Below are 229371 nucleotides of genomic sequence, written 5' to 3' on the forward strand. Positions count from 1 at the left end.
CGCTGCTGCCGGACAGCGTTCCCACCGTCACGACGACGCCCCGCGGACGCGCCGCGCGCAGGCAGCTCGCCAGTCCCGTATAACTGCCCGACGCCTCGAAGCACACGTCCACCGTGCCCTTGCCCGCGGCCAGCGCGTCCAGCGCGGCCGGATCTGCGGCCGCATTGATGGTTTGCGACGCGCCCACCCGCGCGCACGCCGCCAGCGTCTGGTCCACGATGTCCACCACGATGACCCGGCTGGCGCCCGCCAGGCGCGCCGCCATCAGAATCAGCGCGCCGATGGGGCCCGCCCCCACCACCATGGCCGTCTTGCCCAGCAGCGACCCCGCGCTGCGCACGGCATGCAGGGCGACCGCCAGCGGCTCGCCAAAGGCCGCCAGCTCAAACGACAGCGAATCCGGCACCGGCACGCATTGCCGCTCGTCCACCACCACCTCTTCACGCATCGCGCCCTGCATGTGCGGAAAGCGGCTGGCGCTGCCGAAGAAATGCACCGACTCGCAATGATTGGAATCGCCCTGCCGGCAATAGCGGCACACGCCGCAGGTGCGCGCCGGATCCAGCGCGACTCGGTCGCCGGGCTTGACCGCCGTCACGTCCGCGCCCACCTCCAGCACCTGCCCGGACGCCTCGTGGCCCGGCGTCAGCGGTTCACGGATGACAAAATCGCCCACCCGGCCGTGCCGGTAGTAATGCAGGTCCGATCCGCAGATGCCGACAGCCTTGACGCCGACGCGCACCTGCGACGGTCCGAGCGGCTGCGGCGCCGAAGAGTCCAGGCGCAGGTCCTGCGCCCCGTGGATCATGCAGTTCAGCATCAGCGCCACCCCTGTGCAAATTCACCGATCACCCGTTCCAGGTGCTCGCGCATCGCCTGCCGCGCTTCCTGCGTGTCGCGGGCCACCAGCGCGCCGAAGATGCGCTGATGATCGGCCTGCGACGCCAGGCGCAAGGCCTGCGTATGGAAATGCTGCTCCATTTTTTCCCAGATCGGACCCCGGGCCTGATCCCACATCGACGTCACCGTCGCCAGCAGCACGCTGTTGCCGGTGGATTGGGCAATGCACAGGTGAAAGCGGCGGTCGGCCTCGGCGTTGGCGTCCTTGTCCGTCATCCGGTCGCGCATGGCCGTCAGCGCCTCGAAGATGCGGTCCAGGTCTGCGTCGGTGCGGGTGGTGGCCGCCAGCGCGGCGATCTCGGATTCGATCAGGCAGCGCGCGCGCAGCAGCTCAAAGGGGCCGGCGCCCGCCTCCGGCATCGCGGACGGACGGTTCGCGTCCGGTTCGCAGACATAGATGCCCGATCCGCCGCGCACTTCCACCACGCCCTGCAATTCCAGCGCAATGATGGCCTCGCGCACGGACGTGCGGCTGACGTCGAAGCGCTCGGCCAGCGCGCGCTCGGCGGGCAGGCGCTGGCCCGCGGCGAATTCGCCCTGCGCCACCAGCGCGTGGATCTGCGCGGCCAGCCGCAGATAGCCGCGGTCTGGCGCGATGCGGCCGGCGGAGACTTCGGGCTTGGAAAGCGATTGCAACGTCATGGCGCCTCAAATTGGTCTGACCAAATCGTATTTGGTCCACCAATTTGCGCCATCGTGGTTTTCCACTACTCGCGGCGGAACAGGCCCCTCGACAGCCCCCGCGCCGCCCCTGTATAGATACGGATCGACCGACAGCCAAGGAAAAGCGACATGCCCAGCACGACCGACCAGCCCTTGCCCGCCGACCTGGCGGACCTGACCGTCACCGAGGCGGCGGCACGCATCCGCGAGGGCCGCCTCACCAGCGTTGCGCTGACCCAGGCCTGCCTGGACCGCATCGGCGCCCGCCAGGACCTGAATGCGTTCATCACCGTCGACCGCGACGGCGCGCTGGCGCAGGCGCGCGCCTACGATGCGGCGCCCGGCCACGGCCCGCTGGGCGGCGTGCCCATCGCAATCAAGGACAACATCCACGTCGCGGGGCTGCCGAACACGGCCGGGACGCCGGCGCTAAAAGACTTCCGTCCCGCCGAAGATGCACCCGTCGTGCAGCGGCTGCGCGAAGCCGGCGCCGTCATCCTGGGCAAGACCAACATGCATGAACTGGCGTTCGGCGTGTCCGGCTTCAACACCGCCTTCCCCGGCCCGGATGGCGATGGCACGCGCAACGCCTACGACGCGCGCCTGATCGCTGGCGGCTCGTCGTCGGGCAGCGGCGCGGCGGTGGGCGCGCGGCTGGCGCCGGCCGCGCTGGGCACCGATACCGGCGCGTCGGTGCGCCTGCCCGCCTCGGTGAACGGATCGGCAGGCTTTCGTCCCACCGTGGGCCGGTACGACGGCGCGGGCATCACCCCCATTTCTCACACGCGCGACACACCCGGCCCCATCGCCAACGGCATGGCCGACATCGTGCTGCTGGATGCGATCCTCACGGCCCAGACCGAGCCGCTGGCGCCCCTGTCGCCGGCCAGCATCCGCCTGGGCGTGGCCACCTATTTCTGGGCCGATCTCGATCACGAGGTGCAGGCGGTTTCCGAAGCCGCCTTGAACAAGCTGCGCACGGCCGGTGTAACGCTGGTGGACCTGGACATGCCCGACCTCCCCGACGCCAACGCGGCAGTCGGCATGCCCCTATGCCTGTTTGAGCAGAAGCCCGACCTGACGGCCTATCTGGCGCGCTATCACGTGGGCGTCAGCTTTGACGAGGTGGTCGCTCAGATCTCCAGCCCCGACGTGAAAGGCATCTTCGACAACCTGATCGTGCCGGGCGTGCTGCCCACGCCGGACGGCCAGATCCTGCCGTTGCAGCCGCTGTACGAACACGCCATCGCAAGCGGCCGGCGCGAACTCATCGAGGTCTATCGCCGCGCCTTCAAGGAACACGCGCTGGACGGCCTGCTATTTCCTACCGTGCCGGTCCCGCCGCCCGCCGCCACGCCCGAGGCCAGCAGTTTCGAGACCTTTGCGCGTCTGGCGCGCAACGTGGATCCCGGCAGCAACGCGGGCCTGCCCGGCCTGAGCGTGCCGGCCGGGCTGTCGAATCAAGGTCTGCCAGTGGGATTGGAGATCGACGGCCTGCCGGGCGAGGACCGCAAGGTGCTCGCGATCGGCGTGGCCATCGAGAAGATACTGGGGCGCATCGCCGCGCCCCAGCGCTAGGCGCGTCAGCCCAGGTTGGGCGCCAGCGTGCGCTTCAGGTCTTCGATGCTGCGGCCGCTGCGGCGGGCGTAGTCCTCAAGCTGGTCCTGGCCGATGACGCCCACGTTGAAGTATTGCGACTGCGGGTGGCTGAAGTAAAAGCCCGACACGCTGGACGCCGGGTACATGGCATAGCTGTCCGTCAGCATCATGCCGATGTCCTCGCCGTCCAGCACGCGGAACATGTCGGTCTTCACGACGTGTTCCGGGCAGGCAGGGTAGCCAGGCGCCGGGCGGATACCCACGTATTTCTCGGCAATCATGTCCTCGTTGGACAGGGCCTCGTCGGGCGCGTAGCCCCACAGGTCCTGGCGCACGCGCGCGTGCAGGCATTCGGCAAAGGCTTCGGCCAGGCGGTCCGCCAGCGACTTGAGCATGATGCTGGAGTAGTCGTCCAGCGCCTTCTCGAATTCCGCTTCCTTCTTCTCGATGCCCAGACCGGCCGTGACGGCGAACATACCGATGTAGTCGAGCTTGCCGCTGGATTTGGGCGCAATGAAGTCGGACAGCGACTTGTTGCTGACGCCTTCGCGCTTGGCGCCCTGCTGGCGCAGGTTGCGGTACGTGAACAGCACCTCGCTGCGCGTCTCGTCCTTGTAGACCTCGATATCTTCATCGTTGACGCTGTTGGCCGGATAGAAGCCCACGACGCCGTTGGCGGTCAGCCAGCGGCCTTCGACGATGCGCTTCATCATGGCCTGGCCGTCGGCAAAGACCTTGCGCGCCTGCTCGCCCACCACCTTGTCCTGCAGGATGGCGGGGTACGGGCCGAATAGGCTCCACGTCTGGAAGAACGGGCCCCAGTCCACGTACTTCGCGATCTCGGCCAGGTCGTAGCTCTTGAAGGTGCGCCGGCCGATGAACTTGGGGCGCGGCGGCGTGTAGTTGTCCCAGTCGATGGCCGGACGAGAGGCGCGCGCCTCGGCCAGCGGCAGGATCGGCGTCGCCTTGCGGTTGGCGTGGCGGCGGCGCACGTCTTCGTATTCCTCGGCCAACTCCGTCAGATAGGCTTCCGACTGGTCCGACATCAGGTTGGTGGCCACACCCACCGACCGGCTGGCGTCCGGCACATAGATGACCGGGCCTTCGTAGTTCGGGGCGATCTTGACGGCGGTGTGCACGCGGCTGGTGGTGGCGCCGCCGATCATCAGCGGCACCTTGCGGCTGCGGAAATACTCGTCGCGCTGCATCTCGGACGCCACGTACGCCATCTCTTCCAGGCTGGGCGTGATCAGGCCGGACAGGCCGACGATGTCGGCGTTCTCTTCCTTGGCCTTCTCCAGGATCTGCGCGCAGGGCACCATCACGCCCATGTTCACGACTTCAAAGTTGTTGCACTGCAGGACCACTGACACGATGTTCTTGCCGATGTCGTGCACGTCGCCCTTCACGGTGGCGATGACGATCTTGCCCTTGGCGCGCACGTCGCCGCCCGCAGCCGCGATCTGGCGCTTTTCTTCCTCGATGAAGGGAATCAGGTGCGCCACGGCCTGCTTCATGACGCGGGCGGATTTCACCACCTGCGGCAGGAACATCTTGCCTTCGCCGAACAGGTCGCCGACGACGTTCATGCCGTCCATCAGCGGGCCTTCGATCACTTCAATGGGACGGCCGCCGCGCGCTTCGATCTTCTGGCGCACCTCTTCGGTGTCTTCCACGATGAAGGCCGTGATGCCGTGGACGAGCGCGTGCGACAGGCGCTGCTCGACTTCGGCCTGGCGCCAGGCCAGGTCTTCTTCCTTCTTGGCGCCGCTGCCCTTCACGGTGTCGGCAAACTGCACCAGGCGTTCGGTGGGCGTGCGCTCGTCGGCGGGATCCGTCTTGCCGACGGGCTCGGGGCGGTCCAGCACCACGTCTTCCACCAGGTCGCGCAGCGTGGCATCCAGATCGGCATACACGCCCAGCTGGCCGGCGTTGACGATGCCCATCGTCATGCCTTCCTTGACCGCGTAATACAGGAACACGGTGTGGATGGCCTCGCGCATCGGCTCGTTGCCGCGGAACGAGAAGCTGACGTTGGACACGCCGCCCGAGATGCGCGCATGCGGCAGGTTCTCGCGGATCCAGCGCGTGCCTTCGATGAAGTCCACGGCGTAGTGATTGTGCTCGTCGATGCCGGTGGCGACCGCGAAGACGTTCGGGTCGAAGATGATGTCTTCCGGCGGAAAGCCCTCTTCCTCGACCAGGATCTTGTAGGCGCGGCCGCAGATTTCCTTGCGGCGCTCCAGGGTGTCGGCCTGACCCAGTTCGTCGAACGCCATCACCACGACCGCGGCGCCGTAGCGGCGGCACAGACGCGCATGATGGCGGAAAGGCTCGAGCCCTTCCTTCATGGAGATCGAGTTCACGACCGCCTTGCCCTGCACGCACTTCAGGCCGGTCTCGATGACTTCCCACTTCGAGCTGTCGATCATGACCGGCACGCGGGCGATGTCGGGCTCGGACGCGATCAGGTTCAGGAAGCGGTGCATGCAGGCCACCGAATCCAGCATGGCCTCGTCCATGTTGATGTCGATGATCTGCGCGCCGTTTTCGACCTGCTGGCGGGCCACGGCCAGCGCCTCGTCGTATTTCTCTTCGCGGATCAGGCGGGCGAACATCTTGCTGCCCGTCACGTTGGTGCGTTCGCCCACGTTGACGAACAGCGTGTCTTCGTCAATGTTCAGCGGCTCCAGGCCCGACAGGCGGGTCTTGACGGCGATCTCGGGCACGACGCGCGGCGTCAGCACCGTCACTTTCTCGGCGATCGCGCGGATGTGGTCCGGCGTAGTGCCGCAGCAGCCGCCCGACATGTTCACCAGCCCCGCGCGCGCGAATTCCTCGAGCAGGGCCGAGGTGTCGGCCGGCGTCTCGTCAAAGCCGGTTTCGGCCATGGGATTGGGCAGGCCGGCGTTGGGATACACGCAGACGTAGGTGTCGCAGATCTTGGACAGTTCGGCCACGTAGGGGCGCATCAGCGCGGCGCCCAGCGCGCAGTTCAGGCCGACAGTGACGGGACGCGCGTGGCGCACCGAGTTCCAGAAGGCCTCGACCGTCTGGCCCGACAGGATGCGGCCGGACGCGTCGGTCACCGTGCCGGAGATCATCACCGGCAGGCGGATGCCGCGTTCCTCGAACACTTCCTCGGTGGCGAAGATGGCGGCCTTCGCGTTCAGCGTGTCGAAGATGGTTTCGATCAGGACGATGTCGATGCCACCGTCCAAGAGGCCGTTGAGCTGCTCGATGTAAGCGACGCGCAGCTCGTCGAACGTGACGTTGCGGGCGCCCGGGTCGTTCACGTCCGGCGAAATGGAAGCCGTCTTGGGCTGCGGGCCCAGCGCGCCGGCCACGAAGCGCGGCTTGTCGGGCGTGCTGTAGGCGTCACAGGCCTCGCGCGCCAGTTGCGCCGACACCAGGTTCAGCTCGTAGGCCAGTTCGGGCAGGTCGTAGTCGCCCTGCGCAATCGTGGTGGCGCCAAAGGTGTTGGTCTCGATGACGTCGGCGCCCGCGTCCAGATACTGGCGGTGGATCTCCGAGATGACATCGGGCCGCACCAGCGACAGCAGTTCGTTGTTGCCCTTCACGTCCTTGCCGTGATCGGCAAAGCGCTCGCCGCGGAAGTCCGCTTCGCCCAGCTTGTAGCGCTGGATCATGGTGCCCATGGCGCCGTCCAGGATCAGGATGCGCTTGCCCAGCAGGCGGGCAAAGTCGCCGCCGCGGGTATAGGCTTCGGGAGGGTACGGCAGGCGGGGATACGACACGATCAGGTCCGGATTAGGTTGGCCACGGCAGCGCGGATGTGGCTAAAACGCGAAAAACGCCGAAAAAACAAGCCCTGATCGTAACAAAATGGGCCTTCGCGCGCCTCACGGTGATACAGTTTCGGCCCCGAACCGGTGCTTTCGGCGCATCAGGTTGGGCAAGGACGCAACACTTGCCCGCCGCGAGCGAAAGATAAACGGGAAACAGGAAGACGCCCCACGCGGCGCCGCGCCGCCCAAAAGGCCGCCGCGGCTGCCTGCCAGTCCAGCCTGTGCTGCCCCCGCAACGGTCCCCATGCGCGCTTGGCGCCCATGGCAGCCCGATACCGGCCTGTTCGCTCGTCAGGATGCCTGTTTCCCGCCGCCCGGCCTTTCGGCCCGCCCGGCGCGCCGGCATCCTTCCCATCGTGAATGGCCTGCGGGGTCGCGGGCCGCACCGAGGTCATGTAGATGAAAGCCCGCTCCATCCGGCGCTACGCCGGCGCCCTGCTCTGTTCCGCTCCGGCCATCGCCGCCGCCCAGCAAACCGCTCCAGCCACGTCCGAACTCGACAGCATCACCGTCACCGCCCAGCGTGTGCCCACCGACGGCCGCACGCTGCCGGTGTCGATCTCGGTGATCACCGCCCAGGACATCGCGGCCAGCAGCGCCCGCACCATGCAGGACCTGCTGTCCACGCAGGCCGGCATCAACCTGATCAACACCAGCAGCTCCAGCGACAACGCCATCGTCGACCTGCGCGGCTTCGGCATCACGGGCGCCAGCAACACGCTCATCCTGATCGACGGCGTCAAGCAGAACACCAACGACCTGTCGGCGCCCAGCCTGGGCGTGGTGCCGCTGGACCAGGTCGAACGCATTGAAATCGTGCGCGGCAGCGGCTCCGTGCAATACGGAGGCGGCACCACCGGCGGCGTGATCAACATCATCACCCGCTCCGACTTCACGAAGGAACCCGTGGCCGCCCGCGCCACCGCCACCTTCGGCAGCTACGGCCTGCGCCAATACGACGCCGCCGTCTCGATGAACAACGAGAAGGTGGGCGTGGACGCCTACATGCAGTCGCTGCACAGCAACGGCTACCGCGACAACAGCGGCGAACGCCGCGAAGGCGGCGGCGGCGGCATCACGTTCCGCCACGACGACGGTTCGATCCGCCTGTACGGCCGCACGACCACGCAGAAGCTGGAACTGCCCGGCCCGCGCACGATCAACCCGTTCACGGGCGTGAACGAATTTCAGGACGACCCGCGCGGCTCGAAGAACGACGTCGACTACGTCAAGACCACGACCACCACGTTCGGCCTGCAGCTCGAGCAAGCCATCGGCGCCGGCGTGCTGTATTCGGACCTGTCGACCCGCGAAAAGAAGCTCAGCGGCCTGACCTATGACGGGTTCGGCGACACGCTGCGCGACCAGAAGCTGGAAGAGAACATCGCCAGCGTGCGCTACCGCCTGCCGATCAACGGCGGCCACAGCGTCGTGTTTGGCGCCGATGCGCAGGAAGCCAAGACCACCGCCGACCAGAACGCCTACTACGACTTCGAACCGTCGAAGTGGCAGTCGCGCCAGCACCAGTACGGTCTGTTCGCCGAAGGCCAGATCCGCGCCACCGACAGCACTTACGTGACGATGGGCGTGCGCCGCCAATACGCGTCCGACGACCTGGAAGTGATTTCGGGCTCTGGCACGCCGTCCGACCGCAGCCACCACCTGACCGCGTGGCAGTTGGGCGTGCGCCAGGACCTGTCCGGCGGCTTCGGCCTGTACGGCAAGGTCGGCCGCAGCTTCCGTCTGCCCAATGCCGACGAACTGCTGTCCGTCCAGTCGCCGCTGGCCCCGCAGACCTCCACCGACAAGGAAATCGGCGTCACGTGGCAGTCGGCCAGCAGCAGCGCGCGCCTGTCGTACTTCCACTATGACCTGACCAACGAGATCCAGTACAACCCGCTGGCCGACGGCCTGTGGGGCCCGGGCACGGGCGCCAACACCAACCTGGATCCGACCCGCCGCCAGGGCATCGAGCTTGAAGGCCACACCGCGCTGTCCAGCAGCGTCAGCGTGGACGCCAACCTGACCTGGATGGAAGCGCAGTTCCGCTCCGGCACCTACGCCGGCGTCGACCTGGCCGGCAAGACCGTGCCGCTGGCGCCCAAGTGGCTGGCCAACGCCGGTGTGACCTGGCGCCCCACCGATGCGTTCCTGTGGAACGTGTCGGCGCAATACGTGGGCAAGTCGCGCATGGACAACGACCAGGCCAACCAGTTCGACAAGGAACTGGACGCGTACGTGCTGTTCAACACCAAGGTCGCGTACAAGTTCACCCGCAACATCGAAGGCGCGGTGGGCGTGAACAACATCTTCGATCGCCAGTACGCCACGTACGGCATCCGCGGCGGCAACGCCTCGTTCGAAATGCTGGGTCCCGTCGCGAACTACAGCCTGTACCCCGCCCCCGGCCGCAACTTCTACGCGTCGCTCACGCTACGCTACTGATTGCCGCCTGGCGGACAGGGCCTGCCGGTCTGCGCCTTTGTTGAGGCTCAGGGTCCGCGCAGGCCCTGTTCTACATTTGTGCCTACCCGACGGAGCCGCCGCATGACCTTTGAACGCGTCCTGACGACTGCCGGCGTTGCGCTGACGCTGGCGCTATCTCCGCTGCTGGCCCACGGCGCACCCGTCATCCAGGTCCAGGACGACCGCGGCCGCACCGTCACGCTGGACGCCCCCGCCCGGCGCGCCGTCACGCTGGCGCCCCATGCCACCGAACTCATCTACGCCGCCGGCGCCGGCGGCCACATCGTCGGCACCGTGCTCGGCAGCGACTACCCGGCCGCGGCGCGCGCGCTGCCCGTCATCGGCGACGGCACGCAGCCGGACGCCGAGCGCGTGGCCGCCGCCCGTCCCGACCTGCTGATCGCCTGGCAGCCGTCCGCCGCCGAACCCCTGGCGCGCGTGATGGACAAGCTGGGCGTTCCCGTCTTCTACAGCGATCCGCTGACGCTCGCCGCCATCCCCGGCGCGGTCGAACGCATGGGCCAGCTGTTCGGCACCGAGCCCGTGGCGCAGGCCGCCGCGCAGGACATGCGCGCCCGGCTGGATGCCCTGAAGGCGCGCTATGCCGGCCGGCGCCCGGTGCGCGTCTTCGTGCAGGCAGGCCTGGACCCCATCTACACACTGAACGACACCAGCATCGTCAGCGATGCGCTGCGGCTGTGCGGCGGCGTCAACGTCTTCGGCCAGGCGCCCATCGTGGCCCCGCAGGTCACGCTGGAAGGCGTGCTGGCGGCCCGGCCCGAGGCCGTGCTGGCCGGCGTCTCTCGCCCGGAGGACACGGCCAGGAACCTGACTGCCTGGCAGGCGATGGGCCTGCCGGCGGCGCGCCAGGGCCACGTCTACGGCGTCGACGCCGACGCGCTCTACCGGCCCGGCCCCCGGCTGATCGACGCGGCCGAGACCCTCTGCGCCGACCTGGACCGGGTGCGCTGACGCGCGCGATCCGCAAATAGTGGAACGCGCCGGACCGGTGCCCGGCCCTGCCGTCCTGCGGACTGCTTTATCATTCGGCATCAGTCAGCCAGTCCTCCGCGGGCCTCGCATCGTGCGCGCCCGCCCTTTGAAGCACCGCCATGACCACACAAGACACTCTCACCATCGCCGGCCGCGCCTATTCGTCGCGCCTGCTCGTCGGAACCGGCAAGTACAAGGACTTCGAACAGACCCGCGCGGCCCTGGATGCCAGCGGCACGGAAATCGTCACCGTCGCCATCCGCCGCACCAACATCGGCCAGAACGCCGGTGAGCCGAACCTGCTGGACTACGTTCCCACCTCCAAATTCACGCTGCTGCCCAATACCGCCGGCTGCTACTCCGCCGACGACGCCGTGCGCACGCTGCGCCTGGCCCGCGAACTGCTGGACGGCCACGACCTCGTGAAGCTCGAAGTGCTGGGCGACCCGCACACCCTGTTCCCCAACATGCCCGAAACCCTCAAGGCCACCAAGACGCTGGTCGATGAAGGCTTCAAGGTCATGGTCTATTGCACCGACGATCCCATCCAGTGCCGCATGCTGGAAGACATGGGCGCCGTGGCCGTCATGCCGCTGGCCTCGCTGATCGGCTCGGGCATGGGCATCCTGAACCCCTGGAACCTGCGCCTCATCATCGACCAGGCCCGCGTGCCGGTCGTGGTCGACGCCGGCGTGGGCACCGCGTCCGACGCCGCCATCGCCATGGAACTGGGCTGCGACGCCGTCCTGATGAACACCGCCATCGCCGGCGCGCGCGACCCCATCCTGATGGCCAGCGCCATGAAAAAGGGCGTCGAAAGCGGCCGTGAGGCCTTCCTGGCCGGCCGCATGCCCAAGAAGCTGTACAGCGGCGCGCCCAGCTCGCCCACCGAAGGCTTGATCACCGGCGGTCCCGCGAAATGAATTCCCGCCAGCCGGCCGCCAGCGGCCGTCCCATCCCCAACGCGCTGACCATCGCGGGCGTCGACCCGTCCGGCGGCGCCGGCATCCTGGCCGACGTCAAGGCCATGAGCGCGCTGGGCGCCTACGGCTGCGCCATCATCGCCGCGCTCACCGCGCAGAACACGCAGGGCGTGACCGGCATTTCGCCAGTGCCGCCCGCCTTTGTCGGCCTGCAGATCGACACGCTGTTCACCGACGTGCGCATCGACGCGGTGAAGGTCGGCATGCTGGGCCAGCGGCCCATCATCGAGGTCGTGGCCGAAAAACTCGCCAAATGGACGCCCGCGCACGTCGTGCTCGACCCCGTCATGGTCGCCAAGAGCGGCGACCTGCTGCTTGAGAACGACGCCGTCGGCGCCATGCGCGAAGCCATGCTGCCCCTGACCACCCTGCTCACGCCCAACCTGCCCGAGGCCGGCGTGCTGCTCGAAGAGCGCCCCGTCGAGACCGTCAAGGAAATGCGGCGCGTCGCCGAGCGACTGCGCAACAAGCTGGCGCATTCCGGCGAACGCTGGGTGCTGGTCAAGGGCGGACACCTGCCCGGCAACGAAACCATCGACCTGCTGCACGACGGCGACCGCATGATCGAACTGCCCGGCCACCGCATCGACACCGCCAACACGCACGGCACCGGCTGCACGCTGTCGGCCGCGCTGGCGGCGCTGCTGCCGCAAATCGGGGACGTACCAGAATCCGCCAAGCGCGCCAAGGCCTATCTGACTGAAGCCATCCGCCACGCGGAGCGCCTCTCGGTCGGATCGGGCCACGGTCCGGTCCACCATTTCCACGGCTGGTGGTAAGCGTCAGCCAGCCTGAAACATCTGCCGCACGGGCGCGCCGTCACAGGACGCTACGAATCGGTACAATGGCTCGTTGATTCCTCTGTTTTTTCTGACCGTCATGAACGCTTCGACCCTGCCCGACGTAGAACAAGCCCGCTTCAATATGGTGGAACAGCAGATCCGCCCGTGGGACGTCCTGGACGCCAACGTGCTGCAAGCGCTGTTCGATGTGCGCCGCGAACAATTCGTTCCGCCGGCCCTGCGCGGCCTCGCGTTTTCCGACCTGGAGCTGCCGCTCGAGATCAACGCGGTCAACACGCGCCAGACCATGCTCGCCCCCAAGGTCGAAGCCCGTCTCGCGCAGGAACTGCTGCTGACCAAGTCCGACTGTGTGCTCGAAATCGGCACCGGTTCGGGCTACCAGGCCGCCCTCCTGGGCTACCTGGCGCAACAGGTCACCTCCGTCGAAATCGACAGCCGTCTGGTGACCTTCGCGCAGCAGAACCTGCAAATGAACAACGTCACCAACGTCAAGGTCGAAACCGGCGACGCCCGCAACGGCTGGGGCTCCACCGAATACGACGCCATCCTGGTCACCGGTTCCGTGCCGGTCGTGCCGGACGCGCTGAAGTACCAGTTGCGCGTGGGCGGCCGCCTTGTCGTGGTGGTCGGCCAGAACCCCATCATGACGGCCTGTCGCATCACCCGCACCACCGCCGCCAGCTTCGAAACCGTCAAGCTCTTCGAAACGGTCATCAAGCCGTTGCGCGGCGTCACGGTGTCGCAGTTCAAGTTCTAACTCCGCGACCTCGCCGCCTTCCGCCCGGCCCCCATGGGGCCGGCGTCACGTCCGGCGGCCCGGCGTATCGTTGAAAGATCATGCGCGTCCGATCACTTACGGCTTTACTGGTTTTCACCTGCGCCGCAAGTGCCGGCCCGCTGACTGCGTCCGCCCAGAACCTGGTCCAGGTCTGGCAGGCCGCGCTGGGCAATGACCCCACCTACGCCGCCGCGCGCGCCAACTACCGCGCCGGCCTTGAAAAAGAACCCCAGGCCCGCGCGCTGCTGCTGCCCCTGATCACCGCCGAAGCCGGCGGCGCCTACCAGGAAACCCGCAGCACCCGCGGCCTGTCCTACGCCTACAGCGGCGGCCGCGGCGTGTGGGACCTGGCGCTCACCCAGCCGCTCTTCGACTGGGGCCGCTGGCAAAACTTCGAGCAATCCAAGCTCATCGTCGCGGACGTCGAAGTCCAGCTCCAGCAGGCCTACCAGGACCTCTTGCTACGCGTCGCCGACGCCTACTTCAACGTCCTGTACGCCCAAGACACCCTGACCGCCACCGAAGCCGAAAGGGCCGCCGTCGCCGGTCAGTTGGAATCCGCCAAGCGCAACTTCGAACTCGGCAACGCCACCATCACCGACACGTACGAGGCGCAGTCCCGCTACGACCTCGTCGTGGCCCAGGAACTGCGCCTGCAGAACGACCTGGAAGTGCGCCGCGACGAACTCGCCAAGATCATCGGCACGCAGCCCGGCGCACTGGCCGAACTGCCCTACGGCGTGCAACTGCCCGCCCCCCAGCCCGCCCGCATCGCCGACTGGAGCAACCAGGCCGAAACCTCCAGCCTCGAAGTCCTGCGCGCGCAACTGCTCACCCGCATCGCCGGCCGCGAAATCCAGATCGCCAAGAGCGGCCACTACCCCACCCTGAACCTGCGCGCCACCAGCGGCAGCGCCAGCGACGCCGTCATGCGCAACGCCGCCCCCGGCAAGCCCATCGACAACACCATCGGCGTGGTCCTCTCCATCCCCCTCTACTCCGGCGGCGGCGTGTCCTCGCAAGTCACGGAAAAGGTCGAACTGGAACAAAAGGCCCGCTACGACTTCGAAACCGCCCGCCGCCAGGCCGTCCAGGCCACGCGCCAGTACTACACCGGCGTCACCAGCGGCCTGGCCCGCATCCAGGCCCTGGAAGCCGGCGAAAAATCCAGCCGCGCCGCCGTAGAAGCCAACCGCACCGGCTACGAAGTCGGCGTGCGCATCAACCTGGACGTCCTGAACGCCCAGCAACAGCTCTACGCCACCCAGCGCGACCTGGCCCTGGCCCGCTACAGCACGGTGCTCTCCGGCCTGCGCTTGAAGGCCACTAGCGGCATCCTGGCGGAATCGGATCTGGACGCCATCAACCGGCTGCTGCGCGCACCGCGCTGAGCGAGCCAGGGGGCAGCACGGGTGACACCCGCGCCCCGGTGTCGCGCCACCGGTGCCTGACACCCTGCCACCGGTGTCTGACACCCTTGAAGCACTGTCTCGAACCCAAGATCATCTCCGCGGGTGTCAGACACCTAATCACCAGCCCCCGCCAGCGTGCGAGCGCACACCGCCACGACGTCCCACCGACCCGATGCCGATTGCCGCCGCCCGGGCGGCAATCGGCGGCCCCGCAAATCCCCTTCCCCGACCACAGGTCTTACAGCGCCCCAAACCAAAGACCCGCGTAGCACGGCGTCGCGGTCACCGTGGGTGCGAGCGCCGTCGATGCGCCCGAGGGAATCTGAAGGGAAGGCCGAAGGCCTGGACGAAGATGACGAAGGGGGGGCCGCCTAGGCAAGTCCGGAGCGAAGGCTCCGGACCGCAATCGTGGGCGATCGTGCCCACGGTGACTGCGGCGCCGGGCGACCTAAGAAGACCTGCGGCACCGACCTACGCAGACCGGCAGCACCGACCCACGAAGCCCTAAAGCCCCCACCTGCAAAGCCCAAAGCACAAAAAGAAAAGGCGGCCACCCAGGCCGCCTCACACTCATCCAACACCTCAAATTCAAAGCCTTCATCCGCCCTGAATCTTCTTCACCAACGCCGTAGTAGACCGCTCAAACTCAAAAGGAATCGCCACGGCACGCCCCCCCCAGCTCTTCACCAGCGCAGTCTCCGGCAACGTCTCCATGTCGTAATCGCCACCCTTGACGATCAAATCAGGCCGAAGCTCCCCGATCAACGCCTCGGGCGTGTCCTCGTGAAACGACGTCACCACCGACACAAACCCCAACGCCGCCAGCAACGCCGCCCGATCTTCCATCCGATTCAGAGGACGCTCCGAACCCTTCCCCAGCCGCCGCACCGACTCATCGGTATTCACGGCGACAATCAACGTCGCCCCCAACTGCGCCGCCTGATCCAGATACGTCGCATGCCCGCGATGCAGGATGTCGAACACCCCATTCGTGAACACCAGCGGCCGCGGAAAGCGGCCAGCGGCGACGGCAGCGACGAGTTCGTCGCGGGACAGGACCTTGGATTCGAAACGGGCGGCAGGCATGCGGCGATTATAGGAGGGATCAGGCGCCGCCCAGGATGATCTCTTTGTCCTTCGGAACGATCAGCGCCGACACTTCCTTCCGGTAACGGTTCAGATCCTTCACCGTCTCGAAGCTGCGGTCCATCAGCTTCGACAGGATGTGCAGAATCCGCGTCGCCACCTTCTGCTCCCACACCCCGTCGAAACGGATCTGCGTGTCCAGCCAGTGCTCCAGCCAGCCCGGCTCCGGCAGGCGCGATTGCACCGTGTCGTTCGGGAACAGATCCTTGTTCACGTGCAGATTGGTCGGATGCAGCGCCTGCTGCGTGCGGCCCGCCGATGCCATCAGCACCCCGATCTTCGAGAACGCCAGACGCGCCTGCGCGCTCGTGTCCTGCCCGCGGTCATGCAGCGCGCGGCGCATGTATTGCAGGTACGCGCCCGCATGGCGCGCCTCGTCCTGCGCCACCGTCTTGTAGATCGCCTTGATCACCGGCTCCGTGTGCCATTCGGCCGCGCGGCGGTACCAGTGGTTCAGACGAACCTCGCCGCAGAAGTGCAGCATCAGCGTTTCAAGTTCAGGAGCCTTGTCGAACTCAAAGCGCACGTTGTGCAGCTCTTCCTCGGTCGGCACCAGATCCGGGCAGAAGCGGCGCAGATACTCGATCAGCACCAGCGAATGCTTTTGCTCTTCAAAGAACCAGACCGACATGAACGCGCAGAAATCGCTGTCGCCGCGGTTGTCGCGCAAGAACATCTCGGTGGCCGGCAGCGCCGCCCACTCGGTGATGGCGTTCATCTTGATCGTGTGAGCCTGTTCGTCCGAGAGCTTGCTGCGGTCGAAATCACCCCAAGGGATGTCGTGCGCCATGTTCCAGCGCACCGCTTCCATGGTTTTGAAGAGTTCAGGATAAAGCATTGTCTGCCCTTGTATTCGTCCCGCTAGTGGGGCTATGAAAATTGATGAATGGCGCGCGCGTTCTTATAGGCTCGGGCGCTGCATGCCACTTTGCGCAGCGCTATTTTTCGCCGTCTCCCGCGAAGCTATGATGACCGTTTCATGAATGAAACATGACAGTAAGGTCTAGATCATCGCGCCGCCTATCGGGTCAACGCCCATATCGCGACCCCGACCGCCAGCGCCAGCACGCCAACCAGCGCTGCAACCAGCCGGTTGTTCTGCTCTTGTGCGCGGCGTAACTGCATCATCTCGGCCAGCATCGCGGGCGAGACATTGGGTCGGCTCAGATGGTCATGGACCAGCCTGGGCAGAGCGGGCAGCATTTGCGACCACTGCACGGCCTCTTTTTCCAGGCTTTGCCGCAGGCCCTTGAATCCGACACGCTGACGCATCCAGCGTTCCAGATAGGGCTTGGCGGTCTTCCAGAGATCGAGGTTGGGATCGAGCTGACGGCCCAGTCCCTCGACGTTCAGCAGGGTCTTCTGCAACAGGACCAGCTGCGGCTGGATCTCGACGTTGAAACGGCGCGAGGTCTGGAAAAGCCGCAGCAGCACCTGCCCCAGCGAAATCTCCGACAGCGGCCGGTCAAAATACGGTTCGCAGACGGCGCGCACCGCGCCCTCAAGCTCTTCCTCGCGCGTATCCGGCGGCACCCAGCCCGATTCGATATGCAGTTGCGCCACGCGGCGATAGTCGCGGTGGAAGAAGGCCAGGAAATTCTGCGCCAGGTAATTCTTGTCGAACTCCGACAGCGAACCCACGATGCCGAAGTCCAGCGCGATGTAGCTGCCCAGCGTGCCAGGGCGGTCCGACACGTAGATGTTGCCCGGGTGCATGTCGGCGTGGAAGAAGCCGTCGGTGAACACCTGCGTGAAGAAGATCTCGACGCCGGTGCGCGCCAGCGTCGGAATGTCGATGCCGGCCTCGCGCATGCGCTCCACCTGGCCCACCGGCATGCCGTACATGCGCTGCATCGTGAACACGGTGGAGGCCGTGTATTCCCAGATGACTTCGGGCACGATCAGCATGTCGCCGCGGCCGGATTCCGGACCGAAATTGCGGCGCAGCTGGCTGCAATTGGAGGCCTCGCGCACCAGGTCCAGTTCGTCGTGCAGGTACTTGTCGAATTCCGCAACAACCTCGCGCGGCTTCAGGCGGCGGCCGTCGGCGCCCAGGCGCTCGATGATGCGCGCCACGATCTTCAGCAGCGACAGATCCTTTTCGATGATGCTGAGCATGCCTGGCCGCAGCACCTTCACGGCGACTTCTCGGCCATCGTGCAGCACCGCGAAGTGAACCTGCGCGATCGAGGCCGACGCCACCGGGTCCACCTCGAATTGCGCGAACAGCTTTTCCGGCGGCGCGCCCAGCGCCGCCTCGATGCAGGCCGCCGCCCGCGCGGACGGGAACGGCGGCACACGATCCTGCAGCAACGCCAGTTCGTTGGCGATGTCGGCGGGGATCAGGTCGCGGCGGGTGGACAGCACCTGCCCGAACTTCACGAAGATGGGGCCCAGCGATTCCAGCGCCAGACGCAGCCGCTGGCCGCGCGGCGAGCGCGGACGCGTGCCCAGACGCATGACGCGCAGCAGGCACGTGGCCAGCGGGTGATTCAGGCTGGACAGGACAAGCTCGTCCAGGCCGTAGCGCAGCGAGACGACGATGATGCGGAAGAGGCGCAGCAAGGGGAACATGGATCAGGCGCCCCGCTTTGCGCCGGCCGAGGCCAGGCGGGTTTGCAGCGCGGCCGCCGACCGCGCCAGCGCATCGGCGCGCGCGTTCAGATCGGCCAGGTCCAGGCGCCATTGCTCCAGCGCCGGGCGGCCCGCCAGCACGCCGCTTTCTTCGGAGAGGTATTCAGAGATATTTTCGGCCAGCCGCTGACCCGCATTGCGGGCCCCGCCGGCCACCGCGCGCGCGCCGCCCACGATGCGCAGCGCGGCAATATCGCCGACCACGCGCGCAAGCGCATCTTCCGGATCCCATCGCAACTGCTTGGACAGGTCCGCCACCACCTGCGCCAGCGCCGCGTCGCCAGAGATGTGCGTGGCCTCGGCGAAATCGGGCTTTTCGTGCCCCGCGCCCAGGCGCGGCAACGGCAGCCTGTCTGGCGACACGGTCAGCGTGACGTCCGGCACCACGGCCGGGTCCGCCTGATCGGCCAGCCCGTCGCTATCAATGGACAAGCCCAGCGTGAAGCCGCCCATGACGAAGCGCACCGTCTTGCCGGCATGCCGCGCCAGGCGTTCGCGCGCCCAGTCCTCACGCCGCAACAGGGCGTTCAGAGCGCTGACGGCCAGGCGCTTGGGGGTGGGCAGGAACGAAAAAGGCAGCATGGCGGTTGCAAAGTCCCCAGGGGGCTTGCCGTAGTTGATGGGTAAATCGGGAGTGTAACGGGTTAGATGGGAGCCTGTTTTGCGGAAGGCACATGAAAAACCGGCCCTTTGGGGGCCGGTTCATGCGGACGCCGTGACGGCGTCCGCGGCAGAGGGCCGGTCGAGCCGGACCGCCAGGGATTAGCTGGCGTTTTCCACCGGGATCTGCTGGATGCCGGCCAGCAACCAGCCGCCATTGGCCGGCTTGAACAGGTTCCAGACTTCTTCGAAGCGGAAAGCCTCGGCGCCCGGGGCCTCGCGCAGCATGCCCGAGAAGCGCACGCTGGCCAGGTGACCGTCGGAGACGGTTTCGATGCCCAGCATCTCAGCGTTCAGCAGGACCACTTCGGTCTTGTTGGGCGCCGCGCCGCGCTCGGCCAGTTGCGGCTTGAGTTCGGTGATCAGGTCGTCGGTCAGGAATTCACGCAGACCGTCGGTGCTGCCGCTGTCCCAGACGGCCTGGATGCGGACGAACTGTTCCTTGGCTTGCTTCAGGAAGGCCGGCGTGTCGAAATCGCCCGGCACGAACCAGTTGTTGTCATCGCCCGCCTTGGGCAGGACGGCCGGCGGCTCGATGGGAGCGGCGGCCACCGGTGCGGCGGCTGCGGGCGCGGCGGCGCCCGGCTTCAGCGCTTCACGCCACATCGGCTGCTGTTGCTGGCCCGAGGCGTTGTTGTTGCCGCCAAATGCGCCCTGGGGGGCAGTGCGCGGACCGGCGCCACGCAGGCGGCGGATGATGAACATGACGGCAAAGACCACGGCGGCGATCAGCAGCGCGGACGACAGGAATTCCAGGAACGCGCCCGACAGGCCCATGCTGGAGAGCAGCGCGGCGATGCCCAGACCGGCGGCGATGCCGGCGATGGGACCCAGCCAACGCGAAGCGCCGCTCTTGGCGGCGGCGCCCGCTGCGCCGGCCGTGGCGGCACCGGCGGCTGCCGGCGCGGCGGTGGCGCCCGCGGTGTTGCTGTTGGCAGCCGGCGGCGTCGTGGCCTGACGCTGCGTCGTGACGTTGGAGGATTGACGGCCCACGCTGGAACCGCCGCCGGCGCGGCGGGCTTCAGCGTCAAACGACGCCGTCACCAGCGCAGCGCCCGAAACGGCGATGAGCGCTGCCGCGACAAAGCGCGAAAGACAGAATTTGGACATAGGTTTGCTCCCTCGTACTCGCGCCCCCGCTGCCCCGAGCAACGGGAGGGCCTCGCAATACGCGAGACCATCTGCGCGACTTTTCTTACAGTAATCTGAATGGCGTAAGAATAACGGACAAGCCGCCGCCCCACAAGTTCCCCGCGGGATGGCGAAACACGCCGTGGACGCCGGGCGTCAGCCCAGGCGCACGCCTTCGTGCAGCGCGGCGATGCCGGCTGTCAGGTTGAAATATTGCACCCGCTCCAGGCCGGCGGTGCGCAGCATGTCGGCCAGGGTCTCTTGGTCGGGGTGCATGCGGATGGATTCGGCCAGGTAACGATAGCTGGCCTCGTCCTTGGCGATCTTCTTGCCCAACCACGGCAGCACGTTGAAGGAATACCAGTCGTACGCGGGGGACAGCGGCTTGGCGATGCGCGAGAACTCCAGGACGAGCAGCTTGCCGCCCGGCTTGAGCACCCGGGTCATTTCGGCCAGGGCACGGTCCTTGTGGGTCATGTTGCGCAGGCCGAAGGCCACGCTGACGCGGTCGAAATAACCGGTGGGGAACGGCAGGCGCTCGGCGTCGCACACGGCGGTGGGCACCAGCAGGCCAGCGTCGGTCAGGCGGTCACGGCCGACGCGCAGCATGGAATCGTTGATGTCGGTCAGCCAGACCTCGCCCGTGGGGCCGGCGCGCTTGGCGAACGCGCGCGCCAGATCGCCCGTGCCGCCGGCGATGTCCAGCACCTTCATGCCGGGACGGATGGCGGCGCGGCCGATGGTGAAGGCCTTCCAGACGCGATGCAGGCCCGCCGACATGAAATCGTTCATGACGTCGTAGCGCTGGGCGACTGAATGGAAAACTTCGGCGACCTTGCGGGCCTTTTCGCCTTCGGGGACCGACTGGAAGCCGAAGTGCGTGGAGGTCGAGCCGGAACCGGCGGATTGTTGCGATTCGGAGGGGTTTTGCATGGTGAATTCCCGATATATCGGTCAATGGTAGCCTATCGGGCGCGCGCCTGCGGCGTGCCGGACCCGCCGAATGACGCGCTGCGGTCACATACCTGAAATATTGCGGCCATACTATCGCAATGTTCGCGCCGCGCCGGCGCTCAGAAGTGTGCCCAATTCGATATGTCCAGCACCATCCTCGTCGTCGAAGACGAACCCGCCATCCAGGAACTGATCGCCGTCAACCTGTCCTTCGCTGGCCACAAGGTGCTGCGCGCCTTCGACGCCGACCAGGCCCAGACGCTGATCCGCGCCGAGCTTCCCGATCTGATCCTGTTGGATTGGATGCTCCCGGGAACGTCCGGCCTGGCCATGGCGCGCAAGTTGCGCAACGACGAGCGCACCCGCGCCGTCCCGGTCATCATGCTGACCGCCAAGGGCTCCGAGCAGGACAAGGTGGACGGCCTGGAGGCCGGCGCCGATGACTACATCACCAAGCCCTTCTCGCCCAAGGAGCTGATGGCCCGCATCAAGGCCGTGCTGCGCCGCCGCGCGCCGCAGCTGACGGACGACGTCATCGACGTCGGCGGCCTCAAACTCGATCCGGTGACGCATCGCCTGTCGGGCAACAGCCAGTCCTTGCAAATCGGGCCCACCGAATTCCGCCTGCTCCACTTCTTCATGACGCACCCCGAGCGCGTGTTCTCGCGCTCGCAGTTGCTGGACCAGGTCTGGGGCGACCACGTCTTCGTGGAAGAACGCACGGTCGACGTGCACATCCGCCGCCTGCGCAAGGCCCTGGAACCCAGCGGCCATGACGCACACGTGGAAACGGTCCGCGGCAGCGGCTATCGGTTTACGGCACAGCTCCCGACGCGGTAAAACTGGCGCACGATGATCTGGCTGCGCACTCTTATATTTGTCGCCCTGTGGGCGGTGGTTGCGTTATTGGCGCAATGGCTCATTGGAGATCCCGCGGGCTGGGTCGTTTTTTCGGCCTCGCTGACCGCCATGCTGCTATGGCGCAGCTGGCGGCTGACGCTGGTCTCCCGCTGGGCCAATCAGCCCGACTCCGCCCCGCCCGCGTCCGTCGGCCCCTGGGACGACATTCTTGCTCCGCTCTATCGGTACACCCGCGCCCGCGCGCGTGAACTGACTGAAACCCGCGACACCATGCAAGGGATGCTGGCTGCTGCCCAGGCTCTGCCCGACGGCGCCGTCACGCTGAACGAAGACTTTCAGATCGACTGGTGCAACCGCATGGCGCGCCAGCATCTGGGCCTGCGACTGCCGGCCGACCGCGGACATAACCTCCTGAACCTGCTGCGCGCGCCGGAATTCGTGGAGTACGCGCATCGCCCGTCGTGGCCGGAACCCATCCTGGTGCGGCTGGGGCAGCAGGGCCAGGAACGGCTGATGATGATGCAACTGACGGCCTACGCCAGCAACCAGCGCCTGCTCATCACCCGCGACGTCACGCAGATCGAGCGCCTGGAAACCACGCGCCGCGACTTCGTGGCCAACGTCTCCCACGAACTGCGCACGCCGCTGACGGTGCTGGCGGGCTTTCTGGAAACGCTGCGCGACATGCCCGACGACGCGCTGCCCAAAGAACAGCGCGAGCAGTACATCGACATGATGCACGAGCAGGCGCACCGCATGCAGGCCATCGTGGAAGACCTGCTGACGCTGTCCACATTGGAATCGTCGCCGGGCAGCGATCCGCGCGCCGTGAACATGGGCGCGCTGCTGCAAAAGGCGCGCCAGCAGATCGAGGCGTTGTCGGGCGGCCGTCATCAACTGGTCTGGCACATCGATGAAACCCTGGACGTGCTGGGCGCCGAGAACGAACTGACCTCGGCGCTTTCCAACCTGCTGACCAACGCCGTGCGCTACACGCCGGACGGCGGCACCATCACCGTGCGCTGGGAGCGCGACCCCGAAGGCGGCGCATGCTACAGCGTCAAGGACACCGGCATCGGCATTCCGGCGCGCCATCTGCCGCGCCTGACCGAACGCTTTTACCGCGTGGACCGGGGCCGGTCGCGCGCCGTCGGCGGCACGGGCCTGGGCCTGGCGATCACCAAGCACATCGCCATGCGGCACGACGCCGAACTGCTCATCACCAGCGAACCCGGCAAGGGCAGCGTCTTCTCGCTGCGCTTTCCCGCCGACCGCATCGCCATCGCCGAAACGGCGTGATCCCGCCCGCCTGCCCGCCTGACGGCGGCGCGCGGGTGGTAAATTTTTGGCCATGCGCATCCTGGTCATCGAAGACGAACCCAAATTGGCCGACTACCTGAAGAAGGGACTGTCGGAGCAAAGCCACGTCGTAGACGTGGCGCGCGACGGCGTGGACGGCCGCCACCTCGCGCTCGAAGGCGCGTACGACCTCATCGTGCTGGACGTGATGCTGCCCGGCGTGGACGGCTTCGAGATCCTGGCCTCGGTGCGCGGGCACAAGGACACCCCCATCCTGATGCTGACGGCCCGCGACGCGGTGGAAGACCGGGTCCGCGGCCTGGAGGGCGGCGCCGACGACTACCTGGTGAAACCCTTCGCGTTCTCGGAGCTCTTGGCGCGGGTGCACGCGCTGCTGCGCCGCGGCCGCTCGCAGGAGCCCACGCTGCTGCGGCTGGCGGACCTGGAGCTGGATCTGGCGCGCCGGCGCGCCCAGCGCGGCGGCCAGCGGCTGGACCTGACCGCCAAGGAATTCAGCCTGCTGGCGCTCCTGTTGCGCCGCCAGGGGCAGGTGCTGTCGCGCACCACCCTGGCCGAACAAGTCTGGGACATGAACTTCGACAGCGACACCAACGTCATCGACGTCGCGGTGCGGCGCCTGCGCGGCAAGCTGGACGATCCCTACGCCACGAAACTGCTGCACACCGTGCGCGGCATGGGATACGTGCTGGAATCGCGTCCCGCGGGGGACCGCCCCGCTGACGGCCACGCCGGATGAGCCGCCCCCGCGTGCGCTCCATGCAAGCGCGGCTGACGCTGCTGCTGGGCGCCATCGCGCTATTTGTTTCCAGCGTGGCGGGCGCCACCCTTTTCTGGGCGCTCAAGCGCGAAGTCGAGCGCCAGGAGATCACCGAAGTCAGCGGCAAGCTCGAGCTCATCGACCACTTGATCGACATGCAGAACAGCGCGAGCGGCCTGCACGACCTGGCGGCCACCTTCGACGAGATGCGCGCGGGCCAGGGGCAACTGGGCATCTGGATCGTGGACGCGCAGGGCCAGGCCGTCTACGGCGGCGCCGCGCCCGAAACGCTGGAAACCACGGATGGCCGGCAGGTCCTCTTGCAGACGCCGGATGGCGGGCGCATGCGCGGCCTGCGCGTTGCCATGAACGATCGCATCCTGCCCGGCGCGCAGCTGACCGTGGCGGTCAGCACGCGCACCAGCGCGCAATTCCTCTATGCCTACGGCACGGCGCTGGCGCTGATCTGCGCGTTGTGGGTGGGCGCGACGGTCGTCCTGGCCGCCTGGGCCGTGCGGCGCAGCATGGCGCCCGCGCGGCGGCTGTCCGGGCAGGCCGCGGCCATCCAGCCCGACAACCTGGCGCGCCGCCTGCCGCTGCAAGACACCGACCGCGAACTGCATGAACTGGTGCGGTCCTTCAACCGCACGCTGGACCGGCTGCAGGCCACCTATCAGCAGATGGAGGGCTTCAACGCCGATGTCGCGCACGAACTGCGCACGCCGCTGGCGACCCTCATCAATGGCACGCAGGTCATGCTGTCGTCGCCGCGCGATGCGGCCGAGCTGCGAGACGCGCTGGAATCCAATCTGGAAGAACTGGAAGACCTGAAGACGCTGGTGAACGACATGCTGTTCCTGGCGCGCGCCGACCGCGGCGAGCGCGCCGCCGACCTGGCGCCCGTGTCGCTGGCCGCCGAAGCCCGGCGCGTCGCCGAATACTACGAGGCCACGCTGGAAGAGCACGCCGTGCGCCTGCGCTGCGTGGGCGACGCCACCGTGGCCGCCAACCGGGGGCTGGCGCGCCGCGCGCTGGCCAACCTGATCTCCAACGCCATCAAGGCGACGCCGCCAGGCGGCGAGATCGTGCTGACGTGCACTCCCACCGCGCGCGGGGCGCGGGTCACGGTCCACAACCCCGGCACGCCTATCCCGCCCGCGGACCTGCCCCGGATCTTCGACCGCTTTTTCCGCTCCGGCCAGACGCGCGCGCCACGCAGCGAAGGTCACGGCCTGGGCCTGGCCATCGTTCGCGCCATTGCCCGCATGCACGGCGGCGACGTGGATGCGGCGTCCGGCGCCGCCGGCACCGTGGTCGGCATCACCTTCAACAACCCGGGGCCGACCGCGAACATTACAAAAACGTAATCTGCGTGACAGGATCGGGTCACCCTGGTCTTCCTACAGTGTCATCACGCCCATTTCCATTGCAAGGATTCCCGTGAAAGGCACCCTGTTACGCACTTGCGCCGCCGCATTGGCGCTGATGATGTCCGGCGCCGCGTTCGCTGCAGGCGACCATGCGCACGGCGGCCACGCCCCGTCCGCGGCGGCCGCGCCCATCGGCGCGCCGGGCGATCCCGCCCGCGTCACGCGCACCATTGACGTCGACATGACCGACGCCATGCGCTTCTCGCCCGCCAGCATCGACGTCAAGGCCGGCGAAACCGTGCGGCTGAACGTGCGCAATTCCGGGAAGATCCGGCACGAACTCGTGCTGGGCACCGACGCCGACCTGAAGGCGCATTACGCCATGATGATGAAGGACCCCGGCATGCGCCACGAGGAACCCAACGCGGTGTCGCTGGACGCCGGCAAAAGCGGCCAGATTGTCTGGCGCTTCGGCAAGGCCGGCACGGTGTCCTTCGGCTGCCTGGAGCCAGGCCATTATGGCGCTGGCATGAAGGGCGCCGTCTCGGTGCTGTGACATGACGGCGTACATGCTCACGACCCGCCGCCGCTTCGTGCAGGGCCTGGCCGCCGGCGGCGCGCTCGCCGCCCTGGGCGGCTGGCGCCATGCATCGGCCCAATCCGGCGCAGCGGCGGCCGCCGAACTGCGCGGCACCGAGTTTCACCTGGAGATCGGCGAGACGCCCGTGAACTTCACGGGCGCCGCGCGCGTGGCCACCACGGTCAACGGCCGCCTGCCCGCGCCGCAGCTACGCTGGCGCGAGGGCGATACGGTGACGCTGCACGTCACCAACCGGCTGCGCGAGCAGACCTCCATCCATTGGCACGGCATCCTGCTGCCCACCGGCATGGATGGCGTGCCCGGCCTGAGCTTTGCCGGCATCGACCCCGGCCAGACGTTCACGTACCGCTTTGACGTGCGCCAAAGCGGCACCTACTGGTATCACAGCCACTCGGGATTCCAGGAACAGACGGGCCTGTATGGCGCCATCGTCATCGACCCACGCCACCGCGATCCCATCGCCTCCGACCGCGACTACACGGTGCTGCTGTCGGACTGGACGGACGAAGACCCGATGCGCGTGTTCGACAAGCTGAAGGTGATGCCGGATTACTACAACCGCATCCAGCCCAGCATGCAAAGCCTGGCGGACAACGCCGGGGACAGGGGATGGCGCGCGGCGCTTGCCGATCGGCTGATGTGGGAACGCATGCGCATGAATCCGACGGATCTGGCTGACGTGTCCGGCGCCACCTACACCTACCTCACCAACGGCGCCACGCCCGCGGCCAACTGGACTGGCCTTTTCAAGCCGGGCGAGCGGGTGCGGCTGCGGTTCATCAACGGCTCGGCCATGACGTACTTCGACGTCCGGATCCCGGGCCTGACGATGACGGTCGTGGCCGCCGACGGCCAGGATGTCCGGCCCGTGGATGTCGAGGAATTTCGCATTGGCGTAGCTGAAACGTATGACGTGATCGTCACGCCCGCGCAGGACCGCGCCTACACGATCTTCTCGCAGGCCATGGATAGATCGGGCTATGCGCGCGCCACGCTCGCGCCCCGCGCCGGCATGCAGGCAAGCGTGCCCGAGATGGACCGTGTGCAGGTGCTGGGCATGATGGACATGGGCATGGCCCACGACATGAGCGGGTCGCAGCCGATGCCGGCCGGGCACGCCGGGCACGGCGCGGACGCGGGCCAGGGCGGCATGGTCGAGGTCAGGCACCCCTATCCCGCCGAGCGCGGCGTGGGCAATTCCATGCTGCCTGACGTGGTGTCGACGCGCCTGGACGATCCCGGCCCCGGACTGCGCGACAACGGCCGCCGCGTGCTGACGTATGCGGACTTGCGGTCGGTGCGGGAGCCCGACGACAACCGCGCACCCTCGCGCGAGATCGAGCTGCACCTGACGGGCAACATGGAGCGCTACATGTGGTCGTTCAACGGCTTGAAGTTCTCGGACGCGCGGCCCATCGTGCTGCGCCACGGCGAGCGCGTGCGCTTCGTGCTCGTCAACGACACGATGATGACGCATCCCATCCATCTGCACGGCCTGTGGAGCGACCTGGAGTCCCCGGACGGCGCGTTCCAGGTCCGCAAGCACACGATCTCGCTGAACCCGGCGCAGCGCATAAGCTATCGCGTCAGCGCCGACACGCGTGGGAACTGGGCCTACCACTGCCATCTGCTGTATCACATGGAGGCCGGCATGTTCAGGGCGGTCGTGGTGGAGTAAACGATGAAGCCGATCAGTTTCCAGAAACACGCGCCGGCCCTTTGCGCCATCGCCCTCGCGCTGGCGTCCCCCTTGGCCGCGGCTCAAGCGGCGCAAATGGATCATGCCGGCATGACCGGGATGGACCATGGCTCAATGGACCACGGCCAAGCGCCGTCACCGGACAGCCCGGAAAGCCACCAGGGAATGGACCATGCAGAAGTGAACCATGACGCGCCAGCCGCAGGCGCCCCGCCCGTCGGCAGTCTGCCCGCAAGCGATGGCGAAGGCCCGCGCGGCTACGACAGCTACGGTATCCATCCGCACATGATGGACAACGCGCCCACGTGGCAGGTGCTGTTCGACAAATTCGGCGCATCGCGCAATCGCGACGGGCAGAACGCGCTCGAGTGGGATGGCCGCTTCTGGTTCGGCACCGCCACGGACCGCCTGCTCGTCAAGAGCGAGGGCGAGCGCGAAAGCGGCGGCGGATCGGACGGCAAGGTCGAGGCCTTCTGGAGCCACGCCATCTCGCCCTTCTGGGATCTGCAACTGGGTGCGCGCCGGGACATCGGCGCAGGCCCCAAGCGCAACTGGGCCGCGGTCGGCGTCGAGGGCTTACTGCCCTACAACATCGAACTGACGGCCACCGCCTATGCAGGCCCGTCAGGCCGCAGCGCCCTGGCACTGAAGGCCGAGTACGATCTGCTGCTGACCCAGCGCCTGATATTCACGCCCGAACTGCAAGCCAGCGTCTACGGCAAGAACGACCCGCAACGCGGCATCGGCTCCGGTCTGTCCCAAGGATCCCTGTCCCTGCGCCTGCGTTACGAGGTCACGCGCGAATTCGCCCCCTACGTTGGCGTATCCTTTGAACGGAAGTTCGGCCAGACGGCGAGCTATGCCTCGGACGCCGGCGAGAGCCGATCGCAGGCAGCCGTCATCGCGGGCGTGCGGTTCTGGTTCTGACCGGCCCGCGCCTGAACACCCCCCTTTATTCCCCCGGAGCATCATGAACGTTTCCCGTCTTACGCGCCGCCTCGTCCTTGCCGCGGCCCTCAGCATTCCTGCGATTGCCGCCGCGCAGGCGCCCGTGAAAGTCGAGGTCTGGAAGACGCCCACCTGCGGCTGCTGCGAGGATTGGGTCAAGCACATGCGCGACAACGGCTTTGCCGTGACCACGCATGACGTCGAGGACACCGGGCCCATCCGCCGCAACGCGGGCATGGCCGACCACGGTTCCTGCCACACCGCGATGGTGGACGGCTACGCGGTCGAAGGCCACGTGCCGGCCAGCGACGTGCGCCGGCTGCTGCTCGAAAAGCCCGATGCGGCGGGTCTTTCCGCCCCCGGCATGCCGCTGGGATCCCCGGGCATGGACGGCCCGGAATACGGCGGACGCAAGACGCCGCACGACGTGGTGCTGGTCGACAAGCGCGGCGGCGCCAAGGTTTTTCAGGCCTACCGCTAAGCCTGGCCTGAAACAATTCATCCACAACGACTCAATGGCTACTCCTTGCACCGCAGCAAAAATGGTCCACAATAAATAATTACGTTTCTCACCCACCCCTTGGCAGTCATGGCACAAATCGTCCTGTTCGAGAACATCCACCCGAGCGCTCGCGCCGTCTTCGAGGCCGCCGGTTACACCGATATCGTCACGCATGCCGCGGCCCTGCCGCCGGCGCAATTGCACGACGCCCTGCGCGGCGTGCAAGTGGCGGGGATCCGTTCTCGCACGCACCTGGACGCTGCCCTGCTGTCCGGCAACCCGGACCTGCGCGTCGTCGGGTGCTTCTGCATCGGCACGAACCAGGTCGACCTGGACACCGCCATGCAGCGCGGCATTCCGGTCTTCAATGCGCCGTTCTCCAACACACGCTCGGTCGCCGAACTGGTGCTGGGCGAGGCGATCCTGCTGCTGCGCCGGATTCCTGAAAAGAACGCCCGGGTCCATCAGGGCCACTGGGACAAGAGCGCCGCGGGCGCTTTTGAGACGCGCGGCAAGACGCTGGGCATCGTCGGGTACGGCAACATCGGCTCGCAGATCAGCACCCTGGCCGAAAGCCTGGGCATGCGGGTCATCTATCACGACGTCGAGGCCAAGCTGCCGCTGGGCAACGCCCGCCCCGCCGGCACGCTGAACGACCTGCTGGAACAGGCCGATGTCGTGACGCTGCACGTGCCCGGCGGCAAGTCCACCGAAAACATCATGAACGCCGAAACCATCGGACGCATGCGCCGCGGCGCCATCCTGATCAACGCCTCGCGCGGCGCGGTCGTGGACATCAACGCGCTGCACGCGGCGCTGAAATCCGGCCACCTGGCGGGCGCGGCGCTGGACGTGTTCCCCACCGAGCCCAAGAGCGCCGACGAACCGCTGGCCAGCCCGCTGATCGGCATGCCCAACGTCATCCTGACCCCGCACATCGGCGGCAGCACGCAGGAATCCCAAGAGAACATCGGCCGCGAAGTCGCCGAAAAGCTCGTGCGCTTCCTGCAAGCCGGCACCACCAAGGGCGCGGTCAACTTCCCCGAACTGCCGTATCTGGAACAGGCCGGCGGCACGCGCATCCTGCACGTGCACCGCAATGCCCCCGGAGCGCTGGGCGCGCTGGACAACCTGATGGCGCAACACGGCCTGAACATCGTCAGCCAGACCCTGCAGACACGCGGCCAGATCGGCTACGTGATCACCGACGTGGAGGGCCAGGTGGACGACATCGTGATGACGGCCTTGCGCGATCACCCGATCACGGTCCGCTGCGACCGGCTGTAAAGACAAGAGCCCCTTCGGGGGCTATTTTGTTGGCTGATCAGATGGCTTGGGACGGTGTCAGACACCCGGCGGTTACCGTCGCGGGCTCGTCGCGGCGTCTCAATGGGTGTCAGACACCTGCGTCGAGATAACTTGGGCCGGTGCCAGACACCCCAGGTGTCCAACACCCCAGGTGTCCGACACCCCTACGAGACGCCCGTCAATCCATCCATGCGCTCCCCGGGGTGTCTGACACCGGCCCAATCCAGATGCCGTCGCACAAGGGCCCAATCCAAAGCAGTCAGCCCACTCCCGAATCACCCGCCGCCCGGTGCAGGCATTGCGCGATCTTCTCGCGGACGCTGCCGGGGTCGAACGGCAGGCGGCCGATGATGCCGATTTCGCGGTGAAACGCGTGTTCGCCCAGCGGCAGAAGCCGCAGCCCGGTCATATCCAAACGCCGCAGCCGGGGCAGCAGCGCCACGCCCAGCCCGTGCCGGACCATTCCCGCGATGGCCTCGATCTCGTCCAGCTCCACGGCTTCATGTACGGTGATCCGGTGCTTCTTCAGAAATACATCCACCACCCGGCCGCCGAACGACGCGCGGTCGTAGCGGATGAAGGGCTGGGTTGCCAGCAGCTCCCGCCAAGGCGCGACCGGCATGGATTCGGGCATGGCCAGCATCACCGGCTCGCTCATCAGCGGCTGCCATCCCAGCTCGGGCGGCAAGGCGAAAGGCGGGCGGATCAGCACGGCCAGGTCCACTTCGCCAGCATCCACCTGCCCCAGCAGCGACAGCGACACACCGGGCACGATCCGTACGCGCACGTCGGGATACTCCGCGCGGAACTCGCCCACGGCATGGACCAGCAGATCCTGCTGCACCGAGGCAATCGCCCCGATGCGCAGCAGTCCGCTGACATGGGCGGCGCCGGCCGGCGCGGCCATGCGCTCGGCCATGGCGACCAGTTCCTCGGCCTGGGGCAGCATCTCGCGGCCGTGCGCGTTCAGCAGGGCCGCGCGCGGACTGCGGTCAAACAGCGTGACACCCAGATATTCCTCCAGCCGCCGGATCTGGGCGCTGACCGCGGACTGCGTCAGCCCCAACTGCGCCCCCGCGCCAGTAAAGGTGCCATCCCGCGCCACGGCGATGAAGGTCTTGAATTCCTTGATCACAATCAATTTTTTCGATGCTAAGACTCGAAAAATATCGTTTTGCTATAAAAAAAACAATACCTAAACTACGTCCTGGCGCTAACGCCGACGCAATTGCAGCGGTCGCCCACCCCGAACGATCATCTTTCCTTTGCCTGACCCGGAGCCTTGCATGTCCGCTCAAACCAACCTGCCGCCGTTCCACCTGGCCTTCCCCGTGCGGGATCTGGCCGAAGCCCGCGCCTTCTACGGCGAAAAGCTGGGCTGTCCGGAGGGCCGCAGCTCGCCCGAATGGATCGACTTCAATTTCTACGGCCACCAGATCGTGGCTCACCTGGCGCCCAGCGAGTGTGGCCACAAAGCCACCAGTGCGGTTGATTCGCACAATGTGCCCGTGCGCCATTTCGGCGCCGTGCTTTCCATGGAACAATGGGAAGCCATGGCCAAGCGCCTGAACGACGCCGGTACCGAGTTCGTCATCGAACCCTACATCCGCTTCAAGGGCGAAGTGGGCGAACAGGCCACCATGTTCTTCCTGGATCCGTCGGGCAACGCGCTGGAATTCAAGGCGTTCAAGAATATGGACTCGTTGTTCGCCAAGTAACCCGTCACTACAGGTTTCGTGCCGTTGAACGTAAATTCAGACCCACTTTCTCCGGCCGAAACCCGCTGGCGCATCCTGCCCCAGGGTGACCGCTGCCTCATCATTTCCTTCGGCGAACACATCGACGCCGCCATCGGCCGCACGTGCCTGGCGGCCGCCCGCATGCTGCGTGACGCTCAGCTGCCGGGCGTCACCGATGTCGTCCCCTCCTTCGTCGCCGTGGCCGTGCATTACCGGCCCGGCGGTCAGGGCGAAGGCCCCACCTACGCCTCGCTTTCCGAGCATATCCAGGCCTTGCTGGCCGGCGGCATTCCTGCGGGCGACGCGGGCGGACGCGAGGTCGACATTCCCGTCTGCTATGGCGGCGAACACGGCCCCGACCTGGCCGAGGTCGCCCGCGCGGCGCGCATCTCGCCCGACGCCGTCATCCAGTTGCACACCGAGCCGCCCAGCATGGTGTTCATGCTGGGATTCGCCCCCGGGCATGCCTATCTGGGCGTGCACGACGAAAAACTGAACATTCCCCGCCGTCCCTCGCCCCGCACCGCCGTGCCGCCGGGCGCGGTGGCCATCGCCAACCGCCAGACCGTGATCTACCCGAACCGGCTGCCTGGCGGCTGGAACATCATCGGCGCCACGCCGCTCGTCATGTTCGACCCGGCCCGTGAACCCGCCGCACTCTTGCAGCCGGGCGATACGGTGCGCTTCGTGCCGATTTCGCCGGACGAATTCGACCGCATCCGGGGGAGCCAAGCATGAGCATGACGGTGATCAAGCCGGGCATGCTGTCCAGTTTCCAGGACCGCGGGCGCGAAGGCTACCAGCATCAGGGCATTCCGGCGGCCGGCGCCATGGACGAACGCGCCCACCGGCTTGCCAATGCCCTGGCGGGCAACGAGGGCGACCCGGCCACGCTGGAAATCACGCTGACCGGCCCGACGCTGCGTTTCGACGCACCGGCCTGTTTTGCGCTGGCCGGCGCCGACCTGGGCGCCACGCTGAACGGCCAGGACATTCCCCTGCTGCGTCCGCTGATCGCGCGGACGGGCGACGTGCTGGCCTTCGGCGCGCGGCCGGCTGCCGGCGTGCGCGCCTATCTTGCCGTGCACGGCGGATTTGCGCTGACGCCGGTCATGGGCAGCGAAACCACGTACCTGCGCAGCGGCTTCGGCGGCTTTGAAGGACGCGCCCTGGCCAAGGGCGACGTTGTCCCCCTGCGCCGCCCGCTGGCGCCGGAACGCGATGCCGCCGACTTGCAGAAGGCCCTGTCGAACGTGCGCGTGTACCTGCCCGCGGCGCTGGGCAACAAGCAGCGCGAATTCGTCCGCTTTCTGCCTGGCGTGCACTGGCCGGAGTTCTCGCAAAGCAGCCGCCGCGCGTTTTCGGAATCGGACTTCCGCATCAGTCCGCAGTCGGACCGCATGGGCTACCGCCTGCTCGGCCGGCCGCTCGCCATGAACCAGCCACGTCAGATGCTGTCGGAAGCGGCCTGTTTCGGTACCGTGCAGGTGCCTTCGGGCGGCGAGGCCATCATCCTCATGGCCGACCGGCAGACCACCGGCGGCTATCCCAAGATTGCGCAGATCGCCACCGTGGATCTGCCGGCGCTGGCGCAATCCGCGCCCGGCCAGACGCTGCGTTTTCAGCGGATCGAGCTGGAAGAAGCGCAGCGCCTGGACGGCGAGCGCGAGCGCGCGTTTGCCCAACTGCACGGCGCGCTGGAACCGCTGCGCGCGCTGCTGGCCTAGAAAGGAACCCGTTATGACCACCCGCATCGACCTGAACTGCGACATGGGCGAAAGCTATGGCGCCTGGACCATGGGCAACGACGCCGCAGTGCTGCAATTCGTCAGCTCCGCCAACATTGCCTGTGGCTTTCACGGCGGCGACCCGGCCACCATGCGCAAGACCGTGGCCGCGGCATTGGCGCGAGGAGTCGCGCTGGGGGCCCACCCCAGCCTGCAGGACCTGGCGGGTTTTGGCCGCCGCGTCATCCAGATCAGTCCGGACGAGGCCTACGACATCGTCGTGTACCAGATCGGCGCGCTGGCCGGCGTCGCGGCATCGCAAGGCGCGCGGCTGCATCACGTGAAGGCGCATGGCGCCCTCTACAACATGGCGGCCAAGGACGAGCCGCTGGCAAAGGCCATCTGCCAGGCGGTCAAGGACGTGGACGCCTCGCTGATCCTGTACGGCCTGGCGGGCAGCAAACTGATCGACGCGGCGCGCGCCGTCGGCCTGGCCAGCGCCAACGAAGTCTTCGCGGACCGCTCGTACCAAAACGACGGCTCGCTGACGCCGCGCACGCGCGCGGGCGCCATGATCGAAGACGTGGAGATTGCGGTGGCGCAGGTCGTGCGCATGGTGCGTGAAGGCCTGGTGCGGTCGGTGGACGGCAAGGACGTGCCGGTGCAGGCCGACACGCTGTGCATCCATGGCGACCAGCCCAATGCGCTGGTCTTCGCCGATGGCATCCGAAGCGCCCTGCAGCAGGCTGGCATCGAGGTGCGCACGCCGCCCCGCGGCTAACGGCCGCTGTCCGGGTTCCGGGGCAGATGCCCCAGCGAATCCCGGGCCATATCCCTACACCGAATCCAGCGACGCCTCGCGATAAGCGCTCAGGATCTCGGGCAGCACTTCCACCACATACCGTCGGGTCAGTTCCGCCGCGCGGTCGAAATCCCGACTGCCGAGCGCCTGGATGATGCCGTCCGTGTAGGCCGGAATCTTATTGGCCTCGAGCGACTGCCGGGCCAGCATGTAGCCCAGCGGTTCAATCTGTTCGTACAGCTTGCTGAGCATGCTGGTCAGCGGGGCGTTGCCGGTGTAGCGGGCGGCCGCCAGGTAGAACTCGCGCGATGCCGCAATGAAGCCGCGCGCGTCCAACCGGTCCATGGCCGCGACGATGGCCTCGTGCAACGTGTCCAGCTCCGCCACCAGCGCGCCCACATCGGGCATCTCCGCGACCTGCCGGATGCAATACGCTTCCAGCTCCGCGCGCAGCATGTACAGATGGCGGATCTGGGTCTCGGTATATAGCGTGACCCGGAAGCCCTTGCGCTGGATGTGCGTCACCAGACCGCTCAGCTCCAGCAGTCGCATCGCTTCCCGGATGGGGCTGCGGCTGGTGCCGAAACGCTGTTCCAGTTCCTGTTCCCGTAACGGCTGCCCGGGCCGGATAGTGCCGTTCACTATCAACTCACGAATCTGTTCCTGTAGGAAATACGGAATCGTGGCGGGCGCTTTGACGTCCAATCGGCTCCCCTTCTACTGCGTATGCAAGCTATGAGACCGTGACAAGATACTAGAAATCTATTGAAACAGAAATAGAATTAATGTTTCACACGGTGGACACAGCGTCTGGCGGCCGGCGCCGGGTAGTGGCGGAAGGTCAAATTCGACCGATGGGCACGGTCAGTCCCAATCGTCGCGGTAGACGAACTTGGGCATCTGCCAGTTGAAGCGCAGCGCCATGAGGCGCATGGTCAGGCCCGCCGCCAGCGCGATGGGCACCGAGGCGTTGGCCGACAGGCCGAGCGACATCGAGCCCAGGTACAGCGCGCCCGTCACCAGGGACACGCTGGCGTAGAGTTCCTTGCGGAACAGCAGCGGCACCTCGTTGCAAAGGACGTCGCGCAGCACGCCGCCAGCGCACCCGGTGATCATGCCGCTGATCAGCACCACGGTGATCGGCAGCTGCATCATCTGCGCCACCTGGCAGCCGATGACCGTGAACGCGACCAGCCCCAGCGCGTCAGCCAGCAGGAACACGCTGCGCAAGCGGCGCATGACCGGGGCGATCAGCGCGGTCAGGATGGCCGCGCCGCCCGTCATCCACAGGTACTCGGGATGCACGACCCACGTCAGCGGATAGTGGCCCAGCAGCACGTCGCGCAGCGACCCGCCGCCCAGCGCCGTCACGCACGCGATGATGCAGACGCCCATCCAGTCCATGTCGCGCCGGCCCGCCGACAGTGCGGCCGTCATGGCTTCGGCAACGATGGCGACCAGGTACAGCGTGTGCAGCAGGGCGGGCGACAGATCGGTAAACATAGTAGGGGGGGGTAGCTTGGGCAGGCCCCATTGTATTGAGCCTTGCCGGCGGACGCGCCATTGCCTGCGCGCGCTTCATCCCGTACCCTCAAACCTGCGTTGACAATGATCAACTCCGGTCTCGTTTCGCGGCGAGACAATGGAGACGTGCCCGACCGGGCGCTACTGGGCCAGGCAGCGCGGACGCGGGAGCCGCCCCTCTGGCCGTAACCGGGAGATTAGGTATGACCCAGCAAATTGGCCCCATCCTTCTGGCCACCGACCTGAGTGCGCGCGGCGACAGAGCCCTCGACCGCGCGCTGCAGTTGACCAAGGAACTGAACACCAAGCTGATCATGCTGCATGTCATGGAATCCCATGCCACGCCGCTCACCACCCCCGTCTGGCGCCGTCTGTCGCCGGATCACAAGGCCCTCGTCGAACGCGAACTCGCCGAAGACGTCGCCGCCGCCAACGTGCCGGCTGAAGTCGTGGTCACCAAGGGCGACCCCGTCGCCAGCATCATGGAAACCGCCGACGCGTATGGCTGCTCACTGATCGTGGCCGGCATCGCCCGCCAGGAAACGCTGGGCCGCCTGCTGCTTGGCACCACCGTCGAAAAGCTGGCCCGCCAGGCGCGCCAGCCCGTGCTGGTCGTCAAGAACCGCCCCCGCAGGCCTTATCGAGACGTGCTCGTCGCCACCGACTTCTCGGATGGCTCGCGCCAGGCGCTGCGCGCCGCGCTGCAACTGGTGCCCAACGCCGACATCACCTTGTTCAATGCCTACGAAGTCCCGTTCCAGAGCGTGACCAAGCCCGACGACGCCGTCGTCGACAATCTGTACCGAACTGCCGAACAGTGCGCCGAGCGCTTCATCGCCGAAACGCCCGAACTGCCCAAGGGCCGCCCGACCAAGGTCGTACTCGAAGCCGGCCAGCCCGAAACCGTGCTGTCGGATTACTCGTTCAACCACCGGTCCGATCTGGTCGTCACCGGCACCCATGGCCGCACGGGCATCCTGCGCACCGCCATCGGCAGCGTGGCCGAGCGGCTGCTGGAATCCCTGCCCAGCGATGTGCTGATCGTCCGGCTGAGCGGCGAAGAGTAAGTTTTTCGCCAGCAAAAAGGCGGCGCTTGTGCGCCGCCTTTTTTTGATTGACCTGTCTTCGCTTCGCAAGGTGTCAGACACCCATGCGGCGCCCTAGCAACTTGGTGGTCTTTTCTGCGGTGTCAGACACCTTGAGGCTGACGGGTGTCATGCACCTTGAGGCTTTGGGTTACGCGTCGCCCTGCTTTTCCATGGTTTCGATCGTTCCGCGCAGCATCCGCAGCAGCACCAGCCCCGGCACGGCGATGACCACCGTCACCAGGAAGAATCCCGGCCATCCCAGATGCTCGACCAGGGGCGGCGTCAGCGGGCCGGCCAGATAGGTGCGGCCCACGGCCGACAGCGCCGACAGCAGCGCGAATTGCGTGGCCGAGAACCGTTGGCGGCACAGCGCCATCAACAGGCCCACGAACGACGCCGTGCCCAGGCCGCCGCACAGGTTTTCGATACCCACGCCGGTTGCCATCAGCCACAGGTTCTTCGGGCTGACCGCGATCAGCCAGTACGCCAGGTTGGACACCGCCTGCAGCAGGCCGAAGGCCATCAGCGACCGGTACAGCCCCCAGCGCGACATCAGCGATCCGCCGGCCAGCGCGCCGATGATGGTGGCCGCCAGCCCCAGCACCTTGTTCACGGTGCCGACTTCTGTCGGCGTGAACCCCGCGCCGCGGATGAGAAACGTGGTGGACAAGGCGCCGGCGAACGCGTCGCCCAGCTTGTACAGCACGATCAGCAGCAGCACCGCCAACGCGCCGCGGCGCGTGAAGAACTCATGCAGTGGCTCGACCACGGCCTCGCGCAGGGTGCGCGGCGCGCGCGCGACGTGTTCCGGTTCGGGCGCCCACAGGGTGGCCAGCGCGGACAGCAGCATCAGTCCGCCCATCACCATATAGGTGTTGCCCCACCCTATCCACTGATCCGCCATGATGAGCGCCAGGCCGCCCGACACGATCATGGCCAGCCGGTAACCCATGACCTTGACGGCCGCGCCCGCCCCGCGCTCGTCCTTGCGCAGTACGTCGGTGCAATAGGCGTCGAAGGCGATGTCCTGCGTAGCGGACAGAAATACGACCAGCACGGCCAGAAAGGCCAACGGCATCAGAGTGGACGACGGCGAGAGCGTGCCCATCGCCAGGATGCTCAACGCCAGCAGCAGCTGCGTCACAAGCATCCAGCCACGGCGCCGGCCAAGCACGGGCGGGGCAAACCGATCAATGAACGGCGCCCAGAGGAATTTGATGGTGTAGGCGGCGCCGACCAGGGTGAGGAAACCGATTTCCTGCAGCGGGACGCCTTCGACGGTGGCCCAGGCCTGCAAGGTGCCGCCGGTCAGGGCCAGCGGCAGTCCGCTGGCAAAGCCCAGCACCAGCAGGGGGGCAACGCGCGGGCTGGTGTAGACGTTGGATACAGCGGTGATGACGGTCTCCTGAAACTTGGCCGGCGGCGTCACAGGCGCTGGCCGCGGGCTTGCGGCATTTTAGGGCCTGTTCGCCCGCGCCGTCAGGAGGATGCGTGTCGGAATGTCAGGGCAATGAATGTCAGGGCGAAGCAAAGCGATACACCGCCAGCGTGCTGCGCCAGCTGGGGAACAGCCGCACTTCCTTGCCTTCGTTGAATGTGGCGCGCTCCAGGATGCGCACGTCCACTTCCCCGGCAAGCTGTTCGAAGTCGCGCAGCGTGCACAGGTGGATGTTGGGCGTGTTGTACCACTGGTACGGCATCTGCCCCGTCACTGGCATGCGGCCGCGCAGGATGGCCCAGCCGTGCGGCCAGTAGCCGAAGTTGGGAAACGACACCACGCCGTAACGCGCCACGCGGGCCATTTCGCGCAGGATGTGTTCGGTGCGGTGCATGGACTGCAGCGTCTGCGACAGCACAACGGTATCGAACTGCTTGTCGTCAAAGAGCGCCAGGCCGTCTTCCAGGTTCTGCTGGATGACCTCGACGCCGCGGCGCACGCAGGCGATCACGCAGGTGTCGTCGAGCTCGACGCCGGCTCCCTTGACCTGGCGATGGTCGCGCAGGTGCGCCAGCAGTGCGCCGTCGCCGCAACCCAGGTCCAGGACGCGGCTGCCCGGTTCGATCCAGCCGGCGATGCGCGCCAGGTCGGGCCGCAGCGCGCTGTGGGCATAGCGGGGAGTCACGGCAGTCATTCTGAGCATCCTTCATTCGGGGCGGTGGCTTGCAGACCCAGCTCGCGCGCGATGCGTTCGTAGTAGCCGCGGACGACCGCGTGGTAACGGGCGTCTTCCAGCAGGAAGGCGTCGTGACCGTGCGGCGCGTCGATTTCGGCGTACGTGACGGGGCTGCCGTTCTTGAGCAGCGCGCGCACGATCTCGCGCGAACGCTCCGGCGGGAAGCGCCAGTCGGTCGAAAACGACACCAGCAGGAAATTGGACTTGGCGGGCGCCAGCGCGCGGGCCAGGTCGCCGCCCGTGGTGCGCGCCGGATCGAAGTAGTCCAGCGCCCGCGTGATCAGCAGATAGGTGTTGGCGTCGAAATAGCGGGTGAACTTTTCGCCCTGATAGCGCAGGTAGGACTCGACCTCGAACTCGACGTCGTAGCCGTAGCGGTACGCGCCGTTTTCGGCCGGTGCGCGCTGGGCGCGTCCGAATTTTTCGGCCATGTCGTCATCGGACAGGTACGTGATGTGGCCGATCATGCGTGCGACCGACAGGCCACGGCGTGGCACGGTGTCTTGCGCGTAGTAGTCGCCGCCGTGGAAGTCCGGGTCGGTGATGATGGCGCGGCGGGCCACTTCGTTAAAGCCGATGTTCTGCGCGGACAGGCGCGGCGTGCTGGCGATGACGATGCAGTTGGCCACGCGCTCGGGCAAGGTGATGGACCAGCTGAGCGCCTGCATGCCGCCCAGCGATCCGCCCATCACCGCCGCGAAGCGTTCGATGCCGAAGTGGTCCGCCACCCGCGCCTGCGCCCGCACCCAGTCTTCCACCGTCAGCACCGGGAACGCGGCGCCCCAGGGCTTGCCGGTCTCGGGATTGAGGCTGGCCGGGCCGGTCGAACCGAAGCACGAGCCCAGGTTGTTCACGCCGATCACGAAGAAGAGATTGGTGTCCACCGGCTTGCCGGGGCCCACCATGTTGTCCCACCAGCCCAGGTCGGTGGGGTTGTCCGCCGCTTGGCCCGCCACGTGATGCGAGGCATTGAGCGCGTGGCAGATCAGCACGGCATTCGTGCGCTGCGCATTGAGCGTGCCGTAAGTTTCGACAGCCAGTTCGTAAGCCGCAAGCGATTGGCCGCTAAGCAAGGGCAGCGGTTCGTCGAAACGAATGAACGTGGGGGAGACGAGGCCGACCGAACCGGGATCAACGGTATCGGAAGTTGTGACGGTTGCGGGGACGAACCCGCTGGCCGAATCACCGGCCAAATGTTGGGCAGGAGTGGTCATACGGACCTCTTTAGCTGGATTTATTGGAAGGCGCCCGCAAGCGGATCAGGCAAATCGGCGCCGAAAATTGGGTAGTGCGGCAGGAATTCTAGCACTGCTACGCGCCGGCTTCCCAGGGCTCCTGTCCCAGATACTCGTAGCGCTCGGTGTTCACGCGCGACACGCGCCACTCCACCGGCTGGCGGTTGTACGAAAACGCGATGCGGCGGATCTCCAGCAGCGGGCTACCCTCGGCCACCCCAAGGCAACGCGCCTGCGTGCGTTCGGCCAGGCAGGTCCGCAGCCGCTCGTCGGTGGCGATGACGTTGACGCCGAACAGGTCCTGGTACAGCGCGTAGAGCGTGCTGGTGCGCTCGCGTAAATGCGCCTCCAGCAGCCCCGGAAAGCGCGCTTCGGGCAGGCACACGTCGTCGGCCATGACCACGTCGCCGTTGAGCGACAGCACATTCAGGAACTCGAACACGTGAGCGCCCGCGGGCAATTCCAGCTTTTCGCGCACGACCGCCGACGCCTTCACGCGCCGGAAACGCAACAGCTCGGTCGTCGGATAGGACTTGCTGCCGTCCTGCCCGACGATGCGGAAGAACTTGAAGAAGTGATGGTTGCGCGTGTGCACCGCGACGTAGGTGCCGCGCCCCTGATGGCGCACCAGGATGTTTTCGGCGGCCAGCTCGTCGATGGCCTTGCGCAAGGTGCCGATCGACACGCCGAAGCGCTCGGCCAGATTTTTTTCCGGGGGGATCGCATCGCCCTGCTTCCACTCGCCTTGCGCCAGCGCGGCAAGCACGGCCTGCTTGACCTGTTCGTACAAGGGACTGCCCAGGGGCACAGTCGGTGACAGGCTGGTGTTCATGGGTGCATCGCAAAAATCGAGGACCTCCAGTGTAGCGGCGCGCCGATCATTCGCTCAAGTCATGTAAGTCATCTATATGATTTAGTTGACTTTGAAAAAACCCGGGCCTAAGATTTCCTGGCCGTTGTGATCCGCGCCGCGTGCAGCACCCGGGCGGCGCCCTTGACTCAGAGAGGAAGACAATGATTCACGCCGTATTGCACGATGCGAAGGACACGGTGGCGGTCGCCGTGGTGGAAGGCCTGACCGCCGGAACGGAGCTGAACGCCTGGATCATGGATGAAGACAAGATCATCCATGTGCGCGCGTCGCAGGACATTCCCATCGGCCACAAGGTCGCGATGAAGGACATGGCCGTGGGCGACACCGTCTTCAAGTACGGCGTCGACATCGGCCGCGTGGTGGCACCCATCCAGGCCGGCCAGCACGCCCACGTGCACAACATCAAGACCAAGCGCTGGTAAGCGCCCGTCCATCGCACAGGAACCCACCATGTCCATCATCACTGCCCAGACCACCTTCCAAGGCTATCGCCGCGACAATGGCCGCGTCGGCGTGCGCAACCACGTGATCGTCCTGCCCGTGGACGACATCTCCAACGCCGCGGCCGAGGCCGTTGCCAACAATATCAAGGGCACCCTGGCCCTGCCTCATCCTTACGGCCGCCTGCAATTCGGTGAGGATCTGGAACTGCACTTTCGCACGCTGATCGGCACCGGCTGTAACCCCAACGTCGCCGCCGTGGTCGTGATCGGCATCGAGGAAGGCTGGACCAAGCGCGTCGTCGACGGCATTGCCGCCACGGGCAAGCCTGTCATGGGCTTTTCCATCGAACTGCACGGCGACCACGACACCATCATGCGCGCGTCGCGCTGCGCCAAGGAATTCGTGCATTACGCCACCGCGCTCACGCGCAGCGAATGCCCCATCGCCGACCTGTGGGTCTCCACCAAATGCGGCGAATCCGACACCACCTCCGGCTGCGGCGCCAATCCCACGGTGGGTAACGCCTTCGACAAGCTCTATGCGCTGGGCTCCACCCTGGTGTTCGGCGAAACGTCGGAGCTGACCGGCGGCGAACACATCGTGGCCGAGCGCTGCGCCAACGACGCCGTGCGCGAACGCTTCATGTTCATGTTCGACCGCTACCAGGCCATGATCGACCGCTGGAAGACCAGCGATCTGTCCGAATCCCAGCCCACCAAGGGCAACATCGCCGGCGGCCTGACCACCATCGAGGAAAAGGCGATGGGCAACATCCAGAAGATCGGCAAGCAATGCCGGGTGGACGGCGTCATCGACAAGGCCGAGATCCCCGACGGCCCCGGACTGTGGTTCATGGACTCGTCCTCGGCCGCGGCGGAAATGGTCACGCTGTGCGCCGCCTCGGGCTACGCCGTGCACTTTTTCCCCACCGGCCAGGGCAACGTCATCGGCAACCCGATCCTGCCGGTCATCAAGATCTGCGCCAATCCGCGCACCGTGCGCACAATGTCTGAGCACATCGACGTGGACACCAGCGCCCTCCTGCAGCGCGAGATCGACCTGAACCAGGCCGGCGACAAGCTGCTGGAATGCATGCTGGCCACCGCCAACGGCCGGTGGACCGCGGCCGAGGCCCTGGGCCACCGCGAGTTCGTGCTCACGCGGATCTTCGAAAGCGCCTGACAGGCCTTTCCGGCGCCGGCGCGATCAGGAGAACGCGCCGGCTGCCTTCGCGGCTTCATCGCAGCATCAACGACAAGAACCTGCAGACCCGGGCGCAGTCCGCGGCAGCAAAGGCGTACGCATTCCTACCCGGGCGTTATCCCCAAGGAGGAAGACTGATGAGTAGCGAACCGCATTACCCCCCGCAAGATGCGCAGCGCCGTCGCCTGCTGGGCGCCCTGGGCGCCGCCGGCCTCTGTGCGCTGGCCCCATGGGAACGCGCGCTGGCGCAGAAAGGCGCGTGGCCCGAGCGTCCCATCAATTACGTGGTGCCATTTCCGCCGGGCGGCCTGACCGACGTGGCCGCGCGCCAGGTGGGCAAGGCGCTGGCAGACGCCGAACGCTGGAACGTGGTGGTCGAAAACAAGCCCGGCGGCAGCGCCAACATCGGCGCCGCGCACGTGTCGAACGCCGCGCCCGACGGCTACACCTGGCTGGCCATCACCCTGTCGCACGCGGCCAACGCCACATTGTTCGCGGGCAAGGCCGGGTATGACCTGACCCGCGACCTGACGCCCATCGCGGGGTTGGCGTCCTCGCCCATCATGGTGGTCGTGAACGCCAAGAGCAACATCAAGTCCATGGATGACCTGGCGCGCGCGGCCAAGGCGAAGGCGCTATCGGCCGGCTCCAGCGGCAACGGCACGCCGCCGCACCTGACGCTGGCGCTGTATCAGAAGCTGACGGGCGTGCCGCTGATGCACGTGCCGTACAAGGGCGGCGCGCCGTCGCTCACGGATCTGATCGGCGGGCATCTGGACGTGGTGTTTTCCAACTACCCGGAATCGCTGGCGCACGTGAAGAACGGGTCGCTGCGTGCGCTGGCCATCACCACGCGCGAGCGCAGCAAGGATCTGCCCGATCTGCCCACCACGGCCGAAGCCGGCCTGCCGGACCTGATCGTCGAGAACTTCACCGGCGTGCTCGCGCCCGCCGGCACGCCACCTGAACTGGTCCAGCGCATCGGCGACGCCATCGTCAAGCAGATCTCGCAGCCCGCCATGCAGCAATCGTTGCTGCAACTAGGCTTCGTGCCACAGCCGCGCGGGCCGAAGGAGTTCGGCGCGTACCTGAAGTCCGAGGTCGACCGCTGGGCCAAGATCATCCGCGACGCCAACATCCAGGTCGCCTGACGCGGCCAACCTGCCACCACGAAAAGGAGCCCGGCAGATGCGAATTTTGATATCGGAGTTCATGGACGCGCCTGCCGTCCAGGCCCTGCAGCAGCGGTTCGACGTGCAGTACGCGCCCGAGCTGGTCGAGCAGCGCGGCGCGTTGCTCGAGGCCGTCGCGGATGCCGACGCCCTCATCGTGCGCAATCGCACCCAAGTGGACGCGGCGCTGCTGGCCGCGGCGCCGCGCCTGAATGCGGTGGGCCGGCTGGGCGTCGGGCTGGACAACATCGACCTGGCGGGATGCGAGACCCGCGGCATCAAGGTCATTCCCGCCGCCGGCGCCAACGCCCGCGCCGTGGCCGAGTACGTCATCGGCACGATGCTGTCGCTGTTGCGCGGCGCCTACGGGTCCACCGCGGACGTGGCCGCCGGCGTGTGGCCGCGCAACGCGCTGTCGCAGGGGCTGGAGGCGCACGGACGCACGTTGGGCGTGGTGGGATTCGGCGGCATCGGCCGACTGGCCGCGCAGCTTGCGCGCGGGTTGGGCATGCGCATCGTGGGCAGCGATGCCGCCCTGCCGCCTGACCATCCCGCGTGGCAGGAAGCGGGCGCCGAGGCGCTGGCGCTGGATGAACTGCTTGCCCAGGCGGACGTCGTAACGCTGCACCTGCCGCTCACGCCCCAGACCCGCCATCTGCTGGACGCCGCGCGCATCGAACGCATGCGCGCCGGCGCCATCCTCATCAACACCTCGCGCGGCGGCATCGTGGACGAAGCCGCGCTGGCGGCCGCGTTGCGTGCCGGACGCCTGCGCGGCGCGGCGCTGGACGTCTTCGAGCGGGAGCCGCTGCCCGCCGGCAGCGCGCTGGCCGACGCGCCCAACCTGATCCTCACGCCGCACATCGCGGGGCTCACGCAAGAGGCCAACACGCGCGTTTCCGACATGGTGGCCGCCGGTGTGACAATGGCGCTTGACGCCCGCGCACGCTGACGAGGCGCGGCGCGCCTCACACGACAGGAAGGATATGGCTCACATCTATCTGGACGAACTTCAACACCTGGCCGCGGCCGGTCTTGCCGCCGCCGGCGCCAACCCGGTCATGGCCGACAGCACCGCCCGCGCGCTGGTCTTCGCGGAAAGCCAGGGACTCAGCTCTCATGGCCTGTCGCGCGTGCCGTTCTACGCCGGCCATCTGCGCGCCGGCCGCGCCATCGGTTCGGCCGTGCCGCGCCTCGTGAACGAACGCGGCGGCGCGGCGTTGATCGACGCCGGCTCGGGCCTGGCGTTTCCCGCGTGCGCCATGGCGGTCGAACAGGCCACCGCCCGCGCCCGTGAGCATGGCGTTGCATTCGTCGGCGTGGCCAACAGCCATCACTTCGGCGAGGCGGCCTACCACCTGGAGGCCCTGGCCGAAGCCGGCATGGTGGGACTGGCACTGAGCAACTCGCCCGCCGCCATGCCCGCCTGGGGCGGCAAGCGCCCGCTGTTCGGCACCAACCCCATCGCGGCGATCTTCCCTCGCCGCGGCGGCGCCCGTCTGGTCATCGACCTGTCGCTGTCGCAGGTGGCGCGGGGCAAGCTCATGATCGCGGCGCGTGACAACCAGCCCATTCCGCTGGGCTGGGCGCTGGATGCCGAGGGCCAGCCCACGACCGACCCCAAGGCGGGACTGGCCGGCAGCATGCTGCCCGCGGGCGGCGTCAAGGGCGCCATGCTGGCCCTAATCGTCGAACTCATGGCCTGCGCGCTGACCGGCGCGCGCTTCGGCTACGAGAACGAGTCGTTCTTTGTGGACGAGGGCGGACCGGCGCGGTTGGGGCAGGCCTTCATGGCGATCGATCCCAACGCGCTGGCAGGCAACGACGTCTACCTGGAACGCGTGGAAACGCTGGTCGACGCCATGCTCGAAGACGAGGGCGTGCGTCTGCCGGGCGACCGCCGCCGCAAGCTGCGCGACGAGGCCGTCAAGCACGGCCTGGACCTGCCCGATGCGCTGATGACGCAGTTGCGCACGCTGGCCGGCGCGGGCTGAACCTCGGGCTGAACCTCTGTATGAACCTCAGCCTGGCGCCCTAGTGTCCGTGGGAGAACCACAGCATCAGCGGCGCCAGCAGCAGGAACACCACGGTGGACACCAGCACGGCGCCCGCCGCGGTGTCGCCCAGCGGCGTGTAACGCCGCGCGTACATGTAGCTGACGACCGCGCACGGCATCGCCATCTGCAGCGTCAGCGCGCCGGCCAGCACCGGTTCCAGATCCATCGCCCACACCACGGCCAGCCCGGTCACCAGGCCTACCACCAGCCGGATCGCGCCGACCTTGGCGCCATCGCGCACGCCGTTCGACGGGATGAGCGCCAGCGCGTGGCCCAGGCTCAGCAGCATCAGCGGCACCGTCACGGCGCCCAGCATGCGCGCCGTCTCGATGATCCACGCCGGCACCGGCACGTTCAGCAGACGCAGCGCCACCGCCACCACGGACGCCAGCAGGATCGGGCTCTTCCAGCTTCCCTTGGTGTTCACGCCGGGCAGCATGCGCACCGCGATGGTGTGCATCACGAAGGAGTTCACCGCAAAGAATGCCACGGCCACCGACAGGCCCGCGTCGCCGAACGCCAGTTGCGAAATCGGCAGCCCCAGGTTGCCGGCGTTGGGCAGGAACGCGGTGGGCAGCAGGCTCAGCACGGGCAGCTTCCAGGCCTTGAGCAGCGCCGCGCAGATCAGCGCGCACAACAGCAGGGCAATCAGGGTCGCCGCGGCCACGTCGGCTAGCGCGCGGTCGTCCAGATGGGTGGTGACGAAGGTGTGGAACACCAGCGCGGGCGTGGTGACGGACGTCACCAACGTGGTGATGAAGTTGCCGCCAAAGGGAAGATCGCGCTTGCCCCAGTAAAGCCCGATTCCCACGCAGGAAAGCAGGGGCAGCATCAGCACAATGGCTGACAGGTAGAACTGCGCGATGGCCAACATGGACTATTCCGTCAGAGATAAAAAGATTGATGCGTCACGGCATCATTGCTTGCCCCAGCCGGGGCGGTCGCCGCAGCATGGGGCCATTGTTCACAAAAGGACCATCCCGTCCTCGCCGCCATGTCCGCCACACCGATGCGCATTCCTGCCCACTCATCGCGTTGCGCCGTCCTCAACGCCATCCCGCCCGCCGGCCTGCAGCTGTCCGACAGGCAATCACCTTGCCTGCAGCTATCGGACCGGCAGGCCGCATGCCTGCGGTGGTCCGCCGCGGGCAAGACCAGTTGGGAAACCGCCCGCATCTTGGGCGTCAGCGAAAGCACCGTGAATTTCCACCTGCGCAACGCCTGCACCCGGCTTGGCGTGCGGGGCCGGCGCGCGGCCGTGGTGGCGGCGCTGCGGCTGGGTCTGCTCGAATTCAAGGCTTGATGACGATGGACCGCAGGAATTCGCGCGCGCGCTCGGCGGGCAGGCTTTCCTCGGTGCCCGCGGCCACGGCCTCGATCAGCATCGTGTCCGTCACCCACACCTTCGCCTGCAGCCACCCGGGCTTGCCCACCGCCTTGCCGCGCACCTCGATTTCCTGGCCATAAGGCGGCCATTCCGTGGGCGGCGGCGCCTGCATGTTGGTGTAGAGCGACCGCATCAGCGCCACGCCCAGCGCCTGCCGGGCCGCGGGGCTGGCCGCGATCTCCGGCGGCAGGGGCGCCGATCCCACGGCGAACACCGCTTCGTCCACGGTGGCGCTGGCCATCGTGAACTTCAACGCGTGCATGTCCAGCTTCAATTCGCGGGTTTCCGTCGAGACCCGGGCGGGGAACGCGGCGCGAACGTGACCATCCGCCACATCCATCTCGCGCCAGTTGTAACTCGGCGAGCAAGCGGCCAACGCCAGCGTCAGCGCCAAAAAAACGCCCGCTTTCTTGAACATGAAACGAAACAGCGATGAAATCGTCATTACCCGAGGACTCCAGGGTCCCGTCAATTCAAGGAATTCAGAAATTGTCGCCGATTTCCATGGCGCCCGCGCCCGATGGCACGCCGCTCGCCAATTATTGCTGGCCCGCCGCGCCAAACGTTCCGCTTCCGATAGCGGGCGACGGGCAATCCCGCGACGGGCACTCCGGCGGCCGGCCCAGCATCTACCTGCTGCACGGCCTGAGCGAACACGCCGGGCGCTATGACCGGCTGGCGCGCTGGCTGACCGCGCGGGGCTGGACGGTGGGCGCGCACGATCACCGCGGCCATGGGCGCTCGGGCGGACACCCCGCCACGCTGCGCGACCAGGAAGACCTGGTCACCGACGCGGTGGACAGGCTGCAGGACTGGACGCAGGCCTGCGGCCGGCCCCCGATCCTGCTTGGACACAGCCTGGGCGCCCCGGTCGCAGTGCGCATCGCCCAGCAACGGCGGGCCGACCTGGACGGCCTGGTGCTCAGTTCACCGCCGTTTGCCGTCAACGTCCCGCTCTGGGTGCGCCGCACCCTGACGTGGATGTCCCTGCACGCCCCCGACCTGCGCGTGCCCCACGGCCTGGCGCCCGCCCGCATCTCACACGACCGGGCCGTCGTGAAGGCCTACCGCGCCGATCCCCTGGTGCGGCGCCGCATGACGGGCCGGCTGGCGCGCTTTGTCGACGAAGCCGGGCAGCAGGCGCTTCGCGAAGCCTGCCTGCTGCCCTGCCGCACCCTGCTGATGGTGGCCGGCGACGACTCCATCGTGGCGGCCGAAGGCAGCCGACAGTTCGCCCAGCGGGCGCCCGCTGAACTCCTCACCCTGCGCTGGTACGACACCGCCTGGCACGAGATCTTCAACGAAACCGCCCCCATAGCCGACCCCGTCTATGCTGACCTGGACGAATGGCTGGCGCGCACCGCCCAGGCATTGTCCCTGTCCCCAGTACTGGTTCCCTCAGCACAGGAGGCCAGCACCCCGTAAAATCCGGCGACAGCCCCCAACGAGAACAATCCGTGACCGATACTGCCGCCAACCGCCTCGCCCGCCTAGAGGCCAACCGCTCGCTGCTGACCCAGACCCTGCGGGGCATCGAGAAAGAAGGCCTGCGCGTGGACGAACAGGGCATCCTGGCCCGCACGCCGCACCCCGCCGGACTGGGCTCGGCGCTGACCAACGAACACGTCACCACCGATTATTCCGAGTCGCTGCTTGAGCTCATCACGGGCACGCACGACAACGTGGACGCGCTCCTGGCCGAGCTTGCCGACACCCACCGCCACGTCTACACCGTGCTGGACCATGAACTGATCTGGAATCAGTCCATGCCGGCCACGCTGCCGCCCGAGCCCGAAATCCCCATCGCCTGGTACGGAACGTCCAACACGGGCATGCTCAAGCACGTGTACCGCCGCGGTCTGGCCGAGCGCTACGGCAAGACGATGCAATGCATCGCCGGCGTGCACTACAACTTTTCGCTGCCCGAATCCCTATGGCCCGTGCTCGACACGCAGCCCGGCTCCGGCCAGGACCGCCGCTCGCGCGGGTACATCGGCCTGATCCGCAACTTCACGCGGCATTCCTGGCTGCTGATGTACCTGTTTGGCTCCGCCCCCGCGCTGTCCAGCGGCTTTTTGCAAGGCCAGGACCATGCGCTGGACAAGCTGGGCGACCACACCCTTTACCTGCCCTATGCCACCAGCCTGCGCATGAGCGATCTGGGCTACCAGAACAAGGCGCAGTCGCAGCTCAAGCTCTGCTACAACGACTTGGACACCTTCCTTGGCCGCCTGTACGGCGCCGTGACGCAGCCCTGGCCCGACTATCAAAATATCGGCACCCACCGCGACGGCGAATGGATCCAGCTCAACACCAACGTGCTGCAGATCGAAAACGAGTACTACTCCAGCATCCGCCCCAAGCGCGCCACCGGCCGCTGCGAACGCCCCATCACCGCGCTGGCCGAACGCGGCGTGCAGTACGTTGAAGTGCGCTGCCTGGACATCGATCCGTATTCGCCGATTGGCATCGACGCCACCACCGCCCGGTTCGTCGACGCCTTCCTGCTGTTCTGCACGGCCTCGGACAGCCCGTTCTTCCCCGCCAACGGCTACTGTCAGCGCAGCGCCGACAATTTCTCGGTGGTGGTCAAGGAAGGCCGCAAGCCGGGCCTCACGCTGGATCGCGACGGCCAGACCATCGGCCTGGCGCAATGGGGCCACGAACTTCTGGACCAGATCGCGCCGTATGCCGCGCTGTACGACAGCGCCTTCGGCGGCACCGCTTACGCGGATGCCCTGGCGGCGCAACGCGCCAAGCTTGACCAGCCCGACACCACGCCCTCGGCGCGCCTCTTGGCCGACCTGAAGGACAGCGGCCTGTCGTTCCACGATTTCTCGCTGGCGCTGAGCCGCAAGCATGCGGATGCGCTGCGCGCGCAGCCGCTGCCTGCCGACGTGGCCACGGCCTATCAGCAAGCCGCCGCGCAGTCCGCCGCCGAACAGCTTCGCCTGGAACAGTCGGACACTGAAGACTTCGATACCTACGTGAGCCGCTATCACGCCGCGCTGAAGGCGCCGCGCAAATAAGGCGTATCGTTAGGGATTGATCCGCGCCGCGCCCCTGCGGGGTGCGCGCGCGGGCCTTACCAGTCACATCAGGAGGTTTTATCCATGCGCCGCACCGCAAAATTTCTGCTGGCCCTGGCGGCCAGCGTGGCGGGCATTGCCCACGCCGCGCCGCCGCCCATGCAGACCGTGGAATCCGTTGACCTGAAACGCTACGTGGGGATGTGGTACGAAATCGCCAACTTCCCCATGTTCTTCCAGCGCAATTGCGTGGGAGACACCACGGCCGAGTACACGGCGCATCCAGACGGCACTGTCGGCGTGAACAACCGCTGCCGCACCAAGGATGGGGATATCGATTCGGCCTCGGGCACGGCCACGGTGGTTGAAGGCAGCAACAACGCCAAGCTCGAAGTCACCTTCTTCAAGCCGTTCAAGGGCGATTACTGGGTGATCGGCCTGGATCCGGAGTACCGCTGGTCCGTCGTCGGCACGCCCGACCGCAAGTATCTGTGGATCCTGTCGCGCTCGCCCCAGTTGCCCAAGGAAGAACTGGACAAGGCGCTGGCCGCCGCCACGGCGCAGGGCTATCAGCTCGACGAGCTGCGCTATACGCCGCAGAAATAAGCGCCGCGGCGGTACGCGCCGCGGAACCAGGCGCCGTCCTCAGCCCGCGTAATCGCGGGCCAGCCTGACCACCGTCACGCCGGGCTTCAACTGCCGCAGCGACGGCATGATCAGCGTGCAGTTGTCGTAGGGCGTCACCACCGGCTGATCATCCGCCCAGCCGATCAGCGATCCGGCCTTATCGAACGTCTCCAGACCCGTCCACGGGCCTGCAAATCGCACATTCATCGACGGCGCCACCACGGCGTCCGTCACTTCCAGCACGCGTTGCGCCGCCGGATCCGGCAGCAGCCAGGCCTCGGGCAGGTCCGCCGCGTCAATCACGCCCGATTCCATCAGCATCCGCGCCACCATGTCGCGCGCCACATCGCGCGACGACAGGTCGCCATGAAAGCCGCATTCGATCAGCAGCGCGCACGCGTCTTCGCGGGCCGGGTCGCCAAAGTGTTCGAAATCGCGCATGCGCACGCCGTCCTTGTGGCCGGCATCCACGATGACGTGCTGCGGGGCCTTCAGGCGGCGCGCCAGCGCGATATTGCGCGGCAGCACGCCCGTCAGCAGCAGCGGCGCCCCCGGCTCGTGCATCGAATGCAGGTCCAGCAGCCAGTCGGCGCGCCGCACCCACGGGCGCAGCGCCGCGCCGCGTTGGCGGTCCGGCGACGTGGGATTGTCCAGACGCTCGGCGCTCCAGACGCGGTTCATGTCTTCCTGCACGAAACGCGACGCATCGTGGTTCGCGTGATCGAAGCGGTCGAACGCATCCAGGTTGCAGAAGGCCAGGGTCAGGCTGCCGCGGCGCGGCCGCAGACCCGAAGCCAACAGGTCTTTCAGCGCCCACGCGCCGCACAGCTCATTGCCGTGCACCAGCGCGCTCACCATCAGCGCCCGTCCCGGCACGCCCGAATCAAAGTGCCACACGCCCGGCGTGTCGGTATTGCCCGCGCGCTCGGCGGCGATGTCGGGAACGGGGAGCTTGAATTCCATGGTGATATCCGCTTGATGCCTGGTCTTTCGATGTCGTGATGGTGCGCGCGCAGCCTTATTGCGCTTCGATCTTGGCGGCCTTGACCAGCGCGCCGTACTTCTGGGTTTCTTCGGCCTGGAACGCCACCGGATCCACGCCCGGCTTGGCCACTTCGCCGCCGGCGTCCTGCATCTTGGCGCGGAACTGGTCCGACTTCAGCGTCTCATCCAGCACGGCGCGCAGCTTGGTCACCACCGGCTCGGGCAGGCCGGCCGGGCCGTACAGCGCGAACCACAGGTTGATGTCCACGGACTCGAAGCCCTTGGTGGCGGCCAGCGGCGCGATTTCGGGCGCGGCGGGCGAACGCTTGTTCTCGGTCAGGCCCAGCGCGACGATGTTGCCGCTGCGCACCTGCGGCAGACCCGAGGACAGCACCAGCATGCCGTAGTCCAGCTGGCCGCTCATCAGGTCGGTCACCAGCGGCGACACGCCGCGGTAGGGCACGTGTTCGGCGCGGGTGCCGGTGGCCTGGTTGATCATCTCGCCCGCCAAGTGCAGCGTCGTGCCCACGCCCGACGAGCCGTAGTTGAACGTCCCGGGCGCGGCGCCCTTGAGCTTTTCCAGGTAGTCGGCGGCGGTCTTAACACCCGAGTTCTTGCTGGCGGCCAGCAGCATCGGCTGCGAGGCCACGATGCCCAGCGCCGTGAAATCCTTGGCGCTGTCGTACTTCACGGCAGTGTTGATCATGCGGGCGATCACCATTTCGTTGGTGGAGCCCAGGAAGATGGTGTAGCCGTCGGGTGCGGCGCGCGCCACGCGTTGCGCGCCGATCGTGCCGCCCGCGCCGCCAACGTTCTCGACCACGACCGTCTGGCCCAGGCGCTTGCCCAGTTCTTCGCCCAGGAGGCGCGCGGTCAGGTCCAGGCTGCCGCCTGCGGGGTAGCCGACGATCAGCGAAATGCTGCGGGCCGGATAATCGGCCGCGCTGGCGGCAGGCGCCGCGGCAAGGGCCGAGGCCGCACACAACGAAACTAGCGCCGCGCGCAGCGGCTTCACGATGGACTTCATGACTTTCTCCCTGGGGTGCTGTGGGTGGACGGCGGAGCCGTCTCATTTGATTTCGGGGGCTATTTTCGAGCGCGACCCAGGGGCAGTCCGTGCCAAAACGGCACATCGTTGTGCCGATCGGGATTTTGGCGGCGAGATTTGGACGCTGAACTTCAGGTACTGCACCTCAGGCGCTGGAACTGGGATCCGAAGTCAGACCCAAATTCACGCCTTGCGATTGGCCGTCGCTTCCCAGGCGGCTTCGGCCAGGTCGGTCAGCCGGGCGCGCGGGCGGTACAACCGGACTTCGAACGCGATCTCGTCGCTGCGCCCGCCCAGCGCGGCCAGCGCGCCGCGCCGGCAATCAGCGGCCACCATGGACCACGGCAGCCACGCCACCCCCACGCCCTTGGCGACCGCGCCATGCGCGGCATCCAGGGAGTCGCCGCGCACAAAGGGCGTCAGCGCATACGGCGTGGCTTCGAGCCGATCCCCCACGATGCGCTCCATCGCCAGCCCGCCGGTGTAGGTGATCAGCGGCACGGGCGCCCCGCCCTCTTGCAGCAGGTAGCGCGGCCGGCCCCGTGAATCCATCTGGCTGACCGGCACCAGCTTGTCGGTCGCCAGCGTCATGTACCGATAGCGCGAGGGGCTGAGCGGCACGGACAGCGCCGGGTGCTCGTAGCAGCACAACAGCTCCACCTTGCCCTGTTCCAGCCGGACCACCAGGTCCTGCGCCTTGCCGGTGGACAGCTCAACCTGCGTGCCGTCCGTCAGGACCCGAGGCGTGCGGTGCCGCAGCCGCGCGATCCAGTCGGCCACCAGCGTGCGCGCCAGGCTGCGGCCCGTGGCGATGCGCAGCACGGCCTCGCCGCCCGCGCCCGAGCTGCGGATGCGATGGCGCACCAGCCCCATCTGCTCGATCACTTGCGTCGCCGTCTTGAGCAGCGCCTCGCCTTCGGGCGTCAGCGTCACCGGCAGACGCTGGCGTTCCACCAGCGGCGTGCCCGCCCACGCCTCCAGCGCGCGGATGCGCCGGCCGAAGGCGGGATGCGTGACGTGGCGCAGCTCGGCTGCGCGCACAAAGCTGCCGGTCTGCGCCAGCGCAATCAGGTCTTCGAGGAGTTTCAGGTCTGCCATGGACGACAAGCTTACGGCATCGCGCGTGCTAGGCCGCCGCTTGTCCCTCGGGCAGAGACAGAATGCGCGCGATGACCTGCGCCGTCTCGCGGTAGTGCGCCGCCAGCAGCGCGGCCGCGCGGTCGGCATCGCGCGAGACCGCGGCATCCAGCAGCGCGCGATGCTCGTCGTCGACGTTGCGTTCATGGCCGTACGCCATGGCCTGCGCGCGCGCCGGCCGGCGGTAGCGCTCGGTCTGCGCGTACAACTGCGCGGACAGGTCCAGCAGCCAGGGCGAGCGGCAGGCGCCGATCAGCGCCTGATGAAAGTCCTGGTGACGGGCTTCCAGTGCGTCCTCGCGGTCCGGGTCCAGCCCCGGCGCGGCGTCCGCCCGCCGCGCGGCCAGCGCCAACGCGTGAAACGCTCCGACCAGCCGCGCCTCCCAGGCGTCGTCGGCATTGGCCAGCGATCGCCGCAACGCGTCGCAGTCGATCAGGATGCGGGTCTCGCAGGCGTCGCGCATCTCGTCCACGGACAACGGCGCGATGCGAAACCCGCGCGAGGTGGTGGTAAGCACCATGCGTTCGCTGCGCAACCGGTTCAGCGCCTCGCGGATCGGCGAAAAGCTGCCGCCGTAGCGCTGGCGCAGCAGCTCCAGCCGCAGCGACTGGCCCGGCGCAAACGCGCCGCGCATGATGTCGCGGCGCAACTGCCGGTAGATCTGTTCGGACAGCGTGATGTCTTCGATCTCGGCGCCGCCGTTTGCCGCCGCATCCTCGCGCGGGGCCTTGATTCTGGGTTTCAAGCGCGGCGCTCCTAGACGGCCACCACCGGGTGGCGCAGCGTGCCGATGCCCTCCACGCAGGCCACGACCACGTCGCCCGGCCACAGGAATTCCTGCGGCTTGCGGCCGGCGCCCACGCCCTCCGGCGTGCCGGTGGCGATGATGTCGCCCGGCTCCAGCGTGATGCCGGCGCTGATGTCGGAGATCAGGAACGGCACCTTGAACAGCATGTGCCGCGTGTTCGAGCCCTGCTTCTTTTCGCCGTTGACCGTCAGCCACAGGTCCAGCACCTGCGGATCGGGGATCTCGTCGGCCGTCACGATGCACGGACCGAACGGCGCATACGTGTCCTGCCCCTTGGAATAGATCCACTGCCCGGCGCGGCGGCAATCGCGCGCGCTCATGTCCAGCATCACGCTGTATCCGAACACGTAGGACAGCGCATCGGCCTCGGACACGCGCGACGCCCGCCGGCCGATGATCACCGCCAGCTCGACTTCCCAGTCCAGCTGCTGCGTGATCTTCGCGTTGTGCTCGATGGCGTCACCCGGCCCGATGACCGTGGTGGGCGGCTTGGAGAAGATGACGGGCTGCTTGGGCAGGTCGGCCGACGTATCCAGCGTGCGGCTGGACTCGGCCACGTGCTCCACATAGTTCAGGCCAATGCCGAAGATGTTCTTGCGCGGACGCGGGATGGGCGCCAGCAGCTTCACGTTCTCCTGCGGCACCGCGGTGCCCACCGGCCAGTTGCCGCGGAACGTGTCCAACAGACGCGTCGCCTGTGCAACCGCCACCGGTCCCAGGTCGATGAATTCCAGCATGTCATCGGGCAGGTCCACCCCGCCTTCCTGACCCAGCAGGAAAAGGTCGATCACATAACCGTCAACGAGCGCGCCCAGGCGGGCGGCGGCGGTGGGATGAGCGCGAAAGGTCACCAGGCGCATCGGGAACTCCAGAAGGTCAAAGGGTTGCAGAACCGGCCGCAGCGGCACGGAGGCTTTCGAAACTAGATCAGCTGCTGATGGCCGCCGTTGTCCTGCACCGCTTCCTCGCGGTACAGGGCCAGCGCGCGCATGACGGGCAGATCGTTGAAACAGAAGAGGCACGCGTCGTCGTTGGACGACAGGTTGGCGTGTTCGTGGATGGCCCAGGACGGCACGCAGAAGATGTCGCGCTCGGTCCAGTCGTAGCGCTTGCCGTCGATGACGGAAAAGCCGCTGCCCTTGGCCACCTGGTAGATGAAGCTGCCGGTGTGCCGGTGCGCCTTCGTGTGCTCACCGGGGCGCAGCAATTGCATGCTGGCGCCAATCGTCGGCATGACGGGGCCGCCCGTCGCCGGATTGACGTATTCCAGCAGGATGCCGTCGTAGGGACTGCCCGCGGTGGTGCGCGCGTAGCGGCGCAGCGCCTCGTACGTGGGCTCCCATTCGTACTTGAAGAGCGGCGAATACGGCTTGGTCCACCCCGACACCTGCGGTCGCAGCGCCACGCCGCCCCATGCGCCGCTGGTGTCGTCCACCGGGTGCGTGACGGTCTGGTTCAGGTCCGGATGCACGGCATAGAAGCCGGCTTCCAGTGCGTTGACCAGCGGGATGTCCAGGCCGTCTTGCCAGATGCAGGTGCTGCCATCCTCGGCCACACCATGCTCGTGCCACGTGCCGTTTGGCGTCAGCACAAAATCATTCGCGCCCAGCGTCATCTTGTGGCCGTCCACCACCGTGAACGCGCCCTGTCCTTCCATGATGAAGCGCAGCGCCGAATGCGTGTGCGCGTGCGCGGACGCCAGCTCGCCCGGGCGCATCACCTGCAGTCCGGAATACAGCCAGCCCACCGCCGCCGCCACATCGCGCCGGCCGGGGTTGTTCAGGTAGATGACACGCCGGCCCGCCTCTTCGGGCGACACCAGCTCGGCGGACCGCAGCACGTGGCCGCGCAGGTCCTGGTAGCGCCACACCACGGGCACCGACGCCGACCGCGGCGCCCACGGCTCGATCTTGTTCGCCACCGTCCACAGCGCGCCGGTCTCCAGCCGCGCCAGCTCCTGGTAATAGGCCACCCGCTCCGGCGAGTCGGCCACATTGGCGCGGCCCGCGGTGTCTTCGCGGTAGGCGTCGTAGCGGTTCGCTTCCATTCCGTGCCCCTGGTTTTATAAAACGCTGAGGATTTTCGAAAATACTAAGCGGGGGGCAGAGGGGCGGGCAACGGTGAAACGCTAGGGGTTTTCCTTGAAGCCCGAGGACGCTTGCGAAAAATATCTTGGCGGCCACAGCAAAAATACTGTACAAAAACACAGTGCGGCGTGATACATTGCGCTCGCCCGAAAAACTGTCGTCCAGGGGAGAATTCCTGTGTCAGAAGCTGCTCATCTCGTTCAGTACATCGTCGTTCCCTACCGCGCCGCCGCCAATGGCGTCGCCCCCGGGGAAATCCGTCCGGCCAGCAGCGAATTCGGAGCCATCCGCATCGCGAATTCCATGGCTTCCAAATTCGCCGGCGTCGCGGCCTATGAAGTCATGATCGACAAGGAAACCGGCGACATGGAATCGCCGCGCATCCTGATGCAGATCGGCACCGTGCCTTCGCTGGACGACTAACCGTTTGCAAACGCTCGCCCCCCGTCAAGGCGGGGCGAGCCTTTCAAAGGTCACGGAAAAAGCGTTCAGACGCGCTTTCCCAGCAACATCACCAATCCAAACGCCGCGCCCAGGCCGCCCACCACCGCCAGCGACCACGACGGCTCGCGCAGGTTCATCGCCATCACGGCACACGTCAGGCCCAGCGCAACGATCAACGCGCCAATCGCGCGCGCCCGAAACGTTCCATAGAAGTACGTGCGACGCGGCGGCTGCGCCCCCGCCGGTTGCCGTTGCTGCCACGCAGCCAGCGCCGCCTGGAATTCGCGCAACAGGCGCTCGCGGTTTGGCAGGTCCAGCGCGCTGACCAGCAAGGTCGTGCGGCCGGGCCGCACCAGCTTCAGAAAATCGTCCGTGCCCCAACTGGTCAGGTCTGCAAACGCGACCGGCGCACGCCGCGAAAACGTCAGCCCTTCGGGCGTCACTTTGATGGAATTGCGTGTGGGGAAACCCCGAAACGCCACCAGTGGCGGCGCCAGCAGGCCGAGCAGGCACAGCGCAATCGCCAGCATTACCGGACCGCGGCTGAACAACACGCCGATCAGACTGGCGCTGCCAAGCGCCATGCCAAACGGCACGGAGAACTGATGCCAGCGCGTGTAGACGGCTGCCTGAATGTCGGCGGGGTGGGTCATGCGTGAAACCCTTATGGGCGGATGCTAGAACAGATACTTTATCCCCATCGAACCGCCCACCGCGCGCAACCCTGACGTGCCGCCCAATCCCTGCTCAGCGCTCAACTGCACATTGACGAAGGTGTTCTTACCCGCCCGCCGGTCGTAGCCCGCCGACAGGCCCACGCGCGATCCGTCCAGCTTGTTCTCGAATGTGATGTCGCCTTGCGTCAGCGTCTGGTACGAACTGGACGATTTTCCGAGCGTGTGCCGGTAACTCAGCATCAGCCAACCGTGGTGTTGCGCGTCCTCCTGCTCGCCCCAGTCTTTCGACAGCTTCAGGCTCACGCGCGAATGCACCGCATGGGATTTCGGCAGCGTCACCCGGCCAAGATCGTCATCGCTGTCGCGCAGCTTGACGTGCTGATACATCAACTGAGCCTGGGGTTCGAGACGAAGCCCATTGGACTCGTCGCCAATGTCGAACGCCTTGCCGGCTTCCGCCGACAGCGCCGCGCCCCATCCTGACGTCCGCATCGACATGCCGCCGGGCTCTCGCGACTGGGTTTTCACGCCGTAACGGCTGAACTGCGTGACGAAATCGGCATACCCCCCCTTGCCGTCCAACATCGTGTAGTAGGCGCCAAAGCCATACATCGTCTGATCGCTGCGACCGGCATCGATCGTCGACCGAGTGGAGGCCTGATAGTGATCCACCTGAGTGCGGGAAACCATGGCCGTGCCGAACACGCCGAGGCTGTTGCGGCGAACCCCCTTGTTGGTCACGAACAGGTCCGTTCCCACCTGCAGGCCGCCCAGCGTTGTGCGGCTGGCGACCTGGGATTGCAGAATGCCCCGCGGCGCGCCATCCCGGTTCTCCCAGCCCCCCAGCGTTCTTGCCCAGGCGTACGGGTACACCTTCCGAGCCACCGTTTCTGTGGCTCCCATGCGTTCGACGAACGTCCCCATCGCCAGTTCGGACTGCCGCAGGGCTTGGCCGCCCAGCTGCGAGTAAATGGAGACTTCGGGACGGACCTCGCTGATCAAGTACCAGTTGTTGGCAAGTTCGGGCGTGCCATCCTGCGCACCATGCGCCAGCACATAGCGGAATGCGCCGCCCCGCGGGCCCTGACCCGGTGTGTGCTGGAACGCGTTGTCTGTGCTGGCGCCGGCCTTGACCACCAGAAAGCCGTTTCCACTAAAGGGATCGCCGAAGTCGCCGTCGGTGTTGAGCGTCAGGTTGGTCAGCCCCGTCGCCCCCGCGTTCAAGGTCAGGTAATCCACGGTGCCGGACGAGGTTGGAATCATGTGCAGCTGCACTTCACCGCCGCCGCCCACCAGGTTGTTGGCGGTGAACGTTCGGCCGATCTCATCGTTGGTCCATTCAGCGGGCGGCGCAAAGGCGACGCTGCCGGCAAGCCGAAGTTCGTTGACGGTGCTGAGGTTGGCGCCTTGCGCGGGGTTGGAAGCGTCGGTCAGGATGTTCCATTGGCTGGAGGCGTCAATGGCGAGATCCGGTCCATCCACCCAGCCATCGAGCGTGGCGCCGTTGGCCAGCCCCAGGCCCGCACCGCCGGCACCCACAACCCTGGCGACCGCATGTTCGGCCTGGCCCAACGTCGTGCCATCGATGACCAGCGCGCCATCGTCCACCCGCGTGATGCCGGTATAGGTGAGCGGCCCGGTCAGCGTGGTCGTGCCCGATCCCGCCTGCCGCAGTTCGCCCGGGCCGGAGATGGCGTTCGTCATGATGACAGCGTCGGCACGGTTTATCGCCAGGAAGGCGTTGTTCTCGAACGCGCCCGATCCCAGCGATCCGACGGTCTGGCCCGCACCGAGCTGCAACACGCCGTCGTCGATCACCGTTGTGCCGGAAAACGCATTGTCACTATCGATGATCCACGTCCCGGCGCCGGTCTTGGTAAGCGTGCCGAATCCGCTGATCGTTCCTTGCATCACGGATACCGTCCCCGCCACCGTGCGGACCGCGCCGTCTCCCGTGAACTGCATGTCGCGCTGCGAGGTGAGACCGGTGTCCAGTTGCACCCCGCCGCCGTTGAAGGTAAGGGCGCCTGCGGCATCGCCCAGGCTGGCGTCGTCGGCGATCGCGAGCCATCCGCCCGACAGGGTCCAGGGCATGAGCCCCTGGCTGGGCGTGCCGGTGAGCGTCCAGGTTCCGGCCGACGTTTTCTCGAAGGCGTCGAAGCCCAGATATTGAGCCTGCGGACCGCTTCCGATCAGGCTGACATCAAAGGCCAGCGCCGCCCCCCCATCCAACCTAAGCGTATTCTTGCCGCCAGATTCCGTGGCGTCGAGCAGGCCGATAATCTGACTGCCCGCCTGGAGCACCAAAGTGGAGTCACGGGCGGTCGCCGAATATTTGATGGCGGTGTGCTGGTTCACGGGCCCCTGCGAAATCGTTCCTGAATTGACGATCTCGGAGTTGGCGCCGGTTACATAGACGCCGTGACCACTGCTACCCCCGGCGCCACCCGCCGGGCCGCCGGCATGACCAGTGCCGTTCCCCCCATACCCGCCACTACCGCCGGGTGCGCCTCCCCCGCCACCGCCGCCACCATAGCCTTCATTTACGCGTCCGTTGCCCCCGTTGATGCCGGGCGCGCCGCCGGCAATACCGCCCGGCCCGCCAACGCCCGGACTTTGGCTCTTGAACAACCCCTGGCCAGCCGACCCGCCGGAGGTGTACGTGCCAGCGCCGCCGCCACCTCCGCCTGCATAGGGATTTGCCCCGGGGAGATCGCCACCGCCAGGCAAACCGTCTTCTCCGCCATTACCGCCGTCTCCGCCGTAGCCCGTTCCATCGGGCCCACCGGGGTTGATGTCGGCACCGCCCCCTCCGCCCCCGCCAGCGCCGCCGCCTTCGCCCCCCCCGCCATCGCCACCGCGACCGCCGTCACTGACCGCTCTTGTGCTATAGCTGCCGCCACCGCCACCACCGCCACCACCGCCCTTTCCGCCACTGATCGACCAACCGTCGTTGTGCAGGATTACGCCGTCGCCAGAGATGATGATGCCGTGCCCGCCTCCCCCACCCGCTCCGCCCGCGCCACCGTCAAAGTTGCCGGGCCCGCCCCCACCGCCGCCGCCGCCTCCGCCGCCTGGCGCCCCCTCGATGTCGTCATAGGTCGTGTACGACGTCGTGAGATCCAAGGCGGCATACCCATCCTCGCCATCGCCGCCGTTGCCTCCATTGACCGCTCCCCCCACGCCACCAGTCCCTGCGGCGCCAACGATCAACGCGTGGGCAGCGGGATGGTGGGACATGCCAAGGGAAAGCAGGGACAAGCCAAAGCACAGCTTGAGCGCAAGGTGCCGCGTCTTGATAGATTGAGCGGGTGCTGAGTCGGCATGTCGGGAAGTCGTCCGGAAATCCGTGTTCATATTCTCGTGATCCTGGGTGTTGGATTGACGCGCGCGTGACGGTTTCGACCTGGAGCGCGCATGTCGCCCCAAGCCTTGCTCGAACACTTGGCGTTTGATGAAATCGACGGAGATTGGGCTTTCCGGCTGCCCGTTGAATCGTGCGATTTATGGAATCGTGCGATTTATGGAATCGAGCGATTTATGGAATCGAGCGACGGTATTTGCTGGTGTGGCCAGCGCAGCGTCAAAGCCTGTCTCATCGGCTCGATTGATTCTCTATTGGCGACCCAGATTCGCCCAGAGTACGATTGCTCCAATAGCCCGACAGTCGCGCCCAGAATCAATATCAGAGCGAAGTCGGACTTATCCCGCTTGCGAATATCGCAAAGACAGCCCATACGGACGAAGGCATGCGAGCGAGCCTGCGGGATCGGGAGTTTGATTGAGCTTGTTGCCGGCGCCGCGGACCGGTTGGAGGGAGATCACGATACGGCCATGTGGCGCCTGGTATCGCCGGGCCATGTACCCGAGCGTGGCAAACCCGGCTGGTGCGGGTTCAGACCCGTTGCGGATCTGCTTGACGCCTGCGCCAAGGAAGCGATGGCGCGCCCGACAGGAATCGAACCTGTATCAAGAGCTTCGGAAACTCTCATTCTATCCATTGAACTACGGGCGCAGCGCAAGGAGGCGGTATTGTACCCAGTTTTACGCGATCTGCATGAAGTGGATCAAATCTTCCGGCAAACTCATCGAAAACCCGTTCCTTCTCATTGGACGATCGTCCCTGACACCGTTATATAATCCAGCGTTTGCTTGCAGGCGGGCATGAGTTGCCGCCGACTTGTGCAGTTCTGATTTTCTGTTGCCGCCGCCAGGCGCCCCCGGTACCCGTTAGCAGGATTTGGTCATGAGCAACGAGCAGGAACACATAGAAGAGCACGCCTCCCCCATCAAGACCCCGAAGCAACTGATCGTCACGATCGTCCTCGCCTTCGTGGTTCCCATCGCCATCATCATCCTTCTGGTGAACATGGTCGTCACCGGCACCAAGACCGGCGCCGGCTCGGATGCCCTGTCCGGCGAGGCCGTTGCCCGGCGGATCGCACCCGTGGCGGGATTCGAACTGGTTGACGCCAACGCACCCAAGGTCTTCAAGACCGGCGAACAAGTCTTTGCCACCGTCTGTACGGCCTGTCACACCGCCGGCGTGGCTGGCGCACCCAAGCTGGGCGACAACGCCGCGTGGGCGCCCTTCATCAAGGCTGGCTACGACGAGATGATGAAAGTCGCGCTGCACGGCAAGGGCGGCATGCCCGCCAAGGGCGGCAACCCGGCCCTGTCCGACTACGAAGTCGCGCGCGCCGTGGTGTACATGGCCAACAAGTCCGGCGCCTCGCTGCCGGAACCCGCGGCCCCCGCTGAAGAAGGCGCCAAGAAGGAAGGCGAAGCCGCAGCCGCGCCCGCCCCCCAAGCCGCTGCACCGGCCGCAGCAGCGCCGGCTGCCGCAGCGCCGGCTGCCGCAGCGCCGGCTGCCGCAGCACCGGCTGCCGCAGCACCTGCCGCTGCCGCACCCGCTGCCCCGGCCCCCGCCCAACAGGCTGCCGCCGTCAATCCGGCCGGCGAAAAGCTCTACAAGACGGCCTGTTTCGCGTGCCACGCCACGGGTGTCGCCAATGCGCCCAAGTTCGGCGACAAGGCCGCCTGGGAGCCCTACATCAAGACCGGCATGGACGCCATGGTGAAGGTCGCCATGACGGGCAAGGGCGCAATGCCTCCCAAGGGCGGCGCCGCCAACGCCTCCGAAGAAGACATCCGCGCCGCCGTCCAATACATGGTGGACGCCGCCAAGTAATACCCCGCCGGCAAGACAGGCAACAAAAAGCCCCTCGATGATTCAAGGGGCTTTTTTGTGGCCGCAACTTCTTCATACGTTGAAAAGGTGTCTGACACCCGTTGAGAGACCGCCGCACATTGACGACCATCTCGCCTGGGTGTCAGACACCTTGCCGTTCAGCGATCAGTCCGCCGTCGACTTCAGCAGCGACATGCCCAGTTGAACGCGGCGTTGCAGCCACAGGCTCGGGCGGTAACGGGTGTCGCCCGTGACGCGCTGCATGCTCTTCAGGATTTCCAGGATGCGGTCGGCGCCCAGCTTGTCGCCCAGGGCCAGCGGGCCAGCGGGATAGCCCAGGCCCAGCGTCACGGCCAGGTCGATGTCTTCCGGCGTGGCGATCTTCTGCTGCGCGATGTCGCAGGCGATGTTCACGATGTGCGCCACGATGCGCTGCGCGATGAAGCCAGGCGAATCCTCGATCACCGTGACGGGCACGCCATCGGCGGCCAGCAGTGCATGGGCGGCGTCGCGCCACTTGTCCTCGGTGGCGGGCGAGACCATGATCGTGCGGCGCTTCGCGCCGTCGAACGCATACAGCGTATCCAGGCCGACCGTGCGGCCCGCGTTCAGGCCTTGCGCCGAGACGCTGGTGGACACGTCTTCGCCGAACGGCGTGACCAGGATCAGCGCATCGGCGTCAGGCGTGGAGCCTGTGACCAGCGTGCCGCCCAGCTTTTCAACCAGTGCGGACGCGCGGGCGTAGCCTTCGCCGTGCTTTGGGCTGACCCAGACTTTCAGGCCTTCGGGCAGCGCGGGCGCTGCCGCTTCGGCCGGCACCTGCTTCTGGCCGTCGGCATAGACGTAGAAGCCTTCACCCGCCTTGCGGCCGATCAGCCCGCCCGCCAGGCGCACGGTGGTGATCGGCGACGGGCGGAAGCGCGGCTCGTCGAAGAATTGGCGGTAGATGGATTCCATCACCGGATGCGAGACGTCGAGCGCGGTCAGGTCCAGCAGTTCGAACGGTCCCATGCGAAAGCCGGCCTGCTCGCGCATCACGGCATCGACCTGGGCGAAGGTGGCCACGGCCTCCTGCGCCACGCGCAGGCCTTCGGTATTCATGCCGCGGCCGGCGTGGTTGACGATAAAGCCGGGCATGTCCTTGGCGCGCACGGGCGTGTGGCCCATGCGGCGGGCCAGCTCGGCCAGGGCGTCGCCCACTTCCGGCGCGCTGCGCAGGCCATCGATGACTTCAACCACCTTCATCAGCGCAACCGGATTGAAGAAGTGATAGCCGGCCACGCGTTGCGGCCGCTTGCAGGCGGCCGCGATGGCGGTGATGGACAGGGACGAGGTGTTGGACGCCAGGATGCAGTCGTCGGCAACCACGCCTTCCAGCGCCGCGAAAAGGTCCCGCTTGACGTCCAGCCGCTCGACGATGGCCTCGACCACGAGCTGGCAGTTCGCCATGTCGGTCAGGGCGGTGGCCGATTCGACGCGTTCAAGGGCAGCTTGCGCGTCGGCCGCCGTCAGCTTGCCCTTCTGGGCCAGCTTCTCCCAAGTCTGGCGCAAGGATTCGCGCGCGGCCGCGATGGCGTCGGTGCTGGTGTCGTACAGACGCACGCGCAGGCCGGCCTGCGCCGCGATCTGCGCGATGCCGCGCCCCATGGCCCCGGCGCCCACGACGCCGATGGTTTGAATCTCCGTCATCAACTATCTCCTGCCTGTATTGGAATGAATCGTGCGCCTGGCGCGGCGCGGCATACGCAGAAGGCGGCCAGGCCGCCTCGCGCGCGCGTCAGGACCGGCTCTGGGCCAGCGCCTGGATTTCTTCGGCCGACAGCCCCAGCTTTTCGGACAGGACCTGTTCGGTGTGCTCGCCCAGCATGGGCGGCGCGCGGCGGTACTCGACCGGACTGCCGGAAAACTTCAGCGGGCTGGCGGCCACGGGCACGGTGCCGGCAGCCGGATGGGGCAGCTCGCGCTTCATGTTGCGGGCCAGGACGTGGGGGTCTTCGTAGACCTGGTCCAGCGTGTTGATGGGACCGGCCGGCACGCCCACGCCTTCCAGCGCGGCAAGCCAGTGGTCGCGCTCGCCGGTGGCCATGCGTTCGGCCAGCAGCGGCACCAGTTCCTCGCGGTTCTTCACGCGCTGCGGATTGGTGGCAAAACGCGGGTCAGCGGACAGCTCGGACAGGCCGATGGCGCCGCAGTAGTTGCGGAACTGACTGTCGTTGCCCACCGCCACGATGAGGTGACCGTCGCTGGCCGCGAACACCTGGTAGGGAACCAGGTTCTGGTGCGCGTTGCCGGCGCGGCGAGGGGCCACGCCGGAGGTCATGAAGTTCAGGTTCTGATTGGCCATCATGGCGACCTGGCAATCCAGCAGCGCCATGTCGATGTGCTGGCCCAGGCCGCTGCGCGCGCGCTCGTGCAGCGCGGCCAGGATGCCCACGGTGGAATACATGCCGGTCATCAGGTCGGCCACGGCCACGCCGGCCTTTTGCGGACCGCCGCCGGGCAGGTCGTCGCGCTCGCCCGTGATGCTCATCAGGCCGCCCATGCCCTGGATCATGAAGTCATAGCCGGGACGGCTGGCGTACGGGCCGGTCTGGCCGAAACCCGTGATCGAGCAGTAGATCAAGCGCGGGTTCAGTTCCTTCAGGCTCTCGTAGTCCAGGCCGTACTTGGAAAGCCCGCCGACCTTGAAGTTTTCCACCAGGATGTCGCTTTGCAGCGCCAGCTCGCGCACCAGCTCCGCGCCGCGCGGCGACGCGATGTCCAGCGCCACCGACATCTTGTTGCGGTTGGCCGACAGGTAGTACGCGGCTTCGGTGGTGTCGTGGCCCGCTTCGTCCTTCAGGTACGGAGGGCCCCAGGCGCGCGTGTCGTCGCCCGAGCCGGGCCGTTCGATCTTGATCACCTCGGCGCCGAGGTCGGCCAGGTTCTGGGTGCACCAGGGACCCGCCAGCACGCGGGTCAGATCCAGCACGCGTATGCCGGTGAGGGGAGCGGGACGTTGCGACATCGGTAATCTTTTCGCTAGAAAGGGAAATGAGAACTTCCGGCCCCGCGAGCAAGCGCCGGGCGGACTGGGATTCCGTCATGCCAGAAGGCGGCCCGCCGGGGCCGCCTTCCGATCAACATTCGTCAGACTGGATATTAGCCTCTCGAACGCGTTGGCCGGACCTCTGGCGGCGGAAAGATCAGGAATGCGCCTTGATGGTCTCGCGCGCGATCACCAGTTGCTGGATCTGCGAGGTGCCTTCAAAGATGCGGAACAGGCGCACGTCGCGGTAGAAGCGCTCCACCGCGTACTCGGACATGTAGCCCGCGCCGCCGTGGATCTGCACCGCGCGGTCGGCGACGCGGCCCACCATTTCGGTGGAGAAGAGCTTGCAGCAGGCGGCCTGCATGGTGGTGTTTTCGCCGCGGTCGCGCATGCGGGCAGCGTCCAACACCATGCAGCGGGCCGCGTAGAGCTCGGCCTGGCTGTCGGCGATCATCGCCTGGATGAGCTGGAATTCGGCGATGGGTTGGCCGAACTGCTTGCGCTCGGTGGCGTACTTCACGGCGTCGCGCAGCAGGCGGTCGGCGATGCCGACGCACAGCGCGGAAATATGCAGGCGGCCCTTGTCCAGCACGCGCATGGAGGTCCGGAAGCCGTTGCCCTCTTCCCCGCCCAGCAGCGCGCTGGCAGGCACGCGGCAGTTGTCGAACACGACGTCGCTGGTCAGCGCGCCGGCCTGGCCCATCTTCTTGTCCGGCTTGCCGATGATGAGGCCCGGCGTGCCGGCTTCGACCAGGAAGCACGAGATCGAATTGGCGCGGCGCTCAGGCGCGGTGCGCGCCATCACGGAGAACAGGCCGGCGATGGGCGCGTTGGTGATGTAGCGCTTGGTGCCGTTCAGCACATAGAAGTCGCCATCACGCTCGGCGGACAGGCGCAGCGCCATGGCGTCGGAACCGGCATCGGGCTCGGTCAGCGCGAAGGACCCGATGAGCTCGCCGCTGGCCAGCCTGGGCAGGTAGTTGGCGCGCTGTTCGTCGGTGCCGGCCAGGACGATGGCCTGTGAGCCGATGCCGATATTGGTGCCGGCCAGCGAGCGGAAGGCGGGCGAGGTCTGGCCCAGTTCAAAAACCACGCGGACCTCTTCTTCCATCGTCAGGCCCAAGCCGCCGAAGTCCGGCGAGATGGACAGGCCGAACAGGCCCAGGTCACGCATTTCGTTGACGATGTCCGGCGGCACTTCGCCGCTGGCGGCCAGTTCGTCCTCGGCGGGAATCAGGCGTTCGTGGACGAAGCGGCGGACGGCGTCGATCAGGAGGTTCAGGGTTTCGGTGTCGAGGGCCATGATGGAAGTCTCTTTGAGCGGATACAGGTCGGGGAATGGGTGTGGCGGCGGGCTCAGGCGCGCATGCCGCCCACCAGCAGATCGAAATAGCCGTCGGCGATGGACTCGGCGCTGTCGCCCTGGCCGGGCTTGTACCAGCGCACCATCCAGTTCAGCATCGACAGCACGGCGCGGCCGGTGGCGGCCACATCCAGCGGACGGAACGCGCCGTCGGCAACGCCCTGCGCGATGACCTCGCGCAACTGCTTTTCGTAGTTGTCGCGCAGGCGGGCGGCATCGTCGCGCTCGGAAAGCGCCATGCCGGAATAGCCGATCAGCATCGTCACGAACTGGGCGTGGTGCTGCTCGAAATACCGGGCATGCCCCACCATGAAGGCGCGCAGGCGGGCCGCCCCGCCCTCGGCGCCGGCCACATCGCGGCCGACGGTGTGCGTCAGGCCCTCCAGCACCTCGAGGATGATGGCGTCGTAGATGTCCTGCTTGGTGGGGTAATAGTGATAGATGGCCGCCTTGGACACACCGATGGCGCCGGCCAGGTCGGAAATCGAGCTACCGTCGTAACCGCTGCGCGCGAACAGCTTGGCGGCTTCTTCCAGAATGCGTTCGCGCGGGGCGGCCAGAGTGGGCGGCCGGCCCGCGCGGGCACGTTTCTGAACGGGTTGGGGGGTGATGCCCATGGACGCCTTTGGCAGGGGCCGCGCGGGGGCCGACGGGTTCTGGCGAACCGCAATTGACAGCCCTTCCGCGCATGCCGTTAAATAAAGATTAATTAATTACCGGACGGTCGGTAGGTAATTAATATACTCCAAAAACCTAGGACGAGACGACGCCCCATGCCCCATCCCCTCGTGACTGATTTGTATGGCCAGATGTCCCTGCCGGTCATCAGCGCCCCGATGTTCATCGTCTCCAATCCCAAGCTGGTCATCGCCCAGTGCACGAGCGGCATCGTGGGGTCATTTCCCGCGCTGAATGCGCGCCCGCAGACGCTCCTGACCGACTGGCTCGACGAAGTGCAGGCCGGCCTGGCGTCATACCGCGAGGCCAATCCCGGCGCCCGCGTCGCGCCGTTCGCCGTCAACCAGATCATCCACCAGTCCAACGACCGCCTGGAGCAGGACCTGGCCGTGTGCGCCAGCCACCGGGTGCCGCTCATCATCACCAGCCTGCGCGCCCCCGGCGACCTGGTGAAGGGCGTGCACGACTGGGGCGGCAAGGTCTTCCATGACGTCACCACGATCCGCCACGCCGAAAAGGCGCTGGAAGCCGGCGTCGATGGCCTGATTCTGGTGTGCGCGGGCGCGGGCGGCCATGCCGGCACGCTCAGCCCCTTCGCGCTGATTTCCGAGGTGCGCCGCTTCTACGACGGCCCCCTGATCCTGTCGGGCGCCATCACCTCGGGCGCGCACATCCTGGCCGCGCAAGCCATGGGCGCGGACTTCGCCTACATGGGCACGCGCTTCATCGCCAGCGAGGAAGCCAACGCCAGCGACGGCTACAAGTCCGCGATCGTCGAGGCCAGCGCGTCGGACATCCTGTACACGCCCTTCTTCACCGGCATTCCGGGCAACTATCTGAAAGCCAGCATCGCCGCCGCGGGCCTGGATCCGGCCAACCTGCCCGCGCCGGACACCGGAGCGTCCAATTTCGGGACCACCCGAGTCAAGCCCTGGAAGGACATCTGGGGCGCCGGCCAGGGCGTGGGCGGCATCGCTAGCGTCGAACCCACCAGCAAGATCGTCGACACGCTGCGGCATGAATACGCCGAGGCAAAGGCCCGCCTGGCCGCGGGACCGCACGCATGAGCGCCGGCCTGAAGGTGGCGCGGGATGGCGCCGTCCTCACGCTGACGATCGACCGCCAGGATCGCCGCAATGCGCTCGACACCGCCACCTATGCCGCGCTGACCGAGCAGATTTCCCTGGCCAGCGCGGACGTGGCGGTGTCGGCCGTCATCCTGACGGGCGCGGGCGAACACTTCACGGCGGGCAACGACCTGCGCGACTTTCAGGCCGAACGCGGAGCGGGCGACAGCGCCGGGCTGACGTTCCTGCGCGCGCTGACCACGGCCGACGTGCCGGTCATCGCCGCGGTCGAGGGCTACGCCATCGGCATCGGCGTGACGCTGCTGCAGCATTGCGATTTTGTCCACATCGGGGAAGGCGCGACCTTGCGCATGCCGTTCGTCGCCCTGGGGCTGTGTCCGGAAGGCGCGTCCAGCCTGCTGATGCCGCGCCTGGTGGGACGGCGGGCAGCGCAATGGCTGATGCAGGGCAAGGCGTTTTCCGCCCAGGAGGCGGAGGACGCCGGCCTGGCTACGTCGGTGACGCACAAGGGGCAGGCGATCGCCGCCGCACAGGCCACCGCCGCCGACCTGGCGCGCCAGCCGCCGGCCGCCCTGCGCCTGACCAAGGCCATGATGAAGCGGGCGGACCGCCAGGCCATCCAGGAGACGCTGGACTACGAAGCCCAGCAGTTCCGCGCCCGCCTGCAGACCGAAGAGGCGCAGGCGGCATTCGCCAAGTTCTTCAAGAAATAACGCGTCAGAACGGCGAGTCGGGCCGGAAGTTCGGCGCCCGGCGTTCGCGCAGGGAATTGATGCCCTCGCGCACGTCCGGGCCGCCAAAGCCCATGAATTCCAGCGCCAGCGACGTGTCGAAGGTCGGTCCGGCCATGCGCAGCCAATTGTTCAGCGAATACTTGGTCCAGCGGATCGCCGTCTGCGATCCGGCCGCCAGCTTGTTGGCCACCTCGAACGCCTTGGCGATCAGCTCGGCCTCGTCCACGCACAGCGACACCAGGCCGATGCGTTCGGCTTCCTCGCCCGACACCGTCTCGCACAGCATCAGGTAGTACTTCGCCTTGGCCATGCCGCACAGCAGCGGCCAGACGATGGCGGCATGGTCGCCCGCCGTGACGCCCAGCCGGGTGTGGCCGTCGATGATCCGCGCGTCGCGCGCCGCGATCGAGATGTCGGCCAGCAGGCCGGCCACCAGCCCCGCCCCCACCGCCGCGCCGTGCATGGCCGACACGATCGGCTTGCTGCAATTGATGATGTTGTAGACCAGGTCGCGCGCCTCGCGCCAGACGCGGGTGCGCACGTCGAAGTCGTCCGCCATCTGCTGCACCAGATCCAGATCGCCGCCGCCGGAGAAGCCCTTGCCCTCGCCGCGGATCACCACGACCCGCGTGTCCGGATCGGTATCGATGTCGCGCCAGATGTCGGCCAGTTCCCGGTGCATCCGGTCGTCGGCCGTGGACAGCTTGCCCGGCACGCCGCCCTTGGCGCCCATGATCAGTTCCAGCACGCCGCCCGGGTGGCGGCGCAGCTTCAGGGATTCGTAGGCCGAATAGTGTTCCAGCGTGATGTCGGTCATTGTCTGCTCCGGGTCTCGTCTTTGGTTGTTCGCGCCCCGCCCCAAGGCGGCCGCGTTTTTGCGCACTATAGTGGATACGGCCGACCCGCCATGACGATTTCCCCCCGGAGCCTCACCCCATGAACACCCCCGCCGTTCCCATTGACCGCGCCGCGCTGCCCGCCCTGTTCGCGCCTCGCGCAGACGACTCGCACAAAGGCAGCTTCGGCACCGTGGGCGTGGTGGGCGGCGGTCCCGGCATGACGGGCGCGGCCCTGCTCGCCGCCCGCGCCGCCCTGAAGACCGGCGCCGGCAAGGTGCTGGTGGGTTTCGTGCAGGAAACGCTGCCCCTGCCCTGCGACCCGTTGCAGCCCGAACTGATGCTGCGCGACTTCCGCTCGCTGCTGGAAGAGGACTGGGGCGTGACCGCCTGGGTCGCCGGCTGCGGGATCGGCACTGGCGCGCTTCCCGCCAACGCCCTGTCCGAATTGTTCGTCCTGCGGCGGCACGCGCCGCTGGTCCTGGACGCCGACGGCCTGAACCTGCTCGCCCGCGGCGAAATCCGTCCCACTTGGGGCGCGGGCCCCGTCGTGCTGACCCCGCACCCGGCGGAAGCCGCCCGCCTGCTGGGCGTCGGCACGGACGCCATCCAGCGCGACCGCCCCGCCGCCGCCCGGCAACTGGCGCAGCGCTTTCAGGCGTGGGTGGTGCTTAAGGGCGCCGGCACGGTGGTGTGCGCCCCGGACGGCGGCCTGCACATCAACACCACCGGCAATCCGGGCCTGGCGACTGCCGGAACCGGGGACGTATTGGCCGGCATGCTGGGCGGCCTGATCGCACAGAAGCTGCCGCTGGACCAAGCTGTGCTCGGCGCTATCTGGCTGCACGGCGCCGCCGCCGATGCCCTCGTCGCCCAGGGGGTCGGCCCCATCGGCCTGACGGCCGGCGAGCTTGCCGACGCCGCCCGCGCCCTGCGCAACCAGGGCTAAGTCCATGTCCCGCAAACATTTTTACAACATACTAGGGTTTTCCCTAAAAAGAGCATTGCTATTGTTCTAGGGTTATCCCTATAATGGTTTACCCCATGACGAAACGGACTGGAGCCAAACCATGAGCGAACTGACCCTGAACAACACTGCCCGCCTGACCGACGCGCTGGAGCGTGACCTGCTCCGCGGCGCTCTCGAAAACCAACCGAATTCTCACCCGCTGACCAGCCTGAAGAAGGCTGGTCAATCCGTAGCAGCCGCTGTTGCCGCCGTCTTTGCCTTCATCGACGAAGTGAACGAATCGATGAACAAGGCTCGCGCCGCCAGCTCGCGTTTCTCCGGATCGCAGTGGTAATAACAGCCGCGCCAGGCTGAATCGCGACCGATCTCCCGCGAATCAGCCTGGCGCGCTGCCGTTGCAGCGCCCGCCTGGCCCTCCCCAGGCGCCCGCCGCAACGTTTCGGCGCCCGTCCCCTCACCGGCGCCATCGCGTCGTAAGCGGTCCCAAGAGGGACCGCGCGACGCCCTCTCTCCCTTCCCTCTCGGCGTTTTCCCTAGCGCCCCGATTGCCGCTGCGCATTGACAGCGCGCGAACCCCCTACCGATAATCGGCCCCTTGCCGTCGTGCCCTGGCGACAATTCCCCGCAAGCCCCCTGGCCGACGCAGTCGTCCCCTGGCGCGCGTGGCCGCCTGCACGATCCGGTTCGTTCCCCATCCGGAGTTGTCACCATGAAGTTGCGCACCACCCTGGCCCTTGTGGCCGCCGCCATTCCCCTGGCAGCCGCCCAAGCCCAGACGCTGAAGATCGGCCTGTCGGCCGAACCCACCTCGGCGGACCCCCACTATCACAAGATGACGCAGAACGACGCGTTCTCCGCGCACGTCTACAACTCGCTGGTGGGCCGCAGCGCCGACATGAAGCTGGTGCCCCAGCTTGCGACTTCCTGGAAGAACCTGGACGACCTGACCTGGGAATTCAAGCTGCGCGACGACGTCAAGTTCTCGAACGGCAAGCCGTTCACCTCCGAAGACGTGCTGTTCACGATCTGCCGCACGCTGAACAACGAAACCAACGTGTCGCAGTCCTACATGGACATGACCAAGCGCATCACCGACGTCCAGACGCCGGACGCGCACACCGTCATCATCAAGACGGGCGAACCCTTCCCCCTGATGCCGGCAGAATTGGCCCGCTCGCTGCCGATCATCTGGAACGGCATCGTCGAACACGGCAAACTCACGTACGACCCCAAGAAGGGTTGCGGCGTGACGGGCGCCTGGCCCACAGTGGTCGACTTCAACAACGGCAAGGACGCCATCGGCACCGGCCCCTACATGCTGAAGTCCTACGTCAAGGGCACCGGCATCGAGCTGGTCCGCAACGAGAACTACTGGGGCGAGAAGCCGCACTGGAAGGAAGTGAAGTTCGTGCCGGTGCCCTCCGCCGGCCCGCGTCTGACCGGTCTTCTGTCCGGCGACTTCGACATGATCGAAAACCCCGCCGCGCGTGACCTGCCGCGTCTGAAGGACAATCCGAAGTTCGGTTTCGTGGCCACGCCGTCCACCCGCCTGGTGTTCTTCCAGCCGGACGTGGGCCGCAACCCGAGCCCGTTCGTCAAGAGCGCCGACGGCAAGAACCCGCTGCAGGACCTGCGCGTGCGCAAGGCCATCAACATGGCCATCGACCGCAAGACCATCACCGCCCGCATCATGGACGGCATGGCGACCCCGGCCTTCCAGTTCATGCCCGACGGCATGTTCGGCGCGCTGCCCAAGGCCCCGGAAATCAAGTACGACCCCGAAGGCGCCAAGAAGCTGCTGGCCGAAGCCGGCTACCCGAATGGCTTTGAACTGACGCTGTCGTCCACCAACGACCGTTACGTCAACGACGGCCAGGTCGCCCAAGCCGTGGCACAGTATCTGTCGCGCGTCGGCATCAAGACCAACGTGGACGCGATGACCGCCTCCATCTACTTCCCCAAGCGCGCCAAGCGCGAGTTCAGCTTCTCGATGGGCGGCTGGCCGGCGGAAACGGGTGAAGCATCGGCGCTGTTCCAATTGTGGGTTGCCACGCTGGATTCGCCCGTCAGCCTGGGCACCAGCAACTACGGCGGCTTCTCGAATGCCGACTTCGACAAGGTCTACAAGCAGGCCATCGTGACGGTTGACCCCGCCAAGCGCGAAAAGCTGCTGCAGGAATCCACCCAGATCGCCCTGGACAACGTGCCGCTGATCCCGCTGCACTTCGAAAGCAGCATCTGGGCCTTCCGCAAGGGCATCTCGTACGAAGGCCGCCGCGACCAGTACACCCTGGCCACCTCGGTCAAGCCCGACGCCAAGTGAGCCGGCAGGGCTGAGTAAAGAAGAAACGGCTGCCTCGCGCAGCCGTTTTGCCTTCTGCCGGCGCAATTACGCCCCGCTTTACCCGAGCCCCCCGCCCCATCCCCTACAATCGTCTCGCTTCATCGGAACCGTCATGCCCACGTCTTTGCCCCCGTCTTCGTCCGCCCCTGCCCCCCGTCCTTTCCTGTTGGCCTGTCCGGACTTGTCGGCCGAGCGCTTGGGCAACACCGATACGCCCGGCGTCTGGCATTTCGATTCCGGTGCGCCCGGCAAGCGGGTGATGCTGAGCGCGCTGATCCACGGCAACGAGCTGTGCGGCGCCTGGGCGCTGAAGGACCTGCTTGCCGCCGGCCTGCGCCCGCGCCGCGGCACGCTGACGCTGGCGTTCTGTAACCTGGCGGCCTTCGACCGCTTCGATTCCCGCAATTACGCCCCCGCGCGCTTCGTGGACGAAGACATGAACCGCGTCTGGAGCGAGGACAAGCTGTCCGCGCCGATCACGCAAGAGCGCCGCCGCGCCGCCGAACTCCGCCCGTGGGTGGAAGAGGCCGACTGGCTGCTGGACTTCCACTCGATGAGCAATTCCGACGTGCCGCTGCAGCTGACCGGCCTGGAACAGCGCAACATCGATCTGGCGCTGTCCCTGGGCAATCCCGCCACCATCATTGCCGACGCCGGCCATGCCGCCGGCGTTCGCATGCGCGATTTCGGCCGCTTTGGCGAAGCCGGTGACAACGGCACTCGGTCCCTGCTGATTGAATGCGGTTTCCACGGCGCCCCCGAGGCGCGCGGCGTGGCCGCCGATCAGATGGCGCGCTTTCTGGTGCAGGCCGGCACGGTGGACCGCAGCGACATCCCCACCGCCTGGTTCGCGCCCGGCGCCCCCCTGCAGCGTGCGCTGCGCGTCACACACGCCGTCGCCGCCAAGAGCGCCGACTTCCGTTTTGCCGAGGCCTGGAAGGGGCTGGAGATGCTGCCCCAGGCAGGCACCGTCATCGGCTGGTCGGAAGGCGAACCCGTCACCACCCCGTACGACAACTGCGTGCTCATCATGCCGTCCACCGCCAACCTGCGGCCCGGCGTCACCGTCGTGCGCCTGGCACAGCCGATTGCCTGACGAACGGCCTGCCAACCCCCCGGCTTTTCCCCAACCCTGAGCCCACCAAGGAAATCATCTCGTGGCCTTGTTCATCCTACGCAGACTGATACAGAGTCTGTTCGTGCTGCTGGCCGTGTCGGTCGTGGTCTTTTTCGCGGTGTATGCCGTGGGCGACCCGATCGAACTGCTGGTCAGCCCTGAAGCCAGCCAGGCCGCGCGCGAGGCGATGATCGCCCGCCTGGGCCTGGACCTGCCCGTGTGGCAGCAGTACACCGGGTTCCTGTGGCGCGCGCTGCACGGCGACCTGGGCACCTCGTTCGTGCACGGCATCCCGGCGATCGAACTGATCGTGCAGCGCATTCCGGCCACGTTCGAGCTCGTGATCGTCGCGATCATGCTGACCTGTGTGATCGGCATTCCGCTGGGCCTGGTCGCGGGCCTGTACCGCGATGAGTACGTGGGCCGCGGCATCATGGCCTCGTCCGTGCTGGGCTTTTCGCTGCCGAACTTCTGGCAGGGCATGATGCTGATCCTGCTGTTCGCCGTCTGGCTAGGCTGGCTGCCGGCCACCGGCCGCGGCGACACGGTGACCGTGCTGGGCGTGCGCCTGTCCATCCTGACCGCCGACGGCTGGTCGCACCTGATCATGCCCGCCATCAACCTGGCGCTGGCGAACATCGCCCTGGTGCTGCGCCTGACGGCCTCCGGCGTGGTGGAAGCCCGCAGCCAGGACTACGTGAAGTTCGCGCGCGCCAAGGGTGTCAAGCCCGGCCGCATCGTGCGCCGCCATATCCTGCGCAACATCCTGATCCCGGTGGTCACGGTGATCGGCATGGAGTTCGGCACGCTGATCGCCTACTCGACCATCACCGAGACCGTGTTCGCATGGCCCGGCATGGGCAAGCTGCTGATCGACAGCGTGTACCAGCTCGACCGCCCCGTCGTCGTTGCCTACGTGATGCTGGTCACGCTGATCTTCGTCATCATCAACCTGGTTGTCGACATCCTGTACGCCGCGCTCGACCCGCGCGTGCAGCTCGTGGCCCCCGCTCATTGAACCGCCATGGCTAACTCTCCCAATCCCGGCCGCACCCGCACCGTCCAGCCTCTGGCCGAGACGCCCCGGCGCGCCGCCATTCTGAAAAAACTGCATGCGCGCCCCACGGTGCGCGGCTCCGTCATCGCGCTGTCCGTCCTGATCATCCTGGTGGTCTTCGCGCCTTTCTTTGCGCCGCAGAATCCGTACGATCTGGCCAACCTGTCGCTCATGGACGGACGCCTCGCACCACGCCAGGCGTTGATGGACGGCAGCATCGCGTGGCTGGGCACCGACGATCAGGGCCGCGACATGCTCAGCGCCATCCTGTATGGCCTGCGCATCAGCCTGATGGTGGGCCTGTCCGCCGTCGTGCTGGCAACCGCCATCGGCGGCGCGATCGGCCTGGTGGCCGCCTACATCGGCGGCTGGGTCGACACCGTGCTGATGCGCATCGTCGACTTCATCCTGGGCTTTCCGACCATTCTGGTGGCGCTGGTGCTGCTGGTGGTGCTGGGCCGAGGGGTCGACAAGGTGATCCTGGCGCTTGTCCTTGTGCAATGGGGGCACTACGCGCGCATCATGCGCAGCCGCGCCCTGCAGGAACGCCGCAAGGAATACGTCGAGGCCGCCGCCAACCTGGGCTTTCCGGCCTGGCGCATCATGCTGTTTCACCTCCTGCCCAACTGCCTGGGCCCGGTGATGGTGTTCGCCACCATCCAGATCGCCACCGCGATCGCGCTGGAAGCGACGCTGTCGTTCCTGGGCGTGGGCGTGCCGATCACCGAACCGTCGCTGGGTCTGTTGATCTCCAACGGCTTCCAATACCTGCTGTCGGGCGACTACTGGATCAGCCTGTTCCCGGGCATTGCGCTCCTGGTTCTCATCCTCTCCATCAACATCGTGGGCGATCGCCTGCGCGAAGCCCTGGACCCGCGCCGAGCATGAGCGACATTCTTCTTGATGTGCGCGGCCTGCGCACTGCATTCCATACCGAGGCCGGCGCGTGGCTGGCGGTCGACGGCGTCGATCTGACCGTGCGCCGTGGCGAGATCGTGGGTCTGGTGGGCGAGTCCGGTTCGGGCAAGTCCGTTACGGGCTTTTCGCTGCTGGGTCTCATCGACCCGCCGGGCGAAGTCGTCGACGGCGAGGTGAAGTTCAAGGGTACGGACCTGCGCAAGCTGTCCGAAGAACAGATGCGCCAGCTTCGCGGCAATCGCATCGCCATGATCTTCCAGGATCCGCTGATGACGCTGAACCCGGTGCTGCGCATCGGCGAGCAGATGATGGAAGCCATCCTGACGCACGAGGACGTGCCACGCGCCCAGGCCGAGGAACGCTGCCGCGAGGCGCTTGCCATGGTCGGCATTCCGTCGCCGGAGACGCGCTTGAAGAGCTATCCGCACGAATTCTCGGGCGGCATGCGCCAGCGCGTGGCGATCGCCATTGCGATGCTGAACAAGCCCGACCTTATCATCTGCGACGAGCCCACGACCGCGCTGGACGTCACCATCCAGGGCCAGATCCTGTACCGCATGCAGCAGATCTGCCGCGAGCACAACACGGCGCTGATCTGGATCACCCATGATCTGGGCGTGGTGGCCGAGCTGGCGGACCGGGTGGCCGTGATGTATGCCGGCCGCATCGTGGAAAGCGGCCCCGTCGAACAGGTGCTGGATGCGCCGCGCCACCCCTATACCCGGGGCCTGCTGGACTCCATGCCTGGCGCGACACAGCCGGGCGCGCGCCTGCACCAGATCAACGGCATGGCGCCCAGCCTTGCCGGCCGTCCGTCGGGCTGTGCGTTCCGGCCGCGCTGCACCAACGCGGTCACGCGCTGCACCGAGCAAGCCCCCTCCGTCACCACCGAAGGTTCGCGCAGCTATCGCTGTTACGTGCCGATCGCCCGCGAGGCACAGTAAGCCATGAGCCAAGCCGATACCCCCGTCATCGAGCTCAAGAACGTCCACAAACGCTTCGAGCAACGGCCTGACCTGGCCCAACGCATCCTCGCCCTGACCGGCCGCCCCATCGACCGCCGCACCGTGTACGCAGTGAACGGCGTGGACCTGTCCATCAAGCGCGGCGAAGTCGTGGGCCTGGTGGGCGAGTCCGGTTGCGGCAAGTCCACGCTGGGACGCGTCGTGGCCGGCCTGCACCGCCAGACCGAAGGCGAGCTGCTGTACCAAGGACAGGACGCGAACCGCCTGCGCGGCGCCGGCAAGCTGGCGTACACGCTCGGTGTGCAGATGATCTTCCAGGATCCGCAGGCGTCGCTGAACCCGCGTCAGCGGCTGCGGCAGATCCTGGGCGAGTCGCTCAAGGTCCACAAGCTGGCGCCGCCTGCCGATATTCCCGGCCGCATCGACCAGGCGCTTACGGAAGTGGGTCTGGACACGGAATACCGCGACCGCTTCCCGCACCAGATCTCGGGCGGCCAGCGCCAGCGCATCGGCATCGCCCGCGCGCTGATGGTGGCGCCCAAGTTCCTGGTCTGTGACGAACCCGTCGCCGCGCTGGACGTGTCGATTCAGGCGCAGGTGATCAACCTGTTCATGGACCTGCGCGAGCAGCACGGCTTCACGTACCTGTTCATCAGCCATGACCTGGGCGTGGTCAAGCACATCTCGGACCGCGTCGCGATCATGTATCTGGGTAAGATCGTCGAGATCTCGACGTCTGCCGAAATCTTTGCCCGCGCCAACCACCCATACACGCAGGCCTTGATGGCTGAAGTGCCGGACGTGGCGCGCCGCGGCCGCAAGTTCACGCCGATCAAGGGCGAGATTCCGTCGCCGCTGAATCCGCCTTCCGGCTGCACGTTCAATCCCCGTTGTCCCCACGCGATGCCGCGCTGCCGCGAAGTGGCGCCGGCCCTGAAAGAAATCTCGGCCGGCCACTGGTCGGCCTGCCACCTGAACGAAGCGAGCGCCTGATGAAACCTTCCGATATGTCCAACGTGGACCGCATCGCCATCGAAATGGGCCACGCCGGCCGCAACGCCATCCTGTACGTGGACGAGGACCGCAACCACGACCGTCCGTTCAAGCTGCAGACCTACCGCCCCTACGGCTACACGCCGGACCGCCCGGTGGTCTTCGTGCAGCACGGCGTGCTGCGCAACGGCGACGAATACCGGGACTTCTGGGTCGAGGCCGCGGACAAGCACAAGCTGCTGATCGTGGCGCTGACCTTCTCGAACGAGATCTGGCCGGGCGTTGAGAGCTACAACAACGGCCGCGTGTTTTCGGCCGGGGGCAATCCGCGCCACATCGATGGCTGGACGTACGCGCTGGTGGGTAACGTCATCAAGGACATGATCGCCGGCGAAATCACCGACGGGCAGAACGTCTACCTGTTCGGCCACAGCGCGGGCGGCCAATTCGTACACCGCCTGATGAGCAGCCAGCCGCATGCGCACTTCAAGGCAGTGACGGCGGGCAATCCCGGCTGGTACACGCTGCCGACGTTCGATCATCCCTATCCCGAAGGCATGGACGGCGTGGGGCTGACCGAGGATCATCTGGTGAAGCTGCTGGCCTACCCGATGACGATCCTGGCGGGCGACAAGGACATCGAGACCAACGATCCCAACCTGCCGTCCGAACCCGCCGCCATGCGCCAGGGCCCGCACCGCTTTGCCCGCGCGCAGAACTACTTCGAGTTCGGCCGCAAGGAAGCCGAGCGCCGCGGCGTGCCGTTTGGCTGGAAGCTGCAGGTGGTGCCCGGCATCGGCCACGACGGCCGCGCGATGTCGGCCGTCTGCGCCAGCCTGTGGTTCGACGGCAAGATGCCCGACGATGCCGAACTGGCCCGTCTGGCCGGCCAGCAGGTCGCCTGAATCCCTTTTCCATTGCTGAAATCCGATACCGCCATGTCCAACACCCAAAGCACTGAACAGATCGTCGCCGGCATCCAAGGCTGGCTGAAATGCGAGTCGCCGTCGAACTTCCCGGAAGGCATCGCCGCGATGGCGCGCATCATCGCCGACTACGCGGCCGCCGCCGGCCTGACGGTGGAGCTGTCGTCGCTGGGCCCCACGACGGGGCCGCTGCTGTACGCGACCAACCGCGCGCCGGGCGATACGCGTCCCGGCATCCTGATCCTGGCGCACATGGATACGGTGCATCCGGTCGGCACGCTGCTGGAGAACCCGGTGCGTATCGACGGCGACCGTCTCTACGGACCGGGCAGCTATGACATGAAGGCGGGCATCTATCTGGCGCTGACGGCCCTGGCGGGCGTGGCGCGTCCGGGTGCGACGCAACTGCCGGTGGACTTCCTGGTGGTCCCGGACGAAGAAACGGGCAGCCACGCGTCGCGGGCGCACATCGAACGCTTCGCTGCGAACGCGAAGTACGCGCTGGTCTGCGAACCGGCCCGCCCCAACGGCGGCAAGTGCGTCACGGCGCGCAAGGGCACGGGCATGCTGAACCTGAACGTCAAGGGCCGCCCGGCCCACGCGGGCATGCAACACGAGAAGGGCCGCAGCGCTATTCGTGAAATGGCGCATCAGGTGCTGGCACTGGAAGCCATGACCGACTACGACCGCGGCATCACGGTCAGCGTGGGCACGATCGCGGGCGGCACGGTCACCAACACGGTCCCGGCGCTGTGCCGCTGCGTGGTGGATTTCCGCGTGCCGGACATGGGAGCCGCGGAAGACGTGCTGCGCCGGATGCGTGAACTGTGCGCGGTGGGTCCGGACGTTGAACTGGACATCGACGTGGAACTGAACCGTCCGCCGATGGTGAAGACTGAGGAGGCGGCTGCGTTGCTGGCCTTGGTGCAGGGCTTTGCGGACCGCGCGGGCTTTCTGCTTGAGGATGCGCCGATGACGGGTGGCGGCAGCGATGCCAACTTCACGTCGGCCATGGGTATTCCGACGCTCGATGGGTTGGGAGCTGATGGGGATGGAGCGCATACGTTGAATGAGTATGTGCTGGTGTCTACGTTGGAGCAGCGGTTGAAGTTTTGGGAATTGCTGCTGCGGGATTTGGCTTAAGTTTTTTTTCTTGGGCAGGTTGTGCGAAGGGTTCAGTTCTTTGGACGCCCGGCGCGGCGTGGACCTGGGGCGGGCGGCCTTCGGGGACTTACGCGGTGTCTTGCGTCGTGGCGATGACGCTTCGCGTGTGGCTGCTTCTGCCCCAGGTGTCTGACACCCTGGTGAGATTCGCTTCGTACCATGTGCGTCTCCCAAGGGTGTCAGACACCGGCAGCGGCAGACGCTCTCGCCCGGCTCAGGCACAGACGGCATTAACCGTCAATTGAACTCCAGTGCCCGCTGGGCCGCGCGTACGGGTCGGCAAGTCCCCAGGTGTCTGACACCCTCCCCAGGTGTCTGACACCCTGGTGAGATTCCCGTCATACCATGAGCGTCTCCCAAGGGTGTCAGACACCGGCAGCGGCAGACGCTCTCGCCAGGTTCAGGCACAGACGGCATTAACCGTCCATCGAACTCCAGTGCCCGATGGGCGGCGCGTACGGGGGTCGGCAAGTTGTGGCTCTCCAGGTGTCTGACACCCTGGTGAGATTCACGTCATACCATGTGCGTCTCCCAAGGGTGTCAGACACCGGCAGCGGTGGGTGTCTGACACCTAGTTGAAGCCCCAGACGCAGACAAAAGACGCCGCCACCCGAATACCACCAACATCCAAGCCCATTCGCCTAGAATGTCGCCCACCAAAATCGCCATCACCCTCCCCCATGCACGCCGCCCCCACCAGCGCCATCGCCTACGGCCTAGCCACCTTAGCCGCCGACGGCACCATCCTTGACACCTGGTATCCGCGTCCCTCGATCGCCGACAACGCCCCGCCCACCGGGACGCGTCATCTGACGCCGGAGGAAGCCCGCGCCGCGCTGGGCGAGCACGTTGCCACGGCCCTTGTCCGGGACACGCGCCGCAAGGTCGATATCGTTGCCGTGCGCACCGCCATTTCATCGCTCGACGAACCGCCCGTCGATGCCCATGACGCCTATCTGCGTCTGCATCTGCTCAGTCACCGGCTCATCCGGCCGCATGGCGCCAATCTGGATAGGTTGTTTGGCGTGCTCGCCAACGTCGCGTGGACGTCGGTGGGGCCGTGTGCGGTGGATCAGGTCGACGCGCTGCGTTGGCATCTGCGCGCCACCGGGCAAGTGCTGGAGATTCGCGGCGTGGACAAGATTCCGCGCATGACCGATTACGTCGTGGCCAGTGGCGTGCGCATCGCGGACACGGCGCGCGTGCGGCTCGGCGCGCATCTGTCGCCGGGCACTACCGTGCTGCATGAAGGGTTCTGCAATTTCAACGCTGGCACGCTCGGCGCGTCCATGGTCGAAGGCCGCATCAGCGCGGGCGTGATCGTGGACGACGGCACCGATATCGGCGGCGGCGCGTCGATCATGGGGACCATGTCGGGCGGCGGCAAGCAGGTGGTGTCCATCGGCAAGCGTTGCCTGCTTGGCGCCAATTCGGGTATCGGCATCTCGCTGGGCGACGACTGCGTGGTCGAGGCCGGCTGCTACGTCACCGCCGGCACGCGCGTACTGACACCGGAGGGCGCGGTGGTCAAGGCCGTGTCGCTGGCGGGCCAGCACGGGCTGCTGTTCCGCCGCAATTCGCAGACCGGCGCGGTGGAAGCGCTGGTGCGCACCGCAGCGTGGGGCGCGTTGAATCCCGCGCTGCATGCGGGCCACTGAATGGAATATGGCCGCTGCGAGCGGCCATATCAGTGATGCGCCGTGCGCTCGGTCCCCCGAGCCGGCGCCTGGGCGTCAGGCGTATTCCGCCGTTTGCCCCAACTGGTTGTACACCAGGTTGACGAAAAGATCGGAACTCAGGATGCGCGCGACGCGGCATGAGAAAACCGTCTTGCCGCTGTCGTCCTGCAGGGTGACCGTGTCGGTCCAGTCATTGAGATCGATGGGCTGCAGCGACTCGTAGGGCCACGTGACGCCGTCGAGGTGCAGGCCTTGCGCCGACAAGGACACTTCGCGCGTTTCGAAGTCCGGAAAGGTGCCGCCGGTGACATAGCGGAACGTGACGCGCTCGCCCTGCTCCGTCAGCGTCTCCAGAACCGGCAGCCGGCGCGCCACGTAGTGCGAGCGGAAGGCGTCCATGAAGGCGGGAAATTCGTCGACGCCAGCGGCAACCGTCCAGGCGCCTTGCGCAGGGCTGCGGTATGCCAGACGGTCGGCGGATCCTGCTGCCGTGTCCGGCTGGCCGGTGTACAGGCAAAGGTCCTGGATGTCCGCAAAGGCGGTGTAGATACGGGCGCCGCCTTCCTGGCTGACAACGCCGTTTTCGTGCAATTCAAAGCAATCCGGGGCGCTCCCCGTGCGGGTAAACACCGCGAATGCGTCTAGGGCCTGCGGGGTTTCTCTATCTGTCATGCAACTTCCTGATTGAATTGGGGTGCTCTCGCGGCCCAGGACGTCGCAATGTCTTGCGAGCCGTATTCTCCCCCATATGAGAAATACGTGCTTGATGACCCCAATTCCGGCACTTTGAACGAAAATCACTCGCCCGGCGGAATCGGCGCGAAACGCAGGTGCTGCACGTCGCCGCGTCCCGCGATGATCGCCGTGGACTCGGGCACTTCTTCCCAGACACCGGCCATGTCCGACAGCGGCTCGGACAGCAGCAGAAAGGCGTCGTCGTCCATGGCGGCGATCTGCGCGTTGTCCGGGTAGAGTTCGCGCAGGTGACGCACGCAGGTGTTGTGAAACAGCGTGCGCGAGTCGCCTTCGCTGGAATAGCGCACCGCGATCAGCCGCTCGCCGTCCAGCGCGCACACCGTCATGTTGATGGGATGCGCCACGCCATGGCGCCGGCCGGTTTCCTCGACGGCGCCGACCATGCGGGCAAGTGCGGGGATCGGATCCTCGTCCAGGCCGAACGTAAGCGCCAGAAGGAACATCACCTCGGAATCCGTGGAGCCTTCCAACGATCCGAAATACGCGGGCGCGATCATCAGCATCAGATCACGCCGCAGCAGCGGGTAGTCGCGAATAAGGCCGTTGTGCACGAACAGCCATTGCCCATGGCGAAAAGGGTGGCAGTTGGTCTCTTGCGCGGGCGTGTCGGTGGCGGCGCGGATGTGCGCGACGAACAGCGGCGCGTGGATGGCGCGGGCCGCCTCGCGCAGATTGCGGTCGTTCCACGCCGGATGCACGCTGCGATAGCGGAACGGCGGTTCGCTGGGCCGGCCTTCGACGCCGCGGCTATACCAGCCCAACCCGAAACCGTCGCCGTTCGTGGTGGTGGCGCCCAGGCGGGAATGCAGGCTTTGTTCGATCAGAGAGTGCTTGGCCTTGAACAGCACGCTCTCCATCTGCAGGGGACTACCGGTGTAAGCCAGCCAACGGCACATGATGCGCTCCTTCGATCCGGACAGGCCAGTGTAGGAGCGACCCGCGCATTTCTTCAAGCCCGCGCCGGGGCGCCGTTTGCCCCGACTCGGCCCCTACTTGTTCAGCAGCGCCTTGAGCATGGCCATGCGCTCCTTGGGGCTCATGGCGGCGGTCGCGTCGTCCTCTTGGATACGCACATCGCCCAGGCCCATTTCCTCGATGAAGCGCGATGGCTCGCGCACCAGGTCTTCGCGCGCGCGGCGGCGGCGCTTGCACCAGCTCAGGTTCAGGCTGCGCTGCGCGCGGGTGATGCCGACGTACATCAGGCGCCGCTCTTCCTGGATGCGGGTCGCCAGGTTCTCGGCGGCGCGCGCCGGATCGCCCACTTCGTCGTCCTTGCCCAGGTGAGGCAGCAGGCCTTCTTCGACGCCCGCCAGATACACGTGCGGGTACTCGAGGCCCTTGGAGGCGTGCAGCGTGGACATCTTGACGGCGTCGGGCGCTTCTTCCTCGCCGCGCTCCAGCATGGTGACGAGCGCCACGTGCTGCACCAAGTCGAAGAGCGTCATGTTGTCTTCCTCGGCCTTGCGCTTGAGCCAGCCGGTCAGCTCCAGGACATTCTGCCACCGTGTTTGCGCGGGCCGTTCTTCGAAGAGTTCGAACAGGTGCCGCTCGTACTGGATGGCTTCGAGGAGGTCGTCGAGGATCGCGCCTGCCGGTTCCGCGGGCGCCGCGTCCTTGCCGGAGGCTGCGCCGCGTCCGGCGCGCCACTGCATGCGGCGGATGAATTCCGCGAAGGTGCGCAGCTGTTCAAGCTGGCGCGGCGCCAGGACGCTTTCGAGGCCGGTTTCGGCCACGGCAGCCAGGAGCGACAGTTCGCGGCTGGCGGCATACTGGCCCAGCGCCTGCAACGTGGCCTGGCCGATGCCGCGCTTGGGCGTGGTGGCCGCGCGGATGAAGGCGGGGTCGTCATCGTCGTTGGCCAGCACGCGCAGGTAGGCCAGGATGTCGCGCACCTCGGCCTTGTCGAAGAAGCTTTGCCCGCCGGAGATCGTGTACGGGATCTTCAGGTTGCGCAGCGCCTGCTCCAGGATGCGCGACTGATGATTGCTGCGGTACAGGATGGCGAAATCCTTCCACTGCGCCTGGCGCTCGAAGCGCGCGGCGGACACCTTCATGGCGATGGACTCGGCCTCCTGCTCCTCGCCGTCCATGGCCGACACCACGATGGGTTCGCCCACCCCCAGCTCGGACCACAGCTTCTTTTCGAAGAGCTTGGGATTCTTTTCGATGACCTGGTTGGCGGCCGCCAGAATGCGCTGCACCGAGCGGTAGTTCTGCTCGAGCTTGATGAGCTTGATGTTGGGGTAGTCGGTGGTCAGCTTGGCCAGGTTCTCGATGGTGGCGCCGCGCCAGGCGTAGATGGCCTGGTCGTCGTCGCCCACCGCAGTGAACATGGCGCGCGGGCCAGTCAGCAGTTGCACCAGCCGGTACTGGCACACGTTGGTGTCCTGGTATTCGTCCACCAGCAGGTAGCGCACGCGATTCTGCCAACGGGTGCGCACTTCTTCGTTGCTGGCCAAGAGTTGCGCGGGAATGCGGATGAGGTCGTCGAAGTCCACTGCCTGGTAGGCGGCCAGCGTGGCGGCGTAGCTGCGATAAACGTTGGCGGCTTCGACATCGCCCGGCGTGATGGCCTCGCGCGCGGCGTCGTCCGGCTCCAGCAGCGCGTTTTTCCACAACGAGATAATGCCCTGCACGTGGCGCAGGCGCGCCTTGTCAGTGGTCGCCAGCAGTTCCTGGATTATCCCCATGGCGTCGTCGGCGTCCAGGATGGAGAACGTGGGCTTCAGGCCCGCGTTGCGCGCCTCTTCGCGCAGCATCTTCACGCCCAGCGAGTGGAAGGTGCTGATGATCAGGCCCTTGGACAGCTTGCGGTCGACCAGCGTCTTCACGCGCTCGTCCATTTCGCGGGCGGCCTTGTTGGTGAAGGTCAGGGCGACGACGTTGCGGCCCATGTAGCCGCATTCGCGCAGCAGGTAGGCGATCTTCTGCGTGATGACGCGCGTCTTGCCGCTGCCGGCGCCCGCCAGGACGAGGCACGGGCCGTCCAGGTAGAGCGTCGCCTCCCGCTGCGCGGGATTCATGCCGTGGCCAATCGGTTCGGTTGCGGACATTGGAGAGTCAGATCGTCATGCGTCGCGGCGGCCATGCCAGCGCAGCCGGCAAGCAAAGGGCCTGCCGCTGCCCGTCAATGGGCCGGAAAAACGCGAGAAAAAGGGGACGGGCGCAGTCGCCGCAGCGGGTCTGCCGCGCCGGTGCGATAGAGGAAGACGATCATAGAACAATCGGGTCGATGACGCACCGGCGGGTTGCCGAAGGGACAGATCCGCGCATCGTCGCACGGGGCAATCGTCCGTCAGATTTCCAGCGGATCGACTTCCAGTTGCCAGCGCACGCGCGCCTCGTTGGCCAGGTAGGGCAGGTGGTGCGACCACGACGCAAGAAACGCCTGCAAGGCCGGCCGGCTGCTGCTTTCGGCCAGCAGTTGGGCGCGCTCGATGTTGGCCACGCGCACCACGCGCAGCGGCACGGGGTCGTACAGCATGATCGCGTCCATGCCAGGAAAATCGGCCGCCCATTCGCCTTCGGGCAGTACGCGGGCCTGCTCCAGAAACGCCTGGGCCACCTTCAGCTCGCGCGCCTCGGCGGTCAGCAGCGCCTGGTAGACGTAAGGGGGCAAGCCCGTGCTTTCGCGCTCGTGCAGCGCGTGGCGCGCAAACCCCGCGTAGTCGTGGCGCAGCAAGGCCTGGTACACGGGCTGCTCGGGGTAACCGGTCTGGATCAGCACTTCGCCGTTGCCCTGATGACGGCCCGCGCGGCCGGCCACCTGCATCAGCTGCGCGAACAGGCGCTCGGGCGCCCGGAAATCGTGGGCGAACAGCATGGAGTCCGCGTTCAGCACGCCGACCAGGCCCAGCCGCGCAAAGTCGTGGCCCTTGGCTACCATCTGCGTTCCGACCAGGATGTCGACCTCGCCCGCGTGCACGGACGCGAACAGCGCTTCGGCGCTGCCCTTCTTGCGCGTGCTGTCGGCGTCGATGCGCAGGATCCGCGCCTCGGGAAAGAGTTCGGCCAGGTGTTCCTCGACGCGCTGTGTGCCGCGGCCCATGGGCGCCAGGTCCTGGTCGCCGCATTCGGGGCACGCGCGCGGCACGGGGGCCTGATAGCCGCAGTGATGGCACTGCAGGCGATGGCCGCGAAAGTCCGTGCGATGCAGCACGGTAAAGGCCGTGCAGCGCGGGCAGTTGCTGACCCACGCGCAGGACTGGCAATGCAGCACCGGCGAATAACCGCGCCGGTTCAGGAAGATCAGCACCTGCTCCTTGCGCTCGAGCCGCTGGCCGATGGCTTCAAGGAGCTGGGGCGACAGCCCTTGCTTCATCTGCAGGCGGCGCGTATCCACCAGGCGGATCTTGGGTAGCTCGTTGGACCGCGCGCGGCCGGGCAACGTCAGGCGCAGGTAACGCCCGCGCTCGGCGTGCTGCCAGGTTTCCAGCGACGGCGTGGCCGAACCCAGCACCACCGGAATGTTCAGGTCGTGCGCGCGCCACACCGCCAGATCGCGCGCCGAATAGCGCAATCCGTCCTGCTGTTTGTAGGACGTATCGTGCTCTTCGTCGACCACGATCAGGCCCAGTTCCGTCAGCGGCGCGAAGATCGACATGCGCGTGCCCAGCAGCATGCGCGCTTGGCCGCGCTGGGCGCGGGTCCACGCCTGCAGCCGCTCGCCGTCGGACAGGCCGCTGTGCATCACCGCCAGCCCCTCCGGTCCGACCAGCGCTTCCAGGCGCGCCCGCAACGCGGCTTCGAGCTGCGGCGTCAGATTGATTTCCGGCACCAGCAGCAGCACCTGCCGCCCTGCCGCCAGGACCTTTTCGGCGGCGCGCAGATAGACCTCGGTCTTGCCGCTGCCCGTCACGCCATGCAACAGCACCGGCTTGAAGCCGCCGAGCGCCGCGATAGCCTGCACCGCCGCCTCCTGGGCTTCGTTCAGCGCCGGCGGCTGGTCGGGCGTGGCCGGCGCCCGCGCGGTCTTGCGCTTGCGCGCATCCATGCGCGCCACGGGTCCTTCCCCGGACCGCTTGCCCTGGTAGGACGTGGGTTTGCGCAGCGGCGGCGGCAGCGTGGGCAGCATTACCTCGCCCAGGGGCCGCTGATAGTAGTCGGCGGCAAAGCGCGCCATGCGCAACCAGGCCTCGTCAAATGGCGGCAGATCGTCCAGCACCGCCTCGATCGGCCGGATCTGCTTGGGCTCGAAAGAGGGCTCGGCAGGGTTGTCGACGACCACGCCGATCATCTTGCGCCGGCCGAACGGAACGATCACCCGCAAGCCGGCCGCAATCGGCGCGTCGCTGCGGTAATCGAACGGGCCGGGCAGCGGCACGTCCAGCGCGACGCGCACCCAGCACACCGCTGCGGTGTCGGGATTCGCTTGCGCGTCAGGCATGGAGTCTGGGGACATTCATCTACTGAAATAGGACTAGCCGAAAGGATGAGGACAGCGCCGGGCAGCATTGGCGGATTTTCGCTTGCCTTGGCGCCACTGATCCACCGGCGCCTGTGGATAACTTTGGGGAAAAGGCGAGAGCAACATCAGAAAATGGAATATGGCAAGAATGCACAAACTATTGCATCCCTGTTGATAAGCGATATTTTCCGATATAAAACAAGCACTTGTAGCCGGTTTCGAGATTGTAAGCCAGCTTGGGGAGGGTTTTCCCCGACCCCGGATTTAATGTGCACAAGTCGTCCGCGGGGTCCATCTGCTTCGGCCCTTGGGGCCGAAGCGTTCACTTACTTACGCGTGGAGGGCGCGGCTGTACTGGTGGACTTCATCGACCAATTCAGCTACAGCTTCTGGCGGAGTGAAGCGGGAAATGCCATGTCCCAGATTGAACACATGGCCGCCCTTGCCCACTGGCCCAAACGCATCCAGCACCCGCCGCGCTTCCGTGCGGATGGCGCTTGCACCGCCAAACAGCGCCATCGGATCCAGGTTGCCCTGGAACGCGACCGAGTCTCCCGTGCGGCGGCGAGCCGCCGCCAGGTCCACGGTCCAGTCCAGGCCCACCGCGTCGCTGCCACAGGCCGCGATGTCTTCAATCCACTGGCCGCCGCCCTTGGTGAAGACGATGACCGGCACGCGCCGGCCTTCGTGCTCGCGGGTCAGGCCGGCAACGACCTTCTTCGTGTAAGCCAGCGAGAACTGCTGGAACAGGCCGTCGGCCAGCACCCCGCCCCAGCTGTCGAACAGCATCACAGCCTGGGCGCCGGCGGCGATCTGGCCGTTCAGGTATTGCAGCGTGGCTTCGGCATTGATTTCGAGAATGCGGTGCAGCAGATCGGGACGCGAATACAGCAGGGTCTTGATGAGACGGTAGTCGTCGCTGCCCTTGCCTTCGACCATGTAACAGGCGATGGTCCACGGGCTGCCGGCAAAGCCGATCAGCGGCACCTTGCCGTCAAGATCGCGCCGGATCGTGCTGACGGCGTCGAACACGTACCGCAGCTTGTCCATGTCGGGCACCGCCAGGCGCGCGACGTCTTCCTCGGTGCGGATGGGATGCGCAAAACGCGGGCCCTCGCCCTCGGCGAAGTCCAGGCCAAGGCCCATCGCGTGCGGAACAGTCAGGATGTCCGAAAACAGGATGGCCGCGTCCAGGTCGTAGCGCTCCAGAGGCTGCAGCGTGACTTCCGAGGCGTAGTCCGGATTCTGCGCCAACCCCATGAACGAGCCCGCACGCGCACGCGTCTCGCGGTACTCGGGCAGATAGCGACCCGCCTGGCGCATGAGCCAGATGGGGGTATAGGGCACGGGTTCGCGCATCAGGGCGCGCAAGAACACATCGTTCTTCAAACGGGGAGCAGACACGGCTAACCTCGATGATCGGAAGCCGTGAGTTTACTTCCCCTGGCTGACAAGGCGGGCCACGCCCGCACCGGCGGGGTTGAGCGGGCGCAATGGGTAGAAGCTGCGGACGTTCGGCCTGTTACGCCTTAGCCCATTTCGTGCATCCGCGCGGCAGCCTGCGCCGCCTGGCGGTACGGCGCGGCTTCGATTCCGTGTTTGCGCATCAGCGCCCAGAACGCGCGGCGATGCTTGGCGCATGCGCGTGCCGCCTGCGCCACATTGCCGCCGTGGCGCGACAGCGCGTGACGAATGTATTCGCGCTCGAAGCCATTCACCACCTGCGCCTTTGCCGCCCGGAACGTTTCTTGCGCACCCCGCCGGTATTGGTGCCGCAAGCTGCTCAAGGCGTGTTCGACGATGTCGGCGGGGACTTTGGGACGCGCGGAACCCGCGCGAGATGCGTGGGGTGAATGTGCCGCGTGCTCGGCGCAGTGCGCGTCCGGGTGCTCACCCAGATAGTTGAACGGGTGCTCATGGACGCTGCCCGCCGCGCCAGCACTCGTTAGAGCGCCCGGTAGAGCGCCCGGTAGAGCACCCGGTAGAGCGCCGCGGCGAGCCAGGCGGATCAGCCGCACGCGCAGGCTTTCCATGCATACCGGCTGCGAGATGAAGTCCGCCGCGCCCAGGCTGAGCAGATCCAGAATGGCCGGCGCCTTGACGTCGTGGATGAGCAGCAAAATGGGCGTGGACAGCGCGTTACGCGCAAGCTGCAAAGCCATGCGGGACCACGCAAGCGAGTGCAGCGCCACGGGCAGAATGCAGGCGTCATATCTTCGTAGGGACAACGCCTGCCGAGCCAGGGAATCCGGCGGCGCGGCGTCAAGGGCCTGCGGCGCCAGGGACACCGGATGCAGCCGCACGCGCATCAGCCTGGCCTGATGGCTGGCGATCCAGGCGCCCATCGTCGTTTCATGGCCGGGCGCCAGCAGCACCCCGCAATCCAGCACGTCTCGCATGCCTTCCTCGTTTGCATCGCAAAACTGAAGGCTACTGTTGCAGCCCCCTGCCGACTATTCGTAGTGAACGCATTGCGGCAGGCCGCTACAGGGCGACGCGCCGTGGGGCGGCGCATGGTTGGCGGTAAGCAAGGTGTCTGACACCCCAAGGAGATGATCGTCAGCTTGCGACAGCGTCTCAGCGCGTGTCAGACACCTTGCAATCGACAGCGTCTCATTGGGTGTCAGACACCTTGCAATAAATGGGAATGAAAAAAGCGGCCCGAAGGCCGCTTTTTTCTACGCCGGGACAAGCCCGGCAACCGCATCGCCGCTTAGTGCGAGCGGCCGCCTTGGCGCAGCTTGCGCGCCGCGATGGCTTGCGCAGCCAGCATGGCGAGCTCGGCTTCGACGACAGCGATGTCAGCCTTGTCCTTGGCGTTTGCCAGGGCCAGTTCGGCCTTCTGGCGCGCTTCCAGGGCGCGGGCTTCGTCGAGGTCGGCGGCACGGATTGCCGTGTCGGCCAGGACCGTCACGCTGCCCGGCTGAACTTCCAGGATACCCCCGGCGACGAAGATGTTTTCCTCGCCTTGGTCGGCACGAACGATCTTGACCGTTCCGGGGCGTATGCGCGAGATCAGCGGGGTGTGGCCGGGCAGAATGCCCAGTTCACCCGACTCGCCAGGCAGAACCACGAACTTCGCCTCGCCGGTGAAGATCGCTTCCTCTGCGCTGACCACATCCACATGCAGGGTAGCCATATCGGTTCCTTATTGCAGTTTCTTGGCCTTCTCGAAGGCCTCGTCGATCGAACCGACCATGTAGAACGCCTGTTCCGGCAGGCTGTCGCACTCGCCGTTGACGATCATCTTGAAACCACGGATGGTTTCGGCCAGCGGAACGTACTTGCCGGGCGAACCGGTGAACACTTCGGCGACGTGGAACGGCTGCGACAGGAAGCGCTGGATCTTACGCGCGCGGGCCACGGCCTGCTTGTCTTCCGGCGACAGTTCGTCCATGCCCAGAATCGCGATGATGTCGCGCAGTTCCTTGTAGCGCTGCAGCGTCTGCTGCACGCCACGGGCAACGGCGTAGTGCTCTTCGCCGACGACTTGCGGGTCGAGCTGACGGCTGGACGAATCCAGCGGGTCGACGGCCGGGTAGATACCCAGGGCGGCGATGTCACGCGACAGCACGACGGTCGAGTCCAAATGCTGGAAGGTCGTGGCAGGCGACGGGTCGGTCAAGTCATCCGCAGGGACGTACACGGCCTGGATCGAGGTGATCGAGCCGGTCTTGGTCGACGTGATGCGCTCTTGCAGCTTGCCCATTTCTTCGGCCAGCGTGGGCTGATAACCCACGGCGGACGGCATACGGCCCAGCAGTGCGGACACTTCCGTACCGGCCAGGGTGTAGCGGTAGATGTTGTCCACGAAGAACAGGATGTCGCGGCCTTCGTCACGGAACTTCTCGGCCATCGTCAGGCCGGTCAGCGCCACGCGCAGACGGTTGCCGGGGGGTTCGTTCATCTGACCGAACACCATGGCGACCTTGTCCAGAACGTTCGACTCTTCCATTTCGTGGTAGAAGTCGTTGCCTTCACGGGTACGCTCACCCACGCCGGCAAACACCGACAAACCGCTGTGCTGCTTGGCGATGTTGTTGATGAGTTCCATCATGTTCACGGTCTTGCCCACGCCGGCGCCGCCGAACAGGCCGACCTTGCCGCCCTTGGCAAACGGGCACACCAAGTCAATAACCTTGATGCCGGTTTCCAGCAGTTCCACCGACGGCGACAGTTCGTCGAAACGGGGAGCGGCCTGGTGGATGCCACGCTTTTCTTCGTGTTGGATCGGGCCGGCTTCGTCGATGGGACGACCCAGCACGTCCATGATGCGGCCCAGCGTGCCGGTGCCGACGGGCACCGAGATCGGGGCGCCCGTGCCGGCGACCTTCATGCCGCGGCGCAGACCGTCGCTGGAGCCCAGCGCAATGGTACGCACCACGCCGTCGCCCAGCTGTTGCTGCACTTCCAGCGTCAGACCCTTTTCGGCGAACGAGGAACCCTCGTCGGCCAGAGTAAGCGCTTCATAGATCTTGGGCATCTGATCGCGGGGGAACTGAATATCCACCACGGCGCCAATGCACTGAACGATGGTTCCGTTGCTCATGTCGATTCCTTGCTTGATAGCTTTTGACGGGATGCTGCCTGCCTCAAACGGCGGCAGCGCCCCCTACGATTTCCGAAATTTCTTTGGTGATCGCGGCCTGACGGGTCTTGTTGTAGACCAGTTGCAGATCGCCGATGACCTTCTTGGCGTTGTCCGACGCCGCCTTCATGGCGACCATCCGGGCCGACTGCTCCGAAGCCATGTTCTCGGCCACGGCTTGGTACAGCAGGCCTTCAACGTAACGCTGCAGCAGGTCGTCGATCACGCTACGGGCGTCGGGTTCGTAGATGTAATCCCAGCTGTATTCCGACTTCACTTCCGAGGTCTTGGCCAGGCTATCGGCGCCCGTCTGGTACGGATCTTCCAAACCGCTGGCCAACGGCAGCAGACGCAGGAACAGCGGCTCTTGCTTCATCGTGTTGACGAAGCGGGTCGAGGCCACGTACAGCGCGTCGATACGGCCTTCCAGGTAGGCGTCCAGCTGCACCTTGATCGCGCCCAGCAGGCGGTCGAGTTGCGGCTTGTCGCCCAGTTGCACTTCCTGGGAAACCAGTTTGGCGCCGATACGGGTCAGCACACCCACGCCCTTGTTGCCGAAAGCGGTCGCTTGCACGGCGATGCCGGCTTTCTCGAACTCTTTCAGCTTGCCCAACATCACGCGGGTGATGTTGGTGTTCAAGCCGCCGCACAAACCCTTGTCGGTCGTCACCATGACCACGCCGACCGCCTTGATTTCGCGTTCGACCAGGTACGGGTGGCTGTACTCGGGATTGGCCTGCATCAGGTGCGCAGCAATCTCGCGCACCTTGGTGGCGTACGGACGGCCTGCACGCATCCGCTCCTGCGCCTTGCGCATCTTGGATGCGGCGACCATTTCCATCGCCTTGGTGATCTTGCGCGTGTTTTGCACGCTCTTGATCTTGGTTCGGATTTCCTTAATTCCGGGCATTGCGCTTTCCTGTGAAGACTGGCCGATGGGTTCCGCTCGCGCCTCAACCATCCGGGAAGGATGGGTGAGGCGCCTGGGACGCCTAACCCATCACTTTCTTAAAAAGCACCGTGCTTCTTGAATTCCTGAACGGCGGCGGCCAGTTCGGCCTCGTCGTCCTTGGACAGTTCCTTGGTGTCTTCGATGCGCTGGATCAGAGCAGCGTGCTTGCTCTTGAGCTGATCCTTCAGCGACTTCTCGAACGACAGCACTTGGGCCACGTCCACGTCATCCAGGTAGCCGTTGTTGACCGTGTACAGCGTGACGGCCAGTTCCCACACTTGCAGCGGCTGGTATTGCGGCTGCTTGAGCAGTTCAACGACGCGCTTGCCGCGCTCGAGCTGGCGACGGGTAGCGTCGTCCAGGTCGGAGGCAAACTGCGCGAAGGCGGCCAGTTCACGGTACTGCGCCAAGTCGGTACGGATACCGCCGGACAGCTTCTTGACGACCTTGGTCTGGGCAGCGCCACCGACGCGCGACACCGAGATACCGGCGTTGATTGCGGGGCGGACACCGGCGTTGAACAGGTCGGTTTCCAGGAAGATCTGGCCGTCGGTGATCGAGATCACGTTGGTCGGAACGAAGGCCGACACGTCGCCTGCCTGGGTTTCGATGATCGGCAGCGCGGTCAGCGAGCCGGTCTTGCCCTTGACGGCGCCTTCGGTGAACTTCTCGACGTACTCTTCGTTGACGCGAGCAGCACGTTCCAGCAGGCGCGAGTGCAGGTAGAACACGTCGCCCGGGTAGGCTTCGCGGCCCGGCGGACGGCGCAGCAGCAGCGAGACCTGGCGGTAGGCCCAGGCTTGCTTGGTCAGATCGTCATAAACGATCAGGGCGTCTTCGCCACGATCGCGGAAGTATTCGCCCATCGTGCAGCCGGCGTAGGCAGCCAGGTACTGCATGGCGGCGGAGTCGGAAGCCGAGGCGGCCACGACGATGGTGTATTCCATCGCGCCGTGCTCTTCGAGCTTGCGGACCACGTTGTTGATCGTCGAAGCCTTCTGGCCGATAGCGACGTACACGCAGGTGACGCCCTTGCCCTTCTGGCTGATGATCGTGTCGACGGCCACGGCGGTCTTGCCGGTCTGGCGGTCGCCAATGATCAGTTCGCGCTGGCCACGGCCGATGGGAACCATCGAGTCGATAGCCTTGATGCCGGTTTGCAGCGGCTGCGACACCGAGCGGCGGGCGATAACGCCAGGCGCCACTTTTTCGATGATGTCGGTGGCCTTGGCGTTGACCGGGCCCTTGCCGTCGATCGGCTCGCCCAGCGTGTTGACCACGCGGCCTTTCAGTTCCGGACCAACCGGAACTTCCAGAATGCGGCCGGTCGTCTTGACCTGGTCGCCTTCGGAAACGCCGGTGTAGTCGCCCAGAATAACGGCGCCGACGGAATCACGCTCGAGGTTGAGCGCCAGACCGAAAACGTTGTTGGGGAATTCGAGCATTTCGCCCTGCATCACGTCGGACAAGCCGTGGATGCGGGTAATACCGTCGGTCACGGACACGACGGTGCCCTGAGTACGGACATCAGCCGAAGCGCCCAGGCCCTCGATGCGGCTCTTGAGCAGTTCGCTGATCTCGGAGGGATTGAGTTGCATATTGACTCCTGGAATCCTGTTAGTAGCCTTAAGCGGCGAGCTGATCGCGCATGCGGACCAATTGGGCTTGTACGGAAGTATCGAGCACCTGGTCGCCGACGGCCACGCGCACGCCGCCGATCAACGACGGGTCGACGGTAACGCTGGGCTTGAGCTTGAGGCCAAATTTTTGTTCGAGCGCGGCGACCAGATCCTTGACCTGGGCATCGCTCAGCTCGAACGCGCTGGTGATTTCCGCCTGCGCCGTGCCTTCGTGACGATTCCGCAGCGCGACGAATTGCGTGGCGATCTCGGGCAGCAGCAGCAGCCGGTCGTTTTCGACCAACAGCTCGATGAAATTACGGGCGGCTTGCGGAAAATCGGCCTTGATCAGGCCGGTAAACAGTTCGACGCGCTGCTTGTCGCCCAGACGCGGATCGGCCATGGCCTCGCGCACGTCGGGGTTGGAGGCGACCTGAGCCATTACGCTGATCAGGTCGGCCCACGCCGGCAGACCGGCCTTGTCGTCGCGCGCTGCGCTGAAGAGCGCTTCAGCGTAGGGCCGGGCAACAGTGGAAAGTTCAGCCATGACGGTCCCGGATTAGAGCTGCGCGCGGAGCTGGTTCAGCAGCTCGGCGTGTGCGCGGGCGTCAACCTCGCGCTTGAGGATCTGTTCAGCACCCTTGACGGCCAGCGCGGCGACGTCGTCGCGCAACGCTTCGCGGGCGCGCTGGACTTCCTGCGCGGCATCCTGAGCTGCTTGCGCCACAATGCGGGCGCGTTCGGCTTCCGCTTCGCGGCGGGCCTGCTCGATCAGGGAGGCAGCTTGCTTCTCGGCCTCGATGATGCGTGCGTGGTTTTCGGACTTGGCAGAAGCCTCGATCAGACTGACGCGCGCCTGGGCTTGAGCCAAGTCGGCTTTGCCCTTCTCGGCGGCGGCCAGGCCGTCGGCGATTTTTTGGCGGCGCTCGTCCATCGCCTTCGTCAGGGGAGGCCACACGAATTTCATCGTGAACCAGCCCAGAACGAAGAACACGAGCATCTGGAAAATGATCGTCGCGTTCAGATTCACGGTCGTTCCTTTAACACCTTGCGGCTCCGACCGCACCCGGGAAGGGGCGTCGCGGAGCACTCGATACTTTGCTGATCGGCGATGGAGCCGTTGCTCTCATCGCCGCCAGCGTCATGACCCACCTATTTGCCGGCGGGCGGTGCCTTAGCCGACGAACGGGTTGGCGAAGGCGAACAGCATGGCGATACCCACGCCGATCAGGAATGCCGCGTCGATCAGGCCAGCCAGCAGGAACATCTTCGTTTGCAGAGCGTTCATCAGTTCAGGCTGACGAGCCGAAGCTTCCAGATACTTGCCGCCCATCAGTGCGATGCCGATGCAAGCGCCGATAGCGCCCAGACCGATGATAAGACCGCAAGCGAGGGCAACGAAAGCGACGTTGGTCATGACAACTCCTTGGTTAGAAATCTGAAGTCAAAAATTGAAAAATAAGAGGTACAGCTCAATGCAAGATAATCTTGCTATCCGATGCCGGCCGGGTGGCCGACACCGGAAATTCGGGGGATCAGTGGCCTTCGTGAGCCTGGCCGAGATACACCAGCGTCAGCATCATGAAGATGAAGGCCTGGAGCAGAACGATCAGGATGTGGAAGATTGCCCAGATCGAGCCGGCCAGAATGTGGCCGATGCCCAAGCCGATGCTGGCGCCGTTAAAGCCGGTCCAGGCGCCGCCCAGGAGGGCGATCAGCATGAAAATCAGTTCGCCGGCGAACATGTTGCCGAACAACCGCATGCCCAGCGACACGGACTTGGCGGCGTATTCGATCAGGTTCAGCAGCAGGTTGAACGGGGCCAGCACGATGGCGCCCAGGCCATGCGCATGGAACGGCGCGGTGAACAGTTCTTTGACGAAACCGCCCGGCTGCTTGATCTTGATGCCGTAGTAGAACATCAGGAGCAGCACGCCCAGCGACATGCCCATCGGCACGTTCAGGTCGGCGGTCGGCAGAATGCGGTGGTAATAGAGAGGATCGCCGTGCTCAGCACCCAGGCCGGTCAGGCGCCAGATGGAGGGCAGCAGGTCGACCGGCAGCAAGTCCAGCGCGTTCATCAGGATGATCCAGAGGAACACGGTCAGGGCCAGCGGGGCGATGAAAAGACGGCTCTTGGCGTTGTGGACGATGCCCTTGGCCTGGTCGTCGACCATGTCGACGATCATTTCCACGAAGGCCTGGAAGCGGGAAGGAACACCGCTGGTGGCGCGGCGCGCGGCGCGCCACAGGAAGAAAATGACGATCAGGCCCATCAGGCCGGACCAGAACAACGAGTCGTAATTGATGATGTCGAACTGAGCAATAGCGCTCTGTTTCTCACCGGTATTGTTCAGATGCACCAAGTGATGCTGAATATACGCGGATTGAGGCGACACGTCGCTGGCAGCAGCCATTTGAACCTATCCTATTTGCTGTATGCCCGGCCCTTGCGAACCGGACGATTCCACGATTTCGTTTGCCGCAACTTACTCGGCGCTAAGACAGCCTGCGGAACATCAGAAGCAGGAGATAGCCTTTCAGTGTGAGTATCAGACCGAGCAACGCGGCAGGCCAAACAAGCCAGTCCTGCGTCACACGCGAAATCAGCCACAACAGCAACGCCGTTGCGAACAACTTGATCAACTCACCAGAGAGAAAGGTAAAGGGACTGGCCTTACCGGCCCGAACGCTGACAGCCAGGCGCAATGCGAACAACGCATTGGGTATGAAATACGCTCCTGCCCCCGCCAGCGCCGACCAACCTGCCGCCGCCCCTCCGACAACCCCCGCTATTACTGCTGCTGCGAGCCCCATGGCGCCTTGCGCCGCCAATGCCAACAAGAGCCCACGGCTCGCTTGAGCATTCAGCGCCGCGCGATCCGCGTCACTGAGTACCAGAACTTCCACCACGTCCAGATCGATCGAATCCTGATCCAGACTGGGCCTCAGACCCTGCCGTTGCTGACCCTGCCGTTGCTGGTCCTGCTGTTGCTGGTCCCGCTGGCCCTGCTGTTGCTGCATGGAGTTCTGCTGCATCAAACTTCCCCGCTTAACCTGGCCCTGAGGGAACCGACGCGCTTTTTTAGGCGCATGTTTCTTATCCCGCAAGCGTCAAACCCGCAGAGTATAGCTTGGTTTTTTGCACCCTAGCAAATGAACTTTCGGCGGTTTGTAAGGTGGCAACACCGTCCGCTTGGGACGGCAAAATGGGGGACGAGCGAGGCGTCGCCGGGGCGCCTCCTCCGGTATGCACCCGCCATGAAAAGGCGCGCGGCCCCTTGTTGGAGACCGCGCGCCTTATGTGTGCCGCATGTGCGCCTTATTTGCGCTTGATGTGCCTGCCGAAGCTTAGTCTTCCTTGACCGGCGGCGGCGCCCACTGCCCGTCCAGTGCAATGTTCTGCGGCGCATACAAACGCATGCTGAGTACGAACGAGCCATCGGCGGCCGGCGTGCTGACCCAGTTAGCGCGCTTGGACTCGCCCGGGTCACGGCGCTGGACATAGATATCGAGCGAGCCGTCGGCGTTGTACTTCAGACCGTCAGTGCTGCGGATCACGTAACGGTTGGCCGGGTTTTCGGCAAAGCCGTACTTGCTGTTGTAGACGTGCAGCGACCAGAGCGCGGCGGGGGGCAGTTGGCCCTTGTCGAAGTGCAGCACGTAGTCTTCACTGGCGTCCAGCGGACGCCCCTTGGAATCCGAGACCGTCACCGGGTACAGCACATCTTCCGGCGTCGGCGCGCCCAGGCCGGCATACGCGATGGCGGCGCGGCGCGTGTAGTCGGTGCCGTAGGTGCCGATGCCGGTCAGCACGGTGTTCCAGCCATTGATCGGGGTGGCCAGGCGCGAGACGTTGTCGGCGATGCGGCGGCCAGCCAGCGGTTGCGCATCCGTGAGGGCCTGCTGCACGGCCGGGCTCAGGCGGCCATACGAGAACGGCTGACGGTCATCCAGGCCGATGCGGCGCATGCGGTCAAGCATGGGCGTGTCGTTGGCGTGCGGCGGGTTGTTGCGCAGCGCGTCGAAGAACACGGCAAAGAACGAGGCTGCATCCATCCCCGCGACCTGCTCGGCGGGGGAGCCATCGGGCACGGTCGTCGCTGGTGCCGGCATGGGCAGGGTGCTGCCGATCGGCGCGGTGCCAACGCCCGCGCCGGTTTGCGGGAAGGGCGTGCCGGCGTTGCGGCCACGCGGCGTGGTGGACGGCGTGACGGGCACGAGCAAAGGCCGCGCGGTCATGCCGGCCTGGATCTGGTTGACGGCGGCGTAGTCCTGCGGACCGCCGGCCTGCGTCCAGCCGATCAGCCAGCCCGTCGAGGTCGGACTGCGGATCACGTCGACGCCAGCGGGCACGGTGCCGTTCCAGTGCGGCCCGACAATCGCGAAGGACTGGGCGCCCTGCCCGTTGGTGCGCGTGCCGCGCGAGGCGAAGACGTCGCTCCACATATCCAGGGCGGACAGCACGGTGTAGCGGCCGCCGGTGTCAGGCAGGTTGATGATGAGCGGGGCGCGCGAGACGTCGAACCACAGGCTGGAATACAGGGCGTCGGCGCTGGGCCACGGAGCATCGGTCGCGCGCGGGTCGGGGAAGGCGGCCTTGTGGCCGAACTGGTTCATCGGCGCCTTGCCGTCCAGCGGGCTTTGCACGGCCGTGGCCTGACGGCGCGCCAATTCCATGAGCACCATGGGATAGGCGTAGACATAAGCGTCGATGGCGGTATCGCGCAACTCCGCTTCGTTCATCTGCGGCGCGGCGGCCTGGGCGGCCGGATACGGCGTCTCGGAGACCAGCCGCAGCGTGGACTGCGGCGATTGAGCCTGGGCGACGTTGATAAAGCAGACGCTGAGCGCGCCGGCGAGCGCAGCCGTGGACAGCCGGCGGGTAGCGGTAGGTATACGCATGCAAGGCTCCTTCTTGATTTTGTTTGCAATCGAGCCGCCGCGCGGGACTTGCCAGTGCAAGCCGCTTGGCGCGGCACCTCGGGATGACGCTCAATCAGGATAGGGCCGAACTCTGCAACAAGGTGCTAGGCAGACGTTTCAAGGCGAAACCTGCAAATTGGCTGCTGATGCGCATGAAAAAGCGCGCCTTCATAGGGCGCGCCGGGCAACGCAGGGCCTGCGGTCAATGCAGGCCCGTACGTAACAAGGCTTAACGGTGTTTGAAGTCAGGTTTGCGCTTTTCGGTGAAGGCGACCATGCCTTCCTTCTGGTCTTCGGTGGCAAAGAGCGAATGGAAGACGCGGCGTTCGAACAGCAGGCCTTCGTTGAGCGAACCTTCGAATGCCCGGTTGACGCATTCCTTGGCCATCATGACCGACGGCAGCGACATGGAAGCGATGACGGTGGCGGCGTCGATGGCTTCTTCGAGCAGCTTGTCGGCGGCGACGACGCGCGAGACGAGGCCGGCGCGTTCGGCTTCGTCGGCGCCCATCATGCGGGCGGTCAGCGCGAGATCCATGGCCTTGGCCTTGCCGACGGCGCGCGGCAGACGCTGCGTGCCTCCGGCGCCGGGGATGACGCCGAGCTTGATTTCCGGCTGGCCGAATTTGGCGGTGTCGGCGGCGATGATGATGTCGCACATCATGGCGAGTTCGCAGCCGCCGCCCAGCGCGTAGCCGCCGACGGCGGCGATGACGGGCTTGCGGATGCGCTTGAGCGTTTCCCAGTTGCGGGTGATGTATTCGCTGCCGTACACGTCCATGTAGGACCAGTCCTTCATGGCGCCAATGTCAGCGCCCGCGGCGAAGGCCTTTTCGCTGCCGGTGATGACGACGCAGCCGATATCGGGATCGGCCTCGAACGCGAGCAGCGCGGTGCCGAGTTCATCCATGAGCTGATCGTTCAGCGCGTTGAGCGCCTTGGGACGATTCAGCGTCAGCAGGCCGACTCGGCCCCGGGTTTCGACCAGTACAAACGACTCGCTCATGAATGTCTCCGGTAATAAGATATGAGCCATGAAAAAAATTGATGACGTACCGCCCATACTTTACCGCCTTGCGCCGCACGATCCCGCCGGCCACCGCTACCGGATAACCCTTACGATCGCTTCGCCCTCGCCCGCAGGCCAGCGCCTGTCGCTGCCGGCCTGGATTCCGGGCAGCTATCTGATCCGCGACTTCTCGCGACAGATCGAGTCGCTGGCCGCATATTCGGGAACGCGGCGGGTGAATGTCGACAAAACAGACAACCACACTTGGCAGGCCGCGCCTTGCGAGGGGCCGCTGCGGGTCGAGTACACGGTGTATGCGTGGGATCTGTCGGTGCGCGGCGCGCATCTGGACGAGACGCACGGGTTCTTCAATGGCACGAGCGTGTTCCTGCGCGTGCAGGGCCAGGACCATGAACCCTGCCTGGTGGACCTGGCGCCGCCGCGGGGCATCGACGGCTGGAAGGTGTACACGAGCTTGCCGGAAGCGGCGGGTCACAAGGGCGCGGCGCGGCGGCACGGGTTCGGGCTGTACCTGGCGCCGGACTATGACGCGCTGATCGACCACCCGGTAGAGATGGGCACGCCGCAGGTATCGCGGTTTGTGGCGCACGGCGCGGAGCACGAACTGGTGTTCACGGGGGTTGCGCCGAATCTGGATCTTGCGCGGATCACGGAAGACGTGAAGAAGATCTGCGAGACGCAGATTGCGTTTTTCGAACCGCGCGCGAAGCGGGCGCCGTTCCTGGACAGTGCGGACCGCTATGTGTTCATGACGATGGTGACGGGCGACGGCTACGGCGGTCTGGAGCATCGCGCAAGCACGGCGCTGATGACGGCCCGCAAGGACCTGCCGGTGCTGGGACAGCAAGGCCAGGGCGACGGCTACCGGGGATTCCTTGGGCTGGTGAGTCACGAGTATTTCCATACGTGGAACGTGAAGCGGATCAAGCCGGACGTTTTCGCGCCGTACGATCTTTCGCAACCGGATCTGACGCGGTTGTTGTGGGTGTTTGAGGGATTCACGTCCTATTACGACGATCTGCTGCTGCTGCGCTCGGGCGCGATCACGCGCGCGGATTATCTGCGTCTGCTGGGCAAGACGATCACGAGCGTGGCGCGCACGCCGGGGCGGCATAAGCAGTCAGTGGCTGAAAGCTCTTTCGATGCGTGGACGCGGTATTACAAGCAGGACGAGAATTCGCCGAACGCGCTGGTGAGCTATTACACGAAGGGCGCGCTGGTGGCGCTGGGACTGGATCTGCTGATCCGCGAGGAATCGTCTGGCGCGCATTCGCTGGACGATGTGATGCGTCTTTTGTGGGAACGCTATGGGCGGGATTTCTATCGGGGCAAGCCGCAAGGGTTGCTTGAAGACGGGCTGCCGGCGCTGATCGAGGAAGCGACGGGCGTCGATACGCGCCGGTTCATTGCTCGGCATGCTTACGGGACTGCGGATGTGCCGTTGGCTGCGCTGCTTGAATCGCAAGGCGTGAAGCTGCAATGGAAGGCGTCGGCCAATATTCCGTCATTGGACGTGCGGACGCGCAAGCAAGGTGAGTCGCTGATGTTGGCGACTGTCCTTGAAGGCGGGGCTGGGCATAAGGCCGGGTTGTCGGCTGGCGATGTGTTGGTGGCAATCGATGGGTTGCGGGTGGATGCGCCGGCGGGGTTGGAGTTGTTATTGGCGCAGTACCGGGCTGGGGAGCGGGTGAATGTGCATGTGTTTCGGCGGGATGAACTCCGGGAGTTTCGGGTGAGGTTGAGTGGGCCTGAGGCTTTGGAGTGTGTGTTGGTTTGAGGGGTTTGGTTTGGCGGGGTTGAGTTCTTAAGAGGTCCGGCACGGCGATGTCTTCGGTTCTTAAGGCGTCCGGCTCGGCGGCAGCCCGGGGCGCGCGGGGCCACGATCGCGGTCCGGAGCCTTCGCTCCGGACTTGCCTAGGCGGCCCCCCCCGTCGTCATCTTCGTCCGCCTTCGGCTCCCTTCAGATTCCCTCGGGCTTATCGACGCCCCGCGCACCCCGGGCTGCCACCGCACCGGACTCGAACAGTTGAAATTTTTCGGGCGGCGGGGATGTCGGTGTGCTTGGCGTTTTTGCGGGGGGCTCTTCGAGCTAGAAGCGTCTTGCGATGCCCGTCCCCGTTCGGCTGCGCGGGCGGCCTTCGGGGACTTACGCGGCGTATTACGGCGTGGCGATGACGCTTCGCGTGTGGCTGCTTCTGCTCCAGGTGTCTGACACCCTGGTGAGATTCGCTTCATGCCAAGTGTGTCTCCCGAGGGTGTCAGACACCGGCAGCGGCAGATGCTCTCGGCAGATTCAGCAGAGACCGCAATAACCGTCATTTGAACTCCAGTACCGGATGCCGAATGAGGTGTCTGACACCCCTCGAATTCGTAAGACTGAATGAGGTGTCTGACACCCTGGTGAGATTCGCTTCATACCAAGTGCGTCTCCCTAGGGTGTCAGACACCGACAGCGGCAGACGCTCTTGGGAAGTTCAGACCCAACCGACGTTAATCGTCATTTGAACTCCCGTGCCCGATGGGCGGCGCGTACGGGTCGCCAAGTTGTGGCTGAACGTCGCCGCGCCGCCCATCATCGCCCCTCCCTCCGTGACGGCGGGCCATTAGCAAACCCACCGTCACCAGCGCGCAAGCGATCACCGCCACGACGCCCCTCCGGCCCGATGCCGGGTTGCCGCCGTCCGGGCGGCCGCAACCCGGCGGCCCCGCAGATTTCCTACCCCGACCACAGGTCTTACAGCGCCCTAAACCAAAGACCCTAGCAGCACGGCGTCGCGGTCACCGTGGGCGCGAGCGCCGTCGATGCGCCCGACGGAATCCGTAGGAGTCGCCGCAGGCGAGGACGAGGATGAGGATGGGGCAGTCCGGAGCGAAGGCTCCGGACCGCAATCGTGGGCGATCGTGCCCACGGTGACCGCGGCGGCGGGCGACCTACGAAGACCATTGCCACCCGGGCCGGTGTCAGACACCCAGGAAAGATGACCTCAGCGTGAAGCACCGCCTAAGCGGGTGTCAGACACCCACATTGCCTCCCCTCGCCGAGACAACCCTTCAATTCACCTTCGCCCCAGACACCTCAACCGCCCTCTTCCAAGTCCCTAACTCCCGCTCAATATGCGCCCCAAACTCCGCCGGCGTCGACCCCACCACCTCATAACCATATCCCGCCAATTGCCCCTTCACCGCTGGCACTGACACCGCCTCCGCAATTCCCTTGCTGACTGCATCAACCACCGCCCCCGGCGTGCCCGCCGGCGCCAATATCCCGTACCAGCCGTTGACGACGAAGTTGGGGACGGTTTCGGCGACGGTGGGGACGTCGGGCAGGAGCGGGGAGCGGTGTTCGCCGGTGACGGCGATTGCCTTGAGTTTGCCGGCCTGCACTTGCGGCAGCGAGGTCGAGATGCTGTCGAACATCAGCGACACTTCGCCGCCGAGCAGTGCGACGACGGCGGGGCCGCTACCTTTGTAGGGAACGTGCATCATGTCGGCGCCCGTCTGGTGCTTGAACATCTCGGCGGCGAGGTGGCTGGTGTTGCCGTTGCCTGCGGACGCGAAGCTCAGCTTGCCGGGATTCGCCTTGCCGTAGGCGATGAGTTCGGTGACGGTGTTGGCGGGTGTGGCGAGCGGTGCGGCGACGAGCATGGGCAGCGTGGCGACGAGGGAGACCGGGGCGAAGTCCTTGCGGGTGTCGTACGGCAGCGAGGGATAGAGGCTGGGGTTAATGGTGTGGGCGGCGAGCACCATCAGGAGCGTGTAGCCGTCGGGCTTCGCGCGGGCGAGTTGGGCGGAGGCGATGGCGCCGCCTGCGCCGGGCTTGTATTCGAGGACGACCGGCTGGCCCCACTGCTTCTGAAGTTCTGCGCCCAGTGGGCGCGCGAGCATGTCGGCGCTGCCGCCCGGCGGGTACGGGATCAGCAAGGTGATGGGCTTGTCGGGATAGGTTGGCGCGGCGTGGGCGACGGCGGCCGCGCCGAGGCACAGCGCAATTGCCGATCCGGCGGCCAGGGTTGAACGAATCATCGGTAGCTCCTTTGCCCGGCGCCGGGCGCTCCACGTTTACGCGTATCTCGGCACGCCCTCGCCGTCCACGGCGATCGTTCGCGGCGTTTGCGGAAAATGCAGCGGGGCTTCAGTGACCGACCGCAGGAAGTCTTCGGTCACGCCCGCCTTCATCGCGTGCACCTCCAAACCCACGGGCATGACGTCGATGACGGCAAGGTCTGTATAGATGCGCGATACCACGCCCTTGCCGGTGAGCGGATAAGTGCATTGCCGCAGGATCTTGGGCGTGCCGTCGCGGCCGCGGTGTTCCATGGTGACCAGCACCTGCTTGGCGCCGACGGCCAGGTCCATGGCGCCGCCGACGGCGGGGATGGCGTCGGTGGCGTCGGTTTTCCAGTTGGCCAGATCGCCGCGTTCGGACACCTGGAAGGCGCCGAGGACGGCGTAGTCCAGGTGGCCGCCGCGCATCATGGCGAAGGAGATGGTGTGTTCGGTGATGGATGCGCCTTGCAGCAAGGTGATGGGCTGGCGGCTGGCGTTGATGAGGTCGGGGTCGACCTCGTCGCCGTTGGCGGCGGGGCCCATGCCGAGGATGCCGTTTTCGCTGTGCAGCAGGATCTCGCGGCCGCTGGGCAGGTAGTCGCCGACCAGGGTAGGCATGCCGATCCCGAGGTTGACGATGGCGCCGTCGGGAATGTCGCTGGCCAGAAGCTGGGCGATCTGCTGGCGGGTCAGGCCGATGATGTCCTGCATGTCAGGCCTCCACGCGCACGACGGATTTCACGAAGATGCCCTGCGTCATGATCTGTTCTGGCACCAGCGCGCCCAGCGGCACGATCTCGTCGACCTGCGCGATGGCGTGCGCCGCGGCCATGCACATGACGGGGTTGAAGTTGCGCGCGGCATGGCGGTACATGAGGTTGCCCCAGCGGTCGCCCAGATGCGCGCGGATGAGCGCGTAGTCGGCGCGCAGCGGCTGCTCGAGCACGTAGCCGATGCCGTCAATGACTTCCTGGCGCCGCCCCTCGGCCAGTTCGGTGCCATAGCCGGTGGGCGTGTAGAACGGACCGAGTCCCGCGCCCGCGGCGCGCAGCCGTTCGGCCAAAGTGCCTTGGGGCACGCATTCCAGTTCGACCTCGCCTGCGCGGTAGGCGCGCGCGAAGGCGTCGGAGTTGGGTGGGCGCGGGTGCGAACAGATGATCTTGCGGACCTGCTTGCGAACCAGCAGCGCGGCGATGCCGCGTTCGAACGTGCCGGCGTTGTTGGAGATGATGGTGAGGTTGCGCCGGCCGAGTTCCGCCAGGCAGTGCAGCAGCTCATAGGGCACGCCGGCCTCGCCGAAGCCGCCCACCAGCACGGATGCGCCGTCGGGGATGACGGCCACGGCCTGCGCCATGGATTCCTGAATCTTGTCGATCACCTATTGCTCCTGCACGAGACCCGCGGCGTCCACGATGCTTTTCCAGCGGACGCGTTCCTGGTCGATGAAGGCCGCGAACTCCGCGGGCGTGTTGCCGCCCGCCTGGCCGCCCATGGCCTTGAAGCGTTCGCTGATCTCGGGGCTGCGCACCACGTCGCGCGTGGCGGCGTAGAGTTTGTCGACGGCGTCTTGCGGCGTGCCCGCGGGCGCGACCAGGCCGAACCACGCGGTGACCACCATGTCCTTCACGCCGGCCTCGGCCATGGTCGGCACGTTCGGCAATTCAGCGAGGCGCTTGTCGCTGGTGACGGCCAGCGCACGCAGCTTGCCGGCCTGGATGTACGGCATGGAGCTGGGCAGGTTATCGATCATGAAGGTGAATTGCTGTCCGAGCAGCGCGGCCACGGCGGGGCCGGCGCCCTTGTAGGCGACGTGCGTGCCGGGGATGCCGGCGCGCTGCTTGAACATTTCGGCGGACAGGTGCGGCGACTGGCCCGCGCCGGAACTGCCGAAGGACACCTTGGCGGGGTCTTGCCTGACCTGCGCCAGCAGGTCCGCCACACTGCGGGCCGGCGAGGCCTCGTTGACGACGAGCACGTTGGGCACCGAGATCACGAGCGTGACAGGCGCGAAGTCGGCGGGCTTATAGGGCAGCGTCTTGTAAAGCGCGTAGTTGATGGCGTTGGGGCCGATGTTGCCCATCAGCAGCGTGTAGCCGTCGGGCTTGGCGCGCGCCAGCGCCTGCGCGCCGATAATGCCCGCGGCGCCGGCGCGGTTCTCGACGACGACCTGCTGGCCGAGCTTGGCGGCCAGCTTGTCGGCGATGAGGCGCGCCGAGATGTCCGTGGTGCCGCCGGGCGCGGCCGGGATGATGAGGGTGATGGGCCGTTCAGGCCAGGCCGCCTGCGCCGGGTTCGCGATGGCGATGGCCATCGCGCCGGCCGCCAGCCAGCGATGCGCACACATCATGCTTGTCTCCCTGCGTGACCATTGATTGGTCAACTCGTGAGCACGAGTGTGGGCGCTGGGGTGGCAAATGCCTATTCCGGAATCCGGAGGTGTGGGTTCGCCTGCGCTGAAGATGGCGCCGGCGCCGAAGGGACCTCAGCGCAACTGGAAGCCGTCCGCCGCTTGCTGCAGGTGCTGCCACAGCCGCGCCAGCACGGCTCCGTGCGGCCTGTCGGCGCGCCGCGCGGCGACCAGCGTCTCGGTGGTGCCGGGCAGGCGGCGGCTGGCCAGGGACCGCAGGCGGCCGTCGCGCAATTCGTCCTCGATCAGAAAGCGCGGCAGATGGCCCCATCCCATCCCCTGCAGGATGATGTCCTTTTTCATGAGCTGGTCCGGCACGGTGCACCGCGCGGCGCCTTCGATCATGAAGTAGTCGCGCGGCGGCGTATGCCGGGCGGTGTCGCGCATGACGCACTGCGTGTAGCCGCGCAACGTGCGCGCGTCGATGCCCGCAGTGCCGGAATCGGGCAGATAGCCGGGCGCGGCGACCGGAAGGAATGGCACCTTGGCAAGGTCGAGCCATTCGATGCGCGGATCGGTCTTGTCCACGCGATGCAGGATCAGGTCGGCGTCGCCATCCAGCAGGCGCTCTTCGGGTCCGCCCACGGCCTCGACATGCAGATGCAGCCGCGTGGCCGGGCACGCCGAAAAAAAGCGGCTGAGCAGACCCAGCGTTTCTGCTCGCGGGCAGAAGTCGCCGATGACGACGTGCAGATCGCTTTCCTCGCCCATGGCCAGTTGCGCGGCATGGGTGCGCAAGCCGTCCAGTTCGCGCAGCAGCGGCTGTGACCGGCGGTGAAACGAGATGCCCGCGGCGGTCGGGGTGACGCGGTAGCCGCTGCGATCAAGCAGCGTCAGCCCCAGTTGCCGTTCCAGCTTGGCGACGGCGGCGAAGACGGCCGGGTGCGAGCGGTGCAACGTCGCGGCCGCCGCCTGGAATCCGCCGGCCCGCACCACCGCGTCGAAGCACTGCAGATCGTGCAGCGTGAAATCGCTCATTTCAGCTTTTCCGACAAAGACTGTTCGAAGTTTGTAGTTTTTTCTGGAAGGCGGCGCAACTACGCTGAAAGCCGTTTCTTTCCACGGAGACTTCCATGTCCACGCTTTCTTTCTTCACCACGGGCGACGGCGTGCGCGTCGCCTACCGCTTCGACGGCGACGCCGCCCTGCCCGTCCTCATCCTGTCGAACTCCATCGGCACCACGCTGCACATGTGGGATGCCGAGGTGGCCGCCTTATCGCGGTCCTTCCGCGTGCTGCGATACGACACGCGCGGCCACGGTGCGTCCGGCGTGCCGGAAGGCGCGTATTCGCTGGATCGGCTGGGCCGCGATGTGATCGAGCTGATGGATGCGCTGGATATCGCGCGGGCGCAGTTTCTGGGGTTGTCGCTGGGCGGCATGATCGGGCAGTGGCTGGGCGTGCATGCTTCTGATCGCATCGACCGGCTGATCCTGGCGAACACGTCGGACTATCTGGGCCCTGCTCCGCAATGGGACGCGCGCATCGCCGAGACCCTGCGGGCGCCCGACATGACGGAAATCGCCGAATCGTTCCTGGCCAACTGGTTTCCCGCGTCAATGCGGCCGGCAGGAGGGCCGGTGATCGCCGTCTTTCGCGCCATGCTGCTGGCAACGGATCCGAAAGGGCTGGCGGGCGCTTTCGCGGCGGTGCGCGACATGGACCTGCGCCGCACGAACGCGTTGATCGACCGGCCGACGCTGGTGATCGCGGGCCGCGACGACACCGTGACGGCGGCCAGCCACGGCGAACGCATCGCGGCGACGGTGCCGGGCGCCGAATTGCGCATCCTGCCGGCGGTGCATCTGTCGAATGTGGAACGACCCGAGGAATTCCTGGATGCCGTGCTGACGTTCCTGGCGCAAGCCGATCGCGGCTGAGCTGACCGGCGCGCGGCGGGGCGGGTCCGCTTTACGCCCCCGCGCGCTCCCAGCGCCTTTGGATGGCCTTGGCCGCGACCACGCCGTCGGCCATCGATGTCACTACGCAGGGGTGCATGCGGTGCGCCACCTCGCCGATGGCGTAGATGTCGGGCACGCTGGTTTCGGCGGTGGCGAAGTCGGTGCGGATGTAGCCGCGCTCGTCGCGCGCCAGCCGCAGATCGTCGGCGAACGCGGCCTGCGGTTCCCAGCCGTAGAAGACAAGGATCAGGTCGTATTGCCGGCCGTCCACGCTGCGGGTGGCCGGATCGACCTTGTAGGGTCCGATGTGCACGCCGCCGGTCCCGGCGCGCGTGACCCATTGCTGCTGGGCGCGCACGCTGCGTGCGTACAGATGAACCGTGCGCGCGCCCCGGTTGCGTACGTAGACGAAGTTTTCGAAGGCGTTGTCGCCGCCGCCCAGGACGGCGACCGTCAGGCCGGAATAATCCTGCGCCACGATGGGCGAGCCGGGGCCGATCAGCACGCCCGGCCAGGACGCGGCCGGCGGGTGGTCGGGCAGACCCTTGGCGCGCACGCCGGAGGCGATGACCAGGGTGCGGGCGCGGGCCAGGACTTCCTGGCCGTCCGGGCCGGCAAGCGTGGTTTCGATGCCGCCCTTGCAGGGCCGCACCCCGGTGACGCGGGTTTCGAGCCGCAGGGGCACATTGGCGGCGCGCACGCTGGTGTCGATATTGGCCGCCACCTGCTGGCCGGTCACGCCGGGCAACACGGCGATCCAGTCATCGGCGAACGGGTTGTCATTGCCCAGCCCGCCCAGGCGGGCGCTGGCCTCGACCAGCAGCGGGGACAGGCCCAGCCGGGCCAGCCAGAGGGCGCAGGAGGCGCCGGCCGGGCCGCCGCCTACAATGACCGAATCGTGCATCTGTTGCATTTCACCCCTTATTGACTGCGCCGGCGCCTTGCGGGCGCCCGGACATGGCCGAATTGTAGCCAGCGCGTCCTGCCATCCGCCGTCGCCTTACAATTCCGGCTATTCCACCCAGGTTTTCATCATGCCCACTCGCCGCATCATTCTTTCCGGCCTTGCGCTCGACGCCCGCATCGGCATCCTCGAGCACGAGCGCCGCGCCACCCAGCCCCTGCACGTCGATGCCGAATTCGACGTCGACATCCAACGCTCGGTGGACGACCACGATATCCACAGCGTGCTGGACTACCGCCGGCTGCGCGAGGCGATTGTCGAGGAATGCACGCAGGCGCACGTGAACCTGATCGAAACCCTGTCCGAACAAGTTGCCGCGCGCCTGCTGGCGGACTTCCAGGAAATCCGCGCGCTGCGCCTGCGCATCAGCAAGCCCATGGCCTTCTCCGACTGTGCGGCGGTGGGCGTGGAAATCCAGATCAATCGCTGACATGAACGATATCGCTTCCCCCGCCGTGCAATTTCGCACGCCCGCCGACGAAAAGGCGCGCCTCGAAGGCAACAAGCTGACCAAGCGGCTGGCGCGCGAGACCACGCGCGCCCTGTCCGACTACAACATGATCGAGGAAGGCGACCGCGTGATGGTCTGCCTGTCCGGCGGCAAGGATTCCTATGCCATGCTGGACATCCTGCTGCAGCTCCAGAAGCGCGCGCCGTTCAAGTTCGAACTGATCGCGGTGAACCTGGACCAGAAGCAGCCTGGCTTTCCCGATCACATCCTGCCGCAATACCTGAAGGAACTGGGCGTTCCCTTCCACATCGAGACGCAGGACACGTATTCGATCGTGACGCGCGTGCTGGAAGAGGGCAAGACGATGTGCTCGCTCTGTTCGCGGCTGCGCCGCGGCATCCTTTACCGCGTCGCCTCGGAACTGGGCGCCACCAAGATCGCGCTGGGCCATCATCGCGACGACATCCTGGCCACGTTCTTCCTGAACCTGTTCTACGGCGGCAAGGCCAAGGGCATGCCGCCCAAGCTGGTGTCCGACGACGGCCGCCACACGGTGATCCGCCCGCTCGCGTATGTGGTCGAGTCCGACCTGATCGCCTACGCCGAGCTCAAGCAGTTCCCCATCATTCCGTGCAATCTCTGCGGCTCGCAAGAGAACCTGAAGCGCAAGGAAGTGGGCCGCATGATCAAGGAATGGGACAAGCAGCACCCGGGCCGTTCCTGGAACGTGTTCAACGCGCTGTCGCGCGTGGTGCCCTCGCACCTGATGGACCGCGACCTGTTCGACTTCGTGGGCTTGAAGCCCACGGGCGTGCCGGACGCCAACGGCGACACCGCATTTGATGCGGTCGATCCCACGGAAGACGCGGACGACGCATGTGGCGATACGCCGCCGGCGTTGGAGCCAGGCGCGATCATCGAGAAAAAGGTGATGTTCTCGCGCGGGTGATGCGCCGCCTAAAAGGCGAACCACCCGAATAAAAATGGGGCTGCGACAGGCAGCCCCATTTTTTTGCTTGGCGGTATCAGGCGTTCAGCACCCGGATCGGCGCACCCGCCGCCCAGGCCTTCACGGCTTCCAGGCAATTCTGGTAGAACGCCTCGAAGTTCTCGCGGCTGACGTAGCCCAGGTGCGGCGTGAGGATCACGTTGTCCAGATCGCGCACGTTGTCGGTGGGGGACAGCGGCTCTTCGGGGTAGACGTCCAGGCCGGCGCCGGCGATGCGGAACTTCACCAGGGCGTCCATCAGCGCGTCCTGGTCGACGAGACCGGCGCGCGAGGTATTCACCAGGTAGGCGGTCGGCTTCATCGCGGCCAGCGCGGTGGCATCCACCACGTGACGGCTGCGGTCGGACAGGATCAGGTGCAGGCTTACGACGTCGGACGTGGAAAAGAGTTCGTGCTTGTCCACACGCGTGACGCCGGCGGCCTGGGCGCGCTCGTCGGTCAGGTTGGGGCTCCAGGCCACGACGTCCATGCCGAAGGCCAGACCCACCTTGGCAACCGCGGCGCCCAGCTTGCCCAGGCCCACCACGCCCAGGCGCTTGCCGGCCAGCGGCTCAGGCATGGCCGTCTGCCACATGCCGCGGCGCATGGCGGCGTCTTCGGCGGGCAGGTGCTTGAAAAGCCCCAGGATGTGAGCCCAGGCGAGCTCTGCCGTGGCCGTGTTGGCGTCAGCGCTGCCGGGCGCGCCGGACACGACGATGCCCTGCGCGGCGCAGGCCTGCATGTCGATGGCGTTGTTGCGCATGCCGGTGGTGACCAGGAGGCGCAGCTTGGGCAGTGCGCGGATGCGCTCGGCGGGAAACGGCGTGCGCTCGCGCATGGCGACGATCACGTCGAAGGACTCGAGCGCGGCCTCGACCTGGTCGTCGGGGATGAAGTTGTTGAAGATCTGCACCTCGGCGTCACCGCCCAGCGAGGTCCAGTCCGCATAGCGCCGGGCTACGTCGTGGTAATCGTCGAGGATTGCGATTTTCAAGTCTTGTCTCCGGGAGGGATGGCGCGTGCCGCGCCACCCTTTTCCGGGCCGGCGCGACGTGCGCCGGTCAGTTCAAACGGGCCTTGAGCTGGTCCAGCGGCAGCGCGCCGCTGATGCGCGAGCCGTCGGCAAAGAACAGCGTCGGCGTGCCGCGCACCATCAATTGCTGACCCAGCGCCAGCAGCTTGTCTTCGGGCACGTCGCAATCGGCGCTGGGCGGCGTCTTGCCGCGCAGCATCCAGTCGTCCCAGGTCTTGCCCTGGTCCTTGGCGCACCAGACGTTGCGCACCTTGACCTTGGAGTCCGGCGACAGGATGGGATAGAGGAAGGTGTAGACGGTCAGGTTGTCCACGCCTTCGAGCGTCTTGCGCAACTGCTTGCAGTAGCCGCAGTTGGGGTCTTCGAAGATCGCGACCTTGCGCGAGCCGTCGCCCTTGACTTGCTTGATCGCCAGGTCCAGCGGCAACTGGTCGAACGTGACGGCGCTGAGCTTTTCCTGGGATTCGCGGGTGACGTCGCGGCGCGTGGCGGCGTCGATCAGCGGACCTTCCATGACCCACGTCACGCCTTCGTCGGTGTAGATCAGGTCCATGCCGAGCTGCACTTCAAAGAGGCCATAAGGCGTGCGGCGCACGGTCGTGACGTTCATGCCGGAAAAGCGCTGCTGAAAGCGTTCCTTGACGGCGGCCGACTGGGGATCGAGTTCGGTGGTGGAGACGCTTTTTTCGCCCTTGGCCGCCTCGCCCACGGACTGCGTGGAGACGGACTTCGCGCCCTGCGCGTGGGCCGTGGCGGACAGGCCGATACCCGCGGCGAGGAAACAGGCCGCCAGGGTGGCGGGTATGCGGAATTTCATCGGTACTCCTGGTCTTGTCAGTCGTGTGCTCAGCCGGAAAGCGTAACCGATCCGGGGCGGGCGGCCGCGGCAGGCGGCGAGCGGCGGGCATGCGGATCGCTATCAGACGGCCGCCGGCCCGCGCAGGTTCCCCTACCCGGGCTCGCCGGCTGCCTAATTGGCGGACGCCCCCGCGATCAGCCGGCGCTTGATCAGCGGCGCGCCTTCGACCCAATGCATGCCGGCGTTGCGCAGCCAGACGAGCGGCGTCGCCTTCGATCCAAACAGCTTGTGCAGGCCGTCGGTGGCCAAGCGCATGGCCAGGACCGGCTCGGCGCGCGCCCGCTGGTAGCGGTGCAGCACGCGCAGGTCGCCGGCCTGGCGGTAGGGTTCACGTTCGGCGACGATGCGCGCCAGCGCCTCGACGTCGCCCAGCCCCAGATTCAGGCCCTGGCCCGCCAGCGGGTGCAGGCGGTGCGCGGCGTCTCCGGCCAGCGCAATGCCGGGGGCCACCATCTGGGCGCGTTCCAGCGTCAGCGGAAAACCGTGCAGCTTGCTGCGGACCTTCAGGCGGCCCAGCCGCCCTTCGGCAGCCTGAGCCAGCAGGGCCTCCAGGCGGGCGGTTTGCGCTTCCTGGGGCAGTTCGAGCAGTTGCTGGGCCAGTTCGCTGCGCATGGACCACACCATGGACACCTGCGGACCGTCCGCGGTGTCGGGCAGCGGCAGCAGCGCCAGCACGCCGTCGTCGCGGAACCATTGGATCGCGGTGCCCTGGTGCGGCAGTTCCGCGTCCAGATGCACGACGAGTCCGGTGTCGTTGTAGGACTGGGCTTCGTGCTTCATCCCGGCCGCCTCGCGCAGCGGCGAAGCCGCGCCGTCGGCGCCGACGAAGAGTTCGGCCTGGATGCGCGCGCCGCTTTCGGTGTCGACAGCGCCGTTCTGGTAGCCGGTGCAGCGGTCTTCCAGCCAGGCGATGCCGAACATGCGCACGGCCTGGATCAGGACGCGCTCGATCTCGCCGGATTCGACGATCCAGGCCAGTTGCGGCAGCGCCGCCTGCCAGGCGTTCAGGTTGACCTGGCCGTCCGCGTCGCCGTGGATCTCCATGGCCTGCACCGGCATCAGCCGCGACGCGGGCATGGCGTCCCACACGCCGATGTCGGCCAGAAAGCGCTGGCTGGCTGGCGAAATGGCGTAGACGCGGGGGTGATAGCGGTTGGGATCGGCGGGCGGCACGGCGGCGCGCGGCGCCAGCACGGCCACGCGCTGGCCGCGGCGAGCCAGCGCCAGCGCGGTGGACAGGCCGACGATGCCGGCCCCGCAAACTACGATCTGATGGCTCATCGTGCGGAAGGCTCCCCGGCCTGTTTGGGCCACAGCAGCCACATCTGGCCGCGTTGCTTCATGCGGCCCGCCTGCTGGCCGGCTTCTTCGCCGTAACCCCAGTAGAAGTCGGCGCGCGCCGCCCCGCGGATGGCGGTGCCGGTGTCCTGGGCGAACACCAGGCGCTGCAGGGGCCGGTCCGACGCGGGATAGGTGGTGGACAGGAACAGCGGCGTGCCGAGCGGCACGAAGGTTGCGTCCACCGCCACCGAGCGCCGCGGCGCGAGCGGAATGGCGTAGGCGCCCTTGGGCCCTTGTTCGGGGTCGATGACCGCCTCTTCACGGAAGAACACCACGGCCGGATTGGCGTTGAGCATTTCAGGCACGCGCTTGGGATTGCGCTGCGCCCAGGCCCGGATGTTCTGCATGGACGCCTGATCGGCGGTTAGTTCGCCGCGGTCGATCAGCCAGCGGCCGATGGACACGTACGGCTGGCCGTTGTGGTCGGCGTAGGCGACGCGGATGGTCTTGCCGGCGTCGGGGCCGTCGGTCAGCTGCACGCGGCCGGAGCCCTGGACCTGCAGGAAGAAATTGTCCACGGGATCGTCCACCCAGACCACCACGGGCGGGCGGCGGCCGGACGACGATTCGATGGCGGCGCGCGTGTCGTACGGCACGACGCGCTTGCCGTCGAGCTTGCCGCGCACGCGCTTGCCGGCCAGGTCGGGGTAGACGGAACCCAGGTCGATCGTCAGCAGGTCGGCGGGCACCGCGTACAGGGGCCATTGGTAGACGCCGCCCTGACGGCGCGATCCGCGCACCAAGGGTTCGTAGTATCCCGTCACCGTATTGGTGGCCGGCTTGCCGTCGGCCGCGTTCAGGCGCCAGGGTTGCAGGTAAGTCTGCAGGAAACGGCGCACGCCTTCGGCGTCGCCGGCGGCGGGCGCGCGGGCCGGATCGATGGCGGCGGCGCAGACCGGCTGCCAGGCGCGCGGCGTGGCGCGCGCGGGCGCAGCCAGGTTGCCGCTGGTGGGCCGCATCAGCCCCTTGCAGTTGCGCAGGAACAGGGGCCAGAACTGGGACAGATCGTCGGCGCTCCAGCCGGGCAGCTCGGACCAGTTGGCTGGCTTCAGCTTGCCAGCCAGCGCGCGCGGCGCGGTGTCGGGCAGCGAGCCCAGCGGCGGCACGACGAGCGGGCCGTCCGCTGCGGGCGGACGCGCGCCGGGCGTGGCGGGCAGGCCGGATTCAGGGGGAATATCCGAGGGGGTGGAACATGCCGCCAGCAGGATCGACAGCACGGACAGGCTAAGAATGCGCTTCATGTGCAGAGGGAAAAACGTGCAACGGAAGGCCGGACCATACTCAGTGCAAGGTGCGCGGCATGGCCAGGACGAATTCGGTGATCGGCACTTCGAACGGAATGCCGTTCTCGCCGACGCAGTGGTAGATGCCGCGCATCGTGCCGACCGGCGTGGGCAGGGGACAGCCGCTGGTGTACTCGAAGGTCTCGCCCGGGGCCAGGAGGGGCTGCTGCCCCACGATGCCCAGGCCGCGCACTTCCTGCACGCGCTGGTTGCCGTCGGTGATGATCCAGTGGCGGCTGATCACCTGCGCGGGATGTTCGCCGGTATTGGTGATGCGGACGGTGTAGGCGAACACGAATTGCTGTTCGCCGGGGTCGGACTGTTCGGGCACGAAGCGCGGAGAGACAGAGACGCTCAGGTCGTAAGGTTTCACAGTCCTTCCCTGTGTGACTGAGCGCGGGCGGCGCAACGTTGGCGCCCACGCTTGAAAGACGGAATTTCAGGCGCGCCAACCGGGGCATACCCGCTGCGGCGCCTCAAACTGCAATAATGGCACATTATGCCCTCCCCGACCCCGAACATCATGTCCAAGCAAACGGCCTCCACCCGCATTACTCCCAGCATCCTGTCGGCTGACTTCGCCCGGCTGGGCGAGGAAGTCCGCAACGTCGTCGCCGCCGGCGCCGACTGGATCCACGTGGACGTGATGGACAACCACTATGTCCCCAACCTGACGATCGGCCCGATGGTCTGTGCCGCGATCCGCCCCCACGTTGAGGTGCCGATCGACGTGCACCTGATGGTCGAACCCGTGGACGCGCTGGTGCCGCAGTTTGCCAAGGCCGGCGCCGACTACATCAGCTTCCACCCCGACGCGAGCGCCCACGTGGACCGCACGCTGTCCCTGATCCGCGAAAGCGGCTGCAAGGCCGGTCTGGTCTTCAATCCCGCCACGCCGCTGTCCTACATGGACTACGTGATGGACAAGATCGACCTGGTGCTCATCATGTCGGTGAACCCGGGGTTTGGCGGCCAAAGCTTCATCCCGGCGGCGCTCACCAAGCTGCGCGAGGCCCGCGCCCGCATCGACGCGTGGATGCAGGCCGGCGGCCAGGAGATCGTTCTGCAGGTGGACGGCGGCGTCAAGATCGACAACATCGCCGAAATCCGCGCCGCGGGCGCGGACACGTTCGTGGCCGGCTCGGCCATCTTCGGCAAGCCGGATTACGCCGGCATCATCAAGGCCATGCGCGACCAGATCGCCATTGGCGAAACCACCGCCGTCTGAGGAATTCGACATGACCGCTTTTCGCGCCGCGCTGCTGGACCTGGACGGTACCCTGCTCGACTCCATTCCCGATCTGGCGTTTGCCGCCAACGCCATGCGCGTTGAACTTGGCATGATCGCGCTGCGCGAGGACGTGGTGGCCACGTTCGTCGGCAAGGGTGTGGATAACCTGGTGCGGCGCAGCCTGGCTGGATCGCTCGATGCCGCCGACCCGTCGCCCGACGAATTCCAGCGCGCCCGCGAGGCCTTCTACCGCCATTACCACCTGGTGAACGGCGAGCGCGCGCAGGTCTACCCGGGCGTGATCGAAGGCCTCAAGCTCATGCGCGACCAGGGCCTGAAGCTGGCCGTGGTCACCAACAAGCCCACGGAATTCACCTTGCCGCTCTTGCAGCGCACGGGGCTGGCGGGCTTTTTCGAGGCCGTGGTGTGCGGCGACACCTGCGAGCGCCGCAAGCCCGATCCCGACCAGATCCACCATGCGTGCGACCTGATGGGCGTGGGTGTGACCGAGGCCGTGACGATCGGCGATTCGATCAACGACGCGCAGGCCGGCCGCAGCGCGGGCACGCAGGTCCTGGTGGTGCCGTATGGCTACAACGAAGGCCGTGACGTGCGCGAGCTGGATGTCGATGGTATAGTTGACACGCTTGTTGACGCCGCCCAGTGGGTCGCGCTCTGGAATCAGAACCAGAACGCCGCAAAAGTCCCCGCCTGATCAGCGTCGCAACCCAAGCACGAATTTACTACCGCGTACTCTATTACCGAACCGCTCAATGAACGTTTCCATCCAGAACCAAATGCTCGGCGCCTCGTGGCGTTGGTGGCGTTTGTCTTCCGGGTGGCGATGATTCCCCTTCCCGGCCCTAGACGCGACCTTGCCGCCTAGCGCCGACACTGTGTAAACAGCGCCCAACCCGGAACCAGTCAACTGGACCGGGTTTTTTGTTGCGTGCCCGGTCCGAAAGCAGACACCGCTTACGAGACCCGACATGACCGAAATCGAATTCAAGGCCCTTGCGGCACAAGGCTACAACCGCATTCCGCTGGTGGCCGAGACCTACGCCGATCTGGACACCCCGCTTGGCATCTACCTGAAGCTGGCGCATTCGGGCCCCTTGGCCGGCCGCATGACCTGCCTGATGGAATCCGTGGTGGGCGGCGAGCGCTTCGGCCGCTATTCGTTCATCGGCCTGCCCGCGCGCACGGTGATCCGCGCCAGCGGCACGCGCACCGAGGTGCTGCACGACGGCAAGGTCGCCGAGACGCACGATGGCGATCCGCTGGCCTTCATCGAGCAATACCAGAGCCGCTTCAAGGTCGCGCTGCGCCCGGGCATGCCGCGCTTCTGCGGCGGCCTGGCCGGTTACTTCGGCTACGACACCGTGCGCCACATCGAGCCGTGCCTGGGTCCCGCGGTCAAGCCGTTTCCGGCCGGCATGGAAGGCGGCACGCCCGACCTGATGCTGATGCACGTGGACGAACTGGTCATCGTCGACAACCTGGCCGGCCGCATCTACCTGATGGTCTACGCGGATCCCAGCCAGCCCGAGGCCTACAGCCGTGCGCAGCAGCGCCTGACCGACCTGCGCGCGCGCCTGCGCCGCCCCGTGGAGATTCCGTACAGCCACGCCAGCATGCAGACCGAGGAACGGCGCGATTTCAAGAAAGAGGACTACCTGGCGGCCGTGCTGCGCGCCAAGGAACATATCGCCGCCGGCGACCTGATGCAGGTCCAGATCGGCCAGGTCATCGCCAAGCCCTTCCGCGATTCGCCGCTGTCCCTCTACCGCGCCCTGCGGTCGCTCAATCCCTCCCCCTATATGTACTTCTGGAACTTCGGTGATTTCCAGGTGGTGGGCGCGTCGCCCGAGATTCTGGTGCGCCAGGAGCGCACGGTGGAAAACGGCGAGCCGAAGTCGCAGATCACGATCCGTCCGCTGGCGGGCACGCGCAAGCGTGGCGGCACGCCCGAGGAAGACGCGGCGCTGGCGGCCGAACTGAAGGCGGACCCGAAGGAAATCGCCGAACACGTCATGCTGATCGACCTGGCGCGCAACGATGTGGGCCGCGTCGCGCAGGTGGGCTCGGTGAAGGTCAGCGACACCATGGTCATCGAGCGCTATTCGCACGTGATGCATCTGGTGTCGAACGTGACCGGCACCCTGAACCCCGGCATGAGCAGCATGGACGTGCTGCGCGCCTCGTTCCCGGCCGGCACGCTGACGGGCGCCCCCAAGGTCGAGGCCATGAAGATCATCGACGAACTGGAACCCGTGCGCCGCGGCATCTACGGCGGCGCGGCCGGCTACCTGAGCTACGGCGGCGAGATGGACGTGGCGATTGCGATCCGCACCGGCGTCATCAAGGACGGCACGCTGTACGTGCAGGCGGCCGCCGGCATCGTGGCCGATTCGAACCCCGAAGCCGAATGGGCCGAGACCGAAGCCAAGGCGCGCGCCGTGCTGCGCGCGGCCGAGCAGGTGCAGCACGGCCTGGACGAACCCATCTGAGGCCCCGGCCCAATCGAATTACCGCCCGGGCCGCTGAACGGCCCAGAGGAGAAAAAAATGCTCTTGATGATCGACAACTACGATTCCTTTACCTACAACCTGGTGCAGTACTTTGGCGAGCTGGGCGTGGACGTGCGCGTGGCGCGCAACGACCAGATCACGCTCGATGAAGTGGCTGCGCTCAATCCCGACCAGATCTGCGTGTCGCCCGGTCCGTGCTCGCCGGCCGAGGCCGGCATCTCGGTGCCGCTGATCCAGGCGTATGCCGGCAAGAAGCCCATTCTGGGCGTGTGCCTGGGCCACCAGGCCATCGGCGCGGCCTTCGGGGGCGACATCGTGCGCGCGCAGCAGATCATGCACGGCAAGACGATCCAGCTTTCGCACACGGGCACTGACATCTTTGAAGGCCTGCCGACGCCGTACACTGTCATCCGCTACAACTCGCTGACCATCGACCCGGCCACCCTGCCTGATTGCCTGGCGGTCACCGCGACGGCGCCGGACGGCGACATCATGGGCGTGCGGCACAAGACGCTGCCGTTGTACGGGGTACAGTTCCACCCCGAATCCGTACTGAGCGAGCACGGCCACGCCTTGCTGCGCAACTTCCTGAACCTCGCCTAAGAAGGACGCACCGTGACGATTTCCCCCTCCGAAGCGCTGACGCGCTGCATCGAACACCGCGAAATTTTCCACGACGAAATGCTGCACCTGATGCGCATGCTGATGCGCGGCGAGATGTCGCCGCAGATCGCCAGCGCGCTTTTGATGGGCCTGCGCGTCAAGAAGGAAACCGTTGGCGAGATCACCGCCGCGGCTCAGGTCATGCGCGAGTTCGCCACGCCCGTGGTCACGCCCAACCCGAACGACCTGCTGGACATGTGCGGCACGGGCGGCGACGGCAGCCACACGTTCAACATTTCCACGACCGCAATGTTCGTCGCGGCCGCGGCCGGCGTGCCCATTGCCAAACACGGCAACCGCAGCGCCTCGTCGTCCAGCGGCAGCGCCGACGTGCTGGAGGCGCTGGGCGCCAACCTGGTGCTGACGCCGGAGCAGGTGGCCGAATGCATCCAGGAGACCGGCATCGGTTTCATGTTTGCGCCCGCCCACCACGGCGCGATGAAGAACGTGGCCGCGGTGCGCAAGGAACTGGCCGTGCGCACGATCTTCAACATCCTGGGTCCGCTGACCAACCCGGCCGGCGCCGCCAACCAGTTGATGGGCGTCTTCCACCCCGACCTCGTCGGCATTCAGGTTCGCGTGCTGGAACGCCTGGGTTCGCGCCATGTGCTGGTCGTGCACGGCAAGGACGGCATGGACGAGGCCTCGCTGGGCGGAGCCACGATGGTCGGCGAACTGAAGGACGGCGTGGTCCGCGAGTATGAAATCCATCCCGAGGACTACGGGCTATCCATGATGTCCAACCGGAGCATCAAGGTGTCCAATCGCGAGCAGTCGCGCGAGCTTGTCATAGAGGCGCTGGAGAATGTCGAGGGCGCGGCCAGAGACATCGTCGCCCTGAACGCCGGGCTCGCCATCTATGCCGGCAACAAAGCCGATTCCATTCCCGAAGCCTTAGCGCTAGCATTTGAACTAATTTCCACCGGCGCGGCGCGAGCCAAGCTGGAAGAATTCTGCGCATACACCCGGACATTCCAGAAATGAACGATATTCTCGCGAAGATCCTCGCTGTCAAAGCTGAGGAAGTCGCCGCCGCACGCCAGATGCGCAGCGAAGCCGAAGTCCTGCGCGAAGCGCAGGCGCGCCAGGACGTGCGCGGTTTCGCCCAGGCCATCGAAGACAAGATCTCGCAAGGCAAAGCCGGCGTCATCGCTGAAATCAAGAAAGCCTCGCCCTCGAAGGGCGTCATCCGCGAGGGCTTTGCGCCCGCCGAGATCGCCGCTACCTACGCCGTGCACGGCGCGGCCTGCCTGTCCGTGCTGACGGACGTGCAGTTCTTCCAGGGCTCGCACGACCACCTGCGCCAGGCGCGGGCCGCGTGCGCGCTGCCGGTGCTGCGCAAGGACTTCGTGATCGATCCCTATCAGATCGTCGCGGCGCGTGCGATGGGCGCCGACTGCGTGCTGCTGATCGTGGCCGCGCTCACCCCCGCGCAACTGCGCGACTACGAAACGCTGGCGATCGAACTGGGCATGGACGTGCTGGTCGAGGTGCACGACGCCCAGGAGCTGGATGTCGCGCTTACGCTCAAGACGCCGCTCCTGGGCATCAACAACCGCAACCTGCGCACATTCGAAACCAGCCTGCAAACCACGCTGGACCTTTTGCCGCGCATCCCGGCCGGCAAACGCGTGGTGACCGAAAGCGGCATCCTCAAGCCGGAAGACGTGAAGCTGATGCGCGACCACAAGGTCGACGCGTTCCTGGTGGGCGAAGCGTTCATGCGCGCCAAGGATCCGGGTGCGGAACTGGCGCGTCTGATCGGCTGATCGCCCGCTGCGCGTTCCTGCACCGGTTATTTCGGGCGCGCCAGGCCCAATGCGGCGGCGCGCCGGTACACCGTGCTGCGGTGCACGCCCAACGCGCGCGCCGCGCGGCTGACACTGCCGCCGTTTTCGGCCAATGCGCCGCGGATGGCGGCATCCGTCATGGCGTGCAGAGCGCCGCTTGCGCTGGCCGGTGCGGGCGCTGAAGTTGCCGCGCCGGACGGCTGCGCGTCAATCTTCGGGGCGCTCGCTGCACCGCGCAATTGCGCCGGCAGCATGTCTGCATCCACCCTGCCCGCCGGTCCCGCCAGCACATGCAACGTGCGCAGCACAGATGCCAGTTGGCGGTAATTGCCTGGCCACGAATACGCCGCGAGAACGGCTTCGATGGCGGGTGGCAGCGCGGGACCCGCGCCTTGCGCCGCCCACAGCTCGCGCAGCAATTCCAGGCGGTCGGCCCGCGCACGCAGGGGCTCGAGCGTGACGGTGTATTCGGCAATCCGGAAGTACAGGTCAGGACGCACCGGTGCATCCAGGCCTTCATGCGCAAGTGGCCGATGCGTCGCGCACACCAAGGTGAAGTCCACCCGCACGGGCCGCGCCGCGCCCAAGGGCGAGACCTCGCGCGTCTGCAGCACGCGCAGCAGGCGCGATTGCAGCAGCAGCGGCATGTCGCCGATCTCGTCCAGGAACAGCACGCCGCCGTGCGCCTGCCGCAACAGGCCCTTGCTGCCCTGACGGCGCGCACCGGTGAAGGCCCCGTCTTCGTAGCCGAACAATTCCGATTCGATCAGGCTTTCCGGCAAGGCGGCGCAGTTCACCGCCACGAAGGGGCCGGCCGCGCGTTGGCCGCGCGCATGGATCTGCCGCGCAAACACCTCCTTGCCCACGCCCGTTTCGCCCTGCAGCAGGATCGACACGCCGGCGTCCGCCAGATGCACGGCGCGCGCCAGCGCGCCTAGCGTCGCGGCATCGAAGCTGGGGGCCGGCGTTCTGGCCAGCGCACCGGGCGTGCGCGACGCGGGTGCGGCGGGCGGTTGCGGGGCGCGCGTGCGCGGCATGCGCAGCCGAGCGTGATAGACCGCGCCCGTCCGCGCATGTACCCTGCCCGAGGCATCCGGGCATCGTTCGATGTCGCCGTCGAACACGTCCGCGTAGCGGTACACGCCCAGCGCGGTCGCCGCCAGTGCCAGCGCCTGCAGCGCGCGCCGGTTGGCGCCGATGAGCAGGTCGCCCTGGAATGCCAGCAGCGCTTCGCCGGGCTGGCCCAGCCCGGCCGGGTCGGCATGCAGGCGCAGCACGGTGCATTGTTCATAAGCGCTTTCGAACAATTGATGTTCAATGCGGTCCACCGCCCCGCGCACCAGCGCCAGCGCATCGGGGCGCACGTCGCGGGCCTGGCTGGAGAGATCGAGCACGCCCAGCGTGCGGCCTTCACTGTCGGTGATGGGGACGGCAGCGCAGGTCAGGATGCGGTTGGGTTCGAAATAGTGTTCGGCGCCGTGCACGGCGATGGGCCGGCCTTCGACCAGCGCAGTGCCGATGGCATTGGTGCCGGCGGCGGCTTCGTCCCACGGCGCGCCGGGCATCAGGGCCACGCGCGAGGCCCGATGCGCAAAGCCCGTATCGCCGTCCGAGTCCAGCACCAGGCCCTGCGCGTCCGACAGAATGACGAGGTTGCCGCTGCCGCCGGCCTGGCGGCGCAGGTAGGCGATGGCGGGTTCGGACAGGCGGCGCAGCGCTTCGTTGCGCTGCTGGGCTTCGCGCAGTTCGCCCTGCGTCATGAGCTCGGCGCGGCGCACGCCGCGCATGTCAAAGCCCAGGTCGGCGCAGCGGCGCCAGGAACGCAGGATGGGTTCGGCAACCATGCCGCCCGGCACCGCGCCCTGCTGGTTGAAGAGCAGCCGCGCCTGCGTCAGCGTCTGCCGACCGGAGTGAGAAGCCATGTATGTCTCCTAGGACCGGCGTTCTGCGACGCCTGTGCTGCGACACCTGTTGCGCGACAACGTCGCGGATTGCGACATTGAAAAACTACTTTCGCACGCGTGCGGCAGGCTGTCCAGCCGGGATGCCCCGACTGGCATGCGTTTTGCTTGATACCGGACAGGCAGTCCACTGCCGCCATTCCAACGATACGGAGACAAGCATGGATATCGCGACCCGCGTTACCCCGGAGACCTACGGCACCCGCCTGGACCTCAAGACGCAGTACGACAATTTCATCGACGGCAAGTGGCAGTCGCCCGCGGATGGCGAATACTTCGACAACGTCACGCCGGTCACGGGCCAGACCCTGAGCCGCAACGCGCGCTCGAAAGAGCGCGACATCGAACTGGCGCTAGACGCCGCGCACCGCGCCGCGCCGAAATGGGGTTCGACCCCGGCTGCCGAACGCGCCCGCATGCTGATGAAGATCGCGGACGTGATGGAAGCCAACCTGGAACGCCTGGCCACGGCGGAAACCTGGGACAACGGCAAGCCCATCCGCGAAGCCCGCGCGGCCGACATCCCGCTGGCCATCGACCACTTCCGCTACTTCGCCTCGTGCATCCGCAGCCAGGAAGGCGGGCTATCCGAGATCGACCACGACACCGTGGCTTACCACTTCAACGAACCGCTGGGCGTGGTCGGTCAGATCATCCCGTGGAACTTCCCCATCCTGATGGCCGCGTGGAAGCTTGCGCCTGCGCTGGCGGCGGGCAATTGCGTGGTGCTGAAACCCGCCGAGCAGACGCCGCTGGGCATCCTGCTGCTGATGGAACTGATCGGCGACATCCTGCCCCCGGGCGTCGTGAACGTCGTGACCGGCTTCGGGCTGGAAGCGGGCAAGCCGCTGGCATCCAGCAAGCGCATCGCCAAGATCGCCTTCACCGGAGAGACCACCACCGGCCGGCTGATCATGCAGTACGCGTCGCAGAACATCATCCCCGTCACACTGGAACTGGGCGGCAAGTCACCCAACATCTTCTTTGCGGACGTGGCGGCGCAGGACGACGACTTCCTGGACAAGGCGGTCGAGGGCTTCGTCATGTTCGCGCTGAACCAGGGCGAAGTGTGCACGTGCCCCAGCCGCGCGCTGATCCAGGAATCGCTCTACGACAAGTTCATGGAACGCGCCCTGAAACGCGTGGCCGAGATCAAGCAAGGCAACCCGCTGGATGCCGACACCATGCTGGGCGCGCAGGCCTCCACCGAGCAGCTCGAGAAGATCCTGTCCTATCTGGACATCGGCAAGCAGGAAGGCGCGGACGTGCTGGCGGGCGGCTCGCGCGCGCAGATGCAAGGCGGGCTGGAAGGCGGCTACTACGTGCAGCCCACGGTGTTCAAGGGCCACAACAAGATGCGCGTGTTCCAGGAAGAAATCTTCGGGCCGGTCGTGGCGGTCACCACGTTCAAGGACGCCGATGATGCGCTGGCGCTGGCCAACGACACGCTGTACGGCCTGGGCGCCGGCGTGTGGTCGCGCGATGCCAACACGTGCTACCGCATGGGCCGCGCGATCAAGGCGGGACGCGTATGGACCAACTGCTATCACGCCTATCCGGCGCACGCGGCATTCGGCGGCTACAAGCAATCGGGCATCGGGCGTGAGAACCACAAGATGATGCTCAACCACTATCAGCAGACGAAGAACCTGCTGGTGAGCTATTCGCCGAAGAAGCTGGGGTTCTTCTGATCTGCCAGGCTTCTCCGCCTATCCCACGCCGCCTGCGCGGCCAACCTGCGCGCCGGGTCCGCCCGGCGCGCTCGCAGAGGAATCCCGCCATGCCAGAGCACACGCCACGCGTGGTTGCGACCGACGAGGCGCGCCAGCTGATCGACACCCTGCGCGCCAAGCACGGGCCGCTGATGTTTCACCAATCCGGCGGCTGCTGCGACGGCAGCTCGCCCATGTGTTATCCACAGGGCGAGTTCATGGTGGGCGGCTCGGACGTGCTGTTGGGCGATCTGGAAGGTTGCCCATTCTGGATCGGCGAAGACCAGTTCGCTTACTGGGAACACACCCAGCTTGTCATCGACGCCGTGCCCGGACGCGGCGGGGCGTTTTCGCTGGACAGCGCGGAAGGCAAGCGGTTTCTCTTACGGTCGCGGCTGTATTCCGACGAAGAGTGGGCGAATGTCGGACCGGTGACGAAGGGCTAGCGCGCCTTATCCGCGTTTGCCGTGGCCACCGCCCTTGGACAGGGTGTCGTCCTGAAGGCCGGCGCGTTCGGCCTGTTTCCATTGGAAGGACACCCGCCGGATGCGGGCGGCGCGAAATTGCGTGAACGAGCGGCCGCCCGGCATGGGCGCGCCGCGATAGGCGCTGCTTGCGTTTTTCATTGCTGTGATGCGTTGACGAAGAAACTTTTGATGCGGGGCCGGCTAGGTGCGGCCGGCTAGGTGCGGCCGGCTAGGTGCGGCCGGCTAGGTGTGCGCCCGCGGCGGCCAGGCGTTGGATGGCGCGGTGCGGCGCGTCCAGTCCAGCGCGTCTTCCAGGCGGTCGTTGCCCCAGAACATTTCGCCCTCCACGAAGAACGTGGGCGCGCCGAACACGCCGAGGTTGCGCGCGCGGTCCACCTGCTTGCGCAGCGCTTCCTTGGCGCCTTCGGTCTTGGCGCGGGCGATCAATGCATCGGCATCCAGCGACAGGCCAATGAGCAGATCGCGCACGACGTCTTCGGACTGAATATCCAGGTCATGCTGAAAATTCGCGCGGAACACCGCGACGCAGAAATCGCGGCCCCAGGGCTCGTTCTGGCCCAGCAACGCGATGCGCGCGGGCAGCACGCTCATGCGCGGAAAGAGGCGCGGACGGTTGTAGACCACGCCGTACTTCTCGGCCAGGCGGGCGATGTCGCGCATCATGTACGCGCCCTTGCCCGGAAACAGCCGGAAGGGCGTGTCGTTCCAACCCTGCGCCTGGAAGATCGGCCCCAGCAGAAACGGCCGCAGATCGACCTTGACCTCGGCCTCGCGCGCAAGCGTGTCGATGCGCTCGATCGCCAGATAGCTGTACGGGCTGGCGAAATCGAACCACATTTCGATGCGGGGCGTATCGGGCAAGGACGCGGTCATGTCAGGGACTCCGGTTGTAACGCGACCTGCGCATCCGGCAGGCCGCTGAGGACGACGTCGCGATCGCTGCGCACGGTCAGGGATTCGCCCGCTTGCAGCACGCTGTCATCGAAGCGGCGGTATTCGGAGATCCACACGGTGCCGGCGTGACACACGATGCGCAAGCCCGAAGCGCGCTTGAGCAGCATAGTCGAGCCGCCGGCCAAACGAAATGACATTCCCGCAGTGCAACATAACTGGATCATGGCGACCCTCCCGGCCGCAGCAGCGGCGATCGCGGCGGATGACCAAGATTCCGTCCGAGTCACCCAACGTCTGAGTCATATTGGACGCCCGCGGCGTACTATTGCTCAAGCGACTTTTCCGCCCGACACGCATGAGTTTTACGAATGCCATATCCGCTTGCGAAACTGCCACCGCTTGATCTTGTCCGCGGCTTTGTCGCCGTCGGTCGCCGCATGAGCATCACGCTCGCCGCGCAGGACCTGCATGTCACGCAGTCGGCGGTCAGCCGCCAGATTCGCGCGCTGGAAGCGCATCTGGGCGTGCCGCTGCTGGTGCGGGGGTTTCGCAGCGTCACGTTCACGGCCGAGGGCGCGCAACTCTTTCGAATGGCCGACGTCTGGTTAAGCCAGCTTGGCGACCTGACCGAACAACTCCGCGCCCCCGAACGGCGCACGCCCGTCACCGTCACCACCACCATCGGCGTGGCCTCGTTGTGGCTGCTGCCCCGGCTGGGCGATTTTCAGGCGGCGCATCCCGACATCGACGTGCGCGTAGCCGCCGACAACCGGCTGATCGACATCGACCGCGAAGCCGTCGACATCGCCATCCGCTACAGCGAGCGCAACTCGGTCTCCGATGGCGCCGTGTGGCTCTTCGGCGAATCGGTGGTGCCGGTGGCGCACCCGTCGCTCGACGCGCGCGAACTGGATGCGCGCGAGTTGCAGCGCCACGTGCTGCTGGAATTCGACGATCCCACGCGGCCGTGGCTGCAATGGTCGGAATGGCTGAACGCGCGCGGTCTGGGCCGCGTGCGCCCCAAAGGCATGCTGCGTTTCAACCAGTACGACCAGATCGTACATGCCGCGCTGGCCGGCCACGGCATCGCGCTGGGACGGCTGGCGCTGATCGCGCCCATGCTGGCGGACCGGCGGCTGACCCTCGTCGGCAGCCCCGCGGCCAGCGCCACCGAACACGCCTACTGGCTGGTGCGCAACGCGCGGCGCAGCACGCCCGATGCCGACGTCGTCACGCAGTGGCTGATGGATCAGGCGGCGGCGACCGCGCGGGATCTGGCGGACTGAGATGCCGCGCGTGATCGCTGGCGGATATCGCCGCTTCAGTCCACGTCGACCTGCGCCGGGCCGGCGGCCATCTCGCCAATCACGGCGGCTTGCCCGAAACCCTGTTCGTGGAAGATCTTGAGCACGGCGTCGGCGGCGTCCGGCGCGCACGACACCAGCAGGCCGCCCGAGGTTTGCGGATCGGTCAGCAACGCCCGCTGGGTGTCTGACACCCCGGCGCCCAGGCGCACTGATTCCCCGTACGACGTCCAGTTGCGGCCGGACGCGCCCGTGATCACGCCGTCTGCGGCGAACGCCTGCACGCCCGGCAGCCACGGCAACGCATCCAGCCGCACGCGGGCCGTCAGCTTCGCGCCGCGCGCCATCTCCAGCGCATGGCCCAACAGGCCAAAGCCCGTCACGTCCGTGATTGCATGTACGCCATCCAGCGCGGCCAGCGCGGGACCGGGACGATTCAGCCGCGTCGTCGTGTCGATCATCACGCGATAACCGTCCACGTCCAGCAGATTCTTCTTGAGCGCCGCCGACAGGATGCCCACGCCCAGGCCCTTGCCCAGGATCAGCACGTCGCCGGCGCGCGCGTCCGCGTTGCGCTTGATGCGGTCCGGATGCACCAGCCCCATCGCGGCCAGACCATAGATGGGTTCCACCGAATCAATGCTGTGGCCGCCCGCCACCGGAATGCCCGCATCCGCGCAGACCGATTCGCCGCCCTTGAGAATCTCGGCGATCACGCTGTGCGGCAGCACGTTGATCGGCATGCCGACGATCGCCAGCGCCATGATCGGCGTGCCGCCCATCGCGTACACATCCGATAACGCGTTCGTCGCGGCGATGCGGCCGAAGTCGAAGGGATCGTCGACGATGGGCATGAAGAAGTCGGTCGTGGCGATGAGCGCCTGCTCGTCGTTCAGCCGGTACACCGCCGCATCATCCGCGGTTTCCGTGCCCACCAGCAGGTTGGGATAGCTGGCGGCGGGGCCGAACCGCGCCAGCAGCGCCGATAGCACACCCGGCGCAATCTTGCAGCCGCAGCCGCCGCCATGCGATAGCGAAGTCAAGCGCGGCGCGTTTGTGGACGCAACATCCTGGGTCATCTCAGTCTCCGTGAGTCAGTCGGAAAAAGGATAGCACCGGCCCCGCGAATGGCCCTATGATCGAACGCAGCCAGGCCCTCGCCATTGAACGCTCGTTTGCAGGAGTCCGCCTTGATCAGCCGCCGCCGCCTCCTGCAGACCGGTCTGTCGCTCGCGGCGCTGCCCGCGTGGGCCGGCGCCGCGAATGACGCAACAAATAGTGCGAAAAATAGCGCTGCCGGTAACGCCGCGAATGGGGCGGTCAACAACGCCGCCGCATTGAAAGCCGCCACCGGCCCCGACTGGGTCGCGTGGACCGGCTCCACCCCGCCGCTCGTCCTTCCAGACATGGGGGGCCGCGAGCAAAAGCTTTCCGCGTGGCGCGGCAGCGTCGTCATCGTCAGCTTCTGGGCCACGTGGTGCGAACCGTGCCGCGACGAACTCCCCGTTCTGTCCACCATGGCCAAGCGGCATCGCGAAGAGGGCCTGCGCCTTGTCGCCGTCAACGTCGGCGAAGCGCCCGCCAAGATCTCGGCCTTCCTGAAAAAGACCCCCATCAACGGCACGGTCCTGCACGACCGCAACAGCGCGGCGTCAAAAAAATGGGATGCGGCGGCGCTGCCCGCCAACTTCCTCGTCGATCGTGCCGGCGCGATCCGGTATTGGCATCTGGGCGAGCTGGACTGGAAGTCGCACACGGTAGGCGGTGTGGTGACGCGCATGCTGCGCAGTTGATGGAGAGCAACGCATTTGCGCCGGTGTCAGACACCCGGACGCGGCAACGCACTGTGGCGGACATCTCGTAGGGGTGTCAGACACCTGCGTAGTGGAGGCGCGGGCGGCAGGAGAACACAAATGGCGGAAGGCAGCAGGAGTCGAACCTACCTGGGAGCGTCTGACGCCCCCAACCGGGTTTGAAGCCCGGCCGTGCCGCCGGGCACGAATGCCTTCCGTGGCGGACCGCCTATGATACCGGCTCGGCGGGCGGCTGCATCGCCGCGTACGCGCTTTCGCCGCGCAGCACATGCGTATCCCGCACCCGCCGCGTGTAGCCCACGCGATCGAAGAACTCCAGGATCTGGATCGCCCGCTTGCGGCCCAAACCCGTCACGTCCCGGAACACCGCGGCGTTCAGGCCCTGGGGCTGCGCCGCCAAGTCAGCCGCCAACGCCGCCAGCCTGCGCACCTGATCGCGGTGATAGAACAGATCCTTCACCACCTGCGCCACCTCGCCGCGCCGCAGCAGCTTGCGCAGCAGCTGGCGCACGGTGTCCTCCGGCTGCGCCTGCATCTTGGCCAAATCCCGCACCCAAGGCGGATCGAACGCGCCCGCATCCAGCAGCGGCAACAGCCGCGCGGCGAGCGCGGATTCGGCTTGCCCCAGCGTCGCGGAATGCGTGGGCAGATGCAGCCACGGGCCATTGCGCGCGATGCGGCCGTCGCGTTGCAGTTCGTCCAGCAGAGACGTCCACAGCGTGTCGGGCATCGCAGGGATCGCCATGCGCCGCAGCCGCGCGCCGTCCGGACCGGGTTCGTCGGGCGCGCTTTGGTGGAACGACGCCAACGCCTGCTCGGTCCGATCGCGCAGCGCCTTCCAATGCGCGGCCAGGATCAGCGTGCGCGCGCCCTGGGCGTTGCGCGGTTCGATCCACACCGCGCCATCGGACGCCGTGATCTCGCTGACCGGCAGACCCGTCAGACGCTGCAACGCCGACTCGTCCAGGCCCTGCGGCGCATGCGCCAGCACCGGCGCAAGGCCGCCGCCGTCCAACATGTCGGTCAGCGCCTGCAAGCCCGCCAACCGCGACGCCGACCGGCGTTTGCGGTCCGGGGCGTTGGGATCCAGCACCCGGCCGCCGCCCACCGTGCGCGTCGCCTGTGCGTTGCGCACGATGTAGCGGTCGCCCGGCATCGCGCAGACCGGTTCGTCGAACACGAGCTGCACCCATCCCGACTGGCCCGGCGCCAAAGACTCGGCGCTGATCGGCACCACGTGCGCCACGTGGCGCGCCGCGCCGATATGCACGTGCAGCGGCGCCCAGGCCTGCACGGGCGCATCCGCGGACGGCAGCAGCGTCAGCGCGACGTCGACGTGCTTGGAGGGCAGGAAGCAGCGCGCATCCGCGATCCAGTCGCCGCGCGAGATGGCGCTCTTGTCGATGCCCGCCAGGTTCAGCGCACACCGCTGGCCGGCCGAGCCGGTCTCGCTGGGCTGGTTCTGCGCGTGGATGCCGCGCACGCGCACGCGTGTGCCAGCCGGCATCAGGCGCAGATCGGTCGCGTCGTCGTCCGCGCGGACCTGGCCGGCGTGCGCCGTGCCGGTAACGACCGTGCCGTGGCCGGACAAGGTGAATACGCGATCCACGGCCAGCCTGAACAAGCCCGTGGCCTCGCGCCGCGCCACGGCTTGAGCCTGCGCATGCAGATATTCCTTGAGCGCCGCCACGCCCGAGTCACCGGCTTGCGCCGCACTCGTGCCGAACACTGGCGCGCCTTGCAGGAAAGTACCTTCCGCCAATGCTGCGATCTCGGCGCGCACGGTCTCCAGCTGCGCCGCGTCCGCGCGATCCGTCTTGGTCAGCGCCACCGCGCCGCGCGCCACGCCCAGCATCGACAGGATGGAAAGATGCTCGCGCGTCTGCGGCATGACGCCGTCGTCCGCTGCGACCACCAGCAAGCCGAAGTCGATTCCGCTGGCCCCGGCCGCCATCGTGTGCACCAGCTTCTCGTGGCCCGGCACGTCGATGAAGCCCAGCACGTCGCCGTTCGCGAGCGGCGTGTAGGCGTAGCCCAGTTCGATGGAAATGCCGCGCGCCTTTTCTTCCTTCAGCCGGTCCGTGTCCACGCCCGTGAGCGCACGCACCAGCGTCGTCTTGCCGTGGTCGATGTGACCGGCGGTGCCGACGATCATGCCAGCGGCTCCGCTAGCTGCGCCGCAAACGCCGCCTCGTCGCGGGCTTCCAGACAACGCAAGTCCAGCCACAGCGCGTCATCCGCGATCCGGCCGATGACGGGCACCGGCAGCTTGCGCAACAGCGTCTCCAGCCTGTCCAGATGCCGTCCGGGGCGACCGGTTCCCACATGGCGCACGGCCAGTCCGTAACTGGGAAGCTGGTCGATGGGGAGCGCGCCGCTGCCGATCTGGCTGAACATCGGCACCGCCTCGACCGCATAGCCCGGGCCCGCCGCATGCGCCAGCACGCCACGCAGCCGTTCGGCCTGCGGCTGGATATCGCGCAGCGGGCGAGTCAGGAGGCGCAGCGTCGTCAGCCGCTGGGCCAGGAATTCCGGCGCGCGGTACAGATGCAGCACCGGTTCCAGCGCGGCCAGCGTCAGCTTGCTGACACGCAGCGCGCGCTTGAGCGGATTCTTCTTGATCTTGCGTATCAGGTCGGCGCGGCCCACCAGCAAGCCCGCCTGCGGCCCGCCCAGCAGCTTGTCGCCGCTGAACGTGACCAGGTCGGCGCCCGCCGCGATGGTCTCGCGCACGGTGTCTTCCTTGGGCAGCCCGAACTGCGTCAGGTCCACCAATGTGCCGCTGCCCAGGTCCACCGTGGCCGGCAGGCCGCGCGCATGGGCCAACGCCGCCACCTCGGCGACGCTCACGCTTTTCGTAAAACCCGTCACCGCGTAGTTGCTGCAATGCACCTTCATCAGCATCGCGGTGCGCGGGCCGATGGCGTTTTCATAATCCGCCGCGTGCGTGCGGTTGGTGGTGCCAACTTCGACGAGCTTGGCGCCGGCGCGCTTCATGATGTCGGGAATGCGAAAGGCGCCGCCGATTTCGACCAATTCGCCGCGCGACACCACCACTTCGCGGCGGTCCGCCAGGGCGTTGAGCATCAGCAGGACGGCCGCGGCGTTGTTGTTGACGACCGTGGCGGCCTCGGCGCCGGTCAGCTCGCACAGCAGGTCGTCGATGAGGTCATCGCGATCGCCGCGGCCGCCGGTGTCCAGGTCGAACTCGAGGTTGGCGGGCGTGGTCAGCGCGCGCAACACCGACGCCACCGCTTCGTCGGGCAGCAGCGCGCGGCCCAGGTTGGTGTGCAGCACGGTGCCGGTCAGGTTGTAGACCGCGCGCAGGCGCGGCTGCGCGGCCTCGTCCAGCGCGGCCGACGTGCGCGCCGCCACCGCTGCCGCCTCAAGCTCGTGACGCGGCACGCCGCCATCCAGCGCGCGCTTGCGCAGCGCGTCCAGATCGCGGCGCAGAGCCGCCACCACTTGCGTGCGGCCGTGGGTTTCCAGCGCCGGCTGCAACGCGTCCGCGTTCAGCAGGCGGTCCAGCGAAGGGATGTCGGACGCGGCAGCAAGGCCGGCGCCGGACAGGTGATCTGCCATGCGAGACTCCGTCATTGAGCGGCGCTAGTCTTCGGCGCCATGCCACAGCAGCGGATTGCCGCTGGACCGCGAATAACCCGCCTCGCCCACCAGCACGTCCAGCATCAGGCTTGCCAGGTCGTCGGCCACCGGCTCCACGTACAGGTCCTTGTCCTGGTAGAAGATCTTGCGGTACGTGTGGCAGTTGTCACAGGTTTCCGCCTTGATGGCGGGCGTGCGGCCCTCGATGGACTGGTACGCGACCTTTTCCACGTCTTCGCAATGCGAGCACTTGACCCGCACCATGTGCCACTGCGTGGCGCACAGGCTGCAGCACAGGTAGCGATAGCCTTCGTACTGGCCACCGACGCGCACGATGCTGGCGACCGGCAGGCTGCCGCACACCGGGCACACGCCGAACGGGCTGGCGACAGGCAGTTGTTTGGGATCGAAGCGGTTGGCCAGGTCCGTCCAGTAGACCTGCAACGCCGCCATGACAAAGGGCGCGGCCGCGCTGTCCACGCCCTCGTCCTGCTCGGATAGCACGGCCTGCGCCAAGTCTTCGAGCGATTCGGGGTCGTCGGCCAGCGCGCGCCGCAGCGCGGCGCACACGTCGATGGCTTCGGCGGGCACGCCCGGGGCGCGCGACACGTCGTCCAGCAACTGGCCCAGGATGCGGCGCCACAGTGCATCGCGCGGCCAGCCGATGGCCTGCAGCGGCGGCATGCCGTGCGCCTGCGCGAGCGAAATGCGGTCTTCGCTGGCGGGCGGCGCCGCGCAGTCCTGCAGCGCGCGATGCTGGGCATCGACCAGATGCGCCATCAGCTGCAGGTAATCGCCCACCGGATTGCCATCGGCAAGCTGGCGCAGGCGCGCCGCCCGCGCGGCGAAGACGGATTGCCGTTCGGGCAGGGTGATGCGGGGAATGGCGTTATGGTCTAGCGCTTCGATCTCGCCGCGCGGAAGAATTCGCTGCAATTCTCGTCTCCAGAGAAACAAATACGGCTGCCAGCCTGCGACGAGGATAGCAGCCGTCGATCACGACATGCCGGGGATTACTTCTTTACCTGCTCCCGGAACCAGGCGCGATGGTGCTTCCACGCCCAGCCGGCGGTGACATAGCCGCGCAGCATTGCCGTGAGCGACCCCTTCACCCAGATCGCCGCGTAAATATGCACAATGATCGCGCAAATCAGCACCAGCGCACAAACCGCGTGCAGCACCGAGGCGCCGCGGACCACCCAGATCGGGAAGTAGAACGCGAAATACTCGCGCCAGATCACGATGCCGCTGACCATCAGCCCCAGCATGCACAGGATCAGCACGTAAAACAGCAGCTTCTGGCCGGCGTTGTACTTGCCGACCTCGGGCAGCTTTTCCTCGCGGTTCTCGACCACGTCGTTGAGCTGCCTGAGCCACTGGCGATCCGCCTTCGTCATGAGGTTGTGGCGCCACATGTGCCCGGCAAACACGGCAAAGCAGACGAACATCACCACCCCGATGAACGGATGCAGGATGCGCGTCCAGGGTCCGCCCCCGAACAGGTTGGACAGCCAATACATGGACGGATGAAAGAGCGCCAGCCCGGACAACGCGAGCAGGATGAACGTGAGCGCGATGATCCAATGGTTGGTGCGCTCGCCCGGCGTATAGCGCTTGATGCGGCGGTAGTGGCGGTCTTCACTCATGGCGCACCTCCTCTTCGGCCCTGCGTTCGTCTTCCTCGGTCACTTCGTTGCGGCCCACGCGCGCGTAGTGGAAAAAGCCCGCCAGCGCAGTGAACGCCATCGCGGCCAGACCCAGCGGCTTGGCCAGGCCCTTCCATAGCGACACCATCGGACTGATCTTCGGATCGGCGGGCAGCCCGTGGTACAGCCCCGGCTGGTCGGCGTGATGCAGCACGTACATGACGTGCGTGCCGCCCACGCCGGGCGGGTCATACACGCCGGCCTGCGCGAAACCGCGCGACTTCAGGTCCTCGACGCGTTCGGCCGCATGCTGGTGCATGTCGTCCTTGGTGCCGAAGACGATGGCGCCGGTGGGACAGGCCTTGACGCACGCGGGCTCCATGCCGACCGCCACGCGGTCGGAACACAGCGTGCACTTGTAGGCCTTGTTGTCCTTCTTGGAAATGCGCGGAATGTTGAACGGACAGCCGGTGATGCAGTAGCCGCAACCGATGCAGTTTTCCTCGTGGAAATCCACGATGCCGTTGTTGTACTGGATGATGGCGCCCGGCGAGGGACAGGCCTTCAGGCAGCCCGGGTCCTCGCAGTGCATGCAGCCGTCCTTGCGGATCAGCCATTCCAGGTCGCCGGCGGGGTTCTCGAATTCCGAGAAGCGCATGACGGTCCAGGAGTGCTCGGTGAGGTCGGCCGGGTTGTCGTAGACGCCCACGTTGACGCCGATCTCGTCGCGCAGGTCGTTCCACTCCATGCAGGCGCTTTGGCAGGCCTTGCAGCCGATGCACTTGGAGACGTCGATCAGCTTGGCCACCGAGCCCGTGACGGGTTCACGGATGCCCGGAGGCGGCGTGGTGGTGGCGGAGCGCCGCTTGATGTCCAGGGATTGCATTGACATGTCGGTTCTCCTATACCTTTTCGACCTTCACCAGGAACGACTTGAATTCCGGTGTCTGGGAATTGCCGTCGCCCACGAATGGCGTCAGGGTGTTGGTGAGGAAGCCCGGCTTGGCGATGCCCACGAAGCCCCAATGGATCGGGATCCCGACCTGGTGCACCGTCTTGCCCTCGATGAGGAGCGGACGGATGCGCTTGGTGACGAGCGCCACGGCCTTGATGTAGCCGCGGTTGGACGACACCTTGACGCGCGATCCGTTGGGAATGCCCAGTTCCTTGGCCAGCGCCTCGCCGATCTCCACGAACTGCTCGGGCTGGAGAATCGCGTTGATGCGGACGTTCTTGGTCCAGTAGTGGAAGTGTTCCGTCAGCCGGTAAGTGGTGGCGACATACGGGAAGTTTTCCACCGTACCCATGGCCGCGAGGTCATCCTTGAAGATGCGCGCGGCCGGGTTGCTGGTGACGCCCTTGGCGTTGGGATGCAGCGGGTTGTAGCCCAGCGGGTTTTCGAAGGGCTCGTAGTGTTCCGGGAACGGCCCTTCGGCCAGGCCCGCGCGCGCAAAGAAGCGCGCCACGCCTTCGGGGTTCATGATGAACGGCCCCATGCCGCCCGCGGGGTTCTCGTCGCCCTTGAAGTCGGGGATGTCGGCGCCCACCCAGGCCTTGCCATTCCAGGACACGACGCTGCGGCGCGGATCGAACGGCTTGCCTTCCAGGTCGCACGATGCGCGGTTGTACAGGATGCGGCGGTTGGCCGGCCACGCCCAGGCCCAGTTCAGGGTCTGGCCGATGCCGGTGGGATCGCTGTTGTCGCGGCGCGCCATGAGGTTGCCGCCCGGGCCCCACGCGCCGGCAAAGATCCAGCACCCGCTGGCGGTGGAGCCGTCGTCGCGCAGTTCGGCAAAGCCGGCAAGCTGCTCGCCGCCGCGGCGCATGATCTTCGTCGGATCCTTGGGATCGGGCAGATCCACGAGCGCCCGGCCCGTGTATTCCTTGGCCAGTTCCTCGGCCGTGGGATTCTGCGGGTTGGAATACGGCCACGACAGGTTGACGATGGGATCGGGGTACTTGCCGCCGTCCTGTTCGTACATCTTGCGCAGGCGCGTGTAGATGAGCGCCATGATCTCGATGTCGCTCTTAGCTTCGCCCGGGGGTTCGGCGCCCTTCCAGTGCCATTGCAGCCAGCGGCCGGAGTTGACCAGCGCGCCGTCTTCCTCGGCAAAACAGGTGGTGGGCAGGCGGAAGACCTCGGTCTGGATCTTGGACGGATCCACGTCGTTCGCCTCGCCGGCGTTGCGCCAGAACTCGGACGTTTCCGTGACCAGCGGATCCATGATGACCAGGAACTTGAGCTTGGCAAACCCGTCGTTCAGCTTGGCCTTGTTGGGCGCCGCGGCCAGCGGATTGAAGCCCTGCGCGATGTAGCCGTTCATCTTGCCCTGGACCATCAGCTCGTAGACCTGCAGCATGTCGTAGAGCTTGTCCAGCTTGGGCAAGTAGTCGAACGCCCAGTTGTTCTCGGCCGTGGCCGAGCCGCCCCACCAGGCCTTCATCAGGCTGACGTGGAACTTGTGATAGTTCTGCCAGTAGCTGAGCTGGTTCGGCCGCAGCGGCTTGAGCGTGCGCGAGTCGATGTACTTGGCGTAGTCCTGCTCGGGCTCGTTGGGCAGCGTCATGTAGCCCGGCAGCAGGTTCGACATCAGGCCCAGATCGGTCAGGCCCTGGATGTTCGAGTGGCCGCGCAGCGCGTTCATGCCGCCGCCGGCGATGCCGATATTGCCCAGCAGCAGCTGCACCATCGCGCCCGTGCGGATGATCTGCGAACCGATGGAATGCTGCGTCCAGCCCAGCGCGTACAGGATGGTCGCGGCCCGGTTGGTGGTGGCCGTGGACGCGAGCATGTCGCACACCGTCAGGAACTTGTCCTTGGGCGTGCCGCAGACGCGCTCGACCATTTCAGGCGTGTAGCGCGAGTAGTGCTTCTTGAGCAGCTGATACACCGAGCGCGGATGCTGCAGCGTGGGATCGGTCTTGACGAAACCGTCCTCGCCGCGCTCGTAGTCCCAGCTCTGCTTGTCGTAGGTGCGTTTTTCTGCGTTGTAGCCCGAGTAGAGCCCCGCGTCGAACGCGAAATCCTCGCGCACGATGAACGAAAAGTCGGTGTAGTTGCGCACGTACTCGTGCTGGATCTTGTCGTTATCCAACAGGTACTTGATGACGCCACCCAGAAAGATGATGTCGGTGCCGGTGCGTATGGGCGCGTAGAAGTCCGCCACGGACGCCGAACGCGTAAAGCGCGGATCCACGACGATCAACTTGGCCTTGTTATGGGCCTTGGCTTCAGTGACCCATTTGAACCCGCACGGGTGGGCCTCGGCGGCATTGCCGCCCATGATCAAAACTATGTCCGCGTTCTTGATGTCGACCCAATGGTTCGTCATCGCTCCACGGCCAAACGTCGGGGCAAGACCTGCCACCGTCGGGCCATGTCAGACACGGGCTTGATTGTCGAACGCCAGCATCCCCATGCTGCGCACAGTCTTGTGCGTGATGTAACCGACCTCGTTGCTGCTTGCCGAGGCGGCCAGCATGCCGGTGGTCAGCCACCGGTTGACCGTCTTGCCGTCCGCGGTCTTCTCGACGAAGTTCGCGTCGCGGTCGTCCTTCATGAGCTTGGTGATGCGCGTCAGCGCTTCGTCCCACGACATCCGCACCCACTTGTCCGAACCGGGCGCCCGGTATTCCGGGTACTTGAGGCGGTTGGGGCTGTGGATGAAGTCGATCAGGGCCGCGCCCTTCGGACAGAGGGTGCCGCGGTTGACGGGATGGTCGGGGTCGCCTTCGATGTGCATGATGCTGGCGCGGGCGTTCTTCGAGCCATCGCCCAAGCCGTACATCAGCAAACCGCAGGCGACCGAACAGTAGGGACAGGTGTTGCGCGTTTCGGTCATGCGCGCAAGCTTGAACTGGCGCACCTCGGCCATGGCCGTGCCGGGGGCAGCCCCCAGCAAGGCCAGGCTGGAGCCCGCCAGCGTCGCACCGGTCACCTTGAAGAACTGGCGGCGATTCATGTTGACCATGAAGCACTCCTCTCCTGGTGAATGAAGGAAGCGGATATCTCAGGGACAAAAAGCCCTACGACTTCCAAGGGAATGTGAGGAAGTATAGGCCTTGGGCAGGGCGCTCGTCATGCCCAGGGACGCATGCGCCCCCCGCCCTCGTCTGAATTTGACGGCAAAATGCGCTTTTTTCGCAGATTTTGCGGCAGTGCAGCACTGCTACGATGGCCGGCGGCATCGTTGGTCCGGCAGCATGTCCGGACCGCTGGCGATCTGCCCCCTCTTATTAGAGTTCTCTTGTTTGTGCATGCCTTTGGAGCGCCGATGCGCCGCTTTGCCCCCGTGGCCCGAGTCCTTGTCCTATCGCTGGCCTTCACGCCCTTCGTCCTGATGCCCCAGGCGTCCGTTCAGGCGGCGCCCGCCGCGCTGTCGCCCGCCGCCGCGGCCACCGAGGCAGCCCAGCAGGCGGCGATAGAAGGCTATCTGTATTTCTATCCGCTGGTCGCGATGGACCTGACCCGCCGGCAGTTCACGCATCCGGCGCGGGGCGCCGATGGGGCGCCGGCCAACACGTTTCAGCACGGGCGCACCCTGCCACGCGCGGGCGATGCCACGCCATGGGCGAACGTCGACATGCTGCGCAGCAGCGCATGGCTGGATCTGACGGACGGGCCTGTCGTGCTGACCGTGCCCGACACGGCAGGCCGGCTGTACACCCTGACGCTGCTGGACATGTGGACCGACGTCTTCGCGACGCTGGGCAAGCGCACCACCGGCACCGCCAAAGGCAGCACCGTGATCGTGCCGCCGGGCTGGAGCGGCACGCTGCCGTCGGGCATGGCGCGTATCGACGCCCCTACGGTCCACGCCTGGGCGAAGGGAATGATCGAGACGCACGGCCCCGCCGAGCAGGCGACAGTGAACGCGTTGCAGGACGGCTTCGTCCTGACGCCGTTGGCGCAATGGAACCTGCCCGCGCAGGCGCCGCGCACCAAGCCCGACCCGTCCCTCGATCTGAATACCCCTGTGAGCGAACAAGTGGACTCGATGCCCACCGACGCGTTCTTCACCTATGCCGCGGAGCTGCTGCGCAAGCATCCGCCGCATGCGACGGACCAGCCCGTGCTGGCCCTGCTGCGCCGCGTGGGACTGGTGCCCGGCCGGCCGTTCGACTTCGACAAGCTCGATCATTCCGCCAAGCAGGGCATGCGCCGCGGCGTACGCGCCGCGCGCGACCGCATGGCGGCGGCCGCTGGCCATTCGTTGCGAGCCACTGACGGCTGGCTGCAGGAAACGGGCAGCATCGGCGTGTACGGCAACGACTGGCTGCGCCGCGCGCTAGCCGCGCAGGCGCAGCCGGGCAGCGGATTGCACGAAGATTTGACGGTGCTGGTGCTGGCCACCGACAGCGACGGCGCGCTGCTGGACGGCACGCACCGGTATACGCTGCATCTCGACAACGGCCGGTTGCCCGACACGGCCGCATTCTGGTCGCTGACGGCATATGACGGCCAGGGACAGCCCGTGCCCAATCCGGTCAACCGCATGGCGCTCGGCAGCCGCGACCCGCTGCGTTACAACGCGGACGGCTCGCTGGACCTGGTCTTCAGCAACTCGGCGCCGCCGCCGCAGGAGCAGTCGAACTGGCTGCCGATTCCGGCGGCCGGGCCGGTGGGGATGCTGCTGCGGGTGTACGCGCCGGGACCGGCGGTGCGGGACGGCTTGTGGACGCCGCCTACGGTGCGGCGGGATGTGCCCGAGGCTGAGGTTCCCGCGGCCAGCAATTCGGCAGTTGAGCCGGAAACCGCGGCACAGACGGAAGTCCCGACGACTGCCGCCACGCCCGCCACGCCGCCCGCCAAGAAACCCTGAATGCCCCCGAAAATACGGCGCGATGTCAGCCGCCAGCCGCTACCATTAGCGTTTTATTCATGAATGAGCCGCCCGCCATGGACGACGCCTTTAGCCACCAATTGTCGATGACCATCCTGATGACGCCTGACATGGCGAATTTCTCAGGAAACGTACACGGCGGAACCATCCTCAAATATCTGGACCAGGTGGCGTACGCCTGTGCCAGCCGGTACGCCGGCCAATACGTCGTGACGCTGTCTGTCGACCAGGTGGTGTTCCGCGAACCGATCCACGTCGGCGAGCTGGTGACGTTCCTGGCGGCCGTGAACTACACGGGCCGCACGTCGATGGAAATCGGCATCAAGGTCGTGACCGAGGACATCCGCAAGAAGCTGGTGCGCCACACCAACAGCTGCTATTTCACGATGGTGGCGGTGGACGACAAGGGCGCCCCGACCGCGGTGCCGCCGCTGGAACCGCGCACGCACGAGGAAAAGCAGCGCTTCAAGGCCGCCGGCCTGCGCCGCGAACTGCGTCAGGAAATGGAACGCCGCCACGGCGAGATCAAACGCGAGACGACGCACGACACGCCGGGCGCCTGATCACCGCGAGGGACGCAAGCGCTCTGTTCACCCCCGCCCGCTGGGTATCCAGCTGCGGGGGTTTTTCATGCCCGCTCGATTCCCGCCGGCGGAGCCGGCGGCGCGGCGGCGGGTTCGCGGTCTCGGCCGATCATGCGCTTGATGCCCAGCCACTGCTGCGACCAGAAGCCGCGCCCGTAGTCGCGTCCGCCCAGTTCGGCCTGCTGGTCATGGATGCCGGTGGGGCCGTAGCCCACGCCAAAGCGGGCGGTGCGAAACAGCACGTCCCAGATCGGGAACAGCGCGGCGAAGTTGTAGCCGCCCACCGGCCCCGGCGACGACGCGTCGTAGGCGATGGAATGGTGATGGCGATGAAAGCGCGGGCTGACCAGGATGCGTTCGCCCAGCGCGCCGAAATGCATGCGCAGGTTGGCGTGCGAGAAGCTCTGCGCCAGCTGGGTGATGGCCACCACCATGACGAACTGCGCGGGGGGCACGCCCACCAGCTGCGACACGAACACGACCAGCACGTCGCGCAGCATGTCGTCCAGCAGATGGTTGCGGTCGTCGCTCCATATGGTCATCTGGCGCTGGCTGTGATGCACGGCATGCAGCGCCCACAGCCAGCCAAAACGGTGCTGCGCGCGATGGTAGAAGTAGTCCACCGCATCGAAGAGCAGCAGGTAGATGATCAGGCTGACCCACGCCTTGTCCGTCACCCCCGGCCAATACTGATCCAGCTGGAACGGCGCAAAGCCCCACACGTGAAGCTGGCCGAAGATGCTGTCCCAGAACGGGTCGATGGTGAAGAACAGCAGGAGCCGGAAGGCGCCCAGGCGATGGATCAGCGTGTAGAGCACGTCGATGCCGATCTGCCGGCGGTCGGTCATCGGTTCCACGGGACGCAGGCGCTGCATGGGCCCCAGGACCAGCACCAGCACCGCGATCTGAATCAGCCCCACGAGCAGCCACATGGTGGCGTCGTAGGCGTCCTCGATGAAGTTGCTCAGTCCCAGGTGGAACAGCGCGGGCTGAATCGCCGTCTCGAAGAGCCACTGCTGGCTGTCCCCGAAGAGTTGGCTAAGCGTATCCATGATCAGTGATGCGTGGCGATCCAGTCGCGATAGGCCGGATGGGTGTTCAAGGTTGCAAAACAATAGCCCTTGCGCTGCAAACCTTCAATCAGCGGTTCCAGCACGGCGGGCGCCCACGGGTCCTGGCGCGACCAGATGCCCAGATGGGCGAGCAGGATGTCGCCGGGCTTGATGGTCCGCAGCGCCTGGTCCAGCAGCTTGGCGTTGGGGTATTTGTCGCTGGGCAGCTCGTCGCCCAGGAAGCCGGCTGGCGACCAGCCCACGTGTTCGAAGCCGCAGGCCTTGGCCGCTTTCAGCAGCGCGAGCGAGGTCTTGCCGCCGGGCGCGCGGTACAGCGGCAGCATGTCCTTGCCAGTCATCTGGTGGAACCGGGCGACGGGGCGGCGGATCTCGGCGCAGTATTGCTCGGCGGTCCACTCGGCGCGCTTGCCGGCGTCGGGCCCGGCGCTGGGCTTGACGCGGAACTTGCCTCCCGGCAGGTCGCCTTGCCAGTAGACGTGGTCGTAGGTGTGCGAAGCGAACGCGTGGCCTTCCGCGGCGCGCGCCTTCCACCACGGCGCCCACACGTCGTCCAGGCTGGCGCCGTCGGTCAACGTGCGCTCGTTGGCCAGGAAGAAGGTGACCTTGACCTGATGGCGGGCCAGCACGTCGGCCACCAGCGGGGCGACGCCCATGTGGCCGGTGTCGAACGTCAGGTAGACGGGCTTGTCGCAGGTGGCCTGCGGGGCCGCGCCGGCAACGGAGGTCGCCAGCGCCAGGCACAGGGCCGCGGACCGGGCTTTGCCCTTAGCGGGTCGGCGCATGGTTCAGCGTCCACACGCCGTGCGGCGACTTGCCGACCGGCACCTGATTGACGACCTTCTTCTGCTCCAGATCCACCACGGTCAGCTTGCGCGCCCAGCGCGAGGTGACCAGCAGCGTCTTGCCGTCGGCCAGCACGTCCATGCAGTCCGGACCGCCGGGCACCGGGAAGGTGTCGACGACGGCCAGCGTCTGCAGGTCGATGCGGCTGATGGAGTTGGCGGTGCGGTTGCTGACGAACAGATGGCGGTGGTCGCCCTGCGCGCGGAAGGCGTGCGCGCCCGCCGCGGTCTGGATGCGCTTGACCAGCTTGGCCGGGCCGTTGCTGACGTCATAGGCTTCCACGTACGAGTCGCCGGTCAGCGCCACCAGCAGCGTCTTCTGGTCGGGGGTCAGGAACACGTCGGCAGGCGTCTTGCCCGTGGACACCGTCCACTTGGGCGTCTGCGTCGCCAGGTCGATGGCGATGAGCTGATCGCTGTCCTGCAGCGAGACGTAGGCCGTCGTGCTGTGCTTGTCGATCATGATGTGGCTGGGCGTCTTGCCCGCCTGGATGCGCTTGACCAGCGTCAGGTCGAAACCCTTTTCCAGCGGCTTCCAGGCATAGATGTCGATGTGGTCCAGGCGGTTGGCCGCCGTAACGAACCACTTCATGTCCGGCGAAAACTGCAACTGGTAGGGATCGACGATGCCGGTCAGCGTGCGCTGCACTTCGCCCGTCTTGGGATCCATCAGCGTGATGGAATCGCCGGTGGCGTTGGCGATCATCAGCGACTTTTCGTCGGGCGTCAGATACAGGTGATGCGGCTCTTTGCCGGTGGGCACGCGCCGCAGTTCCTTGTAGGTGGCCGGATCGATGATGCTGACGTTGGCGTCCAGGGAATTCAGGACAAAAATCGGGGCCGAAGCCGCCGCGGCGCTAAGCGCCATCCCCACGCCGAAAAGGGCGTAGCGGACAAAAGACATGGGGTTCAATTTGGAGATCCGGCAAGGGGAAGTCGGGCAGGCACCCGGTGCTCGCCATTTTAGGCACAGGCGCCTGACAAATGGGTCACAGGTGATGCCGGAAACGTGGCGCCGCACAGGCTTGGGCGGCAAACGCGCGGACCTGTTGCGAGGTCGCAACAGGCGCATCAAAAGCGGCTGAACTGGGCGCCTTTTGAACGCGAACCGCGCGCCACATTCCCACCATATGGCCCCGAAAAAACTACTTGGCGGGCGCCGGCTGTCCGTTCGCGTCGACCCAGTTGCCGTCGCGGATGTCGGCCTCCTTCAAGGCAGCTGCGCGCGCCGCCGATGACGGTCCCAGATCGCTCTCCAAAACGCCGCCCGACGGACCCACGACAAACGTGCCGATGCCCGTATGCCCGTAACGCGCGGGCCACGCGACGATGCGGTACGCGTTACTCGCACCGCCCGGCAGCACCTTGTAGCGATAGCCGAAATACGCGTCGTCCACGGGCACGTCGGGCCCCATGGCCAGCGCGTCCGGACCAAAGGCTTGCTGCGGCGCGCCCGGCACGTCGGGCCAGTAGAGTCCGTCGCGCTCGCCGGCGCGGCTGACCAGCCGTGTGGCATAGCGGCCCTGGCCAACCCCTTGCGCATACCGGGTCTGCGCGGCCTGAAGTTCCTGCAGGGTTTCGATGGCGGTCAGTTCGTTGCGGTCGATGGCGCGGCGCTGGATCTCCGCCTTGCCCGTCACCGGGTCGAACCGCCATCCTTGCCCGGCGCGCACCAGCGGCACTGGCAGCGTCCATCCGGAATCGCCCACCGCCACCCACGAACGCCCGCCGTCGGACACGATGTCGTGCTTGCGCACCCACGCCGCCAGGTAGCGATAGATGCTTTCCTGGTCGACGCCGCCCGGCACGAGCTGCCGGTGGTTCGGACCCAGCACTTTGCGCAGGGCGTCGACGTCGTTCAAGGCCAGCGCATCGGTAAACGCCTGTGCCGCAGCCTGGGCGCTCGGATACACGGCCTGCGACATGGCGGGCGCCGCCGCACCGAGCCCAAGGACCGAAGCCACGCACAGCGCGCGCAAACGAGCGATCGTCATAGGAAGTCCCTTGTCCATGGTGCCTATCTCCGGCCGCCGCCACCGCCACGCGCGCCGCCGCCTCCGCCGCGATGGGCGCCTGCCCCGCCGCCGCGATGCGGCGCGCTGGCGCCGGTGCTGCGATGCCCACCGCCGCCGCGGCTCATTTCGCCGCGCTGGTTCTGCTGCCGCATGCGGTCGCCGTCGCCCGCGCCGCTCAGGGCGTTGTGGCTGTTGGACGCCCGTGCCCGGTCGCGCGCGGCCGTCTCGTCGGCGCGTTGGCGCTGGGCGGCGGCCTGCCGGTCGTGGGTGGAGGCGCCGGTCCCGACGCTGGAAGCGCCGTCGCGCGGACGATCCTGGGTCGATACACCGGTTGACCGGTTCTGGGCGCGATCCTGTGTCGAGACGCCGGTTGACCGGTTCTGGGCGCGGTCCTGCGCCGAGGCGCCAGCCGTCGCGGCGCCAGCGCCGCGGTCACGCCCGCCCTGTCCGGCTTGCGGCCCCTGCCCTTGCCCCCGGCCCGCCGCGCCGTCGCCCCGGCCTGCCCCCTGGCCGCGTCCGCCGTCCGCGCCGGAATGGCCCGCGATCGGCTGCCCGGTTCGCCCTTCAAAAGACTGGGCTGCCCGCTGCCGCGCGGCCTCACGGGATCCGGCTGCCGGCGCCGCGCCGGGACCCTGACCGCCGGCCTGCGCGCGGTTCTGCAATCCGGCCTGCCGCTGGCTGTCGAAACGCTGGCGGTTGGCGGCGTCCGCGTACGGTGCGTTGCCGCGGTTCGCGGCATTGTGCTGCCACGTGGACCGGTTGTTGTTGACGTTGTTGCGGTCGATGCGATTGTTGACGTTGATGTTGTTGTAGCGATCCACGTCGATATCGATGTCGCCATGCCCCCAGTTGGCGTCGCCCCACATCGAATTGATCGCCGCGACGCCAATGCCGAATCCGATGCCGGCCACCAGCGAGGTCGCAAACACCGACCCCGGCGGCGGGGGATAGTAATAAGGCGGATACGACGGATACGCCCACGCGCCGTAGACCACCGTGGGGTTGTAACTGGGCACGTAGACCACTTGGGGATCCGCGGGTTCGATCACCACGACGGTCTTTTCATTGGCGGTGGTGGTCTTGACGGTCTGCTGTGGCGTGCTTTTTAGGTTGCCGGCTTTCTGCGCCTGCGTGCGCAGCCGTTGGACGGCATCCATGACGGCCTCGGGTTGCGCTAGGAACGCGTCGCCCACGGACTTCACCCAGCCGGGCTCGCGGCCCATCATGTCCATGACCGACGGAAAGGCCACCAGCGACTTGACGCTGGGGTCCCAGGTTTCGGCGTCGACCGCGCGCACGGCGTCGTCGCCAGACTGATTGGCGTTCGCGGCCGACCATTTGGCCGCGGCCGCGATGTCATCCGGATACGTGGACCCCATCAGGATCTGCGAGAGCAGCGCATCCGGGTAGAGCGCCACGGGCGCCATCAGCTGATCAAGCTGAGCGTTGCTCAGCTTGGTCTGCGCCATGGCGGGAAAAGAGAATGACAGCCCCAGGCACAGCAGGCCGATCAACCACGTTCGCAGTCGCCGCATTTCCGTTCTCCGCACACAGAGCAAGACGCCACAAGCCAGGAGGGAACCGCCGGATATCGCGAAGACAATATATGCCTAACGCCGGCCGTTTGGAAGCGCGGACGGCGGGGCGAGAGGTCGAGGTGTCTGACACCCAGGGTAGATGGCCGTCAACTTGCAGCGGCGTCTCAGAGGGTGTCAGACACCGGCCGCCAGTTTGCTGAGGTCGAGGTGTCTGACACCCTGGGGAGACGGTCGTCAGCTTGCAGGGCGTCTCAGAGGGTGTCAGACACCGGCCGCCAGTTTGCTGAGGTCGAGGTGTCTGACACCCTGGGGAGACGGTCGTCAGCTTGCAGCGGCGTCTCAAAGGGTGTCAGACACCGGCCGCCAGATTGCTGAGGTCGAGGTGTCTGACACCCTGGGGAGACGGTCGTCAGCTTGCAGCGGCGTCTCAGAGGGTGTCTGACACCGGTGCCAGCTTGGGCGGTCGTACGCCCTACAGCTTGGCGACGGACACCTCGGTCGCCTTCACGAATGCCAGGACCTCGGTGCCGACCTGAAGGTCCAGTTCCTTGACCGAGCGGGTGGTGATGACCGACGTGACGATGCCGGCGGGCGTGTCGACGTCGACTTCGGAAACCACCGGGCCAAGAATGATTTCCTTGATCTTGCCGCGGAACTGGTTGCGGGCGTTGATGGACTGGATGCTCATGGTGTTGCTCCTGAAAGGTGAGGATGGCGCCGTGGCGGCGCCGGGTTGTGCATGCCGGCCCCCGGCGTCAGACCGCGAGCCTCAGATGCCGGATCTGGATGACAGGCGCTAGCGGCCTGCCGTCCGGACCCGGCGTGTCGGGTTGTCCCAGCGCGGCGCGCAGCACGCGCGACTCCAGCGCCGTGAAGGCGGCCGATCCGCGCACGCGCGGCCGCGGCAGGTCCACGCGCACGTCCAGCGTCACGCGGCCCGCGCCCAGCACCAGGACCCTGTCGGCCACGGCCACCGCCTCGGCGGCGTCATGGGTCGCCAGCACGGCGGTGAAGCCTTCCCGGCGCCAGGCGGCTTCCAGTTCGCCCTGCATGCCGATCCGGGCCAGCGCATCCAGCCGGGCCAACGGGTCGTCGAGCAGCAGCAGGCCGGGCCGATGCGCCAGCGCGCGGGCAAGCGCGACGCGCTGGCGTTGGGCTTCGGTCAAGCTGGCGGGCCAGTCGTTGGCGTGGCGCGCCAGGTCCACCTGCCGCAACGCAGCATGCGCCCGGTCGCGTTCGGGCAATCCCAGGGCGACGTTGTCCAGCACGCGCTTCCACGGCAGCAGGCGCGCATCCGCCAGCAGCATGCGAACACGATGATCGGGCCCCCACAGCGGAAAGTTGTCGAACAGCACCGGCGAGCGCTGCGGCGCGCCGCCGTGCTCGCCCGTCGGGCTGGCTTCGCCCGCCAGCAGCCGCAGCAGCGCGCGCTTGCCGCTGTCCGCACGCCCCACCACCGCCACGAACTCGCCGGCGGCGATGTCCAGATCCAGCGGGTGCAGCACGTCGCCGCCATCGCGCCCGGCCAGCTTGCGCAGCGTCACACGCAGGGGTGCGGGACGCGCGGCGTCCTCGTCCGGCGCGTTGTCCCGCTCGGCGCCACCGGGCGCCTGCAGGTGCTGGAAGAGTTCGAACTCGTTGGGGTGGATGAACATGGCGGCCTGCTGGCGAATGCGCCTGCGCGCGGCCCTAACGGGCCGCCTGCAGCTTCTGCTGGTAATCGGTCTTCACGAAGCCGGCGAACGACTTCTCGGTGATCGCCAGAAACTCCGGCGACGCGTAGGCCGCCGCGATGTCCTTGACGAACGGCTTGTCGCGATCCGCCGTGCGCACGGCCACCAGGTTTTGATAAGTGGGCGTGGTCTTTTCCAGCGCCAGCGCCTCGGTCAGCTTCAGGCCGGAGGCCAGCGCGAAGTTGCCGTTCACGAACGAGAAGTCGGTGTCTTCGAGCGAACGCGGCAATTGCGCGGCTTCCAGCGGGATGAGCTTGACCTTCTTCACGTTGACCGCCACGTCCTTCTCAGACACCTGCAAGGGGTCGTAGCCGTCGCGCAGCTTCACCCAGCCCAGTTCCTCCAGCACGACCAGCGCGCGCGCCTGGTTGGTGGGGTCGTTGGGCAACGCCACGCTCACGCCGTCGGGCGCCGCGTCGACACTCTTGTACTTCTTGCTGTAGATGGCGATGGGCGCGGTCGGCACCTTGATCAGTTCCGACAGATCAAGCTTGTTCTTGGCCGCGAAGTTCTTCAGGTAGACGATATGCTGGAACGCGTTGGCGTCCAGCGCGCCCTGCGCCAGCGCAAAGTTGGGCTGCACGTAATCGTTGAACTCGACGATCTTGACCGTATAGCCCTGCTTTTCCAGGATGGGCTTGATGCCCAGCTTGATCTGATCGCTGTACGGCCCGGCCGTCGCGCCGAACACGATTTCCTTCTTCGCGGGATCGGCCGCGTGGGCGGGGCCACCGAAGGCCAGCACGGTCAGCACGGCAAGCGTTGGGGCCAGGAGATTGCGAGTAAGCGTCATGAGCGTCCTTTGAAGTCAGCGTTTGTCGATGCGTCGCGCGACGGTATTGCCGGCGAACTGGATGATCTGCACCAGCACCACGAGCAGCGCCACGGTCAGCACCATCACGTCGGTCTGGAAGCGGTAATAGCCATAGCGGATGGCCAGGTCGCCAATGCCGCCGCCGCCCACCACGCCGGCCACGGCCGAGTAGGACAGGAAGCTGACGGCCAGCACCGTCAACGCCAGCACGAGGCCCGAGCGCGCCTCCACCAGCAGCACGCGGCGCACGATCTGCAATTCCGACGCGCCCGCGGCATGCGCGGCTTCGATCACGCCGCGCGGCACCTCGCGCAGGCATTGCTCGACCAGCCGCGCGAAATACGGAATGGCCGCGAAGGACAGCGGCACGGCCGCGGCGACCGGCCCGATGGAAGTCCCCGCAATCACCCGCGTGAACGGCACCAGCGCGACGAGCAGGATGATGAACGGAAACGACCGCACGGTATTCACCGTCCAGCTCAGCAAGCGATGCAGCACCGGACGGTCCAGCGACTGCCCTGGCCCCGTCAGGAACACCAGGATGCCGAGGGGGCCGCCCAGCAGAATCGACGCGGCCAGCGCGATCGCCAGCATCAGAAAGGTCTGTCCAACCGCCACGCCCAGCTCGGGCAGCAACTGCACAAAGGTGTCCAGCATCATGCGACCTCTTCATAGGGATGGGTGGCTTCGCGGATCAGTTCGCGGCCCAGCGGCGAAGACAGATGCACGTTGGCGCCCGAAATCTCGGCCTGCTCCAAAACCTCGCCGTTCTCCATCACGGCCACATGACGGCACAGCGCACGCACCACGGCCAGTTCGTGCGTGACGATGACGATGGTGACGCCCAGGCGCTTGTTGATGTCTCGCAGCACGCTCAACACGGAGCGTGTGGTCTCGGGATCCAGCGCGGAAGTGGGCTCGTCGCACAGCAGCACGGCAGGCTCGCTGGCGAGTGCACGCGCGATCGCCACTCGCTGCTTCTGGCCGCCCGACAACTGCGCGGGATGGCTGGCTGCCTTGTCGGTCAGCCCCACGATCTCCAGGCAGTCGCGCACGCGGTCAGCGATCTGCGTCTTGCTGCGCCCGCCGTGCACGCGCAGCGCAAAGGCCACGTTCTCGAACACGGTCTCGTTCTGCAGCAGGTTGAACTGCTGGAAGATCATGCCGATGTTCTGCCGCGCCGACCGCAGGTCGCGCTTGGACAGCACGGTGAGTTCGGTGCCGGCCACGCGCACGGCGCCTTCGTCCGGCCGCTCCAGCAGGTTGATGAGGCGCAGCAACGTGGACTTGCCCGCGCCGCTCTTGCCGATGATGCCGAACGTGTCGCCGGCGCGGATCGACAGCGACACGTTGCGCACGGCGTCAAAGCGTCCGGCACGCGTCGCAAACGACTTGCTCACCGCATCCAGGCGGATGACGGGCTGCGGCACGGCGGAGATGTCGGAAATATCGGTCATTGCGGTTGCATCAGGAATAGGCGGTGGGTTCTGGCGCCTGATCGAGCAGCGCGTACCGCCCCAGGTCGCGGATCTTGTAGGAGACCGGGTCATGCAGGGTGTGGACACGCGCGTTGCGCCAGTAGCGGTCGTAGCCGTAGCGCGCGGCGGTGGCGCTGGCCCCGGTCACCTCGAACAGTTCCGAGCCCACCGCCAGCGCGGCGCGATGCGCGAGCACCTTGGCCTGTGCACCGGAAACGGCGACCTCACCGCGTTCTTGCGCCGTGACCGAGGGTCCGCGCGCCAGCGCGGCGTCCACCTTCAATCCAGCCAGGTCGGCCAGCGCCTCTGCCGCCTGCACGCGCAGCCAGAATTCGCCAAAGCGCTCCTGCACGTAGGGATCGTCGACATGGCGCTCGACGCCGGACGCGAACCAGGGCCGCGCCTCGTCGCGCACATAGCGGCGCGCCTCGTGAAAGGCGCCGCGCGCGATGCCCAGATAGAGATTGGTCATGATGAGCTGGGCCACCTGCGAACGCAGCGTGGCGCGGGCCGTTGGCGCGACGCCCGGCGCCTGCAGCACCTGGATCGCTTCCAGACGCACGTGATCGAAGCGAACGGTGCCACTGTCGGTCTGACGCTGGCCGAACGCATCCCAATCTGGATTGACGGTGATGCCGTCGGCCTGCGTGGGCAGCGCGGCGATCAGCGCGGTACCCGACGGCTTGTGCCAGGCCGAGAACGTCAGCAGGTCCGATCCGACCGAGCCGGAGCTGAAGCTTTTCACGCCGTCGATGCGGTAGCCGTCCAGCTCCGCGCGGGCGATGACGCGGCGGTCCAGCGGATTGAGCGCGTTGCCCCAGAAGAGCTGGCGCTCGGCGGTGGGCGCCAGGAAGTAGGCCTGCTGCTCGGGCGTGCCGTACAGCAGCACGCCAGCGACTTGCAGATGATGAAAGCCGAACACGTGCGCGAGCGCGCTGTCGACCTCGGCCAGGCGGCGCACCGCCGCCAGCACGGTCGACCAGTCCGCGCCCGTGCCGCCGTATGCGGTGGGAATTGACAGGCGAAGCAGGCCGCTGGCGCGGATGCGTTCGCGCTCAGCAGCCGCATGACCGCCCGCGCGATCGCGTTCGACTGCGGTGGCGGCCAGCTCGGCCGCCAGGGTTTCGAGCGCGCCGGCGCTGGCGTCTTCAGCGTGGCGCGCTTGGCGCAACTGGGAAATCTTGGCCATCAATCGATCCTTGAAAACAGTTCGGGCCGATGCGCGGGGCTCCAACGCAGCAGGTGGCGCGCAAGCAGATGCACCAGCGCATGGGATGCCGCGCTCATCGCGGCGTACAGCGCAATGCCGAGCACCAGCAGGTCGGCGCGCGCGGCGAGACGACCCTTCTCGGCCAGCAGGCCAACGCCTGACGGCGCCGCAAACACTTCCAACGCCACCAGCATCAGCCACGCCAGCCCCACGCCTTGCCGCAGCCCCGTCAGCATCGACGGCAACGCGCCAGGCAGGATGACGTGCAGGAACAGCGACCAGCCGTGCAGGCCATGCGCCCTGCCCGTGGCGATCAGCCCGGGATCCACCGCGCGAATGCCGCGCACCGTCTGGCGGTAAATCGGGAAGAAGGCGCCCAGCGACAGCAGCGCCAACCGGGCCGTCTCACTCACGCCGAGCCACAGCAGAATGAGCGGCGCGAACGCGAGAACGGGCACGAGGCCCAGCGCTTGCAGCAAGGTGTCGGCCTGTTTGCCGGCGCGCCGGGCGGTGGCGTTCATCGCACCAAGGATCAAGGCCGCCCCGCCTCCCAGCACGAGGCCTGCGAGCACGCGCAGAAAGCTGGCGCCCGCATGGCTCCACAGCTCGCCGCTGCGCGCCAGCGCCACCGCGGCGGCGGCAACCGTCGATGGCGCGGGCAGCAGTCGGTCGGACAGCCAGCCGGCCTGCGCGGCGGCCTGCCACGCGGCGAGGGCCAGCAGGGGGGCCAGGAGTCGAGCCAGCACGGGCGACGGCCAACGCGCGGCCCGCAGGTTCGGGCTGGGAAGATTGTTCGGGGCAGGCATCAGCTTGCCGCTTCCTTGGGCACCAGCTCGGTCGCCATGACTTCGCCGAAGGGGCCAGTGAGCACGGTGCTGCCGGGTTTGCGCTCGCCCTTGCCGGGCAGCAGCGGAAACACCAGTTCGGCAAAGCGGTAGGACTCTTCCAGGTGCGGATAGCCGGAGAAGATGAAGGTGTCGATACCGAGGTCGGCATACTCCTGGATGCGGGCGGCGACGGTTTCAGGATCGCCGACCAGCGCGGTTCCGGCGCCGCCGCGCACGAGGCCGACGCCCGCCCACAGGTTGGGCGAGATCTCCAGGTGCGAGCGGCCGCCGTTGCCGTCCGTCAGCTTGCCCCCGTGCAACGCGGCCATGCGGCGCTGGCCTTCGGAATCCATCTTGCCGAACGCGGCCTGCGCGGCCTGCACGGCGTCTTCACTGAGATGGCTGATGAGTTCGTCGGCTGCGGCCCACGCCGCCTCGGCAGTCTCGCGCACGATGACGTGCAGCCGGATGCCGAATCGCACGGTACGCCCGTGCTGTGCGGCGCGGGCGCGCACGTCGGCGATCTTGCGCGCGACGGCATCGGGCGGTTCGCCCCAGGTCAGGTAGACGTCGAGCTGTTCGGCCGCGAGTTCATGCGCGGCTTCGGACGAGCCGCCGAAGTACAGGGGTGGGTACGGCGTCTGGACGGGCGGATAGATGACCTTGCCGCCCTTTGACACGAGCTGCTCGCCTTCGAAGCTGAAGCCTTCGGCCTGGTGGCTGTTTTCAAGAATGCCGCGCCAGATCTTGAGGTAGTCCGCGGTAATGGCGTAGCGCTGGTCATGGCTGACGAAGACGCCGTCGCCTTCGAGCTCGCCGGGATCACCGCCGGTGACGACGTTGACGAGCAGGCGGCCTTCGGACAGGCGGTCGAAGGTGGCGGCCATGCGCGCGGACACTTGCGGCGAGCTGACGCCGGGACGGATGGCGACGAGGAACTTCAAGTTGCGCGTGGCGCCGATGAGACTGGAGGCAACGACCCACGCGTCTTCGCAGGATCGCCCGGTGGGCAGCAGCACGCCGTCATAGCCGAGCGTGTCGGCGGCGACGGCGACCTGGCGGAAGTAGTCATAGCTGGCGGCGCGCGCGCCGCGGCTGGTGCCCAGGTAACGGGAATCGCCGTGCGTGGGGATGAACCAGAAAACGTCCATGCTGAAACTCCGGATCAGACGCTGAAGCCGCCCGCGAGGGCGAGGCGGCCAAGGTCGTAGGCTGGGTGGACGGCGCCGGCGCGCGGCTGCACGTGTTCGGACAGACGCTCGACGGAATCCTCGAGCCGCCCGCGCACGTCGTCGTCAATGTCGGCGTTGCCCAGCTCGTCGAGCCGCACCTGTTTGTCGGTGGCGTAGACGCCGGCCAGGATGTGCCGCGCGCCAAGCGCGGACAGCACGGGCTTGAGGCCGTATTCGAGGGCAAGCAGATGCGCGGGACTGCCGCCGGTGGCGATGGGCAGGACGACCTTGCCGGCAAGCGCCTTTTCATCGAGCAGGTCGAGCACGGCCTTGAGTCCGCCGGAGAACGACGCCTTGTAGACGGGCGTGGAGATGAGCACGGCATCGGCGGCCGCAACCCGCGCACGCAGCGCGCCGGCGGCCGCGCCGGTGTAATGCCCTTCGATGAGTTCTTCGGCCGGAATGTCGCGCAGGCCGAGTTCGCTGATGCCGAGTCCGCGTGCACGCAGGATCTGTGCGGCGTGACGCAGCAACGCGGAGGAACGGGACCGCTGCGACGGACTGCCGGCCAGGGTGAGGATGCTCATGGTGGTCTGCCGGGACGCTGCGTTAGAAGGCGGGAACAAGCGAGCCTTTGAATTCGCGCTCGATGTAGGCGCGGACTTCGGGCGATTGGTACGCGGAGACAAGCTTCTTGACCCAGGGCTGGTCGCGGTCTTTGGTGCGCACGGCAATGAGGTTGGCGTAGGGGCCGTCGGCGGCCTCGCGGCCGATGGCGTCGCGGGCGGGGACAAGGCCTGCCTGTTCGGCGTAGTCGTTGTTGATGGACGCAGCGGTCAGATCATCCAGCGACCGCGGCAGCTGCGCGGCATCGAGCGCAATCAGCTTGATCTTGCGGGGGTTGGAGACAACGTCAAGCGGTGTGGCGGTGTTCTTCTGCTCGGCCTCAGGCTTGAGAGTGATGAGTTTGTAGGCGGCAAGCAGACGCAGGGCGCGATTGCCGTTGGAGGGGTCGTTCTGAATGCCGACGGAGGCGCCTTCGGGAAGCTCGTCCAAGGATTTGATCTTGCGGGAGTAGAAGCCAAGGGGCGCGGTGACGGTGAGGCCGACGGGCACGATGTCGAAGCCGCGTGCCTTGATCTGGTTGTCGAGGAAAGGCTTGTGCTGAAAGGCGTTGGCGTCGAGGTCACCGGCGTTCAGGGCGGCGTTCGGGAGTTGGTAGTCGTTGAATTTGACGAGCTTGATCTGCAGGCCATCACGGGCGGCGACTTGCTTGACGACGTCGAAGATTTTTTCGGCGGTGCCTACGGAGATGCCTACTGTGATGGTGTCTTTGCTGTTGCTCTGGGCTTGTGCGCTTGTGGTGAATGCGAGCGTGAGTGCGGCTGTGGTCAGGAGGCGGAGCAAGGGGGCCATGTTGATTGGTGTCCGATGAAGTGAATGCTTGATGAGGTGATTCTGTCATCGGGATTTGTGGCCGAAAAATACTTAGTCGATATGAGGTTATGTGTGCAAAGGGTGTGTTTGTTAGCGCGGATGGTGATTTGAGATTGCTGATGGAGGATTGGGTTTTTTAGACGCCCGGCGCGGCGTGGGTACAGTGATTGAGTTCTTAAGACGTCCGGCACGGTGGCGGCCCGGACTCTGGCAATTCAAGTCTTCAGGTCGCTTGGAAGATCAGCGTGCTTGACGTTTTTGTGTGGAACTCTTCGGGCCAGAAGCATCTTGCGGTGCCCGTCTCCGTTCGGCCGCGCGGGCGGCCTCCGGAGACTTACGCGGTGTCTTGCGGGGTGGCGATGGCGCTTCGCGTGTGGCTGCATTTGGTCTAGGTGTCTGACACCCTGGTGAGATTCGCTTCATACCAAGTGCGTCTCCCAAGGGTGTCAGACACCAGCAGCGGCAGATGCACTCTCCAAGTTCAAGCAGTGACGCTGAGAATCGTCATTTGAACTCCCGTGCCCGATGGGCGGCGGGAACTGGTCGGCAAGTTGTGGCTGAACGTCGCCGCGCCGCCCATCATCGCCCCTCCCTCCGTGACGGCGGGCCATTAGCAAACCAATCAGCACCGGCGCGAAGCGCACAACGCCACGACGACACACCGGCCCGATGCTGGGTTGCCGCCGCCCGGGCGGCAGCAACCCGGCGGCCCCGCAGATTTCCTGCCATGACCACAGGTCTTGCAGCGCGCATACCAAAGACCCTAGCAGCACGGCGTCGCGGTCCCCGTGGGCGCGAGCGCCGTCGATGCGCCCGAGGGAATCTGAAGGGAAGGCCGAAGGCCTGGACGAAGATGACAACGGGGCAGTCCGGAGCGAAGGCTCCGGACCGCCTCTGATGAGACCTACGAAGATCTGATGCAGCCACGAAGATCTGACGCAGCCTAAGAACCCTGCCTCAGCATCTCAAACCAGCACGCCCCCAAATCCAGCCCCCACATGTCCCTCAGCCAATCTCCCCCTCCCCTCCCCAAACAACTTCTCCCTCAGAGACCCCTCCGCATACGCCCGCTTGTACGACCCGCGTTCCTGCAATTCCGGCACCACGATGTCGATGAAGTCCGAATAGCATTCCGGCGTCACCGTCCGCGCCAGGTTGAATCCGTCGATATCCGTTTCGGCCACCCACGACTCAAGTTCATCCGCAATCTGCGATGCGCTGCCTACCAGCGCCGGATATCTGCCCCCTAGCGCCATGTCGGCGAGCAGGTCGTTGACCGTGCGGTCGGTGCGGGCCACAGTCAGGTTCCTGACGGCCGATTCGATCGCGTTGTTCTTCACGTAACGGATCGGCTCGGTCGGCGCATAGCGCGAGAAGTCGATGCCGGTAGAGCTGGCGTAGTGGGCGAGGCCCGCTTCGGGGTTGGCGTAGCGCAGGTATTCCGCGTGCTTCTCGCGTGCCTCGGCTTCCGTTCTACCGGGCACCACCGTCACGCCCATGAAGAACTTGATGTCGCGTGGATTGCGGCCTTCGCGGGCGACCGCGTCTCGGACGTCGGCGACGAGTTTGCGTAGGCCTTCCTTGGTTTGGCTTGAGACGAACACGCACTCGGCATGGCGTGCGGCGAAAGCCTGGCCGCGGCCGGAGGAGCCGGCCTGGTACAAGACCGGCGTGCGTTGGCGCGACGGTTCGGAGAGGTGATACCCCTGCACGCGGTAGTACTTGCCGGTGTGGTCCACCGGGCGCACGGCGGCGGGGTCGGCATAGAGGCGGGCGCGTTTGTCGGCAAGCACCGCGTCGTCGGCCCAGCTGCCTTCCCAGAGTTTGTAGGCAACCTCCAGGAATTCATCGGCGCGGTCGTAGCGTTCGTCATGGGCGATCTGTTCTGACAAACCCATCGCGCGCGCCGCGCTTTCCAGATAGCCGGTAACGATGTTCCAGCCGATGCGGCCGTTGGTCAGGTGGTCCAGCGTCGAGAAGCGGCGCGCCAGCAGGTAGGGCGCTTCGTAGGTCAGGTTCACCGTCACGCCAAAGCCCAGATGGCGCGTGGCAGCGGCCATCGCGGATACCGTGAGCAGGGGGTCGTTGACCGGAAGCTGGATGGACTCGCGCAGCGTGATGTCGGCCGAGTCCTGGTAGACGTCGTACACGCCCACGATGTCGGCTAGAAACAGGCCGTCGAAGAGGCCGCGTTCCAGCAGCTTGGCCAGATCCGTCCAGTATTCCAGGGTCTTGTATTGGGTGGACGTGTCGCGCGGATGCGTCCACAGGCCGTGGTTGATGTGGCCAACGCAGTTCATGTTGAACGCGTTCAGGAGGATTTGCTTTTTTGCCATGGCGAGCCGCTCCGGCGTATCAGGTGGTGCCCACGCGCGCGGGCGGGACGTCGTTGAGGTAGTAATTGCCGACGGCGTGCACCTTCCAGCGCACTGGGTCGTGCAGGGTGTGGGTGCGGGCGTTGCGCCAATGGCGGTCCAGGTTCAGGTGGTCCAGCGTGGACTGCGTACCCGACAGCTCGAACAGCTTGGTGCCGGCGGCGAGCGACGCCTCGGTGGTGAGCGCGCGGGCCTCGGCCACGGCGATGGCGGCGGCCGCGATGTGTTGCGGGGTGGCATCGGCAGTGGCCGTGTCCAGTATCCGGCCGGCGCGCGCCACCAGGGCGCGGGCGGCCTCCAACCGGACCGACAGGCGGCCGAATTCGCTGATCGTCAGCGGATCGCGCCGTGCCTCGTCGACGCCGGCGTCGATCCACGGCCGCGAGCGTTCGCGCACGAAGTCGACGGCGTCGGCCAGCGCGGCCTGGCCGAGCCCTAAGTCGATGGCGGCGTGGATCAGCTGCGCCAGCGGCTTGATCGTGTTGGCGGGCGCAGACGGATCGGCAAGCAGCAGCACGTCTTGCCGCGGCACCGCCACGTCCTTGAAGACCACCGTGCCGCTGCCGGTTACGCGCTGGCCGAAACCGGACCAGTCGTCGATGACTTCGACGCCGGGACTGTCGCGGCGCACGAAGGCCAGGCGCTGGATGCCGTCCTCGTCCACCGTGGCGGTGGGGATCCACTGGGCATAGAGCGCGCCGGTGCAGTAGAACTTGCTGCCGTTGATGCGCCAGCCGTCCTGGCCATCGGGCATCAGGCGCGTGCGGCGTTCGGCGGCTGTGCGTGTGCCAACCTCGGCCAGCGCGTTGCCGAAGCGGTCGCCGGCCAGCGCACGCGCGTAGAAACGCGCCTGCTGGTCGGCGTTGCCGTTCACGCGCAGGACTTCCAGCGCGTAGTAGTGGTTTTGCGGAATCTGCCCCAGCGAGCCATCAGCGCGCGAGATGATGGCCGTGACGGCGGCGAGCGTCACGCACGACACGCCGGCGCCACCATGCTCGCGCGGCACGGTGATACCCCACAGGCCAGACTGAGAATAACGCTCCAGTTCCGGCAGCGGCAGGCGGCGTTCGCGGTCGCGTGCCGACGCCTCTTCGGCGAATTCGGCGGCCAGCGCGTGGGCGGTTTCGATGGCCTGCGCGTCGTTCTGGATGAGGGCGGCGCGGCGGGGCGCCAGCGTGGACACGTTCTGATGCGGCATGAGGTCAGATCCAGGAATGGCGGTTGGGACGCTCGCCGTTCAGCACATGGTTGCCGATGGCGTGGTACTTCCAGCGCACCGGGTCGTGCAGCGTGTGCGTGCGCGCGTTGCGCCAGTGGCGGTCGAGGTTGAACTCGGCCAGCGACGCAAGCGAGCCCGAAAGTTCGAAGAGTTTTTCGCTGGCGGTAAGCGCGATCTCCGTGGACAGCGCCTTGGCGCGCGCCACCACGATGGAGGCGGCTGCCACGCCGTCCGCGTCCAACTCGCGTCCCGCAGCGTCATCCAGATGTTGCGCGGCCTCGGTCAGCAGCGCCTCGGCGGCATGCAACTCGATGTGCAGGCGCCCCACGTCGGCGATGACGTACGGGTCCTGCGTTGCGCGTTCGACGTTCGCCTCGACCCAAGGGCGTGAGCGTTCACGCAGGAAGGTCACCGTGTCGTTCAAGGCGCCCTGCGCGATGCCGGCGTCGATGGCGGCCTGCATCAGCTGCGCGAACGGTCCAATCAGCACGGGGCTTTCCTGCACGGTCCAGGCGGGCAGGATGCTGTCGGCTTCCACGCGCACGTTGTCCAGCAGCACCGTACCGCTGGCCGTGGTGCGCTGGCCGAAGCTGGACCAGTCGTCCACCACCGTCAGCCCCGGCGCGCCGCGTTCCAGCACAACCGTCACCAGCCTGCCCTGCGCGTCCAGCACCTTGGACGGGATCCAGTGCGCGAACAGCGCACCGGTGGAGTAGAACTTGCGGCCGGTGAGGCGAAAGCCGTCGCCGTCGGGCACGAGGCGCGCCTGTATGTCGCGGGTGTGACGCGTGTGGCGTTCGGGGCCCGCATTGCCCAGCCGGCGCCCCGCCAGCACACCGTCGTAGTACCGCCGCTTCTGCGCTGGCGATCCGGTCAGGCGCAACAGATTCAGAAAGCCGAAGTGATTCTGTGGAATCTGGCCCAGCGACGGATCCGCCGCGCTGATGATGCGAAAGACCTCGGCCAGCGTGACGTGGGACACATCCGGCCCGCCGAATTCACGCGGCACCGTGATGCCGCCCAGCCCGCTCGCCGAATAGCGCTCGATCTCGCGCCACGGCAAACCGCGCTCGCGGTCCCGCCGCGCCGCGCCCTGCGCGAAGTCGGCGGCCAGCGCATGCGCGGCGTCGATGGCCTGCGTGTCGTCGGCAATGCGAGCCGCAGGCACGACCCGCGGCGCGTCGTCGATGTCGTGCGTGGTGGAAATGCTTGAAGCTTGCGGCATGGAATGCCCCGGCGTTGAGAAGACATGCAGCCTACGTCGCGGCCATGGCGCAGCGGAAGAACTGATTTTGCATTGGCTTATTTGAAATCGGCATATGCGGCCGAACACTGCGCGTGCCCCTGTTAGAGGGACGCGGCGCGCATATCCAAATCACCAAAGAATGTTTGTGGCGGGCATTGGCGCTTGCTTAGAGTCGAGTCTTTCCGCCAACCATCTTGCAGCCGCCATGCCCGAACTGGATCTGCCCTTGTCCCTGCATTACGACGGCGCGCTTGAGGCGCAGCTGTTTGACGAACTGCGGCTGGTCGTGGCGCCGAACATTCCCGCCGCGCGCATCGACGCCCCGCGCGACCTGGCGAATGCCGAAGAGCGCGAGGCCGCTGGCCGCTACGCGGTATGGAACACCGTACATGACCTCTTCATCACGCAGGTTGCCGCGCATGCCATATCGGGCCTCTTCGACGACGACGTCGAGTTTCAGTTCGCGCTGGCGCGCCAGCTGGGCGACGACGCCGCGCACGCGGAGTTCTCGCGCGGACGCGCCGCGGTGCTGCTGGGCGCTGACCCGCTGCCCCTGGTCGAGGATGGCGTGCGCGACGCATGGGACCTGATCGGCGGCTTTGCGCCACGCAATTGGCAGAACTTCCTGGCGTGGCAGTTCCACTACGAGCACTACATCCTGGCGCGCCTGTTCGTGAACCGGCGCACAGCGCAGGTGCTGGATTTCGGCCACCGCGAGTTCGGCGAGAACCGCATCCTGCCCGACGAGGAAGCGCACCGCATCCGCATCACGCAGTGGTGGCTGAACAAGCTGGAACGCGCCGACCCGGCCCAACGTGAAGACTGGGTGGAAGGCCTGATTCAGGCCGATGAGGACGCCCAGCGCATCCTGGGTCCTTATCTGCGCGACTCCTGGCAACTGAATCAGCGCGCCACGCATCTGGACACCCGCAACCACGTCGCGCTGTACGACGCGTGGCGGCGCGAGCTTTTGGCCACGCTGCTGCGCCGCGATCCGTCGGATCTGCCGGCGTTAACCAGCCTGGCGGCGTGAACCCGCACACCTCTCCCCCTTCTCTGCACGACGCATCCTCTTTCCACGCAAGGACACCCCGATGACGCAGTCTCTCCCCCCCGCCGCGGACGATCAGGACCAGCCCGCCAGCCCGTTGCGCCGCTGGCTCATGGGCGCCGCGGCGCTGATGGGCTCGGGCGCCCTGTTTCCCAACGTGATCTTCGCGCCCGCGCACGCCGACACGAACAGCCTGCCCAACACCGTGGACGGCGCGGTGCGCGGCGGCGTGCTCAATGCAGTGGTGCATCCGGAGCCGCCCACGCTGGCGTTCTACCTGAACTCGTCCACGCCCACGGGGGCCGTGGTGAGCAAGATCTTCGACGGGCTGGTGGAGTACGGCCCGGACCTCAAGCCGCGTCCCGTCCTGGCCGAAAGCTGGACCGTATCGGAGGACGGCAAGACCATCACCTTCAAGCTGCGCCAGGGCGTGCTGTGGCACGACGGCAAGCCATTCACATCGGCGGACGTGAAGTGGTCGGCTGAGGAAGTGTGGTTGAAGCACGCGCCCAGCGCGCGCCGCGTGTTCCAGTACCTGCAGAAGGTCGAGGCGCCGGACGATCACACCGTGGTGCTGCACCTGTCCCAGCCCACGCCCGTAGCGCTGAACGCCATCGACTCGCTGGGCGCGCCGATCCTGCCGCGTCATCTATTCGAAGGCACGGACATCCAGAACAATCCGTACAACAACAAGCCGATCGGCACCGGTCCCTTCGTGTTCAAGGAATGGAACCGCGGCAACTACATCGTGCTGGAGAAGAACGAGAAATACTGGCAGCCGGAGCGCCCGTACCTGGACCGCATCGTCTGGAAGATCATCCCGGACGTCTCGGGCCGCGCCACCGCGCTGGAGACCGGCGGCGTCGCTTACGGCGAGCGCAATCCGGTGGCCTTCACCGATGCGACGCGTCTGTCCAAGGTGCCCAAGCTGGCGGTCGACACGTCCGGCTACAACGGCTTTGCCGCCTGGCTGTGGCTGGAAGCCAACCTGCGCGATCCCATCCTGTCGAACCTGAAGGTGCGCCAGGCCATCGCGCACGCGGTGAACAAGCAAGTGCTGGTCAAGACCGTGTGGAACGGCTATGCCGAACCGTTCGTCAGCCCGGTGCCGTCGCTGGTAAAGCCCTATCACAACCCCAACGTGCAGCAATATCCGTTTGACCCGGCGCTGGCCGAGAAGCTGCTGGACGAAGCCGGCTACCCGCGCAAGGCCGACGGCTGGCGCTTTGCGCTGACGCACGACTACATCCCGTTCGGCGACGACTACCGCCGCACCGGCGAGTTCGTGCGCCAGGCGTTGCGCAAGATCGGCATCGACGTGACGCTGCGTGGGCTGGACCTGGCGACGTGGACGCGCAATGTGTTCACGGACTACAACTTCCAGCTCATCAGTTCGTGGGGAACGGTTCTGATCGATCCGCAGTTGGGCGTGGAGACGCGCTACTGGAGCAAGGCAGAAGCCAAGGGTACGCCCTGGTACAACGTTTCCGGCTACAAGAACGCCGACATGGATCGGGCCATCGAAGCCGCGCAGATCGAAACCGATCCGCAAAAGCGCATCGAGCAATACAACGAGGTGCAGCGGCTGGCACAGCGTGATCTGCCGCTGATCGGGCTGTTCGAGTTCCGCTGGTTTGGCGTGTGGGACAAGCAGGTGCGCAACGTGACGGACGCTTCGTCCCATTCGCGCAACAACTTTGCCAACGTCTGGCTGGGCAAGGCCTGACGGCCGGGGAAAGATCGCCATGTCCCTGCGCCTGCCCCGTCCGCTGCGCTACCTGCTGCAGATCCTGTTCGTGGTGGGCGTCACCGCGATTGCCAACTTCTTCCTGCTGAAACTCGTGCCTGGTGATCTGGTGGACGTGATCGCCTCGGAAAACAGCGGCATCACACCCGAGCACGTCGCGCAGTTGCGCCAGGCCTATGGCCTGGACCAGAGCGTGTTCGCGCAGCTCGGCTATTACCTCAAGAGTCTGCTGTCGCTGGACCTGGGATATTCCTTCCGTTATGGCGAGCCGGTGTCAGACCTGATCTTCAACCGGCTGCCCGCGACGCTGGCGCTGATTGGCACGGGATTGGCGCTGTCGGTGGCCGTCGGCGTGCTGCTGGGCGTGCTGGCCGCCCGGCGTCCGCAGGGCATTCTGGACACGCTGCTGTCCGGGCTGGCCACGGCAGGCTATTCCGCGCCCATGTTCTGGACGGCGCTGATGCTGATCGTGGGCTTTGGCGTGCATCTGAACTGGCTGCCTGTCGGCGGGATCCGCGATGTGGGCGCGGCGCACCAGGGCTGGGCGCTGTGGGTGGACTATGCGCGCCATCTGGCGCTGCCGGTCACCACCGTGGCGATCTACTACGTGGCCATCTACGCCCGGCTGTCGCGCGCGTCGATGATCGAGACCCTGCAGGAAGACTACATCCGCACCGCGCGCGCCCGCGGCAACGGCGAGGCGCGCGTGATCTGGCGCCATGCCCTGAAGAACGCCATCCTGCCGGTCATCACGATGCTGGGTCTGCAAAGCAGCGCGCTGCTGGGCGGCAGCATCGTGGTCGAAACCGTGTTCGCGTGGCCGGGACTGGGGCAGTTGTCGTTCGAGGCCATCGCCAGCCGCGACGTCAACCTGCTGCTGGGCATCCTGCTGATGAGCGCGGCGCTGGTCGCTCTGATGAACATAGCCGTCGACGCCTGCTACGGCCTGCTCGACCCCCGAGTGAGAAAGACATGAAAGCACCCGCCCTTGCCGCGCTGCGCCTGCTGCGCACGCCTTCGGCCGCTGTCGGCGCGGTCATTCTAGCCATCGTGATCGGCGCGGCGGCCAGCGCCTCGTGGCTGTTTCCCGACGATCCGCTGGAGATGGTCGGCGCCCCCTTTACCTGGCCCGGCGAAGACGCCGAGTTTCCCGCAGGTACCGACCTGATGGGCCGCGACATCCTGGCCGGGCTTTTCCACGGGGCGCGCGTGTCGCTGCTGGTGGGCGGCGCGTCGGCCGCGATCGCGCTAGGCATCGGGCTGCTGGTGGGCGCCTTTGCCGGCTATGCCGGTCCGCGCACCGATGCCGTGCTGATGCGCATCACCGAGCTGTTCCAGACGGTGCCCTCGTTCCTTCTGGCGATCGTGCTGGTGGCGATTCTGGGGCCGTCACTGTCGACCATCATCTTTGCGCTGGGCATCACGTCTTGGACCGGCATCGCGCGGCTGACGCGCGGCGAATTCATCTCGCTGCGCGAGCGCGAGTTCGTGCGGGCCGCGCAGACGCTGGGCGCCGGCCACGCCCGCATCATCTTCCGCGAGATCCTGCCCAACGCCCTCCCGCCCATCATCGTGACCACCGCCGTGCTGGTGGCCCACGCCATCCTGTCCGAAGCGGGGCTGTCCTTTCTGGGACTGGGCGATCCCAACGTGGTGAGCTGGGGCAGCATGGTCGGCGCGGGCCGCGAGGCGCTGCGCACCGCCTGGTACATGACCGCGCTGCCCGGCCTGACCATCATGGCGACGGTGCTGGCGCTGAACCTGCTCAGCGACGCCATCAACGATGCGCTCAACCCCAAACTGCGCCGCCGCCGCGTGGCGGCACAGCCCGCCGCCGCCGGCCAGCCGTAAAACCGATTCCCGACATGACCACGCTGATCGACATCCAAGGATTGAACGTCGCCTTCCCCGGCCACCAGGCCGTGCGGAACCTGGACCTGCAACTGCGCGCCAGCGAAACGCTGGCGCTGGTGGGCGAGTCCGGCTGCGGCAAATCCACCACCGCGCTCGCGCTGCTGGGGCTGTTGCCGCGCCATGCCAAGGTGCAGGGCCGCGTGCTGTTCGAGGGCCAGGACCTGCTGGCGCTGCCGGAACGCCGCCGCTGTGCGTTGCGCGGCGACCGCATCGCCATGATCTTCCAGGAGCCGATGACCAGCCTGAATCCGGTGCTGACCCTGGGCGACCAGATTGGCGAGGCGCTGCGCCTGCACCGCGGCGCGTCCGCCCGGGCGGCCCGCGCACGCGCCATCGAACTGCTCGACATGGTGCGCGTGCCGGAGCCGCAGCGCCGCGTGGACGACTATCCGCATCACCTGTCCGGCGGCCAGCGCCAGCGGGCGATGATCGCCGCCGCCATCGCCTGCCAGCCCGCGCTGCTGGTGGCCGACGAGCCCACCACCGCGCTGGACGTGACGGTCCAGGCGCAGATCCTGAAACTGCTGGACGACCTGCGCGGCGAGTTGGGCATGGGGCTGTTGCTGATCACGCACGACCTGGCGGTGGTGGGCGAATGGGCTGACCGCGTGGCGGTGATGGTGCAGGGCGAAAAGGTCGAGGAAGGCGCGGCCTCCGCGCTGCTGGGCCAGCCGCGCCACCCGTATACGCGCGGCCTGCTCGGCGCATCGCTGCGGCTGGACGACGCCACGCACTACAGCACGCTGCGGCTGCCGGAGATTCGAACCCGGCTGGATCCTGCGTCGGGCAAGCCGGTGTTTGGACTGGTGACGCCGCCGCGTGTCCCGGCAGCCGCCAACGACCCCGCCGCGAGCGCCAGCGGTCCACTGCTGCAGGTACAGGACCTGCGCGTGCAGTACCGGACGTCCCGCGGCATCACCACGGCGGTCGATGGCGTGTCGTTCGAGATCGCGCCGGGCGAAACGGTGGGCCTGGTGGGCGAGTCGGGCTGCGGCAAGTCCACACTGTCACGCGCGCTGGTGCGGCTGCTGCCGCCGGCCTCGGGCCGCATTCTGCTGCGCGACGAAGACACCACGACGCTAGATGCCGGCCGGCTGGCCGCCTACCGCCAGCGCGTGCAGATGATCTTTCAGGATCCGTACGCGTCCCTCAATCCCCGGCACACCGTGGCGGACATCCTGGAGGCCGCGCTGCGCATCCATCGCGTGAAGGATCGCGTCGAGCGTCGCCGCCGCATTCACCACATCCTGGACGCCGTCGGCCTGCCGCGCGAGGCGCTGGCGCGCTATCCCAGCGAGTTCTCGGGCGGCCAGCGTCAGCGCATCGGCATTGCCCGGGCGCTGGTGCTGCGCCCGGCGCTGGTCATCTGCGACGAACCCGTGTCGGCGCTGGACGTGTCCGTGCAGGCGCAGATTCTCAACTTGCTGGTCGACCTGAAGGATGAGTTCCGCCTGTCGTACCTGTTCATCTCGCACGACCTGTCGGTGGTCCACTACCTGGCGGACCGGGTGCTGGTCATGAATGCGGGGCGGATCGTCGAGGAAGGACCCAACGCCACGCTCTGGCGCGACGCCCGCCATCCCTACACGCGCAGTCTGATCGCCGCCCTGCCGCGCGGGCTGGAGCCGGGGGACGAGGCGCAGCGGCGTATCGCCTGACGCCGCCGCACCCTCCTCCCGCGTGCCCCCCGGCCCACTCCTCCATATGGGGGCTGGTTTGCGCCTGCCCGCAGGCCTATACTGGATTCGCCGTTGCTGGACATTCCTTTACCTAAAGGAGAGGCAACATGTACAGGCACTTGCTCATCGCTGTGGACGGTTCCCTGCTGTCCGAGTCGGCATTCAAGCGCGCGCTCGTTTTCGCCAAGGAAATGGGCGCCACCATCACCCTGCTGCGCGCTATTCCGGAAGACCACCTGCTGGTTTATCAGGCCGAAATGCTGGGCGCCACCGAAGGACATCACACCGACCAGGCGCGCAAGAACGCGCAGGCCTATCTGGACGGACTTGAGACCGAGGCGCGGCACGCGCTGGTGCCCTGCGAAGCCATCGTCATGGTGAATGACCATCCGCACGAGGCCATTGTGGAGACGGCGCAGAAAACCGGGTGCGACCTGATCGTGATGGGATCGCACGGGCGGCACGGCATGACGGGCTTTTTGCTGGGGAGCGAGACGCAGCGCGTGCTGGCGCGCACGCGGCTGCCGGTGCTGGTGTATCGGTAGGCTAAGTCTTCGTTGTTCGTTATGCCGAGGCCAGCGCGTGCTGGAACGTGAAGCTGTCGGCGTACACGTGGTCCAGGCTGGCGCCGCGTTCGGCCAGCAGGCTTTTGGCCTGGCGGATCATTTCCGGCGCGCCGCACAGGTAGAAGGCATGTTCCGACAGGTCGTCGTGGTCTTCCAGGACGGCCTGCTGCACGTAGCCGCGGCGTCCCTGCCAATCGGGTCCCGCGCGCGACAGCACGGGCACGAAGTTGAATTCGTACAGACGGCCGGCCCAGCTTTCTATCTCGTCGCGGATATACAGGTCCGCTTCGGTACGCATGCCCCAATACAGGGTGACGGGCGGGCAGTCCTCGTTGTCCAGCAGCGATTCCAGAATCGCCTTGATCGGCGCAATGCCGGTGCCGGTCGCCATCATGACGAGCGGGCGCCAATCTTCCTCGTGATAGCTGAAGACGCCAAGCGGCGCCTCGATCTCCACGGGCGCGCCTGCGCTGGCCTGTCCCAGCCACTGGTCCGTGTAGCGGCCGCCGGGAATGCGCCGGACATGGAAGTCGATCAGGTTGCCGGCGGGCGCCGAGGCCATGGAGAAGCTGCGCGTCTCGCCGTCGGGCAGCACCACGTTCATATACTGCCCGGGCACGTAGTCCAGGCCCTCGCCGGGCAGCGCCAGCGTCAGGTGGATGACGTCGTCGCAGTAGCCGTCGATGCGGTGGATCGTGGCGGGGATGCGGCGCGCCTCGGGAAAGACCTGGCGGCTGCTGGCCACGCTGATGCGCAGGTCGCCCATGGGATGCGCCTGGCACGCCAGCGCGTAGCCCTGCTCGGCCTCTTCCGGCGTCAGCGCCATCGGGTAGTCGTCGTACCGGACAGTGCCCGACTCGAGCTTGATGCGGCACGTGCCGCAGCCGCCGAACGTGCATTCGTGCGGCAGCTTCACCGCCGACCGCTCGGCGGCCTGCAGCACGGTTTCGCCCGCTTCGACGTCGAAGGCGGTCTCGGTTTCCAGAATGTGCACGCGGTATGCCATGGCGCCCTCGCCTATTTCTTGATGTCCGCTTCCACCAGCACCTTCATGCCGCGCGGCTCCAGCAATTCGCCCAGCGCGGCCAGTGCCGCAAGACCCGCTTTGGTGTCCTGCTCGCCGTTGCCGCCGCTCAGGCCCACGCCGCCGATCACCTCGCCGTTCACGACGATTGGAAAGCCGCCGACGAACACCGCGAACTTGCCGTCGAAGCTCCACTGGATGCCGAAGGCTTCGTTGCCGGGCAGCGCGGGGCCGTTGGGCGGCGTATTGAACAGGTGGGTCGAGCGCTTGTGCCCGGCAGCGGTGAACGCCTTGTTCCAGGCGATCTGCGGACCCGTGATGCGGGCGCCGTCCATGCGCTCCAGCGCAATCGGATAGCCACCGTCGTCCACGATGCAGATCGACTCCAGCACGCCGATTTCCTGCGACTTGGCGATGGCAGCGCGCACCATGACGCGCGCCTCTTCAAGTTCCAGCCGATAGATCTGTTTCATGTGCAAAGCCTCTGTGGATGGATGAGCCGTCAGCCGGCGCGGTAGACGGTTTTGATCTGGGTGTAGAACTCCAGGCCCACGCGGCCCGATTCTCGGAACGTCGAGGTGCTGGAGTGCTTCAGGCCGCCGAACGGCGCATTGATCAGATTGCCGGTGGTGGTGCGGTTGATCTTCACGGTGCCGGCCTGGATGTCCCGCGCGAAGCGGTGCGCGTAGCGCGCGTCGGTGGTGGCAATCGCGGCCGACAAGCCGTATTCCGTGTCGTTGGCCTGCGCGATGGCGTCGTCATACCCGTCGACCTCGATCAGCGCGATCACGGGGCCGAAGATCTCTTCGCGGGCAATGCGCATCTGCTGCGTCACGCCGGCAAAGAGCGCGGGCGTCACGTAATAGCCGCGGTCAAAGCCGGGGCCCGTCAGGCGATCGCCGCCGTGCAGGTGCTTGGCCTCCTGCTTGCCCAGTTCGATGTAGCCGAGCACGTTGTCGAGCTGGCGGGCGGTGGCCAGCGGACCCAGGTCAAAATTTCCCTCAAGCCCGTTGCCGATGGTCAGCGTCTTGATCTTGGCGAGCAGCTTTTCCGTATAGGCCTGGCTGACCTTGCGGTCGACCAGCACGCGGCTGGTGCCGGTGCACGCCTGTCCGCTCAACGAGAAGCCACCCTTGACCGCCAGGTCCACCGCGCGGTCCAGGTCGGCATCGGCCAGGACGATCAGCGGGTTCTTGCCGCCCAGCTCCATCTGCGTGCGGGTCGTCAGGCCCGCCGTCCGGTGGATCTGCTCGCCGGCGGCCGTGGAGCCGGTGAAGGAAATGGCCCGCACCTGGCTCGCCGCCGTAATGGCTTCCCCCACCGCGCCCGCCGGGCCCGTCAGAAAGTTCAGCACGCCGGCGGGCAGGCCGGCGCGCACGAAGGCCTCGGTCAGGCGATAGCCCGACATTGGCGCGTCGGACGAGGGCTTGAACACCACCGTGTTGCCCATGATGAGGGCCGGCGCGATCTTGCGCGCCGGAATCGAGATGGGGAAATTCCAGGGGGAAATGACCGTGACCACGCCCAGCGGCTCGCGCTGGCTGTAGACGATCATGTCCGGGTCGTCGTTGGGGTAGGTCTCGCCCGTGAAGGATTGGCCTTCGACCGCGTAGAACCGGATCGTCTGCGCCGAGCGCAGCACTTCATCCTTGGCCAGATTCAGGCCCTTGCCTTCTTCGCGGGTCAGCTCGCGGGCAATGGCGTCGGCGTTGTCTTCCAGGTGCTGGGCGGCCCGGAACAGGATGGCCGCGCGCTTGGAGATCGGCGTGTCGCGCCACGCGGCAAAGGCCGCTTCGGCGGCCAGCACGGCCTGCCGGGCGTCTTCGGCGCCGGACGCCTGGAAATGCCCGACGACATCGTCCGTATCGGCCGGATTGCGGTTCGGGGCCGTCTTGCCCGTAGCGCTGGGCGTCCAATTGCCGCCGATGTAGTTCAAAAAGGGTTGCTGCGAGAGATCGTCCACGGGAGCGCTTCCTTGATTGAGTCTGGGCCGGCGTGGCCGGGCGCGAGGCATCTGGGCCAGTTTCAGCACATTGTATACTTTAATCACTGTGCGGCGATCGGTGGAAACCCCACCGCGCCGCCAGCAAAAAGGCTCCCGCGCGGGAGCCTTTTTGCATTCGGGCGGGGCTTTCAGCTCCAGATCAGCACCGCGCAGATCGTGGAGACGAAGAGCGCCAGCAGTACGGGCAGCAGCAGCGCGCGCACCAGCGACAGCACGTTCACCCGCGCAAACCCCGCCACCGCAATCAGCGACGACCAGGCGATCAGCGTGCCGCCGCCCGTCCACACGGCGCCCATCTGGCCGACCGCGGCCAGCGTCGCGGGGTCCACCCCGACGACCGGACCCAGCGCGCCGGACAGGGTGCCGGTGAGCGGCAGGCCGGCAAAGCCGGAGCCGTCGATGCCGGTGATCATGCCGACAAGCAGCACGCCGAAGGCGACGAGGAAGTGGTTTTCCGGAATCAGGTGCTGCGCGGCGGAGATCACTTCGAACAACAGGCCGGGCGCCTGCGCCGCCGGCACGCCCAGGATCTGGGCGGCCGTCTCATTGGCGCCCACGAAGAAAAAGCCGGCGATGGGCAGCACGGAACCCATTGCCTTGAAGGCGAACACGAAGCCGTCAGTGACGTGCTCCGGGCAGACGTCCAGCATCTTGCGGGGACCTTCGGCAGCCAACGTCACCAGCATCATCACCACGAACGCAACGCCGCCGACCAGCGCCGCCGCATCGCCGCCGCGCAGGGCGGGCAGCGACGGGAACAGCCGGGGCAGCACCATCACGGCGATCACCGCCAGGAACGCCAACGGCGTCACCACGGCAAACACCTTGGACCAGCGGATGCGGCGGCGCTCTTCGTCGCTCAGCGCGGGGCCGGCAGGCAGGGCGGGATCGGCGCCCATCGTGCCGCGAGCGAGTTCGGCCTTGTCGAACGAGCCAGCCTGTTCCATGCGCGCCAGACTGCCGTCCTGCGCACGGGCCTGCCAGGCCGACAGCAGCGCCGGATCGGCCGGCACGATGTGACGGCGCACCAGCAGGTAAGCCGTCACCAGCGCGATCGCGCCGGTGATCAGCGACAGCACGAGCGCGCGGTCGGCCACCACGGCGGCGCTGACCGCCGCTCCCGCCGCCTTGGCGCTGATGCTCGGCGCCACGCCGATCACGTAGTCCGACGACAGGGCCATGCCCTGCCCCGCGATGGCAATGGCCATGGCGCCGGCCAGCGGCGGCAGCCCGGCCGCGATGGCCGCCGGCAGCAGGATGGCCGACACCAGCGGCACGGCGGGCGTCGGCCAGAAGAACAGCGAGATCACATAGGTACAGAGGGCGATGATCACGAACGACGAATGCCCGCCCCGCATGACGCGGCGAAACGGCTGGACCATGCGCACGTCCGCCTGCAGCGTCTTCAGGGAGTTGAGCAGCGCCGTCATGAACGTGATGACCAGAAAGATGTTGAAGAGCTCTTTGGCGGCGACGAAGCTGGCGGAAAAGATGCCGATCAGTCCGCTGATCGGATTGCCCGTGATCGCCAGCACGACCAGGAACGTGCCGGTGACCGAGGGCACCACGACATTGGCTCGCAGGATCATCGTCAGGATGATGGCGGCCACGCTGATCAGGTATATCCAATGAGCGGCAGTGAGCACGACGTCGGATTGCATGCGCTATTCCCCTTGAATGCGTGGCTGTTGGGTCGCCACCGTCGGTATACTATATTTCGTTATGAGGCATACCAACCGAAATATGCACCGCCTAGGGAAACCGATAATGCGGGTCTCAGCCTGATTTTTAGCTGAAAAACAAGGGATTACCCTGAAGTTTCCGAAATCTCCTGGCATCGTGGGATTTCATCGATAGACTATCGTATACAGAAATTACAACGCCCTTAGACATGTTGTCTTCCCTGGCAAGCACCGATCTGTGGCATTACGCCGCCATGGCAGCCGTCGTGTTTGGCGCGGCCGTCGCACAAGGCGTGGGCGGCGTGGGGTTTGCGATGTTTGCCGCGCCCGTCGCGGCCATGTTCTTCCCGCAACTGGCGCCCGGCCCGCTCCTGACCCTGGGCGGCTTCATTTCGCTCTTGACCGCCCTGCGCGAACGCGCCGCCATCGATTGGCCGGCCGTTTCCTACGCGCTGGCCGGGCGCGCCGTCGGCACGCTGATCGCGATCTACGCCATGGCGCGCTTTGCGCCCCAGGCGCTGGGCTTGCTTTTTGCCTGCATGATCTTGGTTGCCGTCGCGCTCAGCGTGGCGGGGCTGAAGTTCTCCGCAACGCCGGGCCGGGTCTCCGGGGCGGGCGTGGCCTCGGGGATCATGGGCACGATGACGTCGGTGGGCGCCCCGCCCATCGCCATCGTGCTGCAGCACGCCGCGCCGCCCCGGCTGCGCGCCACGCTGGGCATGGTGCTCTTTCTGGGATCCATTTTTTCGCTTGCCATGCTGGCGCTGGCCAAGCGTTACACGGGCTACCACGCCGGGTTGGCGCTCAGCCTGGCGCCGTTTCTGCTGGCCGGTTTCGCGGTCTCCAGCCGCCTGCGCACCCTGCTGCCTCCCCGTGCTGTGCGCGGCGTGCTGCTCGTGGCCTGCGCCATGGGCGCGGTGGGCGTGCTGGTGAAGTCATTCTGGGTGCACTGATGCGGCAAACCGCCAGCGACGGACGGCTACACCCGGTAATACAATGCCGACTATATCCATTACGCCAAACCTGCTCGCCATGACAACTTCCCCCGTCAGCCCGCAAGCCGTCGAGACACAGCATTCCTCCCCGCTGAAGATCGGCGAGCAGCATCCGCAGTTGTTTGCCGTCATCCGCGACAAGCTGCGCGAACGCATCTTGAGCGGCGAATTCACACCGGGCGACCGCCTCGTGGAAGGCCGTTTGTCCGAGGAAATGGGCGTGTCCCGCATCCCGGTGCGCGAGGCGTTGCGCGCGCTGGCCGCCGAAGGCCTGGTCACGATCGAGCCGCGCCGCGGCGCGTCCGTGTCGGTACTGTCAGACGCCGTGGCCTACGACATGGTGGAAGTGCGCGCCACGCTGGAAGGCTTGAACGCCAAGCTGGCCGCGCAGCGCCGCGACGAAAAGACGGTGGAGCGCCTGCAGGCCTTTTTACGCGAAGGCACGGAAGCGGCGCGCGACGAGAAGCTGGACAAGTTCCTGGCGCTGAATTCGCAGTTCCACGAAATGCTGGCCACGATCGGCGGCAACGTGGTGCTGACCGACCTGATGCGCTCGCTGCGCGACCGCACCGCGCTGCTGTTCGCGCCCAGCAACATGCGCCGCGCCAAGCAGAACTGGGACGAGCATTCGCAAATCTTGAATGCCGTCATTGCAGGCAACGGCGACCTGGCGGCGCTTCTGGCCAGCCAGCACGTGCACAACGCGGCCAAGGGGTACACCGAAGCGCAACAGCCGCCGCAGCAGGCGTCGGTGGCCTGAGCTCCTGAGCGCCGGAACACTGACGAGCGGCTGTCCCCGCCATCAGGTCATCAGGTCGTGACCTTCTCCACCGCCCCCGGCGCCGCGCCCACCACGATCCCCTTGCCGTTCTGCACCACCCACGACACCTTCACGTCGCCATTCACAAACGTCTGGCAGGCCATGCGGTAGCCGGCCTCGAAGTCTTCCGGCCGCAGATGCTTGCGCTCCTTCGGCTTGATGGCGTCGGTGTTTTCCAGCCCCTCTTCGATCCGGCACTTGCAGGTGCCGCACAGGCCGCCCCCGCACTTGAACGGGATGCCGCCCTTTTCCTTGAGCGACACGCGCAGCAGGTTGCTGTTTTCCGGCGCCGTGGCGACCATGCCGCCGTTGGATATGAACGTGATCTGAACCATATAGTCAGTGCTCCGCGGCGCGCGCGCCGGACCGCAGCGTCAGCGTCGACGCCATGCTGCCAAAACGCGTCAGGTGCGCCAGCTCCTTGCGGGCCGCGTCCACTGACGAGAACTTCTCCAGAAATTTGGACGGCACGTGATTCACCACGTAGGGCGGCGTTTCCTCGGTGACCACCAGCTTGATCTCACGTTCCAGGCGGGCAATGCTGAACACGGCCAGCGCGCGCCCGTAGAACACGTAGTCATAGGTCTCGATGATGTCGGCGCCGTCGCCCGCCTCGGTACGGAACACCCCGGGCTTGGAGGTCAGGATCACATAGGTGGATTCGGTCGCCATCATGCCTCCACGTCCTGGGACAGCTCGATGTCGCTGCTGAGCCAAAGCTGGCACGCCAGCCGGTAGCCCTGGTCGACACGATCGCCCAGCTGCTTTTTTTCCTTCCAGTTCACCGGCGGCAGATGCTCGGCCCCGGCGATGATGCGGCACGCGCACTTGGCGCACTTGCCCATGCCGCATTCGTAGCGCAGGTGCGGAAACGGAAACTGCTTGATGCCGGCCCGCACCACCAGGTTGGTGTTGTCCTTCACCACGTCGGTGTAGGTCTGGCCGCCTTTATGAAACACAACGGTAGGCATGAGGTCTTCGTCCAGGTTCTGCGGCGCGGGCACCGCCCGGGCGTGCCGGGCGGGCCGGGTGGGTACGTGCGATCAGGCGGCAAGGCCCAGTTCGGGCAGCTTGATCTCGTCCTGCACGTAGTCGGTATAGAGCGCCGTGGTGTACAGCAGCCGCATCTGCGCGCCGATCTCGCAGATCTTCAGGCAGCGCTGTTGCAGGTCCACCGTGTTGGCGTGCTCCAGCACGATCTGGTAGCCGCGTTCGCCGTGGATCTCGTCGGACACGATGTGCAGGTCGAAGAACTCCACTTCCTCATCGGTGAAGCCGTACTTCTCGCGCAGGGTCGGCGTCTGCTTGCGGTAGATGGACGGCACCTGCGATTCCAAGCCCACCACCAGGCCTGCCACCGCCACGATCGGATCCTCGCGCATTGCCACGGCATAACACCAGCTTTGCAGCGCGCGGGTCGTGGGCGACATGTTGTCCGGATTGGTGACCCGTTCGCGGGTGGTGCCGCAGGCTTCGGCAAAGCGGATCAGCAGATCGGTATGGCGGTCGCCACCGATTTCCTCTTCGTACATGTTGGCCAGCAGGAAATCCTTGGCCTCGGTGTAGGTGTCCGGGGTGCGGGCGTACAGGTAGCCCAGGTAGTCGGCGAAGGGGCCGACGTAGTGATAGTGGTTTTCGGCCCAGCGCGACAGATGCTCGCGGCTCAGCTTGCCCTCGGCCCAGGCGATCGAAAAGGGCGATGCGTTTGCGCTCTTGCCCTTGATCGCGTTTTCCAGCGCCGTGCGGAATTCATCTCGGTTCATCAGTTCTGCCATGACTCGCTCCAGGTCCAGTGGGAGAAATTCCAGGCCTGTCTCAGCCCGGCCATGATGAACATTGTATACCGTCTACTGTTTTGGACCGCTAGGGCAATCCCGAGGTAAGCCCATTAAAGAGGGACAGTTTCAAACAGATCAAGCACTTGGCCCCCTCAAGGCCAATTGGACCGAGACGCGTCGACGGCGTACAATGAATACAATTTCAACGCAATACGGAAATACCATGAACACCCGCCACCCGCTGGGCGACGCCCTGATCGGTCAACAACTGCTCACCCACTACGCCCGCCGCGACGCGGTGCGCCACGCGACGCCGCTGTTTCCGTCGTCCTGGGCGGAACTGCTGGCTCCGTTCCGCAATGCCCGTCTGCAACCGCTGCGCGCAGCCGCACCCGCCGCGCGCACGCAACGCGACGACACGGTCTGCCAAGCTGGCTGAAGGAAAAGCCAGGGACTGAACGCCCTGGCTTGAAAAGCCCGGGACGCCTTCCCGGGCTGGCGCTACGCCGCTAGCGTCTCGCGCGCAGACTGGCCTGCATCCGGGCGTTTTGCAGCGCCACGCTCCGCTGACGGCGGGCGTTGCCGCCCGCGAGCGCCAGCACGATGGCAAAGCCCACGGTGTAGGCCAGCACGTCCCACCAGTCCGGCACGCTGCCGAACACCACGCGCAACACCGGCTGCTCGATGCGCCAGCCGAAATGCCGCGCCAGGTACTGGCCCAATTCGACCGCATAGCCCGTGAACAGCGCGGCCAGGGCCAGCGGCAGCACGCCCGCGCGGACGAAGCTGCGGTACAGCAGATAGGCCCAGCCCACCGCCACCACGTCGCCCACGAAACCACGCAGGAAGGGATAGGGCGCGCCCACGGTGGCGATCAGCGCCAGCACGGCGGTTACGGCAAGCAGGGCGGCGAACGCGCGCCCGTTGAAAGTCAGGGTCATTGAATCAGCAAACGTAAATAGTGAAACAGGGTGGGGCGTGGCGACTGCATCAGCGGCGCCGCATCGCCCGCGCCCAGGCCGGTAACAAGGCCAGCGCGCAGGTTACCGGAAAAGCGCGTGCCGCCCTCCTCGGCCGCCAGCCTTGGGCGTACCATTGAGCGACCCCGACCCAGCCCAGAACGGGCGCGATCCTCGCGTCCGGCCACGTTCCCATGCTGCAGCCCGTTTCGGCTTCGACCGACCTGCCGGCGCCCCCCCCGGCCGCGCCCGCGCCTGTCCTTCAGGTCAGCACGCTTTCCCCACTCGCTTTCCCCGCCTTTCGCGTCATCTGGATCGCCAACCTGTTTGCCAATCTGGGCACCTGGGCGCAATCGGTGGCCGCGGCGTGGGTCATCACCACGGAGCAGAGCAGCCCGCTGATGGTCGCGATGATCCAGGTGGCGGCGGCGTTTCCGCTGGTCGCCCTGTCGATCCTGACCGGGGTGCTGGCTGACAACCACGACCGCCGCAAGGTGATGCTTGCGGGCATGCTGCTGGAGCTGGCGGGCGGCGTCTTCATCACCATTCTGGCCTTCGCGGGATTGCTGCACCCCATCACGCTGATCGCATCGGTGTTCTGCATCGCCATCGGCAGCGCGGTCGTCACGCCGGCGTGGCAGGCCGCCGTGGGCGAACAGGTGCCGCGCGAGCACGTCGGCAGCGCCGTGCTGTTGAACAGCGTCAACTTCAATGTGGCGCGGGCGGTGGGGCCGGCCATCGGCGGCCTGCTGCTGGGCGCGCTGGGCACGTCCTGGGTCTTTCTGCTGAACTGTTTCTGCTACGGCGGCCTGATCTGGGCGATCTGGCGCTGGAAGCGCGACTTGCCCGTGCGCCGGCTACCGCCCGAAGGCCTCTTCGAAGGCGTGGTCGCCGCGCTGCGCTACACACAGCACTCGACCGTGACGCGCGTGGTGATGCTGCGCTCGTTCGCCTTCGGCCTGTCGGCCAGCGCGCTGTGGGCACTGCTGCCACTGCTGGCGCACGAGCACGAAAGCGGCAGCGCGCTGCTGTACGGCTACATGCTCGGCGCGTTGGGCGTGGGCGCCATCCTGGGCAGCGTCCTGGTGCGCCGGGCGCGCGCGGCGTGGGGATCCGGCGGCCTGATCAGCGTGGCCGCCGCGCTGCTGGCCGCCTGCCTGCTGGCGCTGGGCCTGACCGATACGCTGTGGGTCGCGTTTCCGGCGCTGCTGCTGTCGGGCGGCTGCTGGATCGGCGTGCTGGCCACCTACAACACGACCGTGCAGCTGCTTGTGCCGGACTGGGTGAAGGCGCGCGCGCTGGCGCTGTACCAGACCGCGATCTTTGGCGGCCTGGCGGCGGGCTCGTTCATGTGGGGCCATTTCGCGGGCACGATGGGCGTGTCCGGCGCGATGTCGGCCGCCGGCATCGTGCTGGGCGTCACCGTGGCGCTGCTGTACCGCTCGCGCCTGCCGGAACAGGTGGACGCGCGATCGCTCACCCGCGCCGACGACACCGAACCGGCCCTGGCCGACGCTGGCTTCAACACGCAGCGCGGCGCGGTGCTGGTTGCGGTGGAATACCTGGTCAATCCGGACAAGCTGGCCGCGCTGATCCACGCCGCCCGGCCGCTGCGCCTCTTGCGGCTGCGCAATGGCGCGCAGCAGTGGCAGCTGTTCCGCGACCTGGAGCGCGAAGGCGTCTGGCGCGAGGTCTTCCTGGTGGAAAGCTGGATGCAGTACCTGCGGATGATCGACCGCATGACACTGGCCGACAAGATGGTGCTGGACGAGGTGCGCGCACTGCACGCGGGCGACAAGCCGCCCGTGGTGTCGCGCAACGTCAGCTACCTGGCCATGAACGAGGCGCAGGGTTTCTCGCTGCGCCGCGCCCCCGATACCCGATGACGCGCGAGGTCCGACCATGCTTACCTCTTTGTGGCGCAACTGGCGGGCCTGGCGGCGTGGCGGGCCGCAGCTCGACGTCATCCTGTCCTCTGCCGATCCCCAAGCCCCACTGGCCGAACGCAATCTGTGGCTGGTCGATCTTGGCCGCTGGCTGAACCGGCCGGACGGCGAACCGGCGCAGGACGACGGGCGCGACCCGCGCCATGCCCGCCTGCGCTACCTGCTGCAGGTGCTGGAACGCAATCCCACTGTGGCGGCCCGCACGGCGGCCACGCTGCGCTCGGTGCTGGTGGACAACGACCCCACCGCCCTCCTGTGCGATACCGGCGTCGCCTCGCGCCCTGGATTCTGGGGTGAGTTCTGGCGCCGCATCGTGGCCTGGATGCTGCCGCCGACCGTCAATCAGGGCGATATGTCGGGCCTCTTCACGCTGCTGTTTCGCCGCGCGGGCGACGCGCAATGGATCGAGTCGCTGGACGACGAGACGCTGGCGCGCGTGCGCGCGTTGCTGCGTCTGGAAGCGCACAGCTTGGCGCAGGCAGCCGATGCGTTGCCTGCCCCCACGCCGGACGCGCTTGCCCAGCGGCTGGATCAAGCGCTGACCAGCAGCATGCAGGTGCTCGTCAGCCAGGTACGCGCCGTCGGGCTTAGCCAGGACATCCGCTCCCGTGTGCCGGGCCACGTGGACGAGTCGCCGTTCTTCACGCTGGAGGCCACGGCAGCAGAACTGTTCGACAGCACGCCGGACACACCGCGCGAGGTGGTGGGCCAGCGCCTGAACGTGCTGCGCGCCTTGTTGGACGACTGTCGCGCGGCGGGTGACGCCGTCTACGAGGAACTCAAGCGCAATGGCGTCGCGGTCGACGTGGTCTACCAGATCGAGTGCATGAAGCTGCGCCTGGCGCGCATCGAGCTGCTGCTGGGCGTGTGGATCGATCCGACGCAGCGCCACCGGTACGCGTTCCTGATCGCCGAGCTGATCCGCTGCACGCTGGCGCGCGGCAGCATCCGGCACTTGGCGGCGTCGTCGCTCGCCCAACTGGCGCGGCGCGTGATGGACCGCAGCGCCGAGACCGGCGAACACTACATCGCGCGCGACACGCTGGAATACATGGACATGGTCAAGGCATCCATGGGCGGCGGCTTTGTCGTGGCGTTCACGGTCTATGTGAAGTTCATCATCACGTCGGCCCACCTGGACAAGTGGGTGGAAGGCCTGCTGAACGCGCTGAACTACGCCGGCAGTTTTCTCGTGATCCAGTTCGCGCATTTCACGCTTGCGACCAAGCAGCCGGCCATGACGGGACCGGCGCTGGCCCGCCGGCTGGACGCGGCCTACTCGCCCGACGGGCGCGAGGCATTCGTGGACGACACGCTGGCGATGTTGCGCTCGAACGCCGCCGCGATCGCGGGCAACCTGGCCGTGGTGTTTCCGCTGGCCTGGGCGATTCAATGGCTGGCAATGCGGTTCCTGGAGCAGCCGCTCATCGATGCCGACAAGGCGCATGACACGCTGCAATCGCTGTCGTTCTGGGGACCGACCCCGCTGTATGCCGCGGTGACCGGCGCATTGATCTGGGTGTCCAGCCTGATCGCCGGTTGGGCCGACAACTGGTTCGCGCTGCATCGCGTGCACGACGTCATGGCGTACGGCCGGCGCACCCGCCACCTTCTCGGGGCGCGCGGCGCCGTGCGTTGGGCGGGCTTCTGGCGGCGCAACGTCTCGCAGATCGCCGCCAACGTGTCGCTGGGACTGATGCTGGGCCTGCTGCCGGCACTAGTCAGCGCGCTGGGATCGGAGCTGGAGGTGCGCCATGTGTCGCTCAGCGCCGGACAGATCGCGGCCGCAGTTGCAACGCTGGGCTGGGAACTCGTGCATACGCAGGTGTTCTGGCTGGCCGTGGCGGGCACCGCGGCGACGGGCGCGCTGAACGTCATCGTCAGTTTCGCGCTGGCCTTCAACGTGGCGCTGGCGTCGCGCGGGATGGGCCGCGACGATCGCATGTCGTTGACCGCTGGCGTGCGCCGCCGGATCCTGCGGCGCCCGGCAGCGCTGTTCTGGCCGGTCAAGCCGCGAGCGGCGCCTGTCGAGTCCTGATGCGGCGCGTGAATGCCTGACCGGGCGTGGCCGCAACGCCGCGCGATCAGAACGTGATCGTGGCGGTGACGACGTCGCGGTAAGTGCCGGGCCGGGGCGTCGTCTGCGCAGGCACGCGGCCATACACCGTGAAGGTCTGGTTGGCGCCCGTGCCCACGCCCGCCCGCGGCCCGCCGCCCGAGGCATCGCCCCAGACGGTGCCGTAGGCCGCGTCCTGGTAAAGCTGATAATTCACCGTGTCGGCGGCGGTCGTGTGCTTCATCTTGCGCGCCAGCACGTTGCCGGCGACCGAGCCGCCGTTCAAGGCCACCGAGAAGGCGTTGGCGTTGGTGCATCGGACGGTGATCTGGCTGTTGGCCGTGACCGCGGCGTTCAGCACGCCGCGCGGGGGAAACGCCATGTCCGTCGCGTTGATGGTGCAGTTCTTCTGCACGGTCGTGCGCACCACCAGGGGTATCGTGATGCGCTGGGTCGGCGCCGCCAGCGGGCAATTCGACAGGCCCGACAGCAGGCCGAACAGCACGTCCAGCGTGCCAGTCGTGGCATAGGTTTCGCTGTAGACCGTGTTGGCGTTGTTCACGGTTCTCACGGTGGACTGCCCGCCCGGAAGCTTGCCGTAGAACCGGAAGGTGGTCGACACGTTGCCGCCCCCCAGCAGCGGGCCGGTCATCGTCTGCGACGTGGGTTGCCCGGCGGTCGCCGCGCCCCAAATCTGGGTCCGCGCCGCGTCCGTGTACAGGTTGTAGTTCATGCGGTTCGTGCCCGCGCCCAGGGCGCGCGCCGCGATGGACGGACTGGTATTGCCCACGCCCAGACTGAAGCACAGGCGCGCGCCGATGGCGAGCAGCGAGAAATTGCAGGTCACGGCGACCGTTCCGTCCGCCACCGTGTCCCCCGGCAGCAAGGGGTTGACCGTACCGAAGTCCAGCGTGGCGGTCGTGCCCGCCGACAGCGCGCAGGTGTTTGCCTGCGCGGTTCCCGCGTACCCCGCGCATGCGCACAGGGCGGCCAGCAGCAGTGCGATCCTCATGGTTGCTCTCGTTTGAATGGCTCGCACACGATCGGTCCCAGCGTCGGTAGCGGATCGGCATCCGAGCGCGCGTAATCGAACACGGCCTCGCACGACACGCCGCCCCCGCGCACCCGCAACCGGTTGGTGGCCCCCACGTCCTCCACGAACGTCAGGCCGTCGTAGCCCACCACCGTGCGCTTGCCGCTCTCGATGTGGGCGACCTCCGCCCCGACCGGCACGAAGGCCCCGTCCGGCAGGGTCAGAATCACCGAGGCCGCGTCGTACTTTTCCACCTTGAACGTGGTCAGCACGCCGGCGCCGGACTGCGGCACGACGACCGCCCGCGTCGAGTCCAGCCGCACGTCCACGGGCAGGTCTTCCGGGTCGATGGAGATGCGGTTGGTCTGGTAGGCATTCAGGTCCGGCACCAGCAGGTGGCCGCTGCCATTGGTGCGGCCCAGCCGGCGGTTTTCGTGCAGCACCGCGACATCGGCCGTACCCTCGGTGGAGACCAGCGCGAAGCTGTCGTTGATGCGGCGCGACGGGATCACGGTGCCGTCCATCATCACCAGCGACCCGGACGCCTGCACCGACGCCTGCGTCCTGCCGCCGTAGTCCTGCACCAGCCCGCTCACCAGCCCGTACTGGCCCAGATACTGGAGCTGGCCCTGGTTGAGCTGCATGCCGCCGCTGCGGCCATTCTGCACCGCCCACCCCCAGCCGCCCTCGTAAGGCACGCTGCTCTGCGCGCTGACGCTGTAGGTGTCCTCGCCGGCTTGGCGGCCGATCGACACGCCGGCCTGCGCGCGCTCGCCCAGCATCACCGCCAGGCCCAGGAACACGCCTTCCGAATTCGATTGCGAAAAATCCTTGTACGCGCTCAGCGTCAGGACCACGCGGCTGTGCAGGTTGGCCGTGTACGAGGCCGACCCCACCTTTGCCATCGGCACGTTCGGCATGCGGTAGCCGATGTAGCTGAGCGCCACGCTTTGCGAGCGGCCCAGCGGCATCGACACCGTCACGCGCTCGGTCTGGCGCGGCACCGGCGCGTCCTCGCGCGAGCCCAGGTCGCCATAGTTGCCGATCAGGCGTGTGGCCTGCGTATCCACGCTGAATTCCGGCCGCACGTACTGGTAGCCCAGGCTCACCTGTCCGCCGCTGAAGTCGCCCGCGCTGCCGGAAAGCGAGCCGCTCAGCACGCCCAGCTGCCCCAGCTTCACCATCGCGCCGGCGCCTGCGTTATACAGCCCCGGGCCGGCCTCGGTGTGCGCCTCCAGGGTCAAGTCGTCTGTGTAACCATAGCGGCCCGACGCGGTCAGCACCGGCTTGCTGTCGTAGTCGAACGAGCGCACGCTGAACTGGCGGCGCACAAAGCCCGCCTCGACCGACCAGCTGGACAGCCCCGCCGCCAGCATCCGCGGGTCGATGTACAACGGCACCGACGTGCTGACCGTGCGGCCCAGCGCGTCGCGCGTGATCAGCGTGGCCTGGCCCGCGCCGGTGATGCCCGGTATCTGGTTGACCACGAACGGCCCGGGCGGCACGTTGCCCGAATACTGCTGCACGCCATTGACGAACAGGGATACCGACGACGGCACGACCGACGACGCGCTCAGCGACGACACCGGAAACGTGACCAGGTCCGGGCGCAGTGCAAAGTTGCGGCCCCATTGAACGCCGGCCACGCGCACCGACCGCGACCAGTTCAGCGACGAGGTGATGGTGTCGCCCAGGCGCAGCGTGCGCAGGGTCTCCTGGTCCGATCGCGTCCAGAACGTGTCGTAGCGCACGTATTCATCACCGCGCCCGCCCAGATACGCCGTGCCGGAATTGCTGAACACGCCGTTCGAATCGAAGTAGCGCTGTTCGGAATACAGCGACAGCCCGTACTCGTAGTCGGTCTGCGCATAAGCGTCGTAGTTCACCACCACGCCGCGCCCGGCCGTCGCGAGCGGCGTGGCGGGCAGGCCGCGCGTGTTCACCTCGTACGGCATGCGCAGGGAGTCGGGCAGCACCAGGTCCACCGTCTGCGCCGCCGGGTTGTACACGTAGCGCAAGCCCGCCACGGCATCCAGGCTGACTTCGCGCGTATCGGGCATGCCGATCGCGGACAGGTCCACGCCCAGCGATCGCAGCGCGGCGCCGCTGACGGACAGGCGCCCGTGCGTGTCGTGAAAGCGCAGCAGCTGGGATGTGTTCACGCCGTTGATGCTGACCTCCAGGTACACGTCGCGCTCGGCGATGCTGCCGAACGAGACCAGTTGATCGGGCGTATCCGCCGCCAGGGCCGGCGCACCCAGCAGGAAGAGTGCGAGACCCAAGGCGCGTTGCCCGCGGTGACGGGTAGCGCGCAATGCCATAGACTGCCCTTCTGTGGTTGCCGGCGGACCATGCGGCGCACCGGAACGCGGTCATGCTGTCAACGCGGACTGACGGTGACCATGTCGCCGTTGATCATTGCCCTGATCTTCACCGGCCCGGCTGCGCCCTGCTTACCCGGGATGTTCCATTGGCGCGCACTGTTGGCCAGCGCATAGCCCAGCAGCCCCTCCATCTCGGCCACCGGCTTGCCTGCCGCATTCAGGATTTGCAGCGCGGCCACCTGCGCATAGCGGCTGCCGCTATTGGACAGCCGCACCACCCAGTCGCCGCCTGACCGTTCCACGCGCCACGCAAGTTCGGGCTCGGGAGACGGCGTCATGCCCGCCACGAACACCGGCACCGAATAGCGCAGGCGCAGCACCACGCCGTTCACGCCGGGCGATGACGGATCCGGAATCTCGTCGATGATCAGCCGAAAGCCCTGCTGCAGCGGCGGCGCGTCCTTGGACACGCGCACCAGCCGCACCAGTTGCTCGCCGCCCGGCGGCACCTGGATGATGGGCGGACTGGCCTGGATGACCTCTGTGGGCGACAACACGTCATCGCCATCCGCCTGTTCCCAGCCGTAGATGCGCACCTGGCCATAGATCGGCGTGGAACCCGGATTGCGCAGCATGATGCCGCTTGCCCCTTGCGTGGGCGCAAGCTCGACCAGCACCGGAGAAATCTGCAGGGCAGCCGCCACCGCTGCGCCGCCACAGCCCGCCAGGCAGGCCGCGAGCAGCGCCCGTAAAAACATCCGCATCGGGCGGCTCCCTTAGAAGTAGACCGTCGCGGTGACCGTGGAAGAGTAGGTGCCAGGCGCGGGCGTGGTCTGCGCGGGCACGACGCCGTTCACCTGGATGGGCTGCGCGGCGCCGGTGCCGGTGCCGCCTACCCGGGCCGCCACGTCGGCGTCGCCCCACACGACCGTTGTGCTGCCCGGTTTGTAGAGCTGGTAAGCCACCGTCGCGGTATTGGCGCCGGCGCCGCTCATGAACCGTTGCGTTTCCGTCGAACCCGTGCCCGTACCCGCATTAAGGCCAACGGTATACGGCGTGGTATTGCTGCAAGTAACGGAAAGATTGGTATTGCCGGTGACCGCGGTATTCAGCACGCCCTGGCTGCCGAAATTGAGGTCAGTCGCGGAAATGACGCAATTGGCGGTAATGGTGAGCGTGACGTTGAAATTGGCGGTGGCCGTCTGAGCGAGCGCAATGCCGGGCGCCGCACCACCGATAAACAAACACAAAGTCGCTGCGCGAATGGTCGAGCGTTTCATGAAAAATGCCTCCACGGTATACGGTTGCACCATCAATCTTGCTGCGGATAATCGTACGTCCAAATATTGGTATGCGGCACCAAATAGTTTCTTATTCAGGGGGTATTTATTACGATTATTAACGAATCAGCCCGGAATATCGCACTGCAGTAATTGATGTCTCCTCTGCGACGACCCGAAATTTCGTTGTACATATTGTTGTGATTGAATTTTCTGAGCAGTTTCATTACGTGACAATTGCGCGGGGATTATCCAAACCGATAATCACGGCACGCTCGGGGTTCAAGCAGGCAGACCGCATTAGAATCTGACCCTACGACTCCGGACGCTTTGCCCGGACGCCCCTCGCAGCGCAGCCCATTCATGCTCTCGTTCTCCCGTAGTACCGTCTATCCGGCCGGCGTCGGCCTGCCCGCCGCCGAACGCCTGGGCGCTCTCATCGCCGTCATGCTGGCGGTCTGCATGGCCAGTCTGGACACGGCCATCGCCAATACCGCGTTGCCGACCATCGCGCGCGACCTGCAGGCCAGCGAGGCGGGTTCGATCTGGGTGATCAGCGGTTATCAGTTGGCGATGGTGGCGGGCCTGCTGCCGGCGGCCGCGCTGGGCGAGATCCTGGGACACCGGCGCGTCTACATCGTCGGGCTCGCGGTGTTCACGCTGGCCTCGCTGGCAAGCGGCCTGGCGCCTTCCCTGCCCGTGCTGGTGGCCACGCGCATCCTGCAGGGGCTGGGCGCGGCCGGGGTGATGAGCGTGAACGGCGCGCTGCTGCGCTTCATCTACCCCTCGCACATGCTGGGCCGCGGACTGGGCTTGAACGCCATGGTGGTCGGACTGTCGTTTGCCGGCGGGCCGACCGTGGCGTCGGCCATCCTGCTGCTCGGGTCCTGGCACTGGCTGTTTCTCGTCAATTTCCCCATCGGCATCCTGGCGGCGGTGCTGGCCCTGCGCGGCCTGCCCGACACCACGCGCTCCGGCCACGGGTTCGACGGCTTGGCCGCGCTGCTGTGCGCCATGGCGCTGGGGCTGCTTGTCCTGGCGACCAATGAACTTGCGCACGGCGCGCCGTGGCCGCGCGTGGCGCTGGAAGGCGGTCTGGCGGCCGCCAGCCTCTGGCTGCTGATGCGGCGCCAGGCCGGCCACCCCGCACCCATCCTGGCGGTGGACCTGCTGCGCCGCCCCTTGTTTGCGTTGTCCGCAGCCACCGCGGTGTGCGCGTTCGCCGCCCAGGCGCTGGCCTTCGTGTCGCTGCCGTTCCTGTTCCAGTCGGTGCTGGGCTACAGCCAGGTCCAGACCGGCTTTCTCATCACGCCATGGCCCGTCGTCGTGGCCTTCATGGCGCCGATCGCGGGGCGGCTGTCCGACAGTTATCCCGCAGGCATGCTGGGCGGCGTGGGGCTTGCCCTTCTGGCGCTGGGCATGGCGTTGCTGGCGCTGATGCCGGCCGACCCGTCGGTGCTGGACATTTCGTGGCGCATGGCGATCTGCGGCGCGGGCTTTGGCTTTTTCCAGTCGCCCAACCTGCGGGCCATCATGACCTCCGCCCCGGCGTCGCGCGCGGGCGGCGCCAGCGGCATGATCGGCACGGTGCGCCTCTTGGGACAGGCCACGGGCGCGGCCATGGTCGCCGCGTGTTTCAACGTGTCGACCACGCACGGCGCCATCGCCGCCCTGTGGCTGGGCGGCCTGTGCGCCGGGCTGGCCTGCATCGCCAGCTTTGCCCGCCTGCGGTTCGACGCGAGTGAACCGGTACAGACGCCGGCGTCGCGCTGACGCGCCGGCGGTCCAATGACAACGTAATCACGCAACACTGTTGCCGTTCATGTCGATATATTCAACCGCACGGACGTCATATTCGTAAGATGTGCAACATCCGCTAAATATGGTTCTGGCGGGGCCGTTGTCCTTATGCAGGCTTGCTGCACCTTTGGGACGACGCGCATGACACAGTTTCTGAAAGACATCACCATCCGCCGCATGATCCTGGGCACCTTGCTCGTGATCAGCCTCTTCATCGCCGGCTTGTCGGCCATCAGCGTCCATGGGCTGCGCAGCGCCGGCGAAGCGCTCGCAGCCAGCAACGAACTCCTGCACGAGGTGTCCGCGCTTTCCCGCGTCAACGACCAGATCATGCGCGCCCGGCTGCGGCTGTCGCGCCAGCTGGAATATGTGGCCGAGGGCCAGAAGGATCAGGCCGCGGCAGAAGGGCGCAGCATCGACACGGCGCTGGCCGAAGCCAGAAAGCAGCAGGCGCAGTTCATCGAGCTGGCCCGCCGCGACGCGCCGGCGGCGCTGCTGGACGCCATGCGTTCCGGCTTTGATGCGCTGGCGGAGGGCATTACCGTGCAGCGCCAGCATCTGGAAGCGGGAGCGGTGGACAAGGCCCGCGCCCAGGCGGCCGGGCCGGTCGTCACAGCCAGCCGCAGTTTCGGCAAAAGCATGGAGGAATACGAGGCGTACGCCAAGGCACGCGAAATCCAGCTCTGGGCCGACGCCGACGCGAACCGCAGCCAGGCCTACGTCGGCATGGGCGTGGTGCTGGGCATCTGCCTGCTGCTGCTGATCCTTGGCGACCGCTACGTCGTGTATTTCGTCAAACGTCCGCTGGATTCGATCAAGGGCCATTTCCAGCGCATCTCGGGCGGCGACCTGACCACGCCGATTCCGTCGTTCGGCAAGAACTGCGTGGGCCAGATAATCCCCTTCCTTCAGGAAATGCAGGCCAGCCTGGTGCGCACCGTGCATGCCGTGCGCGACGGCGTGGTCGAAATCAACACGGGCTCCAGCGAGATCGCGGCGGGCAACCAGGACCTGTCCAGCCGTACCGAACAACAGGCGGCGTCGCTGGAGGAAACCGCGGCCAGCATGGAGCAACTGCTGTCCACCGTGACCAGCAATGCCGAAAACGCCCGGCTGGCCAACGAAATGGCCAGCACCGCGTCCGAGGTGGTGCAGCGCGGCGGCGACGCCGTGCAGGCTGCGGTCAGCACGATGCGCGAGATCGCGCAGGATTCCAGCCGCATCGAGGACATCGTTGGCGTGATCGACGGGATTGCGTTCCAGACCAACATCCTGGCCCTGAACGCGGCGGTGGAAGCGGCCCGCGCAGGCGAGGAAGGCAAGGGCTTTGCCGTGGTGGCCGCCGAGGTCCGGTCGCTGGCCCAGCGCAGCGCCAGCGCCGCCAAGGAGATCAAGCAATTGCTCGATGCCTCCGGCGCCACGGTGCAGGCCGGCTCGGCGCAGGTCGAAGCCGCGGGCCTGACGATGACCGAGATCCTGGAGACCATCGAACGGCTGACGATGCTGGTGAACGACATCGCCACCGCGTCCAACGAGCAGGTGACCGGCATCGACCAGGTCAATACCGCCGTCACGCAGATGGACCAGGTGACGCAGCAGAACGCGGCGCTGGTCGAGGAAGCGGCGGCGGCCGCGTCGTCGCTGGAAACGCAGGCCCAGCGGCTGCAGTCGGCGGTCAGCGCATTCCGACTGCCGGCGCAGGGACAAGGCGCCGCGCAGCAGGCGGTGCCCGCCTACGGCCAGCCGGCGCTGTTGCCGGCCTGATGGCGGCATGCCCGGGCGCGGGCGCTGTTCCTGGCGCCCGTCCCGGGACTATTCCTTCACGTAGCAGGGATACAGCGCCTGCTGCGCCCGCGACCGGGCGGGGTCCACGTCGAACGCCACGATGGACTCCGTATCGGTGCTTTGCGCCAGCGGCTCGCCCCCCGGCTGGAACGCAAACGCCACGCCGCCGAACACCTGTCCCTCGGGCGTGCGCCCGGCACGGTTCGAGCTGACCACATAGCAGCCGGACACCAGCGCGGCCATGGCGCCGGCGGTCAGCCAACGGCCGCGCGACGCGCCGCTGGCGCGCGGCACGACGATCAGCTCGGCCCCATCGCGGCCATAGCGGCGCGCGCGTTCGTTGAACATCAGCTCGGTGCACAGCAGCACGCCGACGCGAATGCCGCCCACGTCGGCGACCTCGAACCCGTCCCGCGCACTGTGAAACCAGGCCGCCTCGAAAAAGCCCGGTTCCTGCGGAAAATACTGTTTGTGATGCAGCGCCGCATAGCGCCCGTCCTGCAACGCGAAGGCTTCATTGGCAAGCCGCTCGCCGGCGGACACAGGGCGTGAAGACACGATGGCAGGCACGTTCAGCGCCGCCAACGCGGCAAGACCCACCTCGTGGATGCGCACCGACTCGGCGGCCAGCGCGGCGTCATAGGACGGCGACGCCGCCAGCCAGGGGCCGAACGGCATCTCGTTGGTGACCAGCAGGTCAGGCGCCAATTCGTCGATGCGACCGGCGATGCCTTCCCAGTTCGCGCCTTCCGGCATCAGCCCCGCCGGGCCTTCCATCATGCAGATCCGCATGCACACCCCTTTTTCGAAGCGCCGTTGATGCGCTGTTGTCTTGGCTTTGGTGGCGCTGACGCGTTGTTTACAGCCGCGCGGCGCGCATCAGACCGCGCGCGGCGACAGTTCAATGACACACGCGTCGATGCCGTGTTCCGCGCTAAGACGATACTGGCCAAGCCAGTCCCGCCCTTCGGCGTGCAGGCAATCGTAGCGCGAGGCCAGCCGATGCTGCGCGCCGTCCAGCTCAACCGTCAGACCGTCACCGGCATTGAACACCAGCACGCTCGACGCGCTGCTGTGAAACACCCAGGACTGCGCGCCGCGCACCCATTGCAGGCGGGCGTGCCACCGGCCGGGCGCGTAGATCAGATTGAAGTCGCGGATCGGGCCGTCGAGCAGACGGCACGCCACCTGCGCGTCGCCGGAAAACGCATACGCCGTGCGCGGCGCCAGCGGCGGCTGGCGCTGCCCGTCCACCGTCAGTTCGATGCCGTGGCCTTCCAGCACGGTGATGATGCGCTGGTAGCCGCCAAAGGCAGAAAAGCCGCCATCTTGCGCCACATCGGCCAGCGAAAGACGCCAGCCGAACGACGCCGTATTGCCGCCGGGGTTGCAGGCAACTTCCTGGGTCGTGCCCCCGCCATTGCGCCACGGCATGCGGGGATAGTCCGCGGCCCGGTACAGCCGCACGTCGGAGGGGGTCATGGTCACGGATGCGTCCTTTAGGATCGGGCGGAAGACAGGCGAAATTATAGGTGCCCTGGACGCGCCGCCCCGGAATCCGTATACTCCCCCCCTGTATCGAATCGGAGCCTGCCGTGCCGCACTCCCCAGACGAAAAGAAACGCGTTGTCACCCGCTTGCGCCGCATTCAAGGGCAGGCGTTAGCATTGGAACGCGCGGTGAACGAAGGCACGGAATGCGGCGCGCTGCTGCAGCAGCTCGCGGCGCTGCGCGGCGCCACGAACGGCCTGATGGCCGAAGTGCTGGAGAGTCATCTGCGGGAAACGTTCCTGCAGTCTGCTCAGAAAAGTCCGCCGGACCCCAGGCCCGAGACCGAATCGCAGATCGATGACCTCATGCGCATCGTCCGTTCCTATCTGAAATAAACCCATCTACGTGGAGCATCGCTATGAAATCACGCGCAGCAGTCGCATTCGGCCCCGGCAAGCCCCTGGAAATCGTTGAAATCGACGTCGCGCCCCCGCAGCGCGGCGAAGTGCTGGTGCAGATCACGCACACGGGCGTCTGCCACACGGACGCCTTCACGCTGAGCGGCGACGATCCCGAAGGCCTGTTCCCCGCCGTACTGGGTCACGAAGGCGCGGGCGTGGTGGTGGAAGTGGGCGAAGGCGTGACCTCGCTGAAACCCGGCGATCACGTCATTCCGCTCTACACGGCCGAATGCCGCGAGTGCAAGTTCTGCCTGTCGGGCAAGACCAACCTGTGCCAGAAAGTGCGCGCCACGCAGGGCAAGGGCGTCATGCCGGACGGCACGTCGCGCTTCAGCTACGAAGGCAAGCCGCTGTATCACTACATGGGCTGCTCGACGTTCAGCGAGTACACCGTGGTCAACGAAATCTCGCTGGCCAAGATCAACCCGGCGGCCCCGCATGAAAAGGTCTGCCTGCTGGGCTGCGGCGTGACGACCGGCATCGGCGCGGTGCACAACACCGCCAAGGTCAAGGAAGGCGACACCGTCGCGGTGTTCGGGCTGGGCGGCATCGGCCTGGCGGTCATCCAGGGCGCGGTGCAAGCCAAGGCCGGCCGCATCATCGCCGTCGACACCAACCCGAACAAGTTCGTGCTGGCCAGCGCCATGGGCGCGACCGACTGCATCAATCCCAAGGACTACGACAAGCCCATCCAGGAAGTCATCGTCGAACTGACCGACGGCGGCGTGGACTTCTCGTTCGAATGCATCGGCAACGTGCACGTGATGCGCGCCGCGCTGGAATGCTGCCACAAGGGTTGGGGCGAGAGCATCATCATCGGCGTGGCCGGCGCCGGTCAGGAAATCAGCACGCGTCCGTTCCAGCTGGTGACGGGCCGCGTGTGGCGCGGTTCAGCGTTCGGCGGCGTCAAGGGCCGCACGCAACTGCCGGGCATGGTCGAAGACGCGATGAGCGGCAAGATCGATCTGGACCCCTTCGTCACCCACACGCTGCCGCTGGACCGTATCAACGAAGCCTTCGATCTGATGCATGAAGGTAAGTCGATCCGGACGGTGATCCACTACTGACGTAGGCGTTCTCACGGTAGACGCGTTCGGTATTGCCGACGAAGGTCGCCAGCGAGAACTCCTTGAGCGCCGTGCTGCGCGCATCCACGCCCATGGCGTGCAGCACGCCGCGGTTCGCCAGAATTTCCGACAGCGTCCGGGCCACCGATTCCGGGGACCCGGGCGGCACGATCCAGCCATTGCGGCCTTCGGTGACGTTTTCCGTCAGACCGCCCACGCTCGTCACGATGACCGGCTTGCCCGCGGCCATCATCTCGCGGCACGCGAACGAAATCGTCTCCAGCCGCGACGACAGCACAAACCCCACATCCAGTGCCGCCAGCACCGGCTCGACGTTGTCGAGCATGCCGGTGAAGACCACCTGATCCTGCATGCCCAATCCGGCAACCTGGTTGAGCATGTCGTCGCCCGGCATCGCGCCCGCGATCAGGATGGCGACCTGCTCGCGCTGCCCGGCGGGCAGCAGGGACACGGCCGCCACCATGTCGATCCAGCTCTTGTAGTCCGCCGTGCCGGCATTGCTGCCGATCACCAGCCGGTCGCGCAGCGCGGGCGGCAGAAAGCGCGTGCGCGCGTTGACGGTTTCCGTGCGGCAGGCCGGACGGTACTTCTGGGTGTCCACGCCGTTGTGCACCACGCGCAGATCTTCGTTGCGGAACACCGATTGCCGCATGCGCCGGAACGTGTGGCTGCACACGCAGATGACACGGTTGGTGCCCCACTTGGCCCGCACGCGCACGCCCAGGCTGTTGGCGTCGCGGTCGTTGTGCTGCGTATACACGATGAACGGGCGCTTACGTCCCATGCCCATGGTGGCCAGCATGCACAGCCGGTGATCCGCGGAACCGTTGACGTGGATGACGTCGAACTGTTCCTGGCGCACCAGGTGGCGCAGGCGGCGCAGCGCGGCAAGCTGTTCGAACAGGCTGCCCTTGAATTCGAGGTCAACGGTGCGCAGGCCGGGCAGGGCCTCGGCTTCGGCCAGCAGCCGGCTCTTGCGCGGCGCGCCGACCATGACCTGCGATTTCTGGCACAGGATACGCGCCAGCGACATCACGTACGTCGTGTGGCCGCCGCCATCGCCCTGGTGGAAATTGGTATAGAGGATCTTCATGATTCGGGTCTCGTCGGCGGTTGCAGGGAGGGAGCTTCAAGCAAACAACTCCAATGCCGTTTTTCAAATACGTCGTCGCCCAGCCGGCTCAGCAGCGACAGGTTGTAGACCTGGACGCCCCGCGCCCGCAGTAGCTTGCCGGCCTGCCGGAACGCGGGTTCGATGTGTCCCGCAAACTGGCGGTCCAGCGCGGTAGGCAACTGCGCGCCGGCGCTTTCATAAAAACGCGGGCCCGCGGTGGCCGTCAGATCCAGGCCATGCAGGTAGACCGTCTTTGCGCCCAGCCACGCCAGCAGCTGCAAAGCCGTGTAAGCCACCGTCCCGCCGCCAAACAGGCCGCGGGCGGCATTCAGACTGAAGCCGTGGGCGTGCATCGGATGATGCGCATCGAACAGCACCAGTTCCTCGTCAGCGCGCAGTTGCGACTCAAGCGCCTGCGGTTGCGCGCGCGGCCGCTGCGCGCGCTGGTGCACTTCCTCGAACAGTGCGATGCGGCAGCGCACCGCCCGGTCGTTGAACAGCAGCGCAATCCAGCGGTACACCTCGGGCGTCACAAACAGGATCAGATCCTGCGCCAGCACCTCGGCCACCAGGTCGCGGCGTTTCTTCACAAACCCCGCGTCGAGCATGGCGTAGTAATCAAACCGCAGCGCCGGATGACGGGCGCGCAGGGCAATCGAGCCATTTACGCCCATCACTGAGCGCATCCGGCATTGGGTGTAATCAATCTGCGCGACGGAGGGGCCGCTGAGGATCAGGTGCGCATCGCCGCCGATGCCTCGCGGTAATTCATCCAGCGGGAGGGTCGCCGGACCCCGCACGCCATGCACATCGCAACCGGTCAGCCGCTCCGGGCCGTCGCGGCGCACGGTCACGAAGGGCCAAAGCGTTTCGTTGTGACGGTCCTCCCTGGACCGCGTGTAGCGATACAAGTAGCGCAGCCCTTTGGTCACGGGGCGCGAGCGCAGCAAGCGGGGGACGAGCGCAAGACGGTGCATGATGGTTGCGCGAGTACCGCGGCGTAGCCTTACAACAGCCTGATTCTACGCAGCGCCCTCTGGGAAAACGCGAGGGGATTATGTGAGATGTAACCCTTTGAAGATTCAGTCAATCTGCCCCCAAATTTGCGGGCGGCAGCGTCCGCTACGGCCCCTTCTTTCACGCGGCGGAAAAAAGGCGATTCCCCCGCGAGGATGCCGATGCGGCACATCGGCCGGCCTCGTGCCGATGGCGTCCCCCGAACGTACGACCCGTTGGCCGCCGATTACGTTTTGCGCCAAAGAAGTCGTCGTCTGATATCGTTCCGGCATCCTTCCCCGCTTTCCAAGTCCCCTCAATGAGCGCCATCCGCCCCGACCACCCCGACCTGCAGGACGCCATCGCGGATGCCATCAGCACCGCCACGCGGGGCGCCGGCCGCGTCAACATCCTGGTCGCCGGCAAGACAGGCGTCGGCAAGAGCACGCTGCTCAACGCCGTGTTCCGCGGCGATCTGGCCCGCACGGGCGCGGGCAAGCCCGTCACCCAGACCACCCAGGAATTCACCCGGCCCGGCCATCCGCTCACGATCATCGACACGCGCGGCCTGGAAGTCGGCGACTACGAGCAATCGCGCGCGCAGCTTGCCGAACTGATCCAGGAACGCTCGGCGTCGGACGATCAGGACCGGCACCTGCACGTGGCGTGGCTGTGCATTCAGGACAGCAGCCATCGTGTCGAAGACGCGGAAATCGAACTGTGCGACATGCTGGACAAGGCCGGCATCCCGGTCGTCGCGGTGCTGACCAAGGCGCGCAAGAACAGTCCTTTCGTCGAAGACGCGCGCAAGCTGTTGCCGCGCGCCAGGCAGGTCGTGGCGGTGCGCGCGCTGCCCGAATGGATCGAGGAGCTGGACGCCGAATTGCCGCCCATGGGGCTGGACCGCCTGATCGAGGTGACAGCCGAACACGTGCCCGAGGCGCAGCAACGCGCCTACGCCAACGCGCTGTCCACCCGCAACAAGAAAGCCCTGGAAGTAAAAAAAAAGCGGGCTGAGATCGAGGTGAACGTGGCCGCCGGTCTGGCCGCCTCGGCCGCCGCCGCGCCCATTCCATTCTCCGACGCCTTTGCGCTGGTGCCGATCCAGGTCGGCATGATCGCCAAGATCGGCATCACCTTCGGCATGGAACTGAACACCACCGCGATCACCACGCTGGTGACGTCCACGCTGGGCGCGTCGGCCGCCACGCTCATCGGCCGCTCGGTCGTCTCGGGCATGCTCAAGTTCATTCCGGGCGCCGGTAGCGCCGTCGGCGGCACCATCGCCGCGACCACCGCTGGCGCCATCACCAAGCTGCTGGGCAATGCCTACATCGCGGTGCTGCACGACTTCTGCCTGAAGAATCCGGGCAAGGACATCGACGTCCCGATGATCGCGCAGGCATTGAAGCAACGCGTCAAATTTTGATCGCGGGCCGATGCAATTAATTGAGTTTGTGCGACACGATTCGATAGATTGGTCTTTTTCGTGACAGTAAGGTAAATATTGCCGGCTTCACGACGTAAATCCGTATAACCCCTAGTTCTTCAGGGCACATCCGCGCAGGCGCGTTGTCCCAACGCGGCCGGAGCGCGAGCCCGCCGCCTCCAATGATCCTCGCCAATTCCGACGTCATGTACCGCCACCTGGTGCAAGGCGTCGTCGACTACGCCATCTACATGCTCAACCCGGATGGCATCGTCGCCAACTGGAACGCCGGCGCGCAGCGCGCCAAGGGCTACACCGCTGCCGAAATCGTCGGCCGGCACTTTTCCTGCTTCTACACCGAGGAAGACCAGGCGCGCGACGTGCCCCAGCGCGGCCTGGCCACCGCGCGCGAAACCGGCAAGTTTGAAGCCGAAGGCTGGCGTGTGCGCAAGGACGGCTCGCTGTTCTGGGCGCACGTCGTCATCGACGCCATCCACGACGACTCGGGCGCGCTGATCGGCTTTGCCAAGGTCACGCGCGACAACACCGAACGCCGCGAACGCGAGCAGCAATTGTTGAGGGCCAAACAATTGGCCGACCACTACAACAGCGAGCTCACGTCCATGTCGTCCTTCCTGCAGGCGGTGGTGTCGCACATTCCGTCCTGCGTGCTGGTGCTGGATGCCGTGTCGCGCAAGTTCCTGCTGGCCAACCGGCAGGCCGAGGAAACCTTTGGCGGCAAGCCAGGCGGCCTGGAGGGCAAGACCGCGAAGGATTGCCTGCCCGACCTGGTGTGCGCGTTCTTCGACCGCCTGACCAACGACGCGCTGCGCTCGGACGGCGCCATGCGCGAAGAGGAAGAGGAACTGGCCACCGCGCGCGGCCCGCGCACGCTGCACACCAAGACGCTGGCGTTTCACAGCAACGACCCGCGCTCGCGCTACGTGCTGCTGATCGCGGACGACGTCACGGACGAGAATGCCGCGCACGCGCAAGTGCGCTACATGGCGCACCACGACACGCTGACGGGCATGCCCAACCGCCGCCTGTTCCGCGACCGGCTGCTGAGCGCGCTGGGCGCAAGCTGCGACCGCTCGACCGCGGTGCTATGCCTGGACCTGGACAACTTCAAGTGCGTGAACGACACGCTGGGCCATCAGTCCGGCGACGAACTGCTGCGCCTCCTGGCCAAGCGCCTGCCCAAGCACCTGCGCGAACAGGACACGCTGGCGCGGCTGGGCGGCGACGAATTCGCCATCGTGCTGCCCAACATCGCCGAACAGGACGACGTGCGCAAGCTGGCCGAGCGCCTGATCGAAGCGGTGCGCCAACCCTTCGAGATCGCCGGGCACACCGTGCCCGTCAGCGTGAGCATCGGCATCGCCATATCCGAATCGCAGGCCCTGTCGGCCGACCACCTGCTGCGCTACGCCGACATGGCGCTGTACGAGGCCAAGCGCAACGGCCGCAACTGCCTCGCGTTCTTCGAGCCGGAAATGGAAGCCGCCGCGCTGCGGCGCCACGAGGTCGAGATGGATCTGCGCCAGGCGATCATCTCGCATCAGCTGCAGCTCTATTACCAGCCCATCACGGACGTGAGCCACGTGCGCATCGTGGGGCGCGAGGCACTGATGCGCTGGCAGCATCCAAAGAAGGGGCTCATCATGCCGCAGGACTTCATCCCCATCGCGGAAGAAACCGGCCTGATCCACGAACTGGGCGCCTTCACGCTGCACGAGGCCTGCGTCGAAGCCATGCGCTGGAACGACCATGAAACCGTGGCGGTCAATCTGTCGGCCAGCCAGTTCACCAACGGCGCGCTGGTGTCGCTGGTGGAGTCCGCGCTGGCCAAGTCCGGCCTGCCCGCGAGCCGTCTGGAACTGGAGATCACCGAATCGGTGCTGCTCGCCAATTCCTCGGGCAACCTGGCAACGCTGCACCGCTTGAAGGAACTGGGCGTCAAGGTGGCGCTGGACGATTTCGGGACCGGTTACTCGTCGCTCGGCTACCTGCGCACCTTCGAGTTCGACAAGATCAAGATCGACAAGTCGTTCACGCAAGACGTCGAATCCAGCCGCGAGGCGCTGGCCATCATCCGCGCCATCAACGGCATCGGCCGCAGCCTGGACATCCCCACGACGGCCGAAGGTGTGGAAACACCGGCGCAATTGGAACGTCTGACGGCGGAGGGCTGCTCGCACTTTCAGGGGTATCTGCTGGGCCGTCCGGTATCGCACGGCGACGCCGCCGCCGATACCGCGCCGGCATAGGCCACATCCGGCGCGACCCCGCGAAATAAGACGTCTGCGGCGCGCGCCGCAGACCTATACTTTGAAAACACCGGCCGCGATGCGACGCGCCATCGCGCCGGTGTGTTGCGCCTGGCGCGCCGGCTGTTCAAGCACGCAATGCCTTTGCAGGCATGCGCGGGGAGAGCCCCATGACACGCAAGTACATCGATTGCCGCGAGTATCCGAGCGAGATGAACTGCTCGGTGGCCTTGTCCGCGGACTCGGACGAGGAACTGCTCGAAGCCGCGGTGCAGCACGCCACCACGGTGCACAAGCACGCTGACTCGCCCGAACTGCGCTCGCAGCTCAAGTCCCTGTTCCACAACGGCACACCGCCCGCCGAAGCGCCCCGCCGAGGCTGACGGCATCGTCTGCGGGCGCGGCGGGCCGGAATTTTCTATCCGGTTCGCTGCGTCCGCCTTCCGTCCCCGTGTTGCCATGCGTCACGCTGACCGCGCGCTATTCGTTCTGACCGGCTTCGGCGACCCAGCACAGCGTGTTGACCAGCGCCATCTGCTCCGGCGTCTGGCAGCGCACCGACAGCAGGGCGGGGCTGGCGACCAGGATCGCCAGCGCCTTGGCCCGCGATACCGCCACGTTCAGGCGGTTCCTGCTGAACAGGAATTCCATGTCGCGCGGCATGGTCTCGCCGCTGGAGGTGGCCATGGAAATGATCACCACCTGCGCCTCCTGGCCCTGGAACTTGTCGACGGTACCCACGCGCGCGCCCTCGGGCAGCGCCTGCCGCAGCGTGTTGACCTGCACGTTGTAGGGCGACACCACCAACACGTCGTCGGGCGTCATCGGCACCGCGCGCCCGTGCTTGTCCAGATAGCGCTGCCGCATCAGGCTGGCGTATAGCGCGGCCACTTCGCGCGCCTCTTCGTCGCTGGACTGCGCGTTGCCCTCGTGCACGACCGGCACGTACCGGATGCCGCTGGCGGCCAGCGCGTCGGCGGCATCCGCGCCCAGCACCAGGCCCTGACCCGCCGCCGATTCCGCCGCGCGCAGCCGGCCGTCGTAGATGGCGTCGGAAATGAAGCCGCAGATCGCCGGGTGCATCCGGTACGAGGTGTCCAGGAAGATGCCGCGATCGGCCGCGATGGTGGCGTGGCCGTTCAAGAGGTATTCCAGCGTGGATTCGCCCGAGCGGCCGGGATGCGTGCCCTTGGTCGGCTGGCCAAGCTGCATCTGGTCGCCCAGCAGCACGATGTTGCGCGCGCATTGGCCCAGCGCGACCAGGTTCGCCAGGCTGACCTGACCGGCCTCGTCCACGAACAGGTAGTCGAACTGCTGCTGGAAATCGGCCCGGCTGAAAAGCCACGCCGTGCCCGCCACCAGTTGGTGGCGCGACAGATCGATTTTGTCGTTGGCAAAGACGTCTTCAATGAAGTTGCCGTTGAAACAGGAGTCGTCACCCTCCTTGCCCGACTTCTTGGCGCCGGTGAACGCCAGGCCCGCCTCGCGCGCCGCCGTTTCCAGGCCAGAAAGCAGGTTGTTGATGGCGTGATGGCTGTTGGACGTGACCGCGATGCGCTTGCCTTGACGCAGCAGGTTCACCAGCACGCGCGAGCCGGTGTAGGTCTTGCCGGCGCCGGGCGGCCCTTGCAGGAAGAGGGTGGTCCCGTCCATGCGGCCGACGATGTCCACGACCTGATCCAGCAGCTTCGCGCCCGGGTCGGCCAGCGCGGTGCCGGGCGGCACGCCGCCGATGCGCGGCGGCTCGTGCTTGAGCAGCGCGTCCACCGCGCGGAACGGCGTGCTGGCGCCATCGTCCGACGCGAGCAGCGCGTCGCCGTAGCGGAACATGGCGTTGGCCAGCTCGTCGATGCTGACCGGCTTGCCCGGCCCGAGCGACAGGCGCTGCGGCGGCGTCGCCTTGCGCGACATGGTGAAGGTGGCGACGCCCGCCGTAGGATCCACCGTCAGCCGGCTGATCGCCGGCCCGCCGCGCACGTCCGTACAGGCCGACCCGGTGCGCAACTTGGTCTGCTGCGGCGGGAAACGGTAGGTGTAGCGCAGCGACTGCGCCACCGGTTCCGGCGCCACGGTGTCGTCACGCGCGAGTCCGGCCAGGCATTCGTTGTCTTCCACCAGTTCGGCCTCGGTGGCCTCCATGCGGGCAAACATGGCCCACCATTCCGGCTTCTGTTCGCGGCGATGAAAGTCCAGCAACTGGTATACCAGCGCGCGATAGCGATCGCGCTCGGACCAGTCCAGCTCGTCGGCGGGCAGGGAGCCAAGCAGCGCGGCGCGGTACGGTTCCAGGCGCAGTTCGGCCGCGGTCTTTTCGCCGACCTGGAACCGGGCGGCATCGATCTGCTGCTGCGTGTCGCGGCGGTTCGCCCAGGGCATGCCGTCGGGACGCAGCGCGCATAGCCATTCGCGCAGCTTGTACGTGGACAGCACGTCGTCGCGGTTGTAGTCGGCGATGTCCTGCAGCAATTGCGCCTCGCCGGTGCGCTTCCAGCGTTCGTAGTAGACGATGCTGGCGCCGGCATTGGTCACGCCGCCCGCGCGCTGCGGCAGGTAGAAGTGTTCGATGTTCTTGATCGAGTACCCCGGCTCGGACACGCGCACGCCTTCGCGCACGACCTGGTACAGATCCACCAGCTTGTTCATGCGCAGCAGGTTGTCGACCTCGGCCTCGCGCGTGGCGTGTACGGACATCAGCTTCTTGATCGCCGTCGCCTCGTAGGGCGCGTAGTGGTAGATGTGCGCATCGGGATGGCGGTGCAGGCGCGCCACGACGTAGTCGATGAAGGCCTCGAAGGCCAGCTTCTCTTCGCCGCGGTTGTGCGCCCAGAACGGCACGAAGCGTTCCTGGCCGTCGTCGATGACATACAGGCCAAACAGGTATTCCAGCCCGCCTTCCTCCAGCGGATCGCCTTCCATGTCGAAGAACATATCGCCCGCGTCCGGCTGCGGCATGCGTTCGAAGCCGCGCAGCGAGGTGTCGTCCGGGTCCTTGGCGATGCGGTCCCAATGGCGGCCGCCGTCGGTCCGGGCGCGCAGCTGCAGCGCCGCCTGCGACCGCAGCTTGGAGAGGATGGCGGGTTCCAGACGTGCGACCGCCGCATCGGGCGGCAGCGTACCCAGTTGTTCCAGCGTGCGGATGCCCTGGCCGTTCAGCTTGCGGATCTGCTGCCGCGTGATGTTGGCGACCAGCGACAGGTGATCGTCGTCCGCGCGGCGCGTCTTGCACAGCGGATCCCAGCGGCACTGGGCGCATTTCTCACAGGGGTCGGGATACGTTGACGCAGCGTCCCGCTGATCGACGTGCGCCTCGAAGCGGCGCATGACCTGGCGGAAGTAATGGGCATAGTCGGCCACGCGCAGCGACACCTCGCGGCCGCTGCCCAGCACCACGTGCATGTGCAGCGGCGCCGCGCCCTGTTCCAGGCCCAGGAGCCAGGAATAGAACGAGAGCTGGATGGCGAACTTGGCGCGCGCCGACCGCGCCAGCTTGGTGTCGCTGGCCTCGTAGCTGTAATCGCCCAGGCGCGAAGGCCGCCCGGTCTTCAGCAGGAAATCGGCATGGCCGATGTATTGGCCATGCCGAAACGCCGCCTGATAGATGACGTCGGCACCCTCTGCCATGGCCTCCCGCGTGCGGGCCATGCGCGCCGCCAGCCCGCCGCCCGCGTCACTCACGTCCACGATGTGCCGGCCGCCGGCACGCAGGCGCTCGAGATACGCGCGCTCGTGGTCCAGCCCTTTCTGCTGGATCAGTTCGAGCTGTTCGTCCTCTTGCCCGGCCGGCAGCGGCGATTCGAGGTTGAGCAGATCCAACGTGGTCAGATGCTCGCATTCCAGGAAACCGACCAGGTCGGAAGCGGAAAACAACAGGCGGTCGCCGGTTTTTTGCATGGTGCGTATAGAGGCCGGACGCGATTTGCGGAGGCCAAGAATAGCAAAAGAAGGATCCGGACATTATCCGGCGAATAACCGCGTAATCGGCTGAAATCTGTTCCGATTAATTCAACCCTCAAATGTCCAAATGCGGTTTCATAATCCAGGCTGTTTCAGTAATTGGAAGCGACATGCCTGGTTTGTTCGATTTGATTATCTGCAGCCTTGATCGCGCCGGATTTTGCGGCCTCTTTTGCAGTGGCGGGCGGTTCGCATGAAACTTCTCACCCTCGATATTTCCGATTCCCTGGTGCAGACGCTGCGCGCGGCGCGCCTGATCGTCGTGCTGACGGGATCGGGCCTGAACCCCGCCAGCCGCCTGCCGCAAAGCCGCGATGGCATGCGCGGCCTGTGGGCGCGCTACGACGCCGCGGCGCTGGCGTCGGCCGCGGGCTTTCAAAACGATCCGTCGCTGGTGTGGGCCTGGCATGAGGAGCGGCGGCGCCGGGCGCTGCTGGCCACACCCAACGCGGCGCACCGCGCCATCGCCACGCTGGCCGAGCACGTGCCTGGCACGTTTGTGGTGACGCAGAACGGCGACACGCTGCATGAACAGGCGGGCAGCCCGCGCATCCTGCATCTGCATGGCCGGTTCGACCAGCCGCGATGTTCGAGCTGCGGCATGTCCCACACGCTGAGCGCCCCGCCGGAAAAGCCTGCGCGGCATGGCCCGTATCCCGCGCCGCCCGCCTGCCGCATCTGCGGCAATCTGGTACGTCCGGGACGGCTGTGGCACGGCGAGGCGCCCGCGCCCCCCGTCTGGCGCGTCGCCAAGGGACTGGCTGCCAACGCCGATCTGGTGTTGACGGCCGGCACGTCGTGCCAGACGTCCGCGGTGGCCGAACTTTGCTACGAGGCAGTGGGGCGCGGCGCGCAGCTCGTGCAGATCAATCCCAATCCCACGACGCTGGATCGCGTGGCCAGTCACTGCATCCGGGGCGCGGCCGAGAAAGTGCTGCCGCTGCTGCTGGCGCGCGCCTGGCCTGGCGGCTGAGCCCGTGGCCGGCGGATTAGAGGTAGCGGCGCGCCAGTTCGCGGGCTTCGCGGGCGAAACGCTCGCGGATGACTTCCGGTTCCAGCACCTCGATCGAGGACGCGTGCCCGTGCAGCAGCTGCCACAGCATGACCGACGGGCGCACGGTGGCGGTCAGCGTGAAGCCGTGCTCGTCCTCGTCGATCATCTGGTCCGCCGAGAGCCAGAACTCGCGCAGCGGATGCCGCTGGCGCCGGCCATCGTCCAGCACGGGTTCGGCGGCATGCAGCCGGATGCGGGTTTCCTCGCCCGGATCGAAGTTCAGGGCTTCTTCGCGGCGCACGTAATCCTGCAGATCGAACGTGGGGTCCAGGTCGGCGGCCTCGTCCAGCAGCCGGACTTCCGACAGCCTGTCCATGCGGAACAGGAACCGCCTGCCCGGCTGACTCGCGCCCCACGCCACCATGTACAGCACGCCGGCGCGGTCGACCATCGCCAGCGGCGTCATGACATATAGGCGGTCGGCGGGGGCCTTCTCGCCGAAGGGCGTATTGCGAAACGACAGCTTGCGGTTGTAGTACAACGCGCCGCTGACCTGGCGGTAGACCTCGGCAGGCACCGTGGGCAGCACGGTGGGATGGGTGCCGTCGATGCGCAGGATCTTGCGCGCCCAGTCATGCGCCGGCCCGATCGCGGGCTGGGACCGGTGTGTTTCCAGATAGCGCCACGCGCTGTCGAACGTGGTTGCCAGATCGTCCAGCACGACGGCCGGCAGGTGGCGGTCGGCCACCTGCTTGAGCGCGCACATCGCCATTGCCATGTTCGCGTTCATGTTCTGAATGTGGAAATCGGTGCGCCGCAGGGTGCTGTACCAGAGCTTGCCGCGCGTGGCGCCCACGCTGCCGACGCTATCCAACTTAAGCAGCGTGCGGCGGATCTGCTTGTCGTCGGGCACCGGATTCTGCAACGCGGCCAGCCGGTCGCGGATTTCCGCCATGCCCATGCCCATCGCCATTGCATCGGTTTCTTCGTTACGAACATACGGCAGGATGCGCAGCAGGTTGTCGACGAGCGTCTGGTTATGTCCCATGGCAGATACAGCAAATTAACCCGTTAAATATCGCCCCGCATTCTATCTGCAAAAGCAGCCAATAATGATTTGCCGCATTCCAGATAATGCGTCCGGCGCTTTGGCCGCGCACTTTGTATTATGTCGGTTGTCCCAAAAATAAAATGGACATACGACAACCTGCCCGCCAGCGGTCAATCGGTTACGATGTCCGCGAGCGGGACGGGGCGGCCAAACAGCCAGCCCTGGCCCACGGCAGCGGGCTGGCGGGCCAGCAGATAGCTGGCCTGCGCTTCGGTCTCGATGCCCTCAATGATGAGATTGATGCCCAGCTCCCGCGATATCGCGATGACATGGTCGACGATCAGGGTGCCCGCGTCCTCGGCGCCGATGGCGCTGGTGAAGCTGCGGTCCAGCTTGATCGCGTCGGCCTGCATTTCGGCCAGATAGTTCAGGTTGGAATGGCCCGTGCCGAAATCGTCAATGAACACCTTGAAGCCTTTGCCGCGCAAGGCCTTGACCATCGCCAGCACGTGGCCGTCGGACAGCGGCGTGCCTTCGGTGATCTCCAGCGCCACGTTGGCGGGCGTCAGGCCGCGCTCGCTGACGGCGTCCAGCAGGAAATTCCGGTAGCCCGCATCTTTCAGGTCCGCCGCCGACACGTTGATGCTGACGTAGAGTGCGGGATCGTCGCGCAGACGCTCGTGCAGGTCGCGCAGCGCCCGCGACGTCACCAGCCTGGACAGCGCGCGGCCCAGCCCCATGGCTTCGGCCAGCGGCACGAACAGGATGGGCGACACGTCTCGGCCCCGGGCGCTCCACCGCGCCAGCGCCTCGAAGCCCGCCAGCTGCCGCGTGGCCAGCTGACGCAACGGCTGGTAGTGGACCTGGATGTCGCCGCCCAGGATGGCCTTGCGCAGCTCGCTCTTGGCACTGCCCGCGTGTATGCGCCACAGGACGCAAAGGCCCGCCAGAAAGGCGAGGGCCAGGGCGCCAACCACGGACAGCACCATTGCCGGAAGCTGGAACCAGGCGTCGGACCGCAACCGCGACACGACGCAGATGTCCGGACCGCCGTCCGGCGCACACAGCGAGGCGCGCCGTTCGGGCGCGAAACCCAGGTCATCCTCGTTTTCGCGCGGCATGTCCAGGTCGTGCGCGCGGCCGAAACGCCGGTACACATGGTCGCCATCCCGCGTCACGATCTTGGCGTCGATCCGGGAACCCGGTTCCGGAAAGCCGTCGAACGCGCCCGGCGCGGTGAACACGATGATGTCGCGCATTGCCGCCATGTCGCCGATGATGCGGCGGTCAACGATATTGGCGGCGCCCACCCAGAGCTGCAGCCCGCTGGTCAATGTGAAGGCCGGCGGCGGCAGCGTCAGGGGATCGGGCAGCTTGCCCCAGGCCGCGGAGCAGCGCAGCATGCCGCCCAGCGTGCGGCCGATGTCCCGGATGTAGGTGGAATTGAAGAGCAGCACGCGCAGGGTCGCCACGTCCGCTTCCGAACATAGCGCGCCGCCCTGGGTGGCCGCTGCCATGAGGCGATGGCTTTCCTGCGCCACCCGAAGCGCGTGCGCAAGCAGCCGGGCGTTATGCCCGGCGAGTTTGTCGTCGGCCTGGTTCAGTTCGATCTGGCGTCCAGCCAGCACCCCCGCGAGGAATCCAAGCGCCGACAACAACAACACAAAAGCCGCAATTCTGGAACGTGACATGGGGGACCGGTGCACATGGGCGGCGCGTTGCATGCAATTCTGCGCGTAAGGCAATGTAACCGAACTTCCAGGTGCTTAAACCGCAAATTCGCCCCTCCTGACCCGCTAATTGTGGCTTTCGGAAATGGACGCATTGCTAGGAAGGCGGCCGGGCGATCCGCGCCACGCGGCCTCCGCGAGACCGGATCTACGGGGAAACCCGATATAAAACTTTGCGCGACGCCCATGATCGCGCGTTATGCACAGGTGCGATTTCGGCCGCGCAATTCCCTGGGTTTTCCCATGCAGATCAAGGCGTTGGGAAGCCGAGAGGGGTCCGGCAATGCTGCCCGCCAGGCGGCCGGACTGCGGTATCGGACCGGTCCGCGGCCGGGCATGCTTGCGCCTTCGGCCTAGAACGCGCACCTCCCCCGCGCGGCGGCCCCCCCGCAAGAATCTGGAGACCTTCGTGAACCCCTCTTCCCCGTCCCGCAAAATGGGCCTGGCCGTCGCCCAGATGGGCGCCGTCAATCTGGCCGACACCCGTGCGGTGGTCGTGCGCCGCCTTGTCGAGATGATGCGCGAAGCCGCCGCCCGCCAGGCGGAGTTCGTCGTGTTTCCCGAGCTGGCGCTGACGACCTTCTTTCCTCGCTATTGGATGGATGACGCCGAAGCGGTGGAGCGCTATTTCGAAAAAACCATGCCCAATGCCGACGTGCAGCCGCTGTTCGACACGGCGCGCGAGCTGGGCATCGGTTTTTACCTGGGCTACGCCGAGCTGACGCCGGAAGGCCGCCAGTTCAACACCGCCATCCTGGTGGACCGCAGCGCCAAGATCATCGGCAAGTACCGCAAGATCCACCTGCCGGGCCACTCGGACCACAAGGTCGACGCGCCTTTCCAGCATCTGGAAAAGAAGTTCTTCGAAGTCGGCGACCTGGGCTTTGGCGTGTGGGAGACCAACGACGTCAAGATCGGCATGTGCCTGTGCAATGACCGCCGCTGGCCCGAGACCTATCGCGTCATGTCGCTGCAAAGCGCCGAGCTGATCGTGCTGGGCTACAACACGCCGTCGCTGAACATCCACTGGAACGAGCCCGCGCACCTGCGCACCACCACGCACGAGATCGTGCTGCAGGCCAGTGCCTACCAGAACGCGGTGTGGATTGGCGCGGCCGCCAAGTGCGGACATGAGGACGGCCATCACATGATCGGCAGTTCGATGATCGTTGCGCCGTCCGGCGAGATCGTGGCGCGCGCCAGCGGCGAGGAAGACGAAGTCATCACCGCGCGCATCGACCTGGCGCTGGGCCAGACCTTCCGCGACCACGTCTTCAATTTCGCCAAGCATCGCAGCCCGCATCATTACAAGCTCATCGTCGAGCGCACCGGCGCGGGCGACCCGCTGCCCCGGCCCGACGTGGACTGACGCCGCACGCCAGCCGAGTCAACCCGATTGCCCGCGACATCGCGGGCAATTTCTTTTGGCAGCGGCCGCTCGCACGCTGCTAGACTGCCCCAGACTCCTTGATAGACCGACCACGCAGGCAACGATCCGATGCGCTTAATCGACACCGACCAGACCCGCAACGCCCTGTCCTTCGACACCGTCATTCCCGCCCTGCGGGACGCCTTCCGCGAAGACGCCACGGTGCCCGCCCGCCACGTGCACGCCATCCAGTCCGGCAACGCGCACGGCACCTCGCTGATCATGCCGGCGTGGAGCGACCGCGGCTACTTCGGCGTGAAGATCATCAACATCTTCCCCGAGAACACGCATCAGGGCCTGCCGGGCCTGCACGCCACCTACAACCTGTACAGCGCCACCACGGGCGTGCCGGTTGCGCAGGTCGACGGCGATATCGTCACCGTATACCGCACCGCGGGCGCGGCGGCGCTGGGCGCGGACTATCTGGCGCGCGCCGATTCCCGCACGCTGCTGATCGTCGGATCCGGCCGCATCGCCGGCCTGGTGGCGCAGGCCATGCGCACGGTGCGCCCGATCCAGCGCGTGCTGGTTTGGAATGTGCGCCCGGCGGGCGCCGAGGCTCTGGCGGCAACCCTGCGCGAGCAGGGCTTCGATGCGCAAGCGGTCACCGACCTGCAAGCCGCCACCGGTCAAGCCGACATCGTCAGCTGCGCCACGCTGTCCACCGAACCGCTCATCCACGGTGCGTGGCTGCGCCCCGGCACGCACCTGGACCTGATCGGCAGCTTCAAGCCGGAAATGCGCGAGACGGACCCGGCGTGCTTTGACGGCACCACCGTGTATGTCGATACCGACGAGGCGCCCACCAAGTCCGGCGACCTGCTGTCGGCATTTGACGCCGGCGTGCTGACGCGCGAAGGCATCCAGGGCAACCTGCACCAGTTGACCAAGGGCGAGACCCCCGGCCGCCGCAACGATCAGGAGATCACGGTGTTCAAGGCAGTGGGCAGCGCGCTGGAAGACCTGACGCTGGCGACGCTGGTGTATGAAGCCGTGAAGGAATGATGGCAGTTGGTGCTTTACCCATAAATCAAAGGAGACAACGCATGACGCAGGCACGTTCCATCCAGTTGACCGAGTTTGGCGCACCGGAAGTCATGCGGCTCGTCGACGCCGACCTGCCGCCCCCCGGGCCGGGCGAGGTGCAGTTGCGCCAGACGGCTATCGGTTTCAACTACATCGACATCTATCAGCGCGCGGGCAAGTATCCGCTGCCCACGCCGACAGGCCTGGGGCATGAAGCAGCCGGCGTGATCGAGGCGGTGGGCGCTGGTGTGACGGACCTGCGCGTGGGCGACCATGTCGTCTACATGAACGCGGGCGTGGGCGCCTACGCCAACCGGCGCAACGTGCCGGCCGCCAAACTGGTGAAGATCCCGGCGGGCATCTCCGACGAAGACGCAGCCGCCGTGTTCTTCAAAGCCATGACGGCGCAATACCTGGTCAAGAAAACCCATGCGGTCCAGCCCGGCGACATCGTGGTGGTGCACGCTGCCGCGGGCGGGGTCGGACAGATTCTGAGCGGCTGGGCGCATGCGCTGGGCGCCCGGGTCATCGGCACGGCGGGCTCGGCCGCCAAGTGCGAGGCTGCGCGAGCAGCCGGCTGCGATGTGGCCATCGACTACACGCAGGAAAACTGGGTGGAACAGGTTGTGGCGGCCACGGGCGGCAAGAAGGCGCGGGTCGTCTACGACTCCGTGGCAAGGCACACGTTCATGGGGTCGCTGGACTGCGCCGCGCCGTTCGGCATGGTGGTGCTCTTTGGCGCGGCATCCGGCCCGGCCCCGGCCATCGATCCGGAGTTGCTGAACAAGAAAGGCTGCCTGTTTCTCACGCGCCCGTCCGTGTTTCCGCACAACGCCGACACGCAGACGTTCCGCGCCAATGCGTCGGATGTTTTCGACGCCATGCGAACCGGTGCGGTTCGCGCGGCCATCGGGGCGCGCTATCCGTTGGAACAGGTCCAGGATGCCCACCGCGCTGCTGAAAGCCGCGCGGTCACCGGCGCCATCGTAATCACCCCCTGATCGGCGGCGAGGGGGCCGGCGCCGCGCGAAGGTCAGGCCCCCGCCAGCTCCATCGGCAGATGCTCGCGCATGATCTCGATGAAGCGCCGCAGGCGCGCCGGCTGAAAGCGCGATGGCGCATAGACCAGGAAGACGGGCAGGGCGTCCGCGCGCCACTGCGGCGCCAGGTGCACCAAGCGGCCGGCGGCCAGATCGCCCTGCATGGCCCAGGCCGACCCCAGCGCCACGCCCAGCCCCTGGATGGCCGCGTTGCGCAACGCATGCAGGCCGTCGGTGGACAGCCGCGGCTGGATGTCGAAGCACTGCCTTTCCCCGCTGCCGCAATGCGTCAGGCTCACTTCCGTGCGATAGAAGGTGCGTAGCGCCAGCCACGGCAGGCGCGCCAAGTCTGAGGCGTCCTGCGGCACCGGTCCGCCCGCAAGCAGGTCCGGCGAGGCGACGACGATGCGCGGCACCTCGCCCAGCTTCACGGCAATCACCGAGGGATCCGTCACGGCGCCCACACGAATCGCACAATCCACGTTTTCTGCGATCAGATCCGGCATGCGATCGTGCAGCAGCCATTCCACCCGCATGTTCGGATAGCGCTTCAGGTACTTGGCCAGCGGCTCGATGAACTGATCCTGGCCGAACACATGTGGCGCCACCACGCGCAGCATCCCGGCCGGATCATCGTCCGCGCCGCGCACCTCGCTTTCGAAGGACTGCCAAGACGCCAGCAGCTCCTTGCCCCGCTCGTAGCAACGCTGGCCGTCTTCGGTCAGGCGGATGGCGTGGGTGGAGCGCTTCAGGAGCCGCACGCCCATCGTGCGTTCCAGCAGCTGCAGGCGGCGGCTGACGGTGGGCTGGGTGCCGCCCATCTGGGCGGCGGCGGCGGACAGGCTGCCGGCCTCGACGATGCGTACGAAGGTTTCGATCAGCAGCATGCGGTCGGTGCCGGCTGCCACGGGGAGGGCGGGGGTGGTCATACGCCTATCGTATAACGCATGTACCCGAAGGTCGGCTACCAAAACCCCGGCGGCAAGCCCAGAATTTGCCCCGTACTCAAAGCCACCGGACACCACCATGTCATCCCCCACTTCCCACCCCTCCCTATCGCGCGGCCTGGTCTTCCTGCTGGCCGTGGGCGCCGGCCTGGGCGTCGCCTCCCTTTACTACAGCCAGCCAATGCTCGGCGTGCTGGGCGCGGACATCCACGCCAGCGCCGAAACGCTCGGCTGGATTCCCACGCTGACGCAACTGGGCTACGCCTTCGGCATCCTGATGCTGGCGCCGCTGGGCGACCGCTATGACCGCAAGCGCATCATCCTGGTGAAAGCCGCCGTGCTGGCCCTGGCGCTGCTGCTGGCCGGCGCGTCGCCGACGATCGGCCTGCTGCTGGCCGCCAGCTTCGCCATCGGCCTGTCCGCCACGCTGGCGCAGGACATCGTGCCGGCCGCAGCCCACCTGGCCCCGGCCGACCAGCGCGGCAAGATCGTCGGCACCGTCATGACGGGCCTGTTGCTGGGCATCCTGCTGTCGCGGGTGGTCAGCGGCTTTGTCGCCGAGCAGTTCGGCTGGCGCATGATGTTCGCGGCCGCCGCCGTCAGCATCGTGGCGCTGGGCGCGGCCCTGTGGCGCGGTCTGCCGCGGTTCGAGCCGACGACGCGGCTGGCCTACAGCGCGCTGCTGGGGTCGCTGCTGACGCTGTGGCGCCAGCACCCCGGTCTGCGCCGCGCCGCCACCGCGCAGGGTCTGCTGTCGCTGGGCTTCAGCGCCTTCTGGTCCACGCTGGCCGTGATGTTGCACGACGCGCCGTTCCATCTGGGCGCGGGCGCCGCCGGTGCGTTTGGCCTGGCCGGCGCGGCAGGCGCCCTGGCCGCGCCGCTGGCCGGCCGCGTGGCCGACACGCGGGGTCCGCTGGCGGTCGCCAGCCTGGGCGCCGGCCTGACGATGGTGTCGTTTGCCGCCATGATCTTCCTGCCCTTCCTGCCCACGCACGCTGCGCTGTGGCTGATCGGCGGCGCCGCGGTCGGCTTCGACCTGGGCATCCAGACCTCGCTGATCGCGCATCAAAGCATCGTCTACGGCATCGACCCGGCCGCCCGCAGCCGCCTGAACGCCATCCTGATGACGGGCGTCTTCATCGGCATGGCCGCCGGCGGCGCGCTGGGCAGCCTGGCGCTGGCCCACTGGGGCTGGACCGGCGTGACGCTGACGGCAGCAGGCGCCGCGGCCGCCGCGCTGGCCCTGCGCCTGTGGCCCGCCAGCAACCGCAACGGCGATGCCAGCCGCTACGCCGCGTGAGGATCGGGCCGGCGTCTCGCGGCGCCGGCCGTTCCCGCTACACCAGCACCGACACCGTCTGCGTGTTGGTGTATTCCAGCAGTCCGTCCAGCGCGTTTTCCACCCCCACGCCAGACTGCTTGTGCCCGCCAAAAGGCACGTCGGGGGACATGACGTGGATGTGGTTGATCCACACGGTGCCGGTCTCCAGCCGCCGCGCAATCGATTGCGCCAGCGCCACATCCTTGGACCACACCGATCCCCCCAATCCGTACTCGGTATCGTTGGCGCGGCGGATCACCTCGTCGATGTCGCGGTACTTCAAGAGCGGCAGCACCGGCCCGAAAGCCTCCTCCACCACGCTGCGCGCGTCGTCGGGCGGATTGTCCAGGATGGTTACCGGCACGAAGTAGCCCTTGCCCTCCGGCACCTCGCCCCCCGTCAGAAAGCGCACGCCGGTCCGGTGCGCGTCGGCGATCAGGTCCTTGACGCGTTCGAACTGCGCGCGGTTCTGGATGGGACCAAGTCCGGTGCCGGGCTGCGAACCGTCACCCACGACGACGCTGGCCGCCTCGCCCGCCAGCGCGTCGGCGAAGGCGTCGTAGATGGACTCGTGCACATACAGCCGCTTGGTCGCCAGGCAATACTGCGAAGAATTGCGGAAGGCGCCCCAGAACAGCTTGGCGGCCGTTTCCTTGACGTCGACATCGGGCAGCACGATGGCCGCGTCGTTGCCGCCCAGCTCCAGCGTCACGCGCTTGAGCCGGCTTGATGCGCTTTGCATGACGCGGCGCCCGGTCACGGTGGATCCGGTGAAGGCGATCTTGTCGATGCCGGGATGCTCGGTCAGCCACGGCCCCAGGCGGTCGCCGCCGCTGACCACGTTCAGCACGCCGGGCGGCAGCAGGTCCCGGAACAGTTCGCCCATCTTCAATGACGTCAGCGGCGTGTACGGCGAAGGCTTGAGCACCACCGTATTACCGGCCAGCAGCGCCGGCGCGATCTTCCAGATGGCGAGCGTCATCGGAAAATTCCACGGCGCAATGGCGGCAACCACGCCGATGGGCACGCGCCGCGTCTCGAATCGGTGGCCCGCGCCGCTGTCGTGATGTTCCACCGGCAGGTCGCGCGCGGCAAAGGCGCGCAGCCATGCGACGCAGCGGCCAACCTCGGCGCGCGCGTCCGCGTGCGGCTTGCCTTGCTCGCGCGTCAACAGACGCATGAAGCCGTCGGCGTGTTGTTCAAGTTCATCGCCCAGCTTGCGCAACGCCGCCTGGCGCTCGCCGATGGGCCGGTCGCGCCACAGGCCGAACGCCGCGCGGGCCGCCGCGATGGCGGCGTTCAGCTGGTCCAGCGACGCATCGGGCGCGGCCGCGATGCGCTCCTCGGTGGCAGGGTTGAGCACGTCGAAGGTCTGCGGCGACGTTTCCGCGCGGCCGTTCACCGTCATCGTGTAATCGGAATCCAGATTGATGCTCATGGTTGTGTTGCCTGTTCAAGAGTGACCGGGGATGCATGGGGTTTCGTGCCGGCGGCGGGACCGAGCAGCAGCCGTCCCACCACGCGGCCCGCGGCAAGATCCGCCAGCGCGGACTGCGCGTTATCCAGACAGCGGCATGCGGTGGGAATGGCAACGGGCCGGCGTTCGCGCACCAGCGCCATCAACGCGCGCAGTTCGTCCAGGTTGCCGATATACGACCCTTCGATGCTGATGGCGCGCATGGGCGCCAGCGCGGGCGACAACGTCAGCTCCCCGCCAAAAAGACCCACCAGGATGAGCTGGCCGCCTTTGGTCAGCAGATCCAGGCCCAACTGCACCGTGCTGGCCGCGCCCACGCAGTCGATCACGGCCCACACCGCGCCCGCCGCCTGCCGCACCTGCGCGGCGGCATCGGCTGCGCCGGCGTCGATGGCCGCATGCGCGCCCGCGGCCAGCGCGGCGCCCCGGCGCGCGCCGTCCGGCTCCACCACGACGACGTTGCCGCAGCCCATCGCGCGTAGCAGCGTGACGCCCATCAGCCCCAGCCCGCCCGCGCCGATCACCACCACCGATTCCTCGGCCAGCACGTCCTGCGGGATCTTGAGAATGGCACTGTACGTGGTCAGGCCCGAGCACGCATAGGGCGCGGCCTGCTCGGGGCGCAGCTCGCCGATATCGACCAGATAGCGCGCGTGCGGCGCCACGATGTGATCGCTGTAGCCGCCGGGGCGGAAGATGCCCAGAAAGCGCGGCGATGCGCACAGGTTTTCACGGCCGCGGCGGCACACCTTGCAGTCGCCGCAGCCGATCCAGGGATAGACGAGGTAGCGCTGCCCCGGTTGCACGTTTGCGGGCACGTCCGGCCCGGTGGCAACCACTTCGCCCACGGTCTCGTGGCCGAGCGTCAACGGCAGCGACACACCGCGTTGCTGCATGCTCAAGCGCTTGCTGCCGCCCAGGTCATACGAGCCTTCCCAGGTGTGAATGTCGGTGTGGCACACGCCCGCGGCCAGCACCCGAAGCAGCACCTCGCTGCCTTGCGGCGCGGGCGTGGGGCGTTCGGCGCGCGTCAGCGGTTCGCCAAATGCCGTGACCTGATAGCTGATCATTCCGCGCCCCCGGACTTGGCCAGCGCGCAGCCGCCCTTGTCGAGCGGACGGAACGCCACGTTGCCCGGAATCACCGCGACCTGGTTGTACAGGTCCCATTCGCCCTTGGAGTCCGCGGGCTTCTTCACTTCAAACAGGTACATGTCGCGCACCACGCGGCCGTCCACGCGCAGCTTGCCATCCTTCGTCATGAAGTCGTTGATCGGCATCTCACGCATTTTGGCCATGACGGCGTCGGCGTCCTTGGTGCCCGCGGCCTTGACCGCGTTCAGGTAGTGCGTGACGGCGCCATACGTGCCCGCCTGCGTCATCGTGGGCTTGCGGCCGACCTTGTCCTGAAAGCGCTGCGACCACGCGCGCGTGGCGTCGTTCTGGTCCCAGTAGAAGGCTTCGGTCAGCAGCAGCCCCTGGCCCAGCGGCAGGCCGATGGATTTGACGTCGGACAGGAACGCCAGCAGCGCCACCAGGCGCTGCGAACTGCCGGGCCGGCCGATGCCGAAGTCCGCGGCCTGCTTGATCGCGCTGATGACATCGTTGCCGCCCAACGCCAGGCCGATGATGCCGGCCTTGGAGCTTTGCGCCTGCAACAGGTACGAGCTGAAGTCGGGCGTGTTCAGCGGCGAGCGCACCGCGCCCAGCACCTTGCCGCCGTTGCGCTCGATCACCGCCGATGCATCGCCCTGCAGCGCGTAGCCGAACGAATAGTCCGCCGTCATGAAGAACCAGTTCTTGCCGCCCTGTTCCGTGACGGCCGCACCGGTGCCGTTGGCCAGAGCGTAGGTGTCGTAGGTCCAGTGCACCGTGTAGGGCGAACACGCCTTGCCCGTCAGTTCGGACGTGGATGCGCTGGTCACCATGACAACCCGTTTCTTTTCGCGGCCCAGTTCGCTGATCGCCAGCGCCAGCGCGGACGTCGGCAGGTCGGTGATCATGTCCACCCCGTCCTGGTCGAACCACCGGCGCGCGGCGGCGCTGGCGACGTCCACCTTGTTCTGGCCGTCCGTGAAGACCAGCTCGATCGGCTTGCCCAGCACCGAGCCGCCAAAGTCCTGAACCGCCATGCGCGCGGCCTCGACCAGCCCCTTGCCGCCGATGTCCGAGTACGCCGAACTCATGTCGGCCATGATGCCTATCTTCACGGGGGCCGCCGCGTTTTGCGCGTGCGCGCCGCTTGCGGCCAGGATCGCGCCCGCCAGCGCGAGCGTCAGTTTGGGGATTGCCATGGACTTGTCTCCGTTATCGGTTTACGCCGTCTTTGCGGCGGTGTGCGTATTGCTCCGGGGAGCGTCCTTTTGTATCGTAGGCACGCGATTTCGCCTTCGTCCAAAGCGACGATTTTTCGCGCGTATCGCGGGTTTTCCCGCAACGATCCCCGCAAACCGCAGTCCCTGAACAGGCAGCCCATGCGTCATTCGTTCTCGATGGAACAGGCGCTGGCCAGCGGCAAGCTCAATGCCCCGGCCGCGCATGGCGACCATGTCGCCCGGCTTGCGCTGTGCGAGGCGATCTGCCGTCCGGAAGGACCCAAGGTGGTGGTGGCGCGCGGTCCCGCAGGCTACGGCAAGACCACATTGCTGGCGCAGTGCCAGGCGCGTCTTCAGGCCGGACCGATGCGCACCGCCTGGCTGACGCTGGACCGCGCCGACAACGACCTCTCGCGCTTTCTGCGTTGCCTGATGGCGGCGCTGGGCACACTGTCCGGCGGCGCAAGTCCGGCGTTCGCAGCCCGCGATTCGGAGGACACGCTGGCGCTGGCGCTGGTCGAGGCCGTGGCGTCGCACGAGGCGCCGTTTGCCCTGGTGCTGGACGAATTCGAAGCCATCACCGCCCCCGCCGTGCTGGACCTGGTGCAGGACCTGATCGGGCGCCTGCCCGCGCACGGCCGGCTGTTGATCGGCTCGCGGCATTCGCCCGGCCTGGCGCTGGGCCGGTTGCGCGCGGCCAACCAGTTGCTGGAGATCGACGCCGCGCAGCTGTGCTTTTCGATGGACGAGGCCACCCAGTTCTTTGCGCGCCGCCAGCCCATGCTGACGTCCGCCGAAGTCGAACTGCTGCATCGCAAGACCGAGGGCTGGGCGGCCGCGCTGTGCCTGGCGTCCGCCTCGCTCGCGCGGCAGCCGTCCGCCGCCGCGTTCATCGAACGGTTCTCCGGCAGCGACCAGTCCGTGGCCGACTATCTGGCGCAGGACGTGCTTGCCAGCCAGACGCCCGCGCTGCGCCGCTTCCTGCTGCGCACCAGCATTCTCAAGCAGCTCAGCGCACCGCTGTGTCAGGCCCTTGTGCCCGACATGGACTGCGCGGACCTGCTGCGGCAACTTGAAGACGGCCACGTGCTGCTCACGCGCACCGCAGCCGACGAGCGCCATTACCGCTATCACAGCCTGTTCGCCAGCTACCTGCAATCGCAGCTGCGCGCGCAGGCGCCCGGCGACATCGCACACCTGCATCTTGCGGCCTCGCGCTGGTACGAGACGCAGGGCCGGCCCGTACCAGCGATTGACCACGCCATCGACGGCGGCGACTTCGGCCGCGCGCTGGCGCTGTTGCAGGCGCACGCAGAGCCGCTGCTGGCCGAGGGCCGGATGCGCCTGCTGTCGCGCTGGCTGGGCCAGCTTCCCGCGGCAGTGCTTGCCACCCGTCCGCTATTGCAGGCCATGCAGGTGTGGGCTACCTGTTTCACGCGCGGCCCCAGCGAGGCCGCCGCGCTGATGGCTGACCTGAAGCTGGCCGGCAGCGCCGACCCCGCGGTGCAAGCGCACGTGCGCGCGCTGCAACCCCTGCTGTTGTCGATGATGGATCGCCAGGAGGAAGCCTACGCCGCCGGCATGCCCAGCGTCGCGTCATTGGGCGACGCGCTGTCGTTCACCGACACCGCGCTGGCCAACGCCATGGCCAACGTCAGCGCCGTGCTGGGCCGCTACCACGAGGCGCGCGCACTGCTGGACACCGCGCGGCGCGCGCAAAGCCGCAGCGCCAGCACGTTCAACCTGATGTACTCGGAAGCGGTCGAAGGCATCATCGACCTGCAGGAAGGGCGCATGCGCCAAGCCGGCGCGCGCTTTCGCATGGCGGTGCGGGCCACGCGCAAGGGCGCTTACGGACAGGCCAACGGCAACGCATGGGCCGGCGTGCTGTATGCCGCGTGGGTGTACGAGACCGGCGACCTCGCGCAGGCCGCGCGGCTGCTGCAGGTGTACGTGCCGCTGGGCCGCGACGTCGGCCTGCCGGACCACCTGATCCTGGGCTACCTGATGCAGGCGCGTGTGGCCTTCTACGAAGGCGATCCCGAGCAGACCTTCTACCTGCTGGGCGAACTGGAATACCTGGGCCATCAGCGCGGCCTGCCGCGCATCGCGGCCAGCGCCCGCGTCGAGCGCGCGCGCGTGCTGCTGATGCAGGGCCATCCGCACGCCGCGCGCGACGAACTGCTGCGCGCGGACGACGCCGACCTGTGGCGCCGCGTGGAAGCACTGCGGCTGCCGGCCAATGACCTCTTGTATCCGCGGCTGGGACGATTGCGGTGCGCGGCTTTTGACGGCGATCCCGCCGCCGCGCTGCGTGAACTGGATCAGGACATCGCAAAGGCGTTGGCCGCTCAGCGCGTGCGGCGCGCGTACAAGCTTCAGCTGTTTCGCGCGGTCACGCTGGCGCGCATGCAGGACGATGGCGCGGCGGCGGCGCAGCTTGCGCCGCTATTGCACACGGCGCAATCCGAAGGCCTGTGCCGCGTGCTGGTGGACGAGGGCGCGGAGCTGGCCGGCCTGTTGCAGCGCCATGCCGCGTCGCCGGCCGGCAGTGCATGGCTGGCGTCGGACGGCGCGCGCGCGTGGTGGCAGCGCTACCTGGCGCAGGCCCGTTTGAACCCGGCGGCGCCGATTGCCCCCGTGGGCGAGGCGCCCGGCGTGGAAGGCCTCACGCCCAAGGAACTGCGCGTGCTGCGCCTTCTGGCCGAGGGCCATTCCAATAGCGCCATCGCGCGGCAACTGTTCGTGTCGGAGAGCACCGTGCGCACGCACCTGCGCCACCTGAACGTCAAGCTCAGTGCGGACAGCCGGACGCAGGCGGTGGCGCGGGCCCGCAGCGCGGGCCTGCTGTGACGTACCCCGTGACGCACTCCGTGGCTTACTCCGGCGTGTTGATCTGATCCGCCGTGATGATCTCGGCGACCAGCACCTGCCCCGGGCCATCCAGGTAATACTCTTCCTTGGCCGGTTCGCGCAGCTTCATGTAGGCGTCTTCGCCGATCTGCATGGTGTGGCCAGCGGCCAGTACGGCGCCGCTTTCCAGCATGTAGCTCATGATGTTGTTGAACATGGTCGAGTACATCTCGCCCTCGTCATGGCCCGTTGCCAGCGCCGCAAAATCCGGCAGGCCGAACGCATCGGCGCCATAGGTGCGCATCCACACGCCCTGCACACCTTCCACCTCGTATTTCACGAAGCCGCAATACAGCATGTTCAGCGGCAGCGTGCGCAACAGTTCCATGCTCTCGTCGCCCAGCGACTCGTCGGCAAACACGCCGGCGGACAGCGACGTGTGCGCATGCTCGTTCAGCACCGCCAGCGCCTTGAAATTGGCCAACGCCCCCGCCACTGCGGCCAGCGCCACGTACTGCTCCAGCGGATCGGTTTCGTAGCCCGCGTAATACAGGATGATGTGACTCACATGCGCGCGGACCTCATCCTTCAACGCGGCCGGATAGTGCGACGGCGCCACGCAGGTTTCCAGCGCGTCCTTGGGATAGGGCGCATTGAAGCCCACCAGCCGCACGACGTGCTTGTCCCAGCCGGCCATGCCCAGGAATTCCGGCATGTCGTGCGCGATTTCGGCGCGGGCGTCCTTCATGGTCGGGTGGTAGGCGCGCAGCGCTTCAGCCAGCGCCGACTCGGAAATCGCCAGCGGCGCGGCAAAGAGGACTTGCAGGCTCAGCGGTTGCGCGATGTCCGGATTTGCCAGCAGGGCGGTGGAATCCGTGGGGTCGGCGGCGCCGGTGGGTTCTTCCTTGCGGCCGAAGAAACGGGAGAAGATGCTCATACGTATCCAAGGTTCGAAATAAAAACGGGGACAGTATAAGGACCCCGCCGGCGCATTCATCGCCGAGGTCGCCATTGGATACATCTTCGCGGGCCGGCTATTCCTCGAATCCGCGCGTCCCAACCGTCTCGACCACGAAATCAATGAAGGACTTGATGCGCGACGAGATCGCGGTGTTCCGGTAGTACACCGCGTTGATCGGCTGCCGCTCTTCCAGCAATTGCTTTACAAACAGCGGCTGCAGCGCGCCGCTTGCGCGGTCGCCGCGCGTCATGAAGTCGGACAGGCACACGATGCCGCCGTCGTTCAGCGCAAGCTGGCGCAGCGTCTCGCCGCTGTGAGCGCGCACCTGCGGCTTGATATGCACCGGCTGCCCGTCCGCATCCAGCAGCGGCCATTCGTTCAGCGGTTCCAGTTGGGCAAAGCCCAGCAGCACATGCGAGGCCAGATCCGCTGCGCGCCGCGGCGTGCCGTGCCGCGCCAGATAACCCGGGCTGGCCAGCACACGCACCCGGCTCGTGCCCAGCGCCACCGCGTGCAGCGACGAATCCTTCAGCCGCCCGATGCGAAACGCCAGGTCGGTGCGCCGCGCCAAGAGGTCGATGTTGCCTTCGTTGCTGGTGAGCTCCAGTTCCACCTGCGGATAGCGCTTGCGATAGGCCGGCACCAGCGGCGCGATCACGTGCAGCATGAAGGGCGACGCCGCATCCACGCGCAGGAGGCCCGCGGGCTGGTTGCGGCGCAGGTTCATCAGCTCTTCGGCCTCCTCGACCGACGCGATGATCCGCCGCGCCTGCTCCAGGTAGGCCTTGCCTTCTTCGGTCAGCGCCAGGCGCCGGGTCGTGCGCCGCATCAGCGTGGTTTGCAGCTTTTCTTCCAGCCGGCTCATGGTGCGGCTGGTCGCGGAGATGGTCTGGCCCAGCACGTCGGCGGCGGCGGTGATCGAGCCGCTGTCCACGATGGCGATGAAGACCTGCATTTCGTCGAGGGTCGTTTTCATATTTGACGTTTTATCAAAAGTATTTCGCCCATACCGGTATTTTTCCGCAAGGATGCGGCAGGCACACTACGTCCATTCCCGAACGCCGCACGTTCGGCCACGCACACCCCCAGGAGTTTTACATGAGCATTCCCGCCTTTGGCGTTGGCACCTTCCGTCTGCAAGGCCAGACCGTCGTCGATTCGGTGCGCAACGCGCTGGACGTCGGCTACCGCGCCATCGACACCGCCCAGATCTATGAGAACGAAGCCGACGTCGGCCAAGCCATCGCCGAATCGAACGTGGCCCGCGAAGACCTGTTCATCACCACCAAGATCTGGGTGCCCAACTACGCGAAGGACAAGCTCGTCCCCAGCCTGAAGGACAGCCTGGCCAAGCTGCGCACCGACTACGTGGACCTGACGCTGATCCACTGGCCCGCGCCGGACAACGGCGTTTCCGTGGACGAATTCATGACTGCGCTGGCCGACGCCAAGTCGCAGGGCCTGACCCGCCAGATCGGCATTTCCAACTTCCCCATCGCGGAAACGCGCGCCGCCATCGCCGCCGTCGGCCGCGATGAGATCGCCACCAATCAGATCGAGCTCAGCCCCTACCTGCAGAACCGCACGCTGACCGCCTTCCTGAAGGAACAGGGCATTCACGTCACCTCGTACATGACGCTGGCGTACGGCAAGGTGCTCAAGGATCCGGTCATCGGCCAGATCGCGCAGCGCCACGAAGCCACGCCCGCGCAGGTCGCGCTGGCCTGGGCCCTGCAACTGGGCTATGCCGTGATCCCCTCGTCCACCAAGCGCGAGAACCTGGCCAGCAACCTGCTCGCCCAGGACCTGCGCCTGACGGACGAAGACATGGCGCAGATCGCCGCGCTGGAACGCAATGGCCGCGAAGTCAGCCCGGAAGGGTTGGCCGCAGCGTGGGACTGAACCGAAGGGGACCGAACCATGCACACGACTGATCCGCTGTTCCAACCCCTGGCGCTGGGCAGCCTGACGCTGCCCAACCGCATCGTCATGCCGCCGATGACGCGCTCGCGCGCCACGCAGCCGGGCGACTGCGCCAATGCGCTGATGGCGCGCTACTACGCGCAGCGCGCCAGCGCCGGCCTCATCGTCAGCGAAGGCACGTACATCTCGCCGATGGGCAAGGGCTATGCCGGCACGCCCGGCCTGTGCACCCCCGCCCAGGTGGCCGGCTGGCGCGGCGTGACCGACGCCGTCCACGCCGCCGGCGGCCGCATCTACGCGCAGCTCTGGCACGTGGGCAGGCTAAGCCACACCAGCCTGCTCGGCGGGCAGGCGCCGGTGTCGTCCTCCGCAATTCAGGCAGAGGGCGTCAACGTCTTCATCCAGAACGAGGACGGCAGCCCCAACTTCGTGCAGGCCTCGGCGCCGCGCACGCTGTCGGCCGCGGAAATCCAGGCCATCGTCGAGGAATACCGCCAGGCCGCGCGCAACGCGATCGCCGCGGGGTTTGACGGCGTGGAGCTGCACGCGGCCAACGGTTATCTGGTCAACCAGTTCCTGGATTCCGAGGCCAACAATCGTACCGACGCGTACGGCGGCTCACTGGAAAACCGCATCCGCTTTCTGGATGAAGTGGCCCGCGCGCTGGTCGAGACCCTTGGCGACCCCGCCCGCGTCGGCATCCGTCTGGCGCCGCTCACGACGCTGAACGGCTGCGTGGATGCGGACCCCGTTGCCACCTACACGGCGGCCGCCAAGCGCCTGGGCGAGATCGGCGTGGGCTACATCCATATTGCGGAAGCCGACTGGGACGACGCCCCCGACATGCCTCTGTCCTTCAAGCAGGCGCTACGCCGCGTCTATCCCGGCGTGCTCATCTACGCCGGAAAGTACACGGCCGAACGCGCACGCGATGCGCTGCAAGCGGGTTGGGCGGACCTGATCGCCTTTGGCCGCCCGTTCGTGGCGAACCCCGACCTGCCCGAGCGCCTGCGTCACGACGAACCGCTGGCCGAGCATGACAGGAACACCCTGTTCGGCGGCGATGCGCGCGGGTTGACGGACTATCCGGCGTTCAATGCGCGGCAGGCGCCGGCGTCATGATTGCGCCGGCTCGCGGGACTGCTGCTTGGTCTCCCGCATGATCGCCACGAAGGCATCCACCGCGGGATTCCGGTGATCGGGATGGCGTGCGGCGGCCAGTTCCGCGCGGAAGGCCCCGCGCCCCCGGATGCCCACGTACGCGAGGATATCCATGCGCATCCGCGCCAGCGACGCGGGCACCACCGCCGCGCCGAAGCCCGCTTCGACGAGGGTCAGAATCGTGGGGATCATGCTTTCCTGCACGATGTTGGCGGGCTTGCCCGCCGCTTCGACCATCTGCCGCAGCACCTGGCTGAAGTAGCGCGACCGGTCGCGCGCATAACCCACGAGCGGCAGGTCCAACACTTGCTCCATGGTCACCCAGCGCTTGCTCGCGAGCGGGTGGCCGCGCCGTAGCGCGAGCACCATCGGCTCGGAAAACAGCGGCAAGGGTGACAGGTCCGCATCCGCAAACGGCGGGCGCAGCAGCGCCAGATCCAACCGCCGCTGATGCAGCGCCTCGGGCATCTCGCTCGAATTCATTTCCTGCAGGTCCAGCACCACGCCGGGGAAACGCTGCCGGAACACGAACAGTGCCTGCGGCACGTTCGAATAGGCCGCGCTGGGCGTCAGGCCGATTGTCAGCTGGCCGGCTTCGCCGCTGGCCGCCTGCCGCACGTGCCGTACCGTGGCCTCGTGCTCGACCGCCATCTGCCTGATCCGGCGCTGCAGCTCCGCGCCGGCCGCGGTCAGCTTGACCGTGCGCGTGGTGCGTTCCAGAAGCTGCACGCCCAGCTCTTCCTCGAGCTTGCGCACGCTCTGGCTCAACGGAGGCTGACTCAAATGCAGGCGCTGCGCCGCGCGCCCGAAATGCAGCTCTTCGGCGACCACGGCGAACACCTGGAGCAGACGGCTGTCGATGAGCATTTATTTTCCTGGCGAATCAATAGCGGGAGAATAAGGTATTAGACATCCTAATGGCGGCTTCCTACTATGCGCTCACAATCAACGGGCCGGGACGACGGCCTCCATGACAAGGGAAATGCCATGCCTGCTGCCTCCTTCACCCTCACGTTCCTGGCCGGGGCCTTTGCCGCCAGCCTGTGCCTTGCCTCACCCGGCGCCCTGGCGCAAGCGGCCTATCCCAACCAGGCCATCAAGTTCATCGTGCCGTACGCGGCGGGCGGCAGTTCGGACACGCGCTCGCGCCAGTTGGCCCAGAGACTCAGCGATTCGCTGGGCGTACCCGTCGTGGTCGACAACAAGCCGGGCGCAAGCGGCAACATCGGCACGGCGCAGATCGCCTCGGCAAAGCCGGACGGCTACACGATCGGTCTGGGCAACTTTGCGCCCATGTCGGTCAACAAGGCGCTCTATACGATGCCCTTCGATCCGGCAAAGGACATCGCGCCCGTGGCCCTGATTGAACTGGGCCCGATGGCGCTGGGCGTCAGCAGCAAATCTCCCTATGCCGACCCGGCCGCGCTCGTGCGTGACGCCAAGGCCAATCCCGAAAAGCTCAATTACGCGTCCACCGGCGCGGGCAGCGCGTCGCACCTGAGCACCGAGCTGTTCAAGGAGCAAGCCGGCGCGAACGCGACCCACGTGCCCTACCGCGGTGGCGCGCCCGCCGTGAACGACCTGATCGCCGGCAACGTGGACTTCTACATCGAGCTGCCCAGCCTGTTCCTGCCGCACGCCTCGGGACCCGATGCCCGCATCAGGATCCTGGCGGTGGCTGCGGACAAGCGCGCGCCGGGCCTGCCGGACGTACCCACCTTCAAGGAGCTGGGGATGCCCGATATGGTCGTCTCCAACTGGTTCGGCGTCATCGCCCCGGCGGGCACGCCGCCCGATGTCATCAAGACGCTGAATGACCACATCAACCGCGCCCTGCAGGACAAGCAGTACCGCGCCGTGGTGGAGTCGCAAGGCGGTGAGGTGGCAGGCGGCACGCCGGAACAGTTCCAGGCCTTCATCGCCAGCGAAAACGCGCGCTGGACGCAGCTCATCCAACAGAAGCAGATCAAGGTCCAATGATGCTGGCAGCGCAGGAAGCCCTTGCCCGAAGCAAGGCGGGGGATGCGCAGGTCCAGGCCTGGGTCTGCCTGGCCGATGAAAGCGCGGTTGCCCAGTCCGGGACGGGCGGGCTGGCGGGCGCGGGGTTCGGCGTAAAGGATGTGATCGACGTCGCGGGCCTGCCCACCCGCTCGGGCTCCGCCGCTGAGTCGGCGGAGCCCGCGCGGCGAGACGCGACCTGCGTGGCGCAGTTGCGCGCCGCTGGCGCCATGCCCATCGGCAAGACCGTGACCGCCGAGTACGCGTATGTCACGCCGGGGCCGACCCGCAACCCGCGCAATCCGGCGCATACGCCGGGCGGCTCGTCGAGCGGATCCGCGGCGGCGGTCGCCGCGGGCATGGTCGACATGGCGCTGGGGACGCAAACGGGCGGTTCCATGATCCGCCCCGCCGCCTTTTGCGGCGTGGTCGGCTTCAAACCCACTTTCGGCCGGGTGCATCGGCAAGGGATGCACGTGCTGTGCGACTCGCTGGACACCATCGGCTGGTTCACGCGCGACGTGGAGCAGTCCCAGCTGGTGGCCTCGGTGCTGCTGCCGGGCTCGGCCGCACCGCGTCCCGATCGCGCGCCGCGCGTCGCACTGGTGACCGCAAGCGCGATCGGCGACCTGAGTGACGCCGCGCGAACGGCGCTCAATGACTGCGCGGCAGTCCTGCGGGAACAGGGCGCCCACATTACCGCGCCGGAAGTGGATGGGGATCTGCAGACACTGCTGCACATCCATTCGCAGACCATGCTCGCCGAATTGGCGCGCGGCCTGCTGCCGGTGGCGCTCGGCGCGCAAGGCAGCTTGCTGTCGCCGGCGCTGCGTGCGGCGGTGGACCGAGGGCTGGCGATTCCGTACGCGGAGTACGTGGCGCTCCAGCACCGCCGCGTGCAGCTGGCCCGCGAGTGGCAGGCGCGTTTCGGCGACGTGGACTTCATCATCACGCCCAGCGCCCCGTCCGAAGCGCCCGAGGGGGTGCGATCCACCGGCTCGTCCCTCTTTAATCGCATATGGTCGCTGTTGGGTTGGCCGGCACTGCATCTGCCGACGGGCTGCGCGGACAATGGCCTGCCGGTCGGCGTGCAGTGGGTTGCGCGGACCGACGAAGACCAGGCCTTGCTCGGATGGGCGCGGCAACTGCATTGCGTCATCAGGGGCGCCTTTTTGAGCGCGCCCGAGAGAATTCGGGATTAAGCCCTAACCAATTGGTATGGGTTTGCGGCCCGACGTGGCCGGAATGAAAGGATCGGGCCCTACACTGCCTCATCGCAGCGCGCGGCCCGATGCGCCGGCGCACCACCCGATGGGAGCCCGTCCTGGCATGAACGATCCAACGCCCGATGATCCGTCCTGGCTGCGACCGCGGTTTCTTCTCGCGGTGGTCCTGACCGGCCTCTTCGCAGGGCTGGGCGGCATGCTGCTCGGCATGCTGCTGCACGCCGTCCAGCACCTGGCCTACGGCTACGGCGGCGGCCAGATCATCAGTCACGAAACATTCCTTGAAGGCGTGCAGGCCGCCAGCGGACCTCGCCGCGTGCTGGCGCTGGTGCTGTGCGGCCTGGCGGCCGGCGGCGGATGGTGGATGATCTATCGCTATGGCCGTCCCCTGGTCAGCGTCAAGAAGGCGGTGTCAGACACCACGCAAGCGATGTCCCCGGCGACGACCATGGCGCACGCCATCCTGCAGATCGTGACCGTCGGGCTGGGCTCGCCACTGGGCCGCGAGGTCGCCCCGCGCGAAGTCGGCGCGCTGGCCGGCGGCCGGCTGGCCGCGCTGCTGCGGCTGCCGCCCGCGCAGCACCGGATCGTCATCGCCTGTGGCGCCGGCGCGGGGCTGGCCGCCGTCTATAACGTGCCGCTCGGCGCGGCCCTGTTCGTGCTGGAGGTGCTGCTGGGATCGTTCGCCTGGCCTGCGGTGGTCGCAGCGCTTATCGCCTGCTGCATTGGCGCGGTGGTGGCCTGGGCGGGACTGGGCAACGACATCCAGTACGCCGTGCCCGCCATGCAGATCAGCGCCAGCCTGGTGGCCTGGGCCATCGTTGCCGGCCCCCTGTTCGGATGCGCGGCCCACGGTTTTCAGCGGCTGACGGCCGCGGCGCGCGCCAAGGCCGCCCGGGGCTGGCATTTGCCCGTGGCCTGCCTGGTCAATTTCACGCTGCTCGGCCTGCTTGCAATCTATCTGCCCGCGCTGCTGGGCAACGGCAAGGGCCCGGCGCAACTGAGTTTCGACAATGAGCTGACCATCGCCCTGGCCGCCACGCTGGCCGTGATGAAGGTGGTTGTCGTCGCCTGCACGCTGCGCGCGGGCGCGGAGGGCGGTTTGCTCACCCCCGCCATCGCCGTCGGCGCGTCGCTTGCCGTCGTCCTGGGGGGGCTGTGGAGCATGGCCTGGCCCGACTCGCCGCCCGGCGCGTTTGCCGTGGTGGGCGCGGCCGCCTTTCTGGCCTCGTCGATGCGCATGCCGCTGACCGCGGTGGTGCTGATCCTGGAATTCACCCGGGTCGACCAGGCCTTTCTTGTTCCCATCATCGTGGCGGTGGCCGGCTCGGTGCTGACGAGCCGCTACTGCGCGGCCCGCCGCGACCGGCTTGCCGCCGCCCCAGCCGCCGCCGCGCGCAACGCATCCTGAAGTTCCCGGAGACCCGCATGACCCAAGGCAAACCCATTGGCATCCACCG

At 66.8% G+C, this 229371-nt stretch carries 206 protein-coding genes, 2 tRNA genes and 1 riboswitch (2 of these 209 cut by a window edge); of the genes, 91 read left to right on the forward strand and 117 right to left on the reverse strand.

Translation table 11 applies throughout. The annotated features are described in order from the left end of the window. Both ASD71_RS13830 and ASD71_RS13835 read right to left on the reverse strand, forming a co-directional pair. Positions 1 to 820: the 5' portion of an L-idonate 5-dehydrogenase gene (locus tag ASD71_RS13830; RefSeq protein WP_056566891.1), read on the reverse strand. 218 nt of this gene lie to the left of the window's left edge; the window shows 820 of its 1038 coding nt (coding positions 1-820); its start codon is at positions 818 to 820; the stop codon falls past the left edge of the window. Continuing rightward, positions 820 to 1542: a FadR/GntR family transcriptional regulator gene (locus ASD71_RS13835; RefSeq protein WP_056564688.1), complete on the reverse strand. Its 723-nt coding sequence runs from the start codon at positions 1540 to 1542 to the stop codon at positions 820 to 822. The genes ASD71_RS13830 and ASD71_RS13835 overlap by 1 nt, the downstream gene beginning before the upstream one ends. Before the next feature lie 150 nt (positions 1543 to 1692). Here ASD71_RS13835 and iaaH point away from each other — a divergent pair, with 150 nt between their 5' ends. Then, positions 1693 to 3141, forward strand: coding sequence for an indoleacetamide hydrolase (gene iaaH / locus ASD71_RS13840; protein ID WP_056564692.1), 1449 nt, complete (start codon positions 1693 to 1695; stop codon positions 3139 to 3141). A 5-nt stretch (positions 3142 to 3146) separates the two neighbouring features. Here the strand turns inward: iaaH and metH are convergent, their stop codons facing one another. Further along, complete coding sequence (gene metH / locus ASD71_RS13845; RefSeq protein ID WP_056564695.1) at positions 3147 to 6920, reverse strand: methionine synthase; 3774 nt, start codon at positions 6918 to 6920, stop codon at positions 3147 to 3149. Positions 6921 to 7370: 450 nt separating this feature from the next. Here metH and ASD71_RS13850 point away from each other — a divergent pair, with 450 nt between their 5' ends. The 6 genes from ASD71_RS13850 (at position 7371) to ASD71_RS13875 (ending at position 14385) form a co-directional block, all read left to right on the forward strand. Beyond that, positions 7371 to 9416: a TonB-dependent receptor gene (locus ASD71_RS13850; RefSeq protein ID WP_056564697.1), complete on the forward strand. Its 2046-nt coding sequence runs from the start codon at positions 7371 to 7373 to the stop codon at positions 9414 to 9416. A 102-nt stretch (positions 9417 to 9518) separates the two neighbouring features. Continuing rightward, positions 9519 to 10409, forward strand: coding sequence for a cobalamin-binding protein (locus ASD71_RS13855; RefSeq protein WP_056564701.1), 891 nt, complete (start codon positions 9519 to 9521; stop codon positions 10407 to 10409). Positions 10410 to 10549: 140 nt separating this feature from the next. After that, positions 10550 to 11353, forward strand: coding sequence for a thiazole synthase (locus ASD71_RS13860; RefSeq protein ID WP_056564704.1), 804 nt, complete (start codon positions 10550 to 10552; stop codon positions 11351 to 11353). Next, positions 11350 to 12192: a bifunctional hydroxymethylpyrimidine kinase/phosphomethylpyrimidine kinase gene (gene thiD, locus ASD71_RS13865; RefSeq protein WP_056564707.1), complete on the forward strand. Its 843-nt coding sequence runs from the start codon at positions 11350 to 11352 to the stop codon at positions 12190 to 12192. Before ASD71_RS13860 ends, thiD begins: the two co-directional genes overlap by 4 nt. Positions 12193 to 12292: 100 nt before the next feature. Continuing rightward, positions 12293 to 12973: a protein-L-isoaspartate O-methyltransferase gene (locus ASD71_RS13870; RefSeq protein WP_056566894.1), complete on the forward strand. Its 681-nt coding sequence runs from the start codon at positions 12293 to 12295 to the stop codon at positions 12971 to 12973. An 80-nt stretch (positions 12974 to 13053) separates the two neighbouring features. Further along, complete coding sequence (locus tag ASD71_RS13875) at positions 13054 to 14385, forward strand: TolC family outer membrane protein (RefSeq protein WP_056564712.1); 1332 nt, start codon at positions 13054 to 13056, stop codon at positions 14383 to 14385. 618 nt (positions 14386 to 15003) lie between these two features. Here ASD71_RS13875 and rfaE2 read toward each other — a convergent pair. The 6 genes from rfaE2 to ubiE all read right to left on the reverse strand — a co-directional run bounded on the left by rfaE2 (position 15004) and on the right by ubiE (position 20910). Then, on the reverse strand, positions 15004 to 15492 hold the full coding sequence (rfaE2, locus tag ASD71_RS13880; RefSeq protein ID WP_056564714.1) for a D-glycero-beta-D-manno-heptose 1-phosphate adenylyltransferase: 489 nt from the start codon (positions 15490 to 15492) through the stop codon (positions 15004 to 15006). A 19-nt stretch (positions 15493 to 15511) separates the two neighbouring features. Beyond that, positions 15512 to 16390: a hypothetical protein gene (locus tag ASD71_RS13885; protein WP_056564718.1), complete on the reverse strand. Its 879-nt coding sequence runs from the start codon at positions 16388 to 16390 to the stop codon at positions 15512 to 15514. A gap of 182 nt (positions 16391 to 16572) precedes the next feature. Continuing rightward, entirely contained in the window at positions 16573 to 18126 is a 1554-nt protein-coding gene (gene ubiB, locus ASD71_RS13890) for a ubiquinone biosynthesis regulatory protein kinase UbiB (protein WP_056564720.1), read from the reverse strand. 3 nt (positions 18127 to 18129) lie between these two features. Next, complete coding sequence (locus tag ASD71_RS13895; RefSeq protein ID WP_056564724.1) at positions 18130 to 18768, reverse strand: SCP2 domain-containing protein; 639 nt, start codon at positions 18766 to 18768, stop codon at positions 18130 to 18132. A 180-nt stretch (positions 18769 to 18948) separates the two neighbouring features. Next, entirely contained in the window at positions 18949 to 19956 is a 1008-nt protein-coding gene (locus ASD71_RS13900; protein ID WP_056564729.1) for a Tim44 domain-containing protein, read from the reverse strand. Between the two features lie 177 nt (positions 19957 to 20133). Continuing rightward, complete coding sequence (gene ubiE / locus ASD71_RS13905; protein ID WP_056564732.1) at positions 20134 to 20910, reverse strand: bifunctional demethylmenaquinone methyltransferase/2-methoxy-6-polyprenyl-1,4-benzoquinol methylase UbiE; 777 nt, start codon at positions 20908 to 20910, stop codon at positions 20134 to 20136. A 162-nt stretch (positions 20911 to 21072) separates the two neighbouring features. Here ubiE and phoB point away from each other — a divergent pair, with 162 nt between their 5' ends. The 9 genes from phoB (at position 21073) to serA (ending at position 30276) form a co-directional block, all read left to right on the forward strand. Further along, positions 21073 to 21771: a phosphate regulon transcriptional regulator PhoB gene (gene phoB, locus ASD71_RS13910; RefSeq protein WP_006227196.1), complete on the forward strand. Its 699-nt coding sequence runs from the start codon at positions 21073 to 21075 to the stop codon at positions 21769 to 21771. Positions 21772 to 21783: 12 nt separating this feature from the next. Further along, a complete protein-coding gene (phoR, locus tag ASD71_RS13915; protein WP_056564735.1) occupies positions 21784 to 23091 on the forward strand; it encodes a phosphate regulon sensor histidine kinase PhoR in 1308 nt (435 codons plus the stop codon). Between the two features lie 52 nt (positions 23092 to 23143). Further along, the gene (locus tag ASD71_RS13920) at positions 23144 to 23848 is read left to right on the forward strand and encodes a heavy metal response regulator transcription factor (protein WP_056564738.1); all 705 of its coding nucleotides are present in this window, start codon (positions 23144 to 23146) and stop codon (positions 23846 to 23848) included. Continuing rightward, positions 23845 to 25236 (forward strand): heavy metal sensor histidine kinase, encoded by a 1392-nt coding sequence (locus ASD71_RS13925; RefSeq protein ID WP_056564741.1) that lies wholly within the window; start codon positions 23845 to 23847, stop codon positions 25234 to 25236. Before ASD71_RS13920 ends, ASD71_RS13925 begins: the two co-directional genes overlap by 4 nt. Positions 25237 to 25309: 73 nt before the next feature. After that, positions 25310 to 25795 (forward strand): plastocyanin/azurin family copper-binding protein, encoded by a 486-nt coding sequence (locus ASD71_RS13930; RefSeq protein WP_056564743.1) that lies wholly within the window; start codon positions 25310 to 25312, stop codon positions 25793 to 25795. A gap of 1 nt (position 25796) precedes the next feature. Then, complete coding sequence (locus ASD71_RS13935; protein WP_056564746.1) at positions 25797 to 27518, forward strand: copper resistance system multicopper oxidase; 1722 nt, start codon at positions 25797 to 25799, stop codon at positions 27516 to 27518. Between the two features lie 3 nt (positions 27519 to 27521). Then, positions 27522 to 28466: a copper resistance protein B gene (locus ASD71_RS13940; RefSeq protein ID WP_056564749.1), complete on the forward strand. Its 945-nt coding sequence runs from the start codon at positions 27522 to 27524 to the stop codon at positions 28464 to 28466. Between the two features lie 43 nt (positions 28467 to 28509). Continuing rightward, on the forward strand, positions 28510 to 28968 hold the full coding sequence (locus tag ASD71_RS13945; protein WP_082578889.1) for a DUF411 domain-containing protein: 459 nt from the start codon (positions 28510 to 28512) through the stop codon (positions 28966 to 28968). Between the two features lie 108 nt (positions 28969 to 29076). After that, on the forward strand, positions 29077 to 30276 hold the full coding sequence (gene serA / locus ASD71_RS13950) for a phosphoglycerate dehydrogenase (protein ID WP_056564751.1): 1200 nt from the start codon (positions 29077 to 29079) through the stop codon (positions 30274 to 30276). Positions 30277 to 30556: 280 nt separating this feature from the next. Here the strand turns inward: serA and ASD71_RS13955 are convergent, their stop codons facing one another. Continuing rightward, a complete protein-coding gene (locus tag ASD71_RS13955) occupies positions 30557 to 31432 on the reverse strand; it encodes a LysR family transcriptional regulator (RefSeq protein WP_056566901.1) in 876 nt (291 codons plus the stop codon). Positions 31433 to 31583: 151 nt separating this feature from the next. Here ASD71_RS13955 and ASD71_RS13960 point away from each other — a divergent pair, with 151 nt between their 5' ends. The 4 genes from ASD71_RS13960 to ASD71_RS13975 are packed head-to-tail and all read left to right on the forward strand — an operon-like array spanning position 31584 to position 34544. After that, positions 31584 to 32015: a VOC family protein gene (locus ASD71_RS13960; RefSeq protein ID WP_056564754.1), complete on the forward strand. Its 432-nt coding sequence runs from the start codon at positions 31584 to 31586 to the stop codon at positions 32013 to 32015. A 24-nt stretch (positions 32016 to 32039) separates the two neighbouring features. Continuing rightward, positions 32040 to 32774, forward strand: a complete 735-nt coding sequence (gene pxpB / locus ASD71_RS13965) for a 5-oxoprolinase subunit PxpB (RefSeq protein ID WP_156395142.1) — start codon at positions 32040 to 32042, stop codon at positions 32772 to 32774. Continuing rightward, complete coding sequence (locus tag ASD71_RS13970) at positions 32771 to 33763, forward strand: biotin-dependent carboxyltransferase family protein (RefSeq protein ID WP_056564759.1); 993 nt, start codon at positions 32771 to 32773, stop codon at positions 33761 to 33763. The genes pxpB and ASD71_RS13970 overlap by 4 nt, the downstream gene beginning before the upstream one ends. Before the next feature lie 13 nt (positions 33764 to 33776). Continuing rightward, positions 33777 to 34544, forward strand: coding sequence for a LamB/YcsF family protein (locus ASD71_RS13975; protein WP_056564763.1), 768 nt, complete (start codon positions 33777 to 33779; stop codon positions 34542 to 34544). A 54-nt stretch (positions 34545 to 34598) separates the two neighbouring features. Here the strand turns inward: ASD71_RS13975 and ASD71_RS13980 are convergent, their stop codons facing one another. Both ASD71_RS13980 and ASD71_RS13985 read right to left on the reverse strand, forming a co-directional pair. Next, on the reverse strand, positions 34599 to 35270 hold the full coding sequence (locus tag ASD71_RS13980) for a GntR family transcriptional regulator (RefSeq protein WP_056564764.1): 672 nt from the start codon (positions 35268 to 35270) through the stop codon (positions 34599 to 34601). 159 nt (positions 35271 to 35429) lie between these two features. Then, positions 35430 to 36068: a trimeric intracellular cation channel family protein gene (locus ASD71_RS13985; RefSeq protein ID WP_056564767.1), complete on the reverse strand. Its 639-nt coding sequence runs from the start codon at positions 36066 to 36068 to the stop codon at positions 35430 to 35432. Positions 36069 to 36292: 224 nt separating this feature from the next. Here ASD71_RS13985 and ASD71_RS13990 point away from each other — a divergent pair, with 224 nt between their 5' ends. After that, positions 36293 to 37156 (forward strand): universal stress protein, encoded by an 864-nt coding sequence (locus tag ASD71_RS13990; RefSeq protein WP_056564769.1) that lies wholly within the window; start codon positions 36293 to 36295, stop codon positions 37154 to 37156. Between the two features lie 169 nt (positions 37157 to 37325). Here the strand turns inward: ASD71_RS13990 and ASD71_RS13995 are convergent, their stop codons facing one another. The 4 genes from ASD71_RS13995 to ASD71_RS14010 all read right to left on the reverse strand — a co-directional run bounded on the left by ASD71_RS13995 (position 37326) and on the right by ASD71_RS14010 (position 41418). Further along, entirely contained in the window at positions 37326 to 38573 is a 1248-nt protein-coding gene (locus tag ASD71_RS13995) for a muropeptide transporter (protein ID WP_056566905.1), read from the reverse strand. Positions 38574 to 38694: 121 nt separating this feature from the next. After that, positions 38695 to 39309, reverse strand: coding sequence for a methionine biosynthesis protein MetW (metW, locus tag ASD71_RS14000; protein WP_056564773.1), 615 nt, complete (start codon positions 39307 to 39309; stop codon positions 38695 to 38697). After that, positions 39306 to 40565 (reverse strand): homoserine O-acetyltransferase, encoded by a 1260-nt coding sequence (locus ASD71_RS14005; protein ID WP_200949397.1) that lies wholly within the window; start codon positions 40563 to 40565, stop codon positions 39306 to 39308. Before ASD71_RS14005 ends, metW begins: the two co-directional genes overlap by 4 nt. Further along, positions 40555 to 40636: riboswitch (SAM riboswitch) on the reverse strand. (Overlaps the previous gene by 11 nt.) Positions 40637 to 40662: 26 nt before the next feature. Beyond that, a complete protein-coding gene (locus ASD71_RS14010; RefSeq protein ID WP_056564774.1) occupies positions 40663 to 41418 on the reverse strand; it encodes a GntR family transcriptional regulator in 756 nt (251 codons plus the stop codon). Between the two features lie 182 nt (positions 41419 to 41600). On the opposite strand from ASD71_RS14010, the gene ASD71_RS14015 reads away from it, so the two are divergent. From ASD71_RS14015 to ASD71_RS14035, 5 genes are all read left to right on the forward strand, one after another. Further along, on the forward strand, positions 41601 to 41882 hold the full coding sequence (locus ASD71_RS14015; protein ID WP_056564777.1) for a UxaA family hydrolase: 282 nt from the start codon (positions 41601 to 41603) through the stop codon (positions 41880 to 41882). Positions 41883 to 41910: 28 nt separating this feature from the next. Further along, on the forward strand, positions 41911 to 43086 hold the full coding sequence (locus ASD71_RS14020; RefSeq protein WP_056564780.1) for a UxaA family hydrolase: 1176 nt from the start codon (positions 41911 to 41913) through the stop codon (positions 43084 to 43086). Positions 43087 to 43244: 158 nt separating this feature from the next. Then, positions 43245 to 44258 carry a tripartite tricarboxylate transporter substrate binding protein gene (locus ASD71_RS14025; RefSeq protein ID WP_056564783.1) on the forward strand — a complete coding sequence of 338 codons (1014 nt, stop codon included), beginning with the start codon at positions 43245 to 43247 and terminating at the stop codon, positions 44256 to 44258. A gap of 37 nt (positions 44259 to 44295) precedes the next feature. Further along, on the forward strand, positions 44296 to 45231 hold the full coding sequence (locus tag ASD71_RS14030; protein WP_056564786.1) for an NAD(P)-dependent oxidoreductase: 936 nt from the start codon (positions 44296 to 44298) through the stop codon (positions 45229 to 45231). 34 nt (positions 45232 to 45265) lie between these two features. Beyond that, positions 45266 to 46273 (forward strand): Ldh family oxidoreductase, encoded by a 1008-nt coding sequence (locus ASD71_RS14035; RefSeq protein ID WP_056564788.1) that lies wholly within the window; start codon positions 45266 to 45268, stop codon positions 46271 to 46273. Between the two features lie 40 nt (positions 46274 to 46313). Here ASD71_RS14035 and ASD71_RS14040 read toward each other — a convergent pair whose 3' ends face one another. Continuing rightward, positions 46314 to 47210: an AEC family transporter gene (locus ASD71_RS14040; protein WP_056564791.1), complete on the reverse strand. Its 897-nt coding sequence runs from the start codon at positions 47208 to 47210 to the stop codon at positions 46314 to 46316. 225 nt (positions 47211 to 47435) lie between these two features. Between ASD71_RS14040 and ASD71_RS14045 the strand changes: the two genes are divergently transcribed. Next, complete coding sequence (locus ASD71_RS14045; RefSeq protein ID WP_056566911.1) at positions 47436 to 47639, forward strand: helix-turn-helix transcriptional regulator; 204 nt, start codon at positions 47436 to 47438, stop codon at positions 47637 to 47639. On the opposite strand, the gene ASD71_RS14050 is transcribed toward ASD71_RS14045, so the two are convergent. After that, positions 47629 to 48168 carry a hypothetical protein gene (locus tag ASD71_RS14050; RefSeq protein WP_056564793.1) on the reverse strand — a complete coding sequence of 180 codons (540 nt, stop codon included), beginning with the start codon at positions 48166 to 48168 and terminating at the stop codon, positions 47629 to 47631. The genes ASD71_RS14045 and ASD71_RS14050 overlap by 11 nt on opposite strands. Positions 48169 to 48212: 44 nt before the next feature. On the opposite strand from ASD71_RS14050, the gene ASD71_RS14055 reads away from it, so the two are divergent. From ASD71_RS14055 to ASD71_RS14065, 3 genes are all read left to right on the forward strand, one after another. After that, on the forward strand, positions 48213 to 49148 hold the full coding sequence (locus tag ASD71_RS14055; RefSeq protein ID WP_082578891.1) for an alpha/beta hydrolase: 936 nt from the start codon (positions 48213 to 48215) through the stop codon (positions 49146 to 49148). A gap of 32 nt (positions 49149 to 49180) precedes the next feature. Then, positions 49181 to 50752, forward strand: a complete 1572-nt coding sequence (gene gshA / locus ASD71_RS14060; protein ID WP_056564798.1) for a glutamate--cysteine ligase — start codon at positions 49181 to 49183, stop codon at positions 50750 to 50752. A gap of 84 nt (positions 50753 to 50836) precedes the next feature. Continuing rightward, the gene (locus ASD71_RS14065; RefSeq protein ID WP_056564801.1) at positions 50837 to 51358 is read left to right on the forward strand and encodes a lipocalin family protein; all 522 of its coding nucleotides are present in this window, start codon (positions 50837 to 50839) and stop codon (positions 51356 to 51358) included. Between the two features lie 39 nt (positions 51359 to 51397). Here the strand turns inward: ASD71_RS14065 and ASD71_RS14070 are convergent, their stop codons facing one another. The 6 genes from ASD71_RS14070 to ASD71_RS14095 all read right to left on the reverse strand — a co-directional run bounded on the left by ASD71_RS14070 (position 51398) and on the right by ASD71_RS14095 (position 57403). Then, positions 51398 to 52342, reverse strand: coding sequence for a succinylglutamate desuccinylase/aspartoacylase family protein (locus ASD71_RS14070; protein WP_056564805.1), 945 nt, complete (start codon positions 52340 to 52342; stop codon positions 51398 to 51400). A 55-nt stretch (positions 52343 to 52397) separates the two neighbouring features. Next, positions 52398 to 53390, reverse strand: coding sequence for a tripartite tricarboxylate transporter substrate binding protein (locus ASD71_RS14075; RefSeq protein ID WP_056564806.1), 993 nt, complete (start codon positions 53388 to 53390; stop codon positions 52398 to 52400). A 204-nt stretch (positions 53391 to 53594) separates the two neighbouring features. After that, complete coding sequence (locus ASD71_RS14080; protein ID WP_056564809.1) at positions 53595 to 54509, reverse strand: LysR family transcriptional regulator; 915 nt, start codon at positions 54507 to 54509, stop codon at positions 53595 to 53597. Between the two features lie 28 nt (positions 54510 to 54537). Further along, positions 54538 to 55293 carry a GntR family transcriptional regulator gene (locus tag ASD71_RS14085; protein ID WP_056564812.1) on the reverse strand — a complete coding sequence of 252 codons (756 nt, stop codon included), beginning with the start codon at positions 55291 to 55293 and terminating at the stop codon, positions 54538 to 54540. A gap of 11 nt (positions 55294 to 55304) precedes the next feature. Beyond that, a complete protein-coding gene (locus ASD71_RS14090; protein ID WP_056564815.1) occupies positions 55305 to 56216 on the reverse strand; it encodes a fumarylacetoacetate hydrolase family protein in 912 nt (303 codons plus the stop codon). Between the two features lie 62 nt (positions 56217 to 56278). Continuing rightward, positions 56279 to 57403 carry a cupin domain-containing protein gene (locus tag ASD71_RS14095; RefSeq protein ID WP_056564818.1) on the reverse strand — a complete coding sequence of 375 codons (1125 nt, stop codon included), beginning with the start codon at positions 57401 to 57403 and terminating at the stop codon, positions 56279 to 56281. Positions 57404 to 57620: 217 nt separating this feature from the next. Between ASD71_RS14095 and ASD71_RS14100 the strand changes: the two genes are divergently transcribed. Beyond that, on the forward strand, positions 57621 to 57866 hold the full coding sequence (locus ASD71_RS14100) for a hypothetical protein (RefSeq protein WP_056327580.1): 246 nt from the start codon (positions 57621 to 57623) through the stop codon (positions 57864 to 57866). Positions 57867 to 57931: 65 nt separating this feature from the next. On the opposite strand, the gene ASD71_RS14105 is transcribed toward ASD71_RS14100, so the two are convergent. The 3 genes from ASD71_RS14105 to ASD71_RS14120 form a co-directional block, all read right to left on the reverse strand. Then, the gene (locus ASD71_RS14105) at positions 57932 to 58540 is read right to left on the reverse strand and encodes a hypothetical protein (protein ID WP_056564821.1); all 609 of its coding nucleotides are present in this window, start codon (positions 58538 to 58540) and stop codon (positions 57932 to 57934) included. A gap of 24 nt (positions 58541 to 58564) precedes the next feature. Beyond that, the gene (locus ASD71_RS28230; RefSeq protein ID WP_200949399.1) at positions 58565 to 61921 is read right to left on the reverse strand and encodes an autotransporter outer membrane beta-barrel domain-containing protein; all 3357 of its coding nucleotides are present in this window, start codon (positions 61919 to 61921) and stop codon (positions 58565 to 58567) included. A 583-nt stretch (positions 61922 to 62504) separates the two neighbouring features. Continuing rightward, positions 62505 to 62579, reverse strand: a tRNA-Arg gene (locus tag ASD71_RS14120). Positions 62580 to 62810: 231 nt separating this feature from the next. On the opposite strand from ASD71_RS14120, the gene ASD71_RS14125 reads away from it, so the two are divergent. Next, a complete protein-coding gene (locus ASD71_RS14125) occupies positions 62811 to 63755 on the forward strand; it encodes a cytochrome c5 family protein (RefSeq protein ID WP_056564828.1) in 945 nt (314 codons plus the stop codon). A gap of 165 nt (positions 63756 to 63920) precedes the next feature. On the opposite strand, the gene ASD71_RS14130 is transcribed toward ASD71_RS14125, so the two are convergent. The 4 genes from ASD71_RS14130 to ASD71_RS14145 form a co-directional block, all read right to left on the reverse strand. Next, positions 63921 to 65444: a 3-hydroxyacyl-CoA dehydrogenase gene (locus ASD71_RS14130; protein ID WP_056564831.1), complete on the reverse strand. Its 1524-nt coding sequence runs from the start codon at positions 65442 to 65444 to the stop codon at positions 63921 to 63923. A gap of 88 nt (positions 65445 to 65532) precedes the next feature. Further along, complete coding sequence (locus tag ASD71_RS14135) at positions 65533 to 66762, reverse strand: CaiB/BaiF CoA-transferase family protein (protein ID WP_056564835.1); 1230 nt, start codon at positions 66760 to 66762, stop codon at positions 65533 to 65535. Positions 66763 to 66940: 178 nt separating this feature from the next. Then, complete coding sequence (locus ASD71_RS14140; RefSeq protein ID WP_056564840.1) at positions 66941 to 68089, reverse strand: acyl-CoA dehydrogenase family protein; 1149 nt, start codon at positions 68087 to 68089, stop codon at positions 66941 to 66943. A gap of 53 nt (positions 68090 to 68142) precedes the next feature. Next, entirely contained in the window at positions 68143 to 68766 is a 624-nt protein-coding gene (locus ASD71_RS14145) for a TetR/AcrR family transcriptional regulator (RefSeq protein WP_056564843.1), read from the reverse strand. A gap of 156 nt (positions 68767 to 68922) precedes the next feature. Here ASD71_RS14145 and ASD71_RS14150 point away from each other — a divergent pair, with 156 nt between their 5' ends. Then, entirely contained in the window at positions 68923 to 69894 is a 972-nt protein-coding gene (locus ASD71_RS14150) for a nitronate monooxygenase family protein (RefSeq protein WP_056564846.1), read from the forward strand. Beyond that, complete coding sequence (locus ASD71_RS14155; RefSeq protein ID WP_056564849.1) at positions 69891 to 70628, forward strand: enoyl-CoA hydratase-related protein; 738 nt, start codon at positions 69891 to 69893, stop codon at positions 70626 to 70628. The genes ASD71_RS14150 and ASD71_RS14155 overlap by 4 nt, the downstream gene beginning before the upstream one ends. 4 nt (positions 70629 to 70632) lie before the next feature. Here ASD71_RS14155 and ASD71_RS14160 read toward each other — a convergent pair whose 3' ends face one another. Continuing rightward, complete coding sequence (locus ASD71_RS14160; RefSeq protein WP_056564852.1) at positions 70633 to 71466, reverse strand: enoyl-CoA hydratase/isomerase family protein; 834 nt, start codon at positions 71464 to 71466, stop codon at positions 70633 to 70635. Positions 71467 to 71585: 119 nt separating this feature from the next. Between ASD71_RS14160 and ASD71_RS14165 the strand changes: the two genes are divergently transcribed. The 11 genes from ASD71_RS14165 to dapD all read left to right on the forward strand — a co-directional run bounded on the left by ASD71_RS14165 (position 71586) and on the right by dapD (position 83597). Continuing rightward, on the forward strand, positions 71586 to 72434 hold the full coding sequence (locus tag ASD71_RS14165) for an NAD(P)H-hydrate dehydratase (protein WP_056564855.1): 849 nt from the start codon (positions 71586 to 71588) through the stop codon (positions 72432 to 72434). Between the two features lie 121 nt (positions 72435 to 72555). Beyond that, positions 72556 to 72789 carry a hypothetical protein gene (locus ASD71_RS14170; protein ID WP_008161006.1) on the forward strand — a complete coding sequence of 78 codons (234 nt, stop codon included), beginning with the start codon at positions 72556 to 72558 and terminating at the stop codon, positions 72787 to 72789. Positions 72790 to 73164: 375 nt separating this feature from the next. Further along, positions 73165 to 74778 carry an ABC transporter substrate-binding protein gene (locus tag ASD71_RS14175; RefSeq protein WP_056564858.1) on the forward strand — a complete coding sequence of 538 codons (1614 nt, stop codon included), beginning with the start codon at positions 73165 to 73167 and terminating at the stop codon, positions 74776 to 74778. Positions 74779 to 74911: 133 nt separating this feature from the next. Further along, on the forward strand, positions 74912 to 75895 hold the full coding sequence (locus tag ASD71_RS14180; RefSeq protein WP_056564861.1) for a succinylglutamate desuccinylase/aspartoacylase family protein: 984 nt from the start codon (positions 74912 to 74914) through the stop codon (positions 75893 to 75895). A 61-nt stretch (positions 75896 to 75956) separates the two neighbouring features. Further along, positions 75957 to 76934 carry an ABC transporter permease gene (locus ASD71_RS14185; RefSeq protein ID WP_056564864.1) on the forward strand — a complete coding sequence of 326 codons (978 nt, stop codon included), beginning with the start codon at positions 75957 to 75959 and terminating at the stop codon, positions 76932 to 76934. Positions 76935 to 76940: 6 nt separating this feature from the next. Then, positions 76941 to 77861 (forward strand): ABC transporter permease, encoded by a 921-nt coding sequence (locus tag ASD71_RS14190; RefSeq protein WP_056564867.1) that lies wholly within the window; start codon positions 76941 to 76943, stop codon positions 77859 to 77861. Then, the gene (locus tag ASD71_RS14195; RefSeq protein ID WP_056564870.1) at positions 77858 to 78835 is read left to right on the forward strand and encodes an ABC transporter ATP-binding protein; all 978 of its coding nucleotides are present in this window, start codon (positions 77858 to 77860) and stop codon (positions 78833 to 78835) included. Before ASD71_RS14190 ends, ASD71_RS14195 begins: the two co-directional genes overlap by 4 nt. A gap of 3 nt (positions 78836 to 78838) precedes the next feature. Continuing rightward, positions 78839 to 79849 carry an ABC transporter ATP-binding protein gene (locus tag ASD71_RS14200; RefSeq protein ID WP_056564873.1) on the forward strand — a complete coding sequence of 337 codons (1011 nt, stop codon included), beginning with the start codon at positions 78839 to 78841 and terminating at the stop codon, positions 79847 to 79849. Beyond that, the gene (locus tag ASD71_RS14205; protein ID WP_056564875.1) at positions 79849 to 80754 is read left to right on the forward strand and encodes a hydrolase; all 906 of its coding nucleotides are present in this window, start codon (positions 79849 to 79851) and stop codon (positions 80752 to 80754) included. Before ASD71_RS14200 ends, ASD71_RS14205 begins: the two co-directional genes overlap by 1 nt. 33 nt (positions 80755 to 80787) lie before the next feature. Then, a complete protein-coding gene (locus tag ASD71_RS14210; protein WP_056566913.1) occupies positions 80788 to 81918 on the forward strand; it encodes a M20 family metallopeptidase in 1131 nt (376 codons plus the stop codon). A gap of 701 nt (positions 81919 to 82619) precedes the next feature. Then, on the forward strand, positions 82620 to 83597 hold the full coding sequence (gene dapD, locus ASD71_RS14215; RefSeq protein WP_056564878.1) for a 2,3,4,5-tetrahydropyridine-2,6-dicarboxylate N-succinyltransferase: 978 nt from the start codon (positions 82620 to 82622) through the stop codon (positions 83595 to 83597). Positions 83598 to 83672: 75 nt separating this feature from the next. Here dapD and ASD71_RS14220 read toward each other — a convergent pair whose 3' ends face one another. From ASD71_RS14220 to ASD71_RS14300, 17 genes are all read right to left on the reverse strand, one after another. Further along, positions 83673 to 84290 carry a hypothetical protein gene (locus ASD71_RS14220; protein ID WP_056564881.1) on the reverse strand — a complete coding sequence of 206 codons (618 nt, stop codon included), beginning with the start codon at positions 84288 to 84290 and terminating at the stop codon, positions 83673 to 83675. A gap of 125 nt (positions 84291 to 84415) precedes the next feature. Further along, positions 84416 to 85270: a class II glutamine amidotransferase gene (locus tag ASD71_RS14225; RefSeq protein ID WP_056564883.1), complete on the reverse strand. Its 855-nt coding sequence runs from the start codon at positions 85268 to 85270 to the stop codon at positions 84416 to 84418. Between the two features lie 93 nt (positions 85271 to 85363). Then, positions 85364 to 87427, reverse strand: coding sequence for a UvrD-helicase domain-containing protein (locus tag ASD71_RS14230; protein ID WP_056564886.1), 2064 nt, complete (start codon positions 87425 to 87427; stop codon positions 85364 to 85366). A 242-nt stretch (positions 87428 to 87669) separates the two neighbouring features. Beyond that, positions 87670 to 89760 (reverse strand): primosomal protein N', encoded by a 2091-nt coding sequence (locus ASD71_RS14235; protein WP_056564889.1) that lies wholly within the window; start codon positions 89758 to 89760, stop codon positions 87670 to 87672. Positions 89761 to 90111: 351 nt separating this feature from the next. After that, complete coding sequence (gene hemE, locus ASD71_RS14240; protein ID WP_056564891.1) at positions 90112 to 91185, reverse strand: uroporphyrinogen decarboxylase; 1074 nt, start codon at positions 91183 to 91185, stop codon at positions 90112 to 90114. 125 nt (positions 91186 to 91310) lie between these two features. Continuing rightward, a complete protein-coding gene (locus ASD71_RS14245) occupies positions 91311 to 92180 on the reverse strand; it encodes a helix-turn-helix domain-containing protein (protein WP_056564893.1) in 870 nt (289 codons plus the stop codon). 314 nt (positions 92181 to 92494) lie between these two features. After that, positions 92495 to 92920 carry a F0F1 ATP synthase subunit epsilon gene (locus tag ASD71_RS14250; protein ID WP_056327609.1) on the reverse strand — a complete coding sequence of 142 codons (426 nt, stop codon included), beginning with the start codon at positions 92918 to 92920 and terminating at the stop codon, positions 92495 to 92497. A 9-nt stretch (positions 92921 to 92929) separates the two neighbouring features. Continuing rightward, a complete protein-coding gene (gene atpD / locus ASD71_RS14255) occupies positions 92930 to 94330 on the reverse strand; it encodes a F0F1 ATP synthase subunit beta (protein WP_056564896.1) in 1401 nt (466 codons plus the stop codon). A 43-nt stretch (positions 94331 to 94373) separates the two neighbouring features. Further along, positions 94374 to 95279 (reverse strand): F0F1 ATP synthase subunit gamma, encoded by a 906-nt coding sequence (atpG, locus tag ASD71_RS14260; RefSeq protein WP_056564898.1) that lies wholly within the window; start codon positions 95277 to 95279, stop codon positions 94374 to 94376. 98 nt (positions 95280 to 95377) lie between these two features. Beyond that, on the reverse strand, positions 95378 to 96919 hold the full coding sequence (atpA, locus tag ASD71_RS14265; RefSeq protein ID WP_056564901.1) for a F0F1 ATP synthase subunit alpha: 1542 nt from the start codon (positions 96917 to 96919) through the stop codon (positions 95378 to 95380). A 28-nt stretch (positions 96920 to 96947) separates the two neighbouring features. Beyond that, positions 96948 to 97487 (reverse strand): F0F1 ATP synthase subunit delta, encoded by a 540-nt coding sequence (locus ASD71_RS14270; protein WP_056564904.1) that lies wholly within the window; start codon positions 97485 to 97487, stop codon positions 96948 to 96950. Between the two features lie 12 nt (positions 97488 to 97499). Next, a complete protein-coding gene (locus ASD71_RS14275; protein WP_008167494.1) occupies positions 97500 to 97970 on the reverse strand; it encodes a F0F1 ATP synthase subunit B in 471 nt (156 codons plus the stop codon). A 144-nt stretch (positions 97971 to 98114) separates the two neighbouring features. Then, positions 98115 to 98357 (reverse strand): F0F1 ATP synthase subunit C, encoded by a 243-nt coding sequence (atpE, locus tag ASD71_RS14280; protein WP_003815363.1) that lies wholly within the window; start codon positions 98355 to 98357, stop codon positions 98115 to 98117. Positions 98358 to 98475: 118 nt separating this feature from the next. Then, complete coding sequence (gene atpB / locus ASD71_RS14285) at positions 98476 to 99357, reverse strand: F0F1 ATP synthase subunit A (RefSeq protein ID WP_056564907.1); 882 nt, start codon at positions 99355 to 99357, stop codon at positions 98476 to 98478. An 82-nt stretch (positions 99358 to 99439) separates the two neighbouring features. Next, positions 99440 to 99853, reverse strand: coding sequence for an ATP synthase subunit I (locus tag ASD71_RS14290; protein WP_056566917.1), 414 nt, complete (start codon positions 99851 to 99853; stop codon positions 99440 to 99442). Between the two features lie 438 nt (positions 99854 to 100291). Then, the gene (locus tag ASD71_RS14295) at positions 100292 to 101845 is read right to left on the reverse strand and encodes a DUF1254 domain-containing protein (protein ID WP_056564910.1); all 1554 of its coding nucleotides are present in this window, start codon (positions 101843 to 101845) and stop codon (positions 100292 to 100294) included. 250 nt (positions 101846 to 102095) lie between these two features. Next, positions 102096 to 102872, reverse strand: coding sequence for an enoyl-CoA hydratase (locus ASD71_RS14300; RefSeq protein ID WP_056564920.1), 777 nt, complete (start codon positions 102870 to 102872; stop codon positions 102096 to 102098). 28 nt (positions 102873 to 102900) lie between these two features. Here ASD71_RS14300 and ASD71_RS14305 point away from each other — a divergent pair, with 28 nt between their 5' ends. Then, on the forward strand, positions 102901 to 104673 hold the full coding sequence (locus tag ASD71_RS14305; RefSeq protein WP_056564923.1) for a M61 family metallopeptidase: 1773 nt from the start codon (positions 102901 to 102903) through the stop codon (positions 104671 to 104673). 1274 nt (positions 104674 to 105947) lie between these two features. Here the strand turns inward: ASD71_RS14305 and ASD71_RS14310 are convergent. From ASD71_RS14310 to ASD71_RS14330, 5 genes are all read right to left on the reverse strand, one after another. Beyond that, positions 105948 to 106919, reverse strand: coding sequence for a tripartite tricarboxylate transporter substrate binding protein (locus ASD71_RS14310; RefSeq protein WP_056564926.1), 972 nt, complete (start codon positions 106917 to 106919; stop codon positions 105948 to 105950). A 36-nt stretch (positions 106920 to 106955) separates the two neighbouring features. Then, positions 106956 to 107654, reverse strand: coding sequence for a 3-oxoacid CoA-transferase subunit B (locus ASD71_RS14315; RefSeq protein ID WP_056564929.1), 699 nt, complete (start codon positions 107652 to 107654; stop codon positions 106956 to 106958). Between the two features lies 1 nt (position 107655). Then, positions 107656 to 108321: a 3-oxoacid CoA-transferase subunit A gene (locus ASD71_RS14320; RefSeq protein WP_056564932.1), complete on the reverse strand. Its 666-nt coding sequence runs from the start codon at positions 108319 to 108321 to the stop codon at positions 107656 to 107658. Further along, the gene (locus tag ASD71_RS14325) at positions 108322 to 109290 is read right to left on the reverse strand and encodes a tripartite tricarboxylate transporter substrate binding protein (RefSeq protein WP_056564994.1); all 969 of its coding nucleotides are present in this window, start codon (positions 109288 to 109290) and stop codon (positions 108322 to 108324) included. A gap of 135 nt (positions 109291 to 109425) precedes the next feature. Continuing rightward, positions 109426 to 110328 (reverse strand): LysR family transcriptional regulator, encoded by a 903-nt coding sequence (locus ASD71_RS14330; protein ID WP_056564997.1) that lies wholly within the window; start codon positions 110326 to 110328, stop codon positions 109426 to 109428. A 95-nt stretch (positions 110329 to 110423) separates the two neighbouring features. Between ASD71_RS14330 and pcaD the strand changes: the two genes are divergently transcribed. Beyond that, positions 110424 to 111230 carry a 3-oxoadipate enol-lactonase gene (pcaD, locus tag ASD71_RS14335; protein ID WP_056565000.1) on the forward strand — a complete coding sequence of 269 codons (807 nt, stop codon included), beginning with the start codon at positions 110424 to 110426 and terminating at the stop codon, positions 111228 to 111230. A 31-nt stretch (positions 111231 to 111261) separates the two neighbouring features. Here the strand turns inward: pcaD and ASD71_RS14340 are convergent, their stop codons facing one another. Beyond that, positions 111262 to 112164 (reverse strand): NAD(P)/FAD-dependent oxidoreductase, encoded by a 903-nt coding sequence (locus ASD71_RS14340; protein ID WP_056565004.1) that lies wholly within the window; start codon positions 112162 to 112164, stop codon positions 111262 to 111264. A gap of 121 nt (positions 112165 to 112285) precedes the next feature. Between ASD71_RS14340 and folB the strand changes: the two genes are divergently transcribed. Together folB and ttcA are read left to right on the forward strand one after the other, a co-directional pair. Continuing rightward, positions 112286 to 112645: a dihydroneopterin aldolase gene (gene folB, locus ASD71_RS14345; protein WP_056565007.1), complete on the forward strand. Its 360-nt coding sequence runs from the start codon at positions 112286 to 112288 to the stop codon at positions 112643 to 112645. A gap of 1 nt (position 112646) precedes the next feature. Further along, a complete protein-coding gene (ttcA, locus tag ASD71_RS14350; RefSeq protein WP_056565010.1) occupies positions 112647 to 113615 on the forward strand; it encodes a tRNA 2-thiocytidine(32) synthetase TtcA in 969 nt (322 codons plus the stop codon). A 76-nt stretch (positions 113616 to 113691) separates the two neighbouring features. Here ttcA and ASD71_RS14355 read toward each other — a convergent pair whose 3' ends face one another. The 5 genes from ASD71_RS14355 to apaG all read right to left on the reverse strand — a co-directional run bounded on the left by ASD71_RS14355 (position 113692) and on the right by apaG (position 118543). Beyond that, positions 113692 to 114648, reverse strand: a complete 957-nt coding sequence (locus ASD71_RS14355; protein ID WP_056565013.1) for a D-2-hydroxyacid dehydrogenase family protein — start codon at positions 114646 to 114648, stop codon at positions 113692 to 113694. A 67-nt stretch (positions 114649 to 114715) separates the two neighbouring features. Beyond that, positions 114716 to 115504: a DsbC family protein gene (locus tag ASD71_RS14360; RefSeq protein ID WP_056565015.1), complete on the reverse strand. Its 789-nt coding sequence runs from the start codon at positions 115502 to 115504 to the stop codon at positions 114716 to 114718. Positions 115505 to 115657: 153 nt separating this feature from the next. Next, positions 115658 to 116827 (reverse strand): UbiH/UbiF family hydroxylase, encoded by a 1170-nt coding sequence (locus tag ASD71_RS14365; protein ID WP_056565018.1) that lies wholly within the window; start codon positions 116825 to 116827, stop codon positions 115658 to 115660. Beyond that, on the reverse strand, positions 116824 to 118128 hold the full coding sequence (locus ASD71_RS14370; protein ID WP_056565021.1) for a murein transglycosylase A: 1305 nt from the start codon (positions 118126 to 118128) through the stop codon (positions 116824 to 116826). The genes ASD71_RS14365 and ASD71_RS14370 overlap by 4 nt, the downstream gene beginning before the upstream one ends. 40 nt (positions 118129 to 118168) lie before the next feature. Beyond that, positions 118169 to 118543 carry a Co2+/Mg2+ efflux protein ApaG gene (gene apaG / locus ASD71_RS14375; protein WP_056565024.1) on the reverse strand — a complete coding sequence of 125 codons (375 nt, stop codon included), beginning with the start codon at positions 118541 to 118543 and terminating at the stop codon, positions 118169 to 118171. A gap of 126 nt (positions 118544 to 118669) precedes the next feature. Here apaG and rpe point away from each other — a divergent pair, with 126 nt between their 5' ends. The 6 genes from rpe to trpC all read left to right on the forward strand — a co-directional run bounded on the left by rpe (position 118670) and on the right by trpC (position 124364). Then, complete coding sequence (gene rpe, locus ASD71_RS14380; protein ID WP_056565028.1) at positions 118670 to 119398, forward strand: ribulose-phosphate 3-epimerase; 729 nt, start codon at positions 118670 to 118672, stop codon at positions 119396 to 119398. Between the two features lie 10 nt (positions 119399 to 119408). Further along, positions 119409 to 120116, forward strand: coding sequence for a phosphoglycolate phosphatase (locus ASD71_RS14385; RefSeq protein WP_056565032.1), 708 nt, complete (start codon positions 119409 to 119411; stop codon positions 120114 to 120116). Between the two features lie 274 nt (positions 120117 to 120390). After that, positions 120391 to 121911 carry an anthranilate synthase component I gene (trpE, locus tag ASD71_RS14390; protein WP_056565035.1) on the forward strand — a complete coding sequence of 507 codons (1521 nt, stop codon included), beginning with the start codon at positions 120391 to 120393 and terminating at the stop codon, positions 121909 to 121911. A gap of 57 nt (positions 121912 to 121968) precedes the next feature. After that, positions 121969 to 122535 carry an aminodeoxychorismate/anthranilate synthase component II gene (locus ASD71_RS14395; protein WP_056565038.1) on the forward strand — a complete coding sequence of 189 codons (567 nt, stop codon included), beginning with the start codon at positions 121969 to 121971 and terminating at the stop codon, positions 122533 to 122535. Between the two features lie 12 nt (positions 122536 to 122547). Then, a complete protein-coding gene (trpD, locus tag ASD71_RS14400; protein WP_056565041.1) occupies positions 122548 to 123579 on the forward strand; it encodes an anthranilate phosphoribosyltransferase in 1032 nt (343 codons plus the stop codon). Continuing rightward, positions 123576 to 124364, forward strand: a complete 789-nt coding sequence (gene trpC, locus ASD71_RS14405; protein WP_056319280.1) for an indole-3-glycerol phosphate synthase TrpC — start codon at positions 123576 to 123578, stop codon at positions 124362 to 124364. Before trpD ends, trpC begins: the two co-directional genes overlap by 4 nt. Positions 124365 to 124390: 26 nt before the next feature. Here trpC and ASD71_RS14410 read toward each other — a convergent pair whose 3' ends face one another. Then, positions 124391 to 126307, reverse strand: a complete 1917-nt coding sequence (locus ASD71_RS14410) for a sigma-54-dependent Fis family transcriptional regulator (protein WP_056565044.1) — start codon at positions 126305 to 126307, stop codon at positions 124391 to 124393. A 200-nt stretch (positions 126308 to 126507) separates the two neighbouring features. Between ASD71_RS14410 and adh the strand changes: the two genes are divergently transcribed. Both adh and ASD71_RS14420 read left to right on the forward strand, forming a co-directional pair. Next, positions 126508 to 128037: an aldehyde dehydrogenase gene (gene adh, locus ASD71_RS14415; RefSeq protein ID WP_056565046.1), complete on the forward strand. Its 1530-nt coding sequence runs from the start codon at positions 126508 to 126510 to the stop codon at positions 128035 to 128037. Positions 128038 to 128126: 89 nt separating this feature from the next. Beyond that, on the forward strand, positions 128127 to 128504 hold the full coding sequence (locus tag ASD71_RS14420; protein WP_056565049.1) for a DUF779 domain-containing protein: 378 nt from the start codon (positions 128127 to 128129) through the stop codon (positions 128502 to 128504). A 6-nt stretch (positions 128505 to 128510) separates the two neighbouring features. On the opposite strand, the gene ASD71_RS28235 is transcribed toward ASD71_RS14420, so the two are convergent. From ASD71_RS28235 to ASD71_RS14430, 3 genes are all read right to left on the reverse strand, one after another. After that, a complete protein-coding gene (locus ASD71_RS28235; protein WP_175123724.1) occupies positions 128511 to 128684 on the reverse strand; it encodes a hypothetical protein in 174 nt (57 codons plus the stop codon). Positions 128685 to 128768: 84 nt separating this feature from the next. Beyond that, positions 128769 to 129419, reverse strand: a complete 651-nt coding sequence (locus ASD71_RS14425; RefSeq protein ID WP_056565052.1) for a 2-hydroxychromene-2-carboxylate isomerase — start codon at positions 129417 to 129419, stop codon at positions 128769 to 128771. Further along, the gene (locus ASD71_RS14430; RefSeq protein ID WP_082578893.1) at positions 129416 to 129637 is read right to left on the reverse strand and encodes a DUF2917 domain-containing protein; all 222 of its coding nucleotides are present in this window, start codon (positions 129635 to 129637) and stop codon (positions 129416 to 129418) included. Before ASD71_RS14430 ends, ASD71_RS14425 begins: the two co-directional genes overlap by 4 nt. Positions 129638 to 129808: 171 nt before the next feature. On the opposite strand from ASD71_RS14430, the gene ASD71_RS14435 reads away from it, so the two are divergent. Next, positions 129809 to 130726: a LysR substrate-binding domain-containing protein gene (locus ASD71_RS14435; RefSeq protein ID WP_056565058.1), complete on the forward strand. Its 918-nt coding sequence runs from the start codon at positions 129809 to 129811 to the stop codon at positions 130724 to 130726. Positions 130727 to 130761: 35 nt separating this feature from the next. Here the strand turns inward: ASD71_RS14435 and selD are convergent, their stop codons facing one another. Then, positions 130762 to 131823 carry a selenide, water dikinase SelD gene (gene selD, locus ASD71_RS14440; RefSeq protein ID WP_056565061.1) on the reverse strand — a complete coding sequence of 354 codons (1062 nt, stop codon included), beginning with the start codon at positions 131821 to 131823 and terminating at the stop codon, positions 130762 to 130764. Positions 131824 to 131934: 111 nt separating this feature from the next. Here selD and ASD71_RS14445 point away from each other — a divergent pair, with 111 nt between their 5' ends. After that, entirely contained in the window at positions 131935 to 132537 is a 603-nt protein-coding gene (locus ASD71_RS14445; protein WP_056565064.1) for a TlpA disulfide reductase family protein, read from the forward strand. Positions 132538 to 132658: 121 nt separating this feature from the next. Here ASD71_RS14445 and ASD71_RS14450 read toward each other — a convergent pair. The 7 genes from ASD71_RS14450 to fdnG all read right to left on the reverse strand — a co-directional run bounded on the left by ASD71_RS14450 (position 132659) and on the right by fdnG (position 141778). After that, positions 132659 to 132754, reverse strand: a tRNA-Sec gene (locus ASD71_RS14450). Between the two features lie 12 nt (positions 132755 to 132766). Beyond that, positions 132767 to 134713, reverse strand: coding sequence for a selenocysteine-specific translation elongation factor (gene selB, locus ASD71_RS14455; RefSeq protein ID WP_056565066.1), 1947 nt, complete (start codon positions 134711 to 134713; stop codon positions 132767 to 132769). Then, a complete protein-coding gene (gene selA, locus ASD71_RS14460; RefSeq protein ID WP_056565069.1) occupies positions 134710 to 136140 on the reverse strand; it encodes an L-seryl-tRNA(Sec) selenium transferase in 1431 nt (476 codons plus the stop codon). Before selA ends, selB begins: the two co-directional genes overlap by 4 nt. A 24-nt stretch (positions 136141 to 136164) precedes the next feature. Then, positions 136165 to 137097: a formate dehydrogenase accessory protein FdhE gene (gene fdhE / locus ASD71_RS14465; protein ID WP_056565073.1), complete on the reverse strand. Its 933-nt coding sequence runs from the start codon at positions 137095 to 137097 to the stop codon at positions 136165 to 136167. Positions 137098 to 137174: 77 nt separating this feature from the next. Further along, complete coding sequence (locus tag ASD71_RS14470; protein ID WP_056565076.1) at positions 137175 to 137807, reverse strand: formate dehydrogenase subunit gamma; 633 nt, start codon at positions 137805 to 137807, stop codon at positions 137175 to 137177. After that, the gene (gene fdxH, locus ASD71_RS14475; RefSeq protein ID WP_056565079.1) at positions 137800 to 138699 is read right to left on the reverse strand and encodes a formate dehydrogenase subunit beta; all 900 of its coding nucleotides are present in this window, start codon (positions 138697 to 138699) and stop codon (positions 137800 to 137802) included. The genes ASD71_RS14470 and fdxH overlap by 8 nt, the downstream gene beginning before the upstream one ends. A 10-nt stretch (positions 138700 to 138709) precedes the next feature. Then, on the reverse strand, positions 138710 to 141778 hold the full coding sequence (gene fdnG, locus ASD71_RS14480; RefSeq protein ID WP_156395144.1) for a formate dehydrogenase-N subunit alpha: 3069 nt from the start codon (positions 141776 to 141778) through the stop codon (positions 138710 to 138712). A 303-nt stretch (positions 141779 to 142081) separates the two neighbouring features. Here fdnG and ASD71_RS14490 point away from each other — a divergent pair, with 303 nt between their 5' ends. Together ASD71_RS14490 and ASD71_RS14495 are read left to right on the forward strand one after the other, a co-directional pair. After that, positions 142082 to 143629 (forward strand): DUF1254 domain-containing protein, encoded by a 1548-nt coding sequence (locus tag ASD71_RS14490; protein WP_056565086.1) that lies wholly within the window; start codon positions 142082 to 142084, stop codon positions 143627 to 143629. A gap of 77 nt (positions 143630 to 143706) precedes the next feature. Beyond that, a complete protein-coding gene (locus ASD71_RS14495; RefSeq protein ID WP_056319320.1) occupies positions 143707 to 144213 on the forward strand; it encodes an acyl-CoA thioesterase in 507 nt (168 codons plus the stop codon). Positions 144214 to 144278: 65 nt separating this feature from the next. Here ASD71_RS14495 and ASD71_RS14500 read toward each other — a convergent pair whose 3' ends face one another. From ASD71_RS14500 to ASD71_RS14585, 18 genes are all read right to left on the reverse strand, one after another. Further along, positions 144279 to 145286, reverse strand: a complete 1008-nt coding sequence (locus ASD71_RS14500) for a sterol desaturase family protein (protein WP_056565089.1) — start codon at positions 145284 to 145286, stop codon at positions 144279 to 144281. Between the two features lie 2 nt (positions 145287 to 145288). Continuing rightward, positions 145289 to 146089 (reverse strand): polysaccharide deacetylase family protein, encoded by an 801-nt coding sequence (locus ASD71_RS14505; RefSeq protein WP_056565092.1) that lies wholly within the window; start codon positions 146087 to 146089, stop codon positions 145289 to 145291. Next, positions 146073 to 147053, reverse strand: coding sequence for a hypothetical protein (locus ASD71_RS14510; RefSeq protein WP_056565095.1), 981 nt, complete (start codon positions 147051 to 147053; stop codon positions 146073 to 146075). Before ASD71_RS14510 ends, ASD71_RS14505 begins: the two co-directional genes overlap by 17 nt. A gap of 241 nt (positions 147054 to 147294) precedes the next feature. Continuing rightward, positions 147295 to 148143 (reverse strand): DUF2950 family protein, encoded by an 849-nt coding sequence (locus ASD71_RS14515; RefSeq protein ID WP_082578895.1) that lies wholly within the window; start codon positions 148141 to 148143, stop codon positions 147295 to 147297. A 23-nt stretch (positions 148144 to 148166) separates the two neighbouring features. Then, a complete protein-coding gene (locus tag ASD71_RS14520) occupies positions 148167 to 149699 on the reverse strand; it encodes a DUF3300 domain-containing protein (RefSeq protein WP_056565097.1) in 1533 nt (510 codons plus the stop codon). A 475-nt stretch (positions 149700 to 150174) separates the two neighbouring features. Then, positions 150175 to 150390, reverse strand: a complete 216-nt coding sequence (locus ASD71_RS14525) for a molybdopterin-binding protein (RefSeq protein WP_006227327.1) — start codon at positions 150388 to 150390, stop codon at positions 150175 to 150177. 67 nt (positions 150391 to 150457) lie between these two features. Next, positions 150458 to 151357, reverse strand: a complete 900-nt coding sequence (locus ASD71_RS14530; RefSeq protein WP_056565100.1) for an ATP-binding cassette domain-containing protein — start codon at positions 151355 to 151357, stop codon at positions 150458 to 150460. A 34-nt stretch (positions 151358 to 151391) separates the two neighbouring features. Continuing rightward, positions 151392 to 152228, reverse strand: a complete 837-nt coding sequence (locus ASD71_RS14535; RefSeq protein ID WP_056565104.1) for a MetQ/NlpA family ABC transporter substrate-binding protein — start codon at positions 152226 to 152228, stop codon at positions 151392 to 151394. A 15-nt stretch (positions 152229 to 152243) separates the two neighbouring features. After that, positions 152244 to 152906 (reverse strand): methionine ABC transporter permease, encoded by a 663-nt coding sequence (locus tag ASD71_RS14540; RefSeq protein ID WP_056566920.1) that lies wholly within the window; start codon positions 152904 to 152906, stop codon positions 152244 to 152246. Next, complete coding sequence (locus ASD71_RS14545; protein ID WP_056565106.1) at positions 152906 to 153706, reverse strand: methionine ABC transporter ATP-binding protein; 801 nt, start codon at positions 153704 to 153706, stop codon at positions 152906 to 152908. Before ASD71_RS14545 ends, ASD71_RS14540 begins: the two co-directional genes overlap by 1 nt. 10 nt (positions 153707 to 153716) lie before the next feature. Continuing rightward, complete coding sequence (locus tag ASD71_RS14550; RefSeq protein WP_056565110.1) at positions 153717 to 154916, reverse strand: acyl-CoA dehydrogenase family protein; 1200 nt, start codon at positions 154914 to 154916, stop codon at positions 153717 to 153719. After that, positions 154916 to 155743, reverse strand: coding sequence for an ABC transporter permease subunit (locus tag ASD71_RS14555; protein WP_082578896.1), 828 nt, complete (start codon positions 155741 to 155743; stop codon positions 154916 to 154918). Before ASD71_RS14555 ends, ASD71_RS14550 begins: the two co-directional genes overlap by 1 nt. Next, positions 155743 to 156915 carry an FMNH2-dependent alkanesulfonate monooxygenase gene (gene ssuD, locus ASD71_RS14560; RefSeq protein ID WP_056565114.1) on the reverse strand — a complete coding sequence of 391 codons (1173 nt, stop codon included), beginning with the start codon at positions 156913 to 156915 and terminating at the stop codon, positions 155743 to 155745. Before ssuD ends, ASD71_RS14555 begins: the two co-directional genes overlap by 1 nt. A 14-nt stretch (positions 156916 to 156929) precedes the next feature. Beyond that, positions 156930 to 157523, reverse strand: coding sequence for an NADPH-dependent FMN reductase (ssuE, locus tag ASD71_RS14565; RefSeq protein WP_056565117.1), 594 nt, complete (start codon positions 157521 to 157523; stop codon positions 156930 to 156932). Between the two features lie 22 nt (positions 157524 to 157545). Then, positions 157546 to 158352 (reverse strand): MetQ/NlpA family ABC transporter substrate-binding protein, encoded by an 807-nt coding sequence (locus tag ASD71_RS14570; protein WP_056565122.1) that lies wholly within the window; start codon positions 158350 to 158352, stop codon positions 157546 to 157548. Positions 158353 to 159338: 986 nt separating this feature from the next. Further along, a complete protein-coding gene (locus ASD71_RS14575) occupies positions 159339 to 160709 on the reverse strand; it encodes an LLM class flavin-dependent oxidoreductase (protein ID WP_056565125.1) in 1371 nt (456 codons plus the stop codon). A gap of 19 nt (positions 160710 to 160728) precedes the next feature. Further along, on the reverse strand, positions 160729 to 161946 hold the full coding sequence (locus tag ASD71_RS14580; RefSeq protein WP_056565128.1) for an SfnB family sulfur acquisition oxidoreductase: 1218 nt from the start codon (positions 161944 to 161946) through the stop codon (positions 160729 to 160731). A gap of 4 nt (positions 161947 to 161950) precedes the next feature. Beyond that, a complete protein-coding gene (locus ASD71_RS14585; RefSeq protein ID WP_056565131.1) occupies positions 161951 to 163192 on the reverse strand; it encodes an SfnB family sulfur acquisition oxidoreductase in 1242 nt (413 codons plus the stop codon). A gap of 226 nt (positions 163193 to 163418) precedes the next feature. Here ASD71_RS14585 and ASD71_RS14590 point away from each other — a divergent pair, with 226 nt between their 5' ends. From ASD71_RS14590 to ASD71_RS14615, 6 genes are all read left to right on the forward strand, one after another. Beyond that, positions 163419 to 164246, forward strand: a complete 828-nt coding sequence (locus ASD71_RS14590) for a hypothetical protein (RefSeq protein ID WP_056565133.1) — start codon at positions 163419 to 163421, stop codon at positions 164244 to 164246. A 61-nt stretch (positions 164247 to 164307) separates the two neighbouring features. Further along, complete coding sequence (locus ASD71_RS14595; RefSeq protein WP_056565136.1) at positions 164308 to 165990, forward strand: ABC transporter substrate-binding protein; 1683 nt, start codon at positions 164308 to 164310, stop codon at positions 165988 to 165990. Between the two features lie 19 nt (positions 165991 to 166009). Continuing rightward, positions 166010 to 166987: an ABC transporter permease gene (locus ASD71_RS14600; RefSeq protein ID WP_056565141.1), complete on the forward strand. Its 978-nt coding sequence runs from the start codon at positions 166010 to 166012 to the stop codon at positions 166985 to 166987. Beyond that, entirely contained in the window at positions 166984 to 167862 is an 879-nt protein-coding gene (locus ASD71_RS14605) for an ABC transporter permease (RefSeq protein WP_056565144.1), read from the forward strand. The genes ASD71_RS14600 and ASD71_RS14605 overlap by 4 nt, the downstream gene beginning before the upstream one ends. Positions 167863 to 167876: 14 nt before the next feature. Then, positions 167877 to 169583, forward strand: coding sequence for an ABC transporter ATP-binding protein (locus ASD71_RS14610; RefSeq protein WP_056565146.1), 1707 nt, complete (start codon positions 167877 to 167879; stop codon positions 169581 to 169583). Positions 169584 to 169711: 128 nt separating this feature from the next. Next, positions 169712 to 170149: a universal stress protein gene (locus tag ASD71_RS14615; RefSeq protein ID WP_056565149.1), complete on the forward strand. Its 438-nt coding sequence runs from the start codon at positions 169712 to 169714 to the stop codon at positions 170147 to 170149. Between the two features lie 19 nt (positions 170150 to 170168). Here ASD71_RS14615 and ASD71_RS14620 read toward each other — a convergent pair whose 3' ends face one another. From ASD71_RS14620 to ASD71_RS14635, 4 genes are all read right to left on the reverse strand, one after another. Continuing rightward, positions 170169 to 171176: a 2Fe-2S iron-sulfur cluster-binding protein gene (locus tag ASD71_RS14620; RefSeq protein WP_056565152.1), complete on the reverse strand. Its 1008-nt coding sequence runs from the start codon at positions 171174 to 171176 to the stop codon at positions 170169 to 170171. Positions 171177 to 171187: 11 nt separating this feature from the next. Beyond that, positions 171188 to 171667 carry a heme-binding protein gene (locus ASD71_RS14625; protein WP_056319338.1) on the reverse strand — a complete coding sequence of 160 codons (480 nt, stop codon included), beginning with the start codon at positions 171665 to 171667 and terminating at the stop codon, positions 171188 to 171190. A gap of 29 nt (positions 171668 to 171696) precedes the next feature. Further along, a complete protein-coding gene (locus tag ASD71_RS14630; protein ID WP_056565155.1) occupies positions 171697 to 173157 on the reverse strand; it encodes an aldehyde dehydrogenase family protein in 1461 nt (486 codons plus the stop codon). A 170-nt stretch (positions 173158 to 173327) separates the two neighbouring features. Continuing rightward, the gene (locus ASD71_RS14635) at positions 173328 to 174860 is read right to left on the reverse strand and encodes a hypothetical protein (protein WP_056565158.1); all 1533 of its coding nucleotides are present in this window, start codon (positions 174858 to 174860) and stop codon (positions 173328 to 173330) included. A 230-nt stretch (positions 174861 to 175090) separates the two neighbouring features. On the opposite strand from ASD71_RS14635, the gene ASD71_RS14640 reads away from it, so the two are divergent. After that, on the forward strand, positions 175091 to 175834 hold the full coding sequence (locus ASD71_RS14640; protein ID WP_056565161.1) for a sulfite exporter TauE/SafE family protein: 744 nt from the start codon (positions 175091 to 175093) through the stop codon (positions 175832 to 175834). A gap of 79 nt (positions 175835 to 175913) precedes the next feature. Further along, positions 175914 to 176636, forward strand: coding sequence for a GntR family transcriptional regulator (locus ASD71_RS14645; protein ID WP_056565164.1), 723 nt, complete (start codon positions 175914 to 175916; stop codon positions 176634 to 176636). A gap of 50 nt (positions 176637 to 176686) precedes the next feature. Here ASD71_RS14645 and ASD71_RS14650 read toward each other — a convergent pair whose 3' ends face one another. The 4 genes from ASD71_RS14650 to ASD71_RS14665 all read right to left on the reverse strand — a co-directional run bounded on the left by ASD71_RS14650 (position 176687) and on the right by ASD71_RS14665 (position 178471). Beyond that, positions 176687 to 177031, reverse strand: coding sequence for a 2Fe-2S iron-sulfur cluster-binding protein (locus ASD71_RS14650; protein WP_056565166.1), 345 nt, complete (start codon positions 177029 to 177031; stop codon positions 176687 to 176689). A 4-nt stretch (positions 177032 to 177035) separates the two neighbouring features. Beyond that, a complete protein-coding gene (locus ASD71_RS14655) occupies positions 177036 to 177371 on the reverse strand; it encodes a hypothetical protein (protein WP_056565169.1) in 336 nt (111 codons plus the stop codon). Further along, on the reverse strand, positions 177368 to 177667 hold the full coding sequence (locus tag ASD71_RS14660) for a 2Fe-2S iron-sulfur cluster-binding protein (RefSeq protein ID WP_056566926.1): 300 nt from the start codon (positions 177665 to 177667) through the stop codon (positions 177368 to 177370). The genes ASD71_RS14655 and ASD71_RS14660 overlap by 4 nt, the downstream gene beginning before the upstream one ends. 72 nt (positions 177668 to 177739) lie before the next feature. Continuing rightward, on the reverse strand, positions 177740 to 178471 hold the full coding sequence (locus ASD71_RS14665; protein WP_056319353.1) for a TenA family transcriptional regulator: 732 nt from the start codon (positions 178469 to 178471) through the stop codon (positions 177740 to 177742). A gap of 226 nt (positions 178472 to 178697) precedes the next feature. Here ASD71_RS14665 and ASD71_RS14670 point away from each other — a divergent pair, with 226 nt between their 5' ends. Further along, positions 178698 to 178913: a hypothetical protein gene (locus tag ASD71_RS14670; RefSeq protein WP_056565171.1), complete on the forward strand. Its 216-nt coding sequence runs from the start codon at positions 178698 to 178700 to the stop codon at positions 178911 to 178913. A gap of 70 nt (positions 178914 to 178983) precedes the next feature. Here ASD71_RS14670 and ASD71_RS14675 read toward each other — a convergent pair whose 3' ends face one another. Next, positions 178984 to 179415, reverse strand: coding sequence for a DUF2809 domain-containing protein (locus tag ASD71_RS14675; RefSeq protein ID WP_056565174.1), 432 nt, complete (start codon positions 179413 to 179415; stop codon positions 178984 to 178986). Positions 179416 to 179627: 212 nt separating this feature from the next. Here ASD71_RS14675 and ASD71_RS14680 point away from each other — a divergent pair, with 212 nt between their 5' ends. Together ASD71_RS14680 and ASD71_RS14685 are read left to right on the forward strand one after the other, a co-directional pair. After that, on the forward strand, positions 179628 to 181319 hold the full coding sequence (locus tag ASD71_RS14680; protein WP_056565177.1) for an MFS transporter: 1692 nt from the start codon (positions 179628 to 179630) through the stop codon (positions 181317 to 181319). Positions 181320 to 181335: 16 nt separating this feature from the next. Further along, complete coding sequence (locus ASD71_RS14685; RefSeq protein WP_056565180.1) at positions 181336 to 183417, forward strand: site-specific recombinase; 2082 nt, start codon at positions 181336 to 181338, stop codon at positions 183415 to 183417. Between the two features lie 46 nt (positions 183418 to 183463). On the opposite strand, the gene ASD71_RS14690 is transcribed toward ASD71_RS14685, so the two are convergent. The 4 genes from ASD71_RS14690 to ASD71_RS14705 all read right to left on the reverse strand — a co-directional run bounded on the left by ASD71_RS14690 (position 183464) and on the right by ASD71_RS14705 (position 188072). Beyond that, complete coding sequence (locus tag ASD71_RS14690) at positions 183464 to 184447, reverse strand: spore coat U domain-containing protein (RefSeq protein WP_056565183.1); 984 nt, start codon at positions 184445 to 184447, stop codon at positions 183464 to 183466. Then, complete coding sequence (locus ASD71_RS14695) at positions 184444 to 186750, reverse strand: fimbria/pilus outer membrane usher protein (RefSeq protein WP_235512133.1); 2307 nt, start codon at positions 186748 to 186750, stop codon at positions 184444 to 184446. Before ASD71_RS14695 ends, ASD71_RS14690 begins: the two co-directional genes overlap by 4 nt. Positions 186751 to 186848: 98 nt before the next feature. Beyond that, entirely contained in the window at positions 186849 to 187556 is a 708-nt protein-coding gene (locus ASD71_RS14700; protein ID WP_056565186.1) for a molecular chaperone, read from the reverse strand. Between the two features lie 12 nt (positions 187557 to 187568). After that, entirely contained in the window at positions 187569 to 188072 is a 504-nt protein-coding gene (locus ASD71_RS14705; RefSeq protein ID WP_056566931.1) for a spore coat U domain-containing protein, read from the reverse strand. 363 nt (positions 188073 to 188435) lie between these two features. On the opposite strand from ASD71_RS14705, the gene ASD71_RS14710 reads away from it, so the two are divergent. Both ASD71_RS14710 and ASD71_RS14715 read left to right on the forward strand, forming a co-directional pair. After that, complete coding sequence (locus tag ASD71_RS14710; protein ID WP_056565189.1) at positions 188436 to 189845, forward strand: MFS transporter; 1410 nt, start codon at positions 188436 to 188438, stop codon at positions 189843 to 189845. A 168-nt stretch (positions 189846 to 190013) separates the two neighbouring features. Continuing rightward, complete coding sequence (locus tag ASD71_RS14715; protein ID WP_056565192.1) at positions 190014 to 191636, forward strand: methyl-accepting chemotaxis protein; 1623 nt, start codon at positions 190014 to 190016, stop codon at positions 191634 to 191636. Positions 191637 to 191684: 48 nt separating this feature from the next. Here ASD71_RS14715 and ASD71_RS14720 read toward each other — a convergent pair whose 3' ends face one another. After that, positions 191685 to 192449 (reverse strand): carbon-nitrogen hydrolase family protein, encoded by a 765-nt coding sequence (locus ASD71_RS14720; RefSeq protein WP_056565195.1) that lies wholly within the window; start codon positions 192447 to 192449, stop codon positions 191685 to 191687. 87 nt (positions 192450 to 192536) lie between these two features. Beyond that, on the reverse strand, positions 192537 to 193139 hold the full coding sequence (locus ASD71_RS14725) for a HutD family protein (RefSeq protein ID WP_056565198.1): 603 nt from the start codon (positions 193137 to 193139) through the stop codon (positions 192537 to 192539). 113 nt (positions 193140 to 193252) lie between these two features. Between ASD71_RS14725 and ASD71_RS14730 the strand changes: the two genes are divergently transcribed. Both ASD71_RS14730 and ASD71_RS14735 read left to right on the forward strand, forming a co-directional pair. After that, complete coding sequence (locus tag ASD71_RS14730; RefSeq protein ID WP_056565201.1) at positions 193253 to 193543, forward strand: metal-sensing transcriptional repressor; 291 nt, start codon at positions 193253 to 193255, stop codon at positions 193541 to 193543. A 23-nt stretch (positions 193544 to 193566) separates the two neighbouring features. Beyond that, positions 193567 to 194676 (forward strand): S-(hydroxymethyl)glutathione dehydrogenase/class III alcohol dehydrogenase, encoded by a 1110-nt coding sequence (locus ASD71_RS14735; protein ID WP_056319378.1) that lies wholly within the window; start codon positions 193567 to 193569, stop codon positions 194674 to 194676. Here the strand turns inward: ASD71_RS14735 and ASD71_RS14740 are convergent. After that, positions 194615 to 195790 carry a glycosyltransferase family 4 protein gene (locus ASD71_RS14740; protein ID WP_082578897.1) on the reverse strand — a complete coding sequence of 392 codons (1176 nt, stop codon included), beginning with the start codon at positions 195788 to 195790 and terminating at the stop codon, positions 194615 to 194617. The two genes, ASD71_RS14735 and ASD71_RS14740, sit on opposite strands and share 62 nt — an antisense overlap. Beyond that, complete coding sequence (locus ASD71_RS14745; RefSeq protein WP_056565203.1) at positions 195787 to 196788, reverse strand: hypothetical protein; 1002 nt, start codon at positions 196786 to 196788, stop codon at positions 195787 to 195789. Before ASD71_RS14745 ends, ASD71_RS14740 begins: the two co-directional genes overlap by 4 nt. A gap of 338 nt (positions 196789 to 197126) precedes the next feature. On the opposite strand from ASD71_RS14745, the gene ASD71_RS14750 reads away from it, so the two are divergent. The 3 genes from ASD71_RS14750 (at position 197127) to ASD71_RS14760 (ending at position 200889) form a co-directional block, all read left to right on the forward strand. After that, the gene (locus tag ASD71_RS14750; RefSeq protein ID WP_056565208.1) at positions 197127 to 198236 is read left to right on the forward strand and encodes a YcjF family protein; all 1110 of its coding nucleotides are present in this window, start codon (positions 197127 to 197129) and stop codon (positions 198234 to 198236) included. A 182-nt stretch (positions 198237 to 198418) separates the two neighbouring features. Then, the gene (locus tag ASD71_RS14755) at positions 198419 to 200506 is read left to right on the forward strand and encodes a bifunctional diguanylate cyclase/phosphodiesterase (protein WP_056565211.1); all 2088 of its coding nucleotides are present in this window, start codon (positions 198419 to 198421) and stop codon (positions 200504 to 200506) included. Positions 200507 to 200676: 170 nt separating this feature from the next. After that, positions 200677 to 200889, forward strand: coding sequence for a DUF1059 domain-containing protein (locus ASD71_RS14760; RefSeq protein ID WP_056565214.1), 213 nt, complete (start codon positions 200677 to 200679; stop codon positions 200887 to 200889). A gap of 97 nt (positions 200890 to 200986) precedes the next feature. Here the strand turns inward: ASD71_RS14760 and ASD71_RS14765 are convergent, their stop codons facing one another. Then, entirely contained in the window at positions 200987 to 204397 is a 3411-nt protein-coding gene (locus ASD71_RS14765) for a TM0106 family RecB-like putative nuclease (RefSeq protein WP_056565216.1), read from the reverse strand. A 256-nt stretch (positions 204398 to 204653) separates the two neighbouring features. Between ASD71_RS14765 and ASD71_RS14770 the strand changes: the two genes are divergently transcribed. Next, complete coding sequence (locus ASD71_RS14770) at positions 204654 to 205433, forward strand: Sir2 family NAD-dependent protein deacetylase (protein WP_056565219.1); 780 nt, start codon at positions 204654 to 204656, stop codon at positions 205431 to 205433. 16 nt (positions 205434 to 205449) lie between these two features. Here ASD71_RS14770 and ASD71_RS14775 read toward each other — a convergent pair whose 3' ends face one another. Together ASD71_RS14775 and ASD71_RS14780 are read right to left on the reverse strand one after the other, a co-directional pair. After that, complete coding sequence (locus ASD71_RS14775) at positions 205450 to 206502, reverse strand: YafY family protein (protein ID WP_056565221.1); 1053 nt, start codon at positions 206500 to 206502, stop codon at positions 205450 to 205452. A gap of 173 nt (positions 206503 to 206675) precedes the next feature. Further along, positions 206676 to 208196 (reverse strand): EAL domain-containing protein, encoded by a 1521-nt coding sequence (locus ASD71_RS14780; protein ID WP_235512134.1) that lies wholly within the window; start codon positions 208194 to 208196, stop codon positions 206676 to 206678. Between the two features lie 475 nt (positions 208197 to 208671). Between ASD71_RS14780 and ASD71_RS14785 the strand changes: the two genes are divergently transcribed. The 3 genes from ASD71_RS14785 (at position 208672) to ASD71_RS14795 (ending at position 211691) form a co-directional block, all read left to right on the forward strand. Then, complete coding sequence (locus ASD71_RS14785; protein ID WP_056565224.1) at positions 208672 to 209604, forward strand: N-carbamoyl-D-amino-acid hydrolase; 933 nt, start codon at positions 208672 to 208674, stop codon at positions 209602 to 209604. Between the two features lie 129 nt (positions 209605 to 209733). After that, positions 209734 to 210669 (forward strand): ornithine cyclodeaminase family protein, encoded by a 936-nt coding sequence (locus ASD71_RS14790; protein WP_056565227.1) that lies wholly within the window; start codon positions 209734 to 209736, stop codon positions 210667 to 210669. Between the two features lie 41 nt (positions 210670 to 210710). Next, positions 210711 to 211691 carry a quinone oxidoreductase gene (locus ASD71_RS14795; RefSeq protein ID WP_056565230.1) on the forward strand — a complete coding sequence of 327 codons (981 nt, stop codon included), beginning with the start codon at positions 210711 to 210713 and terminating at the stop codon, positions 211689 to 211691. Positions 211692 to 211723: 32 nt separating this feature from the next. Here the strand turns inward: ASD71_RS14795 and ASD71_RS14800 are convergent, their stop codons facing one another. Next, the gene (locus ASD71_RS14800; RefSeq protein ID WP_056565233.1) at positions 211724 to 212659 is read right to left on the reverse strand and encodes a LysR family transcriptional regulator; all 936 of its coding nucleotides are present in this window, start codon (positions 212657 to 212659) and stop codon (positions 211724 to 211726) included. Positions 212660 to 212756: 97 nt separating this feature from the next. Here ASD71_RS14800 and ASD71_RS14805 point away from each other — a divergent pair, with 97 nt between their 5' ends. Continuing rightward, positions 212757 to 213977 carry an MFS transporter gene (locus ASD71_RS14805; protein ID WP_056565234.1) on the forward strand — a complete coding sequence of 407 codons (1221 nt, stop codon included), beginning with the start codon at positions 212757 to 212759 and terminating at the stop codon, positions 213975 to 213977. A gap of 37 nt (positions 213978 to 214014) precedes the next feature. On the opposite strand, the gene ASD71_RS14810 is transcribed toward ASD71_RS14805, so the two are convergent. The 3 genes from ASD71_RS14810 to ASD71_RS14820 are packed head-to-tail and all read right to left on the reverse strand — an operon-like array spanning position 214015 to position 217768. Beyond that, on the reverse strand, positions 214015 to 215436 hold the full coding sequence (locus ASD71_RS14810) for an aldehyde dehydrogenase family protein (RefSeq protein WP_200949401.1): 1422 nt from the start codon (positions 215434 to 215436) through the stop codon (positions 214015 to 214017). Continuing rightward, positions 215433 to 216545 carry an alcohol dehydrogenase gene (locus ASD71_RS14815; RefSeq protein ID WP_056565237.1) on the reverse strand — a complete coding sequence of 371 codons (1113 nt, stop codon included), beginning with the start codon at positions 216543 to 216545 and terminating at the stop codon, positions 215433 to 215435. The genes ASD71_RS14810 and ASD71_RS14815 overlap by 4 nt, the downstream gene beginning before the upstream one ends. Next, positions 216542 to 217768 carry an ABC transporter substrate-binding protein gene (locus tag ASD71_RS14820; protein WP_056565240.1) on the reverse strand — a complete coding sequence of 409 codons (1227 nt, stop codon included), beginning with the start codon at positions 217766 to 217768 and terminating at the stop codon, positions 216542 to 216544. Before ASD71_RS14820 ends, ASD71_RS14815 begins: the two co-directional genes overlap by 4 nt. Before the next feature lie 180 nt (positions 217769 to 217948). On the opposite strand from ASD71_RS14820, the gene ASD71_RS14825 reads away from it, so the two are divergent. Continuing rightward, positions 217949 to 220642: a LuxR C-terminal-related transcriptional regulator gene (locus tag ASD71_RS14825; protein WP_056565244.1), complete on the forward strand. Its 2694-nt coding sequence runs from the start codon at positions 217949 to 217951 to the stop codon at positions 220640 to 220642. A gap of 25 nt (positions 220643 to 220667) precedes the next feature. Here the strand turns inward: ASD71_RS14825 and ASD71_RS14830 are convergent, their stop codons facing one another. After that, positions 220668 to 221579: a DUF4261 domain-containing protein gene (locus ASD71_RS14830; protein ID WP_056565246.1), complete on the reverse strand. Its 912-nt coding sequence runs from the start codon at positions 221577 to 221579 to the stop codon at positions 220668 to 220670. A 97-nt stretch (positions 221580 to 221676) separates the two neighbouring features. Beyond that, positions 221677 to 222579 (reverse strand): LysR substrate-binding domain-containing protein, encoded by a 903-nt coding sequence (locus ASD71_RS14835; RefSeq protein ID WP_056565248.1) that lies wholly within the window; start codon positions 222577 to 222579, stop codon positions 221677 to 221679. A gap of 122 nt (positions 222580 to 222701) precedes the next feature. Between ASD71_RS14835 and dkgB the strand changes: the two genes are divergently transcribed. Together dkgB and ASD71_RS14845 are read left to right on the forward strand one after the other, a co-directional pair. Further along, a complete protein-coding gene (gene dkgB / locus ASD71_RS14840; protein ID WP_056565251.1) occupies positions 222702 to 223505 on the forward strand; it encodes a 2,5-didehydrogluconate reductase DkgB in 804 nt (267 codons plus the stop codon). A gap of 18 nt (positions 223506 to 223523) precedes the next feature. After that, positions 223524 to 224648, forward strand: a complete 1125-nt coding sequence (locus tag ASD71_RS14845; RefSeq protein WP_056565254.1) for an alkene reductase — start codon at positions 223524 to 223526, stop codon at positions 224646 to 224648. On the opposite strand, the gene ASD71_RS14850 is transcribed toward ASD71_RS14845, so the two are convergent. Beyond that, positions 224643 to 225554: a LysR family transcriptional regulator gene (locus tag ASD71_RS14850; RefSeq protein ID WP_056565256.1), complete on the reverse strand. Its 912-nt coding sequence runs from the start codon at positions 225552 to 225554 to the stop codon at positions 224643 to 224645. The two genes, ASD71_RS14845 and ASD71_RS14850, sit on opposite strands and share 6 nt — an antisense overlap. A gap of 120 nt (positions 225555 to 225674) precedes the next feature. Between ASD71_RS14850 and ASD71_RS14855 the strand changes: the two genes are divergently transcribed. The 4 genes from ASD71_RS14855 to ASD71_RS14870 all read left to right on the forward strand — a co-directional run. Further along, on the forward strand, positions 225675 to 226667 hold the full coding sequence (locus ASD71_RS14855) for a tripartite tricarboxylate transporter substrate binding protein (RefSeq protein WP_056565259.1): 993 nt from the start codon (positions 225675 to 225677) through the stop codon (positions 226665 to 226667). Continuing rightward, complete coding sequence (locus ASD71_RS14860; RefSeq protein WP_235512135.1) at positions 226664 to 227887, forward strand: amidase; 1224 nt, start codon at positions 226664 to 226666, stop codon at positions 227885 to 227887. The genes ASD71_RS14855 and ASD71_RS14860 overlap by 4 nt, the downstream gene beginning before the upstream one ends. Positions 227888 to 228014: 127 nt before the next feature. Further along, positions 228015 to 229322, forward strand: coding sequence for a chloride channel protein (locus ASD71_RS14865; protein ID WP_056565262.1), 1308 nt, complete (start codon positions 228015 to 228017; stop codon positions 229320 to 229322). Between the two features lie 17 nt (positions 229323 to 229339). Continuing rightward, positions 229340 to 229371 carry the 5' portion of an FdhF/YdeP family oxidoreductase gene (locus tag ASD71_RS14870; RefSeq protein ID WP_056565265.1) on the forward strand. It continues 2236 nt past the right edge of the window, so only the first 32 of its 2268 coding nucleotides appear in the window; it begins with the start codon at positions 229340 to 229342; its stop codon lies beyond the right edge, outside the window.

The sequence above is a fragment of the Achromobacter sp. Root565 genome, assembly GCF_001427425.1.
GTDB lineage: Bacteria > Pseudomonadota > Gammaproteobacteria > Burkholderiales > Burkholderiaceae_B > Achromobacter > Achromobacter spanius_D.

Coding starts and splice junctions, on each gene's coding strand:
- ASD71_RS13835 (WP_056564688.1), bottom strand. CDS start 1,542: ATGACGTTGCAATCGCTTTCCAAGCCCGAAGTCTCCGCCGGCCGCATC.
- iaaH (WP_056564692.1), top strand. CDS start 1,693: ATGCCCAGCACGACCGACCAGCCCTTGCCCGCCGACCTGGCGGACCTG.
- ASD71_RS13850 (WP_056564697.1), top strand. CDS start 7,371: ATGAAAGCCCGCTCCATCCGGCGCTACGCCGGCGCCCTGCTCTGTTCC.
- ASD71_RS13855 (WP_056564701.1), top strand. CDS start 9,519: ATGACCTTTGAACGCGTCCTGACGACTGCCGGCGTTGCGCTGACGCTG.
- ASD71_RS13860 (WP_056564704.1), top strand. CDS start 10,550: ATGACCACACAAGACACTCTCACCATCGCCGGCCGCGCCTATTCGTCG.
- thiD (WP_056564707.1), top strand. CDS start 11,350: ATGAATTCCCGCCAGCCGGCCGCCAGCGGCCGTCCCATCCCCAACGCG.
- ASD71_RS13870 (WP_056566894.1), top strand. CDS start 12,293: ATGAACGCTTCGACCCTGCCCGACGTAGAACAAGCCCGCTTCAATATG.
- ASD71_RS13875 (WP_056564712.1), top strand. CDS start 13,054: ATGCGCGTCCGATCACTTACGGCTTTACTGGTTTTCACCTGCGCCGCA.
- rfaE2 (WP_056564714.1), bottom strand. CDS start 15,492: ATGCCTGCCGCCCGTTTCGAATCCAAGGTCCTGTCCCGCGACGAACTC.
- ASD71_RS13885 (WP_056564718.1), bottom strand. CDS start 16,390: ATGCTTTATCCTGAACTCTTCAAAACCATGGAAGCGGTGCGCTGGAAC.
- ubiB (WP_056564720.1), bottom strand. CDS start 18,126: ATGTTCCCCTTGCTGCGCCTCTTCCGCATCATCGTCGTCTCGCTGCGC.
- ASD71_RS13895 (WP_056564724.1), bottom strand. CDS start 18,768: ATGCTGCCTTTTTCGTTCCTGCCCACCCCCAAGCGCCTGGCCGTCAGC.
- ASD71_RS13900 (WP_056564729.1), bottom strand. CDS start 19,956: ATGTCCAAATTCTGTCTTTCGCGCTTTGTCGCGGCAGCGCTCATCGCC.
- ubiE (WP_056564732.1), bottom strand. CDS start 20,910: ATGCAAAACCCCTCCGAATCGCAACAATCCGCCGGTTCCGGCTCGACC.
- phoB (WP_006227196.1), top strand. CDS start 21,073: ATGTCCAGCACCATCCTCGTCGTCGAAGACGAACCCGCCATCCAGGAA.
- phoR (WP_056564735.1), top strand. CDS start 21,784: ATGATCTGGCTGCGCACTCTTATATTTGTCGCCCTGTGGGCGGTGGTT.
- ASD71_RS13920 (WP_056564738.1), top strand. CDS start 23,144: ATGCGCATCCTGGTCATCGAAGACGAACCCAAATTGGCCGACTACCTG.
- ASD71_RS13925 (WP_056564741.1), top strand. CDS start 23,845: ATGAGCCGCCCCCGCGTGCGCTCCATGCAAGCGCGGCTGACGCTGCTG.
- ASD71_RS13935 (WP_056564746.1), top strand. CDS start 25,797: ATGACGGCGTACATGCTCACGACCCGCCGCCGCTTCGTGCAGGGCCTG.
- ASD71_RS13940 (WP_056564749.1), top strand. CDS start 27,522: ATGAAGCCGATCAGTTTCCAGAAACACGCGCCGGCCCTTTGCGCCATC.
- ASD71_RS13945 (WP_082578889.1), top strand. CDS start 28,510: ATGAACGTTTCCCGTCTTACGCGCCGCCTCGTCCTTGCCGCGGCCCTC.
- serA (WP_056564751.1), top strand. CDS start 29,077: ATGGCACAAATCGTCCTGTTCGAGAACATCCACCCGAGCGCTCGCGCC.
- ASD71_RS13960 (WP_056564754.1), top strand. CDS start 31,584: ATGTCCGCTCAAACCAACCTGCCGCCGTTCCACCTGGCCTTCCCCGTG.
- ASD71_RS13970 (WP_056564759.1), top strand. CDS start 32,771: ATGAGCATGACGGTGATCAAGCCGGGCATGCTGTCCAGTTTCCAGGAC.
- ASD71_RS13975 (WP_056564763.1), top strand. CDS start 33,777: ATGACCACCCGCATCGACCTGAACTGCGACATGGGCGAAAGCTATGGC.
- ASD71_RS13985 (WP_056564767.1), bottom strand. CDS start 36,068: ATGTTTACCGATCTGTCGCCCGCCCTGCTGCACACGCTGTACCTGGTC.
- ASD71_RS13990 (WP_056564769.1), top strand. CDS start 36,293: ATGACCCAGCAAATTGGCCCCATCCTTCTGGCCACCGACCTGAGTGCG.
- metW (WP_056564773.1), bottom strand. CDS start 39,309: ATGACTGCCGTGACTCCCCGCTATGCCCACAGCGCGCTGCGGCCCGAC.
- ASD71_RS14005 (WP_200949397.1), bottom strand. CDS start 40,565: ATGACCACTCCTGCCCAACATTTGGCCGGTGATTCGGCCAGCGGGTTC.
- ASD71_RS14010 (WP_056564774.1), bottom strand. CDS start 41,418: ATGAACACCAGCCTGTCACCGACTGTGCCCCTGGGCAGTCCCTTGTAC.
- ASD71_RS14015 (WP_056564777.1), top strand. CDS start 41,601: ATGATTCACGCCGTATTGCACGATGCGAAGGACACGGTGGCGGTCGCC.
- ASD71_RS14020 (WP_056564780.1), top strand. CDS start 41,911: ATGTCCATCATCACTGCCCAGACCACCTTCCAAGGCTATCGCCGCGAC.
- ASD71_RS14025 (WP_056564783.1), top strand. CDS start 43,245: ATGAGTAGCGAACCGCATTACCCCCCGCAAGATGCGCAGCGCCGTCGC.
- ASD71_RS14030 (WP_056564786.1), top strand. CDS start 44,296: ATGCGAATTTTGATATCGGAGTTCATGGACGCGCCTGCCGTCCAGGCC.
- ASD71_RS14035 (WP_056564788.1), top strand. CDS start 45,266: ATGGCTCACATCTATCTGGACGAACTTCAACACCTGGCCGCGGCCGGT.
- ASD71_RS14040 (WP_056564791.1), bottom strand. CDS start 47,210: ATGTTGGCCATCGCGCAGTTCTACCTGTCAGCCATTGTGCTGATGCTG.
- ASD71_RS14050 (WP_056564793.1), bottom strand. CDS start 48,168: ATGACGATTTCATCGCTGTTTCGTTTCATGTTCAAGAAAGCGGGCGTT.
- ASD71_RS14065 (WP_056564801.1), top strand. CDS start 50,837: ATGCGCCGCACCGCAAAATTTCTGCTGGCCCTGGCGGCCAGCGTGGCG.
- ASD71_RS14070 (WP_056564805.1), bottom strand. CDS start 52,342: ATGGAATTCAAGCTCCCCGTTCCCGACATCGCCGCCGAGCGCGCGGGC.
- ASD71_RS14075 (WP_056564806.1), bottom strand. CDS start 53,390: ATGAAGTCCATCGTGAAGCCGCTGCGCGCGGCGCTAGTTTCGTTGTGT.
- ASD71_RS14080 (WP_056564809.1), bottom strand. CDS start 54,509: ATGGCAGACCTGAAACTCCTCGAAGACCTGATTGCGCTGGCGCAGACC.
- ASD71_RS14090 (WP_056564815.1), bottom strand. CDS start 56,216: ATGCGCCTGGTGACCTTTCGCGCTCATCCCACCGCCGCCGCCCGCCTG.
- ASD71_RS14095 (WP_056564818.1), bottom strand. CDS start 57,403: ATGGAAGCGAACCGCTACGACGCCTACCGCGAAGACACCGCGGGCCGC.
- ASD71_RS14105 (WP_056564821.1), bottom strand. CDS start 58,540: ATGACCCACCCCGCCGACATTCAGGCAGCCGTCTACACGCGCTGGCAT.
- ASD71_RS28230 (WP_200949399.1), bottom strand. CDS start 61,921: ATGAACACGGATTTCCGGACGACTTCCCGACATGCCGACTCAGCACCC.
- ASD71_RS14125 (WP_056564828.1), top strand. CDS start 62,811: ATGAGCAACGAGCAGGAACACATAGAAGAGCACGCCTCCCCCATCAAG.
- ASD71_RS14130 (WP_056564831.1), bottom strand. CDS start 65,444: ATGACGGAGATTCAAACCATCGGCGTCGTGGGCGCCGGGGCCATGGGG.
- ASD71_RS14135 (WP_056564835.1), bottom strand. CDS start 66,762: ATGTCGCAACGTCCCGCTCCCCTCACCGGCATACGCGTGCTGGATCTG.
- ASD71_RS14140 (WP_056564840.1), bottom strand. CDS start 68,089: ATGGCCCTCGACACCGAAACCCTGAACCTCCTGATCGACGCCGTCCGC.
- ASD71_RS14145 (WP_056564843.1), bottom strand. CDS start 68,766: ATGGGCATCACCCCCCAACCCGTTCAGAAACGTGCCCGCGCGGGCCGG.
- ASD71_RS14150 (WP_056564846.1), top strand. CDS start 68,923: ATGCCCCATCCCCTCGTGACTGATTTGTATGGCCAGATGTCCCTGCCG.
- ASD71_RS14155 (WP_056564849.1), top strand. CDS start 69,891: ATGAGCGCCGGCCTGAAGGTGGCGCGGGATGGCGCCGTCCTCACGCTG.
- ASD71_RS14160 (WP_056564852.1), bottom strand. CDS start 71,466: ATGACCGACATCACGCTGGAACACTATTCGGCCTACGAATCCCTGAAG.
- ASD71_RS14165 (WP_056564855.1), top strand. CDS start 71,586: ATGAACACCCCCGCCGTTCCCATTGACCGCGCCGCGCTGCCCGCCCTG.
- ASD71_RS14170 (WP_008161006.1), top strand. CDS start 72,556: ATGAGCGAACTGACCCTGAACAACACTGCCCGCCTGACCGACGCGCTG.
- ASD71_RS14175 (WP_056564858.1), top strand. CDS start 73,165: ATGAAGTTGCGCACCACCCTGGCCCTTGTGGCCGCCGCCATTCCCCTG.
- ASD71_RS14180 (WP_056564861.1), top strand. CDS start 74,912: ATGCCCACGTCTTTGCCCCCGTCTTCGTCCGCCCCTGCCCCCCGTCCT.
- ASD71_RS14190 (WP_056564867.1), top strand. CDS start 76,941: ATGGCTAACTCTCCCAATCCCGGCCGCACCCGCACCGTCCAGCCTCTG.
- ASD71_RS14195 (WP_056564870.1), top strand. CDS start 77,858: ATGAGCGACATTCTTCTTGATGTGCGCGGCCTGCGCACTGCATTCCAT.
- ASD71_RS14200 (WP_056564873.1), top strand. CDS start 78,839: ATGAGCCAAGCCGATACCCCCGTCATCGAGCTCAAGAACGTCCACAAA.
- ASD71_RS14205 (WP_056564875.1), top strand. CDS start 79,849: ATGAAACCTTCCGATATGTCCAACGTGGACCGCATCGCCATCGAAATG.
- ASD71_RS14210 (WP_056566913.1), top strand. CDS start 80,788: ATGTCCAACACCCAAAGCACTGAACAGATCGTCGCCGGCATCCAAGGC.
- dapD (WP_056564878.1), top strand. CDS start 82,620: ATGCACGCCGCCCCCACCAGCGCCATCGCCTACGGCCTAGCCACCTTA.
- ASD71_RS14220 (WP_056564881.1), bottom strand. CDS start 84,290: ATGACAGATAGAGAAACCCCGCAGGCCCTAGACGCATTCGCGGTGTTT.
- ASD71_RS14225 (WP_056564883.1), bottom strand. CDS start 85,270: ATGTGCCGTTGGCTGGCTTACACCGGTAGTCCCCTGCAGATGGAGAGC.
- ASD71_RS14230 (WP_056564886.1), bottom strand. CDS start 87,427: ATGTCCGCAACCGAACCGATTGGCCACGGCATGAATCCCGCGCAGCGG.
- ASD71_RS14235 (WP_056564889.1), bottom strand. CDS start 89,760: ATGCCTGACGCGCAAGCGAATCCCGACACCGCAGCGGTGTGCTGGGTG.
- ASD71_RS14245 (WP_056564893.1), bottom strand. CDS start 92,180: ATGCGAGACGTGCTGGATTGCGGGGTGCTGCTGGCGCCCGGCCATGAA.
- ASD71_RS14250 (WP_056327609.1), bottom strand. CDS start 92,920: ATGGCTACCCTGCATGTGGATGTGGTCAGCGCAGAGGAAGCGATCTTC.
- atpD (WP_056564896.1), bottom strand. CDS start 94,330: ATGAGCAACGGAACCATCGTTCAGTGCATTGGCGCCGTGGTGGATATT.
- atpG (WP_056564898.1), bottom strand. CDS start 95,279: ATGCCCGGAATTAAGGAAATCCGAACCAAGATCAAGAGCGTGCAAAAC.
- atpA (WP_056564901.1), bottom strand. CDS start 96,919: ATGCAACTCAATCCCTCCGAGATCAGCGAACTGCTCAAGAGCCGCATC.
- ASD71_RS14270 (WP_056564904.1), bottom strand. CDS start 97,487: ATGGCTGAACTTTCCACTGTTGCCCGGCCCTACGCTGAAGCGCTCTTC.
- atpE (WP_003815363.1), bottom strand. CDS start 98,357: ATGACCAACGTCGCTTTCGTTGCCCTCGCTTGCGGTCTTATCATCGGT.
- atpB (WP_056564907.1), bottom strand. CDS start 99,357: ATGGCTGCTGCCAGCGACGTGTCGCCTCAATCCGCGTATATTCAGCAT.
- ASD71_RS14295 (WP_056564910.1), bottom strand. CDS start 101,845: ATGCGTATACCTACCGCTACCCGCCGGCTGTCCACGGCTGCGCTCGCC.
- ASD71_RS14300 (WP_056564920.1), bottom strand. CDS start 102,872: ATGAGCGAGTCGTTTGTACTGGTCGAAACCCGGGGCCGAGTCGGCCTG.
- ASD71_RS14305 (WP_056564923.1), top strand. CDS start 102,901: ATGAAAAAAATTGATGACGTACCGCCCATACTTTACCGCCTTGCGCCG.
- ASD71_RS14310 (WP_056564926.1), bottom strand. CDS start 106,919: ATGATTCGTTCAACCCTGGCCGCCGGATCGGCAATTGCGCTGTGCCTC.
- ASD71_RS14315 (WP_056564929.1), bottom strand. CDS start 107,654: ATGCAGGACATCATCGGCCTGACCCGCCAGCAGATCGCCCAGCTTCTG.
- ASD71_RS14325 (WP_056564994.1), bottom strand. CDS start 109,290: ATGATGTGTGCGCATCGCTGGCTGGCGGCCGGCGCGATGGCCATCGCC.
- ASD71_RS14330 (WP_056564997.1), bottom strand. CDS start 110,328: ATGAGCGATTTCACGCTGCACGATCTGCAGTGCTTCGACGCGGTGGTG.
- pcaD (WP_056565000.1), top strand. CDS start 110,424: ATGTCCACGCTTTCTTTCTTCACCACGGGCGACGGCGTGCGCGTCGCC.
- ASD71_RS14340 (WP_056565004.1), bottom strand. CDS start 112,164: ATGCAACAGATGCACGATTCGGTCATTGTAGGCGGCGGCCCGGCCGGC.
- folB (WP_056565007.1), top strand. CDS start 112,286: ATGCCCACTCGCCGCATCATTCTTTCCGGCCTTGCGCTCGACGCCCGC.
- ttcA (WP_056565010.1), top strand. CDS start 112,647: ATGAACGATATCGCTTCCCCCGCCGTGCAATTTCGCACGCCCGCCGAC.
- ASD71_RS14360 (WP_056565015.1), bottom strand. CDS start 115,504: ATGAAATTCCGCATACCCGCCACCCTGGCGGCCTGTTTCCTCGCCGCG.
- ASD71_RS14365 (WP_056565018.1), bottom strand. CDS start 116,827: ATGAGCCATCAGATCGTAGTTTGCGGGGCCGGCATCGTCGGCCTGTCC.
- ASD71_RS14370 (WP_056565021.1), bottom strand. CDS start 118,128: ATGAAGCGCATTCTTAGCCTGTCCGTGCTGTCGATCCTGCTGGCGGCA.
- rpe (WP_056565028.1), top strand. CDS start 118,670: ATGCCCTCCCCGACCCCGAACATCATGTCCAAGCAAACGGCCTCCACC.
- ASD71_RS14385 (WP_056565032.1), top strand. CDS start 119,409: ATGACCGCTTTTCGCGCCGCGCTGCTGGACCTGGACGGTACCCTGCTC.
- trpE (WP_056565035.1), top strand. CDS start 120,391: ATGACCGAAATCGAATTCAAGGCCCTTGCGGCACAAGGCTACAACCGC.
- ASD71_RS14395 (WP_056565038.1), top strand. CDS start 121,969: ATGCTCTTGATGATCGACAACTACGATTCCTTTACCTACAACCTGGTG.
- trpC (WP_056319280.1), top strand. CDS start 123,576: ATGAACGATATTCTCGCGAAGATCCTCGCTGTCAAAGCTGAGGAAGTC.
- ASD71_RS14410 (WP_056565044.1), bottom strand. CDS start 126,307: ATGGCTTCTCACTCCGGTCGGCAGACGCTGACGCAGGCGCGGCTGCTC.
- adh (WP_056565046.1), top strand. CDS start 126,508: ATGGATATCGCGACCCGCGTTACCCCGGAGACCTACGGCACCCGCCTG.
- ASD71_RS14420 (WP_056565049.1), top strand. CDS start 128,127: ATGCCAGAGCACACGCCACGCGTGGTTGCGACCGACGAGGCGCGCCAG.
- ASD71_RS28235 (WP_175123724.1), bottom strand. CDS start 128,684: ATGAAAAACGCAAGCAGCGCCTATCGCGGCGCGCCCATGCCGGGCGGC.
- ASD71_RS14425 (WP_056565052.1), bottom strand. CDS start 129,419: ATGACCGCGTCCTTGCCCGATACGCCCCGCATCGAAATGTGGTTCGAT.
- ASD71_RS14430 (WP_082578893.1), bottom strand. CDS start 129,637: ATGTCATTTCGTTTGGCCGGCGGCTCGACTATGCTGCTCAAGCGCGCT.
- ASD71_RS14435 (WP_056565058.1), top strand. CDS start 129,809: ATGCCATATCCGCTTGCGAAACTGCCACCGCTTGATCTTGTCCGCGGC.
- selD (WP_056565061.1), bottom strand. CDS start 131,823: ATGACCCAGGATGTTGCGTCCACAAACGCGCCGCGCTTGACTTCGCTA.
- selB (WP_056565066.1), bottom strand. CDS start 134,713: ATGATCGTCGGCACCGCCGGTCACATCGACCACGGCAAGACGACGCTG.
- selA (WP_056565069.1), bottom strand. CDS start 136,140: ATGGCAGATCACCTGTCCGGCGCCGGCCTTGCTGCCGCGTCCGACATC.
- ASD71_RS14470 (WP_056565076.1), bottom strand. CDS start 137,807: ATGAGTGAAGACCGCCACTACCGCCGCATCAAGCGCTATACGCCGGGC.
- fdxH (WP_056565079.1), bottom strand. CDS start 138,699: ATGTCAATGCAATCCCTGGACATCAAGCGGCGCTCCGCCACCACCACG.
- ASD71_RS14490 (WP_056565086.1), top strand. CDS start 142,082: ATGCGCCGCTTTGCCCCCGTGGCCCGAGTCCTTGTCCTATCGCTGGCC.
- ASD71_RS14495 (WP_056319320.1), top strand. CDS start 143,707: ATGGACGACGCCTTTAGCCACCAATTGTCGATGACCATCCTGATGACG.
- ASD71_RS14500 (WP_056565089.1), bottom strand. CDS start 145,286: ATGGATACGCTTAGCCAACTCTTCGGGGACAGCCAGCAGTGGCTCTTC.
- ASD71_RS14505 (WP_056565092.1), bottom strand. CDS start 146,089: ATGCGCCGACCCGCTAAGGGCAAAGCCCGGTCCGCGGCCCTGTGCCTG.
- ASD71_RS14510 (WP_056565095.1), bottom strand. CDS start 147,053: ATGTCTTTTGTCCGCTACGCCCTTTTCGGCGTGGGGATGGCGCTTAGC.
- ASD71_RS14515 (WP_082578895.1), bottom strand. CDS start 148,143: ATGACGATCGCTCGTTTGCGCGCGCTGTGCGTGGCTTCGGTCCTTGGG.
- ASD71_RS14520 (WP_056565097.1), bottom strand. CDS start 149,699: ATGCGGCGACTGCGAACGTGGTTGATCGGCCTGCTGTGCCTGGGGCTG.
- ASD71_RS14525 (WP_006227327.1), bottom strand. CDS start 150,390: ATGAGCATCCAGTCCATCAACGCCCGCAACCAGTTCCGCGGCAAGATC.
- ASD71_RS14530 (WP_056565100.1), bottom strand. CDS start 151,357: ATGTTCATCCACCCCAACGAGTTCGAACTCTTCCAGCACCTGCAGGCG.
- ASD71_RS14535 (WP_056565104.1), bottom strand. CDS start 152,228: ATGACGCTTACTCGCAATCTCCTGGCCCCAACGCTTGCCGTGCTGACC.
- ASD71_RS14540 (WP_056566920.1), bottom strand. CDS start 152,906: ATGCTGGACACCTTTGTGCAGTTGCTGCCCGAGCTGGGCGTGGCGGTT.
- ASD71_RS14545 (WP_056565106.1), bottom strand. CDS start 153,706: ATGACCGATATTTCCGACATCTCCGCCGTGCCGCAGCCCGTCATCCGC.
- ASD71_RS14550 (WP_056565110.1), bottom strand. CDS start 154,916: ATGGCCAAGATTTCCCAGTTGCGCCAAGCGCGCCACGCTGAAGACGCC.
- ASD71_RS14555 (WP_082578896.1), bottom strand. CDS start 155,743: ATGCCTGCCCCGAACAATCTTCCCAGCCCGAACCTGCGGGCCGCGCGT.
- ssuD (WP_056565114.1), bottom strand. CDS start 156,915: ATGGACGTTTTCTGGTTCATCCCCACGCACGGCGATTCCCGTTACCTG.
- ssuE (WP_056565117.1), bottom strand. CDS start 157,523: ATGAGCATCCTCACCCTGGCCGGCAGTCCGTCGCAGCGGTCCCGTTCC.
- ASD71_RS14570 (WP_056565122.1), bottom strand. CDS start 158,352: ATGGCCCCCTTGCTCCGCCTCCTGACCACAGCCGCACTCACGCTCGCA.
- ASD71_RS14575 (WP_056565125.1), bottom strand. CDS start 160,709: ATGGCAAAAAAGCAAATCCTCCTGAACGCGTTCAACATGAACTGCGTT.
- ASD71_RS14580 (WP_056565128.1), bottom strand. CDS start 161,946: ATGCCGCATCAGAACGTGTCCACGCTGGCGCCCCGCCGCGCCGCCCTC.
- ASD71_RS14585 (WP_056565131.1), bottom strand. CDS start 163,192: ATGCCGCAAGCTTCAAGCATTTCCACCACGCACGACATCGACGACGCG.
- ASD71_RS14590 (WP_056565133.1), top strand. CDS start 163,419: ATGCCCGAACTGGATCTGCCCTTGTCCCTGCATTACGACGGCGCGCTT.
- ASD71_RS14595 (WP_056565136.1), top strand. CDS start 164,308: ATGACGCAGTCTCTCCCCCCCGCCGCGGACGATCAGGACCAGCCCGCC.
- ASD71_RS14600 (WP_056565141.1), top strand. CDS start 166,010: ATGTCCCTGCGCCTGCCCCGTCCGCTGCGCTACCTGCTGCAGATCCTG.
- ASD71_RS14605 (WP_056565144.1), top strand. CDS start 166,984: ATGAAAGCACCCGCCCTTGCCGCGCTGCGCCTGCTGCGCACGCCTTCG.
- ASD71_RS14610 (WP_056565146.1), top strand. CDS start 167,877: ATGACCACGCTGATCGACATCCAAGGATTGAACGTCGCCTTCCCCGGC.
- ASD71_RS14615 (WP_056565149.1), top strand. CDS start 169,712: ATGTACAGGCACTTGCTCATCGCTGTGGACGGTTCCCTGCTGTCCGAG.
- ASD71_RS14620 (WP_056565152.1), bottom strand. CDS start 171,176: ATGGCATACCGCGTGCACATTCTGGAAACCGAGACCGCCTTCGACGTC.
- ASD71_RS14625 (WP_056319338.1), bottom strand. CDS start 171,667: ATGAAACAGATCTATCGGCTGGAACTTGAAGAGGCGCGCGTCATGGTG.
- ASD71_RS14635 (WP_056565158.1), bottom strand. CDS start 174,860: ATGCAATCCGACGTCGTGCTCACTGCCGCTCATTGGATATACCTGATC.
- ASD71_RS14640 (WP_056565161.1), top strand. CDS start 175,091: ATGTTGTCTTCCCTGGCAAGCACCGATCTGTGGCATTACGCCGCCATG.
- ASD71_RS14645 (WP_056565164.1), top strand. CDS start 175,914: ATGACAACTTCCCCCGTCAGCCCGCAAGCCGTCGAGACACAGCATTCC.
- ASD71_RS14650 (WP_056565166.1), bottom strand. CDS start 177,031: ATGGTTCAGATCACGTTCATATCCAACGGCGGCATGGTCGCCACGGCG.
- ASD71_RS14655 (WP_056565169.1), bottom strand. CDS start 177,371: ATGATGGCGACCGAATCCACCTATGTGATCCTGACCTCCAAGCCCGGG.
- ASD71_RS14660 (WP_056566926.1), bottom strand. CDS start 177,667: ATGCCTACCGTTGTGTTTCATAAAGGCGGCCAGACCTACACCGACGTG.
- ASD71_RS14665 (WP_056319353.1), bottom strand. CDS start 178,471: ATGGCAGAACTGATGAACCGAGATGAATTCCGCACGGCGCTGGAAAAC.
- ASD71_RS14670 (WP_056565171.1), top strand. CDS start 178,698: ATGAACACCCGCCACCCGCTGGGCGACGCCCTGATCGGTCAACAACTG.
- ASD71_RS14675 (WP_056565174.1), bottom strand. CDS start 179,415: ATGACCCTGACTTTCAACGGGCGCGCGTTCGCCGCCCTGCTTGCCGTA.
- ASD71_RS14680 (WP_056565177.1), top strand. CDS start 179,628: ATGCTGCAGCCCGTTTCGGCTTCGACCGACCTGCCGGCGCCCCCCCCG.
- ASD71_RS14685 (WP_056565180.1), top strand. CDS start 181,336: ATGCTTACCTCTTTGTGGCGCAACTGGCGGGCCTGGCGGCGTGGCGGG.
- ASD71_RS14690 (WP_056565183.1), bottom strand. CDS start 184,447: ATGAGGATCGCACTGCTGCTGGCCGCCCTGTGCGCATGCGCGGGGTAC.
- ASD71_RS14700 (WP_056565186.1), bottom strand. CDS start 187,556: ATGCGGATGTTTTTACGGGCGCTGCTCGCGGCCTGCCTGGCGGGCTGT.
- ASD71_RS14705 (WP_056566931.1), bottom strand. CDS start 188,072: ATGAAACGCTCGACCATTCGCGCAGCGACTTTGTGTTTGTTTATCGGT.
- ASD71_RS14710 (WP_056565189.1), top strand. CDS start 188,436: ATGCTCTCGTTCTCCCGTAGTACCGTCTATCCGGCCGGCGTCGGCCTG.
- ASD71_RS14715 (WP_056565192.1), top strand. CDS start 190,014: ATGACACAGTTTCTGAAAGACATCACCATCCGCCGCATGATCCTGGGC.
- ASD71_RS14720 (WP_056565195.1), bottom strand. CDS start 192,449: ATGCGGATCTGCATGATGGAAGGCCCGGCGGGGCTGATGCCGGAAGGC.
- ASD71_RS14725 (WP_056565198.1), bottom strand. CDS start 193,139: ATGACCCCCTCCGACGTGCGGCTGTACCGGGCCGCGGACTATCCCCGC.
- ASD71_RS14735 (WP_056319378.1), top strand. CDS start 193,567: ATGAAATCACGCGCAGCAGTCGCATTCGGCCCCGGCAAGCCCCTGGAA.
- ASD71_RS14740 (WP_082578897.1), bottom strand. CDS start 195,790: ATGAAGATCCTCTATACCAATTTCCACCAGGGCGATGGCGGCGGCCAC.
- ASD71_RS14745 (WP_056565203.1), bottom strand. CDS start 196,788: ATGCACCGTCTTGCGCTCGTCCCCCGCTTGCTGCGCTCGCGCCCCGTG.
- ASD71_RS14750 (WP_056565208.1), top strand. CDS start 197,127: ATGAGCGCCATCCGCCCCGACCACCCCGACCTGCAGGACGCCATCGCG.
- ASD71_RS14755 (WP_056565211.1), top strand. CDS start 198,419: ATGATCCTCGCCAATTCCGACGTCATGTACCGCCACCTGGTGCAAGGC.
- ASD71_RS14760 (WP_056565214.1), top strand. CDS start 200,677: ATGACACGCAAGTACATCGATTGCCGCGAGTATCCGAGCGAGATGAAC.
- ASD71_RS14765 (WP_056565216.1), bottom strand. CDS start 204,397: ATGCAAAAAACCGGCGACCGCCTGTTGTTTTCCGCTTCCGACCTGGTC.
- ASD71_RS14770 (WP_056565219.1), top strand. CDS start 204,654: ATGAAACTTCTCACCCTCGATATTTCCGATTCCCTGGTGCAGACGCTG.
- ASD71_RS14775 (WP_056565221.1), bottom strand. CDS start 206,502: ATGGGACATAACCAGACGCTCGTCGACAACCTGCTGCGCATCCTGCCG.
- ASD71_RS14780 (WP_235512134.1), bottom strand. CDS start 208,196: ATGTCACGTTCCAGAATTGCGGCTTTTGTGTTGTTGTTGTCGGCGCTT.
- ASD71_RS14785 (WP_056565224.1), top strand. CDS start 208,672: ATGGGCCTGGCCGTCGCCCAGATGGGCGCCGTCAATCTGGCCGACACC.
- ASD71_RS14790 (WP_056565227.1), top strand. CDS start 209,734: ATGCGCTTAATCGACACCGACCAGACCCGCAACGCCCTGTCCTTCGAC.
- ASD71_RS14795 (WP_056565230.1), top strand. CDS start 210,711: ATGACGCAGGCACGTTCCATCCAGTTGACCGAGTTTGGCGCACCGGAA.
- ASD71_RS14800 (WP_056565233.1), bottom strand. CDS start 212,659: ATGACCACCCCCGCCCTCCCCGTGGCAGCCGGCACCGACCGCATGCTG.
- ASD71_RS14805 (WP_056565234.1), top strand. CDS start 212,757: ATGTCATCCCCCACTTCCCACCCCTCCCTATCGCGCGGCCTGGTCTTC.
- ASD71_RS14810 (WP_200949401.1), bottom strand. CDS start 215,436: ATGAGCATCAATCTGGATTCCGATTACACGATGACGGTGAACGGCCGC.
- ASD71_RS14815 (WP_056565237.1), bottom strand. CDS start 216,545: ATGATCAGCTATCAGGTCACGGCATTTGGCGAACCGCTGACGCGCGCC.
- ASD71_RS14820 (WP_056565240.1), bottom strand. CDS start 217,768: ATGGCAATCCCCAAACTGACGCTCGCGCTGGCGGGCGCGATCCTGGCC.
- ASD71_RS14825 (WP_056565244.1), top strand. CDS start 217,949: ATGCGTCATTCGTTCTCGATGGAACAGGCGCTGGCCAGCGGCAAGCTC.
- ASD71_RS14830 (WP_056565246.1), bottom strand. CDS start 221,579: ATGAGCATCTTCTCCCGTTTCTTCGGCCGCAAGGAAGAACCCACCGGC.
- ASD71_RS14835 (WP_056565248.1), bottom strand. CDS start 222,579: ATGAAAACGACCCTCGACGAAATGCAGGTCTTCATCGCCATCGTGGAC.
- dkgB (WP_056565251.1), top strand. CDS start 222,702: ATGAGCATTCCCGCCTTTGGCGTTGGCACCTTCCGTCTGCAAGGCCAG.
- ASD71_RS14845 (WP_056565254.1), top strand. CDS start 223,524: ATGCACACGACTGATCCGCTGTTCCAACCCCTGGCGCTGGGCAGCCTG.
- ASD71_RS14850 (WP_056565256.1), bottom strand. CDS start 225,554: ATGCTCATCGACAGCCGTCTGCTCCAGGTGTTCGCCGTGGTCGCCGAA.
- ASD71_RS14855 (WP_056565259.1), top strand. CDS start 225,675: ATGCCTGCTGCCTCCTTCACCCTCACGTTCCTGGCCGGGGCCTTTGCC.
- ASD71_RS14860 (WP_235512135.1), top strand. CDS start 226,664: ATGATGCTGGCAGCGCAGGAAGCCCTTGCCCGAAGCAAGGCGGGGGAT.
- ASD71_RS14865 (WP_056565262.1), top strand. CDS start 228,015: ATGAACGATCCAACGCCCGATGATCCGTCCTGGCTGCGACCGCGGTTT.